Below are 230,686 nucleotides of genomic sequence, written 5' to 3'. Positions count from 1 at the left end.
GCTGAAATCCGAACCCAATATCCAACTGATTATTGCCGGGCGCAACAAGGGATTGGCAGACCGCTGTGCAGAGCAACTTGGCGGTCTTGCCGAGGGATTGCGCCTTGAGCGGGATTCCATCAACCTGGCTGCACAACTGAGGGCATTGCACTTGGATCTGCTGATCCACTGCGCCGGACCATTCCAAAAGGAAGTTGATTATCGGGTTGCCAAAGCCTGCATCGAATCCCACACACCTTATATCGACATCTCCGATGGGCGCCGTTTTGTATGTGACTTTCATCGGCTCTCGCCCGCTGCAGAAGCCGCAGGCATTGCCATGGTTTCCGGTGCCAGCAGCCTACCCGGGCTGAGTTCTGCGGCACTGATGGAAATCGGTCAGGAATTGCCGGTGATCCACTCTCTAGAGATTGCCATTGCACCGGCACATCGAATTGACCGGGGTCTGGCTACGGTATACGCGGGTTTCGAATCCCTGGGGCACAGTTTTCCGCAGCTTCAGGAAGGTCACTGGCGTGAATCCTTTGCCGGGAAGCACCTGCGCCCGATAACCCTGGCGCACCCGGTGGGAAAGCGTTGGCTGTGTGATTTCGATGTGCCCGACTTGGAGCTTTGCCCCAAGCATCTTCCCGGGCTGCGCAGTGCACGTTTTGCAACAGGGCTCCAGCCGCTTACTTTGCAGGTGGGCCTTTCCGCCTGCGCCAGGTTGGCTCGTATTCATCTGCCGGCCACCAGCGCACGCCTGGCTCAATTGGGTCACAAGCTGGCACCCCGTTGGCCCGGCGGCACGCCCCATGGTGGAATGATTGTTCGTGCAAAAGGTGAAAACCAACATGGAGAAACTGCTACGCGACAATGGCAGGTTCTCGGTCTAAATGGTGACGGCCCCTGGATTCCGGCTGCACCGGCAGCAGCATTGGCACGGAAATTCCTCGCAGGCAATGGGCCCTCGCCCGGCGCCCAGGCCTGCTGGCAACTTCTCACCCTTGATGAAATCTTGGTGGAACTGAATGATTATTCCATAGTCACTGCAATGGAAACACATTCCCGGGAACGAATGCCTGCAATTGCCCTTTAAAAATATCCCCCCTGGAATTGAGGAACTGCCACTAGACATCGTACTAGGTACATTGACTCCAGAGGCAGTCCTTATAAATTTCTTGAGTACATTAACTACCCATGCAGCAAAAGATAGCGCCATCGCTCAAATAAACTCTCAATTTTCTCGCGGTTAAAGCAATTAACATTGTAAACGAAGTTGGCGCGCAGCATTTCCCCGTAACAGGCAAGAGAAAGATAAATCCCATAGGGCGTAATTCGTGCAGGCAAATTAATAGTACGAATTTTTATGTTTTCATTTAGGCGGACCCACTTAGAAACATCACCAGTATAGATTTCCTGAAAATCTTCTTGATCCCTTGCTACGTTGAAAAAATTGATTAAGTAACAAAAATGAGCCGAGAGGTTATTGCCCACACTACCATGAGGACCAATAGAGTCGGCAACATAAGCCGTCCGTATTGCATGATGGATTTCTCTGGATAGCCGAGCTAACTTCACCTCCCAGGTTTCCTCCCTCCGAACCAGTAGGTTGCCCAGCCGAAACATTGGCCCGAGCACTCTCCTATGCTCACGCTTTATCCGCAGGGACAGACTTGTATTAAGCCAGAAATGGTTATCTAGCTTTTCAATCAGGACCTGTTGAAAACTAGAGCACAAATATGCGAAAAGACTAACTCCTGCAGCATCTGCCCGAGCACGAATTTGGGTAAGAAGATGAGCCTTTATATCGCTGCTCAGCACGTCGCAACAAAGAGAAACCATTTTTCCGCTGGACGCCTTCTCTATTGCATCGTTTTCATTTGCTAGCTTGTCCCGCCAGCTATGTAGAGCTCTTTCACCGCGCCTGGAGAGAACGTATCTATTTTCAAATCTGATATAGTCAGCAAAATTGACGGAGTCGGGTGATGGCTGGTAGCTTTTCCCCTCCTCGAGCTGCCGATACTCAGTCAGTATTTCTGACCAAAGTAATGACAAACTAATACCATCAGCAATAATATGGTGGCATTTTGCCAAAAAAATATATTCGTTCTCTCCTGTACGCAGCAGACTAAGGTTTAATAATTGGTCGGTATCCAATGTCATTGGGGCATTACTGTATTGCCGCAAGAAGCTCTCTCTTTGAGAAATATTCAATTCGCGGATATCAATAGAATCCACTTCAAAATTTTCAAAAAAACGCGTCACAGGCTCTTTGGTATACCTACAAAGAAAAACTGGGTGCCGATTCACGGTTCGCCGAATAGCGTCCTTAAACAACCCGGTATTGATGGGCCCCTCTATGCACATAGCTCGTGCAATCATATCTGCCAAAGCCCTACGGCGATGAAGATTGTAAATGCTCCTCTCGGTAATCGACAGAGGCACATTTTGATAACTTTCCCAATCCGGCATCTTTTGCTCCATTAAAGGACTCCACCGCACCTCATTTTTGTCTATTTAATCAGAAATATACTGCCAAAATTGGCCACAGCCAGGCTTAGATGTACCCCCTGAAAAAGTACAAGTTGTCCGATCGCTATTCACTAAAAAATTACCGCCAGTGGAAGCTAGCTTTTTATGGATCACACAGGACACCTATTGTGATAAATCCGCCAAATTGTTTTTACTCTTAAGCCCATCATTAACTTTATACTGGCAACCGCTCTCTTAACTGCCTGTTTAACGTTTGATAGCTCGGGATAGCGGCAAAATACCCCAAGATGATCTAGGTTCAGTATCAGAACTCCCTGTAAAGATACCGAGCCGCACCCCCTATGATCATCATTAGTACTTGGCGTGCTTATGCCAGTAGAAACGGAATTAAGCGCGCAATTATTCCGCTGACGGGCCTGGTGCTCACACCTATTTTTCTGGTGCTCACCTTTTCCAGAAGCGCTTGGTGGTTAATCCCGCTGGCAGCGAGCCTGTTCCTGGTATTTCTGGGTCTTTACGACATATTCCAACGCCAGTGGACCCTTACCCGCAATTTTCCAGTGGCCGCCCGTATTCGCTGGATGTTCATGAACCTCCGTCCCTACTTTCGCGCCTACATAGTGGAGGGCGATGAGGAAGGCAGGCCGTTTAGCTATGAGGCCAGGCGATTAGTAAACGCCCGCGCCGAGGGAACATCTGATATGCACCCCTTCGGCACAGAGCAAGATGTCTATTCCGGCGAGCAGATGTGGCTGACGCACTCTATTACACCAGCAAAAAAAGCGGATATGAGTGTCCGACTAAAAGTGGGTACTGAGCAGTGCTCTAAGCCCTATTCCGCATCCCTACTCAACATTTCTGCCATGAGCTTCGGAGCCTTATCCGCCGCAGCGATTGAAGCTCTGAACAAAGGCGCTGCAATCGGTGGCTTCTATCACGACACAGGTGAAGGCGGCATAAGTCCTTACCACAGAAAACATGGCGGTGACCTGGTATGGGAGCTGGGTTCCGGCTATTTTGGCGCGCGCAAGGATGATGGCAGTTTCGACCCCGACCTGTTTCGCGAGGCTTGCAATGACCAGGTCAAGATGACCGAAATCAAATTAAGCCAGGGCGCCAAACCCGGCCATGGCGGAGTCCTACCCGGTGCAAAAGTCACCCAGGAAATCGCTACCACCCGCAAGGTAAAACCAGGGGTCGACTGTGTTTCACCACGCGCACACTCAATGTTTTCCACCCCCATTGAAATGCTGGAATTTGCAGAGCAGATGCGCACCCTCTCTGGTGGCAAGCCAGTGGGCATCAAACTTTGTGTCGGACATATCTATGAAGTCATGGCCATTATGAAAGCCATGCATGAAACAGGAATATTGCTGGACTTTATCGTGGTGGATGGCTCCGAAGGCGGGACCGGAGCAGCCCCACTGGAACTCTCCAACCGAGTGGGCATGCCCCTAATTGAAGGGCTGATCGTAATGCGCAATGCTCTGGTGGGCGCCGGGCTACGCGACAAAATACGTTTGGCTGCCAGCGGCAAAGTCTATTCCGCCTCAGGGTTGGCTGAGTGCCTGGCAGTTGGCGCCGACTGGTGCAATGCAGCACGTCCTTTCATGTTTTCCATCGGTTGTATCCAGTCTCTACGCTGTAACACAGATACCTGCCCGACCGGTGTCACCACCCAGGATCCCAAGCGACAACGCGGACTGGTGGTAGATGTGCAGAGCAAGCGCGCAGCAGCATTCCAAGCAAAAACCCTGGAAGCTCTCGGGGATATTGTTGCTGCCGCCGGGCTGACAGATCCTCGAGACCTGCAACCCTATCACCTATATCACAATATCAATGCGGTCGAGACCCTGCCCATTCATCACATCTGGCACTTTATCGAGGAAAACTCCCTGATTGATGCACCTGAGGAAACCCCTTACGGGCGCTGGTGGCTAGCCGCCCAAGCGAATTCTTTCCAACCTGCATTTAAGTTGGAGCACGGTCTGGACAGAGGCATCCGGCGTATTTCGGAATAAGCAACTCTATTACCACACCCTTTTTTGTGGAGATTAAAATGAAAACCGTTTCGGAGGTTGTCGTCGACACCCTGGTAAAAGCCGGGGCCAAGCGCTGCTATGGAATCGTCGGCGATACCATCAATCATTTCACCTCAGCCGTACGCACCTCAGATCTCGAGTGGATACATGTACGCCACGAGGAGGTCGGTGCCTTCGCCGCCGGAGGTGAGTCTTACCTGAGTGGTGAACTAAGCATTTGTGCAGGCACCGCAGGCCCCGGCAGCCTGCACTTTATTAACGGTATTTTTGAAAGCCACAGAAATGGCGCGCCTGTACTGCTGGTCGCCTCCTGTATCGACCGTGCCGAACAGGGGCTTGGCTTCCCACAAGATGTGGACCAGAGAAAAATCTACGAGCAGTGTTCAGTTTTTTGTGAGGTACTGGCAGACCCAAACCAGGCCCGTCGTATTTTCAGCCAGGCAGCACAGGCCGCCCTCAATCACCGTGGCGTGGCAGTCGTGGTAGTCAGTGGCGATATGTTTAAAACCAAAGTGAAAGATTCGGTCCCCTGGTCTGTCCACCGTCCCCAATGGCTGACGCGCCCCACCGATCAAGAGCTGGATGCCCTGGCAGAGAAAATTAACCAAGCTGGTAATATTGTTATTTATGGTGGCATTGGATGCCGCAACGCCCATGATGCAGTGGTAAATCTCGGTCAACACCTGGCCGCTCCGATAGTACACACCACAAAATCCAAGGAATTCCTGGAACACGATAACCCTTGTAATGTGGGTATGAATGGCATCCTCGGTAATCCCGCAGGCTATCGCGCAATTCAAACCTGTGATTTATTACTTTGCCTCGGGAACGATTTTGCCTACACCCAGTTTTACCCAGAGAAAGCCACCATTATCCAAGTGGATATCGAGCCAGCTCATCTCGGCCGACGCACTCCGGTTGATATGGGGCTGGTTGGCGACGTAAATACAACCATTGAAGCTCTGTTGCCAAAATTAAAAGCGCGTAAGCAAAGTAAATTCCTTGATGACCTACGTGCGCGCTACCAAAAAGACCTCGAGCAAATGCAAGAGCGCGGTCATGAACCTGACCCCAAACTGATCCACCCCCAGTTTGTAGCGCAGACACTCGATAAGCTGGCTGACGAGGACACCGTATTTACCGCAGATGGTGGCTCTCCCATGGTATGGCTGCTGCGCCAGCTGCGCGCCAACGGAAAGCGGTCATTCCTAACCAGCCTATCCCACGGCACCATGGCCAATGCATACCCACAGGGACTGGGCATGGCTAAAGCCTATCCCGGGCGCCAGGTAATCGCCATGTGTGGTGACGGCGGTATGACCATGTTGATGGGAGACCTGCTAACCCTGGTCCAGGAAAAGATACCGCTCAAGCTTCTGGTATTTAATAACCACTCGCTGGGCTTTGTAGAAATGGAGCAGCGAATCGAAGGGATACTGGACAGTTTCACCGGTCTGAAAAATCCCGACTTCGGTCGTATGGCAGAAGTGATCGGCCTTACAGGAGAAAAAGTCGAAGAGGCGGGAGAACTTGAGGGCGCTATGAAGCGCTGGCTGGCAGTAGAGGGCCCTGCGCTGCTCGACGTAACCGTAAACCGGCTGGAATTGGTGATGCCGCCAGAAGTCACTGCCCAGCAGGTATCCTCAACTGCCCTGTTTGGGCTTAAGGCCATTCTCAATGGACGCGCCGATGAAGTGGTCGACTTGTTAAAAGATAACTTCCTGAAGTAGGCCGGCGTTATCACACAACTCTATCTGTGGGAGAAAATTATATTTTTCACCCTCCGCCGTTTTGGGTAGGCGCCTAAGGGACAGGAAGTGATGCACAAACTTGGAGAAAAGGTCCCCAACTCTCTGCTGGCACTTCTCGCCAGTGGAGAAATCGCCAGCAACAGCGCTCCTGGGCGCGCAGCGGCACGTCTTGAGGAGGAGCTGGCTCTTCGTCGCATTGACTTAATCACCACTGTCTCCAGTGACGATGCCAGCGCCATGCTGCGAGCCAATCCCGCAATCCAGTGTCTGCTATTGAACTGGGAACTTCCTGGTGACGGCGACTACCCCGCCCTGCACGTGTTGGAGCAGTTGCGTGCGCGCAATCTGCAATTGCCTGTCTTTTTACTCGCCGACCGCGAGACAGTTGGCAATATGCCGCGCCGCGCACTGGAACTGGCCAACGATTTCATCTGGATGCTGGAGGACACTCCCACCTTTATCAGCGGGCGTATCCAAGGGGCCATAGAGCGCTATCGCCAGGCGGTATTGCCGCCCATGTTTTCTGCCCTCACTCATTTTGCCCGCGTGCATGAATATTCCTGGCATACACCGGGGCATACCGGCGGCACCGCTTTTTTAAAATCCCCCGCCGGCCGCGCTTTTTACGATTTCTTCGGCGAAAATATGCTGCGCTCCGACCTGTCTATCTCGGTAACCGAGTTAGGATCACTGCTTGATCACACAGGGCCTATCGCTGCAGGGGAACACTACGCAGCGCAGGTTTTTGGTGCAGACCGCACCTACTATGTCACCAACGGTTCCTCCACTTCCAACCGGGTGATAGTGATGGCTTCCGTTACCCGCGGGCAATTGGCGCTGTGCGATCGCAATTGCCACAAATCGGTAGAACATGCGATCACCATGTCTGGCGCCGTACCGGCCTACCTGGTGCCACTGCGCAATCATTACGGCCTGATTGGTCCAATACCGCCTGAGCAACTGACCAAGGGAGCGGTAGACCAGGCCATCCAAGAGAACCCACTCTCCAAAATGGCGGATGGCCAGCGGGCAGTGCATGCGGTGATTACCAATTCCACTTATGACGGCCTCTGCTATAACGTGCGTAGGGTGGAAGAACTGCTGGGGGAATCGGTAGACCGCCTGCATTTTGATGAGGCCTGGTACGCATATGCGCGGTTCAATCCTATATACCGGAATCGATTCGCCATGTACGACAGCGACGACCCAGAGCCCAACCTGAAACCCACCAAATTCGCCACCCAGTCCACGCACAAATTACTCGCCGCGCTTTCCCAGGCTTCCATGATACATATTCGCGATGGGCGCAGTCCCATCGAGCACGGACGCTTTAACGAGGCATTTATGCTGCACGCCTCTACATCTCCGCTCTATTCCATCATGGCCTCCAACGACGTCAGTGCCGCCATGATGGATGGTCCTGGCGGCACCGCCTTAACTGGTGAATCCATTGCCGAAGCCGTGGCCTTTCGCCAGGTACTGGCACGTCTAAAAAGGGAGTATGAGGACAAAGGCGAGTGGTTTTTTGATGGCTGGCAACCGGATCGGGTAACCGATCCCAGTAGCGGACACAATTATGCATTTCACGCAGCTCCCGCTGAATTGCTGTGTAAGGAAGCAGCTTGCTGGCTGCTAGATCCCGGTGAGTCCTGGCACGGGTTCGGCAACCTGGAAAAAAACTATTGCATGCTAGACCCCATCAAAGTCTCTATCACCACCCCCGGCATGCAGCGCAATGGAGAGCTGGATAAATGGGGCATACCAGCCAGTATCATTAGTAAATATCTTGATAATCTTGGAATAATCGTCGAGAAAACTACAGACTTCACCATTCTGTTTTTGTTTTCCATTGGCATCACCAAAGGCAAGTGGGGCACTTTAGTTAACGCCCTACTCGCATTTAAGCGGGATTACGACGCCAATCACCCCATCAGCCAATGCTTGCCAAATCTACTTAAAAAGCATCCAACCTATGGCGATATTGGCCTGCGCGACCTGGCCGACAAAATGTTCGCCGGCATGAAAAAGCTGCGTAGCACCGCAACAATGTCAGCAGGTTTTTCCGCCCTACCCGGTGCAGACTGCAGCCCCGTTCAGGCTTACGAGGCTTTGGTACGTGGGGATGTGGAGATGCTGCCACTGAACCAGCTGGCTGGGCGCACTGCGGCAACCGGTGTAACCCCCTACCCTCCCGGCATTCCGCTACTGATGCCGGGTGAGAACTTTGGCACTGCAGATAGCCCCGCTCTGAAATATTTGCAGGTACTGGAGTCCTTCGATCGCGAATTTCCCGGTTTTAGCCATGACAATCACGGCGTGGAAGTTCGCAATGGGCGCTATCATATCTATGCCCTGAGGCCGGAGGTGCAGCCATAGCCCAGCTCCCCAGCGAAGTAAGTAAGATCAGCCTGCTACCAGCCACACTCATGGTGGCAGGCAATATGATGGGCTCCGGGGTTTTTATGCTACCTGCCAATTTGGCCGTAGTGGGCAGCATATCCCTGATAGGCTGGCTGGTAACTGTTGTCGGCGCTGTAGCCCTGGCATTGGTTTTTGCACGCCTCGCCGCGTTAGATCCAGCCGCTGGCGGCCCGTATGCATATGCACGCAAAGCCTTCGGTGACTATATCGGTTACCAGACCAACCTGGTTTACTGGTTGGCCAACGTAATTGGCAATGTCGCCCTGATTACTGCTGGGTTAGGTTACATCACGCACTTCTTTCCCCCACTCAAAGATCCTCTTACGTTCGCCCTGGCCCAAGTAGCACTAATCTGGCTACTTACCTATGCCAATATCCTGGGGCCACGCACTGTAGGACGCATCCAATCCCTGACCACTAGCCTGGTACTAATCCCTATCCTGGGCACGGCCATATTTGGCTGGTTCTGGTTCGATAGCCAGACTTTTAGCTCAAGCTGGAACGTATCCGGCAAAAGTGATATCAGCGCAGTAATGACTACCCTCACCTTTACCCTATGGGCCTTTATCGGTGTTGAAACAGCTTCTGTATCTGCTGCTGTTGTTAAAAATCCTACTCGAAATGTACCTATCGCAACCGTAGGTGGCGTTCTGATTGCATCAGTGGCTTATGTGCTGAGTTCATCGGTCATTATGGGAATGGTCCCCAATAAAGAACTGCTGGCTTCCTCAGCCCCATTTGCCGACGCTGCCCGTCTGGCACTCGGTAACACCGCCGCGAATATAGTTGCGATATGTGCAGCCATCGGCTGTATCGGTTCTCTAGGCGGTTGGATTCTACTTGTGGGGCAGTCAGCTAAAGCCGCATCCGACGATGGGCTGTTTGCCAGTATTTTTGCCAGAACCAACAATAAGGGGGTGCCCTCCGCGGGCCTTACTCTTGTCGCAATACTGATGTCACTACTGGTACTCGCTACTATCTCGCCCAGCGCCAGCCAGCAGTTTGGCAAGATCGCTTCGGTAGCGGTAATAATGACGCTATTGCCCTATATCTATTCTGCAGTGGCGCTCAAGATACTCGCATACGGCAAAATGCCACATCATGAATACAGTATTTTCACCGTTATCTTGCTTATAGCTGCAGTTTATTGCCTGATCGCACTGGTTGGATCAAACGCACAACAAACACGCTGGTCTTTAATTTTTGTCATCACCACCGTCATTTTTTATGCACTGATATTAAATCGTCGCCGAAGCGTGGAAGAAAAGCATTTGCTGCCTGGCGGTCCCGAACCCGCCTGGGTACATTACTTCACTTTGACTGTCACCATCGGTGTACTATGTATTTTCTTCTGGATATCGGTCGGGCAATATAAAAATTTGGATCTGCGCCTGCGGGCACCACAACCCATCGAGCGACTGATTCATTCAGACCATAAAACAAGAGAAAGTACTTAGGTCAGTAAAAAACCCGTTGAATTATGTCTGCTGTCTTATCAGCTAACCCAGGTGAAATAGACTCCCTGTTACCAGCAATGTTAAGAACTTTCGGCCTCACAGAATTTATAAAATCGCGGATTTCAACAATGCAATTTCGCCATGGATTCACCAAAATACAGGGCTTACCCAATTTCTGGCAGTAATATAGAGTAAGGGCAGTTCCATCACTACTAGGCATTGTCGCAAGGATCAGAGTTGCATCAGAGTTTTTAACATTCTCCTCGGTGCGCTCCTCATAGTTTGCCGAATGACTTTCTACCAACCCATAAGATTTCAACATCTCTGGCCTGGCACCTTCCTCAGTCAAATAACCCAGTGGTGCGCAGCCTCCAGTAGGAATCCCTACACGTTTGGCGCCTATCAACCCACCAACATCTGCTCCGGTTTGCCCCCCACTGATAATTTTCTTTGGCCAAAACATAAATTGAACCTCCTCTCATATTCAGGAGCCAACAAACAACCACCGACATTTATAGCCATCTAATCGGTTACAAGTAAGGCGCAGCTTCGTATGAAATCCACACCCCTCAAAAGGAGTAAGAAATCACTCTCGGAGGGCTAATTCATACGCTAAGTATTACTCTACCGTTACTCGCTGCCATCGCTACTCGACATAGCTACTCGACATAACTACTCATTGGAGAGACCGTTATTGAGTTTTCAAATTCAATGGCTTCTAGTAAATTCACATTCTTCGTATTTACAAAAGCTATATATGTAGGAGTAGATGGACCAGACGTGTAACGATATAGAATAGTACCTTTCGGGAGAGATCCGACAGCTTCAGGTGTTTCTTACAGCCTCAGTGACTCTGTGAGCTTCATGGGATCATTTAGAAGCTCATGCCCTTCCATAACACGCCTAAAACAAAACCAATCGCAACAAACACTACTACAAACAGTAAACGAAATATCACTCTGCCTCCCTATAATCATAACCCTGCCACCAGGGTGCGACTTGATTTTCATACAACTTGCAGGAAACTAAATACGCGACGAATGCTAAAAGCATAGGAAAAAATAGTTCAATCACATGATTGTGCCTGGCATCAGGCGGGCGACGGTGACACCCCACCTAGCCCGATCATGTACGTCGCTCAAAATATACCCAGAGATAGAGAAAACCTACCATTTTACCAATGGGAAAATTAAGCAGGCAAAAAACAGATTTCTACCTGGCTATATTTGTATACAAGCAGTTTTTAAGGATAGATCGGGCCCCACTCAGGGTTATTAACAATCACAACCTTTATTGGCGGTTTCCGCATAGGTGAAATATAGCAGTATTAGATCGTCCTACAGGCTATAAAAAAGCCTGTGATATTGCTTATGTAAGAGACTTAATTTCACCGCCTAGAATCCATAATAGAAAAGGTGAACCGCTAAATAACCCCGCCAAGCAGATCTGAAAAACCACAAAGATATTGTGAAACTATTCAGAAGTTACTAATTTCAGATCTACCTCCCCGTTGAAATCTTTATCGGCACCCCCTACGTTAGGCGAGCATTACGCTAGGCAAACTCATGAACTACTATCTGATACTAAAAACTCTGCATATCCTCTGTGCGATTATCATCCTGGGTACTGGTACCGGCATTGCCTGGTATACCTTTCGCGGCTGGCTATCCGGAGACTCACAGGTCCTCCGCTGGGTAAGCCGGGAAACTGTAGCCGCCGACTGGATATTTACCGGTAGTGCTGTACTGGGACTATTGGGCAGCGCTATTGGTATGCTGACAATCCATCCAGTCTGGATGCAGCAAGCTTGGTTGCAAGTTGCTACGGGGCTCACTGCAGTTATGTTCCTGCTGTGGTTACCAGTGGTGTACTTGCAGTATCAGTTACGCGCTCATACAGACAGTGGGTCATGCAAGAGGAAAACCGGTAAAATTATGCGCATCTGGTGTTTGCTTGGGGCTACCGCATTTCCAATAACGGTAGCTATTGTCTACCTAATGGTGGCCAAGCCCGCATTGTAATCTACTGCGCCCAAATCATAATCAAGTGGCACCCAATCACCAGCCAGGTCACCCTGCTGCGGGTGCGAAAATACTGTTCGCGCCCGGGTAGATTTGGATTCAGCCGCGCCTCCATCCAGGCAACAAAAGCAAAGCCGATAGCCAGAACAGGAAGCCCCCAAGAAGTTTGGTATAGCAACATCCCTACCCACCCAAATAGAGCTACCAGGTTGCTGAGTAACACCAGGGCAATTCGGTGAGGATGGCCAGGGCGATTCAGTGCTCCTCCCCACCAAATACCGCAGAGGAAGCTGAGAATAACCACGCTATATGCGGAAAAAAACAGGCGCCCATCAATACCCAGCAGTGAAATTTCCAGCGACTGCAGCAATATGCCTATGACAAAGGGAGCAAGCCCCAAATATGCCAGGGCATCAAACAGGCGGGTATCCACTACAGGTTGTTGATAGCCATGACTATCCATGTTGTCTAAGCTTCCTGTTCAGTCCGGCAAGAAACCTCCAATTAGAACAACTAGTTTAGTGGCACGAGATCAAGCTTATGGAAGAAGAACACAAAGTCGACGTCAAACAGGCACTGCGGGTCTTCGATCGGGCCACCAAAGAAGGGCAAAAGGAGGCCGATGGCTGGCATTTCCAAGGGCTGACGATGAGCACCGACTTTGACGGTTATACGGTTTTTATCAATTCACCCAAGGTAAAACTAACCGTCTTTTTCCATAACAAATATTCGGTAGACTATGAAAACAGCAGAGATCTTGGGGAGTTTCTTAAATTAATCGCCAGCCTCGATAATAACTGAGAGTCAGTGCTCCGGCACTCCGCTGTGAAAGCGGAATTCACCATCGCTACTTTGGACCAAATCCCTCTCCACTTCCAACAGGGCCTGCACCCGGTGCTCGATATCTTCACCCGCGGCCTTCTTGGCAAGGTGCAGATAGTCACGGAAATGGCGGGCCTCAGACTTCAACAGAGACAGATAAAACTTCTGTAGCTCTTCATCCAGGAAAGGGGCAATCTTGGCAAAGCGCTCGCAGGAGCGCGCCTCAATAATCGCACCACAAATCAAAGTATCGACCAAACGATCCGGTTCAGTAGTGCGCACTTCCGCGCGCAGACTCGCCGCATAGCGGGAAGCGCTTACATGGGGATAGGCAATGCCACGCTTTTCCATGATGGCCAGCACCTGCTCGAAATGGCGCAACTCTTCGCGAGCCAAGCGCGACATTTTGTTCAGCAACTCAAAGTCATTCAGGTAGCGGAACATCAAGTTGAGCGCAGTGCCCGCCGCTTTCTTTTCACAGTTCGCATGGTCAACCAACATCATTTCAGGCTCGGCCAGCGCCGCTTCAATCCAGGCATCCGGGGTTGAGCACAGCAGGAATTCATGGATAGGGGAAAGGTCGGGGACTTGGGCACTCATAAGATAGATATTTCAACTGGAGTAAATCACTTGGCGCGGGATTATAGCGGCCTGCTCAAAGAAACGCAGGCTTATCCGCTAAGTCACCTTTGACTCCCCCTACTATTGACCACAACCGACACCGACAGAAGGTACAAATTGGTACCCAGCTCAGGATATTTAGATTGATAACGGTTTATTAAGTGAATTAATATAGATTTTCAAAAACCCTCCAAAACAATGTCAATGAAAGATCACCGCGAATTGGCCCGCACAATCGCCCCTTTACTGGAGCAGCTCCACAGTAGCGCAGGGCAACTGCGCGAATCTCTGGAGCAGCTGCAAAGTGCGGGCAAGCCCTGGCAGCATTACTTATTGCAACCTCAGTTCGCACAGGAGACAGCCCTGGCTCTAGGGCAAAGTTTCGAACGGCCATTTTCACTGGCTGGTGCTCTCTATACCCAGCTGGACTATGCAGAGCCAGTGGATTCTGGCAGCGATGCCCGCGCAACCCTGCAGCTTCCCGGACTTCTCGCAGTACCCCAAAAGACATTGAGGCTGGCACAGCAGCTTAATACCCATAAAGAGAGCTTTAGTGCGGCTATTGCCGATTTCCGGGCGGTACTTGGGGAGCGACCAGTGGCAGAGAGAGATCGCACGGTGCGGGAGGTACTGGCAGATGCCGGTTTCCCCCGCGCCCACCTGCGCCAGTGCTATCGGCTGGTACTGCTTTGCGCCAGGCGGCCCGATGCCATCACCCTTTCCTGGATAAAGGCACGCAAATCGATTCGCAAGGTGAGTGTAAAGTGGTGTGAAAAGAAACTGGACCAGCTGGACCCGCTAGGGTCTGATCCCGGTATTCAATACCAGCGGCAGCTACTCGCTGGCCTGCACAAGAGCCAACAGGATGATTTGCGCCAGGTACAAGTGCAGAGCCGCCCCAACCTTCAGGTGGCAGAGATTTTTTATAGCCATGAACCTGGAGAAGAAGATGAATACCATCAGGTTGGTTATTCATCCATGCCGATCCTGGTGGAGGGAAATGAGGCCGGACAGCTGCCAGAGTTTACCCGGGTAGATCACCAGCCCAGCCTGAGTCGGCGCCGCCAAAGGCGCGATCTGGCGCTCTCTACCGAGGCATTCCTTCCCGCACTGCGGGTATTCTTGCGGGAGCAAAGGTAAAATCCTGGGAGGCCGCTTTTTCATTTTTAGAAACTATAACAACCCAATAGAAAACCCAGCTCTCAGTTTCGCTACAAGTTCTACTTGAACAGGCCGTGTATTTTCGAGAAGTACTGCCACCCCACCACGCAATATCAGCCCTTGATGACGCCGGGAGCAACAAAACGCTGGTAGTAGGCAACTGATAAAGCGTAAAAATCCTCATCAATACGCTGGCGCACCTCTACCAGGGGCACGCCACGTGCCTGGGGCGTTGGGCTCAGGCCGTATTCTCGTAAATCATTAATTTGGCTGGCGCCCGCACGCAACAATTCGAACACCCAGCAATAAGGGCTCTGGCTGTCATCAAATCGGATTTGTTGATGATACAGCTGCGCCACAAAGCGCTTTTCATCAACAATCTCTAACTGGCTGCGCACCGCATTCACCAAATAGCCCTCACGCCGCTCAGCAATAATACGGCGCTGCTCCTCGGTATAGGCATTCCAGTCGATCACTTCGTGGGCAAATCGCTTACAGCCTCGGCAAACATCGTCGCCTATTCCCGTTGAGCAAACCCCAATGCAGGGTGTGCGGACTTTTTTGTACATCGATTAACCAGTTGCAGCCATCCTGGCCCCCATGGCCTGGATCAATATTGCGCGTAGACTATTTTGTTTCGACCGGCAAGAAAAGTGTTAAGACGATTACTACCACACCTACTAAAATTCACTCCATTAATAGTCGTAATTCACTTAAATTATTGATTTTTCGATAAACTTAACAGCAGTAAGGCTTTCCTGTAGTATTCGCCACCCGCCTTCAGCGGCCTCGAAAAAAAAATCCCAGCAGCCTGTGATGCATAGACTGGGAATTACACCCGCTGATGGTGCCACCCCACACACCGAGAGGGACTTATCCGTGCTTGAAGCCTATCGTAAACACGTCGCAGAACGCGCCGAACAGGGCATTCCACCGAAGCCGCTCGACGCCGAGCAAGTAGCTGGCCTGGTTGAGTTGCTGAAAAATCCGCCAAAAGGCGAAGAACAAGAATTAGTTGAGCTGCTCACTCACCGCGTACCGCCAGGTGTTGACGAAGCAGCTTATGTTAAAGCCGGTTTCCTGTCCGCCATCATTAAGGGTGAAGCGGAAACCCCACTGATCGACCGCAAGCAGGCTGTAGAGCTGCTGGGCCAGATGCTGGGCGGCTATAACATCCACACCTTGGTTGAAATGCTGGACGACAAAGAGCTGGCTGAGCTGGCTGCAGAGCAGCTGAAAGGCACCCTGCTGATGTTCGACGCCTTCCACGATGTGGAAGAAAAAGCCAAAGCCGGCAACGAACACGCCAAAGCAGTACTGCAGTCCTGGGCCGATGCCGAGTGGTTCACCAAACGCAACAAAGTACCTGAGAGCATCAAAGTTGCTGTATTCAAGGTAACCGGCGAAACCAACACCGACGATCTGTCCCCGGCACCCGATGCCTGGTCCCGTCCAGACATCCCCCTACACGCGCTGGCCATGTACAAAATGAAGCGCGATGGCCTGGAGCCGGAAGAAGCTGGCGTTACCGGCCCGCTGAAGCAAATTGAAGAAGTTAAAGCCAAGGGCCTGCCCGTTGCTTTCGTTGGCGACGTAGTGGGTACCGGCTCTTCCCGTAAGTCCGCCACCAACTCCGTACTCTGGTACTTCGGTGAAGAAATGCCGGGCGTACCCAACAAGAAGGGTGGCGGTATTTGTATCGGCGGTAAAGTTGCCCCGATCTTCTACAACACCATGGAAGATGCCGGCGCGCTGGTATTCGAAGCTCCCGTTGACGAACTGGGCATGGGCGACGTTATCGAGATCCGCCCTTACGACGGCAAGATCCTGGCGGAAGACGGCAAAGTACTGTCTGAGTTCCAGCTGAAGTCCGACGTGCTGCTGGACGAAGTTCAGGCTGGCGGCCGTATCAACCTGATTATCGGTCGCGGCCTGACCGGCAAAGCCCGTGAAGCCCTGGGCCTGGCGCCTTCCGAGCTGTTCCGCAAGCCAGAACAGCCCGCCGACACCGGCAAGGGTTACACTCTGGCACAGAAGATGGTTGGTAAAGCCTGTGGCGTTGAAGGTATCCGTCCGGGCACCTACTGCGAGCCGAAAATGACCACTGTGGGCTCCCAGGACACCACTGGCCCCATGACCCGTGATGAACTCAAAGACCTGGCCTGCCTCGGCTTCTCCGCCGACCTGGTGATGCAGTCCTTCTGTCACACTGCGGCCTACCCCAAGCCCGTCGATATCGACACCCAGCACACCCTACCGGACTTCATCATGAACCGCGGTGGTGTTTCCCTGCGCCCGGCTGACGGCATCATCCACAGCTGGCTGAACCGCATGCTGCTGCCGGACACCGTAGGTACCGGCGGTGACTCCCACACCCGATTCCCCATGGGTATCTCCTTCCCGGCAGGTTCCGGTCTGGTAGCTTTCGCTGCCGCAACCGGTGTTATGCCACTGGATATGCCCGAGTCCGTACTCGTGCGCTTCAAGGGCGAAATGCAACCTGGCATTACCCTGCGTGACCTGGTACACGCCATTCCTCTGTACGCCATCAAGCAGGGCCTGCTGACCGTAGAGAAGAAAGGCAAGAAGAATATCTTCTCCGGCCGCATCCTCGAGATCGAAGGCCTGGAAAACCTGACGGTAGAGCAGGCTTTCGAACTGTCTGATGCCTCCGCCGAGCGCTCCGCAGCTGGCTGCACCATCAAGCTGTCTGAAGAGACCATGTCTGAGTACCTGCGCTCCAACATCACTCTGTTGCGCTGGATGATCGCTGAAGGTTACGGCTCCAAGCGCACCCTGGAGCGCCGTGCGCGCGCCATGGAAGAGTGGCTGACCAACCCGAAACTGATGGAAGCGGACGCCGACGCGGAGTACCTGGAAGTCATCGAAATCGATCTGGCCGAAATCAAAGAGCCGATCGTTTGCGCCCCGAACGACCCAGACGACGCTCGCCTGCTGTCCGACGTTGCCGGTGACAAGGTAGATGAAGTCTTTATCGGCTCCTGTATGACCAACATCGGCCACTTCCGCGCTGCCGGTAAGCTGCTGCAGGAACACAAAGGTGGCATTTCCACCCGTATGTGGATCGCTCCGCCCACCAAAATGGACGAGCACCAGCTGATGGAAGAGGGTTACTACAACATCTATGGTGCATCCGGTGCCCGCACCGAAATGCCCGGGTGTTCCCTGTGCATGGGTAACCAGGCACGTGTGGCCCCTGGCAGCACAGTGCTGTCCACCTCCACCCGCAACTTCCCCAACCGCCTGGGCGACGGTGCTAACGTGTACCTGACCTCCGCCGAGCTGGCTTCTGTGGGCGCCATTCTGGGTAAACTGCCGACTCCGGCTGAGTATCAGGAATACGCGAAGAATCTGGATTCCATGTCCGGCGAAATCTACCGCTACCTGAACTTCGACCAGATTGAAGACTTCCAGAAGTCTGCCGAAGAAGGCAAGCGCATTGCCGCTACTGAGATCCAGGACGTTGCTGTTTAAGCAGTAGCTCTGCCTTATGGAAAAGCCCTGTCATTTTTGGCGGGGCTTTTTTGTTTGTGCCTACAGTACTAACAATCAGTAGCCAACAATGAGAGGGTGCTATTCAGGCAGCCACTGCTTATTCCCACTACGCCCTGCCACAGGCTATCTCTCTGCTTCCAATAACTGACAGGTCACCTCGGCTACAGAGGTCCACCTCAATATTCAGCAATACTCAAAAACAAGTAACAGCTATATATTGAATGAAACATCTACCTTTCAGTGAGAAAATCAAGAAAAGGGCGGGCCTGTGAGATGGCGAATTCTCCTTTCGCCATTATCTTAAACGACTATTCCCTGAAAATTTTTATAAGTTGATCCTTATAGAAAACCAATGGGATAAGAAAACCGATAAAAGCAACAATTCCATCTACAAAAAAGGCCCTATAAATACCGGTTTCAAGGTCATGAGCAACGGCAAGAATAGTGGCATTGATACCAAGAGCAATTGCACCACCAAGAAACCTAAACATATAAATTACAGCACCCGCAAGACTGGATTCTGCTGGATCGACAACGGTAACAGCAGCAGTTACTACCGCTGGGCTATAGATTCCCAAACTTGTGCCGATCAAAAGTAACGCGGGCACAAACTGAAAGTAACTCATCTCCCCTTTGAGCGTTGACAGCCAGAAAAGGCCGATACTCATGCCTAAAGCTCCAACGCATATCAACAGCCTTGCCCCCAACTTTTCATGCAGGAATCCAGAAATAAAAGCAAAAACTCCCGAAGTTACCATCATTGGCAATAGCGCAACCCCCGCCTGAAGAGCACTGTAATGATGCACACTAATAAAAAGTAACGGAATATAAACAAGCGTTGCAAAGAAAGCTGCCGCCACTAGCATTACGCTAAATCCGGCGGATAAAAAGCTGGCGTTTTCAATTAAACCCAACGGCACAAGAGCATTAGTTTTTGCCCTTTTCTCTGTATAAACAAAAGCCAAAAATAACAATATGAAAGCCGACAGCAAAAGTAAAACCAGAAAGTTTTTAATACTGTATTGCGCCAGTACATCCATTGCCAGCAGAAAGCAAAACAGTGAAATGGAAAGTGCCAGCATACTTAAGTAGTCGATATGATTATTAACCTTGCCAAACGTATCCACTGGGTACTTATTCCACCCAAGAAGAAAGACCAGCAATGCGATAGGTACATTAATAAATAGAATCCAGCGCCAACTTAAGTACTCCGTGAAAAAACCACCCAACACAGGGCCACAAGCAGTAGCCAGGCCAAGTGCAGCCAGGATAACCCCCCCGGCAAAACTCGCCCGCTCCTGCGGCAAAAGATTGTACGCCATCCCGAGAACTGCGGACCATATCAGGGCTCCTGCAAGTCCCATCAGGGCACGACAGAGAAACAACACCCAAAGCTTCTCCGCCAAGCCACCTGCCAGAGAAGAAATAGCAAAAATGAAAACTCCCACCAAAAAAATACGCCGGCGGCCATAAATATCTGCAAAACGACCACTCGCCACTATTATTACGCCATAAATCAAAGAGTAGGCATTAACTACCCAATGGATTGTCGCAATATCACTAGAAAAGCTATGAGCAATAGCCGGGAGTGCTGGAGAGAACGCAGTGAAATCACCCGCCACAAGGACAACGGCCAGAAAAAGTACCGACAGCCCCCAATAGTGCTGCCGTGACAACGGACTATTATAACGCCCCATCACTTTGCTCTAGAAACCATTCAATATATCTTAAACATTTTACACCACCCTTTCCTCCCAGTTAAAAATAATTGCTTTAACTTTTATGTACAGATACCAATAACACGATATCTCGCCAATGGAAATTAAACAAACACATAAACTATGCAAACAACTCCCCGCAGACAAGATATAAAAATCAACTTAGCGCTATAAATGAAAGCCACTACCGTTTTAAAATTTCACATAAAAGAACGACAAGACCCCACAGCCCATTACTGGAGATAAAAGAGGAGTTCACAAGAACAACACACCAACAGATTGAAATCAGGAAAACCTAGCGGCCTAATATAAAACCAAATAAATGCATTAACTATTCATAAATTTCGACGTGACACATCGAAGTTAAAATCGCTATGACTGTAATGCTACTCGCCGTTCACACTTAAAATGTCGGAATAACGGTTGCAGAAAACATGACTCACTCCCCTTGCATGCACGCTCAACAGTATCACTGCGTTCATTGTCCAGGGGGTAATTGAGGTAACCACTGGTTCTGTCGATCACCCTTTATACGTCATCCACAGCAACCTGGCAGTTTTCACATGAGCACCGATCACTTCCACAATTAAGGCCAAAAGCAATTTGGCCGGGACCTGAGAGTCCACTTCAGCTTCTATCCAGTAATAGAAATCACGAGGCTCCCCTGGCACTCGAAGAAACAGCAAGAGCAGATTTCAAAGCATCGAACTTCTTTGCTTTGCTATAAAAATAATATTTGCCTTTCTTTAGTTTTCTTTAAGGCGAATATAGTATAGTCCTTGAGACCAAATCTCACCCCATGACTGTGAGCAGGAAGAGAACTTTTCTTCGTCAAACCATAAAGTCACACTCTTACCAGTTGCATGAGCCGTGGTTAGAAGAGAAAAAGCAACCTTACACGATTCTTGCTTGAATCCACCCTCTATACTTTCTGTGACTCTGCAAAGTGCGACACTTTGAAAATTTGTGCCATTTCCACTATCTTTTATACCAGCATTAATATTTCCGTTTGCAGCAACCTCTATTGAAGTTACTTTACCAGTACATTCAGTGCCAGAGTAAGCACTTCCAGTAGCAAAACAAATACGAGCATGGCAAGCTTTCCAGCATTCACAATATATTTCTTTAAATTACTATTTATATCTACTTCGAGCTATGGGCAAATTCATCGTTAAGGGGGTCGAAAGATATACCGTATCTACTTGATGTTGTCTTCAAATAAAAAAATCAGCTTTAGGGCACGCCCCATGGAAAAAATACCGAGCTTTACACTTTAAGTCTATAAGAGATGGTCGATTGGTTATTAGAGCCAATACACTAAAAAGAGAGCTATTGCAGATTATCGAGAAAAGTAAACAAACCACTTTCTTGAAAGTATTTCGTGTGCGCTATTTAGATGGTGATCTCTAAATCGTAGTGCACAATGGTCCCTACCGGAGATTAATTTTCAAATCAGTAACACTGGCGGTGCTTATAGTGCGCAGTAAAGCTTATCAGACACTACTATGTAGTAGCTTGACAGGATTTTTGAGGATAACAACTAACCGCAAATTATGTAGTGTAGTAAAAATTAAATTAGGGTATAGAGGGAATTGCTTTGCGTACTTGCTAGTTGACCCTCTTATGACTTTTACGATTTAAATATCAATGAGCTCTCACCAATCAACACAATTATAGGCGAACCTATTTTATTTAAAGTAAGAGTTGGGAAATATGTAGTGACATCCAGTCGATAGCAAATTGCTCTCCAAACTCCTCTAACGAAGAAACTAACAGACCCTGCTACTTTTTAGGAGTATCTAATAAGTGGGTGGAGCCATTAAAAATCAAGTGAAATTAAATAAGTGGGCCCGCAAATGCGGGCTTTTCTAGCATCTTACTGGCGAACTAACCTCGTTGAGAATCTGGCACTCTGTCAATACGCCCATTCTTTACAACTTCCCAATAATATTCACAAACATCCCCTGGCTATCGTAATCAAGTTGGGTAAGATCATCGGAGAAGTCGGTAAAATTGTAGCCTACACCCAGTTTCAGGTGATCCCCGATATGGCGATATAGGCCAATCAGAGCACCACTCTTGCTATCTTGGGCGTCTGGAAGGTCAAGCAGGCGGCCCTCGATCAACAGATCCCAGCGCTTTACGAAGTGCCAGTCTGCTCGTAGAACATAGAGGCTGGCACGGCTGTCGAAGAACTCAGGGTCTTCTCTATCGAGGCTTAATTGCCCAAGGCGATAGGCATATTTGGCTCCCAGAGTCCAGCGGCGGGTAAGATCATAGCTGGTATCCACAGAGAAAATATGGCTCTTCTGTATAAATTCAGCTGAGGTATTTTCCACCGTAACCTGGTCTTGAGTCGGTACATTATAAAAATAAGTGTATTTCAATAACGTATTCAGACGGTCGTGATTTACCGGGCGATAAGCATAGCCCATTACGGCTTCGGTAAATTTGCCATCATAAAACTCTCCCTGGGAACTTTTGCTGTCGGAATAGTTTAACTTACCCACCAAACGCCAATCCGGGTTGAGCTGATAACTCAGGGTATTTTTTAGCAGCCAGGTGTCCCGCTCAGATTCCGTTACGGTTTCTTCATCTAATGCCGTTTCCATAATATCGGTACGGTACTCAAGCGCAGTTGCCAGGCGAATAGTGTCCAGGCTATAGCCCATATTAAAGCCCAGGGCATTGCGCTCGGTTTTGGCACCAGTACGCGGATCTTCCAGTGTGCCCGCCTCTACCGTGGTGCCGTAGGTCCAGCGGTCGTTAGGTGCCAAGTCCATACCCAAGGCGTGTGTCAGGCCGGTGGAAACATCGCCGTGGCTGTAACGCTCCTCGCCGTACATACTCAAAGTATCGGAGTAGCGGCTGCGGAAACCGGTACTCATATTCCCCTTGCGCGCACGCACGCCAGTATCACTGCGCTCATTATCCAGGGTGTAATTGAGATAAACACTGGTTCTGTCGCTAACCAGGAGATCTGTGCCCAAACGTGCTGCCATACCGGTATCGCCGCTGGACAGTTCACTATCCATTGTGAGTCGATCGCTCACTCTATAGGCGCCTCCCAGGCCAACACGGTTATTTTCCTCTCGAGTACCGGTGACCTCCATAGTGTTCTGTACAAAACCATAAGCACTCCAGTTTTCACCGGAATCGTAACTGGCCTCCACTGCCATATCGGTGCGGTCACCCTGGGTTTGGGTGGCTGCAACAACTTCAGAGAAATCTTCACGGCTGTCCGTCCTCACTCCGGAGCTGAGCCGCCAGTGATCGTTAAGGCGATAGCCGAGCATCAGGTCTGTAGCACTGGTATGCAGCCCAAACTCCTCTTCCTTGCTATCCGCTTTGAGGCCTACATCAAAGCTCTCCCCAAGGGGTAGATTAATACCGGCTCCATACTGGGTGGTATCACCCTGTACAAATTGACCGGGACCGGAGAAACCTGCTTCCCGCTCCTGATGATAGAAATTCCCGGAACCGCGTAGGCTTTCAAAAAAATCCCCGATCTGCAGGCTACCCTCAACCTTGGTTGCGCCTGCTGTAGCTTCCGGGTCCAGGTTTTGCCCATCATCAAAAGTAAAACCGCCATCCAGAGAGCTAAAGCTATCCAGGTTACCGCCTTCGCTATCTGCGACTTCAACCTTTAACCAACTACCGGTACTTTTCCGCAGGGTGAGATCAAAGCCCTGGAGGGCCGTTTCATTATCATCCTCGTCCTGCTGAGTACCACTGATACCCAGCTTTACGTAATCCCCAAACCAATAGTGGGCGCGGCCACCAAATGCCAGAGTGTCCATCTCCTCAAAGCCGGGGGTATATTCGTAGCGGGCTACCAGGTATTGGGGGTTCCCGTTATAGGAACCCTCCTGAATCAATAAATTATCATTGGCCAAGGCGGAAAGGGGCTTATTGAGTAAGATACGCCCCTGGATATAGTCGATATCGTAATCGATCACCGGAGAGAGATTTTTTACTCCTAAAACCAGGCCGGAATCCTTATCCCGTACTTCTATACGCAGACGCTCAGAGCCACTGAGAATATCCTGGTGACGAAGGGAATATAGTGAGCCGCCGGTACCACGATATTCATCGCGACCGGCAATAGTGCCGGGTTCCGCTCCAAAGGCATCTACCTGGAATCGCTTTTCCCCGAAGCTGGTCATGGCATCACTTTCAAAGTGGCCATTGGCCCCGTAAAGTGCCCGGTCTATTTGCGCCAGTTCGTTGTCAGAATAGGTCGCCTTGAAATTACCCCACAGGCCGTAGTCATCGTATTTGGATAACTTCACATAAAACTTGCCGGAAGTGGGCGCATCTTCAACTACCGTAGAATCATCACCGAAGGTGGGATAGTAAAGATCACTATCGAGCCGACGAAAAAGTGCATCCGGTGACTTTTCCATAAAATTGGAAAACAAATCATCGACAGGCCCCTCTTCCGTATCCGCACTGGCAGCCAAGCGCCAACCCTCTCCAAAACCGCCGCTGGTATAAAACGCCAGACGACCATCGTAGCTTACAGAGTTGTCGTAGTGGGTTTCATCGCCCGTCACCAGGGCTGCGGGGCCATTGGTTTTATCGTAACCGACAGTTAGGTCGGCTATCCCTACGGTAAACCAGTCATTTTTAGCAAATTCCAGATCACGCAGGAACAGTTCACCATTGCCCTCTTCATCCAGGATTGCCACTTCTACAGTGTGCATACCAGGGTCAAAAATCTGTTCAGCAACGAATTGACCTTGATCATTTACCGGTACCGGATTGCCCGCCAGCCATACAGTACGGCCCGGCGGCACCTGAGCGCCGTTGACAAGCACACTATTGCCGTCCAGGGGAATATTTCTCCGTGCGAGGCGGTTCTCACCATAGCCCACCAGTAGCTCCTGGGCTATATCCACCTCTTCATCAGACTCTTCGATACTATCTACCAGCCACAAAGTTTGCTCAGCGGTTTCATCGAAGCGGCCTTTTTTGTCATATACCCGCAGCACATAGTGGAGCTTTTTCAGTGGTGCCTGGAATTCAGTAAATTCTGCCTGCCAGTTCCCTTTTCCATACTGGTCTAACGGAACAATCGCAATGGGAGTATCGCGCGGGGATTGTTCCTCTTCAAACAGCCGCACTTCGGCCCGATCAACAAAAGATGGGTAATTGGTGTAACTGCGAAAAACTACACGATTCTCGCTAAGGTCAGTATCTGGATTATCCGCATAGCGAATGGTATTGGGCCACGCAGTGACATTTAGCCGTGGTTGCATTTTTTTGTTATCGAAACGGAATTGGATATTGGCACTATCCAGAGCCACGTCCGTACAGCGCTGCAGGTCAGCGGAGTTTTTATAAGGGTCGTATTCCGGGCTGCCATCCACGGTAATACGCATCAAATTCAATGAGTAAGGATTATTGGCGATAGCCTCACGGTTAATGCGCTCGATTTCTAAGCGATCACTTTCTGCCAGTATTGCCAGCTCATCGTAGAGCACCTGCACTTCAACACGCGCTCCTTCCTCCTGGATAAAGCCGTTGGTCACCACATCGTCTGACTGCACATAACCACGCCCTTCAAACTCCACCTGTGCATCTTCGAGGCCAAGCAGTTCTTTTACCTGTTCCATTGCGCGTTGGGCACGGGCGCCAGATAAGCCAATATCATCCCCATAGACCATGGCCTCACGGCGATCCATACGCTTGTTTTCGCTATAGCCAATAAAACTTAAGCGCACATTGGCCTTGCTGGAAATTTCTGACATGGCACTGCGCATTTGCATCAGTTGCGACTGGGTAATGATGGGGTCGCCATTGTCAAAACGAATCGGTGCTACCGCACCGCGAAGGGATTCATAGGCAATAGTAATAGTTTCTGCGGCTGCAGCTTCCGGGCAGGCCTGCACACCATCCGCTGTAACTTCCAACGGGTCGTCATACCAAAATTCCACTTCCACCCGCCGGTTAAGGGCACGACCTTTAGGTGTGTCATTTGCGGCAATGGGCTGGCTGGCTCCTTTACCACTACTAGTAATCATCGCATCTGGCAAGGCCAGTGCATCGCGCACGGCGAGGGCAACACGGCGGGCTTCACCGTGGGATTTTTCCAGGTAAGCTACCTGTTGATCTTCGGAACTTTGATTCACATCCAGCGGCAGTGCATCGGTGTGCCCAACAAAGTGCATTACCAGATTATTTTTATCTGCGAGATTTGACCGCACCTCGCCTAAACGCCGAATAAATGCTTCAGGCAAGTCTGTTTGTCCCGGCTCAAGGCGCAGGGGAATAACCAGGTTTTTCAAGCGTGCACGTTGCTCACTACCCGCAGTGTAATTAAGTCTACACACTGTTTCCTGGCGGCACACTTTTACTCGATTCAATGCCAAAGCTTCTGCTCGGGCACGTGCAGCCATGGCTTCCTCGTCTAGTGCGTCATAAGTCACCTGTACCTGAATACGGCGATTTAATTCCCGCCCCGCGGTGGTGATATTATCGGCAATCGGCTCTACATCACCGCGACCTTCCACCACTATCATTTCTTCCGGTAATTCCAGCGCTTGCTGGAAGAAATCTGCAACAAATTGAGCACGAGCCAGGGTAAAATCTTCCTTACTCTCGAAATCTGCCACCAGTTCTTTTTGCATGGGATCAGAATCAGTGTGGCCGATAAAGTACAATTTGAAGTTAGGCGTCTCTCCCAGTTCGTTTAATTTTGCCCGCAATAACTCCACAGTTTCTGCCGGAACTTCGTCATCCACTGTGTAAAACGATATTGGTTCGATAAAGTCTTCTACAATAATCGGGTCAAGCGGTGGAATAAAAGTGGTGGCATCCTGCAGCCATTGATTAGTAGGTGCACGCAGCAACATACCTTCGGTATTACTACCGATAGACGTTTCCTCAAACTCAACTTCGGGCCCTTCCACTTCCGAAGCCAAGCCGGGAATTTTCTGCCATACCTGCCACCAGCTTGCTTCCTGGTACTGAGTGTCCTGCGCTGCAGCTTTCTCTTGACCTTGCACGGGAAGAGTTAAAGCCAGGGCAATCGCTGTGGCAAGACAGTGTTCGCGGCGACGGAAAGTCCTGGTCATTGTTTCCATTGAGCTACCAGAGCTGCGTAACCGACCCATATTGCTGCGCTTGACCGAGGACATTACTCCAATCCTCCCTTACTGGGCGGCGCTCCACGCCGCCAGAACACTTCAGTCTCAATATTCAAGTCGTAGTCGCCATTACTACGCGCCCACTCATCGGCAATCTCTGCCTTGATCGTTTGCAAACGCTCTTCCACCAGATCCGGATCTTCATTTTCCGCAAGGTAGGACAGGCGCAATACTGATGGAGCTTCACTGAGTTTTTCCAACAACAGCTCAATACGAGACTGCCACTGGGGACGCAACTCAGTAGAGCCTGGCTCAAATACCGCCTCGGCCATATCCAGGCGTACTACCCGATGCAAGCTGGCACCGAAGTTAAACTTCACCATCTTGCCTCGAGTTGCACGCATCACCCGCGGGTTTTCAGTAGTGAGACGATATCCGCTAGGCAAGCTGCGGTCGTCGAGCTTGAGCACAAAATTGGAACCGCGATCAGCATTTGGTACTACTGCACAGGTGATATGGAATCGCCCGTGAGCATCAGCTGTGGCATTTAAGCCGGTTGCAGTAACTACCCTTGCTCCAGGAAGGCCACCCTCACCGGCATCCTGGTAGCCGTTCATATTTTTATCATCGAAGACTTTGCCGATGACATCAGTGCAATCGAAAGTGGGGTCCGGCACCACGCGCACTGTGGCTGAGGCTTCACCGGACGCAACCTGGCTGGAGAGCTGGTTAAACATACGCGCGCGGTTGACATACTTACCCTCGCCTACACCGGAGCCGACTACCAGCAATAGTTTCAGCTCACGGGTTTGCTCGGCTTCCACACGCAGATCGGACCAGATCAGCTGTAGCCCATTCATCACCGGCTCCACTGGTTCGCCATCCATGCGCGCCGAACCAGCCACGTATTTAAAGCCTGCGGGGAAGAAGTCCACCAGCTGCAAATCCGAAAGCGGTATAGGCAAGGTATTGCCAAAGGTAATGGTGTAAGGCACCAGCTGGCTTCGGGTTACATTCAACATCGCCGCAGTTTTGGTAATGGAAAGTGCACCTTCCAGGTGCGGGTCCATGGCGATATGGTTATTGAACAGCTGGCTGTCTCCTGGAACCTGATCACCGTCCAGTGTCAGGCGCAGGTAATAGTCGGTAGCTGCATCGCGTGCTTCTATATCCAACGGTGGGAGCGCTGGAGATAGCTGTACTTCACAATGCTGAGCCGTGCCAGGAATCATATCGGCATTGCTGCCGAGGCACGCACCCACATCGAAGCCCGCAGTTTCCTCATTGGTCTGTGCAGGAATTACCAGGGATTCACCACCGACATAATCCTCATCGGCAATCTCCACTTTAATCAGGTAATCCGTATTGGCCGGACACGCAGCATCATCGAAGTTAATATCAAATTTGTAATAACCACCTGCACGGGTTACTTGCCCCTGCTGCTTTTTATCATCGAAGCAACGATCCGGCAGCTCCTGACCAGAGCTGGCGCGCAGCATAGTCAACGTAGCTCCGGTGATAGGAGCACGCAGAATAGAGTTATAAATCACTCCATTAGGCGTGAGCGGCAGGTTCAGATCTTGCGGATTGGCTCCCGACTCCACAAAGATCTCGCTGATACGCTGAGGACCATTGGTAAAATCAGAAACCGGATTACCCAGGGACGCTGTTTTTTCGCTGGCATCTGGAGCGGTGTAACGCATCTCATAACTGAGTCCACCATAGCTATTAGGTACTAGCCCCTGAAATTGGAAGTAACCATTTTCATCGGTCTGAATGGTTTCCAACAATGCGTCATTGAAGTAGAGATCTACGGCCCAGTTCAACAATAACCGTTCATCCATATCGACTTGGTTATTGAAGTTCACATCGTGCCACAAGTAGCCTGCCAGATTGGCGATTCCCGGTGTGCCACCAACATCAAGAGCAACGCTGGCCTGGTTGGTTGAAGGTGGATCATTCCAATGCACTTCCGCGGTGTTCAACACCGTATAACCAATTTCCAGGTTATCGGAGAGCTTGGCCTGGAAACGCAATACAGCACTTTCACCCGGTAACAAATCTCCATAAATAGCGGAGTAATCTGCGGTAATTACGGTACCGGCTATGCTGACTCCATCTACCTGACCATTAAGCATGGCGGAGTCTGTAACATAGGTAAGGACACCATCGCCAGCAACCATAAGATCATCAGTAATACTCACCATGGTCGCCGGTACACCACTGATATTTTCGATGGTCACCAGGTATTCAAGCACCACACCAGCTTCTGCTGCGCCGCCACCGACAACAGCAACTTCTTTTACAATCGACAACAGCTGCGCATCGCCCACAACCACAAGTGTCGGCTGCGCACCATTGGCCGGATTGCCATCCGCATCAGTGAGTACCAGTGGCAGCTCCTCTGCGGTAACGCTGCCCTGATTGCTGATCACAGTACCCCTGGCAGCATCCACATTCACCATTACATCAAAAGTTACGGTGGCAGTTTGTGCAGAAGTAATCACACCCTCATTGGCACCCGGCAAGGGTGGCGTTAGGTCATCCGAAGCTACCGGCAATTCAGTATTTAGAAGCGACATACCACCGGCGTTATCAGCGACAGCCATACCATTTAAGGTGGTGCTGCCGGCAACATAAGTGGTATTTGCGGGCACTTGGTCAGTGAGTGCCACCTGCAGTGCATCAACGCCCCCCATATTGGATATTGCAATGGTGTAACGCAGTACATCACCGGGATCGACAATCCCCATAGAGATATTGTCCACGGCAATTGCCACCGTTTTATGAGCGATTAAAAGGGGAACATCGCCAACAATATCTATAGTCGGGTCGTTGGGAGCATCTGTAGCAGGGTCATCCGATGGCGCTTCATCGAAGGGTCCACTGCCTGCACCTTCGCCATTAACAAAGCCTTGGTTGGAAATTATGGTACCGTCATTGACATCATTAATGGTGACATCAAAGGTGATTACAGAAGCCGCGGCGCCAGTTGCAGTTGCACCAATAAAGCCATCGGCCTGACCAGGTGTATGAATACTCATACCAGCTTCAAGAGGCGAAGCACCACTCACATCTGAAAGCGCTGAACCGTTCAAGGTCGTAGAGCCAGCTACATAGGTGGTATTCGCCGGGATCTGGTCGCGCAACATCGCATTAACGATATTTTCGTTACCGGCATTTTCCACGCGAATGGTATAGCGCAGGGTATCCGCCACCATCAGTAAATCCGGGTCACCGGTGATATCTGCTGAGGTTTTATGAATCACCAGCAGTGGCTCGGACTCAATTAATATCTGGGTAGGATCTTCATCATCCGCAACGTCAGGGTCGTCAGTACCGTTGATATTGGGATCATCACTGTTTTTCAGTAGCTGGCCAGGCAATTGCACCTGGGCCTGGTTCAACACCGGCGTACCGCTGTCGATCACAGCTGCCAAAGTGACCTCGTATACCAGCTGAACAGAATCACCAGTATTTCCTGTGGCCGCCAAATCCAGGTTTTTCACCTGTAAAAAGCCGCTGCCATGTGTGCCAGCAGATGCATCAGAGTTACTGCTATCGCTACCCACCGGCGCTGTCACCAGTTGTAGTGAACCCGACTGGAACAATGGCAGGCTGTTCAGGCGACCCAGATCATCAGTAATTTCAATGCCACTAACATCTGCACCACTCAGGTTGGTAAGCGTGAGTGTATAGCGCAGTACATCTGCTGGAGTGGCCAAAGTTGCCGGATTTTCTGCACGGGTAACATTCTCAACGGTTTTGTAGAAAGTTACCTTGGGCACAGAGGCGCTTACGGTATAGGCATCTTCGTGATCGAGTACGCCTGGCGTGCCATCAGTGGGCGCCGGGCGTGTGTACTGGCGTGCTTCCGGTAAGCCACTATCCCAACTGTGCCAGAGTTCCACACCGGCAATATTGGTCAGTGTATCGCCATCGATGGTATCCACGTCCAGGGTGGCATCGTAACTCAACAATAGGTGGTGGTCCGCAGCCAGCATAGCCGCCGCACCCATGGAGGTGATCGTCAGAGTGCAGCTGGCTTCATCAAAAACCGTATTAAAGTCAGTTCCTGCTACCAGAGTAGCAACCGCAGTGCCTGCACCATCAATAATTTGCGCAGCAAAATTATTCGGAGGAGTTTCACACATACCACCGGGATCTTTATCCGGCAGAATATCGGTCACTGTAATATCCCATGCGGGGCCAGTGCCAACATTGTGAAGGTCGAGGGTGAAGGTACCTGGCAATCCAGACTGCACACTGGCAGGGCCGGTTTTAGTCAGGGTGATGGCCGTTGGCTCCACTACCTGCATATCAAGGGTCGTGTTTCCGGCACCGGCACCCTGCCCGGCGGCCGCATTATCATTGTCGTAGTTATAGCTGTAGCTGGCGCTATTATTAAATGCCAACCCATCCACATTGGGTGGATTGCTGTCGCGCAGGCGCAGAGTCACATCAATAACCACCTGTTCACCCGCCGGTACATCAATGCCGCTAGTGGCATCGGCAATGACCAGCGCAGTGCCCGATCCACTATTTTCTGGAGTGAATACGTTGCTGCCCGATACTTTTGCCGCGCCGACAAATTCCATGTCGGCTGCAGAAGTACTCAGGTCCATCAGCACACTGACATCGTGCAGGGCTGTGGGCTGCACGGTTTCCGGAATAGTGATGCGGTAATTAAACGGTTCGCCAATAGAGGCTGTCGGCTGGGTATTTTCAATAAGCAACGGCGCTGCATTGGGCGTATTGAACTGCACACTGACTGGTGCTGTAGGACCGTAGTCCTCACGCATATCTGTGGTAACCGCGGTCGCACCCAGGGATGGTAAATTATCGTCATCCAATGAGTAATACAGCTCGACATAAGCGGCATTTTGCAGATTGAGACCTGCCCCCAGATTGGCATCTGCCTGAACGCGATACACCATCTCCAAAGCCTGGCCAGGATTAATGGCATAACCTGTGCCCGCAGAGAAATCCCAAACTGCCGCACCAGTGGCGTTGTCAAAAGTCGGGGCAACAATAGTTGCTGCAGCGCCATTCACAGTAATGGACTGCACATTGACACCGCCCTGGCGCAGGCCAATGGGGATCATATCGCGGAAGATCGGATCGTAGGCCGGCGCTGATCCGTTATTGGTAATCGTTATGGTGTAATCGACAATATCACCGGCAGACAAGGTAGTGCCGCCAGCAGGGGTAGCGCTGATTGCCGCAATGAGATCCGGCTGTAACAGGTCCAGGGTATCACTATCATTTCGCAGCTCGGCACCGGCGGCGGCATCGAAAGTGAATTCCACATTATTGGTTAGCGCTGTGTTACTGGCCGGCCAGGGGTGTACGTCCTTATTAAGAACCCTTGCCTGATAGCGAAGTATAAATTCATCGTTAGTGAGATTGTTATCACCACTGTTGATCAGCTTTGCAATATTCCAGCTCAGTGTTGTCGTGCCAGTAGCAGGATCACCGGTCTGCACAGGTTCGGCAATATCGTTATGAGCAAAAGGTGCCGCCGATGCGAAGGGTGCAGTGGTAACGCCATTAATTGATTGGGTACCTACAAACACCATCCCCTGTGGCAGGGTATCGACAATTAAGGTATTGGGAGCGGTGCCCTCTGGCAGGGACAAACGCAGCTCGTATTCCACCAAGTCACCGACACGCAGCTGTGCATCTGCACTACCGTAACTGTCGTCAACGCGGGTTTTACTGATTGTGCTGTCATTGGCAGCGGTTAGCTGAGCGGCAATATTTTCCAACACATAATCATTCAAGCCACCAATACCATCGGCACCGTTTCGCTCGTAGGGGCTACTGTTATCCTCATCCAGGCTGGTCCACTCAATACGGGCAGAGGCAGACAGCGAGGCTTCAGCCAGCACTTCATCCAGCACCAGCACATCAAATACCAGTAGGCTGTTAGTGCCAGCAGCGATATCCAGGTCGCTGTTTGCGCGATTCCACTCCAGTAACTGCGCAGCATTAATACCATCCCCACTCACAGTAGGATCAGCCTGGGCGACACCGGCAAAGATCACACTGCCCGGAACAAATTCCAGGCCAAGGGACAACTGCTCCCTGACCAACAAATCGTAAGCAGCGGCGTTTTCCGGATTACCTGCGGCGGTGAGATCCAATGTGAAACGCAGGATATCGCCAGCATCCGGGTCGTTACCAGGGTTAGTCTGGTTAGCCACAGAATTTGTCGCAGACAAATCCGGCTCCACGATAGTTAAGGTCGGTGCAGTACCCGTGCCACCGGCTTGAATCACACCACCGCTTGTAGCGGCATAGGAATAGCTGGCTTCATTATTGAAATTATGACCCGCCTGTGCCGTTGCATTGTTTGCAACCCGGGCACGCAACTCGAAAATAGCGACAGCACCAGCCGGAATAATATCCAGGGTCAGGGCAATATTGTTGTTAGTGGTGTTATCGGTAAATGCACGGCCATTAATTTCCTGCAGCTGGATCAGCTCCAGGCTCGGGTCCAGTACATCGGTAATTTCCACATCATAGATGGCCGATGTGGTTGCACTACCTGGAACCTGTATACGGTAAACCACTTCCTCGCCCACCGCTGCCGTAGCAGCACTCTGCAGAGTTTTTTGCGGCGCAGTGACTGTGGTGGCGACAGTTCCCATCGGATAGGGTGTACCCAGTGGAACAGGAGCATATTGCTCTCCGCTTTTTGCCGGCAGTGACCAGAATTCATTGACCGTGAAGGTATTTACCCAGTTTTCGCCACCGCCAATATCAGTATAAAAGCCAATTTCGTAATTGATATCCAGGCAGGCTCCCGCTTCGACAGGCACCAGGAAAGTGAACTGCATATCGTCGCCACGATTACCTGGCGCTGTGTAGGTGTACTCGGTGCCCTGTGTGAGGAGTGTGCCATTCAAAGTGACCTGCAGATTGGCGATGGAGGCCTCATCCATCTGAGTAGCCAGGTCATCAGTCAGGGACAGATCGTAGGCTGGCGCCAAACCGGAGTTACAGGCGTGCAGAGTAAACTGCATCACATCGTTGGCCGGGTCCACATTCATATGGGAGCTTGGCCAGGTAGCGTCCGTTTTTGTCAGGCTGTCGATCACCGGCTGCAATATCGTAATGTCGGCACTATCTTGCAAGGTACTGACAGCGCCGGTGTAATTAAGAACGGCTGTATTGGTCAGGGTCGCCGTCGGCGCTGCAATACCCGAACCCGCCACTACTTTGGCGGTGTACTCGATAACAAATTTATTGGTATTGCCGAAGTTGCTGAGGATATCTCCCAGGTTCCAGGTGACCGTACCTGTGTCCCCTGCTGCGGGCACAGCAATGGCTGAATAAACAAAATCATTCAGGTTGTCGTCGTAGGGCGCAGCAGTATCACCATTCACGCTGACAATGGAATTAAATTCCAATCCGCTCGGCAGTGCATCATTAATAGTCACTGCCGGTGTCGTACCCGCTTGCAGGTTCAGGGCCAGTTGATAGGTAACCGTATCGCCAACCCTCAGCGTGCCTACTACAGAAGCGGTATCAGAATCTGCAACAACCGTTTTCACAATACCGGTGTTGTCCACAGTATCGATACTGGCTTCAGCCGGACCCTCACAGTAATCGTCTGGTGCGGATACTGCCGGGCAGCCGTCACCATCACGCTCGTAAGCCAGCTGGTTAATGCTGCTGTCGTCGAGGGACGTCCAGTCAAGCATTACGCTGTTGCTAATCGGCGAACCAAATACTCCTGTTACCTGGGTTCGATAGGTAATAACTAAAGTTTCACCAAGCTGCAGGTCCAGAGTGTTATCGCCATTATCACGCCCCCAAACCAGAGGGCCAGTGGGTGCTGCCGCAGGTGTTGCAACAAAACCAGTAACTACACCACCATTAATTAATGCAGTTGGGGTAAAGCTGCTATCAAACTGCAACTCCGATGGCAGTGAATCCACTAAATTCAAATCAAATGCCGCAGCAGTAGATGCGGGATCATGGGCAACGGTAATCACATACTCCAGTACATCGCCACCCACCGGTAAATTGCCGGGGTTAGTCGCATTGCTGACCGCTTTATTGATAGTAAGCAGGGGTTCTACCACCGTAACTGCGGCGGTATTGTCATTTAAGTTTTCTGTCGCCCCACTCTCACCGTTACTATATGTCAACGCCGCACTGTTCTGACGCGTGTCACCATTATTGGTCGCAAGGTCATTCTCCACGCGAGCGAAATAAGTAATTCTTACTAAGGGGTCCAGAGTACTGCCGGCAGTATCATTTTCACTGGCAGTATCGACTGTACCAATATTCCATACAGCGTTACCGGAAGTATTATCAGTAGGGAAACTGTTGAATACCCCCTCAGACGGGGCCGCACCATTAATGGTTTCAATACCTACAAAATCATAGGTAATATCGAAATCTGCATTGTGGCTCAGTACATAGCCTTCCGGGCTGCCGAGCTGGTCGGTAATCACCACATCCCGGCTGATACCCTCCGGCAGGCGGATTTCCAATTGGAATTTTTTATGCGCACCTATAGTAGGAACTACAGTGGGCTCAAGATCGGTTTTAACCAACTGTAACGCTGGCACCTCTGTCTGGGCACTAGCTGTAGTTTCGTAATCGTTAATCGGATCGCCGGTATTGGGTAATACACCAATACGCATACCATCGTCTGCACCATCGGTGCCGATAGAATTACTGCTGTTTAAAGCAATATCATTGCCCGGCAGGGACTGCCAGCGGGATTGGATGGTGTTATCCAGGATTTCATGGGGCTCTACGCCCTGCTCTACCCGGACATCAAATGTAAAGGTTTTAGTCTCGCCTACAGCAATGGCGTAATCCGCATTGCTGCGATTCCAGCTGAAGATGGGCGCATTGGCTCCGATAGTAGTGACATCGACAACCTGAGGCGGATCAGTACCACCGATATTGCCCAGGTAAACCAGCTTAGTGCTTGTGAGATCGTCGAGCACATGCAGATTGTAAGCTGCCGCAGTACCAGTATTTTCTGCCGTTACAGTAACGGTAAGAATGTCATCTGCATCGCTGTTAGCAACTGAAAATGACTTATTTAATTGTATTTTCGGTTCCTGTACAGTAATTGCGTGAGAATCAAAGGGTACAACTACGGTAGTCCCTGCTTCATCAACATAACTCACCTGTGCAGTGGTATAGCTACCGCCATTCCCAAGCACATCGCCGTCATCAGTATTGCTGCTGTTCTCAATACGTGCAATAAATTCCACCGGGAAATCAAAAAGGCTACCCGTGACAGTGGTAAGCTCCTGATCACCAAAATCCCACTGTACATAGTCGGCTGTGCCAGTGCTCGTACAGGTAGCATTAAATGTACCACCGGGAATAAAGCCGGCGGCATCGTAAGGTGACGTATTCAGGTTAACCGCTTGCCCTTCGATACAGCGCATACCAGCCGGCAACTCATCACGAATTACAAAGTTACGCAATTTAGCCGCGGGAATTTTCGCTGTCAGTTTATAGCGGACTTCCTCTCCGACAACGGCTGTATCGCTGTTGGTGCCACTGGCAATGCCATTAGAGAATTCCAAGGCTTGTTTAGGCTCTGCCTTAACTTCAATAATCTGCATACGCGCTTCGGCGTCTGCAGATTTATAGTGGCGTGCACGCCCTGCTGCAGGAGTTCCATCACCAATACCATCATTATCCGCATCGCTGTCGATTTGTGGCGCACTCTGGTTACCATAGTCTCCTTCCAAACTATCGTAACGAGCATAGAAAGTATTAGTAAACGTCTGCAGCGGTGCTACGGAACGATGTGGTTTCACTCGATAATAAAGAGTGACAGAGTCACCCGGGTTAATACGCTCAAGGGCCGTGGAATGTTCATAAGAGAAGGTAATTACTGCCGGTGTCCCGCCATCACTGCAGTGGAGGGCTTCAGAGTAGTCATTTGCTCCAGTAGTTATACCCACCAAGCCGTCATCGCCTGCGATGGTCTCTGAGGAACCATCTCCATCGTTGTCCAAACCATCACTATCCAAGGGCTGCACGCACATTTGCCCGGAAACATCTAGTGTGTCAGTTACAACCAAATCATAAGCAGGGGCTCGATTTACACCGCCATCGGACGTACGATTAGTTAAAGTCAGGCGGAAAACATAAGTTTGGTCACGATGACCCTCGTTAGTAAAATCAACGAAATTTGCACAGCTGGTGCCTATACCATGCAAATTTTCGTTACAGACTTTTTTATCGATTTCGATGTGGGGCTCAGAAACAGTAACAGATTCGGACCACTCGGAAATATCGGGAAAGCCGGGTACTGTTGTAGGCACACCATCAATATTGGTCAGCACCCCACTAGTATTATAATTATCTACCACGATGGTTTCGGTATCAAATACTGCGGTAAATTGCGCACGAGCATAGTCGGTACTGGGGTTTGCATGCTGATTGGGGTCAGCGCTTTCAGTATCTATAGGATCATTTAATAGACGCGTGGTCATATCCGATAGGAACCAACGATCCCGTTCGGTAATTTTTGAAGTTACCTCCCATAGAAAATCTGTCTCGCTAAGGGGAATATTCAGGCCTCCACCTTCTACAATATCACCAGAGGAAATTACAACACAGTTAGCCTGAGAAACCGGATGCGGCAGAGTTACATCTACACAGTTTAGCGGCGCATCTGCTATATAACCCTGGCCATCCGGTAAGTCATCACGCACATCAATATCGCGCACTTCAATCAGAGTAAATCCGGGTGTGTCAAAGCCAAACCAGCCACCGGCCTGGATTTCAAAGCGGCACTCTTCACCAATAAGAACACTGCTATTGGGGAATGCTGCCTCAGAAGTCAATTCATTACACTGATCAGAGCGTTCCTTGATCAGATTAAAACCCATTACACGAGCGCGCATGCCATCGAGGGTGTAGTTATTAGCCAGTTGTTTACCTGGTGTTGTTTCAGTCAGAGTGGCAGGTTCAGGAAAGTTCAGGGGTGTATCATCAGATAATGTAATCTCCCCCACCACATCGGCACGGAAAGTGAGATCGTCATCGGTTGCCGCGTGGTTTTTTTCCACTTGAAAAACGATACGCTCAGTTGTTCCGGGCTCAATAACACCTCCCAAGTTGGTGGTATTACATCGATAAACAATAGCTGAAGAAGGAAGGTAATCTGGCTGATTCCATACAGGATGCCCAGGTACAGTACCTGGATTTGGACTACCAATCGCAGTACAGGCACGATCGCTGGACAATACTCTCATTGCCTCACCGAAAGTCACATACACACTAAAATTATCCGCATCATGACCACCATTGTTGGTCACATCCACCGTTAACTCGGAGGTGCCATTGTCCCGTACGATATACAAAGGGTGTACTGTACTAATATCAAGATCTTCTGGATCTGGTATCACCGATTGATTTTCAACCTGGGTAGGCGGATTGGTGCCAGGACAGAAATCTTCATAATCAATAGTTAGAACATTATCAGATAAACGGATATTGCTGTTCGGATCTTTGCCATTTGATGCCGACTCCTCTTCAACATCAAGATCGGCAATCTTGTCATAGAAATTTGGTTCGGTGGTGACAATACGAAAGCGAATCTGAATTTCATCGCCATAACGCATCATATTTTGCTGATCTGAATAGTTGGGATGTACAGTGCTACTCAATAGGCGAAATTCTGGTTTGTTGTTTTTTAGAGGGTCTGTATCCCACTGATTCCAGTTGCTCCCCACGCGCCATTCGAGAGTATCTGCTTTACCCGGATAAGTGGCACTATAACTTGCACTATGATTATCTTCACCGCGACGTTCGCGGACAATTTGCGGTGTATATGTGGTATCTACCACATACTCATCAGGCAGATCACTAACGAACTGGATATCCTTAACTGATCCACCTGTCCGGTTATTGACAGTAACAGTCACAAAACCAGCCGAACCCAATGGCTGGTTCAGGTTTGTACCGGTTATCGCCTGGGTAATATTGAGGTCGGTAGTTACCAGGGCCCGCATTTCTTCGGAGTCAGGTCTTGGGGCATTTGCCGTGGCCGGATCAGAGATCCCCCCTACTCCGGTATCATCATCAATTTCACAACCCCACTGCAAGTCAGAGACAGTATTTGTACCATTGCTGCAAGAAGTATTGACTTTACCCACCAGGTAAATGTTTAAGGTTGAATTTGCAGGAATATCCGTACGTCCGGGGCCATTGGAGAAAGCTCCACTCAACTCAAAATTATTAATGCTGTTATTCGCAGATACACATCCAGAACCTACCGGGTTTACTCCATTATTATTTGCAACTGAAAGTGCTGCACTTTCACTGGGGCAGGCATAATTGATATCCATATTGGGGTTGGTCATCAAATCATCGAATCGCACATCCTGCATATCGGCATCTCCACCATTAGAGATAGCGATACGCCAGATCACATCATCATTGATATTGCCGTAAACATCGTTGGTATAGTTGGTCTGCGCCGCATCAATATTCCTCCCACGTTTATCCATGGATGGAAGGGGTTCACGTATGTCCAGCTCAATACTGTCTGTATCTGTTGTAGTGGGATAGCTACAATATTCAAAAGTCGCTGTAGCATTCAGGGTACGATTGTTGTTTACCAGATCCTCTTCTCGGTCGACCTTACTGCGTACACCAAAAGTAATTGTCATCGTGGTGTTTTCATTGCGCGCGGCAAGTGCGGAGAGATCATTCTGATCCCAGCGAATAACCGTCCCGCTTATGGTAGGCTCACTCAATACAGAGCCTGAACTTACTCGAGTAGAACCCGGAATATACTCTAACTCAGAACTACCCAGATTTTCCGTCACAATAATATTTTCAATATGCTGGGTTCCCATAAAACCACTGGAGATTCCAGGCACATCAATTTCTATCGTTACCTGCCCATCTCCACAGAGTTCACACCAGCTATCACTGAAGCGGTGATCCAGAATATTAAAGTTAACTGGGTTATCGGGAAAAGAGGGACAATTATGGTCAGCCAGGGCCTGCGGCGCGAACATGATTGCCCAGATACATAGCAGTACCAAGCCAGCAAGCAAATTATTCCAGGATTTCCGTCCAGTTACTTCTGACATCATCGTCACTTATAGCCGCCACTTTTCTATTTCAAAACCCTTGACAATGCCCAAGAACACTGCCGCCGAACAGACACAGTCCGGTGCGCGAACTTTAAATACAGGGCGAAAAAGTGGCCGTGAAGCAGGTCATAAATAACAGTCAGGTAAGGGAACTTTTTTGGGGATTGCCAAGTGGTTCTCAGGCTGGGGGATAGAAAAGACTGATCAAGTGGAGGGGAAGAAACCCAACTCCTCGACGCCTTCTAAAATAGCAGCCTCCTTCTCACTTAAACGAGAAGGAGGCGGAGGCAATACCACCTAGTTGTTCGGGAAGAAGTCGATTGGGAAAAGAATGGTGATCGTTGGAACACCGGCCTTCTCGCCAAAATTAAATCGCTTCACCCGCGCTACAATCTTGGCGTTGAGTGCAGGCGAATCCATATCGCTGGACTCCACTTCTGCAAGGGATACCGAGCCATCAGGCTCGATGGTAATCCTCAAGACCATCTTACCCTGCAAGGCGGGGTTGTTACGCAGTTCACGGTTGTAAATGCGATACAGCGAAGCCTTATAGCGGTCGAAGACAATCTGGATTTCCTCGTCGGTACGAGACGGACCCACACCATCACTAAGCGGTCGGTCCTCGCCGGCGAAATCACCTTCGGTGCCAATGGAGCTCTCCACTCGCGAGAAGGCTACTCCACCCAGGGATGATCCAGTACCACCCACATTGCGACTAAGCTCTGCAGTATTAATACCACCACTACCCGCAGTTGCCGCTGCAGTAATCAGCGAACGCTGACTACGGTTTTCCTTCTTACCTGCAGTACTGAGCTGTGTTTGTTGGCCCAAACGATTGTCCAGGTCATCCTGAATAAGATCCTGGAAATTATCCTTAAAGGCGAGAACACCCGCACGCTCAGCTTTCTTACGCGCTTGTTTTTTCTCCACTTTGGATGGTTTCGGATCCTGCTTGGCCACTTTCTGCTCAGGCTTGGTTTCAGGTTTTTTCTCCTCTTTCTTGGGCTTGGCTTTTTCTCGCTCAGGTGGCGGCTTGGGCTTGGTCTTCTTCTCGATTACCAATTTTGCCAGGCGCTCGGGTATCTCCACTACCTGTGTTTCGGGTTCAGGCAAGGTATATAGAGGAACCAGATAACCCAACAGTGCCGCAATAAACAGTGATGCGAATACACAAATACGGAAGCGCTTTTCATCCTCACCCTTGGTATGCCAAGGCATTTCCATCGGGCGAAAAGTGGGCTGCTCATATTCACGGGTGATCTCGAATTCAAACTTGGATTCCTCTTCCTCACGGCGCAGCTCATCAGCACGCTCATCAAGGGCAAAGATCTCCTCATTGCAGTATTCGATATTATCCAGGATATCCCTACGCTTCCGGTGAAGCTGATCCAGGCTTTCGTTATAAGTACGAGTTGACGCCCCAATCCGTGCGATAACCTGCTGGGAAGCATCGACCCGATAATTCTCGGCCCAAAACATTTCACCTGCGCCGATGTCCTCGAGTTTTCCAAGGCGCTCAGAAATTTCATCGAGCAACTGGTACTTGGAACCATCGACTTGCAATTCAGCCAGCTTCTCTTCGATCTGCCGCTGCTCATCCTCGAGCAGATGCATACGCTGGCGAACCGTATCAAGCGCCTCGCTGACCGCCTGCTGTTGTTGAAGAAAATTACTCACAAACTTCCATTAACCCTGAGATGCTTTCTGAATTACCGCCAGTGATACCTTGGTGTAGCCCGCTTCGGTGCAGCTGGACATCACCTTTTTCAGCAAACTGAACGGAATGCCCCTGTCCGCAAGAATATTCACTTCGGGTGGTTCCGGTCCCTGCTCACCTTCCACTTCAGCCTCGCCCTCATTTTCTGCGGCAGAGGCCTGGGCTATACCGATTGCCTTACCCAGCTCTGCGGTCATGGCCTGCTTAATAACATCAATCACAACCTCTTCACTTTCGAGCACCTCACTGGTTGCGATAACAGAGTTGGATTCCACCAGGATCTCCTCTGCAGTCACCATCAGGGTTACGGTTTCCCTGGGTTTGGTCTCAACCACCGAATCCGGCAATGTAATCACCTTGGGGGGCTCCAGCGCTTCGTTACTGGAAGTATTGGTCAACAGGAAAAATACCAGGATAGTGAACACATCCATCAGGGATGTCAGATTCATGCCTGAAGTTTTTTTACGCTTATGGCTGCGAGCCATGCGCTTCATTCGTCGGCTTTCATGTCTCACGGCGCATCTCCTATGGAAATATCAGGAAACAAAATCACCTTCTCCACAGCTTCCGGATCACTGGGGTCACTGCCTTCAACCCGAACTTCTGCACCACGCACGGTATCCATGACACCCACAAGATGCTCATAAGCAATATCCGCCTCCATCAATAAAATGGAGTCTGTTTTTTCCGGATAACTGGCTTTCACCTGCAATAAAAACTCAGTGAGTTTTTTCAGGTCGTACACTTCAGCTGTCGGTAATACTGCGAGGTCCGTATTCTGCCCATCGGCTTCCACTACAGTCACATCCGGCTGGACAGTCTCGCTTTCTTCAGTGGCATTCAAATTAGGGAAACGCGCAATTACTTTCTCACCATCGCTGATTTCCACAGCCTGCTTTCGCACCACTACTTCCACGGTCACTGTGGGGTCATCCGGTGCACCACCGCCAGCCCCGCTCGGCATATTCAGTTCCAGGATTGTTACCCGTGAAAACACCGCCGACACTAGTAGGAAAGGTACCAGTACCACCATCAGGTTAAGGAAGGCGGTAATGTCCAGCTCCGGGGCTTCTTTGTCTCTCCCGTGACGCCGCCTTCTCATTATGCAGTTTCCGTTTGCAATTCTTCGGTTTCGACTTCATTCGCAGATTGCTCGCCAGGCTGTTTTTCTGGCTTGGGTGCATCCATTTCGAAGCGACGACGGGTTGAGCTGTCAATCAGGTTGGAAGCTTTTACAGAGACCATTTCCAGGCTATCGATAATTTGACCGGTCAGAGAGTTGAGCAGTGCGTGGACTATCAACAGGGGAATACCGGTCATCAGGCCAAAGGCGGTGGTGTTCATCGCTACGGAAATACTGGCAGAAAGTAAATCAGCTTTTTCCGCCGGGTTGGCATTGGCTACCGCAGTAAAGGCTTCGATCAAACCCATGATGGTACCGAGCAGCCCCAGCAGCGTGGCGATATTGGAAAAGAGCGCAACATAAGGTGTGCGTTTTTCCAGCTGAGGTGTTATCTCCATCATGCTCTCTTCCATCGCGATCTCGATATCTTCGCGACGACGCACCGCACCCTGGCGTGCCAGACCCATGGACAGCAGTTTACTCACACTGGAGTTATCCTGCTTAACCAAGTTGCGCGCGCGATCAAAATCCCCGGAGGCGAGAACGGGCTGTAATTTATCCCACATGGCACGGTTAGTATGACGCTCATAATGCAGGCGAATAAATCGTTCAATCGCTACGGCGCCGCCCAAAGCGGCAACGACAAGAATGGGGTACATAAAAGTACCGCCCGTCTGGAAAAACTCGATGACGCTGTTAAAAAAGTCCATTACAAACCCTCTTGAGAAATACTGCAGTAATTTGTTGCTGCTCCAGTCTTACCCGGAGAAAGGACGGCGTTAATCGCCGGACAGGCTGAGCTGGTAGAACTCCAACTCACGCATGAAAACTTCCTTGTCAAGCGGCTTAAGTTTGTCATCCATCAGACTGGAGACAAGATCGCTTTCGACACCGACTTCGGAACTTTTCCAGGGGACAATATAGAGAGACTTGGGAGCTTCCTTGTTACCGATAATGGAAATACCCGATAGCTCTTTGATCTTGGAGTCCACTTTCTTTTCCTTGGACTCATTTTCTTCTTCACTCCCGGACTGCGCAAAGGCAGCGGGGAGAGTTGTGAAACAGACAACCAACAGCAAAATCCATTTAAACTTCAATATCACTTGCCCGCTCTCCGCTTAAGATCCGCCAGCCAGATGGAAACATCCTGGTCCTCTGGCTCCAGTTGTACATATTGCTGGAATTGTGCCAGAGCACACTGGAGATCTTGCAGATAGAGATCACACAATATGCCGAGATTTTTTATCAAAGGCAGGTATTCGGGGTTTTCTGCCAAAGCATTCACATAAATTTTCCGCGCATCCGCAAAACGCCCCTGCTTGCGATAGAGCACTGCCAATTCATTGGTTGCGACCGGGTGTTTCGTATCCAGTTCGAGAGCCTTCAGAAAAGCTGTCTCCGCGTCTTTCTCACTTCCTACCTGATAGTGAGCAATTCCCAGGTTGATATAAGGGGCCGGAAGGCGCTGCTCCCGCTCCACCACCGACTGCAAAAGCTCAATAGCAGGCTCGTACCTCTTTTCGGCCAAGTATTCCAGTGAGCGCTCAAAGTCCCTATTAACACTGCCCGAAACCTTCACCGAGGAATAGTCAGAGATTTTTCCCGTCTTGGTTTGGGTGCCCGCACAGGCTGTGAAAAGCAGTGTAAGCCCCAGTAGAAAAAATACTCTCAATTTTGTATGCATAACCTTCAGCCCCGCACCTTAATGCTACTAGCTTGAACCTTTTATTTATTACCGCGTCGGCAGTTGCCCTTACTGACCGGAGACCGCTTCACCAGGGCCCAGCTGCTCAAGTGCTGGCGGCAGCGGTACAATACTTTGCAGATACTGCCCTGCTTCCTCGGCCCTTGCATACCGGGCCGGCATCAATCCAGCAAGCTTATCGATACTCCTGTCAATCCAGGGGTTATAGATACCTACCCCCAAAAGCTCGACATTTTTCTGGTGGACCGAGATCGCCTTTTCCTCAAATGGGTAAATCTGATCCTCCAGAGCCAGCTCGTATTCCTCCAGTTCCAACGCATTTAAATTAGTAGGCCGCTCGGAATCTTTGAGAGACTGACTGAAATGCAAATAGATTTCTGCAAGATAATAAGTCGCCGCGGCAGTGACATCTGCAACCTGGTAATCAATCAAATCTGTGAAAGTGCTGATAGCTGCTTTCATCCGCTTGCGCTTCAAATTCAAATTCTTTTCAATGGGCTTCACCAGGGCTATCTGGGTAAAGGCAGCGTAACTCGGCTCGGCAAGTTGCAGTGCTGCATTACCTGCAAGGTAGCGGGTGCGATCAGTACGCTGTGAGCCACCGCGCAATTCAATACGGACCATCTCACGAAGCTCTTTCATATAGAGCTTTTCATTCCCACCTGCTTTATAGATATCGGCGATTCTCTGCCGTGTTTCGAGAGCAGGCTCCATGGGGTTGGGGAAAAGGCCCACATAGCGGCGCAACACTTCCAGAGCTTTTTTGCTGTCTTTTGCTGCACTGTACAAATCCGCTGCCTGGGTCAAGGCTTCGCGGCGGATCTCCTCATCCTCAGACTCGCGCTCAATACGCTCAAATTCCGCCGCAGCCAGCAGTAATTCACCACTCTCCTGGTACACCACTGCTAATTTCTTGGTTACGTCTTTTGCCAGCTCATGCTCAGGGAAGTTAGTGCGAAAATTGTTGAGCACTGTCGCAGCCTGGGTCCAGTCTTTCAGGATAATCAGGGAAGCGGCGGCATCATACTCTGCCGTGGCCAGCAGGGTTGCCCCGGGAGCAGCGGTACGAATACGCAGGAAGTGTCCAGCAGCTGCCGCATGATCTTCCTGCGTACGGGCCATATCGCCCTGCTGGTAAATCGATGCTGCCAAGTTATCGATCAGTCCGGCGCGATCTTTAGCATCCGCAGCGGTAAGAGTCAGGGTTTCCCCATAGGCTACTTCCGCATCCTCAAACGCCTGAACATCAAACGAGGCATGTGCTACAAGCATCCAGCTGGACCGGCGAATCTCCTGTTCCGCCGCCGGGAATTTCTCCAGCAATGATCGGCCGTTTTCGATAGTGGGGGTATAGTCCTTGAGGCCATACAAGTCCTCTACTGCACCTAACATCACCTGCGGTGCCTTCCCATGCGCAGGGAAAGTATCAGCAAAAGTCAGAGATGAACGGATAATCTCGCGTAATAAAGGAGCACGCTGGTCTGCCGAAGCTTCTTTCAGGTTATTTGCCAGGTGCTCGCGGTAAGCGTAGACGGCCGCATATCCCGCCTCACTGGAATCCTTGTGGGCCGGATATTCATAAGCTGTACGCTCATACTCCAAAGCGGAGCTATGGAAATCCCTATTCTCCAGCATCAAGCCGGCCAGCTGGTAATTAATCTCCGGTGCACGCTCAGTTTCACGGAAGGATTCCAGGTAACTGCGATACCAGTGAATTGCTTCACGATAGTGCTCCGACTTTTTATCCTTCAGCTTCTTGTTCTGGTAAGCCGCATGATAGTGGCTGGCGAGGTCAATCAGGTTTGCCTGCAGGAACTCGACCACCTCTCCGTATTCATTGATATCGAATACTGTCCAGTATTCAGCTTTGAGGGCATAGGTGTTGGCAAAGGATTTCTTGGCTTCAAGTACCAGCTTGGGAAAGCCACCCTTCGCGTAGATTTCAATTACGCGAATAGAGAAATCTGCAGAAACCTTGTGCAGGGGATTACGCTCAACAAAAGCAGTGTAGGATTTTGCCGAGTCCTGATAGCGACGCTTATCCAGGTAGTATTCGCCCAGATGGCTGTACACCAGGTACTCGTATTGACGCGCCCCCTTGCGGGAGAAATAGTCGACAATCGAATCGGGACCTTCCAGGTAAGAGAAGCTCAAGCTCACCACACGGAAGGTATCATCGATATGCTTTCGCTCTACCTCGTTGGTCTGCTGGTCGAAGTCATAACCTTGGGAAACTTTGTAATCGAGCATGGCGATATAATCATCCAACGCCATCTCGTACATGTCCTGCTTGAACAGGGACCAACCGCGCTTGTACAGGGCCAGCTCATAAAAGCTGGAAACCACTCCGATATTAATCACCTTACCGTAGGCTTCCTCAGCATCCAGGTATTTCTTACGGGTAAAGTAATACTCTCCCAGACGGAACCAGGATTCATCAATGTGACGGGAGTCTGGATATTTGGCAACCAACTGTCGCAAAACATCCACTGCATTTTCAATCTGTCCCGCCTCTTCATAGGCTCGGGACAGCTGATACATCACCTGGTCGTTGCGGTCGTACAGCGGGTATTTTTTAAGTAGATCGAGATATAGGTTAATTGCTTCCCGGGCATTGGCAGACATCAGCGCATCGGGATCATCCGCAGGCAGTGGCAATGCAGAATTGTCTGAGGCAATCTCAACATTGCCACTGGCACGCGCCTCAAATTCATCATCAGACTCTATCGCACCTGAGTTTTCCCCTGCCACCTGTTGGGCCCGAGTAACCGGTGCGGCGACTTCGGCGGGTGCATCAAGGGTATTCTCCGCGGAAATTTCCGCTGCTTCTATAGCAACTACCGCTCCACTCGTACTAACCGCGCCGGCACCACTGGCGATTCCATCAATAGCAGCATCCTCAGCCCGGTGCGCCTGTTTAATTTTCAGGTCGGCAATTCGACGCATCGCCTCCGGGGTGAGATTCGATTCAGGCGTTTCCTGTAGGTAACGTTGGTAACTGGCGAGGGCTTTCTCCAGGCTTCCGTCGATATACTCCTCTTTAATTTCAATATCGACATTTTGCAGGCTGCCAATAGTCTTGCCGCTATTCACGGCACAGGCATTGAGCATCAGTGCAGCAGTGGAAGCCAGTACACATCGACGCGCAATAGTCATACTCAGCAGACTGGAATTAAAGCAAGGCATCAGGCTTCCCCTCCATCACTCACTTCGACTTCCGCATCCAGTTCGGGAGGATTTTCCTCTGGCAGGGATTCGCGGTGCTGCTCAATTTTGAGCTGGTCCTCACGCTGCTCCTGCAATTCATTGGCACGGTCATAGCTGTCGGCCAAGGCAAATCTCGCTTTGATTTGATAGCTTTCCAGCTGGGTACGACGGCGCTCCAACTCCTGGATTGCCAAAGCCTCCAACATACTGCCCTGACGTGCCATCAACATTTCCAGGCGCTGTTGGCTGCTGCGGATCTGCGCACGCAAGCGGGTAATCTCTTTGTTGTAGCCGGTGTAACTATGTGTGGCCGCCTGGCGGCTACGCACATAGGACTGGTAAACCACCTGTAGCTTTTCAATTTCTATATTGAGTTCCTGCAGGTGTTTATAAGCTTCTGTAAGCCGCTGGTCATACTCAGTGGAAAGGCGAAGATCTAAAACACCCTGCAGGCGCGCTACCCGGCTACGCGTCGCCTCGGTAAAGCCCTGCGGACGCTCTGTGATCTGTTGATGCAACTTCATCAACTCCAGGCGTGCCTCCTGCTCATTTGCGGTGGCAAGATATTCCGGGCGGCGAGAAACCAGCATCTGTTCAATACGGCTGGCAAATATATCCCGCTGCTCAATACGTAGTTTGATACGGGTATCCAGCTTGCGAAATTGCTCGTCGAGCTGCGGCAACAGGGGTTCGTAATAAGCCCTGCGGATACTGATAATATCTTCGTAGGCGCTAAGGCTTTTGAGCCACTCTTCATTGCGCTCAAAGAGATCGTTTAGGTCGCGGTAGTTACGCAGGAATTCCTGATAGTCATTGGATGCCATCAGGTCGAGGAGGTAATGAGTCTCAGGGGCATCAGGCAGGTTGCGCAGTGCCACCACCCAGTTCTGTACCTGGGTTGCCTCTTTGCGGCGCAATGCCTCAAGGAACTTGCCTTCTCGGATACTGTTGATCGAAGCGGTCAACGTATCAATCTCATTGCCGAATGAGTCCAACGCACGACCATAATTAATTGCGGCTGTACTGTGTACATCCAGCTTGCCATAGGCATAGGGTACGGCGAGCATGGCTTCATGTACGGATTCATTGGTGCCTTTGCGGTTTTGCAGCATTTTCCAGGGCACCAATGCTCTCCCATAGCGACCGGCACGTGCCTCGACCCAACCAGCGCCCAGCAGCGCGCGATTGGAAAACGGTCCTTCGAGATTGACGCGGTCAAAATATGGGCGAGCCAGTTCTAATTCACCGGCCTCCATTAAATGCGAACCTAGCAATAAATTGGTTTTATCATACAGCGCCTGCGCGGCGGGCTTGCTGCTGCTCTTCTTACCCAAGGCAGTCAGTTCCAGTACACCACGGGTTTCTTCGCCAGACTTTAACTGGGCGATTCCGAGGTTGAACTCAATAAACCCGGCAAGGGATTCTTCCCCCTTCAGGTCTTTTAGTAATTCCACCGCTTCATCAAAGCGCCCCAACTGCATAAATACCCGCGCACGAAAGAACTGTTCTTCCGCACGCACACGCTCGGGTACACGCCCTTCTATCATTTCCAGAGCATGCAAGGCATTCACTGGTTGCTGCTTGTGATAATGAATTTTGGCGAGGCGATAGGCAGCCTCATTGCGTACCGCCTGAGAAACATTACCTTTAAGCACGGCTTCAATTGCGCGCCCTGCCTCCCGATGCATGCGATAGGAAAGCTCCAGGTCGCCCACGGAAAATTCTGCCTGCCCCAGATGCGCACTGAATGGGTCCAGCTCCGGCTGATCCAATCGATAAAACTGGGCCAGCTCTGTATCAAGAGCCACAATCGCATCAAAAAAGTTTTCCTGGTGAGCATGAAACATGGCAGCACCAAAAAACAGGTCGCGCAGCTCCTCACGCTCTTCGGCATTAACCACACCTACGAGGATAGGCAAAGTACACAGGGAGGCCGCCAAAGCTCGCAGTATTGCTTTAGCCGGGACCGGCAGTAGCGACAGCAGAGATGTACACATGGTTACCAGTCCTTGAAGTTAATCTCAGACTCGGCTCCTAAGATGCTGATCTCAACAAATTTCGGCCCCACAGCCTTATCTACCTGGTAAGAAGCTTCGGCCCGATACTCGCGGCCGGAGGGTGTTTTACCGATGAAGCGGACTTGCAAAGGATGCGCGCCAGTCTGGACGTTACCGGTATATAATTTTTGCACGCCACCTTTTTGTAGGGATTCGATTTCGCGATAGGTATATAAATGGTGCGCAACAATTTCGCCGTTTAGCCTGACCTCTACAGATTCCAGCTCAAAGGGATGCTCATCGGCAACAGAGACAAAAAAGGCCACTTGTGAGTTAGAGGGAAACAGTAGTTTCTCTTCCAGCTGCGAGAGAGTCGCAGTCAGGTCGATCACATCCTTTTTTACATCCTGGATTTGCTCATCCAGACCACGAATATCATCGCGACTGACATTTTGCGCAGAAACCACGCTTGCCAATAGCAGCAGGATTGTTACCTGTAGAATTCTGAACATGTGATCTACCTCTGACCCTACCTTTAACAATGAAACCAGCGATGCGGAAGACCCTTGCGGGCCACATTGAAATGCCTGTACACAGGGACCCTTCAGCCAGCGGCATTGTATTGAATACAGGAATCGGCAGATGTGAGGAAAGTCAAATCTAGCGAAACAGACAGGTGGGAATTTTTCCGATTTTAGAGGGGCACAGGGCAGGAAAGTGTGAAGAAAATCACGTATTTTATCTATGCGATGGCCAAGCTCTGATTACTATAAAACAGCTTGCATTACCTTAAGGTTGTACCACTTATTGATAAACCCACAATAATAAAACTTTTGTACTGTACGAGTTTATCCGACCCCTTAACTTGACCGCCCCTGTTTTTGGGGCGGTATTGATGTCAAATCAAATTATCTATTTTAAGAGCTTTACTACCCACTTAAGCATTAGCTGACTCCCCCATGGATACAATAACCTTGCCTTTCGCACGACCGGTTTCCAGGTATGAAAGCGCCTCAAGGCTCTGTTCAAAGGGGTAAATCTTATCAATAACAGGGCTGATAATATTGTCCCGACAAAGGGAGCCCAATTCCTCAAGCTGCGATCCGTTTGCCTCCATAATCACCATCCGGTAAAGCGCTGTCTTTTCCTTTGCAGCCTTCATTACAGAACGTGCTTTAAGCCTGAGCAGCTTGCGCAGGAGCCAGCCGATACCAAATTCCCTCGCCGTCTGGGGGTCCAATACACCGGAGATTGAGACAACCCTTCCGCCCCGCTTCAGAACTTTAAAAGCATCGAGCGTGTATTGCCCACCCAGGGTGTCATAGACCACATCAATATCAGAGAGGAGATCCAGGTAATTTTCCTTCTTATAATCAATTACCTGATCCGCGCCCAGTTCGCGTACCCACTCAACATTGGCGCTACTTGTTGTGGTAATGACATAGGCCCCATAGGCCTTGGCGAGTTGAACTGCCACAGAACCGATACCACCGGAACCGGCATGAATCAGTACTCTCTCGCCCTTTTTCAGGCCGGCAACCTGGATCAGGGCCTGGTAGGAAGTCAGGCTCACCAAGGGGATGCTGGCAGCCTCCTCATGCGTCAGATTTTTTGGCTTTCTCGCCAGGTGTGAGGCATCCACGCTCAGGAAATGCGACAGTGTCCCCACATGATCCTCCCCAACGCGGGCGAAAACCTCATCGCCGGGCTGGTAGGCTGTAACGCCACCGCCTACAGAAACCACTACGCCGCTGAGATCGCGACCAATCCCTACCGGAAGATCCAGCTTTTTGACGGCCTTCATATCGCCACGCATCACCATCAGGTCAATCGGATTGATACTCGCTGCATGGATTCGTATCAATACTTCACCTGTTCCTGGTATCGGCACACTCGCCTCACCAAAAGCCAGGCTCGTATTGATATCACCATAGCGAGTTATTTTAAGTGCTTTCATAAATATCTCTGGTCATCCGTTCATTTGATGTCAGCGATAGTGCCCCCCGCCCACCTTGGGAAACAGATGGCAATAGGTGGAAGTCTTTTGTCTTTTTGACAACAATAAGGAGAAATACTGGGCGGTATGATCACTTGGGGAGGTAATTATGGACAAAATCAGGGCGTTACGTTATTTCAAGCGGGTGGCAGAACTATGTAGTTTCACTGCCGTGGCCGAGGAGTTTGACGTACCAGCTTCCTCCATCTCGCGCAGAGTCCGCGATCTGGAGCATTCCCTGGGTATTGAATTGCTACAACGCAGCACTCGCCAGGTTGAGGTGACCGAACTGGGGAAACTCTACTACTCCATGATCGGCGAGGCCATTCGCCAACTGGAACAAGCTGATGAACTGGTCAGCCAGACTTTTGAGGCTCCTAGTGGACTTGTTCGAATCAGCTGCCTCCCCTCCTATGGTGAGCAACACCTGACTCCCCTGCTGGAGCAGTTTGCCCAACGCTATCCGGATATTGTCTTTGACCTGCACTATAGCGACGATCTCACCCAGCTGGGTAAGGACCCGGTTGATATCGCTATACGCGGAGGCTACGCTCCTGACGAACGTGTTATCGCCAAGCGCTTGTCAAAAAACGAATTCTCACTAACCGCTTCACCTGAATATCTCAGCTCCCTGAAGCAAGAATTTCCCCTAAACAAGCAAGCCATAGAGTCCGCAAACGCATTGCAGTACCGGGGCCCCAAAGGGCCTATTGACTGGCACTATTTCAACGGCAATTACTGGGAGCCAATCGAGCTTACCACTCACCTGATCAGTAATAATGGCAAAGCCCTACTGGCTGCCGCTTTAAATCATCGCGGTATGTTCTGTGTGCCCTCATGGAGTATTTGTGAACACATAGACTCTGGCGAGCTGGTAGAAGTGCCTACCGAGGGCAAGGTATCGGTTAGTCCCGGAGGGGACATTGGCATTTTTCTACTCTACGAACGCAGCAAATATCAGATCCCCAAAATTAAACTTTGCGTGGACTTTATATATTCAAATTTGGGCAAGCTGTAAAAGTATCGAGAAATTTACTCAACACGACTTTCCGGGGTGCCCCTGGCAATAAAAAATACCCCAACTATCAAACTAGCAAAAACCAAAAATGCATTTAACAAAAAGGCCCGACCAATACCAGAGATCATATCTGGAGCAAATGCCACCACCACGGCATTCAGGCCCAGCCCCAAAGCGCCACCCGCAACCTTAAACATAAACAGGATTGCACTGGCAAGGCTCTCCCGTCCAGGCTCGACTATTGTTACAACCAGGGTTGTTGCGGCAGGGTTAAACAACCCCAGGCCAAGCCCCAACAATACTAAACCTGGAACAACATCTATGTAACGTGATTCACCCGATACAGCAGAAAGCGATGCCATACCTGCCCCCATCAGGAAAATCCCCACACAAATTATAAGTTTCGGCCCCAAACTTAAATAGACTCTCCCCGATAAAAACGAGATAAAGACGAAGGAAATCATTAGTGGCAGTAGCGCCAGGCCCGAATCAAGAGCCGAGAATCCGAGCACTTTAGAGGAATACTGGGGCAAATAAAGAATCACTGAAAAGAAAACAACCGATGTAACAAAACTGATGGCACCCACCACTGTAAATTTTGCGTTAGTGATTACATCACCGGGAATCAATGCATCCCTGCCTTTCTTTACTTCCAAAAACAAAAAGACCACAAGAGAAACAAAAAAAACGAAGAAAAAATACAATGTATATAAGCGATTGAACCCGATCTCCGCGGCAACATACATACCAAACAAAAGACTAAACACTGACACCATTAGCATAATTACACCGGCATAATCGACCCTGACCGATGATTTAGTTGGCGTATCCTGTGGAACAAACTTCCAGCAAAGAAATACAGATAACAGGGTTAGGGGTATATTGATCAGGAAAATCCACCGCCACCCCCATAGATCAGACAGTGTTCCTCCCAGAATTGGTCCTATTGCATTTGCCAAACCACATACCGTCATCACCAACCCACCTACCTGGCCAGCCCTGCTGGGTGGCACCAATGTATAGGCAATTCCCAGAATTGATGGCCACATCAGTGCAGCCCCAGCCCCTATAACAATTCTAGAAATCAGCAAGGTTGGCGTATTAAAGGATAAGCCCCCGATCAACGAAAATAACAGAAAAATAGTACTACCAATAAAAAATAGCCTACGGCGCCCATAGATATCAGCAAGACGTCCACCCGTAACGATCAATACCCCAAACATCAGCCCATAGCCATTGATAATCCATTGGGAGGTAGTGATATCAATATTAAATTCCTGTTCAATCGCGGGAATTGCAGGAGAAAAAGCCGTGAAATCAACAGTGACAAGGAATAAAGCGAGGTTGACTGCCAAAAAGCCCAATTTCTGAGACTTCGAGAGCGTCATCTGGAAATATGACATAAACAGCAGCCTTACAGTCAACTCAGCGATAGATCCTCTTCAACCGAAAAGCCAATACAACCTCCACCAACTCACAAAAAATGCTTATCATTCAGAACTACCTCTCTCACGCTCAGTCACAGTGGGTGCGCTCATAAACAGGAAAGCAATAACAAACCCTACAAATGCAAAGCAGGCATTTACTTCAAAAGCCCTACTAATACCTGTAGTAATATCGGGTGCAAATCCTACAATAGCGGCATTAACACCGAGTCCCACCGCGCCGCCAGTAATTTTCAACATATAGATAATCGCACTGGCCAGGCTCGCGCGACTGGGGTCTACTACAGCGATGACCATTGTGGTTGTAGATGGATTAAATAACCCCAGTCCAGCCCCGAGGATAATCAATCCAAAGATATACTCACGGCCATCACTTAACCTGGAGATATAAAACATCCCCAGACTCATGGCCAGGATCCCAACACAAACCAGAATCTTCCCCCCGGTCTTTTGATAGAGTTTACCGGCTATAAATGAAAAAACCGCAAAGGCAATCATCAAGGGAACAAGCGTTAAACCCGATTGCATAGTGGTAAATCCACGCACATTTGTCAGGTACTGGGGCAGATATAAAATAACTGAAAAGAAAGTAATAGAAGTAAAAAGAGTAACGGCTCCGGCCGCAGAGAACCTCTTATTTTTAATAACATCCTCAGGAATAAGAGCTACCTCTCGTTGGTGAGACTCTATATAAATAAAAACTGCACTAAATACCAGAAATCCCACCAATAGCCCGATTACCAACGGGTGCATAAAACCAACCCCCGATGCATAATTCAGGGCCAGGAGAAAACTCAGCAGAGAAGCAGTCAGAGTGATAACACCCAGATAGTCAATACGTTCATCGGGATCAAAGGGAACATCTCGGGGAACAAATTTCCAGCACATAAGTGCAGCGGCAAACGCAACTGGCAGGTTTATAAAAAAAATCCATCGCCAGCTGAACATATCCGCCAATAACCCGCCCATTACAGGTCCAAGGGTATTCGCCAAGCCACAAACAGCCATAATCAGACCGCCGGTCTCTCCGGCGCGCTCTTCAGGCATCAGGCTATATGCCATTCCTAAAATGGAGGGCCACATCAACGCTGCCCCCACCCCCATGAATGCCCTGGCGGCGAGAAGCATCGGCACATTCAGGGCAAGGCCGCCCATCAAGGAGAACGCCAGGAAAATTCCTGCTCCAGTAATAAATGCCCGTCGCCGCCCAAAGATATCCGCAATTCTCCCTCCGGTAACCACCAGTACACCAAAGACAAGACCATAGCCATTGATAACCCACTGGGAGGTGGTGATATCCATACCCATCTCCCGCTCGATCGCCGGGATCGCAGGAGAGAATGCAGTGATATCAATAGCAATGATAAATAGGGCCACGAATATGGCCAGCAAGCCTAGACGGGGGGAATTGGGGTCCTGCTCCTGGATGTGTGACATGGACGTTAACAACTCCAAGGGTTTCAGCCTGGAATTACAATCCGACCAGATTCCAAGTTAAGTTCCCGGAAAGTCCCAAGTTATACCCCACACCCTTGGATGTACGCTATCGCCTCAGCCGTGACGGCAATTTATAAATTTCCACCCCAACCGAGACAGACAATAGGTAGCAATTAGTTTAGTTGAGAGCACTCGGCTAAAATATAGATATTGGTGATTCTTCCCATCCAAGCCAGGTTTTCTCTACGCTACCAAACAACTCTTTATGCTATTTAAACAACGTAAGCAGAGATGCTGAAGTCACCAACCGGCCCATAGCAGAGATATTCTCATGCGCAAATACATTCTTCTTATTTTGTTAATCTTCGCTCCTTATCAATTTGCGCAAGCAGACACTGTGAACAATCTAAGCAGCTTCCAGTGGCAGAAACGCGTATTACTCCTCAACAACCCTGCCAATGAGACAGAGACTATGCAGTCTCTACTGAAGTTGGGCCCTCAGTTTGCAGAAAGGGACTTACTGTGGTTTGTCTTTTCCAAGGGCAATATCGAGACGAATTATCCAGGGAAAATCACCAGCGATTTCAACGCTAATATCAAGGATCAGTATTTCAAGGGCGATGGCGAGCAGGTAGTCTTGATAGGAAAGGATGGTGGCGTGAAATATCGTGCTGTCAAGTATGCCCCCACGGAAATTTTGCGGCGTATCGACAGCATGCCGATGCGCCAGCAAGAGACAAAAGATGGTTCCGCGCCTTGACCCCATAGGTATCATCGGCGCCCACACGCAAAAACACTGAAGGCGACCCTTTAGCTATAAGCCCACACAATGCTTATACCCTATCCCTTGCCCTCTTGCCGGCCATTTTGAATAACACCGGGCGCACTTTGGCTACCAACCAACCCAGTGCCTTGCCACCAGCTGTAGTCTCTGTTGCCTGGGCGTATTTATCCAGTGCCAGCTCACTTTGGGCTTGTTGACTTAACAGGTCGACCTCTTTATCCAGCTCTATTCCTGTCGCGTTGGCAATACGATTCATGCGCTGGAAACTGCCGATTAGTGCCGCCACATCCACTAAAGCGGAACTACCGTGTTCCTGCTCCAGTCTCTCCCTGGTGGGGGGGATCAGCTGTACATCCTCGCCCATGACCGCATCCACAAAAGCGAGAAGTTGCGCATAATCCTCTGCTCCATGGGGGTGATGTCTTCCACCGCCATTGCCTCCTGCAGAATCTTCAGAAATAAGCAGGTTGGCAATATCTTCCTGTTTTCCCTGCACTTCACTACTCACTTGGAGCAACATCGCGTGTGAGGCCGCACAGTAAAAGCACTCGTTGTTCATCGACACCCTAGTGGCCACCAACTCTATCTCAGTACGAGAAAGAGCGCGATCGTGATTCTCTCCCACTTGCATGACCTGAAAGGGCATAAAGTAATAGCGGTTTTCCATATAGCGCTGGCAACGCACAGCATCCGGCACCAAGCTCAGGGCCCTGAGTACATTAGTAGGTCTGGGGATATCCTCGTACAGATCCTGCTCGGCACCCGTGCACTGGTCCTGTCCAATCATAGGCACCCAGGCAGCACCCTCTTCCAACCCTGCGGGTGTGTATTGGGAAGGCACTGTGTCCTCCCCGGCCAACGCCTTGGGGAGCTCTTCTAAATCCAACCCCAACGCACGATGGAAGGTATCCACATTCATGGTAAAGACAACAACCGCCACAAGCTCCGCATACTGGCCCATGGAGATTTCCGAAGGTACCAGCTTTTTCAACCACTCCTCACTCAGGCGGGAGGGGTCAGTCACTATTCGATGAACAGTATCTACAACCGCTTTGAGAAGATCCGAGCGGCTGTCGTGCAGCCCCTCCACCTGATAAGGGGAGAGCGCCTTTCTTCGCTCCCGACAAAATTCGCAGTTGTAGGCCGCACGCACTTCCCTGGCAATAGCAATATGATCTTCTACAGACCACCAGTTGCCCGTTTCTCCAATAAACTGCCAAGCCTTTAGATTTGCCTTGCGTAAATCATCGCGAATGGGATAAGGCACGTTCGAATAATTAAATGGCATCGCTTATACAAATCCCTATGATTAATAACCAAAATATTAGGCCGCCAATCGAAGGAGTATTACTCAAGGCATTACGTTCTCCAGTATTCAATTCACGACTACTCTTCAGACTAATTCCCCCCAGCATGAAGTACAGTTCAATTTGCCATTAATACCGGTGATTTAAGGATTCTCTACAACGCCAGGCCCACAAAAAGCTTGAAGGCAACACCCCTGGCAGGCCATCATCCACACGCATTCCAAACAAAGAAGTCGGAAGCTATGGCTAAAAAAGCAATTGTTATAGGTGCAACTGGGCTGATTGGTAGCCACTTGGTTGAGCAGCTGGCACAGGAAAAATCGATAGGCGAAATAGTCGCTCTGACCCGCCGCCCCTTGTCCTTTTCCCATCCAAAAGTTCGCAATGAGCAGGTTGATTTTGAACACTTAGAAGAATACGCAGACCTGTTTCATGGTGACTTGCTGTTCTCCTGCCTGGGCACCACCAAGAAGCAAGCGGGCGGCCTGGAGCAACAATGCAAAGTGGACGTGGAGTATCAATTTCGTGCTGCACAGCTGGCAGCAGATAATGGGGTTGCCCACTACCTGCTGGTATCCTCCAGCGGCGCCAATACGAAAAGCAACAGTGCCTATTTGCGCATGAAAGGGGAACTGGAACAAAAGATCCTGTCACTGCCCTTTGCCCGCATCAGTATTTTCCGCCCTTCTCTGCTCATCGGTAAACGGGCCGACCTCCGCCCTGCAGAGAAAATAGGCGCCATTGTCTTACCCTGGGTCTGCCGACTACCCGGACTACATCGTTATCGTCCTATTACGGGCTCCCAGGTAGCCGAGAAAATGGTAGCCGTATGCGAAAAAGCGGGAACTGGCGTAGAAACCTTCACCTTGGATGAGCTGTTCTACACCTGACTTTTATTTCTGCATCCGGGGCATCAAGACTGGCGATCAGCGCCACAGGGGCACAGACTATCAATAGGTAACCGCTTTCCGGTAAGCACTATGTTGTTGTCTGTGCGCCTTCTCACCCCTTTGCTTTTTATCTGTTGGGCCCTATTCCCCAGCTCCTCCATGGCAGACTGTCGCCTAGATCGACAGCAACAGAAACGCTGCGGCCCCGGCCAGTGTGCGCGAGATAGCGATGGAAATGTCTATTGCGCTATTCACTCCGGAGGTGGAGCCCTCTCTGATATCAATGGCAATATTGTCTGTGGTGTAGGGTTTTGCACCAAAGACTACCTCGGCAAAGTCTGGTGTTCAAAACAAAGGGGTGGCCTGGTTGGGCGCGATAGCAAACAGAAAGTTGAGTGCCAGGGAAGCTGCGCACGGGGCACGGCGAAACTCTGTGTGCCGGGGCGCTGAGGGCTAGCCCATCATGTCACAAGAGATTACCGGTCTTAGCCAGTTGCTGGATCAGATAAAATCCAGTTGCCAGCACACCGAGCGCATTTCCCTACAGCTGGTACTGGAATCCATCGGGCGCAGGTCATTCGCGCCCTTCCTGCTATTAGTTGGGTTAATCCTCTTCTCTCCCCTAAGCGGAGTACCCGGCTTATCTACCGTAATGGCCACTCTCTTATTGCTCGTCGCTATACAACTGCTGCTGGGCCGTAGGCACGTTTGGTTGCCACAGTGGTTACTGAGTCGGTCCATCTCACGGAAAAAAATGAATGACGCCTTACAATGGCTGAGGCGGCCAGCAGCATTTGCCGACCGCTGGATGCGGCCGCGCCTGGATTTTATGGTGCGGCGCAGTGGCACCTATGCGATAGGCACTATCTGCTCACTGATTGCATTAACCATACCACTGCTGGAACTGGTGCCCTTCTCCGCAACCACAGCAGGTTTTGCCCTCACCATTTTCGGCCTGGCGCTCGTTACCCACGATGGCCTGCTCGCACTGATTGCCTGCATAATTACCGTGCTACTCACCTGGCTTCTCGCCCATACCCTACTTTGATAAATATTGAGCCATCTGCACCGTCGTCTTATGCACCGGTATTATAATTGTAGGCTTGTCGCTTTTAACGGATTTATTAAACTCAACTCTAAAAACTTAACCCAGCATAAGCTTTTTCAAAAACGCATGAATGAGTTTTCAATTTTAAACATCAAGTTTAGTGGTGATTAACGTAAAATAGCTTACACACCATCAAACCAGACCAGTAACACACTATTACCAACACGACCTTACCCAAACATGTCAGAAAGTACATTTCATCAATTCTAAAAAAAAGTCCCCGATCAATGGCACATACAAAAACAAACCCGATATGAATTAGCCTTTAAAAAACAAGCTTATAAATAGATTGACCTGATACAAACAAAATTTAATTTACTATTGACCCCTACTGTTAGCAATTCTAAACTTGAGCGTCTAACATGCAGTTTCATTGGACAACCCACATGACAGATTTTATCGAAGTATATGATGATGCCCTTCCCTTAGATTTCTGTCAGCAGGTGATCAAACTTTTTGAGAGCAGCCCAAGCAGGCAAGTACAGGGAGTAACCGGAGGAGGCGTCGACCCGTCTAAAAAACTAAGCAAAGATATCTATTTAAATCAACACCCTGAATTTAAAGATATCTTAGCGCAAACCATTGACTATACCTCAGAATATATAACCGAGTACTTTAAAAAGTATTACTTTCTGCTTATAGGTACCTTTGGACTTACTGTCATCCACCCCAAAACGGGGGAGCCGGTTAAACTCACCCAGGATAATTATGAAGAAGTCGGCGCTCCGCAAGCACACATTTTGATGCAGCAGTTGTTCCGCTTAGGGCATATTAACGCCCAGAAATACAATAAGGGGGAAGGTGGCTACCCCTATTGGCACAGTGAAGTTTTTCCACAAATGCCGCACAATGAGGCCTTGCATCGCGTCCTCTTGTTTATGTTTTATCTAAATGATGTTGATGAAGGTGGGCATACTGAATTTCACTACCAAAATAAAACAGTAAAGCCCAAAGCTGGCCGAATGGTGATTGCTCCAGCAGGCTTTACCCATACTCATAGGGGTAACGTACCCAAATCAGGAGATAAGTATATATTAACTTCTTGGGTCCTATTCAATCGGGCAGAGCAAATATATGGTGCGGCAAAGTAATTCAGATAATGGCCAGTTTTTACTGGCCACTTTTCTTTTTTTTAAGTGAACGTCTTAGGGCTTGCCGGCCACCCCAACCTGTGCGGCACCTCCTCCAATATCAACAGAATACGCCTCCTCACTCAGTAAACACCTCGCTAGATGTACAAAGACAGTTCATGTTCCGCTGAAGAAGCGAGACAGATCCTTCCTGAACCTGCTTCCACACTACTAAAGTGTATTGACCGACAATAAATGATCAGTAGCTGATCTCGCTCAAGCTGTTTCTGCCAGCAATCATTAACCTACCAGCAAATCATAGATTAGCCTTTTAAGTGAATAAGCCCTTTGGGGCATCGAAAATACCTGAAGAACCACAAATCGTGTAAGAAATGTGGAGCAAAAAAGGAGTAAATAAGGAACTTTTGCTTAATTCGCCAACTTAGGTAGTTACCAAAAAATTGGCATGCTAAGTTCAAGATTGGAATTTACATTACACTATCAATTATCAAATTAATTTTATTATCTGATGAAATGAAGAAATCGTCGACTATCGACCTGCATTTGAATAATCTATAAACACTATCATCTTAGCGAACAACCGGATATCGCGCATAGTTAAAATCTAACGAAAAGGAAATAGAGATATGCCAAGTTATGACGATTTCTTAAGCGAATTGGACAACGATATTGAGACGGCCTTCAAAAAGTATAAACTGGATTTCAATACTCAGGAATTTGATATTAAGAATGGAGTGTATCAAACCGGAATCGACTTTGTGTTCAGGGACCCAAATATAATCCTGATGAAAAAGGATGACAAATCCGAAAAAAAAGCGACTTATATGACCTGGGCTCGTAAATCAGCCGTATCAGTAACTTTAGACAGTAAAAGTCCGCCCTACTTTATGACATCGCACCTTAGCGGCTGCCGAATGACCCTTAAATTTCACGATGACGCAAGACATAGCGTTACAGTCATGCATGTTGCCGGTGATACTAGTTCAGGAACAACCTGGAACGGTTCTAAGCAAAGGGATAAACTGGAAGAACAGGTAGATATTCCTGCTCCAGTAAAGCTCGAAAGAAGGCTTTCGGTTACGGGCTTTAAAATGAATGGAAAAACAGGACCCCAAAAGATGGAAAAAGTACTCGCGAAAGGAGGTACTACCTTCTACGATAGCCTTGCCCGCTGTTTTGGTGTGCGCGGCGAAGATAACAAATGGAGATTCTACGTCCAAAATTTAAATAATGATGAACAGATCATAGGCTTTTTTGAGATTGTATAACAATATATTTATGCGGTGGTCCAAATTAACATTTTCCCTATTGTTAACTGGCTGCCGCATAATCAAAATCGAATCATCAGGCCTAAAATCGATCAACAAGCCACCTGTATTTAAATAAATTTCTTGTTTTCTCCAGGGCAGACGGAAGGTGCTACCCCCAAACAAACAGTTTCCCAAATCTCTATTTGACCAGTGGAACTTCCAGGCCCAACATACGAGGATATTTTGAAAGTACCATGAGTGCGAGCAAGTCATAAACTGCGTGCCAAATAATCACCCCCAATAAGCTGCCTGTCTGCTGATAAGCAACCCCCAAAACCAATCCAACAACAAATGTCAGCAGGAAATATGTAAATGATGCCCAATGCAGAAAGGCAAAAATTAGTGAAGCACCCAGCAACCCGATTAAAGGGGAACTGAGCTGTGATAGCCATACCTGTAGAAATCCCCGAAAAAAAATCTCCTCACAAATACCTGCAACGATAGACAACAGAATAATCTGCGTAGTAGATATTCCTGAGAATAATTGAGTCAGCTGCGCACAGTGGCCGCGCAGCGTACAACCGAAAGATGTAGGAGAGCGGGTAAGAATTACAACAGCGGTAAAACTAAATAGTGCCCCACAGACTCCCCAAACTACTGACAAAAATGGAGAGTCGCCAGGTATAGGAAGTTCAATACCGGAGAAGCCAATCGCAACAAGGGCAAATAGCAAACCCCCTGCCTCAATCCACATCATGACAGAAAAAATTTGTCTGCTGCTCAATTTATCCGCTGTCTCCTTAAACACTGAATTTTTGTCTTCCGACACAGGACATGCTCCATCAACCCCCTTGCTCGCCAGCCCGCTCTTCACCAACAACAGTTTTAAGGCTTACCTGGCCACTGGGCGCCACCATTAACTCTGCCACCCCCCCTTCTCGTAGATCCTTCTCAAGCTGCAGCGCCTTTTTCTTGGGAGCAAAGTAAGCCTCTATGCCGTACTTAACACGATAGCTATCGTCATTACCCCAAGGCCTTGTGTTGGATATACGCCCCCTCAGGAATATACCCTCACCGGGCTTATCAAAACTCGCCGAAGAGAATTCATAAAGTCCTGATGGAGACTTCTTCAGGGAGACATAAACCACCTCTCCCTGGCGCACCTGCCTGCCAGCAGACAGTGCCGATTTCTTAATCTCGGAAAAGCCATAGTTCAAGCGGGCGTAATTACCTCGGAACATGGAGCGGGGGTCCACCGGGATAGTCTTAACCCGAATTGGCTCGCCAGACCAAAGCGGTACCTGAGCCTTCACGTATAGGCCAGCAAGAATCAAAAACTGTACAGCAATCGCTGCAACTAAGGCGAAGAAAACCCCCCTCTTCATCGTGCTTCCTCCCTGCCCTGATGGGACTTCCAATACTTGGCCGCCCCCAACAAAAGGCCGGCGAACAGGATGAAAATCAGAGCTGCCCCCAGGTAATCTCCAATAAGGTCGATATAACGTAACAAGGCGGTGAGCAGTATCGCCACCACTCCAAGGAAGAAATAATGTGAAATACCATCGTGAACCCCGCGATATATCAGCCAAATACCACTGCCAATCAAGGCAAAGTTGGCAGCCACCTGCAGGTAAATTGCCAGATCTATATTATCAATGGTAGTTACCAAAGCCAGGACTCCAGCAAACAAAACAAGGAGGGCACTACTGGATAACAACCTTCGCGTAGGCATCGCCAATACCACGGTTACTGCAGCCATGGCTGCAACCACCAGCCACATGGACCACAAATGATCCCAATTCGCTTCAATCAAGGACTCCCAGGGAGATTCAAAGCTGAAAACCAATAAGGTGATCAACGCAAAACGCAAGCACCAAATGGAGATTACCGCCGAATAATCCCGAGCTACGGAGGATTGCTTCAAGGCCAGCCAATGACTGAATACATACAGCATTACAAACAAGGCAATTGCCACCGGTAAGCTCTCAGCCTGCAGAGCCAGCTTAAAGCCCTGCTCTTGTATGCGCCAGATCTCCGCCAGTGAGTATTCAATCCAAAGGCCAATGCTTCCCAGTATCACCAGCAGCAATAAAACACTCGCCCGTCCACGTAGCAGAACAAAAAGGGAAACAAGAATGAATAACGGAAATAGTGCTGGGTAATATCCCATCACTACCTGCAGGTAGAACCAAATTAGCGCAAGGATATTGGCTTGTAGCGCTATCCAGGGGCTCCTTGTAATCAGGGCAAATGGGGTACAGCCAAGCGCCCACCACAAGAGCCCATCGGGCATATGCTCACCTAAGTGATAAATCTGGGCGATAAGAATTATCGAGGCACCAAAAAAGAAGTTCCCCAATAGGAAGAGCCCCTCGCCTGCACGGGGGTTGCGCTTGAAATATACATGCAATGCAGCACACTGGGTCGCGACAGTGAGGGCGATCAAACCTCCCATTCTCAATGCGCGGGGAATCTCATCCCAGTTGGCGCCTATCAAAGTGATTAATGCCAGGGCAATAAACAAGTAGCCAAGGCCCACCAATACGTTATACCCAAGGGAACGCTGGCGCGCCTTGTGGTAGTCCACCTCGTAGCGAGCACAGATCAACTCGGCCTGCGCCTCACTGATCAGTCCATCATCTACCCACTCCCCAGTCTCTTGTGCCAGGTCGTGCTTTAACAATCGAATCAGTCGCATACCACTATCCTGCGGAAAAGTATCCATCCCGGTGCGATCTACTACTCACACCCTGAGTCAGCGCTGAGTATCCCTAAAGTCGCCCTTACCCTCAATGAACAGCCGCAGATAGTCAAAGGCTATCTGCGGCATTTAAATTGTTAATTTCTATTAAAGCCGACCAACCCATAGCATTTAAACCATCAAAGAACACAGACAAACAACGGAATTTCAAAAGGAGCTATCCATGTCCCGTTACATTGAATCCCAACTCAAGCCGTTCAACGCCAAGGCCTATCAAAACGGTGAGTTTCACGACGTCAGCGATTCCGATGTCAAAGGCAAGTGGGCTGTATTCTTTTTCTATCCTGCCGACTTCACCTTTGTCTGCCCCACTGAGCTAGGCGACCTGGCCGACAACTATGAAGAGTTCAAGAAACTGGGTGTTGAGATTTACTCCGTATCCACCGATACCCACTTCACCCATAAAGCGTGGCACGACTCTTCCGATACCATCGGAAAAATCCAATACCCGATGATCGGCGATCCCACCGGCACCATTACCCGTAACTTCGGCGTGATGATCGAAGAGGAAGGTATCGCTGACCGAGGCACCTTTGTGATCGACCCAGAAGGGCGTGTCCAGATCGTTGAGATCACCGCAGGCGGTATTGGGCGTGACGCCAGCGAGCTGCTGCGCAAAATTAAAGCTGCTCAGTACATCGCAGCACACCCAGGCGAAGTATGTCCAGCTAAATGGAAGGAAGGTGAAGAAACCCTAGCACCATCTCTCGACCTAGTAGGAAAGATCTAAGATTTCCCAAACCCTCACAGGATTGGAACTGGCTTTGCCCACCATTTGGTGGGCATTGTCATTTTTTAACTATTGCGGTGGGCAGGGAACGTGCGCGAGAGTCACTGATACAAAGTAAATTAATCACTCTGGTTTCAAATGTCTTTAGACCGCACCACTGTCTCAATAGAAAAACCAGAAGATGAATTATTAATAAATATCTGTGAGGCCTGACAGACTGCGAAGGACTGAGAAACATGCAATAAGTTGGCCCTGAACCACCAATAGCCTACACAGCCAGACAGCGCAACATTCTTAGAGTTTTTACATTTATAGGTCCATTTGGCAGTATGGAAAAGATAAAAAGTAAGTTAATGTGCGTCTCTCCCCACCTTCCATAGCCTGGACATAATGAGGAAACCTTGAGCTCAAAGCGACAACCATTGAGTTTTCTTTTGTCTTTAACTCAACCTCAGCATCCCTTAGATAATTCGTATAGGTGTAGCTCCCTCCCGTATATCCACTGGAGAAATGCAGCACTATCGAGGCATAATAATGTGGATTAGTATCTGTATCCAGATGCTCAGAAATAAAACCTCCTTTTTCCAAAATAGTAAATTGACACCTTGGCATAATAAAGTGATCACTTCCTATAATTTCCTTATAGAAGGCTCTCATCTTTTCTGACAGTAAGACAGAAAGTATTTCTGGTGCAATTTTTGTATTCATTATTTTGGGTTTATAGTCCTTAAACTGATCATAAACCACCCTGCTAACAAATATTTCATGAGTATCACCAGCATTACTGAGTGTCACTTTTTCATAGTTAACGTCGCTGGAAATACGCCTTAATATTTGCCACTCTGACTCTGTAAAAGGAATTTCTTTTTTGGGGAAAACCATGGGCTGATGCAAGAGTTCATGCTTAAAACTCAACAGCTGATCATTATATAAACAGCTTTCTCAACGAAACCCAAAGTTGTCCGACAAAAAATAAACTAAGGTCTCCCGATAGCCTTTTGATATCCGAGTCACCTCATGAAGAAGATTACCATCAGTAATTAACATAGCTCCGGGCTCTATATTTATTCTTTTAACTTCATCAGCAAAATGAAGAATGGTTTCTCCCCCCTGCTGTTGATAGGAATCTATATGCACCACTATTGCAAACTGGTAGTCCAAATGGCTATCTGGCTTGTCTGGATCACCTTGCATATCAGAGTGCAACCCAACAAAATTCCCCACCTTGAGCCTGTTTACCTGGCATCTTCGAATACACACATTGCCAAACCCGGTTATTCCCTTATAAAACTGTTGCATCTGCTCATTATTTATAATGAGATCAACTTGCTGCATATAGTTTGAGCAGTCCTCAGGGAGGTCAATATCATTCCTTAGCCTACCAACTAGAAGATTATGTTTATCTCCAGCATCTCCATCTAAAACCTCCTCATAATCCAGGTTGCTAGCAATGGAATCTATTTCTTTTAACTTATCCTGGGTGAGAGGATGTGAATCTAACCTTAGATACAAATACTTATCCTTCTTGAGCTTCTCCCTCAAATCTCCAAAATCAACCGATAGATTCATCTCATCCTCACTAACCCGCCTCAAAACCTCTTCATGCAAATAAATGCAGAGCGTATTAGTTCAGCCTAGGTTGCCCTTGCTTACATGCCCAATCCGATAAGGCGCCCGCTTAACATTACTCTTACTCTCTCGGCCAACTACTTGACTAACTTTGCACCGTACTACTTGACCTCACCAATCCCTGCCGCCTACAGGCTTTAATTGCCTGAAAGCCACCAGCTCCCTCCCACCTCGACCTATCAGCCCCCAGCTATCAGAAGATGCAGATAAATTAAAAATTTTTATCACATGCATTTATATTAATAATTTTTATCAATGAATACGATTCAATAGTATAGATCCCGTTCCCCAAACAACGACTGACAAGACAGTGATGAGTAAGGAGTTATCCATGTCACGTTACATCGAATCCCAACTAAAGCCCTTTGACGCCAAGGCTTACCTGAACGGCGACTTCTTGGATATCAGCGACGCCGATGTTAAGGGCAAATGGGCGGTGTTCTTCTTCTATCCCGCAGACTTCACCTTTGTGTGCCCCACCGAACTGGGCGATCTGGCGGATAACTACGAAGAGTTCAAGAAACTGGGAGTGGAGATCTACTCCGTATCCACCGATACCCATTTCACTCACAAGGCCTGGCACGACGCTTCCGACACTATCGGCAAGATTCAATACCCCATGATTGGCGACCCCACAGGCACCATCACTCGTAACTTTGGAGTGATGATCGAAGAGGAAGGTATCGCTGACCGCGGCACCTTTGTGATCGACCCCGAAGGCCGTATCCAGATTGTCGAGATCACTGCCGGAGGAATTGGCCGCGACGCCAGCGAGCTATTGCGCAAGATCAAAGCAGCACAGTACATCGCCGCTCATCCCGGGGAGGTCTGCCCAGCTAAGTGGAAGGAAGGTGAAGAGACCTTAGCGCCCTCCCTCGATCTGGTAGGAAAAATTTAAACCAAATACCTCTGACCCGGCCCACCAACCGGTGGGCCACAACCAATCTGAACTAGTTAGAGAAAGGACACACCGATGTTGGACGCAAACCTGAAAAAACAACTGGACACTTACCTGCAGAATATCGTCAAGCCGATCGAGATTCGTGTGTCCACTGATAACAGCGAAAAATCAAAAGAACTGGAAACCCTGGTAGATGAAATCTCAGGGCTCTCTAGCAAGATTACCGCACAACAGGGCCAGGCCAGGCGCACACCAAGCATGGCTATCGCCCCTGCTGGAGAGGAACCCCGTGTAAGCTTTGCCGGCATTCCCCTGGGCCACGAATTTACATCATTGGTTTTGGCGCTACTACAAGCTGGTGGCCACCCCTCCAAGTTAGATCCCGAGCTGTTGGAGCAAGTGCGTAACTTGGAAGGTGAATTTCACTTTGAAACTTACATTTCCCTCTCATGCCAGAACTGCCCGGATGTTGTTCAGGCACTGAACCTGATGGCCACCCTTAATCCGAACATCACCCACGAGATGATCGATGGTGGGCTGTTCCAGAAGGAAGTCGAGCAACGCAATATCATGGCCGTACCTGCGGTCTACCTAAACGGCGAACATTTCGGCCAGGGTAGAATGTCCCTTGAAGAAATTGTCGGCAAACTGGATACCGGCTCCGCAGAACGTAAAGCTGGAGAATTGAATGAAAAAGCCCCCTACGACCTTCTAGTAGTTGGCGGCGGGCCGGCGGGCGCAGCGGCAGCCATCTACGCCGCACGTAAAGGCATTCGTACCGGACTGGTAGCCGAACGCTTTGGCGGCCAGGTGATGGACACTGTTGGTATTGAGAACTTTATCTCTGTACCTTACACCGAGGGCCCCAAGCTCGCAGCCAGCCTGGAGCAGCATGTTAAAGAATATGGTGTAGATATTGTTACCGACCAGCGCGCAGCAAATTTACAGCGCAACGAGCTGGTAGACATTGAACTACAAAGTGGCGCCACCCTATCCAGCCGCTCAGTAATACTGGCCACGGGTGCACGCTGGAGAGAGCTGGGCGTTCCTGGAGAAGCAGAATACCGCACCAAGGGCGTAGCCTACTGCCCCCACTGCGATGGCCCATTCTTTAAAGGCAAGCGCGTAGCGGTTATTGGCGGCGGCAACTCCGGTATCGAAGCAGCCATCGATCTTGCCGGAATCGTTGAACACGTCACCGTACTAGAATTTGCCGATAAACTGCGTGCAGATGAAGTATTGGTACGCAAAGCACAGCTGATGGACAACATCGATATTATTGTCAATGCACAAACCACGGAAGTATTGGGCGATGGCAACAGGGTCAACGGCCTTGCCTACACTGACCGAGAGTCAGGCGAGAGCAAAAAGCTCGATCTGGCCGGCGTCTTTGTGCAGATTGGCCTGGTACCGAACACGGAATTCCTTAAGGAAACCGATATAGAGATGAACCCTATGGGTGAGATTGTGATCGACGAGCGCGGAGCAACCTCTATCCCCGGCGTTTACGCCGCTGGTGATGCCACTACCGTACCCTACAAGCAGATTGTAATTTCAATGGGTGCAGGGGCTACAGCCGCACTGGGCGCTTTTGATTACTTAATTCGATCTTCAGTTGAGTAATGATAATAATTAATAGGGGCCAGCAAAAAGCTGGTCCCTAATCAGTAAAAAAAGCATTATGCATTGGCCACTAATTGACTGAATAACTTACAAGCCCTTCAAGCAATCAGGGCTTGAGGTATCAGCTGTATTATTTTCCCAGGTATTCAGCTGATTGGTACAGAAAGCATTTTCTGTGACATCAATTAAGTCGAACATGCCACTGCCCTGCGCCGTATTATCCTTGATCGTATTTCCTACTGCATTTGTCTCAATAGCAATCCCCAACTCAACACTATCTATAACATAATTATTATTGATTAAATTCCCGGTTACGACATTATCCACATCAATACCATCCTCTCCATTCTCCCTGATAACATTTCCTGACATTGTGTTGAAGCCAGTCTCTATATCAATACCGTCATCTAAATTAAAACTGATAAAGTTATTGGTTACCGTGGTATTTTCTGCATTTATCAATAATCCATTGACACCACTATTAACTATTTCATTTAGCGTCACCAGTGTATTTTGACCACGAACAGCTATACCATCTATGCCATTGTCATCTATAAAATTACTGCTAATAGTTGTATACTCTCCCCCTTCAGTGATTGCTACTCCTGTACTTGAAGATCCTGGCCCTGAACCGATTATTTCACTTCCAGAGATGAAATTAAAATCGCTTATTACCTCAACACCATCCGATGTTGAGTTACTAATCTTTGTGTTCAAAATAGAGTGCGAACCAACCCCTTCTAAAATGATTCCTGTAGGGCAAGAGTCAACTTCACCGCCAGCTACAAATGAAGAAAGACCTTCTACCAATACCCCAGCGATTCCAGCACCTAGAGAATTATCGCAAGTTATCTTGCCTTCACCGAGCATCCTTAAATACCCAGAAGGCCCAACGATAGTAAGCGCATATGGGCTATCAACTGTTAGAGGACAATGCAACTCCTCTGTCAGAAATGTCGGTGTAAGTATTCTATCACCGCATTCAACCGCAAACGCTTGGTGTGGCACAAGAAACCCACACGCCATAAGAGAAGAAAATATAGGACCCGCTGCCAGATTTAAACTCTTCAGATTCATTGTTAATTCCCTGTATTTATAAGGCATTCAGCGCCAAAGAAAATCCGTCTGTAACCCCATAGGGGGGTTCTAGCAGCGTAGATTGAAAACAACTGGAAGATTATTGCCTACATATATTTTTTATTCTGAATTCGAGAGTTTTTATTCTGCTTCTACATGTATGACCTGTATGTTTGACATGCCCTGAAACCCGCCCAATAAAAAAGCGTCAAATCGGAATAAATACAAGAAGATCACCCTAAATTTATAACGTCACAAAAAACATCATCACGCAGCAAAATACGAATTGAAGACTTCACTTTATAAGGAGCATCTTATGACAGCCAAAACTTCACCGCTTATAAAATAGGTATGATCTCAATGGTGAAGGAATAACATATAAAATCGAATCTGGACCATGCGGAATGATAGTAAAACATAAAGCACATCGTTTAAACAATTAACTCCGTTCAATTAGACTTCTTAATCTAGACCAACAACCCTTAGAGAATTTCACCATACTGGTCAATCAAAACATCAGATCACAGTTAAAGCGAGAACGGGCCCCTATAAAACCTATCTCTATTTACTTCAGCCAGAAACGCCAGCAAACTCATTTCAAGCGAATAAATCTATATTTTTGTTTTCCATTACCCCAGTAAGTGAGGCTCATACCCGGATATAGATATTTCGGCACATATATCTAAATTAACCATAGACGGCAGAACTTTTCCCTTCCTCCTTACCCTCTCCAATTGATTGATGACGGATAACGGTGTCGCGATATGCCTAAAAGTGAAGTTGATCCTCACTATCATCTCTAGAAAACGGACAGAAAAACTGAAAATTAATCTATCAAAGGGAACCCTCACCCTAGCTGAGGGTCAGTTCAATTAGTGTAAGTGAACGAGTTCATAAATTTATCCAAGAATTTTTTTCTACAAATCTATGAAACAGTAAAAAAGATTCCAAGGCAAAGAAAAGCCAACTTGCTTCACAGTTTATGCTAAGAAATTATTTTTAAAATGCCAAACAGGCCGAATTAACCCCTTTTAACGGAGCCGCTCAAACAGCAAGATTTTCTTGCTAACAGTTCAACCATAACCGTGAATAATTTTATTCATCTAAGAAAAACGGGCCTAAGAAAGATATAGAAACCTGGAGTAATTTCATGCTACTAAGAACTAAATGTGCCATTGCAACAATGCTACTAATGCCTTTCAGTATGCAGGTTCAAGCTCATGGCTGGTCTGAATACCCAAAGGCCAGGCAAAAAATTTGCTATGACCAGGGAAACATCTGGTCTGGAACACCACCTAACCCCGCTTGCGCACTGGCAAAAACTATTTCTGGATCTTATCCTTTCCAGCAGCACAATGAATTTTCTATCAACATCCCTGACTACAATAATTTTACAGCCGTAAAAAATGCCATTCCTGATGGGACTCTATGTTATGCCAATGACCCCCAGAAAAAGGGCATGGGTGCAGCAACTGAAGCCTGGACCCGGGTTGAAGTCAGTGCGGGAACCTTCGAGTACGTATTTCACGCAACAGCACCACACAACCCATCTTTCTGGCAATTTTTCCTAACAAAACCAAACGCTGATCTTTCGCAACCCCTTGCTTGGGATGACCTGGAGCTTATCCAGGAGGTGGGAAATGTGCCTGTTGTGAATAGTCAATATCGCATGAATGTTACTATTCCAGAAGATAGAGTGGGTAATGCAATTTTATTTGTACGCTGGCAGCGAGAAGATGCAGCGGGTGAAGGCTTCTACAACTGTAGTGATATCACCATTGTAAATGGTGATGTTGAGCCGCCTACCGAACCTGATCCCGGTACTACGGAGCCATACCTCATCCAGGGTAACACCTTTATTCCAGAAGACATTAATATCGATTCGGTAGATGTAGGTGACACCGTCAATTACAAGGTATTCAATAAAAATGGTGAGGAACATTCATCATTTTCACTGGCAATTACCGAAGACAATAAAAATGATTGGGATAGACTGCTCGCCTCTCAGGTTACCGGCTGGTATCAATCAAATCACAATGGAAATGTCTTTATCGGCCGCTGGCATGAGGAGATGAACCACTACATGTATTTCCAGGGTGATTTACATGGAAACTATTTCAACTCCAAAGATTCTCGCGCTTCCGGCGAGTTCACTATCACGAGTAATGGAAGCGAGTTAATAGCCGCTATCACGCCCAAGGTTTTAAAACCTCTCGACATGGCAAAGGTGGAGCACGGAGATTTACTGGTACTCTCACCGGGAGAAAGCACAGGAGATATCACTGATACCGCGTGGTCACAAGTAAGTGGAAGCCCTGTTGAAACAGCGACCGGACCTAGTGGTGCACTGGTAATTGATACGTCAAGCTTAACCAATGAACATCATGAGTTGAGCTTCAAATTAACGGTAAGCAGTAACTCTACTACGGATGACGAGGTCTACTCCTTTGTAGTTGAACCATCATCTCCTACTGATCCCACTGATCCCACTGATCCCACTGATCCCACTGATCCTACTGATCCTACTGATCCCAATATTCAAGCCTGGGATAGCAACCAAATCTACACCGCAGGTGATCAGGTAAGCCACAATGGCCAAACATGGACTGCTGGATGGTGGACCAGGGGTGAAGAACCTGGCACAACCGGGCAATGGGGAGTGTGGCGCTAAGCCACCCAACAAGAAACTTTTACTTTATTAACCCCTAGGGGGCTTGTGACAATTGACACAAGCCCCCTTAACTCTTTCTAACTTGCTACTTAGTGAAGGTATTGGAAATTTCTAGGCGCTCCTACTCCTAAAAATCTTTAGAAAAGGAGCCAAAATAGAGCCGATAAGTTCTTTCTAGACGCCCTGCCCTAGCTGATTGAAGATCAACCACCTGAGATTAACTCATTAACAATATCCATATACTCATCGATATACTTAGAGATACTTTCCTTACTTATCAAAGGTTCACAATAGCCAAAAATAAAAACCGAGTTTCGGTAGGTCGTATAATTGACTACCATTAGCGGATTTATGCCATTAGTTAATGTAATCATTGGCTTCTGTATTTCAAAATATCGTATTTCATCTGCTAAAAAGCGCATATTCCCCACGTTTGAAACAATAATGCCTGCCGGGAAAGAGCTTTGTTGCGCTGTAACTTCAGCAGCCATACGGGTTATATCTTCCATGTTGTAATCAGAACTTAGGTTTTTCGTCATCGGTCTCTGCTTGAGTAGCACAGCGTCAATCTGCTCATTCAAACTTCCGGCAACATCGATAATATCAGCTGAGACAACATTAGAAGGAAGAGCCAAACTGGTAGTTTCTGAAAATGAGCCGATATGATCAAAAGGTATATTAGGACTGCACAATCCTCGTGCATCCATAGCCAGAATAACTTCTGTTAATTTTTTGTAACCAGGTATAGCTCTTGCAGCAATTGATGCTATGGCGCAGTAAACCGCAGTAAGTTTTACCTTGTTTTTTTTAGCCAGCTGGGCCAGCAAATCAATCTTTTCCGGCGGCATGAGATATGAGATGGCACAGGCCTTGCGTTCACGGGGAGCGGCTTCTTTCTCTACTGCCCAGCTGAAATCTCCTTTGCTTTTATGTTCAAGCTCTTCCTCTCCAAAATATCCAGAAGCTTCCAATTGGCTCGCTATGCTTTCCTGTAGGGGCAGAGATTCGACTTGTTCAAGGTTTGTGTTAGAGCGAAGAAATCTATCTAAATCTGAGAACAGTGTCATTATTGACCTGCCATCGAGTACTGCATGAATATTGATCATAGAAACCCACTCGACCAGCCCCTCTTTATTAAGGTACAACCTCAAACTGTATACATATTTTTCACTATCCAGACAGTTCAGCGCATGGGTCTTAAACGCTTCTTCAAGGTTTAAGTCGCTCTTTAGGTGGCATATCTCCAGAGGGATATCCCTAAAGTCGACATCACAAATCCAGCGCAGACGCTCCCCCCTTTTCACACGAGCACGTAGAAGTGGATGGCGTTTATGAAGGTAAGCCAACCCCTCGCGTAGAGGGCCTACCTTTAAGGGTTCGCAAACCCTTATAAAAGACACAAACTGCAAGCCGCCGTGAGACAGCCTGGTCATCTCGACAAATAGTGCTTCTTGGGGACCAAGCTCCCTCGAGAATGGCTCTAAACTCATAAAAAACACACCAAGCATTAAGAATACTGATATACCGTTGCTCTAGGCAGTCACCCGCTTAATCATCTACTCACTGTTATTCAGAATAATTCCATATAAATGCCGAAACCATTACTAGATCGTCAAGATCTCCTCAGACAGAGTGCAATTTAGATGGCGCAATTTACGCTAGCACTCATACTTAGTATCGAATTACTTATTCAATTGACAGGAGGATTTTATGCCTAAACACATATTTCCAGTAGCCTTGGCAATACTTCTTTGTCTCACTGGCCCCACCAGTGTTATTGCACAATCTGACAACCTACAAGAGAACAAGAAAATTGCTTTACATGCTATTGATTTTTGGAAAAGTGACTCAAAAATCGATCCATCCACAATATTTGCACCTAATTATATAAACAACCTTGACTCTGCGGTTGGCACAGGAATTGAATCGCAAAAGCGGAATATGAAAGAGTTTCTAGCCGAAGTTGACAAATTTCGTGCCGCATTTAAAGACTTGAAATTGCTCAACACCATGCAGGTAGCCGAAGGTAATATGGTTGCCACTCATGCGACCCTCAGTGCCAAGCATGTCGGCTCATTTATGGGTGAGACTCCAACAAATAAAACTATCACTTGGGACGGTGTAGAGTTTGTCAAGATAGAAAATGGAAAAATTGTAGAAACCTGGGTCACATGGGATAAATATGCCTTCTTGAAGCAAATCGGAATTTTGAAATAGTGGCCATACAGTCTACTGGAAAGTAGTTAACTTATTCGAAGCCCTGGCAAGCTTATGCCAGGGCATTCCATTTATAACAACTACTTTAAAAATTATTCGATAGAAACATTACTGTTACAAAAATAGCGCACCACTAACTTGTACACACTATCAAGGATTCCTCCGGTAACTCTCACACAATACCTAGATCAACCCCTCTCACTGACCTATCACGTTAATTGATTATCATTGAATTCATTCGTGACCCCGCCCACAAATATAATCAAACTTAAACCACCACCAATAATTACATCTGTAATTAATTGACATTAAAAATCTTAATTTTACAGTGTGAGGCAAATAATCTAGAAGGAGCTTTTATAAACAGAACAATTAATCGAGATGTCACATACAGGATTTATAAAGATCAGGCCTCTTAACTTTTCACGGAATGGAGAGTATCAATGTTTAAAAAACTTCTAGCACTCGCACTTTGTTCAGTTTTTTCTGGTCCAATTCTGGCAAAAACATTGCTCATTGATGGGCAGCAAATTGAAATTGGAGAAATCGCTGTTAACGGTACCGGCTGTCCCGTAGGATCTGTAACAGCCACTGCGACAGATAACAACGAAAATATCGCTATTCTATTTAGTAAGTACAGCGCGGTTACAAACTCTGTAACCCCAATTGCCAGCTCTGACTGTAACTTGGCGGTGCCTTTGAGCGTGGAACCTGGATTTTCAGTAGGAATACTGGATATTGATTGGCGAGGCACGGTATTTTCTGCCGATGGGTCACATATCAACTTCCACCGAGAGTACTTTTTCTCTGGCAGCCAAGGTCCAAGCCATGACAATAACTGGAATAGCTCTGGGTTTGAGAACTTTGTCCTCAATGATCGCCCACCATTTGCCTACTATTCCGGGTGCGATGGGGAGGCCCTTATTGCGAGAGCAGATACCGTTGCAACAGTAATCGGCGCTGACAGTTTATTTTCTTTACGCTCTGCCGATGTTGGAGCACAGTTGCTTTTGAATATACAAATTATTCCTTGCGATGAGTAATTAAGGGCAACTGTTGTCACTCCCCACTTTTTGTAAGGTGGGGAGTACAAAAAATTTTAATAATAAAAACGGCCTCTTTAACCAGCTTGGCAATATTGATATCAGCAATTAATTAAAGATTAATCATTCAGACATACGGAGTGACTCAGCTCAGCAAAGCCAGAAAGATAGGTAATCGCTATATACTTTTTCCCTTCAATAGAGGCTCAGCCATCCCGGCTAGGCAGACCTGAATTTATGTAAGCGGCCTCACTCTAAATTTCGGTCACTTTTAATCATTGAATAACAGGCTACCTGCCCGGCTCTAATCATACTCCGCCCGCTCCAATCCCCAAGATACCAAAACTACCACCATTGCCCACTTGATTTGCAAATGCGAATCATTACCATATGAGAAAAGTTCACTTCTGGGAAATCAACCCATGTTTCGCAAAAGCTTGATCGCCATCACCCTCTGCTCCGCAATCCCTGCCTCCTTTGCCGATGACGCGCCTTCCGGACAAAACGCTGTAATGGAGGAGACCTTAGTGATAGGTGTCCGCCAGCGACTGTATGAACGCGGCGCCCTTTTGGACGCCATACAGAAAACTGAAGTCGTAGACGAGAGCCTGATCAAGTCCCAACAAGCGGTAAACCTGACGGATGCCATTGAGAAATCCCCCGGTGTACGGGTTTCCAATGAGTGTTCTATGTGCGGCGTCAAGCGGGTAATGCTGAATGGTATGCGCGGGGAGCACTCCACCATCCTCACCGACGGCGTTCCCTTACACACGATGATGGCTGGCTACTACGCGGTAGATGCACTGGCCACCACCGGCATCTCACGTATCGAAGTGGCCCGCGGTGCTGGCGCATCACTGCTGGCACCCGAAGCAATCGGCGGAACCATCAATGTGATTTCCAAGGAGATAGAAGAAACTGGCGTCAATATAAATGCCTCCATGGAGGACAACGACAGTTATTTTCTTGGCTTGATGGCAGGCTATCTGAGCGATGATGAACGCACCCGCACATCGCTGGTCATCCAGGATGACAAACATCACCAGATGGACAACGATGATAACGGCGTCAGCGAGGCGCCGTTACAGGAAAATACCAGTTACGTGGTGCGTCTCTCGCAAGACCTGGGCGAAAGGGACAACCTGATCCTTCGCGCGGCCTACACCGACTCCAATATTTTTGGTGGACCCCAGGGAGACAGCATTGGCTCAGTCTTGCACGGATACGATGGTGTGGAGTCTGACCACTTATTTGTCGACGACGATGTGCGACAGCAATATATCGGTAAACCCTGGGAAACCACCGAATGGATAGCCACCACCCGCAGTGAAATTTCCGGCAGCTGGCTACACGAATTTAACGAGTCCTATAACACTTTGCTGACAGTTGCCTGGTCTGAGCATAAACAGGACTCCTTTTACGAGGGGTTCGACTACAGCGCTACCGACACGCTCAATTACTTCGACCTGCGCAACAACCTGATCCTGAACGACCAGCATATGCTGACGTTTGGTGTCGACCTTCGCGATGAATCCATGCGCTCCGACTCTGCTGCGGGGGCGGAAAGCGACAACTACATCGAAGATAGTTTCGACTACCAAACTACCGGCCTTTACCTGCAGGATACCTGGACAGTCTCACCAGATCTTGAGTTGGCACTAGCCATACGCCTGGATAATGCCAAAGCCGATTTCGTCGCCGAGCAAAAACCCGGTACTGAGATCGATGAAACTGTGGTGGCCCCGCGTATAGACCTGCGTTACCTGCACGACGATCAATGGACCTCCCGCGTAGCGCTGGGGCGAGGCTACCGAGCCCCCCTATCCTTTTTCGAAACGGATCACGGCATCCTGGATGCCGGAGATGGCTTTGCCATCGACATTGAAAGTCTGGAGAAGTCTCTATCTGCAACTTATGCGCTGAGCTTCGAAGGAGAGCGCCTTAACAGTACCCTGTCATTGGCATTTACCGAAGTAGACAACCTCGCGGCATTAAGTGAAACCGAGGACGGGGTACCGCTGCTTACCCAAATGCAGGAAAGCGCCTCTGTAGGTGCTGCCGACATTACTCTCAATTATGCGCTGAACGACAATCTATCTATTGGCGGCACTCTGGAGACCTACGATTACGACGATGTTTTCCGGGAATCCTTTGCCATTGCCCCAGTGGAGCAACGTGCGCTATTCAATCTGGATTACAAAGCCGATTACTGGATGCTATACGCTAGCGCCACCTGGATCGGATCTCGTGACCTGGCTGAATTTGGCTACGAAGGCTTTAACCAGCTGGGCGATTCCACACTTAAGAGCACAAACGCAGACGCCTATTGGACACTGGATATGAAATTGACCTTTGATGTGAGTGAAAACCTCAGTCTGTATCTGGGCGGCAACAATCTCACGGATTACACCCAGGTCGAGGAAGGGGAAACCCCTCTGTTCTGGGATGCCAGTGGTGCCTATGACGTAGCCTATATCTATGGTCCCCTGCGCGGCCGTGAATTCTACCTGGGCTTCGACTGGAACCTGTAATGCGAGCCTGGCTCTTACTCCTCACACTTCTGTTCGCGCCAACTGGCGCGACTGAAGTTCCCACTTCCCTATTCGATTTTGAATTGCGCAGCCTTGCCGGGTCTGAGCGTATCAACTTGCAGCACTTCAAAGACAAGCCAAGCCTGATGGTACTGGTAGAACCCGACTGCCCCTGGTGCTTTCGTCAGGTTCGAGCACTCAACCGGCTTACACACTTGTGTTCACAACAGTTCCAGCCACTTGCCCTGGGTATTAACGGATCGCGCAAAGCACTATTGGCTGAGTATCGAAAATTGCGCCCGGAATTTGCCATGTTCCAGGCGAATCGAAAACTCCAGCAAGTGCTGGGTGAAACTCCCGGCACCCCCTTCAGTTTTCTAATAGCACCCAATGGCAAGCCACTGCGCTGGCTCAGGGGTTATATTCCTGATGAGCAACTGCAGCCAATCCTGGAACAAAGCTTTGGTTTTACCTGTGGTAATACTTCTCAAAAAACGTCATAAATTGAATGATTTAATTTTGTCCCTGGTAAAGCACAGGGGTAGATAGAAAAACAATCGAGCTTTTTCCATTAACTGCCCAACTAGATGCGCGGCGCTGATTTTCGAGAGAAGAAATATTTCCAGTGAAAATGATGCTTACGCTAATACTCCACCGTGAATACTCTAATATCCAGGTTAACTAGTAGCCGCCAGTAAGCCAAACCATGACAACATCTCTACGCCAGCTTTCTGAGATGGTCCGTAAAAGAAAGATCACAGCGACATCCTTAATTGAAGAAGCCTGCGATAATGCGGTTGCCCACTCAGAGCTGGATGCTTTTATCTGCCTGGATAGGCAAGGCGCATTACAGAAAGCACAGCGCATTGATAACGGGCTGAAAGAAGGCAGCAATAACAGGCCTCTTGCTGGTATTCCCATCGTCGTCAAAGACAATATGAATGTGAGAGGTATGCAAACGACTGCCGGCACGCCTGGTATGAACTTCCAGGCCAAGGCTTCTGCCCCAATAATTGAGAATCTAGAGAAGGCCGGAGCTATCGTCATTGGAAAAACCAATTTGCACGAACTCGCCTTCGGCGTAACCTCTAATAACGCCGCCTATGGCGCCGTCAGGAATCCCTGGGACAAATGCTGCTTTCCAGGTGGTTCATCCGGGGGAACAGCAGCAGCCATTGCCGCCGGGATCGTATCTGCAGGCCTGGGCACGGATACCGCCGGTTCAATCAGGCTGCCAGCAGCCCTCACAGGAATTGTGGGCTTTCGGCCATCCACTGGCTGCCTGAGCACCGAGGGAATAGTGCCCTCTGTGCCAGCGTTTGATACCCCAGGCCCCATGGCTGCCAACGTAGAGGATACCGCCTATCTGTTTGAAATATTAACCGGGTCTGCCCCACCCCAGGCAAAGCCACTCAATCAGCTGCGCCTGGGGCTTGCCCACCCGCTATTTGATAATCTCTCACCAGGTGTATACCAAGCTTTTAAAGCTGCGTTACATTCCCTTAGCTCCGCGGGAGCCACCTTAGTAGAAATCGACTTATCCTCATTAGTGAGCGCAGTCCTTGATGTTGGGTTTCCTATCGGATTTCATCAAATGAAAACCGCTATGACCCAATTCCTGGCGAGCTACCAGCCTAATACCCAACTGGCTGAGTTGGTTGCAATGATCAAAAGTAAAGATGTAAAGGCTGCCTATCAGGAGTCAGTAATGGGCCCCAAGGCACCATCAAATGCCGACTATCAGACCGCTTTAAAGAGAATGCCTGGAGTACGCGACAGCTACCTGAAAATCATCCGGCAGCACCAACTAGACGTGATTGTATTCCCAACAGCACCGATCGAGGCTCAACCCATTAGCACGTCATCTAACCAACTGGAACTGAACGGAAAAATGCTTCCGACTCTGGATACACTCATACACAACAATGCCACAGCAGCAGTCACCGGTGCTCCCGGAATAAGCATTCCTATTGGACGGGGTAATAATGGCTTACCGGTAGGTCTGGAACTGGATGGAGTGCCCGGCGCAGACTTAACACTTCTCGCCATAGCGAAGGAAATTGAGCTTCAGATACCACCACTGGTGTCGAATGGCCTGAAGTGAGATTTCAGGCCCCACCTAGCCTATTAATACTTACTCCTTATAAATCTCTTTATAAATCTCTACAGGCAATTGGTACATACCTGCTGTCGAATAGGGGCCACATTAGAGATGTCTCAATTATTGATAGCTCACTTTAATTACTGACAGCTCGCTTTAACTCCTCTCTTTTCTTTAAAACCATCACCTTAGCAAAAGACCGCACACTGACAGTCTCAGCCAAGTAGAAAGGAGTCTGAACAAACAACTTATTCCACTCACTGACCGTTCGTTCACGCCCTTGTGTTCCCATCAGCATCTGCATATCCATTGCCGCTAAATTGAGATCTGCCCCTTTCTCCGGCAGTACAGCATCAACAATAGCTAAAGTCGCATTGTGTTCACCCATCGCCCGGTGAATATTCTTCAAAAGCTCTTTAGCCCTGGTATCATTTAGCAAGTGAAAAATAGCCACACACAAATAGATGTCCTTATCACTTACTGCATTTGGAAGTGGGTCATTTAGGATATCAGCAGGATAAAAGTCTAATCGTTTCCTAACAATATCATTCAGGTGAGTATGCCAATACTCTCGCGCAGTCGATTCTACATTGCTCCTATCAACAATAACTGCAGTCAAGTGTTTGTACGAAGAAAGGATACTCGCACTTTTACTGCCCTTTGCGCCGCCCAAATCAATAATTCGACCAAAATTTGCCCAGTTAAAGTCTTGCAAATATTGTAAACCGGTAAGGTGATCTACAGTATCCATTGCATCGGAAAATAGATCACTAACCTTCGGGTGATCATTCATATAACCAAACATCTCCCGCTCATACACACCTTCAAAAGGTACACTGCCCTCCTTGATATGCCCCTCAAAATTGGTAAACCATGGCCTACTGAATTCAGGTGAATTATGCATCAGGATCATGCTCCTTACGCTGTTGTCAGCGTTGGTACGAAGCGCCCTTGAATTTCTATTATGGGAGAAATATTTCGATTCCCCTTCTTTAAAAACCCCCATTGCACAGAGCATTCTCATCAATCGATAGAGGTATTGTTTGTCAGCATTGCAAGCATCCGCCAACTTCTCTATTGAAATGGCTTTATCTTCAATATGATCAGCAACATTGAGGCAGGCAGCAGCGTATAAACAACGAGATTGCCAAAATAAAGATCCTATTTGCATCAAACGAAAGGGAGGCGGCATCAGGCGGTTTGGAATATTACATAAACTGTAAACCGCATTGGAAACCCTCTTAAAGATCCAGTTAGAAACCCTATTCTTTTGCATAGACCTGGGCATAAGAACTCCTCAGAAACAAATATCCGATAAAAATAGCCATTAAAAGAAACATCTCTGTGATTACAAACAGAGACTTAAAAGGTTACATATTTTGTAAACCAGCCTTTAGGATTCGGCCATTAAAATCGGCAAGCTGCTTTAAAAACTCAGGCCCCATTTCCTGGCCCATTTGCTCCTCGAGAACTGGCTTGGCCAGCATGGGTAACATGGCAAGACTGACAAACGCTATCCTGAGCAAATCATATTCAATGCCAGTGTCCGAAGGTTCAGCGCCCTGAATTTCCGCCAATCTCCTGGCACCCCGCTGGCGCCCCCGCTCTAAGAGTTGGCGAACAACATTCTTTCCTGGCCCTTCATTAAGTGCCATAACCTTCAAGATTAGGGCTGGAAACCTGGGATTCTTCTGCATTGTGGCATAGTAGAGATCGAAGAGGTCACCGAAATCCCAGTCGCCATCGAGGCTCAGCTGCTCAACCGCATTAATCAGGGGGAGCAAGGTTTGACGAATCATATCTTCGTATAAGCCATCCTTACTGCCAAAGTAATACCGGATCATTGATACCGCCACGCCCGCCTTAGACGCAATCTGGCGAGTGGTTACCCGGTGGTACTCATCGTTTAAAAAGCACTCCCGTGCCGCCTCTATCAACCGATTGGCAACATCCGACTCCTGCATATTCCTTACCGTCCCCGATTCACAATCCAATGGAGGCTAACAGGGTATAGCGCCACCTTCCAGAATGACTATTGTTCAATATAAGGGGTTTGTACGAACACCGAGAGCTTTACTACATAAGAGGACTTTACAGAAAATCAGGAACAATCTGATTCCCCATATATGCTTTCCAATTGAATAACCAGTCTGTCTTTAGCGTGCCCATTCATACAGACAAATCCTAAGTCATCCAGATGCTCGTGATTGATAAATCATCGGGAGCTGGTTAACACAGGAATCTATAAAGAACGCGAATTTAATCCGAAATTCTTAAGAGGAAAATCAGATTTATCCAACTGAAAAGAACAAAATATAGGCACGAAAATAATCTTATTGGATTTTATTAAGTTTGTTTTAGTGTCAAAGCTGCGTAGAATTAGTAGATATTTATCGATATTTAGGGCCGCAACTCAACAGGCTTCTATTGCTAAATAGCTCAGAAGTAAAAGGCCCAAGATCTTTTCAAATAACCCATTTCCCTATAGGAGAACGGTAGCGTGACATAAGAGAAAGTAAAAGGCGCTGACCCAAGGTGCGGGAACACCAGGGGCCAGCTAACCAAATTGATACACAGACTATCAAAGTGGCTACATGCATAGTACGCTAGAAACCCGCTCGTCTTCAATAAAGTGGAGTACATTCAGCAGCTTGGAGCGATTCCCCAAGCTCTGGGAGCGTATTGCCTGCCTTTTCTTTTTCTACGCCTACCGTTCCCGTGCCCCACCTCAAATTTCCTGCAAACACCGCCCTTCTAGCCGCCTTCCCATTAGGAATGCCTAGTCATAACATGCGTATCAGTAGGAAAAGAATATGTTGATCTTAAAACGCCGGACTGGCGAAAACCTAAGAATTGGAACAAATGTCTCTATCACAGTATTAGAGGTTAAGGGGAGTCAAGTAAAGATAGGAATACATGCCCCCAAATGCCTACCTGTGCACCGTGAAGAAATTTATAGACGCATTAAACAAGGAAAGGGGATAAGTAATAGCGGTCAGTGAAACCCTACGTCCCCAGCAAGGAAGCCCCAACCTGCTGGGTATCCCCAAATTAATCTAAATAGTTAGATTACTACTAGTACTAGCAGAGAATGAAATAACTTAAAAATCAATAGAATTTAGGCAGTAAGGGGAGTTACTGCCATACCGTAGAGTAGTTTATATCGACAAAGGGACAGCCGTGAATTGGTCAGGTACAGAAATCACTCTTCATCGAAAGAAACTATTCTAGTCTGCTAAAAAGATATTACAGAATAATTAGGACACACCCTAGAAACCCATCAAAATGATAATTCACTTCATATTTTTTTCTATGAATTCGATAATTGAGCTAAAAACAGCTACGTGATGCTCACTATCAGCAGGGCCATGAGCCATATCTGGATAAACTTTCCACTCATAGTCTTTATTAAATTTACTCAACATCATATGCATACGATGCATATGCTCTATATCGACAACCTCATCCTTCTCGCCATGAATAATAAACACTGGGCGACTAAGTTCTTGAGCCAAGTATACTGGAGAGATATCTTTCAAGAGATCGTAATTTTTGACAGTGTCACCAACATTCTCTTGTAACCACTTAGTTTGAGCCTCTGATGTGTAAGGGGAGTTAAGATATAAGTTAACATCTGTAACACCAGCTATACTAACTGCACAGCGAAATAATTGTTGATGTTTAATAGCCATCATCAATGCTGCATAACCACCATAACTCACTCCTGCTGCACAAATTTGTGAAGACGCAATATCCTTACGAGCGCCAACCACCTTTGTAGCCTGATAAATATCCTCAAGCATCAAGTTACCCCACTGCTGAATACCGGCCTCTTCCAGTTCAGCTGAATAGCCACTCGATCCTCGATAATTCACTCTAAGAACAGCATATTTATTCGCCACAAAGAACTGCGTGTAATAATCAAAATACTGATGATCAAAAATACCCAATGGGCCACCATGTGGCATCACTATAAGAGGGTATGGCCCGTTTCCCTTCGGCATATTCAAAACATAAGGAATATCTATTCCCTCTACTTGAATCCAGTCATGAAATTGACGACTCTCAAGCCGACCATCTAAATGAGGAAACTTAGAAGCAACAAGCTGATCAGATTTCTGCCCTTGTTTTCGGATGAAATAGCGTCCAGGCTGATCGTGGGTCTCACTAAAGTAAAGCTTTACAGTATTATCGATACTTGCTCCCACCGTTGTTTCCAGCAAACTGGTCATGCCATCGTTTACTTGTATGCTTTCATCTATATATTGATACTCAAGCTTTCCATCTCTAACAACTTTTACACCAATTAACGCACCCGTTGATTCATCTATAATCAGATCAACAATATCATAGCTATCTGATCGGTAAACTACACTTTCTTCCCCAGTGGAAAAATTACACTGGTAAACAGTACGATCTTTCTCAGCAGTTGTATCCAGACAAAAGTAAGCACCATCCTCAGGGCTAATAGACACCGGAATAAGAACACCATACTTTTCACCTGTAGATGGCTTCTCCTCTAACTCTTCTTTCGTCCAACTCTTTATTGGAGTTGAAGAAATACCATCGGCAATCCTACTTAGGTGAAGCTTCCCTTCATCGAAATACAGAGCAGATTCTGGCTGACCTGACAGGTCAAAGAACCATCGTGCGGCAAAGCCCTTAACCGAGGCTACTTCATTCTGAGCTGTAAATTGACCGCCATCTTTTCGTACAAGCTTACTCGCTTTCTGGTTAAGTAAGTTCAGTTTTGATACGTCTATTTTGTATACCTTGGAGTAAATCCCACTCTTGGCGTATAGAAAATACCCAGGCTCATCCGGTAAGGCATGAACTAACCAACCTGATGTTTTCACCTCAAATACTTTTGGCGGTAAACTTTTAGAACCTAAAACATCGAGCACCAATAAACGATAAGCAGGCTTGGTATCGAGTAAATTTTTAACACCTTTTTTTAACTCCATAAATTGCGCAACAATATATCTAGGACCAATCCAGCGAATGAATCGGATTGACGCATCCCTAGGTGTTAAGGCTTTCAGATCAATCAATGTTCTCTTAGATCCATCCACACTATTCCAAATAACCAACTTCTGGCTTTCATCACCCTGAGCTACAGAGGCTACAAACTTCCCATCAGGACTAATCTGAGCCGTCATAGTTTCAACGGGCTTAAAGTAAGTTTCAGCAGGCATCGCAACTGCCGACCCAACATTTACTATGAAACTCAACAAAGCTAATTGAATTAGCTGACAAACAATCTTCACTGCTCTACCTCCAGCGGACCCTGCCAACTATTAAAGAACACATCTTGTACTCCCGTGCCAGACACTAGAGGATATAACTCAGTTAACGATCCAAGTGATGCTTGGATTTCATTAAAATCTGTTGCTATACGATTTTTTAAATAAACTTCAATCGAATCTGATTTTCTCTGCTTACCTATGAACAAGCTGCCAATGTAATTGGTCTTTTCTGCTTCCACATGAAAACGCCAAGTACGTCGACTAGACGTATCTAGCTTGTATGGAAGATTAAAATAAGGTGCATTAATTTGAGTAATTTGGTAAAGGCCTGAGGGGATAGCCATTAAGTAATAGCCTGAGGGCTTACCCTTTAGCCTGATATGGTAACGGTTATTTTTTCGCAGCCTGGTTTTTTTCCCACTTTCTAAGTAGGTGCTTCCGTTCGAATACAATTTAAAAAATTCGATCGAAGGCGCCGTTCCACCCACATCAAGCTTCACCAGTACATATCCCTGCCTACTTCCCAAATCAGGTGGATTTTCATAAGATACCAGTGATAGAGTTCGTGCAATTACTGACTCCGATAAAAAAAGCGCAGTAAAAATGGCACTCTTTAAAAAGAGGGCCATTCGGCCTGAGTTACACTCTATCAGCCTTTTATTCTCCAGATTTTGCGTCAAGATACCGCTTCCATAAGTTCAGGTTTGCAAATGAATGATACGGCTGAGAATATTATCTTAGAGCTAGTTGCAATACAATTAGCAGGCATCGACCAAAATTATGGAGAGTAATATGCCCGGGATAAAACCCTTCAGATGTATAAAGTTTTACCCACTTATACTTTTGACCTGTATAATAATTATACAGGGTTGTGCGGGGCAGGTTAATATACTGCCTGCTCTGGAGGAGAGCACTCCTATTAATGATCAAGAGGGTATCGTAGTCGCTCGGATCATCAATGCCTCAGGTAACCCTCTACCCTTTAATCAGCTTACAATCAACCCTGAAAACCTGAATGAGTCAAAGTCAATAAAGCCGGAGCGCCTCCTAGCCGCAAAGCCAAAATTAAATGGCACGACCGTATTTGCCTCCTATGTCAAACCTGGAAACTACTCTCTGAGTAGCATTCGAGCGTTTTACGCCAATGGTAATGGATGGTATAGCCGCTTTGTCAGTGCAAATGAAAAACTGGGAACCTTCTCCGTAAACCAGGGAGAGGTAACAGACCTCGGCACACTAATCTATTATCCGAAACCTCAAGGTGATAGGTATCTTGACCTCTTGATTCGAGCCCCAGAATCAGAGAAAGGTGAAGTGCTTACGAAATACTTCCCATTCCTTAAGTACAACCCTGAGGTACTTAATGGATGGCATGTTGATGAAAATGATGAGGAACGTGAATCAACGTATATATCTATTGCACAGAATCCTGTGACATACAATGAGCAGTATGTTTCGCCGGCCAATTCTATCTATTTTCTAGGAAAGATTGGTGTATTTATCAAGCGGACCTCTGAAGGAGAGTGGGAGCTTGATGCTGTTGACACTAATCATGAATTAACCGCCATTGCTCAAAATAAAAATGGTGACCTGGTGGTAGGGGGTAGTGAAGGAGCTCTTTTCTGGCGTCCAGCTTTTGGGGACTGGCTAGATATATCACTAGAGCACAACTCTCATGTAGAGCATTTAAGAATGCTTGATACAGGAGAAATCGAGATTTTGGTTGCTCGTGACTTTGAGCTAGATATTCTAAGAGGCGCCGTATCTGGTTCAGATGTACAATGGAGACTAATTAACCGCTATTCCACTAATTCGAGTAAAAGATGGGATCATAGATTAGAAGCTGAAATAAAAAACAAACAGGCTCACTCAAAAAAAATAGATCGCCACATATACAACACAACACTATTTGAACTCAATGGGCAGAACTATATAAATATCCGTAACCACTCAATCTACGAAAATACCGTATTTGCGACAATCAATAGCGAAATTTTCATTTATAACCCCGACAATTGGATGATCGAAAGATCTGTTAATGACTTTGAATTTTCAGCAATTATTGATGCTGGTGCTGTTCAGCTAGGTATTGAAAAAGCTGGCTTTTGGTCATTGAGTGGAAAGCCAACCTATCATAAAATCGACCAAAATGGCGCTCAGAATAAAATAACAACCTATATCCGAAGCTGCCCGGATAATAAATCTCCAAAAAACTCATGTCGTAAAAAGAGCTTTACATTCCGATCCGTTCCCTGGTTCTCCAATAAAAATGATGCTATTGCTATTGTAAGCTTTGCGTTAAATAGCTTTTCTGGTGGAACTCGTGATACTGAAGTCAAAATCCTAACCACCACCGATGGTGGGGAGAGCTGGGTGGCAACCGAAAATGAACCGCCGACAGACTATTGTACCTCTATAGTCCCTCAGATTGCCGACCGCCTGTTGGTATCCTGTGATGGTGCTAATGGGGACTTCTATGAGTCAACTGACTTTGGAGCCAATTGGCATCAGGTAAGACAACAGGATAATTTCTAGCAAAATATGGGTGAGCATTGGTATTTTATATGCTCACCCATATTAAGTTAAAAATAGCCTATATCGTGCACCACCCCCAAATACTATTGAATTAGTAATTTTTCATTTACACACTTCAATGGCTAGCCTAATTTGCACAAGGTTTCACTTTACCAGATCCCAAACTCCGCCCAGACTTTCACAGTAAATGATATGCTTAGCTCTAGAAAAGGAATACCGGCTGCAGGCCAATGCACTTCTATCCATAGTAATTCTGAATACCCATTGAAATCAGATTGCTTACTATTCCGCCCCTCTATCTCAGGAAATCTAATAGCGTACAGCGCCTCTTTAATAGTATTTTCCGTTCAGTACTAATGGCTGTATGAATAATTGGGCTTTTACTATCTGCGATAAAAATCCAAGGCACATTTAAGAGCATGTGAAATCTAAATATATAAAATATAAGGTACCTTTATATCTGTACAAGCACATAAGATTGCTACTACACCTTGAACAGATTAGTACTTTTTAAGCTGGAATAAATTACCCATTTCGTATGCTGAATAAATTTCCTGCATTGCTTCTTCGGTCACTTGATTGATCTTTTCGATCGTAGGGTTCAATCCAGTACCGTCCACAGTTGTTCGAAATGGTCGACTTGAAGGCTCCGTCTTCAGTAAGTTCAGAACCGCATCTGCAACCAATTGCGGACTGGGGGCGCCCTCAGATTCATGGCCCTTCTCAGTACCGGCCCACATTTGCTCAGGGGCATCTGCATATTCACCATAACTCGCAGCCACTTCTTTATCACTTGCTCTTAACAGGTTTGAGCCAAAATCGGTTCCAAATCCGCCTGGTTGAACAATCAAAGATTGAATACCAAATTGCGCCAGCTCTACGCGATAATTCTTTGCCATTCCTTCTATCGCATGTTTGGTGGCATTATAAGAACCAAGAAAAGGTAATACGAACTTGCCTAAAATGCTTGATATTTGAATGAGAGTTCCACTGCGGCGTTGTTTCATCTGCGGCAACACTGCACGTATTAAACGCTGAACGCCAAAAACATTGATATCAAAAACCTTTTTAAAGTCCTCGATGGTAAAGCTCTCCTGCCACCCGAGCGTACCGACTCCCGCGTTATTAATTAATATATCAATTGGACCGACTTCTTTAGTTGCTTGAGCAATACCATTGGCGACGCTCTCATCATCGGTTACATCAATATCGACGACAACGATATCTTTAGCAATAAGCTCATTGGCTACAGAAGCATTGCGGCCACTTGGATCTCGCATGGTGCCGATTACTTTATAGCCATTATTTGCAAGTGTATTGGCAATGAGATAACCGAAACCACTATTTGAACCAGTAATAAGCGCTGTTTGAGTCATGATTGTCTCCTTAAATTTTTCATCACATCAGCTGCTGCAAAGATTAAAACTTGTACGCGCATCAATAGAATTAATTTTATGTATATAGTACTGAACAAAAACAATAGCTAAAAAACCAGTACACAAAAGGCTTTATAAGCCACCCCTATTGATCAGATATTCAATCAGGGAGTTTTTAAAAAATTAAGAAAAAAGGACTTCAGCACAAAGAGCCGGATTGGTTATCTATCAGCTCTTTTGTCTAATTTTTAGTAAGCAAATAGCCAGACATATCGTGCCGAATAAGAAAAACATACGATATTTTTGAAAAACCAGTCTAAGGAATGAAAACCTTAAAAGCAGTTATCTAGTACCATACAGGTATAGGACTTAAACAATTACAAAATTGAATTAAATCCTACCTGCATTCCATTTAGATAATTCTGATTATATTTCCTACTAGGAAAATAGCATTCTCACTGTTTACCCATCTCCGCCTCAAATGCCTCGCGGTAATCGGGGTGCCAACGAGAGAGTGGTGGGCGATTGTTAATGATATCCCCCATAGCCCATCTCATACGTTTAACATCAGTTTCACGATCTACGTCATTATCTGGGCAAAGAATGTAAAAATCACCACGCTCGACGCTCTCCAACATAAAACTAACCACTTGATCTGCAGTCCATGCGCCATCAGGTTTACTAGGGCTACCAGTCATACCCGTGTAGGTGAAGCCGGGAATTAATAAGTGGGATGAGACCTGACTTCCAGGAGTATTTCGAATAGAGTGCTGTAACGCCTCCGCGGTGGCTTTTACCGCAGCTTTACTGACGTTGTAAGCCGGATTTCCTGGTGGAGTGGTAATTCCCTGCTTAGATCCAGTTGTAACGATAACCGATGGGCTGCTTTGACTTATCATTTCGGGAGCAAATGCATGAATACAATGAATGACCCCCCAAAGGTTGGTATTGATGATCTTATTCCAACCATCTAAGTTCTCCCAGCTTCCATTTTTAACAGCAGTGCCTGCATTGTTAAAAAGAAAATCAATACGGCCGTATTCTTTTTTAACTTTATCTTTGAGTGCCAGTACCGAGCTAAAATCACTTACATCGGTTTCTACTATTAAAGTGTCACTTGGTAAAGCGCGCTTGGCTTCTTCCAATTTTTCTTTGTTAACATCAGCTAAACAAATCTTCATCCCTCTTTTTGATAGGGCCTTTGCGGCTGCAAAACCTATTCCACTGGCACCACCAGTAATAACTGCGACATTATTCGGTTGAAAGATAGTAGATGTGCTCATAGGGATTCCTGGATTATCGTCAACGGTACTCAAAGGTATAAAATAGAGTTTGTAAAATACGGCATTTATACCGCCCCTTCAGGCATAGGCTATTTACCGAAATCATTCTTTATAGCCTTGAGATTCTTTTTGAAGCTTTGCCTGAAGAAGCCTGTTACTAAAATAGACTACTATTTCATCAATTTTAGAAGTTCTTGAGCAACAGCAATGGAGGATTTGTTGTTCTGGCCTGTTACCAGTTCACGATCAACAACTACATGCGGCTGCCAGTCCTCTTTGCTACGGGAGTAATTACCGCCCGCATTGGTGAGTGCATTTTGAGGCCAGTAGAACAGCTCATCGCCACCCAGGTAGTATTGAGTAGCCACAGATTCTTCTGAATTACTAAAAGAGGTCATTTTGTAGCCATCATACACCCACCCTTTGGCAGCTTTAGCTTTCTTACCGGCTTTCATTTGGGCTTCAAATTCAGAGCTGTTAGGCAATGCGGACAGCAGCGCGACTGGGCCGTGACACACTAAACCGGTAGGCTTGGACTCGGTGTTAAAATGTCGCAAGAAGCTACCCAGTTGATCATTGGATACCAAGTCACCTAAAGGTGCATGACCTCCCGGCACAAACAGCGCATCAAAATTCTCTATCCCGATTTGCTCAATACGCGCAAAGCTGACTACGGGACTGTGATCTTTGTCAGTCAGCATAAGTTGGTTGAATAAAGCTTTATGGGCATTGTAGTTTTCTTGACTGGTATCCAAGAAATGGTCAGGCGCATCCGAAACCGGATCCAGTGTCGGCGCCAGCCCCATCGGGGTGGCAAATGTTATTGTGTGACCAGCTTCCATCATCAATTTGACCGGTTCCATAAGCTCATTCAAATAGAAGCCCGTTTTGTAGTCACTGCCACCTTTCAGCTTCATTTCCGATACGTCTGACATCACAACCAGAACGTTGTCCGCCATCGCCATTGGGCTCACCAGCAATGCTGCCATCGCAAGCAGTTTCTTCAAGCTCATAATCACTTCCTCGAAATTGGGGTTGAAACAATTGAAGAGGCGGCAGAATAGGACCTTAGGCTTCATTACTGAAATTAATTAATTTAATATAGCTATGAGCATAACTAATAGCCGAGACTGGTTAGAATGAGCAATATTTCGGACATTGAGCTAAGCCAACTTAGGCTCCTGCAGATTATTTTTGAGACCCGAAATCTAACCCGAGCAGGCGAGCGTGCAGGGCTAACGCAATCTGCGGTAAGCCATACGTTGAAGAAACTCCGCCATAGCTTTAATGACTCACTGGTCATAAGGCAGGGTAATCAACTGGTGCTGACTCCAAGAGCTGAGTCCCTACAAACACCGCTAAATCGCTGGTTAAATGACTTTGAGCGGAATATTTTAAATCAAGAAGAATTCAACCCTGCAAGTACCCAGCACACTTTTTATATCGCAACGAGCGACCTGGTGGAGCAGAGTATCGCTCCCTCTCTAATAGCATCACTTCAAAAAGACGCCCCGAGAATCCAGATTATTTTTATAAAGTTAGATAAGCACAGGATCGCCAACCAAATTGAGAGCGGTGAAGCGGATCTCTCTATCAGTGTTATGGAATCAAATCATCCAAGCCTGGTGGTAAAAACTTTGTATAAAGATGATTTCGTCTCCGCGGTACGAAATGAGCATCCATTTTTGAAAGACAAAAAAAATATTCATAATTTTTGTCGATATCCGCATATTATGGCAGGCACAGGGAGAGATAATCGCGGAACGGTTGACAAGGCACTAGAAGAAATTGGCTTGTCCAGAAATGTTCAATTTAAAGTAGCAAATTTTTCCAGTGCGCCCTACATTGTAGAGTGTAGTGATGGAATCCTCACCGCGCCAAGAAAATTTATCCAGTCTATTGCCGGAAAATTCAATATTGTGCATTTTACTCCACCGGTCAGCCTTCCCCAATACTCTATGAAAGCCTATTGGAGCTTAAAAAATAAGGATGATCCGGCAAATAAATGGCTAAGGGAAAAGATTGCGAAAGTTGCTCGTATTGAGTACTAGTTTTAAATGAGTTTGGTTTGAACTACTTTATTAAATACATCAGGTATCGAAATTTATCACGTATGGCTACAATCAGTGAAACCTCTAAAATATTTATTTATAAATTAATATCGTTATCAAGAGCCCGCCGAGAACCTTTTGGCGGCCCCCACCTTACGCACACATCATCTTTCTCCAGGGTACCTTTCAGAACATCACACCTGATTTTAGGGGTCCTTATTTGCTGTCTACACTTCTCTAATGACATATCCGGATAGGAACCTCGACAGTATTCAGCAAGTAACTCACTTGCTTTTTCCGGTCTAGTAAAATAGGTGGTACTGATTATCAGTAACACTACTACCACCACAATTTTCATTAATTTGACCTTGTGCATAGATTCGGAGCACCCACAAAACTCGTAGCTATAAGCGCCATAAATATTGACACAGCATAGACTGCAAAATCAAATGCTGCACAAATATACACATTTATATAATTAATGCCTTTGCCTCGTAGCGCTCAGATCTCTTTGAGCACGATACCCTATTATCATTGCACCTCTCGCTATGCAAAATGGGAATTCCTGTGTGATACAGATATGGAATTTAGCATTGACGATGAGTATCGTCGCGAGTAAATTGAGTCCAGGATACATAATCCGACTTCAATTACCCAAAACCACAAGGTTCGAACCCCAAGTATACCTTTCAGTTTTTCACTGCCGATTAGCCCTAAATTGATAATAAATATCTACCGATACTGTACTGGTACCAATAATCTTATTAGTACCTATCTCCAATTTTTAGGTGTCCTGAATTCACCGCCAACAAATTGAGCTAAAAATATACACCACTTATCCCTCTATTAATTCAACTCACCTTAAAACTAACGACCAGATTCAAATTATACAAATAGAAACTCAACACCATTAATCATCTAAAAACTACTATCACCAATAAGACGGCAAATTACATCAAATTACAATAACCACAAAACGTACACTCCGCAAAAAATAGCATTAAACCTATTGACGCATTGATATTTACAAATATAACATCAGTGGCGCTACCAATACTGAAATAAAAATTAATTTCCTTACGTTGAGTTGTGCATATAACTTCACACCCAACTCAATAAGCTCACACAGGCTTTCCTGTTGTAGAGACAAAAGGATATCAAGGTATTTGGTACAATTTATCTTGAAGGACACTCACACAAAACCTTGGCTAGGAGCCACTTAAAAATGAAAAAATTCCTATTATTGGGTCTTGCAGCTTTAGCTGCGAATGTTCAAGCTGATGCTGTAGTTGGTCCAGTAGCTAGAATCTATGTTCATGACAACATCGTCAACTTCCGATTAAAAGATGATGCCTGTAAATTAGAGAGTACCGTAGGAAATACCTATTGGCGTTTCAGCTTGGACTCTCAACCGGAAACGGCGAAAGCTTGGTATGCCATGCTATTAAATGCGGCCACTACTGGAAAGAGCGTTAAGCTTGGGGTTCCATCATGTGACCCGGAAAACCATCAGTATATTAGATATGTGTACCAGGACTATTAGGGAGCACCTTAATTTTGGTACCACCAACTGCCAGAACAGCTTTAGTAAGTAACCAAGATGCTTCTGGAACTTTAGGGTTTGGTGAGGAATGCTTCACCAAACTCTTGCTGAATATTGAAATCAGCAGAACCATTGTGAAGCATCAATCACTAAATTAGATTGGTGCAAACCACAAAATTCTATCCAAAAGTTGCCTTTCATATTGGCGCATTTACAGAAAAGGGGAAGGTATCCTTGATTATAGGATATGCATTGCCAATAGTTACCTGGAATCTTCCGGCACAATGCCCGGGTTAAATTGTAAATATATCTACTCAGTGGAACCAATGTTGGGCGGCGACTAGCTTCGCATTTGCGAATACATAAACGATAGGGAAGCAATAATGAATATAAATGCAATACTAGGGATAGTCTCTTTCGGTGCGCTGGTCACCGCGGGATCATTCTCATTTGCCGAAGACAGCCATTCATCAATGATGAATGAAATCCCCCCTCCTCCAGATGCAGTTATCACTGAATCTATTTGTGGACCCACTACTGACTGGCAAGATGTTGAGAGCTATAACGGAACGCTTGGGCCAACCATAGACTTCGTTAACACGCATCAAGGTGCTGTCGGACATATTCGATGGAACAATAACCTTAATGCGCTATATAACAACCCAGGAAATGTCAATGACGTTAGGTGGTGTACGGGTACATTACTAACCAACAATTTGTTTTTAACCGCCGGGCACTGTTTCGATCAGCAAACCAATGACGGGCGCGGATGGGATGCTCCTATTGACAATACCACAGGGCGGACAATTACATCCGCACAACATGCTACAAATATGCATGTTGAATTTAATTATCAATATGATGCAAATGGCACATTGAGATCCATAGTATCGTTTGACATTGTTGACTTGGTAGAATATAGGCACGGTGGCTTAGACTATGCAGTAGTCCAGCTAGCAGGCAACCCTAACTCTCAATTTCCATCTGCCTCGTTATCTGCCGACATTCCAAATCTGAATGACCAATTAACAATTATCCAACATCCCGCAGGAATTCCAAAGGTAGTTGACGCCGGCCAATATGACGGCGTAGAGTCGAGTGGCGGCTTGGTCGGCTATATGCGCTACGCAAACTTGGACACAACAGGAGGGAGCTCCGGCTCCGGCGTGTTAGATGATTCCGGTCACCTGATTGGTGTACATACCAATGCAGGTTGTACGTCAACGGGCGGTGCCAATCACGGCGTTTTAAATTCCGATATTGAATTGGTCTCTACAGAGGTAGCTATTCGTATTGATAACGATAATGATGGCTTGTCCAATTGGCATGAGCGTCAAATCGGTACGAATGTAAACCTGACTGATACAGACGGTGATGGAATTGATGATAAATGGGAATATGACAATGGCCTTAATCCATTATCTGTAAATGACGCATGGTATGATCCAGATAATGATGGATATACCAACCTTCAGGAGTATGAAGAGGGTACTGATCCAAATGATCCATCATCCAATCCGCAAACCAAATTTGCAGCTATTTTAATACCAATAGTCAGTCTTCTATTAAATTAAAAAAAGAGCCTGCCAATGCCAGTAATTAGCCCACTGGCATTGGTGAGCAAAAGCTGTCTAGCAAAAAATCCAAAACTTGCTGTCAGTTATGAAGTGTAATACCCAAACCTTGTAAGACACTTGAATCATAAATCATTGAAGCATTTGACAAATAAATTTGTGGGCATCAAGCACACATCGTCTATTCATAAGCAGGTAGATTTTACCTGACATACATATATTCCTTTTGCCAAACGCAATCGAAGTTACTCTAACATGAACTAAGATACCGACCTTTTCCACTGTGAGACCTCGTCAAAAAGTTAGTCGCACTTATTGATAAAAATCAGACACTGGCATTGAGCAATAGGTACTCTTACTCTCCTATTCAGTCTTCGACAAAACTTCTAGTGATTCCATTTAAAACTTCTCCAACTGGTCAAGAAGAGGGCCTATACCAGATTTCCTTTCAATATAGTGACCCAATAGAAGATATATTAAGTACTGCACAGAAAAGTAAATAAAGGGAACTAGAATGGTCCCCCAATTTTGCCTTTTCAACATTGTGAAGTGGTCCACAAGTTCCCACATTGCATTCGATTTAAATAATGTATCTTTGAGCAGACTATGGATAAGCTATTTAGCAAGAAAATTTTGGCACTGACACTTACTGTCGTATTGGCTTCATGCGGTGGCGGTGGGGACTCCTCTTCGGATTCCGATCCATCCCCATCCACGGGGGGAGATGGTAGTGGCCAGGGCTCCGGAGGTAGCACAGGTGGCAGTGGTACGGGCGGCAGCGGATCAGGTAGCACTACACCACTTCCAGACAATGAACCCGGTACAGTGACTGTTGGCGATATTGAAGCTGCAGACTTGGGATTTGCCCGAATTACTTCTCGGGATATCACCCTACCGAATGGCCAATCCAATGCTCAAGAGGTTCACGGGCTCCCACACTATATTGCCAGGACAGACAGCACCCAGGACGACCCCCTAAAGTCGGTCCCCATGCGAACTTACACGGCTGCCTGCGCAACTGACACTGATAAGCCTCGGATATTTGTTTCCAAGACCCTAAGCGAGGGTAGTGGAGATGATGAAGTCACTTATGGCACTGTTTATGAGCTGCAATATAACCCAGAGACTTCAAGCTTTGATCAAACCGGTAACACAACGTTGCTAAAACAATGCTACGAGTCGCATGGAATTGCGGCCAGCTCAGACTGCTCCCGGGTTGCGGTCTTGTGCAACACTGAATACCAGGCAAACAAGCGTTATGAGGTGCAGGGTGACTTGGTAGAACAATACGGTAGCGATTGGATGAAAATGGAGGACAATATCAGCCCTATTGATGCCCGTATTGAAAGGGACATCGGCCTGATGATATCAACCAATCATAGTCAGTACATCGGCTACTTTACTGATCATCCAACCCTAACATTTGAGGACTTCCTCCCCGGGCTTAAAGCCAATTTCCCTGAGACCGATTTTGGTGATTCTCCATCCTTTAAGACAATTAAAGGAAATGAGATGCAAGAGGAGATGGCTTATATCGTCGATCAGCTCTCTGAAGCCGACTATAACGCGATGGTCGAGTACATTCGTGAGAGAGGCTATAAATATAACGACCAGATCTGGCTAATGGAGTGGGACAATCAACCGCTCAGTGAAAAGCCCGCAGCCTATGTTGTAAACAAGATGCACGGTGGTGGCCATGCCGGAGCCCAGGAGCTTATCTATGTGGATAATGATAGCCAAGGCCGTACCAGCTATGCGTTCTCCGTGACAGCGCGAGTTTTTGACGGCAGCTATGGTGGCTCCCACTATTCTGCAGGAATGACCGTCATTGATCGGGATAACTGGTCCCTAAACATGAGTGGCAGCAATAATAGGGGTTGGTATTGGCTTTGTGGCTATGGCCATGTATTAAATATCCGGGCTTTCTATAACCCAGACAATGAAAAATATGGAGCAATTTGTACCAGCGATGGCGGCAAATATAATCAGTCTCGCGGGTTAAACACTATTGCTATCAAAATGGAGGATACTTCCTCAACCAGTAGATTTGAAGGAAATTACAATTACCTGGTCCCGTCCGACAATGCATTCTTCTCCAATGGAGGTGGGCACACGGTAGTTCCGGTTGATGAAGATACAAATCTATCGCTTATCGTCTCCCCCAAGTATATCGATGACGAGGAAATGAATAGCTTCCTTCAAAGCAAATACGGCATTGATACAAGTAGTGGAGGCCCCTTTGATGAGCAATGTTCAGATAGTACAAATTGCTTCTTCTCATATATGTCAAGCAGCGCCAACCCAACCATCTCCAGACAGGGCCTACGCGGAGGCGATGCCTTGGACGCCTCTTCTTTAACCCGTATTGGCATCGCCAAAGTCGATGGTAACGGCAGTATCGAGGGGCAAGGCTTCAAATGGCTGGTAGAGGAGCCCGACTGTCAAATCAGTGACCCTCAACTTATCGATTTGAAAAATGGTCGCTACCTGTTTGGCTACGCACAATTTCAGTGTATCTCCGACAACCTGTCATATAACCGAAGTTCAGCTAAGAATGGCGCAATGCGTATGCTGGTTCCCAAGGCCTATTATGTTATGGAGATTGACGCAGACCTGAATGTGTTAGAAGGGCCAGTAAAGCTGACTAAATATGGTTGGGGTGGCCTAGATGAACCCATTTTCCTTGGTAACGGTAAAGTAGCCTGGTCATACATCAAGAACCCTACCTATGACAACTACGGTGGCGGCAAGCAAAATGTTTGGCAAGCGATGATTTACCACTCAAACAGCATTAATTAATTCAGCCATAGAGAAATCACTAACAACTTAAAAATGGAGAGCCTCGCTCTCCATTTTTAATAAAAACATCTAAGTGGATTACGAATAGTTAAGGTTAATATTCTACAACAGAAGAAAATGCTTGGTACTGACTCAAGAATACATCTCCAGATAACTTCTGCAGAAAACTACTCCTCTCCAGGCAATCCATCACTGGCCCCTTAACTTCCGACAGATGCAGTTGAATGTCTCTATCCAATAGATTGCCATTGATAGACTCCAATACCTCCAAGGCACTCCAATCTATTTCATTCACCGCACTACACATCAATATCACATGCTTCACCTGAGGATTACTGGCGAGGCCTGCATAGATACGCTCTTCTAAAACGCCAATATTAGAGAAGATCAACCGCCCATCTACACGAAAGCTAAGAATCTCAGGAACAGTTTTTACCTGGTGCCTATGAATATTGCGGAAGTGCTCCGTCCCCTCCACCAGTCCAACTTCCGCAATATGCGGCTTGGAGGCTCGATAAATAAATAACAGCAGCGAAGCACCTACCCCGCAGGCAACGCCGGGCTCTACTCCAAACAGCAGTGTAACGGCGATAGTCAGGGTTACTGCTAGAAAGTCCGCCTTAGCAAAATGCCAGGTTTTCCGCAGGATAGAAAAATCCACCAGCGAGAGAACTGCAACAATAATCGTAGCAGCCAGAGTGGTTTTGGGGAGATAGTAAAGAAACGGGGTTAAGAAGAGTGCGGCCAGGGCAATGCCCACCGCGGTAAAGATGCTGGCGAATTGCGTTTGCGCACCAGCTGCGTCATTCACCACAGAGCGGGAGAAGCCTCCACTCACAGGAAATCCGCCAGAGAGACCAGCCCCCACATTGGCCATACCCAGGGCAACCAATTCCTGATTGGTATCAATTCTCTGCCTGCGCTTAGCCGCTAGGGTTTTGGCAACAGATACAGACTCCACATAGCCAATAATGGCGATCATTAATGCCGGCACCAGTAAAGTCTCAAGTAACGGCAACGATATTTTGGGCACGGTCAGCGATGGTAAACCTGCAGGAATAAGGCCCACCAAGGCTACTTGCCGCACTTCAAAGTCCATCCAAAATGACAAACCAATCGTTGCCAACACCCCCAATACTGGAGCAGCTTTAGATAGGAGTTCGGCAGTGCCCGATGATAAACCAAAGGTTTTCAGCAGTGTTGCCCCATAAGCTCGCGCCCAATATAGAAACAGCACGACTCCCAAGCCGGTTATTAAAGCCAGGTTATTAACTGCACTTAAATTTTCCCATAGGGAGACAAGCAATTCGGGCGCAGTATCACCACTGGCAGATATACCCAGCAGATGCCGCAACTGGCTAAGTGCTATCAATAAGGCAGAGGCAGTGATAAAACCAGATATCACTGGGTGGGAGAGAAAGTTAGCGAGCATGCCAAGACGCAAAGCACCCAGTACTGCGAGGATAGCCCCAGATAAAAGCGCAAGAGCGGCAGCGGCACTCAGGTAGTCCACAGCACCTGACGCTGTAACTTCTCCTAATGCGGCAGCACTCATCAGGGAAACCACAGCAACCGGCCCCACCGACAGAGTATTGCTAGTGCCAAAAACACCGTAGACGATAAGGGGCACCATACTGGCATAGAGCCCTACTTCAGCTGGCAAACCGGCGAGTAGAGCGTAAGCAAGAGACTGTGGAATCAACAGTACTGTAACAATTGCTGCAGCCAAAAGATCCCGAATGAGGGTGTCCCGATCATAAAAAGTAAGGGTGTTGAGAATAGGAAACCATCTGGAAAACTGCTGCTTGGCCATCATTTACTGCTCACATTTTTCTCTATCCACGGCCCCCTTATACGCAGGACTCAAGAAAGATAAGAGACGGCACCAGGTTGTACCGCCATAGAGAATAGTTAATCACCAGCAGCCAGAATTGACTGCTGAAAAATATATGAGATTAAGGTTCGATTGTGACCAGTACTGCACTAATATCAAAACCCGCCCCTTGAGCCTGGGAGTGCAGTTGCTTTTTATCTGCACCCATCAGGATTTTGGCCCCCGCCCAAACCTGGCTGGAGCGGTTTCCGGTTCGGCAAAATGCATGCACTTTACTTCCCTCTTGCAGCACATTGCGAAAGGCCTCGCAGTGCTCTCGCATCATACGCCCACGGGTAAAGGGAATTGCCACAAACTTAATTCCAGCTTCTTCCGCTGCAAGCTTCATATCGGCATAGCTGGGATGCGCTTCACTCTCCCCTTCCGGGCAGTTACAAACCACAACCTGTATACCATTCTGCGCCAAGGGTGCCAAAGCGTCACAGGTAATATGTTCGGAAACGCTGACCTGGTCATCCAGTTTTTTAATGTTCATGTTCGCCTCAAAATTGATTTAATCCAATCCTCTGGGGACACTTTAACAAATAGCTAAAGCTGATTTAGCGGAACCTTTAAATAGACAGTACCATTGGATTCTGCCGGAGGCATTTGTCCCGCGCGGATATTTACCTGCACAGAGGGGATAATCAGCTTCGGCATATTCAGGCTGGCATCGCGCTTTTTGCGAATTTCTACAAACTCTTCTTCACTGACACCATCGCGCAAGTGGATATTTTCTTTGCGCTGAATCCCTACGCTGGTTTCAAACTGGTAATCCCGCTTGCCTTTGGGTGGATAGTCATGGCACATAAACATGCGGGTTTCTTCTGGCAGGGACAATATCTTGCGTGCAGACTGATATAACTGTGTGGCATCACCGCCGGGAAAATCGCAGCGGGCGCTGCCCACATCCGGCATAAACAGGGTATCTCCCACAAACAGGGCGTCCCCGATTAACCAAACCATATCTGCCGGGGTGTGCCCAGGGCTGTACATCACTCGCGCTTCCAGCGCTCCCACCTTAAAGGTGTCATCATCTTTAAAGAGATGATCAAACTGGCTGCCGTCTGCGAGGAACTCCCGTTCCAGGTTAAAGACATCGCGAAAGATTTTCTGCACCTGGCAAATCTGGTCACCGATAGCGATACGCCCACCCAGCTGCTCCCGCAGAAAGGGGGCCGCTGAAAGGTGATCCGCATGGGCGTGGGTTTCCAATATCCATTCCAGGGTCAGCCGCTTATCGCGAATAAACGACACTATCTCTTCTGCCCCCTGGCTACCGGTTCGCCCGGAGGCAACATCAAAGTTGAGCACAGCATCCACCACTGCGGCGGAGCCCCCCTCCTTGTCGTATACCACATAGCTCCAGGTTTCTGTGTCCCGATCAAGGAACGGCTTTACCTGAGCGACTTGCTTCTCTTGGTGCATTTCATGCCCTCCAGCACTCACTATGCTATCAATATACATTCTGATAATATATAAAACAATATATTGTTATTTTGTAAATTGTTCACAGGCTCAGCGCTATGCCAGACCCCAATAATCTCGACTTCGACAAGATGCGCGAATCCGCCGGCCAGGCTGCGGCCATGCTGCGTTCGCTGGCCAATCAGGACCGCCTGATCCTGCTCTGCCAGCTGAGCCAGGAAGAACTAAATGTAGGCGAACTTGAAGAAAGGCTGGGAATTCGCCAACCCAGCCTGTCCCAACAGCTGGGTATTTTGCGCCGCGAAGGGCTGGTGGCCACACGCCGCGAGGGCAAACACGTGTATTACCGGGTAGCCGACCAGCGAGTTCTCACCCTGTTGCAAACCCTATACCAACTTTATTGCGCGGAGTAGACCCATGACTATCGATTGGACGGCCTTTACCCCCACTACCGCTTTCGCTGGCGGTGCACTCATTGGGCTCGCAAGCGCCCTTTTACTGCTTTTCAATGGTCGCATTGCCGGTATTTCTGGAATTATTGGCGGCCTATTGGAAAGGGGGACAGGTATTGGTTGGCGTTTGGCATTTATTGCCGGGATGCTTATCGCCCCCCTCTCCTGGCAACTTTTTTCTGCCCTACCCCCAATAAAAATTGATGCGGGTTACCCAACCCTGATTGTCGCCGGACTGTTAGTGGGGTTTGGCACCCGCTATGGCTCCGGCTGCACCAGCGGCCACGGTGTTTGCGGGCTGTCCCGCCTGTCTCTTCGCTCACTGGTTGCCACGCTGGTGTTTATGGGTGCGGGCTTTGCCACCGTATATGTTTTGCGCCACTTACTGGCAGCCTGATGGAGGGAATGACAGTGAAATCCAGAATAATCGCACTAATGGCCGGATTGATTTTTGGACTGGGCCTGCTGCTCTCAGGCATGGCAAACTCGGAGAAAGTACTGGGATTCTTAGACCTGGCCGGTGCCTGGGACCCATCCCTGGCACTGGTGATGATCGGTGCAATTACCGTTGGGCTGCCAGCCTTTCAGCTAGTAAAGGGACGCAGCCGTTCTCTCCTTAAAGAGCCCCTGCAGCTACCTACCAGTGCCGATATTGATCGCCCCCTGGTAATCGGCGGCCTGCTGTTTGGCGTGGGCTGGGGGTTGGCAGGCTTTTGCCCTGGCCCAGCGATTGTGGCCACAGGTGCCGGCCAGGAAAAGGCCCTGGTTTTTACGCTGGCAATGCTCACCGGCATGGGTATTTTCCAGTTCGGCGCCCGTAAAACTGTCGCAGCCCAGAGCTAACCCCGCGCTTTAACCACTAGCGCAGCACAAGCCAACTATCTTGTTGAAGCGGGACATTACGACTAGCAGGCCAATCTTCAGCAGGCAAGGGAATGCGAGCTCATCACCTTATCCCACCCTGGTTAAAGCGCTACCAGCCCAAGTGGCTGGTAGGCGATGCCGTGGGCGCGCTCCTGGCCAGCATGATGCTGATACCCCAGGCGCTGGCCTATGCAGCACTTGCCGGCCTGCCGCCTTACCTGGGCCTTTATGCTGGGCTGCTCCCACTGGTTGGCTACGCAATATTTGGCTCAAGCTCTGTACTGTCCGTCGGTCCGGTAGCCGTTCTGGCTCTGATGACTGCCTCAGCCCTCACCCCCATCGCCACCCCAGGTAGCGAGGAATATATAAACGGCGCCATCCTCCTGGCCCTGCTGAGCGGGATCATTTTGCTAATAATGGGATTACTGGGCCTTGGCAGCCTGTCCAATTTATTGAGCCTGCCGGTGGTGGATGGCTTTGTCTCCGGCGCAGCAATATTGATTATGGTGGGGCAGATTGCACCGCTGCTGGGTATTCAGGGTGAGGGGCACACCGCTCTGGAGATTCTGGTAAGCACTCTCAGTAATTCCCCTATGACAGATCCGGAAGCCGCCTTGCTGGGAATTGTGGCCCTGGCCAGCCTGATTGCAGCGCGCCTGGGATTGCCATTTCTGTTGCGCAAAATGGGGGCCAGCCCACCGCGGGCAAAACTGCTCTCGCGACTGGCACCTATGCTGATCGTCCTGATATCGGTCCTGCTCACCACCATCTTTCATTGGGAAAAAGAGCTGCCGGTGGTTGGCGTGATTCCCGCGGGCTTACCGGCCCTAAAGGTGCCCTCTTTTAATCTGGGCATGGTTTACGAGCTACTGTTGCCGGCATTGATTATTGCCCTGCTCGGTTTTGTCGAGAGCCTCTCAGTAGCCCACAGTATTGCTCTGCGCCGGGGGGAAAAACTCAACCCCAACGCCGAGTTGCGCGGCCTGGGCACTTCGAATCTTTTCAGCGCTTTTTCCGGGGGCTTTGCAGTAACCGGCAGTTTTGCACGTACTGCCGTTAATGATGAAGCCGGCGCGAAAACCCCGCTCAGCGGGATTATTGCAGCGATAGTGATCGCACTGGTATTGCTGTATGCCACCAAGGTTTTTACCGAACTGCCGATCTGCGTACTGGCCGCCACAATAATAGTGGCGGCGGCAAACCTGATAGATGTCCGCGCAATGGCCCACCACTGGCGCTACGACCGCACCGACGGCCTTGCCATGGGCGGTACTTTCTTGGGGGTACTCTTGTTTGGGGTGGAGGCCGGGATTGGCCTGGGTGTAGGACTCTCTTTCGCTACCCTGATCTGGCGCACAAGCCGGCCTCATATTGCCGTGGTGGGACGGGTACCCGGCACTGAGCAGTTTCGCAATGTGCTACGCCACACAGTGAAAACCCTGCCGGATATCCTCTTCCTGCGCATCGATGAGAACCTGTTCTTCAGCAATATCAGTGCAGTCGAAGAGCGTCTGTTGGTGGAGGTCAAGCGCCACCCCAACCTGCACGACCTGGTGCTGATTCTCTCTTCGGTCAACCGTATTGACAGCACTGCCATCGAGCGTCTGCAACAAATCAATCGCGACCTGCAGGAGCGTAATATCTGCCTGCACCTGGCAGAAGTGAAAGGACCAGTACTGGACCGACTGGGGCGCTCCAAGCTATTGCAGGAGTTGAGCGGCAGGGTGTTCCTGTCCTCTTATATTGCTGAATTGGCCCTGCGCCACCATAAGATCGATGACGACAATCAAGCTGCCAGGCCCAACCCTCCCGCTGATCCTGCCTGAACCGAAATCCCCCATAAACTTGTAAGCGCCGGCCCTACACTGGCAAAATATCCAGTATTTGGGCGAAGCACACGATGGGCGGCAATACTCTCACCACTGAGCAACAGGCAATTGCAGATCACGCCGGTGGTCATGCCAAAATTATTGCCGTTGCCGGCTCTGGCAAAACCACTGCCCTGCTGCACTATGTGAAAAACCGTCTGGATGCCGGTATTTCTCCTGAGCGACTGCTGGTATTGATGTATAACCGTAGTGCGCGGGAAGATTTCGATCGCCGTATGCGGCACCTTGCGGATGGACCTATTCCCTCGGTACACACTTTCCATAGTATGGGCTACCGCTTATACCAACGCATGATCGCCAATGATCATATTGCTGCGGCCAATCTCACCCCTCTCCCCCAATCCACTGTTCAACTGCAGATCTGGAAGGCGATTGAGGAATGTGCCCCCACCCACGAGCTGGAGGAAATCCGTGCGCGTAAGCAATCGGAGATCGAAGCTGCAGAATTTTTTATTGACTACACCAAGACCATTCTATCCGGGGACCTCAGCGCATTTCAGGAGCTGAAACTCGGCGATGAGTACATGTATTTCCTGCAGGTGTTTCGTACCTTCGAGACCTGGCGCCGTAGCCAAAATGCTGTTACTTACGCCGACCTGATTTACGATCCCGCCATGCTGCTCAGCCTCGATGAGCAGATGGCCGAACAATACGGTAGCTATTACGAAGATATCCTGGTGGATGAGTACCAGGATATCAACGAAATACAGCACTTTTTATTGCGCGTACTCTACGGAAAGTCCGGCAACGTAATTGCCATTGGCGACCCGGACCAGACTATTTATGAATGGCGCGGCTCCAAGCCAGATTTCCTGCTCACATTTTTTGATGGCGATTTTCCGCCCTCAAATATTTATCACCTGAGCCGCACCTTCCGTTACGGCCACCAGCTATCCCTGGCGGCCAATCACTTTATCGAAAATAATCGCGACCGCGCCGATATATTCTGTGTTTCCGCCGATGAAGACCGGCATACAGAAATCGAACTGGTAAGAACCGATAAAGAAGGCCGCTGGCTGGTAGAGCATTTGCGCCGCTGCCAAAAGCATGGGCAGCCACTCAATGATATCGCCGTGCTAGTTCGCCTCTGGTCTATTGCGGCTCCCATTGAACTGGCATTGTTGGCCAACAATATTCCGTACAAATCTGCCAGCCGCAATACGGTGCTATCACGCCGCGAATTAAGGCCACTTTTTTGGAGTTTGAATATTGCCTCAGGCCGATTTGCCGAGCTGCCCGTCAAACGGCGTCAACAGGGGCTTTACGAGTGGCTAACTGCGCCCCATGTGCGTATTCCTCGCAAAGTACTGGAGCCCATTTGCTCCTCCCTCGCCGCTCTGGATAAGGGCTGGGGCAAGCAGCTGGTTCACCTGCTGCCGGAAGACCTGAGCAAGCCACAAACCAAACGCCTGCGCCAGCGCGCAGATCTGCTAACCCAAATTGAAAACTGGCGCGGCCATGCCGGTGAGCTGCTGCGAAGGCATATCGGCGAACTGGAACTCCTCAGCGGAATTGCTGACGACGCCTTCACCCGCCAGCAGGGAGAAGAGCGGCAGCAAACCATCCTCGCCTTCTGCCAATATTTGGACACACTCAAACAGCCGCCCATAGAAGCCCTTGCCCACCTTCAGGAGCTGCAGCGACAACACCGCGAAGGAGAGCAAACTGAGGCAGATGCCATCCAGATAACAACCATGCATCAGGCCAAGGGACTGGAGTGGGATCAGGTAATTATTCCCACTCTCACCCAGCACAATATGCCCTACCAGCCCCAACGGGATTTCAGCACCCCCGCCTCCCTGGAGAGTGAGCGCCGCCTGATGTATGTCGCCATAACCCGGGCAAAGTCAAAACTATTTCTGCTGGCACCGACAGAGGCTGCCAATAAAAAAGACCCCGAAGCCTCCCAGCCTTCACTGTTTATCAGTGAAATGCAACTTCCCCTGAGCAAGTTGATGGCGGATTCACTGCGTCAACGCCCTGAACAGATAGATACTGATATCCCTGTCTCCCGCCAGGCCCTCCACTACCTGGAAGCCTGTGATTACAACCCCAATATCAGCGCTCCACGTGCGCCCATACGCAAACCGGAACCCGGCGAGGGCCTACGCCACCGCAAACTCGGCCATGGACGGGTGCTGAAATGGGAAGACCAGCGAATTGAAATACTGTTTAGTGACGGCAAACCGCGGCGCTTTGACTGGGAGACTTTGGCTCAGTATTTAATGTAGTAAAAGCGATGAAGAAAAATCTTTATATCTGGAGCTGGGATATAGTTTTGCATCGATACTAAATGGTTTAGCGGTGAAATGCCTATCACTGGTGAAAACCCATCAGTATCTTATTCAGATAACGAAAATGGATTTTTTTGGCATCGGTGCCAGTTACGCATTTACTGAGCGTGAACTACTTCCCGACCAATTAACAGACAGATTTCTATGCAACCACCCATTAAAAGCCTTCTTTGTCATCACCTCTCCCAGTTACTTTTAATTACTAATAAAATTCCACAATCATTGTTCGGCAAGCAGCTTTCCCCGGATATGTTTTCCATGGGAGACAATGCAAAAATTGCAGCCAATTTTGCTTTGCGCGGATACTGCCCATTGGTTGGCCGGAAAGTTGTTTCATTCGATAAGAAAGGGGTTATAAAAGAGGATATTCAAGATACTATCCAGAGAACACTGGAGTACCTGGATACCTTACCCAAAGTAACGCAACTTGATGCCAGCAGGATAATCACTGACAAAGCCGGTTTTATTGAAGTGCAGCTGCCCCAAATTGAGTTTATCTACCAATACATACTGCCAAACCTCCTATTCCATATCAGCCTGGTCTATGGGACCGCACGCGCCCATGGTGTTGCACTCAGTAAAGGGGACTTTGATGGTTACCATAGCTATCCAGCTGGCTTCAGCTTTGTCTGAACTGAGGACACGCCTCCCGGCCTAGCACAACACCCCACCACTGAATCCACCCTCTATGCAGAAATACCGGTATTGACATGATCCGACCGACCCTTCTGAGCCAGACTCATTTCCTTGAAGTTGTGGCCGCTATCTCCCGCCCAGCCTCCAACATCCCTCGGATACCGGGCTTATAGAAGGTAAGGCAATGATTTATAACGACTTTTCTGTAAAAAAGTAGTTGACTTCGGCGAACACCCTCTATACTATCCGCACCCGTAACGCGCTCGTAGCTCAGCTGGATAGAGTACCTGGCTACGAACCAGGCGGTCGGAGGTTCGAATCCTCCCGAGCGCGCCATACAAATCAAAGGCTTACGTCTCACGGCGTAAGCCTTTTTTTGTTGTGGCGCAAATTGTGGTGCAAATTAAATAGGATAATCACTCAAAAACTGTACATTTAGACAGCCCCTTCCGACTTACAACCGAAGCCTTAACGGCCCCCACAAGTCAAGCTATGCCCCCCAAAAATAAGGGACAACAACCTCAGTTAAATCAAGTCACCACTCTCGGCAAATCCCCCCACCGAGTGGTATAGGCAGGCGATGTAAAAGCCTGTCGCATCTTCCACTTCTTCTGGATGCCCTCGGCCCCTAAAAATAAAGTCCCACGACCATACTTTTTATTGATCCGATCCATCGCCTGCATGGTCACCCCTGCTTTGATCGATTGCCCTGGAGTGAATAAATCACCCTGCCCTAGCGCACGCGGGATAATCTCGGCAAGCCCCACTCCTGCTTTCATAAAGCGGCAGCCGGGGCGGTATAAATCGGCAATGGCTTCTCTCACCAGCCGCACGATTATTCGCGTATCATCGGTGGGGTATGGAGTCTGCACAACGGTGCTGCGACTGTAGTGGTTGGGCTCATGGGGCGAGATATGCAGAAATACATGAATCGACTTTACGAGCGATTTTTGCGCTCGCAGTTTCTCCGCTGCCCTGCTCGCATATAAGCTGGCAGCCTGCAGTATCGGCTGTAAGTCTGTGAGTTTTTCACCAAAGGAGCGGGTGCAATAGATCTGTTTCTTAGCTGGGGGCTCTTCCTCCAAGCCAAGGCAGGGAACCCCATTCAACTCCTCTATCGTTCGCTCAATGTTCACATTGATATGACGGCGCAATATTTTCGGGTTGGCCTGCGCCAGGTCATGGGCTGTCTGTATGCCAAAATCGGCCAGGCGCCTGGTGAGGCGTCGGCCTATGCCCCAGACATCATTGACGGCGGTACGGCGCTGCATCCACTGCCACTTCCCTGGCGTATCAAGTGCGCAGACGCCTTCACATTTAGGGATCTTCTTTGCTGCACGGTTAGCTAGCTTGGCCAGGGTTTTACTGGGCGCAATACCCACACCCACAGGCATACGGATATCCCGCCAGAGTGTGCAGCGGATCTTGCGGCCATAATCCAGCCACTCCTCATGCAGCCCGTGAAGGTCCATAAACATTTCATCAATGCTGTATACCTCCACATTGGGGCTAAACTCTCGTAGGGTTGTCATTACCCGGTGGGAGATATCGCCATACAACGGATAATTACTAGAGAAGATCGCCACCCTATGCACGCGCAACAAGTGCTCAATCTTAAAGAATGGCTCAAGGTCGCCGATGCCTAATAGCTTCGCTTCTTTTTGGCGTCTTCGTTCATAGCTTTGTTAGCATCCCCGAATTCACTTAGCTGGCGACCTATTTCCTCGAGGTACACTTTCCCATACTTCCCACTTTCCAGCTCCTCGATCAAGAAACTCGGCAATCCAGTACAATACTCTTTACTACGGCTCGCAATACCCAAGCCAACGGCAGCAACCGTATCAACATCCCCGCTGAAAGCAACGCTATTTACAAGAACGTCTTTAAGAGATTCGGAGGTTCTCAAAACCGTTAGTAGCGCATGGACCGTTTCCTCAGCACAGCACGCCACTGGAGCAGACCAATTTTCTCGCCAATTATATTTGGTATGTTGTGACACAAACTCCGTCAAATTTTCCTTTGCTCCCAAGTTATAAACGGCGTAGTGTGATGCCAAAGCGACCGCCTGCGAAGATTTACGGCCAATTTCTGTATCGTGAGTGAGTGACGCTTGCAGCTCAGCCATTTCTAACAGTTTAGTAATATTGTCGACATACCCCAACGGTGCTGATCTCATAGCCGCACCATTTCTAGTGCTTTGTGGTTTCATTTTTCTAAGAAATTCTTCACCACTACTAATTGAGTGCAAAAATGAGTAAAAACCTTTTGAATATCCTAAGCGCTCATCACGCTTGAAGCATTCAACGAACTTATTAGCCAAATTCTCTTTTGTCCAAGCTTCGTCGCTAATAATCAATTCTGCTATCGCGAGCGACATTTGAGTATCATCTGTATAGCAACCAGGAGCAATCCCTAGTTCATGCTCACAGTACTGAGATAAGTTATTGTATGCTTCAACTTTTTCTCTAGGGGAAAATTCAAACCCTGCTCCATAAGCATCGCCTATTCCGATTTCTAACAACATTTAAATCTCTCCCCATTAACCCAGTATCGACTATTGATTGCTAACGCCGCTATATACGGCAAATTTTTTGGTGATTGATTTGTGCTAGCGTAAGCGTCCAGCACAAATTCGATCGCAGGAAAGTTTGTCCAGCCCAACAACGTTGGGCGTGTAGATAGCTTTGTTACAAGGCACTACAGTGATCTACGCAAGTTTGAAATAAATTGAGATATGGCTGCAGCTAGAAATGCCCAGAAGCATAAGAATAGCTTGCCGCTCCCTCCGTCTAAATAAGTTGAGAATACCACGTACGGGGAATGATTAGTTTTTACAGCGATGAAGAGCATGATTGATCCGAAAACCAATGTACTAACAAGGTAAATCCAAAAAGCCATTACCGGCTCACTACTATCTTTATAGTTCTGAATTAGCCACATAATGGTTCCTGCAAATAGAGCCACCCAAATCAATTGTATATTCCTTGCTAGGGCTTGTAACGCTCAAAGCAGCCGCGCATTTATGCGTCGGCTGCCTTTGCTTGTTAACCCCAATTGTCTGCTAGTATCCACGCCGCTTTGAACTCGCAGGTACTTGCATTAAAAGTGAATTCACAGCCTTCGTCAGTAAGGTCGTTAAGAACCCCTTTTACAATCGGGCCAGACTGCCCGGTAAAGCTAATACCATCAGCCGATACTCGCTCACCGGACCAATGTAGATTAGACCCTTTGAACAAGGTGAGACAAAGGCCGTCTGTAGCTACCAAGAATCCAGTTTCTTCGTTGTAGATAATATTATCAATACCATCCCATTCTGTGGCTGAAACAATCTCTCTAGAATTGGGATCGACAAAGTAGCCTTGCCCACCTGCAACAACAAGAAACAATTTCTCTCCTGGAACCCGAAGAACGGTATTAAAGGAACTCCAGCCTGATTGACTGAAAACCCCAACCCATTCTAGATACTCTTCATCGAAGAATTTAACCCACACAGTATTTCCAGACTTTGAGAAATTATGCTCTTCAAAATCTCCTGATAATGGTGGTCGATCTAGTATCTCTGCTTCCATGAAAATAGCTCAATGCGTGGATAGGGTTAACGCCCATATTTGCGGCTGGTTGGAGCGCAGCAGAAAACCAGTCCGACAACATGCAATTGTTAAGGCTTTTTCTGCCATAACGGAGATAACTTAGCTCCCCAGTGGTCTACGGCAACAAGCTGTTCATTTTCATCAAAATAGAACACTATCTGATTTTGAAGCCGGATCTGTGTCTCGTAATTTTTATCCATAGACTTTGAATCTTCAAAATTGATGTCAGGTAGATCACTTTCTAATATAGCGGCTACTGATTCCTTGGTGCTGTTTTGGCTAATAAACTTCCCTAGGATGCGGACATCGGCACTCAATTTAGGTACCGCCTCTATCGTATAACTTTTATCAACAAACCAATTAATCAAGTACAAATTCAAAACAACGGATAGCACCAAGGCTGCAGCAAGAGTTCTCATTTCGTATTTCTTCCCGTCTGCATATGCCTTAACGCCCGCATCATTTGCCGCAGCGCAGCGGAGGTCAAATGCATGCGTTTGTTATGCACTTTGCGCAATATGTGTTTCAAATTCAGACCACGATGAGGCAAGTTTAACAGCGGCTCCCGGCTCCATACCAATTAGCGGCAATATAAATATTTGGCCAGACTCATCGAAAACAAAAACCTCACCACCACCATCACATGCAAAGGCAATGAATCCTGGAGCTGCTTGAACTATGCCTATGTCCTTATTCATTTTCTCAATTGTATCTAGTGGCTCCAACTCAAAATACTCACCAAGTTCATAATCCGTCTCACCCCACAGCTGATCAGATGACTTTAAAAACTCTATGTATTCTTGAGGTAACGTAACATTCATTTTATTTGGATGCCTGATCTAACCTTTTGCATAACGCTTTGCGAAGGGGTGAAATGCGCAGCATTTTGTCCCACTTACGCAACTTGTTATGTGTTTACTCATACTTTTGCCAGTGCGCTTCGATTTTCTTATACTGCTCAGGAAGATTTTCTTTTGCCTCAGCAATAGAACCGTAATCTGAATCTTGTTCTTTTTCCCAGCTGGAATCGCAGCTGAATCGGTAAATAACATCAGATTCATCGTACTGGCAAATTGCTAGCCCAAATATTTCGGACGCAATTTCCCCAGACTCGTAACGAAGCTCGCCAAATGGCTTGTCACCTGACCAAGCCCATTCCAGAACCTGAGCACCATCGATTTCTTTTGGCGGTTTACTCATACTTCACGCGACACATAACGCCCCGTACAGGGGCAGACAAATAAGCGTAGCGTTTTGGCTGTCCCAGCGACCAACGGGAGCGATTGCTGCGGCTTGTTACATACTGACACTGACTGCAATTTTGGGATCACAGATTCCTTCCCCATAATAAGCAACAATTTCAACCCTTTCCCAGTTTCCAGAGATATCAAACTCTCCTTCAGCCTTCCCTCCTTGAACAGTGAATTTCATCGGGATCGAAGCACCAGGATTTTTATTGCCTGCATCAAGGAAAATAACCACTTCCTTTATTTTAAAGCCCTTGTATTGGCTTACGGCATAGAACTTATGGCCAAGGCCTCCATATAACTCCCATGAATGTAGAGTTTCTTTACTTCCATGAATGGGATCTGGACACCTTACAGAACCAAGCGCTATCTGCGTAAAAGCTAGAAAAATAATAAATAGCAATAACTTCATAGACATGTAACGCTCAAAGCAGCGGCGCGCGTCAGCGCGTCCAGCCCGCAGGGCGATGCTGCCTTTGCTTGTTATGAGCTTGGTGCAATTGGGAAACCCTCTGGCTGTGCTTCAAATTCAGATTGTGGCCTTTTATCTTTTTCTCTAGTAGCAAAGACTTGGCCACTTTTATTGATTTGCAAATATACAGTGCCGTTGAAGTATTCACCATCTTCGCCCCCATACGTAATCAAATTTCGGCCGTATTTCCATTCTCCGATTTCGGAACTGACAACCAAACTGCTTGAGGTAAATACAATAACTTTTACTTCGCCAGGGGAAATATGAGTGATACTTCCCCCGCTATTTAAAGATATTGATACACCAGTATTGTTATAGATATCTATCTCTGCGATTCGAGGGCAACCACTCAACACTATTGCGAGTAGTGTCATTAGCGCTGAAAGTTTTATTCGTCTTGCCATGCTAGTGCTCATAACGCCGCCAACACGGGCCGAAATGTAGCAGCGAAGCTGCGGAATGTAGGTCCAACCAGCTCTGCTGGCAGATCGTGCTTGGCTTTGTTATGTTTTTTCATACTAATGTAGCAAAAATACACCTGATAATGAGAACAGCATAAACATAGCAAGCCAAAATAGAAAAGGCTCACCGTCTTTGGTTACTACATCAGAGCTCCAGTTAATGGTGAGGAAATTCTCTCGGCCGAGCTTGATGCATTTAATACAGTAGAACGGAAGATATATGCCCGCCAAGCGAAATATAAACTCTGCCCCATCATCTGTGCCACTCTCTCCACCAATATAGAAACCTACAGGAATCATAAGTAAGCAGAAGCAAGCGACTATATTATGTAATTTCTCGATATTCATTCTTGTGAAACATAACAGTTTATTAATGAGCCAGTGGCTCACTATCTATTTGGCCACTATTTCTAGGAGGGAGCCTCCAAGCTCCGCAAAAAAGCTTTTATTTACAGCAGGTTACAAACTATTGTCTAAATAGTAACCAGAGATAGTGAGCCATTAGCTCAAGTCGTCTGGTTCGACCTCCCACTCTTGAACACATTTTACCCACAATTAAATCAATAAGTTAGGGGGGAATTTCTGTAGATGTAAGCCATGGCTCTATAATTCGGGCTTTCGCACCGGCAATACGCCCACTTCAATACTGAACACCACAGCCAGTATCACCCACTCGGTATCGCCATAGCCGCAAAAGAACTATGCACAGCCAGGCGGTCGGAGGTTCGAATCCTCCCGAGCGCGCCATACACGAAAGCCCGCACCGAAAGGTTCGGGCTTTTTTGTTATCTGCCCTTAAGAGCCCTCGCCGACGCCCTCTCCCAAGCTGCATATAACGTAAACTTTTGTCCTAGTGATTTGGCACTTACCTCCCATGGCAACCTTGCCCCATATCAACAACACTTTCCCTGCACCGATTGACCTCATCAGGATGTCGCGATAAGGATGGCTGCAACGGGGTTACCCATGGGTTTCCCGTGAGATAATTGACAGAGTGAAAACCGGGCCCGGCGATATTTGCAGTCCATCAGTAGTGCCGACTCCCTGCCTGTTTGGAGGTCTCCTCCGTAGTATTCAGCCATAACTCTTTTTGCTGTACTCACGTCTAACCCTTTACTTCCCCCAAAACTCCCACCCGAAGTGTATACGTCTCTCTGGTATCAATCACACGTTGCATAATCCACTGTAAGTAAGGGAGTAGCCAATGAGACCGCAGCTTTTAGCCACTGCTATCGTATTCGCCATCGCCAGTACATCAATACTGGCAAACAACAACACCCGGGTAGTGAACCAGAACGGCACAGGAAATATTGCCATAGGTGATCAATCCGACCCTACCAGTGAAGGCAATACAATGGTGCAAACGCAAAACGGAGACAACAACTTCTCCGATGCGGCACAATTTAACACTACTCTCAACAGCACTATTGTTCATACCCAAATTGGCGATAATAATTTCTCTACCACCCTAGAACAGGAAAGCGCTATTAACTCGGCAATGCAGCTGCTACAAAGTGGGAATACCAACGAGGTTTTTGCCGTGCAATTTCAAACCTTAAACTCAAGCATGGGCTTGATTCAACAAGGGACAGGTAATAGATCTAACCAAGTTCAACAGGTAACCGATCAGGCTTCCTCAAACGTTGTGCAGGATGGTAGTTCACATATATCCACTACTATTCAACCGCTAAGCTCATTTGACAATGTTGGCGTAACCCAGCTCGGAAACACTCATATAGCTTCATCAATTCAAACTAGTGGGTCTCTTAATACTGTAAATATCTGGCAAAATGGATCGCAAAATACAGCCAGTGCAGGCCAAGGGGGTACCACATCAAACCTTGTCACCATAAACCAATCCGGAAATGACAACTCGGGTGGAGGGGCACAGAATTTTATCGATAATAGCACCATCAGCGTTGTACAAAGTGGATCACAAAATGACGCTCAAGCAGGACAAGCCTTTGGTGAATTTAGCAATACAGAGATGACCCAGAATGGTACGCTGAATGTCGCATTCTCCAATGGTGCAGGATCCTTTATTCAGTCACTGACAACACAGTTCGGTCAACAAAACGATTCATTCCATCAACCTTTTGGAGATGGGCATATCGCAACCACGTTTCAAAGTGGCACGCTTAATACAGCAACCACCTTCCAAAACGGAGCCTCCCAGACTGCCAACATTACACAGCTTGGCAGTAGTAACACCGGCACTGTAAACCAGTAGCAGTATCAATACTTGCTAGTTACTTCTTGTCTCTAAGAGCGGGGGTGCTCTTGCAAAGAACGCCCCCGCCAAGTTAACTGTCTGTTATTCCTATGATATACGTGATAAAAAACCCTATACTTTATTCCTACTATTTTCCTACTTAACTCCCATAGTAAACCGGCTCAAAATCTACAACACTTTCAATGCACCGATTGACCTCATCAGGAAGTTGCGATAAGGATGGCTGCGCCGGGATAAGCATAGGCCTCCCGTGAGATAATTGTCAGAGTAATCGTGGATTACGGCTATTTGCAGTCTATTCGTGCCGGCGCCCAACCTGCTTGGTGAGAAGTCCCGAAACACCCAGCCTCAGTTCTGAAATTATCCTCACACAGAGTCCTTCACCTGCCCAAATTACTAGCCAAACACGCGCCCTGCTGATACCTGTCAAATTACTGTTGCCACTTACACCCAAAGGATCGCCTTATGAATCCACAGCTTTTAGTCACAGCATTTGCACTTGTTATTGCCAGTGCCCATGTGTTAGCAGACAACAATACGTCTATTGTTGAACAGATCGGTACAGGCAACATGGCCATGGCTGATCAAGCTGACCTCAGTACTCACAGCAGCACCATTTCACAAATACAAAATGGTAGTAATAATTTCTCAGACGCAACTCAATTTGGAACCACTTTAAATAGCACTATCAGTCACACACAAATAGGCAGCGGAAATAGCTCTCTCAATTTGGAACAGGAGAATGCCGTATCCTCCAATATGACTATTTTGCAGAGTGGCGATGGAAACATACTGTCAAATTTTCAGATTAATACCACCGGAACTACGGTGTCACAAACACTCTTCGGGGCCAATAATGGCACAAGCGCCACCCAAATTAATTCATCTAATGATACAGCCATTTCTTTGCAGCAGGGTGACTCCAACAATACAGCGCTCACCCAAATAGACAGTACTAATAACTTTATGAGTATGACCCAGGACGGCAGCAACAATAACGGGGTATCGATACAGATTCAAAGCTCCTTTGGTACCGTACTGATTTTACAAATCGGGGATCAAAATGAGAGTGGAATATCTCACAGTCTAAGCACTTCTGACTTTGCCAGCTCCACGCAATTTGGCACAGGGAATATGATAAGCCTTGGCCAAGGTGGAGGCAGCAACAATTTTGCTACTGTTGACCAGATTGGCGAGCAGAATTCAGTACAGGCTAATCAATTCGGTAGCTCCTTTAGTCAATTAAATATTAACCAGCAAGGTATGCTAAATACGCAAAATATTTTTCAGGCAGGTTCGCTAATTCGCTCATGGACCACCCAGAGTGGTATGGAAAATTCTGTTGTATCTAATCAGGGTGGTATGAGCCATACTTTAACCTCCCTGCAAAGCGGTAGCCTGAACAGCCTTACAGCCAATCAAAATGGTGTCTCACAACTTGCTAACGTGACCCAGCTGGGAGCAAACAATAGCGGTACGATCAATCAGTAATCACCAAACAACCTGGCAAGTCTCGCATGAGCTTCAGGAAGCCCTACAGGGGGGCTTCCTGCCTACCCTTCTTAGATAAGCTCCTTACAGTTTCCAAAGAAGACCGCATAAACAGGCCTCCAGGTCACTAAATGTCAAAATATGCATCTAGAATGAAGAAAATGCTTGACTCTATCTTTGCCTATCTATATTGTGCGCCTCCTCGACGCGCTCGTAGCTCAGCTGGATAGAGTACCTGGCTACGAACCAGGCGGTCGGAGGTTCGAATCCTCCCGAGCGCGCCATATTGAAAAGGCTTACGCTACTTGCGTAGGCCTTTTTTATTTCTTGCTTGTTAAATGTCCAGCGCTTCCGCTCCCGAGCGACGAAGTAATATCCACCATTAATATTCTTGGCTTAACACCAATCTAAACTACTGCTTTTAAAAGCCCCATCTACATTTCTGATATAACCTCACCATTAACTCTTCCAAAAAAGTCTAACCTACCAAAGCACGTATCAGGCGATCCTCTTTTATAGTGACATCCGGAAAATCATAACCATCTGAAAGGGAACTCAACATGAAGATCAACATACTTAACCTGCCGAGAGAAATTCTAACTTTTTCATTAATTCTCTTAGCATCATTTAGCTCATCACAAGTATTTGCAGTAGAGTGCGGCGCCACCATTATAAAACCAAGAGTTCTCACACAGGACCTCAACTGCGAGCTAACTGCAGAGAACCCTGTAGCCTTAACTGTAATTGGGCCCTTCGGCAGCCTTACATTAGAAGATGCTGAAATTTCCTGTTCGATTCAGATTCCATTTGAGATGCAGTCTTTTGGCATAGTTCTGAAGGGGGCAAGTGCTAGTGTATCAGGAGGAAAGATCTCCGGCTGCGAGAATGGGATTTCTGCTGAAGACCACGGAACTCACTCTATTTCCAACATTGAAATTATTGATTTTGACCGGGATGGTATTCGCTTAGCCAGCGGAACCAATACTGTGACAAATGTAATGCTTACAGGGCTTGCAGGCTCCACCAATGCAGATGGCATTATGATAGCGGGAAGTAACAATAATATTAATAACTGCATGATTAGCGGTAGTGGAGATGAGGGTATAGAAGTAGGTGGAAACTACAATAGTGTTACCTTCTGCCATATCTCTGGATTTAATGAAGAGGGTATTGAAATAATTGGGGACTATTCCAATATCGCCCAAAATGTTATCGAACACAACCTTGAAAATGGCATCAGGGTAAATGGCGATTTCGCCACAGTCGGGCAAAATGTTGTTAGGTCTAATGCCGAAATCGGAATTGAGATTGATAACACTGTGGGTAGCAGGATTACCCAGAATACCGTAATCGAAAATGGCTCTAATCTCTCAGAGGGGTTTGGTGGAATTGTGGTTACTGATGAGGCAGCAGCCGGAAATCAAATCATTGGGAATATTGTTTTTGACAATGAGCCATATGACTTGTCTGACCTCTTTGATCCAGACTGCACCGGAACCAACATTTGGGAAGGAAATCGGTTTGGAAGCGCCAATCCAGGCTGCTTGAATTAACGGCGTCACCGCTTGATTCTTACCGGGAAAAGGGATTCAATTCCTTTTCCCGGTACAACCCTCATATTAAGTTAACGATTCATACTTCTGGGTATAAGAATTTGCCTGTTCCTGCAGAATATCAGCGCTCCCGAGATAAATTTTATGAATATCTTATCGATGCACGAAATCAAGCCAACTTATGGAGCACTCATGTTACTTTCACAATGACCCAGGGTGTCTTTCAGGTGTTCCGTCGCCGCCTTTCCCTGGAGGATGCCATCAGGTTCTCCCAAGCACTCCCCCCATGCCTGCGAGCCCTTTTTGTTGAACAATGGGATGTCACAGAAAAGCAAAAGCCATTTGAAGATTTACAAACTATGACACAGGAAGTCAGGAACCTTCGCCCGGATCATAACTTTTCTACCGACAACGCAATCAAGGACGTTGCCTGGGCATTGAGAAAACATGTTGATGAAACAGTCTTCGATCGAGTACTGGATACTTTGCCCCCAGAGGCAAAAGCATTTTGGTCGATCGACAATAGATAAAATACCTTCCGCTAATATAACTATTCCAAATAACCCAAACTTCATACACATTGTCAAAGGTCAATATACGGTTACTCACGCAAATAGATCACTAATGGCTATGCTTTAAATATTTAAATCACTTGCCCTTTTGGAAAGGAGTTCCAGATGAAAGGTTATGGCTTCAACTTAGGAAACGCCATAAAAAGTGTCGCGGTACTCATTGCTGGATCGCTATTTTCCCTCCACGTATTCGCGGTTAGCTGTGGCGACACTATAACTTCGCCAACTACATTAACAGGTAATCTAAATTGCGAGCTCAGCCAGGCAACTCCAGTTGCACTTACCGTGCAGGGCCCTGCCGGCATTCTTAATATGAATGGGTTCGCAATTAACTGCTCCACACTAGATCCCGCCGCCACAGAGTTTACAGCTGTCGAATTACAAGGTACCGCTGCAAGAGTCAGCAATGGCACACTTAATAATTGCCTCAATGGCGTCGTAGCCATGGGCGATGGCTTCCATCAGATCAGCAATATGACGATGACAGATGTTATTAGGAATGGAGTCCTATTATTTAGCGACGGTAATATTTTGCTTGACACTTCCATTACCGGAGTCGCCGGTTCCACTGTTTCAGATGGTGTAGAGGTGTTGGGAAATGACAATATAGTCTCCGGGTGCACCATCTTAGGCGATGGTGACGAAGGCGTTGAAATACTTGGCCTGCGCAATACGCTGACATTTAGTTATGTGGCGGGGTTTAGTGAAGACGGTTTAGAGCTGGACGGAGATCATATCATTGTTGCGCAAAATACCTTTGAAAATAATGGTCAAACCGGAGTAATCATCAATGGTAACTTTGCCACAGTTACCCAAAATACTGTGACCGGTAATGGCCAGATTGGTATTAATATCAGCGGCGGGAATGGTGGTAAAATTAGCACGAACTTCGTAACAAACAACGGCTCTAATGCCTCCCCCAACTATGGTGGTATCGTCCTGACTGACCCAAATAGCTCCAACTACCAGATTCTTGGCAACATTTTATCTGGCAATCAGCAATTTGACCTGATTGATCTGTTTGATCCAAACTGCACCGGAAGTAATCGTTGGCTGGGAAATCAGTTTGAATCCGCCAACCCCATGTGTCTACGCTAAAGACTGAATCCTCTTCGTTTGTTATAGTGGGGAAAGTCCGCTTTCCCCTTTTCTTTGCTCTCTCTAACCTCTTACAAACTACCGCTCCCCGGCTATTTAGCGCCATTCTTACCAATACCCACATTATCACTATCCACTTTTTTAGCGTAAAGAATAACCTCCTCACTCCACATAAAATACTTAACTGCTACCGCACAGCTGGCTTATATTTATCATCTATCATTGTTTAGCGTCACTACTCGAGAATACTATTTAAGCACTGGCAGGAACCCGATGAAATGACTCTGAATTGCAACCTCCACGGCTGGAGCTTTTATCCTTAGCTGCAATGAAAAAATCATGGCCAAAAAAGTACTCATCAGTCTGTTAATTTTAGTCGCCCTCTATATCACGATTGCATATATCTACAATACCCGATTCACTCAGACGGCTATATTTGAAAGAACCTCCGTGACTGAAGAGTTCATAAAAAGCACGGCAGATATCGAAAAAAAAGACACTATCAATATTCTCATTATTGAAGGTGGCGGAGTTCGCGGCCTCATTCCACTTTATATAATCCAGTACTTGGAGTCCCGCCTTGGTAAACCTGTTAGTGAGCTATTCGATGTTTTTAGCGGGGTTTCTACCGGAGCGGCAATTGCCACCGGGGTTAATGTTCCATTTAAATCTCTCCTTGAATACCGTGGCGGAGACCTGTCAGCCACTGAATACATGATAAAGGTCTATCGGGAGGATACCGATTATGTATTTTCCTCTCCGTGGTATCATAAGATACTCACTGCAGGAGGACTTTTTTCCCCTTCTTTTCTCGGGGACCGTTTACACGAGACCTTGGCGAAGCACTACTCAAAACACCTTCCATTTACTGATTTAAAAAACTACGTCATTATTCCCGCCCTGGATGTACACAGTGGAAAAATCCACCTTTTTAAAAACCGAGGAACTTCTGTCACCGACCTACCAACCAATACCACTTACCAATTGGTTACAGCTTCTGTCAGTGCAGAGACGGCCTTCCCACCAGTAATTTTCAGGGCTCCGGATGGGGAGACAAAACACCGTTTTTTCGCCGATGCGGGTATGGCTATCAACAACCCAACCAGCCTGATTTTGTTGGATATCATTAACGAATTCCCCGGGAAAAATTACTATTTACTGATCCTGGGTGCTGGCAATCCACCTCTTGCGGGGGCGAAAATCAGTTATGACCAAATAAAAAACTGGGGGCGTTTACGCTGGCTGAGAGATGCCTTCTCTAATATTCAATTGTCCATGGATCACCAGCAGGTTTTTACACTGGAAATTGCCAAGTCTCTCTCATCCAAGGGGCGCATCGAATATGATTTTCTGGATATAGATATTGCAGAACCTTTTGTAGGCATCTTTGACGCCGGCTCCAAAGGGCACCTGAGAGCCTATGCCGACCAGCTAATTGAAGAAAATCGCCCGGCTTTAGAGAGAATTATTAAGCATTTGGAACAGCAAAATTAGTGCACCGGTCTCGTAATACCTTTCTGCTATCGTTCTTCCAGACGCTAAAGGCAGGGTTAAACTAAAGATTGAAATAGCGGCACGAGCTTAGCGTTAATTCTACCTGCTGCTGTCTTCTACTCGCTGTCAACCTTAATCATGAAAGCGTTATTATTTTGTACTAATGGAATTGGAAGCTTTCCCTCGGGCTTTTCCAACAATAGGGTTAGTGCAAACTTTATCACCGCATTAACTTGCCCAACATGATTTCTGCCAAACAATTGGCAAACCATAAGGTCCTCAGACCCGCCTTCTGTTTTCACTGTAACGCCCCACTAAATACTACCCCCACAGCAATCAAGAACTGCAATATGAATGGAACACCCGATATACATACCGCAAATACAGACCTTAATGCTGCTGCCTGCCCTTTAAATATTAACTACCGGCAGAGCTTCGAAACGCGTTGTGTAGGCCGGTGAGCGATAGGCCTGCCGCATCTTCCACTGCTTTTGCACCCCCTCAGCACCTAAAAACAAAGTGCCACTGCCAAAGCGCTGATTAACCCGGTCCAGTGTCTGCATCATCATACCAGCACGGGCCGGCTGCCCGATGGCGAATAGATCACCCTGCCCCAAAGTCTTGGGTACCAACTCAACCAGCCCCACCCCAGCTTTCATAAAACGGTGTCCCGGACGATAGAGTTCCCTTATGGCCCCCTTCGCCAAACTGGCAATTAAGCGGGTGTCATCCGTAGGGTAAGGACATCGCACTACGGTGCTGCGGCTGTAATAGTTGGGCTCATGCGGGGATGTATGCAGAAACAGGTGAATCGCTGTTACCAGGTATTCCTGCGCACGCAATTTCTCTGCCGCCCGACTCGCATAGAGTGTAATAGCCTGTAACAGGGGCGGCAGCTCGGTGAGCTTTTCCCCAAATGAGCGGGTGCAATAAATCTGCTTCTTGGGCGCGGGCTGCTCTTCCAGGCTGAAACAGGGAGAGCCATTCAACTCCTCGATAGTTCGCTCAATATTAATATTGGTACGCCTGCGTAAAATTTTGGGGTTGGCCTGCCCCAGGTCATAGGCAGTTACAATGCCAAATTCCCCTAACCGTTGGGCCAAGCGCCGACCAACTCCCCACACCTTGTCAACTGGTATGTGTCTCTGCAGCCATTGCCAACGTTGCGGGCCATCCAAGACACAGACCCCATCGCATTTGGGAATCTTCTTCGCCGCTCTGTTCGCCAACTTGGCCAGGGTTTTACTGGGGGCAATTCCAACTCCCACCGGCATGCGTACATCCCGCCACAGGGTTCGACGTATTCCCTGCCCGTACTCGACCCAGTCCTCCCGCAGGCCCTGCAGATTGAGGAACATCTCATCAATACTGTACACCTCCACCTCTGGGCTAAAGTCCCGCAGGGTTGTCATGACTCTGTGAGAGATATCACCATAGAGAGGGTAGTTACTGGAAAAAATGGCAACATCATGATGCCGCAGCAAATGTTCAATCTTGAAGAAAGGTTCCAAATCACCGATACCCAGCAATTTGGCCTCTTTGGAACGCGCTACCACAAAGCCATCGTTATTTGATAACACCACCACTGGCCTACCCCGCAGGTCCGGCCGAAAAATCTGTTCACAGCTGGCGTAGCAACTGTTGCAATCCACCAATGCCAGCATTCAGCAAGATCGATGGTAGCGAATAGATGCCTTTACCACCCCTTCCACAACGAGTTCCTGCCCCTCCCTGATAGGTATCGGAGGGTAGCGATCATTGGCGGAGAGCAGGCGCCCCCGGTAGCGGTCCAGGACCTTGCAGGCGAGCTGTCCATCCAGGGCAACTACCACAACATCCCCCTGAGCCGGCTCCAGTGAGCGGTCTACTATCAGGAGATCCCGGTCAAAGATTCCCAGGCCCTGCATGGAGTCCCCATTGGCACGCGCCATAAAAGTGGCAGCGGGCCGGGTAATAAGGTGTTGGTCGAGGCTTAGTGAATCCTCCCTGTGGTCATCCGCGGGAGAGGGGAAGCCTGCTGCAACACCATGGCTGTATAAAGGGGTCAGTTTCATTAGGGAACACCAATACTGTATATAAATACAGTTTAGAGGCTGAAAAGTGACACCGGCAAGAGAATTAAGTGACCACAGGGCCGGGAAGTGCTCACTAACATCCAATGGTGGTCAAGAAGAGGTGGAGTCTGACACCAAAGGCCAGCCCACCAGTTACCCTCAAGCCGCTTGGCAGCGTGACACTCTGGCACTATGATCCGGCCCCATAGGCAAAACCCAGATACTAGGGCCTCTTATTACTCGATCAATTGCCCACTGGAACCCCTCGATAAGCCTGCCCCAGCACAAAGAGAGAGACACAAATATGAATTTATTGGTCGCTGCACTGATTGTGGCTTCTTATTTTATCTGCATGAGATTGAGCTCTTCCGCCATCAAAAAGTTAGGCGGCGCCAAGGCAGTGAAACCCTACCGCCTGAAATACATCTCCAAAACTGTGGGCATTGCGCTACTGGGATTTCACTTGGCACTGCTGATCAGTGCTTTGGGATTTGAATATACCCAGGTTTCCATCTTCCTCTCTTCGGTATTTGCTGTAATTGGCGTGGCGCTCTTTGCCCAGTGGTCAATTCTGAGCAATATCACCGCCAGCCTGATTATTTTCTTCGGTTTTCCTTATCGTGTGGGTGACAAAATCCAGGTAATGGATAAGGACGACGACATTTCCGGGATTATTGAGGAAATCACGCTCTTCCATGTATTAATCAGGAGAGGGGAAGAGTTGATCACCTATCCGAACACATTAATGCTCCAGAAAGGCGTAATAAAAAATCCCGAAAAGAGTAAGGCTGAGGATAACAAAGAGCCAGCGAAGTCACGCCCGGCAGAAGTACAGTAATACCCAGGTCCCCGCTTTTTACCATACCCAGCTCAATAACAGAGGGCCGAGACGTAGCTCCCCCGGCTCTCCCATATCCCAGTAATTTGCACACGAGTCCCCATTATCGGCAACAGGGGTTCGTATCAAGTTGATTCAATAGTCTCAATAGTTAAAAATGCGCATGAATCTGTAAAATTGGCTTTAAGGGACTACATGACCGACACCCTCAAAGATATACTCCACTTTATCCAAGAAATGGGGCTGAAAAATGGTCTGTTTGTCGTATTTTTCATCTTTGCACATTATTTACTTTTCTGGATGTACAGCGGGCGACTGAAAGATCGTCAAGTTGAAATTGATCGACTAGCGGCAGATAATAGGGAGTATCGAGACAGGTTCCTGAAGCTGATGGATAATGCCTTCTCCTATTCCCCGCCCACCAGAAAAGTGGCACCGAGAAAGCCAATTAATGAAAAGGAGTTTGAGTAGTGCTCTACATATTGTTAGCCCTTGCTCTTTTCTTCATTTCAATCCAGATATATCGGCTTTGGGAAATGAGAAAACACGACCAGCACTTGTTCGAGTTTTGTCAGTTGCGGAGAGATACCATTACGTATCTCTCTAACTCCTATGAGAGTCTCTCCAGAACAGATTATATCGCCCTCAGAAAAATCAACGATGCCCTGAGTACTATCATTGCGGAGTACAAGGAGCATAGAACCGTTGTATTCAACTTCCGTTTATTTGTGGAGTACCTGGATGAGCTGAAGGCTTTCGAAAAAAAGGCTGAAAAGATCTCTACCAGCAACAAAGAAATACAGAACCTGCTAAACAGAATACATTGTTCTATCTTCAAGGCATTCCTGGCATTCACGCCCTATCTCAAATCAGAGCTCGCCCTCTCACTGGTTATGAAGTTGAGCTCACTCGGGGTTAAAGCCGGAGTAAATTCCCTCAAGGGTTATCTCAGTAGCCTCAAAGAGGCAAAAATGATGGTCAACACCTTTAAGCGATCATCCACCCCCTGCTAACTGGCATCCGCTAGTACTCAAATGGGGGCTAAGCCCCCACCACTTTCCCATTTACCCCCATTCAAGTTAGACAAACCAACCCTCAACTCTACTCAGCAAGATTGATCAAGCCTTAGTAACCCTGTCGTTATAGTATTCCATTACCAAAGGGGAGGAAGGCAAGTATGTCCAGTTATCGGGAACAATTTCTGCAAGTACTAGCTTATATCGAAGCCAACCTTGATACCGAGCTGGATATCGACCAGCTATGCGGGCTCACCCAGTTATCCAGGTATCACTTTCATCGCCAATGCTCAGCATATTTTGGCATGCCCTTAATGGCCGTTGTCAGGCTGCTAAGGCTTAAGCGTAGCGCTTACCAGCTGGCTTATCGCACAGACAGAAGGATTCTGGATATAGCTTTGGAAAATGGCTATGACAGCCATGAAGCTTTCTCTCGGGCATTCAAAAAGCACTTTGGTCAGAGCCCATCAAAGTTCCGGCTGTCGCCAAACTGGGACCATTGGCTTTCCCACTACCAGCCTATTCTGACATTGAGAACACAGATAATGAGAAGCCAGGACAAAATCCAAGTGACCATCATAGACTTTCCCGAAACTTTGGTAGCGGCCTTGGAGCACAAGGGGCCACCAAATCTACTTAGCACAACCATTAGAAAATTTATTGAGTGGAGGAAATCACAGGGGCTAACACCGGCTACAAGCAGGACATTCAATCTTCTCTATAATGATCCGGCAACAACCGAACCGGGTGAGTACCAGTATGATGTCTGTTGTTCAGTACCATATTCAGTGAAGAATGATAACCATGGCATCAAGAGCAAGACTATTCCCGCTGGTAAGTGTGCGGTTATCAGGCATACCGGCAGTGATGACACAATAGGTATCACCGTAAGCTATCTATATTCAGACTGGCTGGAAGTGTCTGGTTTCACACTGCGAAACTTCCCGATTTTTCTGGAGAGGGTGAAATTCTTTCCAGAGGTGAAAGAGAGTGAAATGATTACGGATATCTTCTTGCCAATAGAATAAGCGCACTCTCAATCACTAGGCGCAAACTGACTTCAGCCTACACCTTTTTCCCATAGTAAGGGAAACTCAGCCAGCGAAATGCAAAACTCTTTGAGGCTCGCTCACCCCAGAGAGTGACCAAGGTAAAATTACCAATCTTTCCTCAAACAGCCTCTATCAACTGGCAACAGCTGCAGCTAGTGCTGAAACTGTATTTCCTTCAATAGTGTTTTAAACAGCAGGCAGGGATACTCTTCAACGATACTAAGCCGACATAGGGATAAGTGAATAGCCAGTCTCCTAACAGAACAATCACGTTATGTAATATGTTTACCAGGATACTCATAGAAACAGGCATACAAAATACGTGCTAATCACAAAATAATCTTAGAGTTTTTTGTCCCCTGGTCAGATAAACATTATCTTTAGCGTGTTAGTCCACCCAGAGTGGACATAGCAGGGGCTAACACAGTTATGAAGAGAGTGCTTCCGATTCTACTTACAGGGTTCGCTATTACACTGGCACCTCAAGTCACCCGGGGCGAAACTCTTTACGAACGTGAGATCGTCAGTCGCTGTCAGCATACCTGTAGAGATATCTACCGCAAGTGCATTCGTGATAATGAAAGACCACAAAATATCTGTGTTGAAAATCAAAGCCACTGCGATGTTATCTGCCGTGAAGGCAACAGGGTAGATTTCTATTATGATAAGTTTGATTCAAAATATCGATCTGGATACGACAATTACGATTACTAACCTCCACAAGGTAAAATTCCCCCTAGATAGTTAGCACTCAATTATCGTTTTACAAACCTCTATTTATTAAACCTCAATAAAACCCTGCGCAAACAACAGACTTCTAAGTTCGCGCTGATTCATCCTGCAATATCAGACTACATAAAACAAGATAGGCTCGATGTAATAAGACGTATTAGAAACGACTTGCAAGCATGATACCCTAAGTGAGTTGTTACTAGGAAATTTTTCCAGGAACCCTATTAAATATGCGCCGTACCAATTAGAAACAAACAAATGGATAAAATTCTATGAATAAAAATGCTTCCTCAGCATCAATATCAAATAGTGATACTCTTGATGGTACTAAAACCAACAAGGCCGGGGCTACTCTAGTTCTATTTCTATTACTTTCTATAGCACTCGCCTTTACCGCAGCCTTTCTCGGCCAATTCTTGCGCACAGGAAACATTGCCGCTGGCATAGGGGGAGGCTTAGCGCCAATTATCATGGGGCTTATAGTTGTTGTTTTTTTTCAAATTGGGAAGCCCTTCAGAAACTCACGATCTCGCTGCAAGATACTCCTGTGGAGCCAGATTGTGCTTATATTAGGCAGTATTTCAAACTTGCTATCCTATTTTTCCCGTGGGTATTGATCACTCAATGACTAAACTTAAAACTGTCAAAAATAGATAATTAAGTATTTAGTGTCAGGGTGCTCATATAGGCCCACCTTAAGTAGGCACTTCAGTTCACCGGCGCTAACTGCAGTAAAATCACATTTTTTATGTAACAATATTTTATACAACCTTACAATCAAAGGCTGCTAAAGAATAGCATAATCCGGTGTGTGCCCTCTTCTGTAAACCAGCACAGTTCTTAAGAACGTCATAAATATATCACCATTCTGCTTGATACCTCTAGTCTCAACGGTAACTATACCTTGAGCGGGCCGCGACTTCGATTCACGCTTAGAGATAATTTCACTTTCAGCATAAATAGTATCCCCTTCAAAGACTGGTTTTAACAACTTTACTTTATCCCATTCCAAATTGGCCACAACCTTTTTACTAATCGTATTAACAGTCATGCCAGTTATGATTGCCAAGGTTAAAGTACTATCTACCAGTGGCAATTTCCACTCTGTACGCTCAGCATAGTGCGCATCAAAGTGCAACTGAGCAGTATTCATAGTAAGTAGTGTCATCCAGACATTGTCAGTTCGTGTCAAGGTTCTACCAGGACGATGCTCTATCACCAGTCCAACTTCGAAGTCTTCAAAATAGAAACCAAAATCCTCTCGAAATCGGTTTTCTTCAATTTCTTTATATGGTTTAAAATTCACGATATTCTCCTGTAATTCTTCCCCTTAAAAAATCTCCAAGGTTCCTACTTCACGCACACCTCATAAAAAATGGCGTAAAATCACACACACCAAAAATAATCTAACAACTTAGATTAATCATCTGGCACACAACCAATCTATTCGAACACCACGCACTGCACGATTTCACCCTAAACAGATACTTTAATCCCGCTCAGGAGAATAGCTAAGGCTATAAACTCTTGTTGCTTTAAATTAATCAAGGAAAGCACCTTTTCAATCTATTGGCAGAAAAATCATTACAAAGTGCCCCCGGCTATTTCTTGAAACCGTCCTACACCCACACTCATAAGCCACTGAAAAATACAAACGTAAAATAACGACAATACGTAACTTACCAGACAAACTGAGCCAGAAACTAACTAATTGTGCACCAAAGTTCCACCATGTAAGAAGATGTGATAACCAGAAGTAGAACAGCAACAACGTGGACATATAGAATTGACTCGCTTACTAAAAAGTAACCAGTATCTTTTGTTGAATCTGCCTGGTCAGCATCATCGATCAGTACTTTTAAATATATAAATGGGTAATCAATATGGAAGTTGAACTTAGCACTAAAGACGGGACTTTAGACCCCCAAAATCCAAACCCTGCTCCAGTAGAAGCCAAGTACACACCTGACAACCCTCCCACTGGATGGAGCTACATTAATTACAAGAATCAACCGGGCGGAGGATTCCAATGCCCTAACTGCAATAGGGTTGAAGACGGTGCAGATGTAGATGGGCATAGCTGCAACTGAGTGGAAGTTATTTAGGGCAAAATACTATTTTTGCCCTAAATATACATTAATATTTCACATGCCAGCTATAGAACTAAAGCGATTATATTTGAGACCACTTATTAATATAAGACCTCAGACAGTGAGGCTAAAACGAATAATTCAATAGCCCTTTAGCTCCAATACATTCAGATAAAATATAAGCCAAAAATCACCTCGAGAGATAGAAACACGAGAAGCAACAAGAAAAAGGATAAAATATAAATCTTCCCCACCATAAAAAAAACAAATAATTTCCCAGCGAAACAGCCACAAGCCCTCCCCAATTAAATATCTTTACGACTGCCTGGTAATCGATATATAAAATGTAAAAAATATTTATATATTCACAGTCACCAAAAGGTATTTTTAATGCAAAACTAATACGCCACTTAGTACTCTTCTTAATAAAGAGGATACAGGTTGAATTTGGCATGAGAACCAGATACTTACTACTTACTATTACTTTGTTAGCTTTTGCTTTCATTGGGACTGTTTATTTCTACAACAATCAACTTGCTGAAAGCATCAAGTTTAATGCGACTCCTGTTTCTGATGAACCAATAGTCAGCAACAAGGGGCTTGAAGACAAAGATACTATCAAAATCCTTATCATCGATGGTGGTGGTATTCGCGGTCTTATCCCTCTTTATGTCCTTCAATATATTGAGGACAAATTAGGTAAGCCTACCAGTGAAATTTTTGATGTGTTTAGTGGGGTATCAACCGGTGCCATCATCGCAACCGGGTTAAATATGCCTCATCAGAAAGACTACATGTTCAAGGATGAGAAAGCAGAGCTTCATTCGAAAAGTGAAAAAATTATTGATATCTATAAAAGCGAAAGCGAATATTTGTTCTCTTCGCCATGGTATCACAAAATCTTAACAGTAAATGGCTTTTTATCTCCTAGATTTCTGGGAGATCGACTACATGAAGTCATGCAAAAGCACTATAGTAGCGAACTGAATTTTAGAGAACTAAATAATTACGTCATTATTCCATCACTCGATATCCATACCGGTAAGCTACATCTATTTAAGAACCGTGGCGAAGATAGTAGCGAATTGCCGACAGACACTCTTTACCAACTGGTAACAGCTGCCGCCGCCGCAGAGACCCTTTTTCCGCCCGTAGACTTTATGAGCCACAATGATGATGTTAAACATCGTTATTATTCAGATGCAGGAATATCAGCAAACAACCCTGCAAGCATTATTCTGCGTGAAATCATCAAAGAGTTCCCTGGAAAAAAATACTATGTACTTGTTTTAGGCGCAGGTACTTCTCCACTAGAAACTATGGAGAAAAATTACCGAGAACTCAAAAATTGGGGAAGATTGAATTGGATGCAGGATGCCATATCCAATGTACAGAGATCAATGGATGACCAACAAATATACACACTTGACATAGCAAAATCACTTGCTCCTGAAGGCCAAATAGAATTCAACTATTTGAATGTTGAAATTATTGACCCCTTTGTAGATCCATTCGATTACAAATCAATTGACAAGTTGAAAATATTATCAGAAAGACTTATTAACGATAATAAAGAAGAAATTTGCCACGTTCTCAAGCATCTTGGTGGGGAGACATAACAATACCTAGCTCCCTACTTCAAGATCTATTTCCCGGCGCAAGGGCTTGCCAGCAGACTTTGATTACCGTTCAGTTATCCCGTTAAGCAAACTTTAACCTATAAAACTCTGCGACCAACACCAAAGGCTCCCGCACTAGGGGTTGGACATTAACTATCCAGCAAATAGTCATTCTTCAAAGGTGTAATCTGCTGATATTGATCAAGGCTCTCACGTAATTTATCGTTATATTGGTACAGACTGAATGGTCATATATTGAATAAATTTCCAATAAGGAGTCTATGCTATGGCAGTTCGATTGGGAGATGGCTATGCGGCTTATCGTTTCAGGCCGGAGTGTACTTGGGTAACCGGCACCAATGCAGGAGAATTAAGATCTGACGGTTATGGCTCCTGTGTAGGACTGGTACTTTATAGTGGCGCTCCCAGAAAGATTGGGGTAGTCGCTCACTTCTCTGGTTCAATGCAAGCTCCACAGGTAAGGGATGATACCTTTGAGATAATGGCAGCGGTGTGCCCTATTGCACCGGGAAGAAAGTGGAGAGGATGGGTGTTTGGCGGCGTATCTCTAAATGGCAACTCTTCGCACCAGACAATGAGTGGGAACGGATCCAGCCTAAGACATACTCAAGCCCTGATTGATGTGGTACGTGGAGTACTGGATTTTAATCGAATGTTTGATGTTAATTTTAATATCTCTAACCTGGAAAAATTTAATTTTAATAGTCAGGGAGTCTTTACCGAAATGTCCCTACGCCAAGGTGATACCTATGTTGGACACCAAGGTGTGAAGCTGGATCTCGCGACCGGAAGAGTTACCTGGGACGATCGTAATCACGGGTCAGGTAAGTCAAAAAGTAAAGAGATGGTGAATTCTATGTTTTGATCATTAGGGTTAGACCTGACTGGTGGCGCCACTTACCTGCCAGGTCTAACTCACTCGGCTTAGAGGATCATATTTAGCCTTAAGGGTGTTGTATTTCAGATCCGGCCTAACTCTACTCTTATCCCCCCTCTCCCCTACCGTAACCCTTACAGAGTTCGACATAAGAGCGAGATGATATTACTAAATAAAAAACTCCTGATACCATCAGTACCAGCCAAATACTTGATACAAAATATAGAGTCCATAAATAGGCTAAGAATGGTAACGTGAAAAGCGCTAACTTCCGTACACCCGTACCCGTAATATGTAATGATGCATAAATAGATATCAAAATAGTTAGAGAAGCGCAAACCAGAAGCAGCGATGAAGACTTCATGGTCAACATTATCAGGCTGAGTAGAACAAAAACTATAAGTCCAAACCACCGCATTTCAGGTTCTAGTGCTCCCATGCTGATAGGCGCAGCCATATAGCCAACGACATGATACCCAGTTACAACCACCATAAGTGCTGCCCAGCTATCCGCATTAGCTAGAACAACAGCTGCTAATACCCAATTGACTAGCATGGACCGTCTGGAAATATTATGTATTGGATCTAACACCGCGAGCCAACGAGGCATTTGCCCAACTGTAGCCATCGCGAATAAAATTCTTGATGATGCACCAAGATAAGTGTACCCAGAGGCAGAGGGGCTAGTTACGCTGTCAGCGAGTAACACTAACGCTAGAAAATGCAGACCAAGAAGGGTAGCAAGATCTAGAAGTGGAGAGGTAAAGTTCAATCCCCGCCAACCACCAGTCTCAACCAGCAGGTCACGCGGAATCGCCTCCATAAAAGCAAATTGTAACGCAAGATAAACCAGGGTGATAATCACTACTGACAATGTTATAGCCAGTGGAATATTACGTCTTGGCTTCCTAATTTCACTGGCAAAAGCAACACTAATTTGAAACCCATTGTATGAATAAATAAGTCCAGCACCAATGATGGCAGAAAATGCACTACGAAAATCAAACTGCTGATTGTAAGAAAGGGAGAAATTTGAACTGGTTTGATTACTGGTAAAAACCACAATGAGAAGCACAGTAAGCGCAAATAATGGAGTAAAAATCTTCAGTACAGTGACTACATTATTAATTTTAGTAAGCCAACGAATACCGTAAAAGTTAATTAACAGATAAACAGCTAAAATACTGAGTGCAAGTACCTTCCCCCATATAGTAAGAGTATGATTTTGTATTAGTATCGCAGAACCGATAGCAGATGATAGATACTGTGTTGTAGCCTGTGCTTCTGTAGCCACAACCATCAAGATACCAAACCAGTTCGCAAAAGCAAAAGGCATACCAAAGATGCTATTGTGCGAAAGGGCACTAGCTTGGGCCAAGGCTCCACGCACTGGGTAAGTCGCCACAATACGAGCAAGGCAAAGCCCTACCATCAAGACCAACAGAGCAGCAAGTATCCATGCCGCAAAAGCCCAATTACCTGCATATTTCGCCGTTAATTGAGCACTAAACAACCACCCTGATCCTATCATACAGGTGGCACTGAGTAATGTTGCGCTAAAAAGCGAAACTTTTTTCTTGCCACGCTTGGTATGATGCATATCGCTGATTTGTGTAAAATAATGGAATAAGAACAGTTTACAGTTTCACTATGCAATGACAAATGCACAGACTAACCTTTTCAGTACCAGCAAAAATAACCAGGTCTTTATCCGTCATCAAAAGCATTTTAAGGGCGTATATATCATCTAAATTCACTCAAGGTTAAACCTTATCCCTACCTTTCAGCTAACACGTTCCATACACAATTAGTTAAACGGTAGAGCTTCAGAGGGAATAGCTTCTCGCGCCTATTGCCATCACAGCTTAATCAAAATTAATCCTCAAAGTAAGCAACATCTATAGCGCGTCCCCATATATAAAAACTTTTTAAGATCTATGAGTCTGAAATATTATATTTTTTCTTCACACACTCCCGAAAGGTTCCAAAGTTAAAGGGACCAGGAACAAAGACTGGCTTGCATATAACAGAATTTCCCTTAACCCAGTAAGGTGTTCCTGCAACAATTTTGGTATCAATAGTGGCTTGAAAAATTGGTGCACCAACTACACCAACCGCCTCAGGGGAGGGGTTTTTCGGAAGTGAATTAAAGAACACATCAGCCTCTCCATCCCTGATTGCTTCATAACATTCCTTTATATCAAGCTGTCGTTTAGTGACAACCACATTCTCTGGAAAATACTGATTTGCTGTTTGAGTTGAAAGGTTTCCAGTACAAATTCTTATACTTGGATTAGACTGCAAATCGTCAATGGAACTAACTACATAGGGAGAGCCAACAGGTATATGAATAAACTGGCCAGAACTAATAATGGTGCATGTTGACCGACGCCCCTTCAGCCTGCGCAGATTTTCAGACTCACCACCTTTTGCATTAAACTGACCTATAATATCAACGATGATACCTGGGTTATTAACGAATTCGAACATCTCGTAGACTTCACTAAACGGGCTAAGGTTTGTACCAAAGATCCCATCCTGTAAGGCAGAAGTTGTATTGAAAGGAAATGGAATTTCAATAGAATTTACCTCTATCTGCTCCACACTGTAATGCTTGGCAATTTCTCTGAGTATTTCTACAAAAATATCGTCAAGTATGCTTGAGCCATACATACCATTATCAAACCAATCAGAAGTACTAGCTCCAGAACTAATAAACCAGGGCATTCCAGCTATATACCCACGGCGTATTTGACCTGAAGACAATATCTTGGCAAATCGTCCCCTGGGCTTGGCGGGAAAGGGAGTGATCTCTGGGTTTGGAAGGCAGTCAGCTTGATTTACAATGTAATCTGTTGCATCAATTACTCCTGGAATCGGCTCAGCAAAGTCTTGGATTATTTTTCGATATTTACCGCTATTAATAATTCTTACCCAAGCAGCGTCAAATGCGTCAACTAACTGATCGTCGCCATCTACTTTTCTACTAGAGCCGGCTTGAACCTGGCTAACAAATAAAAGAGATGCTAATAAAAATATTTTCAGGAAAATATGGTTGTTCATAGTGCGGCCTATTGGTGATAGATAATCGATTTCTGCAATTGCTGCACATTATTTAGCTCACCATCCCAAAAAGTGCTAACCAAGGGTGCAAAATACTCAGGTAAGTACACCTTTTACACTCTCTGTGACTACACGTTCACGGTATTCAGAGTGCCCCACAATTACCAGCTCACTTTTTTGGTTTATTTAATAAGAAGCCACCCATCTGAAGTATCAGTCACCACGCTAGAAGAGTAAAAAGAAATACCTCTGAAATTTCATATACAAAACACCGCATCTAGTGGTGCTCAAAGAGCTCTTTAATATTTATAACTAATGAAGGATAAGCTTGTAGATGAAACATACATCTAAAAGTCACAAAGCAATATTACTTCTCTAATCGAACACCACTACAATGAGTTTGAACCAATCAGGTGGCACAATGAAAACTTGGCGATCAACAATTATATTTTTCCTACTAATCTTTGTTTTCGGCATCACCGCCTATATTTACAATCATCATTTTACTGAAAAGATAAAATTCAACAGAACCCCCCGCTACAGAAGAAATAATTATCAGTGAGGGTCGCCTAAAGAAAAAGGAAACTATCAATATCCTAATCCTGGATGAAGGAGGAGTTGGTGGTGAAGAAATCACCAACCTGCCTTCGAACAGTCCCTACCAATTAGTAATCGCAGCTTCTAGTGCTGAAATGTTTTTCCCCAGTTGACTTTATGATCATAAATAGAGATTTTAGCCACTGATACTTTGCCGATGCAGGAGTATCGGCCAATGATCCCACCGCATAATATTACTGGATATCATCGAAGAATTTCCGGATAAAAATTATTATGTGCTGATTTTGGCGCAGGCTCTGCTCCTCTCAGCAGAGTAAACACTAGTTATGAAGAGGTAAAAAATTGGGGGCAGCTACGCTGGTTTCATGACATTATCACGGATGTGCAAAGATCGATGGATAACCAGCAACTATACACACTAAAGATTGCCAAACTATTATCTGCCCTGGAAAGGTTGAGTACGATTATTTGAACGTTAAGGTTATTAACCCAACAGTTGGTATCTTTGATTATGAGTCTATAGATTCTCTAAAAATCCATGCCGAGAGATTACTTGAAGCAAACAAAAACTCAAATAGACCAAGCTGTCAAACAGCTTAAGCAAAGATCTGAGTAGCTAAACCTTTTCACTCCATCTCTTATCCTCTAAAAGGAGCAACAAGATTCACTGCCTTTTTGAATCGGAGGGCATGGAACTGACCCATAGGAGCAAAATACACAGCAGTCACCTTGCTTGGGGCTTAATAATTTCCCACACTGCCCGCACTCATAGAACCATTGACAAGCATTAACTGGCATACTTTCTACCTGTTTATACCCACACTCAGGGCAGGTAATCGTAGAAGTTAGAATTTGTTCTCTCATTACCAGTTCTTAGCCTCTCACATGTCTACAGTCGAAATAACAGTTGTCTCGAACTCTTGATAATCACAAAGCTATTTCAGATAACTGCTACCAAGAACCAGTAACTCTATAAAACTATCTGTCAGGAATCACTATCTACCCTTATGAAATTGCGGCAACCTTTAAGGCCTCTGCATTTCGTCGAATAAAATCATTCCATGTAGCAGGCAACCTACCAACAGCTGCCTTGAATGCGGCCTCATCAAAAGTCCGATCTGCATTAGGTATTGCGCCAGCTGCATTTAAACGGAACTGATCCCTAATACAGGCCATATAGACAGGATCAGCGCCAGCAGCTACAGCCTCCTCATAAAAGATCTGGGGGTCAAGTGGGCTTAACGCTATTGACTGCCCTACCAAGTCACTCATCATCTCGGCAACCTCAGCCATACTCGCAGCATCATAACCGAGACGCCAGACTTGACCGCTAAATCTATCAGGGCTTTTAAGGGCTGCAGCCGCGATTGCTGCTACGTCACGAGCATCAACCCAACTCCAGCGAGCATCACCGATTAGGTTGGTTAAACTGCCATTTTGCAGCCACCCAAAACTAATCAGGTTTTGCATAAAGCCCTCGGGACGTAGATGGGTATACCTAAACCCTTGCTGCTCAATATAAGCTTCTATCATCTGGTGCCACCCCCAATGGGAAACCTCAGCGGTATCAGCACCAGAAGCGCCGATATGGACAATATGATCAACTTTTGAGCGCCTTGCAGCATCAATAACACGTTTCGAGTGCTTCAACATATCTACGGTGTAACCGGTCATCAAGAGAATTCCGTCGACACCAACTACTGACTTCTCGACTGTAGTCATATCATCAAGATCAAGCTGAATTGGCTCCGCGCCAATATCAAGCATCGACTGCGCCTGATCATCCCGCCGGATAGCAGCAACTGTTTGGATATCCGGGTACTTGACTAAAGAATAAACGACTTCCGCACCTACTTTCCCAGTAGCACCAATAACGAGGAGGCGCCTCTTCTTTTGATTACTCATTAAAGTACTTTCCCCTACTTTTGTTACTTTTCGTTAGACTACCCACTTTTGTCATCTGATATCGCTAGGCTAAATCATGAAATAAGAAAACCTGAGTAGACTAATTAAAGCGTATTGTAATATGGGGAGATATCTATCTGCGCCAGAGAAGTGGGGTAACATCCTGTCCTGCAAATCACTTGACCTATGGACTTATCTTTCAGCTAATATGATCTAGTAGCTATTACCAACCTACATAAAATTGATAATCTGGCGCCTTAACACTCGCTCCAATAAGCTTCTATCCTTCCTAAATACGCTTCCTATCTTAAACGGCCTTCTCAAAGTTTAGCGAATGAATCTAAGATTTCCCCAGATTGGTAGAACTTAATTGTTAGCCGTCAATCTAATATAATAATTTTGTACATGCGCTAATTCTCTTACTCAATCTACAAAAATGCTTCTTAAATTAAGATAGAGGGGGCCGATGAAAATACTGATTTTATTATCAGCACTCTGTATCTACTTCATAAGTAACACAGCCTCTAGCGAAATACTGAACAATAAAATAAAAGATTCTAACTTTAACTCACTGAAATCTGTTACTGAGCGCGCAATCGCCAACTCTGCTTTTTTCAGCGAAGATATACTTCAATTAATAAATAGATCCAATTTTGATTTTAAGGAGTCAAGTGAATCTGCACAAGTCCACCTATACATTGATAACACTTCGGCATCTATTATCACTAAGAAATCTCAAAGTAATTCAGATTTTTTGGATATTACGATCAGAGCAGCTGACGCTGATTATCACATTAAGCTTAACAACCAAAAACCCGAGTACATTATTTCCGGGCATGGATCAAAAATTGATATTGAAGGGAAATTATTGCTTTGTATTATTGTCGGAAAAATGGATGGAAGAAATCTGAAAATTTATACAAATCTGCATCATATAAGATTGCGAACTGGTTCTCTGAAATGCCTACTGGCATGGTAATTTATACTATTGATTCGATAAAAAAAGACAATAAAAAGTAAGAAATGCTGGTATGTCAATAGCAAGGTTGCCTGGCCCTTACCTCAAGACTATTTATATTCACTGAGTTTAGTAGGATTTCTTCCCGAAAATTCTACAATCTTGGCCAAAATATTTGCGAGCACTGGTCTTTTGGGGCCCACTCAAAAGAACTTAGAGCATATGTGCCGCTACCTTACTATCAATTCATTAAAGCAATGAGCCACTTAACAGTCGATTAACTTTGCGATACCAACCAAGTTTGGGGCTCTTTATTTTTGAGCGTTTTTTGACGACAATCAATAAACCCTTTAACGACTCAGAGAATAATAATGAAGGATTTTTTGATTGTTGGCGGTGGCCATAACGGCCTTGTCTGCGCCTGCTATTTAGCCAAAGCGGGAAAAAAAGTAACAATTCTTGAGCGCCGGACTATTGTTGGCGGGGCTGCAGTTACTGAAGAGTTCCACCCAGGATTCAGAAACTCGGTAGCGAGCTACACCGTGAGCCTGCTCAACCCGAAAATCATCGAAGACCTTCACTTGCGTGAGCATGGCCTGGACATCAAGTTACGGCCACAGTCAAACTTTTTCCCACTTACAGATAGTGAGAGTCTCTCCTTCCATAATAATCTGGCAGATACACAGACAGAGGTCGCCCGCTTCTCAGAAAGGGATGCAGCCACTCTACCCGACTTTTATGCCATGCTGGAAACCGTAGCGGATATTTTACGTGAAGAATTGCTACGCTCTCCCCCCAACGTGGGTGGCGGGTTTGTAGATTTGATTCGCGCTGGTAGCTTTGGCATGAGAGCGAAAAAGCTCAGTATGGCAGCTCGCCGGGATGCACTCGACCTGTTTACCAAGAGCGCTACCAGCGTGCTGGATGCCTGGTTTGAAAATGACCATGTCAAAGCAGCATTTGCCTTCGATTCTATTGTCGGTAACTATGCCGCTCCCAGTACTCCCGGCTCCGCTTACGTGTTACTGCACCATGTGTTTGGCGAGGTTAATGGTGAGAAAGGCGCTTGGGGTCATGCCATGGGCGGCATGGGTGCTATCACACAAGCCATGCGTAAAGAGGCTGAGCGCCTGGGGGTCACTATTCGCACAGACGCCGAAGTTAAAGAAGTCCTGGTTGATGGTGGTCGCGCTAGCGGGGTGCAGCTAAGCAATGGAGAGACCGTAACCGCCGCCAAAGTAATTGCCAATGTTGGCCCTAAACTACTCTACTCCCAGATGATTGACGAACAACACCTAGAGCCGGAGTTTCGTCGCCGTGTGCGCGGCTTCAAGGTAGGGTCCGGAACCTTCCGTATGAATGTGGCGCTGTCTGAACTACCAGATTTCACTTGCAGGCCCGGAACTCACTTACAGCCACACCATCAATCTGGAATAGTCATTGGCCCTACAATGAACTACTTGGAACAGGCCTATGTGGATGCGACACAACATGGCTGGTCGAAGCAGCCCATTGTAGAGATATTGATCCCCTCTACCATCGACCCCTCCTTAGCCCCTGAGGGCCAACATGTCGCCAGCCTATTCTGCCAGCAATTTGCTCCAGAACTGTCGGACGGCAATAGCTGGGACGACTACCGCGAGCAAGCGGCACAAACCATTGTCGATACCGTCACTAACTATGCTCCCAATTTCCGTGACTCCATCATCGCCCGGCAAATTCACTCACCTCTGGATTTAGAGCGCAAGTTTGGCTTGATGGGAGGCGATATCTTCCATGGTGCCTTGGGGCTGGACCAGCTTTGGAGCAACCGCCCCTTTATGGGCTTTGCAGATTACCGTACGCCGATTCAAGGTTTATATCTCTGTGGCTCCGGTACGCACCCGGGAGGTGGGGTTACTGGAGTACCTGGGCATAATGCTGCACTGGAGATTCTGAAAGATAGATAAGACTCGCTCGAACTGACCCTATGACCCCAGTACGGCCGTTATTCATAGAGTGTTCAGGCCAAGGTTTACCACTCAAGAAATCAGCTGGTATATACGTTATTTGAATAAGTCCCTGCACTTGCTGACAAGTGCAGGGACCATAATGGGAGAGCGCTGACAGCCTGTATGATCTATGTAGATCTTAATCCTATCTGGACCACTACACAGCAGCCTTATAAGACTTAGGTTGCGTCAAGCTAACAAATACTGTTGGTATGGTGAGTTACCCCACCATACCAACAGTCGTCCCAGTAAACAAAACCCAGTCAAATTAAAAGTTCAGTTACTGTAGCGAAATAGCAGTCAACTCAGAGCCAGCGATATACAGGGTTCCGTCGTCACCAAGACTTAAGTGCCCGGAAGATTCAAAACTCCAATCCAGCTCCTGAGTACCTATATTAATGGCATAAGTATGCGATGAATCTCCAACAAAAATATGCGTTCGGGTTACCACAATATTTGAAGTTAACAACGTTGGCGCCTCCCAGGCCCACACTTCGCTCCCATCTTCTTCATCAATAGCTTTCAAAATGCCAGACTGCAAGGCGTAAATAATTCCACCACTAGAAGCTGGCTGCCCTGAAAATCCAGCAGAAGTTTTCTCCCACAAAATGTTGCGTTTATTGAGATCAAATACAACTAAAGAGCCCGATTGAATTGCCACAACATTATTATACCTAGTCAAAACTGTGGCCAAATTTACATCGTATCCTATCCAGTCAAAATTAGGATATTCAATGTTATAGGCCAATTCACCAGAATCACGGTGAAAAACTTGTAGATCAGTAATAAATGCATATACATACTCTTCATCTACAGCTGGCGTAAATTCTTCATACTGCGCTGTAGATGCGAACCAAGACTCCGACCCATCACTCAGATCAAATGAGTAAAGTCCTCCGTAATACCCCCCCGCAGTATAAATCCCTCCATCATATACAGTTGGAGACATATAAGTTGACCACTGATTTTCATATTTAGTAGCAAACAATAGTGAGCCATCATCTATGTCAAGCCCTCGTATAAAGGAATCCTCATGACCACCAGTTTGAAAAATGACTTTTCCACTGTCATAAGCTGGGGGATTTATAGAAGATATACCGTCATAAGCACGCTCCCACACCAAATTGCCGTTGCTTGCATCCAGAGCAACAATTCTCTGCTCTGCATAATAGGATTCATTAGATGCGAAGACATTACCATCAGCCACCACTACCGGGTGTAACTTTGTCATATTAGGTAATGTCACGGACCAATGGTGAGAGAAATTATCTACATCTAGCTGTAGCGGTGTATAACCAGTATGCGTTGCTCCGCCTTGATATGTCGCCCATACCACAGGTAAGGGGTAACTATTGCTATCAATAGGTGAGGTGTCTGAGAAGAACTCTTCAACATTTGTAAAAGAATCAAAATCTTCATCATTTGCTGCATCGTCAGCATCGATGGGGTCTAGCGCATAAAGCACTTCCCATCCATCCCTCATGTGGTCGCCATCAGTATCAGCAATAATTGGAGATGTACCATAGGTATTCGACTCTTCAAAATCCGAAAGGAAATCACCATCTGTGTCTACATCTATTGGGGAAGACCCCAAGGCATATTCTTGCAGATTGGTCAGGCCATCAGCATCAATATCACCATCGCTATCATCTGCCAACAAATCCAAACCATACTCGAACTCGTACATATCTCCCATACCATCACTATCCGAGTCTTCAAGTAATGGGTTTGAGCCGAGTTCCTTCACCTCTGTAAAATCAGTAAGCCCATCGTTGTCACTATCTTGCGCCAATAAACTTGTACCTAATTCCACCTCCGCTCCATCAGACAAACCATCAGCATCTGTATCCGTAACAAAAGGATTAGAACCATAAATCAACAGTTCATCGCCATCGTTAACGCCGTCATTATCAGTATCAGGGTTGTCCGCATGAGTACCAAAGGAGTACTCCAGCAACGCAGATAAGCCATCCCCATCCAAATCGGAGCCCGCATCAGCAACATTCTTCGGATCTAATCCAAAGCCATACTCCCACCAATCAGGAAGTCCATCACTGTCAGAGTCGAAATCTGGCGTCAGATCTACAAATTTACCCCGCGCATCTAGCTTGGAAAAACTACTTAAGTCTGCCGTGACACGATATAGTCCGTCCCATGCTGTAGCAGCGACTAACTCCCCATTACTACGGAGATTTAGATCATTAAAGCTCTGGCCAACGAATAATGTTTTTTGCAAAACCCCACCAGCCGTAAACTGATGTATCTCACCATTCCAGGTAGCTGAAAAAATATTACCAGCCTCATCTACCGCAATTGCCCGGGAAGTTTCAATAGATATGTTGGAGAGCAGAATTCCTGACTCCGGACTAAATTGAGAAACCTGACTGCCACTTAATGCGTAGAGATAGCCATCTGCGCCAACTGTCAGATCTATAAATGAGTCTGCATCTACATAGTTCACAGAACCATTTGCTAAGTCAAACTTCACATATCCTTGACTAGGACTGCCACTAGTTGACTGGTTGGTAACGAAAACTTGTTCACCAACAGCATCTATGCCGCCATAACTCAAATTATTAATAATACTCCAACCAGGCGCTGGATAATGCTCCCAAAGATTTGACTCTAGTGAATACACACTTAAATAAGGCTCAAATGTCCCATTGAAAATCGCTACTCTTCCATCATCCAAAATCACCGCATCTCGTGCATATGTGAAATCACTTCCACTCGGATTAGGGATGTCGAAACTTTTTATTTCACGACCATCGACATCAAGTAAGTAAAGCTTATTTTCAAAAATAGAAATTCCAGAGGCTCCCACTTCAAAAATTGTAGGAAGAGAAACCCCCTTCAGTTCATCAATCAAAATGCCACAATCGTTAGCTGAGGATTCAATCCTCACATCTAATGTATGATAACCCTCAGCAATGGGAACAGATATCTTTTCCCATGATGTTTGGGAGACAGACACACCTAATAATTTCTCACCATTTAGCTCAATAACCAATTCAGCATCATAGATGGAATAGCAGGTAGATCGTGCTTGTAGAGAAAACTCTACAGGGGAAAAGTAATTGGTTGTAGAAATACCCCAACTACCTTCGGTAAATAAGCTAACAACCCCATCACTAGCTGATTGAGTGACAAATTGTGGGCTACCTTGTGAGACCCAGCCCCCCGGCAATTCTTGATTTTCAAAAGAAAAATAGAATTCATCGATTGGAGAGGGTAAAGATAACTCCTCAGTTGGGTCAGAGCCCAAAAGGTACTCGATTAGATTAGAAAACGTATCATTATCCAAATCACTATCGGCATCGGAAGCATCCAACGGATTCAGTCCAAATAGTACTTCCCAGCCATCCGGCATACCATCTTCATCTGTATCACTGTTAGATGGATTGGTAAAGTAAGTGATAACCTCGTCAAAGTCTGACAACCCATCCTGATCCGTATCTGCCATCAAAGGCGAACTGCCGGCTAAGAACTCCTCAAGATTATTTAGGCCATCAGCATCCGAATCCTTCAAGGCATCTAGTTTGTCAGTGTCATCCAAACCATGGGCCAACTCCCACCACATTGGCAAGCCATCGTTATCGGCATCAGATTCATACCGATAATTTACTATATTCAGCTCATTGCCAATTGATTGATGAATTAGTATTACACCAGTTTCATCAGCAATAAGGTCTATATAGGTATCGATATCGAGATATTGTTTAAATAGAATTTCTCTAAGATCATGACTGAAAATTGCTAAAAGATATTCCCTATCTACCTTAACCAGGCCAACAGCAACACTCTCGCTCCAGGTGAAATCCAGTAGCTGTATCTCCGCACCCACATCCTCAGATAAAGAGCTCAAATCAAGTGCGCTAACGAGGGGGTTAGCGGGGTACCCCTGGATAACATTCCCCTCTCCAGTCACAAACAATTTACCATCCGGTGATTGCGACAGCCATGCACCTAAAGACTCTCCGAAGTAATAATATTGATACCCGGAAAACTCCTTTCTATCACTATCAATATTAAAGCTATTTAAATCTCCATAAGAAGAATAATGATAAAACCGGCCGGTTTCCTCCACGTAAAACAGCTCCTGTGAGCTGCTTACCCAATTGTAACTATCCCTAATCACAAAGCTTTTATTAAGCAAGTGATAATTCAAATAAGCGCTACCTGAACCACCTCCAGCAACTGCCACATAGAAATCACCAGCACTTATTAATGCTTCCAGATTACCCTCAAACGAGGCCACTTCCTGGTTTTTTATAGGTAAAGTTTCACTAAACTCAAGAAGTTTACCATTCTCAAAACCAACCAATATCGAAGATGAATTGTCGACATTAATAGACAGCGCCTTACCGTTGCTCTCAAAGTGCCCCAAATGTAAAGGATTTAAATATTTACCAGCTACCGTATCCCACTTCCAGATTGAGCTGGAATTGTCATCCAGTAAATAAAGCACGTCTCCTCTTCGAGCAACATCATCTACATTTTTGACCTGCACTTGCCCTTGAATATCACAAATACCATTTATGCCATGCTCTGCAAGGTAGCAGGCTGAATCCAGAGGAAATAAATCGAGGCTTAAACTAGATTCTCCCACAGACGGATCATACCCATCATTCCATGAGTCGGGCGCACCATCGAGGTCAGAATCTACTGATGCAGCCCTATCGTTTGGAAATGCATCCTCTCTATTCGGAACTCCATCGCCATCTATATCATCCAACAGCTCAACGAGCTGATACTTTCGGCCATGACTTTCAGTATAAGTAATGACTAAGGCCACTTCATCTAACTGCACTAAGCCCTCAGGAAGCCCTGTATAGGTAGCAGAAAAAAACGCCTCAAAATCATTATTGTAAGCAACTAAAGAGCTTCTATTATTAGTAACAGACGCTGATAGGGTTACAATCACACTACTATCGGAAAATCCATAATCAAAACTAGTTACTGGAGAACCAATAAAACTCAAGTCACTGGCTTCGTAATAATCACCACTACCAAGCAGTACTCCATTACCACCGTTCACAATCAGAATGGGGCCTCTGATAGTGTAATCACTATGGTAGGGAGATTCCCCTTGGACACCTATAGCGCCGCTCGACTGAGAGATTTCCTCAAAATGTATATCATTAGGGGATGTGCCATCTCTAAAATGATAAATTCGGCTATTTACGTCGTTCCAAGCGTAATAATGAGAATACCTATTCCAATCCTTGCTATCTAATAAATCTCCATCCTTAGACAAGACATGGTGTGAGTACCAAGCTCCCTGATTATCTTGAAGCAATAAATAATTACCCGCCTCAGCCAGTCCAGTTGCACCAACAGGCATTTGAATGAGGTCAACTATCTTTTCAGGTGTATCAATTGAAAAATATCGGATCCAGCCGTCACTATAAGCAAGATATACTCTCTTGTGCTCATCATGGTAACGTACGACCTGGGGACTTTGATCATCAACTACTAGATCAAGTTTTCCAGTGAAGTTTTGGGTCTCTGAACTCCACTGGTAAAAATTGTAAACCCCATTTTCAGAGAAGCTGAGATATATAACACCATTCGCATCAGAAAATACTTCATCCAAAGCTAGTGTATCGGTCAGAGTAGCGAAACAGCTCTCCCCATCACCTTCATTTATCCGGGAGCACAACGCATCAAGATCGTAATGGTCAGCATTATCGCCAACTCCGTCACCATCCAGATCTGATGACTCTGTTTCATCCCAAGGGAATGCGTCGTTCTCGTTTTCTACGCCATCATTGTCGATATCATTGTCAACGTCATTGGGGGTACCATCCCCATCTAAGTCGGCTCCGATAGCTTTGATAATGGAGTATTTTGGTTTATCTCCCCAGGCTGAGATCTCTCTTGAACTGTCATATTGGCGTGTTTCATGAATAAGGAGCTTAACTAAGCCACCAATTTTGAGAGGAGTCTCAGCGTCTGAAGACTCGGGGTCAAAGGTGTTGGGCACAGATAGCTCACCAACGTTCAGCCTGGACAAAAAGTCGTAATTATCTTGTATTGCCTGCGTGGTATTTGTATCAAGACCTTCGGCAAGGCCATCTAACGCCCCATCTGTTAGATCTGAAACTAACAACTCCAGTACTGTTGAAGTGCTTATATCTGTCTCGTTTTTAAGAGCCCACACAAGAGACGCGGTAGCTTCAGAAGCGGTACGGTAGCTCAAAATATCATCAAGATCGGCCTCATTCCCAAAAGCCACTGGTGGCGTATGAAAAAGGTCTACCTTATCTAGCAGGTCAAAGCCTAACTGACTTTTAACAATCAGAGATTGAGATATCAAAGCATCGGTCAATCCCTGCTTATCTTCGATATTTCCACGCCGGATCAGATCAACTACGATGGTTGTTAGCGGTGTTGCGAAGATATCTTTAGATTTCTCGAGAGCTTCAGATTCAACAATTGTCGACAGGCTAGGAAGGATTGGGGCCATTCCAGTCGTTAGGTCTACCGTGGCATCACCAGCCAAAAATTCAATTAGATAGTAACCATTACCCGGAAGATCTAAGCCTCCCTCAGTGAATTTACCTAACTCTGTGGTTTCACCTCTCGCTACAATATCCCCCTTTAAGTCCGCCGCCTCAAAAGAAACTTCATGAATCCTATAATTGGCAAAACTTAGGGGTCCCTTTACGGCTGCCCCTGAAAGTGAATACGTCACGGGTGGGGGGGCTGGTGGCTCGGGTTCAGGTGAAGAGTCACTGCCTCCTCCCCCTCCTCCGCAACCTAATAAGACCGCAGTGAGACCTGCCAGTACAAGCTTTAAATTAAATGCCGTTGTTCGCGATCCCATATCACAATCCTTTTCAATCACTCAGCCTGCATACTTGGTGCGATAGTACTTGAGCTGTATAAATCGAGGCCTTTTAGCCACTGTGCGATTCTTTACTATAAGCGGGCGCGAATCATATACGGCTATTAAATGAACTGCAAAACCAAACCTGGAATACAATACCTTATATCACTATATCTCCCGCTGTGTGCGAAGGGCATTCCTCTGCGGTAGGAAGGCCAAATCCGGGAAGAACTGTGAGCACCAGCGTCAGCGAGTAGAAGATAGAATGCAAAGAATGGCCGAGATCTTTACTCTCGATATTGCAGTCCCAATTACCACTCGATCCAGAAACGTATTCACGCTGCAATCTCAACCGAGCAACCCACCTCTGGTAGGCGAGGAGCGCCGGGATGCCCAAAGGCTTACCTTTTCAGCTGAGCCGCTATTTAAAGCCTGTAGACTGGAGGAGCTGGCAACTGTAACCGAATAAACCAAGGATGCATGGGTTAAGGATTGCCAGCGCTTTCTTTTTCCCACCGCTAAACTCAGCCAATTCATCAAGGACTACTATCTTGCTTGTGTGGCTCTTTGCCTAAATTCCTATCAACTGTCCGATGAGCGGCTATCGTGAGTTGCATACCGCCTGTTTCTACGCAGAACCTCTGACAACCAATTAATTGGTGTAAGCATTTGACTCCCACCTCAGTACTCTCCAATTGGTGGGTATCCAACATCGTTGCAGCTCTGATTATGAGTTATTGCACCATGTATTTGGTAAGGTCAATGGTGAGAAAGGCGCTTGGGGTCATACCATGGGTGATATGGGTGATATAGGTGCTATCGCCCAGGCCATGTGTAAAGAGGCTGAGTATCTCGCAGTCACCATTCGCATAAAAGCTGAAGTTAAGAAGGTGTTGATTGATGGTGGTCGCGCTACCGGAGTGCGGCTAAGTAGTCGGGAAACCTTTACAGCCATTATAGTAGTTACCAATGTTGACTCTAAACTGCTCTATTCCCAGATGATTCGCGAACAACATCAGGAGACTGAGTTTCGCCGCCGTGTGCGCGGTTTCAGGGTAGGCTCCGGGACCTTCCATATGAATGTGACGCTGTATGAACTACCAGGCTTCACTTGCAAGCACGGAACTCACCTACAGCCACACCATCAACCTAGAATAGTCATTGATCCTACAATGAACTACTTGGAACAGGCCTGTGTAGACGCGATAAAACACGGCTGGTCGAAGCAGCCCAAGCCACCCGGGAAGTGGGGTTACTGGAGTACCTGGTCATAACACTGCAATGGAAATATTAAAAGATAAATAAGAATGGCCTGCGAATGCAGGCCATTCATAGCATGAGATTTAGTTTCAGTAAATGAGTTAAGCTCAACTTCGAATTCAAACGTTTCAAAGAGCCTTGTTTAGCTCCACTACAACTAATGCATAATAACTCTGAAACAGTAAAGGGTATCCACTGAAACGCCCCCGCTATTAACTCTCCAAGCCCTTTTTATTGACTATCCATTGATCAATTAATTGCTCCAATACCATCAGGGGTACAGCGCCGTTGGTTAATACAACATCGTGGAATTCACGGATATCAAACTTATTTCCTAGTTCTTGACGTGCACGTTCACGTAATTCCAGTATTTTCAACATGCCAGTTTTATAAGCCACAGCTTGCCCTGGCATTACGAAGTAACGCTCAACCTCAGTGGTGACCTCAGTTCTCGCCATACCGGTCTTTTCCACCATGTACTCAATTGCCTCTTTCCGACCCCAACGCTTGTGATGTATGCCGGTATCCACCACTAAACGTACAGCCCGAAGCATCTCATCTTGCAATCGTCCAAGTTCATCATAAGGATCATCTTGAAAACCCATCTCTTTTGCAAGTTGCTCAGTATAGAGAGCCCAGCCATCTGAATAAGCAGTATTTGATACTGCCTTAAGAAAAGTTGGCAGCTCCTCTAGATCCTGCGCAATCCCTTCCTGGAAATGATGCCCTGGAACTGCCTCATGGTAAGCTAAAGTTCGCATGCTGAATTTCTTGGTTTCATTAACATCGCGCAGATTCACATAAAATACTCCTCCGCGTGAGCCATCAATTGCTGGGGGCATATAGTATGCTTTAGGTGCACCCTGCTCTTTGAACTCTGCTATTCGTCGAACCTCTACTCCCGCTGTCGGTTTTAAATTGAAATAGTCATCAATACCTTCATTAATTTCATTAATTATCAATTGATAGTCTCTGATAATCTGCTCGCGTCCTTTATCAGAATCTTCATAAATAAACCGAGGGTCACTATTGATTGCTGAAAAACGAAATTTGATACTACCGCTATCAAGGCCAATAGAAGCAAAGATCGTATTCATTTCCTCCTCTATGCGTGTCACTTCCTTCAAGCCAGTATCATGCAGCTCATCAGGAGTCAGATTTGTAGTGGTATGAACACGTGCTTGATAGGCATAAAACTCATCACCTTCCGGAAGAGCCCAAACTCCATGGCTCCCTGTAACTTTAAGCTGCAATTCTCGATAATAGGCGATCAAGCTTACGTACGCGGGGTAGACCTCAGTTTCTATTAGTATCTTACCCCTATCAAGGATACGTGTACGCTCATGGTCTGGTAGAGTTTCAAGCGCACTCAGACGCTCTTCCAGAGAGGTATAGAGTATGTTTTCTTGAGCTGGAACATCAATAAATCCTTGCATTTCCTTCAACACACGATCAATTACAAAGCGCGGAGGCAGGATCTTTTTCTGTTCCCGAATTCTTAATCCATCTAATACCTGAGAGAATTTTCTATCCACTTCACTTAAGCGAGAAAGATAATAATCAGCCTCTTTGATACTATTAATCTGATGCAACTCAACAAGAAATTCCGGCAGCTTATTGAACACCAAACATCTGATTGAGAGGATAGTTATGATGTTTCCAACGATCTCCCTCTACCATGCTTTCCAGGTAGTACTCAAAAATATCATAGGAAATTGCCTGTCGATCATTGAGACTAGATCGATCATACTTCCTTAAAGTAGATAGCTCATCCTTAACTATCTGAAGCTTATGTTGTACCATCTTTTCAGAAATATCATCAAGATGGGCATTGTGGCCATCAAATCCAAATTGTTCAAGAATCCGTAAAATTGACAGCGTTTCCGGGCTGGTACTTTGAATTTTGATGAATGCCCTTTCAAAATACACATTTATAGTCCAAGGCTTAAAATAGATCGCATTGGCCGCAAAGGCTGAAACTGCAACCACCCCAATTAATAGAGCTCCACCAAACCATTTGGCTGTTATTTTTATCATTATTGACCCCTCCTACTTTAGGCCGCCATTGTCGCCATGCTAATAAGTGAAGTACAACCATTTGAACCAAGCAAAGCGTCGAACAAACTGAATAAGGCGATAAAATGCATATTGCAGGCACATCAAATCAGGGTCCGCACTCTTTAAGGAAAATCAACATTCCTAATTTGTGTGCAAGTTACCATTGCGCTAAGTTGCTATCTATTTACGGAGGACAAGAAAGGAAAACATAAGTTCGTATGAGAGATATGAACATATACTCACCATTAAAATAAAAGTATGACTAGTAAGGATTCAATGGAAGGTACCCAACGATCCCTTAAATTCTAAATAAATGACCATTAACAAATGGTAGAAATTATTTGATTGCAGACCCGGCCATAAGTTACTTGGAGCAAGCCTATATGGACACGATGCAACATGGTTTCTCAAAGTAGCCCATTGTAGAATCGTTAACCCCCTCTATCATTGCCCCCTCTCGTGGCAGAAAGCCAATATGTCGCCAGCCTATTCAGCAAGTAATTCCTTCCAGAACTGCCTGGCGGCAAGAGCTGGAACAACTTCAATGAAGATATCACACTCCTAAATCGTGACTTTGAAAGTCGCTCCAAACAGATAACAGAATCGACAGATCTAAATATAGTAGAGTAAGCGCAAGGTATATGGACTACGAGATTGTCAATATATTCTTAGCCCTACCCAACCACCCACCGAAACAAACAACTAAACAAACAAAATCTACCCACTAAACTTCTCAAATTTGCAGCACACCTATCCTGGATTTTCCACTTGCCCCTTTATGACACTAAAAGAGGTTTAGGTGTCATGTTGCTATTTTCGCTGAAGAAAATATGCCATCCAGCACACTGCTGCATAAAACTCTCACCTAAATTCCAGACTCCCAATCTTTGGGCGTCCAGAATCATTGCACTCCAGTACCTACCGTATCTTTCTAAACTAACAAAACTATATATGAAAATATATTGATTAAGGTGTAATTTCTGTTCATAGGATAAGCTAAACAGGTGACATCAGATTTCACACAAGCCGATTAATTTAGCATTTCTAAATTATCAAGTGTGACTTTCATAGATTTTATATGGAATTATTGCTGATAATTTTTTTCATACTTGTAAAAGTACAAAAAATAATGGTTTCTTAAAAGCCTGACTGAAAGAATATCTTTAATCATTTGTTTAGCATTTCAAAAAATATCAACAACTGCGGGCTTTTTTAATTCTTCATATAAAGAATGTTAATTATTTCTTGAAATACTTAGAGCATTCTTTGGTATGAAAACTGGCGCTGGTTAGCTTCTAATTTACAATCATCGAGTTGTAAATATGCACGAAAGTACTATATTATGCGCCCGCACAAGAATTAAGTGTGAAAATAAAAATGGTCGTACCGCTACTAAACATCTATTAATTTAGAGGGATTAGATATGAATAGAACTCATATTTTTCTTTCACTAGCAGTACTCTCAGGGGCATCATATGCAGATCCCCTTTACAATTTTGTTGAGATAGACCAAGCCGCAAGTTTCATCAGCGGGCATAATGTTGCCAAGCAGCCGGTAGTAGACGAGACTGCTGTAAAGAAAGAATATACGTTAATAGAGCGCACCTCTTCTTTAAGCGCCATTGCGGTTACTCCAGACGGTAAGCAATATGTAGCAGACGTAGATGAGAAATCGCTTTCATTGCTGGAGCAAGCTATAGCGATTTTTGAGTCTCAAGGCTTGGATGCAAGTGTTTTTTCCTCTAAAGGGCAATTGCCCACTATGATCGAAGGTCAGGAACGACTGCTACCCACAGTTGTAATAGGCACTGACGACAGAGTTCAAATCACTAATACTGTGCAAAATCCCCACTGGTATAATGGCCGCATTGATGTGGGATGTACCGGTACATTGATTACAGCAAAACATGTCTTAACGGCAGGCCACTGTGTTTCTGATGGTTCCGGCAACTGGTTCAGTTCTCTTGATTTCACGGTGGCCCAATCTGGTAGTTATAAACCCTGGGGCAGTGAAACCTGGACCAATGCTGTGACTACCACCGCATGGCATAATAATGGAGACACTAACTATGACTATGCGATTATTGTATTAGCAGAACCACCTCACAATGGATATTCAGGATGGGGGGTCTATTCGAGTGGAACCCATAGCGTTACTGGATACCCAGGAGATAAGCCATTTGCTACTATGTGGACTGACTCAGGTAGTACATCCTCAAGTACCTATAGAGTATGTTATACATTAGATACAGCTGGTGGCCAAAGTGGCAGTGGGATTAAAGATACTAATAACACCGTTCGCGGAATCCACACCACTGGATCGCCCTCACAGAACTGCGGAACTCGCTTAACCAGCACAGTGTATACTACCTTGCAGGATTGGATTGCCACTTATCCATAAAGTGAAAATACCACACTCAAGTTCGGAAAAAGGCGCCCTTGGGCGCCTTTGTTAATAATATGAGAATACTTATTCCTTTGATCTTTTTTCTAGGTGCATGCGGGATAATGGCCGATGATGAGCCCGAATGGCATCGTGTGATGGTGAGAGGCAGTCTAAAGACACCTGATCCCGTTTTACGCGAAGTACAGCGCCTGGAACAACTAGGACAAGTAAAAGATGTCGTTATTCTTGAGTCCTACCCACTACAGATATGGTTTAGTTCCGACTTGGAGACAGCTGAAAAGCTGAAATCTCTGTCAGAAAAATACAGCTCGGTACGCTGAGCGTATGCGATTGCTAGATCTATTTCTCTGCCAGTACATCAAGTAATAATAAACCTCTATCAACCGAACCAGTCATACCGATGCTCCACTTATATGCTCAATCTATGATCAATCAGAGGGAGGCATCTCAGGCCTGATCTAATACCTACTTCTTAGCTATTAATAATTCCAGTAAAGAAAAAATACGTGAGCTTAAAGTAATTTATTTAACCTATAGGTGTCCGGGATCAGCTTTTAAACATTGGGTTTACTGAATTTCTTGCAATTAACTTATAAAGCCCACAGTAGGTGGAGCAAAACACCCGCACAGGCCCGCGGGACCGAAGCAACTTGCCTGTGATAGTTATGTTCATTTGCTTGAACCTTCAAGTCTGAGTAAATCTTTTTCTACAGATCTTACCGATCGCTAATTCTTTTTCTGGAACCGCTTATTATGTGTTTATTCATCATACTCAATAAAATCCCATGGGATTTCTTTTTTGAATATTTCAATACATTCTTGCATTAGCTCAAGAGTTACTGACTCTTTGAATACTGTGACAGTGCGGGTTTTCTCCGTATCATCTCGAAATATCTCTATGACAAGTTCGTCGTCTCTATAAATCTCGACACCAATGCCATCTCTTGGATTTACATCGCTAGCTACTACAATTCTATCTTTTGGTTGAGACATCAATACTCCATTGTCAATAGTGCCCGGCTCACCAAGCAAATTTTTGATGGCGACTTTTGTGCGGGTTTTGCACAAAAGGTAACAGTGGCCGGAAGTCAAATTACAGGCACCTGTTATGTTTTAATTTTACAATTTCCATGAATCCTTTTAGCTCAACCTCTGCGGGGCCTTGCTCTTTAATACCCTGCATAATTAAGCAGGTTTCATCATCAAGCCAGCTACAGCATTTAGCTTGATCACTGCTTAAATTTACCGAATGAAAACTCATTAAAATAAGCTTGCTTGGAACCTCATGAAAATCGAGTTTGCTACACTCATATAATTCCGCAATTCTGGACGCAACACTATCAAAAGCTTCACTTTCGCATTTAAAATCAAGCTGGGATAAAACCCTATATTGCTTATCCTCATCGTTGGCTAACAAAAGATCCATTATCATTTCATCGGGCTCGTCACATCGAAGATTTTTTTCATCAGCCCACTGCGAAATCTCTCCTGAAAAACATAACGCCCGACTAAGCAGCGAGCTTCGCAGCAGTAAGCCCGGCAGGCGCTGCCTGCATATTTGAGCCGCTTGTTATGTGAATCACTAGCCTGGGAACTGGAAATCATTGGACACTTTCTTAATTACATATTTGTTCCCAGAACTATAGCTCTCATACTCTAACATCTCGTTATCCAGTTTAATGATTCGATAAGCATCATAATTAAACGGATCAGCGGGGTTAGACGGAGAAAGATGATTGTCTTCAACCCAACCACGAAATATTGTAAAATAAACTGGGCCTGACACACCCCACTGGCCGGCTTCGGTTTGTTCCTTGATTTTTCCGTCTTTGTCATAAGTACGAAAAGTAATCTTGTAGGTTCCTTGCGGAAATCTCTCAACTATCTCTTGTCTCTTACCACCATCCTTAGTCGGTTGACTCCCGTACCATTTTCCAACCATGAGGTTCCAAGTTTCTTCTTGCGAAAATGTAAGTGACGGCTTTGCTGATGTTATCGCCACAGAAGATGTATTTGTAGTGGCACATCCTGTAACGATGAGCCCAGCAAAGACTATGAAGATGCTGACTATTTTCATGATTTTCCTTTCACATAACGCTCTAATTTGCGGCGGTTGCCGCATCGCGGTAACCGTCCGGCAACATTAGCTTGTTAGGTGCTGCTACCTTTAGCGGGTGCACCTGATTATTGATTAAGAAACCTTCTAGTTCACTTAACTCAGCAGGTAACTTGGCGCCCTCATGGGAACCACAGCTGATGAATCGGAACCCAGCAGCGAATAGAATTTGTACCTTACGCCACAGCCTCTTATCAACTGCCTTTGGTGCCTTAAAGCTACGTCCCATCTCATACATACATTCGCCACAACCTGGGCAAGGGTGACATCGAGTCGCCTTTTTACCAGAGTACTCAACAGGTCTTTTATAACTTTTTCGGCAATTAAAGCATACATGAGCAACCAAGTATTCGGGACCACGATGGAATGGAACCGGCTCAGGCGAATTAATAACACGAGTTCCCGTAGCCTTACGTAATTTCATTCTTCGGTGCTTTTCTAGATTTACGCTCATAATTCCTCTGGGTACCTAACGCAGAGCTAATTTTCGTCGATAGGCGTCACATTGAGCCCCTTGTTAGCTTATTACCTAAAACACAATGAAAAAGCTCATTTAGCTGGGCCATTTCAATGCTTCTATCAGCTTTTGGGAGTTTTATATCTTCCAAACGAGTGAGTTGCTCCTCAATGTACTGATTCAATACGGGAATAGCCGGAGACAGCATTTTTTCCTCGCTCACCCTTTTGCGTTCTAAAAGAGCATGAATTGTATCAAGCAACTCATTGTTTGTTACTAACGATAATACTTTTTCAAACTCTATTGGAGCGGCTGTACCATATTCTTCAAGCCACTGTATAGAGAATAATGGACGCAAGACATAGAAATACTTTTTAAGCGGCACCATTTCCTCACGTAAATACCCTCTATAATTGGTTTTTGCCATACTTCTGTAGTGATATATACCCTTTTCAGTAGAATATATTTCAGGCAGCAGCTCTAATGACTTATCACGAAAACAACCATCATCAATGTAAGATATTGAAGATTGGATCCACTCGACAAATGCAGGATTTGATTTCCAGAATAGTTTCAAAGCCTTCCTTACATCCCACCCGTTTAAATCGATATCATCAACTATTGGGTATTCAATCACATCCCGCTTATCTTCCAAATCTACCGATAGATACCATTCAGGTTTATTTACATAGATAAAACGGACATCATAATCGCTATTAGGTGAAGCAAACCCCCATGCTCTACTTCCTGATTCGATTGCCATAAGAATCGTTACACCAAATTTTTCTTCAGTCTTCTCTAGGCGACTTAATATATCTTCTCTAATACTGATGTCTATCATAATTTCATCTTGAAGCTAACAGTTAATTCAAAAGAAGCTTCTTTGTATCACCCTGTTTTATATTTATATACCCTAGCTCCTTCGAGAAGGAAAAAAACTAAGAAATTCAATCAATTATCTATACCTGGTACAAATGCACCAAAATAGATATAAAGTAGCGTCTTTATATCTCATTATTTTCGCTGCTTTGTATCTATTTGAGAATCCTAAAAGTATCAATAAGTTACTGAGTTTCACCTAAAAATAGGAGCAGCTGCTGCTAATCTTTGTTATAGAATGCACAACTGTATATTTTTCACTCAATATCAGTCTATCTAAATAGCCAAAAACCGAAGATTTGAGGTTTATGGCTAACCATCCACTTGAGCCCTCTAAACTGCTCCATCACCCACCTGGCGCTTGCACACGGTGTGCTCAATATCACCTGCTTAGCCTCCACATAAGCTTTATGCCTAAACCTCACTATCTTGTAAACACAAGTCGATACACTGCACCTTTACTCGCCTCTCTTCCTCGAACTCATTAATCTCCTGATTTTTTACCATCCGGCGCCAACAGGTCCTTCACTACTACCATCTTTATAAGTGGCAGTAACGAATCCAGAGATTCTCGCTACACAGGTTCGAAAGACGAGGTGCGGACTTGCACTTTGTAGGGTAGCCAAGCCGTTTGAGACACTATCCAAGGCCGAATAAGCTACGGGGGTAGAAAAAGCAATGCGCAGATCCGATCAAAGATAGGACTTCCATTGGTGGTGGCTGTAGTAGTCGCTAGCTCGGCAAACAAAACCTAGGAAGTAATGATGGGAATATTCCTTACTTCATCTGTCTCGCAGACACAACACTCAGAGCTTTTTTAGCTTTCTCAATATTATCTACACTTGGTTTCAGCAAAAATGGTGCAGTACACGGAGCTTGCAAGACTCCTTCAAGTTTTGATAACTTGAATGGATATTGGGTTTCAATGATACCCTGACCACCCACCTTTGCAGATGCCACTAAATAGCGATCCTCATCCAATTGACCGGGCAATCCAAAGGTAGAATTAGTCCAGAAAAGATCCACGATAGAGCTATCGCGCTTTCCAAATAACTCCTCTTCTACTGAAAAAGTTATTAGAGCATGCCTTGGCATTCCGGTGTATCTATTCTTGTCCACAACGATATAATTTTCTACCTTACCAATAAAAACATGGTTAGCAGAAATTATATTCTCAAAAATAAAATCTTCAATTTTAATACAAGCGCTGGCTGCAGAGCTTTTCAAAAATAGCAACAATAAAATTAATCTAACTCGAAACACAATATTGACCATAAAATCATAAAGCTCAATACCTAGGCTAGGTACCTCATAGATCTAATATATCACCACTTACCTACTCATGGTAAGTAGCTTGTAGAGTTGGAATGAATTTCATTTTCTTATTGGTCAAAAACTTTCGAACCAGCTAGATTTTCACCGATTGTGTGAAGGTCCCCCCTACCATAAGTACCATTTTCTAAGTTGACGTAAAGAAACAAGGAGAGAGACTTCTCGTATTCATCACTCAAGTTAGCAATACCTAGGCCTACAGCAGCTTGGCACGACGCCTACTTCAATTCATATATAGCGGTTATTCGTTGGCCTACTTTGATAAATTCAGGAACTGCCATTACTAAATCCATACCGTAGGAATCAGCTTCCATGGCTAAAGCATACGCTTGAGGGCTGTACTCCAATGAAAAAGTTGCATATGCCTGCCCAAAATTCTCTTCGGTAGTAATTCCATAGACACTCTTGACCGTTCTAGACTGGGCCTTAGCAAGGGCATCGGCTTTTTTCCGAGTTTTGAAGCTCAGATCAACAATCATTTTTTCTTTGTACTCATCTTCACGGGTAGTTTCAAAGAATGCATCTATATTTTGAACACCGTCTAACCGGATTAGCTGATTCATTATGCTAGGGTACTTCGTAAGATCAGTAATACGCAAATTGAATCCTTGCTGAACCTCATAACCCAAGATATCTAAGTTGTATGCTCCATCTTTTCTTGCTCGCTTAGTGGTCTTGTCGATTTGTGTTGATTCGATATTTGAAATAGGAATTTCGTTACTCTTTAAGATTTCTAACATTTGAGCAGAAAACTTGGTTAGTTGATCCATCGCCTTATCTGACGATTTATCATATGCTGAAAGACTGAAGCGCACTTTTACCAAGTCAGGTTTAACTTCTTGCTCCAATTTTTCAGTGACAATCACAAACGGAAACTCGGGTACTGGATTGGCAAAAACTGAAAAAGAAACAATTAAAGATAGTGCCAACAAAACATATTTCATGCGCGATTCCTTTGGAGTTTTAATGCTCGCATTTGTGTCTAGTTTGTAGCGCAGCGGAAAACTAATCCGACAACATGGGCTTGTTAAGAGGCGCTGCCACGCTCAGCTTCGTCTAATTTCTTTAAAGCAAACTCACCCCTTTCTGATACAGAGTGTGAGTTATCTGAAGCAAAACGCTCAGCGAATACTCGTGCTTTCATACCTAAATTGCCTAACTCCCGTATCAATATCTCTGCTGAAAGGCGCCTAACGATGGACGAGCGATCTTCAGATGATCGTTTTAATAAGTCTAGTAGCGGAATTTCAATTTCTAGCATTCGCTCACCTACGATAGGTTTTAGCTTGCCTTCACAGTACCTTATATCAGTCCACACCCATTTTCGGCCTTCGATCCATGCTACTCGCCCTTCAAATAAGCTGCGGTATGCCTTAGCTCGAACCGTAGGCTGAATTGCAGACTGAGCTATTTCTTCAATTTTCTCATCAAGTATCGGTGTGCGGCCAAGTTGAGAAAAGAGTGAAAGCATAGGTCCAGAAGCCGATGAAATTAACTTAGACCGAAAAGACTTTGCTATTTCCTCTTCGCAGATAATTTTCAGAAGAACCTCTTTATCTATTTCTTCTATCCTGCCCCACGAGTTCCAATTAGAAAGCGTGACACATAGTGCATCAACTACAAATTTTGGATCAGTCGATCTAGCTACCCCAAGAAGCGTTTCCCTTGCGGCTTTACGGACTTGAGGCACCCAATCATTGAGTCTACGAACCGCCAGAGAGAAAAAGAAAGTATTCGGCGCAGCCCCAGAAAGGGCTCGCAGTGCTTTTTCACGTTTGTAACCATCCCAGCTAATAAGATCGAGCCAAGTTACTAACTCCTTGGGTTTTGACCATACCCCACACTTCGGGGGAACAGACTCCCTTATAGCCGAGGAAAATTCTGAACGAATAGAACGTTCCCAGTGATCAAAACTCGAAAGAGGCAGCTGAGACGTCACTTCAATTAGTTCAGACATATCAGCCATGAATTTACTATCCGAGTTTATCGAGCTAGCAAACGTTCTCACTGCTGAATTAATTTTATCTTCCATAATCTGTGATTATTGCACCTACTATTCTTGCCTCTTAACACCGCAATCAGTAGCAACTTGCTTTGTATGCTTTTTGCACAAAAATAGGAGCACAGCGACCGTACAAGAAGTGCACCAAGTAAGACGTCGGCTGTATTGCTTCGGTAACTGGGGCTCAGCCAATACTTTTGAGACTGGCGCCGCACCAAAAGCAATTTGGGCGCGACTTACGTATTTTATGGCCACAATCAAGGCAGTTCTTCCCAGATATGGGGTCAAATTTTCCATCTAGTTTCCCATCACGTAAGTCAATTTCAGCCATTTTTTCTTTAAGCTGACTCTCAGAGAACCCTGTAGAACGCTCAAGCTCCTCAAATAGTGCATGGCATAGCAAAGATAAACGATCTACTTTTTCTTCCAGCTCGCGGACTGATGAAAGCGCCGCTTTAGCATCATGCTTTGCATCACTACTCAGTTTTTGATTATCCGAGATCTGACTCTGCTGAAAAGCATCCCAAAACCATGACATGGTTAATTATTTCCTCTGACTGTTAACGCTTTAAGCAACGGACCAAAAACACAGTTTTGTGTCCGCTGCCTTAATTTGTTAAGTGATTGTTAGCTACTTTGTTTGGATATAAGCTTATAAGATGGCTTATCTGTTTCTATGGCATATCCAAAAAGAATATTTGAAGAAATAACAGGGGTTACCTTAATAATGCCAATTTTATTGGCTACTAATTCACGCTTTATCAATTCATAGCTGGTATTAATTTCCTGCATATTTGGACTCATCGAACTTGTTCCAAACATAACTATAACCGTACCATCACTTGTTCCAGCCACCTTCATTTTCATGCCAGATATAGAGATCTTTTTAGTAGGTCCTGATAAGCCAGAACAATCTTGCGACAGTTTATGAGGGCTACTACAAGTCATACCAACTGCCGAAATGGAATCATTATTCAGTGAGTCTGGGACCAAAACAGGCGGGCTTGAAACACAGGCAGTTAGTAATACCGCAGAAAATAGTAGCAGTGTATTTTTAATCATCTTCCTTCCTTATTGTTTAAAGTAAATAGTGCAGAAATAGCTTCATCAACTACTTGTGAAGGTTTTTTCCTGACTAAGGACGTTCTATGTGAATATGCTGAGGCTAGCAGCAGGCTGGACTCTTTCTCATAAAAACGGATATCCACATTTAGTAAATACCACGTCACATCCCACTGCCATTGCCCCCCATAAACAATTTTCACATCATAGTCTTTAGAAGTATCTGACGATTCAGCAAAAACCTTCAACCCTTTCTTCTTTAGTTGAAGTGAAATAATTTCATCTAGCCCCCTCTCATCAGTCGTATTCTTCTCAACCTTGTAAACTAAATTACGATCAATAGATTCTCCTGGGACAATATAGCCACCCATAGTACTTGAACAACCCGCTATGGATAAGAATAAAGCGGCAACAATAAATATTTTGTACTTCACTAAAACGCCTGAATCTGATGGATATGTATTTTCACTTAACGCCGCCATATAAAAGGCGAGCAACTTGTTGCGAGTCCAGCACGCGAAGTGTGCGATTTTTAATGGCCTTGTTAGAGCTCATTTCCCTTGTTCCTTTTGTTTGAGAAAACTGACTTTAGTGCAGCCAGACCAAACAATATCAATGCTGGAGCAATTCCAAAAGTTAAAACACCTCCAGAGTATTCAGGTAGCTTCTCGACGAAAGTATTGTATAGAACCCATACAGCTATCGAAATTCCTATTAAGAAAGATGTTAAACCAAATATTGCTTGAGGGAAAAATAGCAATACTGAAATGTATTCCTGAATTTTCGTTTTCCGTTCTAAAGCTCTAAGTTCAGCTGCGTAATCGAAGCAAAACAGAGTTGAGCAAATCAAAGAGACAAGAAATAGCAATCCGAACCAACCTGTAATCCTCATTAGAAATAAAGAACTTGGGATAAGAAGGAAAGATATTAGAAGCTTTGATCCACTAGATGTCATACGCGCAGCCCTAACAGTTAATTCAAAAGAAGTTTCTTTATATTACCCTACTCCATATTTCCAAGCCCTTCTCTCTTCGAGCATAAGAAAAATCTCGAGGAATCAGTAAGTTACCTGTACTTGGCGCAAATGAACCAAAATAGATATAAAGCAGTGTCTTTATATCTCATCATTTTCGCTGCTTTATATCTATTTGGGAACCCTTTAAATATCAATGAGTTACTAATTTTTACCCATAGATATGAGAGGCTGCTGCTGATCTTTGCTGCAAAATGCATAGCTGTTCATTTTTCACTCAATATCGACAGTTCTTGCATGCTCAATACCGATCATCTGCGGGTTGGGCTAGTCATCTACTTGAGCCCTCCAAACAGCCCCTCACCTGGCAGCCTCTTGGGCACGATATACCCCACATCGCTAGGCATAGCTCCCACCCAAAGCTGTATGCACCCATTTCACTGCCTTGTACACACAAGTCGATACACAGCACTTTCACTCGCCTCTCTTCCCCGAAGTTATTAACCTCCTGATTTTTTTTGTTATATGGTGCCAACAGGTTTTTACCCATAAATAGCCGCAACAAATCAGAGGGGATTCTGGTTACACAGGTTCAAAAAAGCGTGAAGGGTTGAAGGCTAGAGGTGCAGACTGGCACTTTGCAGGGTAGCCAAGCTGCTTTAGGCTCCGCCCAGGAAAGAATGGGCTGCGAGGAGCAGAAAAACCAAAATTCAGATTCCGTCAAAAGTGGAACTTCCGTTGCTGGCAGCTGGATTGGTCGCTTACTCGGCTCACATGAGCTAGAGGGCATTGATGGATTCCTCCATCATCAGAAGGCTAGGTATCTTGGCAAAGCATAGGCTCTGTCTTCAGTGCGATTCTGAAAGCCGCTTTAAGTAGCTGGTGAACTCGGTAGTATTAAAACGGCAGATCTGTATATAGCAAAACAGGCAGTGAGTTCACGTCATGTGGGACTGAGAAAGCTCGCTTACCCTCTCCTTCAGTCGGCTAAGAGGGTTTGCTTGTTAAAAACCTCCAAGACACCAGCATGGCCACTTCGAATTCGCTACCTAATTACCTTTGGCACCCAAGAGGCATACGAATCAGAGCGGGTATATCGCCCCACGAACAGAGGTGCGATGATTCTGCTTGGAATCCCGTTTTTAATTATTGGGTGCCTGGAGTTATTCCACCCTTTTAGTATATTCAAGCCTTTGCTTTCCGTTCCCTTTTGATCCGCACATAGATTTCTTCACTGTGGATGGAGAATGAGTCTATCGCCCGTCAAGCTAATACTGGAGACAACTGTACAGACCGCTTTTGGGTATGCCGCTTTAAATCCCACGCTTTACTGGATGAAAGAGTCCTCGCCATCTATATAGCCCGTGTAGACCTCAATCCGATCTGTGTCAATATCGCGAAGTCACCTGAACAACCTGATTACACTTAGATTCAACGGCGCACTCGTACAGTAGTCTATGATGAGCAGCCCAGAGATCTATTTTCGTTTGTTAGTGGTGAGCGTTTGAATATGTCAGAAGGGATACCCTTTCAGCTGGAAGACTTTTTTGGAGATTGTGGAATAGAGTGACCGGTATTTAGATCCCAGAAATCGAGGTTGTATTGCCAAAAGCACACCACCTATCCTAGAGCGGCTTGGTATCTCACCCAGGCACTAGCTATATCTCAACCGGGGATTTTGAAAGCTGCTTTAAAGCCCCGGTGGGATCAGTGGGGCAGTACAACAAGCTTGTCGTCAGCTCAATAAATATTGGGTAGACAGCGTGGGCGACTGCCGGCACTTCCTCTCTGCTACCCCCCCTGCCAATCTAGCCCTGCCCCAAACACTTAACGTCACGATTGCCAATTTTATATCCAAAAACAAAGCTTTCCAAAGCATGAACACTAATCCCCAGTAATTCACGTCACTTACTTCTAAATCAAAATAAAGAGTCTCCAGAACTGATGCTTGTTGTGTAACTGATACCTCTCTCCAATCATTCGGTGTCCTTAATCTTCTTATTAATCACAATCGGTATAAAACCTATTCTTACCACAGCCTCGGCACATGAATTTATATACTGCAAAACCCCCACCTTTTACATAAGACTGTAAAACACTTGGCCACATATCTGTACTTATATACTCGGAGCTTAGAAATTCATTTAAATCTTCACCGGAGAGTTCTTCTAAATCAGATTTCTCGGCATTTCCATGAAACTCACAAGCATCGTTGCAATGAGATAACCAGCGTTCTTGCTGCCAAGAGATAAAGCTAGGCGTTCTTTCACACACTTCTTTTACAATATCCATCGCAATCGCATCTGATAGCAACGAATGTGAACTTGAGAACTCCCCATCAAATTTAGCTGCCGCAGAACCATCAAAAATACACCACGGGCAGATTGTCTCCACTTCGTCTATAGCGTAAATTGTGGATGTTGCTCTATATCCTCTGTACTTCTCGCAACATTCACACTCTTCATTAGTTTTCTCAATAGCACCCGTACCAATTGGATCAGGGTAGTATTTAAATACTGGTAATCTCATGAGTTCTCCGATGGAAAGCTAATGCCTTTAGCATGTATGGCTGCACAGCAGACGTCGCCTGCCAAAATCGTTAGAACAACGGTTAGCTCACAACTGGAATATAGATAGTTCTAGTACAGCTAATATTGGCTACTTTTAAAATGGCGGGTTCACTGTATTCCAGGTGCTTAGAGAAAGAGGGATATTCCTGCTCTAAGTATTTTTTAGCATCATCGAAATCATTCGTTACCTTGAAACTTTTTGATCCGTTACTTCCAACAAATTCTAGACTTCCAACATAAACGACTTTCCCAGCCGGAGCCTCAAATGTCATAGTCTCTTTCCCTCCACAGGGCATATAAAGCTGTCCCCCAATACCTTCAGGTAACACACCACCAACTCCATAATTTATACCGTCACTTCTTGGGCTTAGTTTAGCTACGATATACCCACCCTCAGGAAACGTGTTCAATGTAACTGCTACGTTATTCATTTCCCATCCATAATCTAATTCTTCCCCTTTATAAATATGAACCCTGAAATCAGGTTTTATACCCAATATAATCACTGAATCTTCACCAAGATCGGAGTAAGAAGAATCTTTACTCATGTTTGAGAAAGAAATACAGCCACTTAACGCAGTAATAAATAAAGTAACAACTATTAACCTAAGCAAATACTTCAATTTCTTGTCCTTTTAGCCTTGTGATTTCTAACAGTTTATTAAAGAGCCAGAAACTTACTATTTATTTGGCCACTTTCTATAAAAACATCCCTTCAAGCTCCAAAAAATCCCTTATTTAAAGTAGGATTTAAATTTTTATCTAAATAGTAACCCCAAAAAGTGAGCTACCGGATCAAGTTGCCAGGTAAAGCTTCGCACTCTTTGACGTATTTTACACGAAATCAAATCAATAAGTTAGAGAGGATCTTTTTGTGAGTGTCAGCCATGGCTCTACAATTCAGGCCCCCGCACCTGCGATACGCCGACCCCACCAATGTAACAATCGCCAGTATTATCCAATTGGTATATCCATAGCTGCAATCGAACTATGCACTGCCAGATGATTTTCTACCTCGAAAATCTAGCTCACTACTAAATTAACGGCACTTACCCCCTAGCCTACATCTGTCTAAAGTGTCTTCGTTGTTACAAAACCACTGCACACTTAGTCCTATCAATACAAGTGACAAAGCTCCCAAACTAGTTCTGTGCCATCCTAAAATTCGGCAGAAATTGACTATTTGTGAGTTTTAGCTAACCCATAATGCAGCCGGGAAATTGACTTACAAGAGCTTACAATTGCGATAGAGCCATCTCTACTAACCACTATGAGACGCCTTTTACTTAATGAGTACATTACTGAAGTTGGTATTTGCAAGTGGATAGAAAACCTACCAATCAGCAGAGTGAAAAGCGCACTGTTTATTTACGGTTTACCTAATCATAACATTCAGGGTTACGATAAATAATAAATCAAGCTACGGAGCTATCACTTAAAACTAACCGTTGTCCGCTTGCAGTTTCGTATCAACCCAAAAAGAGACAGTCGAGAGCAAAGCAAGATGACCAATGGTGCCGACTAGCTTTCAAATCAGCTTAAGGAGGTGAGCGATGACGTAGGTGTTCATCAGGACTTGCCCAGTAATGCCAAGCTAACCTTTCATGACCTAGCCTCTCACCCACTCAAGAAAACCAGCCATAACTCAGAGGAAATAGCGAAATATGCGCCCAAACAGATGCAGAGATTACTGAGAAGCTCTTTCTCGGAGGCATTAGCATCGATCCGAAATCACTAATGTGGAAGTGATTGAGAGTTTTTATACGCTTGGGAATTGGTTTTTTTACGCTCATTTGGGAAAACTGGCTGAAAGCCGCATGAGATATAGAGAAAGATGGTCGGAGCGGCCAGATTAGAACCGACGATCACCACACCCCGAAAAGAACTGGTAAAAAACTTAACCCATTGATTTTAAACGATTTTATAGTTGAAATGGCCGCCTACGCAAACAGCGTCGAAAATAGTGAGGGGACTGTATAGAAATACAGCATCAAACTAAGTAGTACCATGATACCTAATTGACGCCTTTACAACACCCACAACTATCAGTTCCTGGCCCTCCCAGATGGGAATTGGTGGGTATTTCTCATTTGCAGACAGCAAGCGTCCCCTCCCTCTATCCAAAATTTTGCAAGCTAGATGCCCATCAAGCACCACTACCTCAACATCACCATTCACAGGTGTCAGTGAGCGGTCAAAGATACCCACACCCAGCCTAGAGTCACCGTTAGCCCTCGACATGAAAGTGGCAGCCGGCTTGGTTATTAAATGTTCATCAAAGCTAAGGGCTGTCTCTTTGTGGTCATTAGCAGGAGAGGGGAAGCCACAGCTGACGCCGCTGCTATATAAAGGGATAATTTCATAGTAGTTTAACTTCAATAGTTCTCTGAGCTGAGCCTGCCTCTCATTAAGACTGTTCAGCTCATCTACTAGTGCATTGGTTGCCGCATTCAGGTTGTTCACCTGAACCTTAAGCATGTCCCTTAACTTCGGGTCGGCAGTGTCTGCGGTCATATCAATAGTGTCCAAGCAAGCGCGTATCTCGGCTTCAACCTCTATGAATGTCATGGTCCAACTCCTTCTTTCTGTCGACACAGAGGCAATCTACCAAAATACTGTATACATACACAGAATCGATATCAAAAAGAAGTTGGCGCCCACATAGGTGTGCTTAGGGAGTCAGAATATACAGAAGACGGCGGGAGCCGGTGTAGAACACTGGCAGAGATTGAGCGACTACTGCCAGAGAAGATACTGGGAGGCGTAGCTCACACGTCCTACAATCTAGAATCAACTTTTTAAAATTGATAAAATCAGCCTTCTCGTGTTTAACGGCTTTGATTCAAATGAAACCACTCCTTCCAATTTCTAGCATCATTCTATTGTTCATATCCTCTGCTTCCATAGCTGACCAATGGTCAAGCGAAGAGGGACTGAAAGTTACTAGCGTGAGCTCAACATCTGTAAAGCTGAGTTCAACTATTTCAATTGAAGGAACCTGTGTAAATCATAATATTGCTTACCTTGATCGAAGCCAGGATTATCATGGCGCAGTGATGTCCGTACTACTTGCAGCTATGATGGCTGATAGGAGTGTTAACCTGCTTTGTGCTGATAACTGCGCGAGCACCAACCGTTGCAGAGTAGTTGATGCTGAAGTCATCAAATAACAATCACCTAGCTATTTACTATGCGGGCAGTAAGGTATAACGATGGCTTATTGCTGTGACAAGGCCAAAATTTGGGCTGACTCTTCCTGTGAGAACTTCAGCCCATACTTCTCCACTATTGCCCTCAACTTCCCACCCTACTAACAGCCCCAACTTCCCCCGGGGAAAAATGGTTACTATCTATCATTTTCTAACATCAACCTTTCGACCCTTATCTTCCACCCAAGACTTTTAGATCAGTAAGCTGCTAAAAACCACCATACACATGGCACCACTAGAAATAACAGTTCCCTATGGTTGTTAAGCAACCAGCAAGAAGACTCTCGCTAGCTCTAACCGTTAAATAATATCCACACAGTATGCGGGGCTCTCAAAGAGCGTATCAATATGCACTCCTAACAACCGTGCATATGAAAATGGTCATTTTTGACAGTTGTGCACCAAAAGTCACCCTGGTAATCTTCGATTGTCAATATTTATTGGCCAATAACGATAACTTTAAATAGGTAATTGATTGATGTATTTGTCAAGATTTATTTCTGGCTTACTATTGATTGGGGGGTTAGCTGGTAGTAAAGCTTTCGCCTCTGACAGTATGGACTGTGTGGTTATTGAAAAAAATGACCTAGTCCAGGTTGAACTAAATAAATCCAATTCTTATCAGAACTGCTTTTCTCTAGATAAAATCCCTTCTTCAACACCAGTTGACATAGTCTCCTTTGCTTTTGATGATACTAAGAATAAATTATCTGTATATGAGGTAGGGTCTTCCAATACCAAGCAACTAGTCGTAAATTCAATCTCAGGTACTGATACTGTTAACGCAATTTCGTTAAATACACATAATAAATCTCTCATTGTCGAAATTGCTCCAACCATAAAATTAACTTCTAACAAAGATGTTGACATTACATACCTTATGGTAAATGGAAGAGCCCAGGTTATTGTAAAGATTTACGACGTTAAATCACAAACCAGCTCAGGAGGCAGCTCAGGAGGTGGAACCACAATTCCTCCTATTGATCCAGGTGGCTGTGACAGCGTCATGTGTAGAGAACCCGTATTTTTCATGGCAACCTCAAGCTCTGCTCAAGCATGCACTGCAAGTCAGAAGGCCCCAAATCCGCCATCAAATTTTGATATCAATAAGCACTTGAAGCAATTCAAGAGAGCAGGCATCGCAGCAAGCAAACTCCCTGGAGGGAAAGTCACGTTAAGTGCGGCGGTTATGGCTAGCATGTTTGCACCTAATCGAACCTATGACCTTAAAAACAACCCGAATTACAATGCAGACCAAGAGTTTGGGAATTGGTTTTATGGAGCTGCCGCTCATCAAATGGGCTTTACTGAACAGGAAGCACTTACCGCTGGAGCAGTAGTACAACAGTGGCAAAACTATAATAACTCAAACCACCCCGACGCTAATGATATTGGAAAATTAGTGGGAAATATTGCTCATGCGCTCGCAACCGGAGAAGGGGACAACCATGATGATGCGGCACCAATTAAGGGCGGGCATAGTTATAGTAAAGATATATATGAGAATGATGCTAACGCCGATAGCAACTCTGACTCTTGCAGTCCGAACAAAACTGTAAACTCACCTACTACAGCTGCTCCAGGCTATGGTATTGGTGGTCTAGGGTATGGTGGAGGTTGGAGCGGAGGCGGTATGTATTTCGGATCTGGTGGCTGCTGGGGTAGCTGTAGTAGAACTGTAATCATTATAGAATCGCTTTAAACTACTTTGAGGCCTGTCAATCCAAGGTAGGCCTCACTTATAAGTGAATATCACTATGATAAAAATTGTCTTGACCGCAATTATTTACTTCACATTCCTTATGATTTTCCCCTTTACTGGGTATGATTTTTTCTGGAAATACTCTCCATCCCTGCTTAATATATTTCTATTCTTTGTAATAATTTTTTCAATCTACTTTACGATACTGAAACAGTGGAAAGTCTCATTTAGAGAAAAGGTTAAATATAGCGTATTATTTTTGGCAATATCTACGATTTATTATTTTTCAGTAGAAAAAAAATCATCATACGAAATAAACCCAAGCACTTATTATACTTTTGATAGATTTGATGGAGGGGCCTTTACTTCTTCCACTCTATCTAATCTTATCAGACTAGACAGAGTAGCATTAATTCTCGCAAAAAAAACTGTGATAAAAACATACGAGAATGTTAAAAAAGAAAAGATTAAGTCTGTAGAGGGGGGGCACTTAATAATAGAATTAGAGGACTACTCTGGAAAGATTGAATCTGATCAAATTGAAGTTAACAATCTAAAAGGTAATGTTCAATGAACGGCGTCAACCTCCTCAAATGAAGGAGGAGGTCTCATAAATCTTACGGCCTAGCAAGTACTCAAGACTGAAGACAATTATTACAATGTGTGCAAGGCCATACAAAAGCAGTTGACCCTACTCTTCCAGGAGAGTCAATATCTGAGTTGACTCTTCCGGCGAGAGCTTCAGCCCATATTTCTCCACTATCGCCATAAACCGCTACACGTAGATTGCCTGGACCGGTTCATACGGTGGCATCCACTCATCAGGGCTTTTGTCCCCCTTGCTCTGGTTCCGGCCGTCATCGACCAACCATAGATCCCAAAATCTTCTGCAAACATCTTTTTAGCTCTGTCTAGCAAGCTAAACCACTGGACTGGTCAGCTCAGGAAAATGCGAGGGTGTGTTCAACGGATCAGACTGAAGAACTAGCCAATGTAGGTGTCTAGGCGCACCCCTTTGTTGGCCATGAAGCTCTTAATGCTGATGAAGGCAAATAGGGCTAAGTTAAACCGCCTGCATCCAAAGAGCTGAAGCAAAGATTAGGAAAATAAATTTAACTTATGCTAAAAATTAGCTAAAAATTCTGTGCAACAGATACATCTTTTTATCTTAAGAATACATAAAGCAACAAAAACACACCCTAAATACTTTAAGTCAAAACTGGCAAAGGTATTTATTATCCCTTTTTTGACTATCCATTAAGAGCAATAGAGTTTTATGGCTCAACTGCACCAAAAATAGAGCGCCTCTTAATTGATAGACATTTGAAACACTGGTAGCATCAGCTGCCAAAGAATCTTAAGAAGAAGTGTACCGAAATAATTTATAAGGTAAATACAACATCAACGAATACGCATAATGTTATAACTACAAAGTGTAGCCCACATGCAAATCAAAATAGCTGACATAATTCTGCGCACATCGACACTTATAGGCTTAACTACCTAGGAGTAATACATCTGGAGCCCACACACTGTGAACCTCAGGTAAAATATTGTCGAAATGCTTAGAAGTGGTTGAATTTTTGATGTGAAGGCTCATTTTTATGTAATCCAGGCTGCCTCTGGAACAGAACCATTCAACCAGTAGTTTATTAAGGATATTTAACGTGATCGCTAGACTTTTGACTTTCTTAGCTCTTATTTTTTCTGGCAGCACTAGTGCACAAATAATAATAATGCCCCCAGAACTTTATGAACCAAACGTATATTGGTGCAACAACTGTGAAAGCTATCAAAATAAAGCTAACGAGGTAGCACTCGACAACTGGCGTAAGAAATACTACATAATTGACACTAACAATGACGTTATTAAAGCATACATAGGTGTGAACTCAAGCGGATCGAGCATGGAGCCAGACGCTGCAATAGGGCAACCATCTAGTGTAGATAGCGAATTTGAAAATCTTTTTGACAACTTAATGGTTGCCTATATAGATTTATCTACAACAGACCCAATACAAATTCCAGCTGAAATTGGAAATAGCGCCTGGGACATGTCAGGAAAAAGTAAGACTAGAAATGATATCGCAGATTATTTATCTGAAAACATTGGCCTAAGAAATAAAATAGGTAACTATGCTACAGCTGCAACGGAAATTGCAGGAATAATCGAAGCAGAGATCACAGTAACAATCGTTTTTGTGGACGGATCATCTGCAAAATTCAAAATTTCTGAAATTAATAACAACCAAATAGAGTTTGAGTATATAGAAGGCAGCGCCAAAGACGCCAACAACAACTCTGTACCAACGACAGTTAAAGGATTCGCTGGAACTTTTGTACTTGAAACTCCTGAGCAAATAAATGAATTCCTGCAAGGATACAATAATTGGGGAGGAAATATGCCAGGCCTGGAAGGGTGCAAGAAAGCTGACGTCACTTGCGAAGTAATAGGTGACGAGGTCAGGTGTGTTGCAAAAAGCGTAAGCTGTTAATACCACCACCCATTGGTAATGGTGCTCTCGAGTAACATTCCTAACCAAACCGCCATATTAAACGATCCTGTTTTGACATAGCTCTAAGAACCAAGGCTGACTACGATCTCTTAGAGCTATGGCTACCCTACTCTTCCAGAAGTGCCAATATCTGAGTTGACTCTTCCGGCGAGAACTTCAGTCCATATTTCTCCACTATCGCCATAAACCGCTGCACAAAGATTACCTGGACCGGTTCATAAGGTAGCATCCACTCATAGGGACCCTTATCGCCCTTGGTTTGGTTCCGGTCGTCATCGACTAGCCATAGATTCTCAGGGTCTTCTGCAAATTGACGCTTCAGCTTAACGGTCCAATTGGCACCATCATGCTCATGTGCCCAAGACAACGGCACGATGTGCTCAACATCTAAGTCGGACGCCAGACTAAAGAATTGACCTGTATAAGGGTCCAACCACAGGCCTGTATCTACAGCGCTTAGCATTGGTGAAGGTTACAGGTGCCAAGGAGAACTGAACTAGGAGCTCATGGTGTGTGCTCTGACAATTACCGTCAGAGTCAGACCAGCGTGGCAGCCAGATAAAACGGTAGAATCAGGTGCATGACGACCCCTCATTGTTGCTTTAAGGGATCGCACAGGAGGTAGATTAGGAGAACAAACACAGGTTATTGCACATTAGACAAGCGCACGGCATTTATTTTTGGGCGACCACTTAAGCAGCCACTAATACTCAAGCCTACTTGTTTACCGGCCATAAAAGCTGCAAGTAAAGTTGACAGTTTAGCCTCGCTTCCTGAATCGTTTAAGAGATCAATACGGTATGAACTGCTACTACCACAGTTCTCAGGGTCTATAGCCGGCGTGCTCATCCGTACATCAACAAAGGGAGTCCAGGGAGCAATGTACGTGATCTCAGACACTGGCACTTCGGCACTAAGCGCATTGTTTGAAATAGAAAAAAAAGCACAAAGAAAATATATTTTTTTCATATTCTAATCTAAATAATAAATAATAAATAATAAGGCATCTAAAAAAGTGCCATGTTATCTACCTTGCATGCTAAATCCATTAAATCAAATAGTTTATATCTCTGATTAAAGCCAAGCACATGGCAGAATCATAATCACTCTTTTGCTGGTCGATATTTTGACCGCTGTCGACCAATTTGAGAACCCCTATAATAGAATTTTAGTGGCAGATTAGAGGGATTGCTTAAGATGCCTGTCACTATTTGTCAAAATTTATACTTATCTTAGATTCCGCTGATGAAGCCTAAGCAGCAACCACTCTATATTGCACACCCCTGTCAGAGTGAACTATTAATCCAGGCTTTATTTGTCGTCGCTCTAGAGCCATTTTCAATGCTCGACGTGTCAATTCATCGGTCATCTGGGAGTCGAATACCCAACCTACAATACGTCGAGAGTACAGATCCATAACTACCGCGAGGTACAACCACCGCTCCAGAACCCAGATATACGTAATGTCACTTGTCCAGCGGCAATTTGGTCGATCCACATCAAAGCAACGCTTAAGTAAGTTGGCGGAGACATTAATGCTCCCCTCTACGGGCTGACTATATCGAAAGCCTTTGCCGTTTCTCGCTTTAATATGCTCCTGATGCATAAGCTTAGCGACGTAGTTCCGTGAACATGGCTCACCTAACTCTCGAAGCTCGCAAGCGATTCTAGGCGCTCCATAACGACCTTTAAACGCAGTAAACGTCTCTCGGATTTTCTCGATTGTTCGTATCTTTCTAATCGTGCGAGGAGGTGGCAACCGCCCTCGCCATCGATAATAACCCGATCTTGAGACTTCTAAACACCGACACATCAAGCTAACCGGGAATGACCCTACATGCTCTTGTATCAGTGCGTACTTTACTCTTGGTGGTTCGCAAAGTACGCAGCTGCCTTTTTTAGAAATTCAACCTCCTGACGTGCTTCATGCAGTTCCTTCTTGAGCTTGCGAACTTCAGCGCTTTCCTGTTTGGAATAGTTGAAGCCGTCTAAACTATTGAACTGCTTATCAGACAGTCGATTAAATTGACGACGCCAGTTATAGATCTGCTGTGCGCTGACGCCCAGCTCTCGTGCCAAGGAGGCCGTTGTTGCTCCAGGCTTTTCCGCTCTCTTAAATGCTTCTCTACGGAACTCCTCCGTATACGCCTGAGTTCTTTTCTTACCCATGATACACCTCCGTGTTAGGACTAAACCTAACTATACAGGGTGTCTACTAAACGTGGGTAAGTCTTAAATATAACGCCGCCATGTGCGGCACTATAGCCTTGTTATACATTTGTAACTTTCCACCATAAATATACTGCTGCCAACCCTAGCCCAACTACAAATGGCAATATCTTAGCTGTTAGGCTTTGTGGTTTGGGGCGCAAATGCTCAAATTCAGGAATCCCCTTTACCACCAAGTCATCAAACATATACCTTAGGCGTTCCATTTCTTTTTCTTCCCGATAAGAAAGACGTTTTTTTTCGGCTAATTTCCTCATCTCAATTAGGGAATTCTTTAGTGACTCAACCTCTTCATCAGTAAGCAAGCCACTTTCGACAGCTCTTTTTTCTGCTTCATCGAAAGTCATATCCGGCTGCATAATCTTTTCCTAGGTTTGCATAACACCGCAATAAAGGGCCGAAATGTAGCAGCGAAGCTGCGGAATGTAGGTCCAACCACGAAATGGCGCCTTTGATTGCCTTGTTAAGGTACATTGCTTGAATCCAGCTCCAGCTTTGAAAGCATGCCATCCAGGCTGTTGGATATAGGAATCTCTGATGACAATTGATGATCCCACAGGATGAATGCCCCGGAGCTTTTATAAAGAATGAAATTGCCATCAAGATCCACCCCAACAATAGATGCGCTTTTACCACGCCACCAAGGAGCTGCTAATTGTTTCCAATCTTCCTCTTTTAGGAGTATGGCCAAGCGGATTTCCCTATCACTCAGTTTAATGAGGCGAATCATGCCCAGACTTTTAATCGCCTTATGGAGTCTATTCATGGATTACCTTAACGCCGCCGGCAGGGGCAGCTTACCTTACTAGCTTAGTGCCGACTCCGCTCACTACTGCAACAATACCAAATTGGCCGAGCGACTGGAGTGCAAGTTTTGTCCAAAAATCGATTTCTTCCGTAAAAATGGGATGCCATATATAAATTAGCGATACATTTCCCGGAAGCAAGAGAGCTTTGTAACCCGACATACCTCCACCATACACGTTCCGATTTATAAAAAATTCTACTTAGCCGACAAGCAATCCAATCAGTCCTGAAATAGAGGCGACAGCCATAGTGCTGAATTTATTCATATTGCCCAGTAACGCCCCGCATAGGGGCTGACAAGTAAGTGCAGTGTTTTGGCTGTCCCAGCGACCGAAGGGAGCGATTGCCGCGGCTTGTTATAAATCATTTGTAGAAACTGTAGTACCACAATGTATGCAACCTACCCTACCTGAAAACCAGTGGAATACAACGGACGACCAGCTTTTATGTATAGAAGCAGGATGAATCCCATGCATACCTTTAATGGTTAAACACTTGTTGCAATTCGGGCAACGCACCCAAAACGCCAATACAAAATGAATGATTGTAAACAAGAAGAAACCGCCAAAGATCATTTGGTAGACGGGCATCTCATAACGAACATCGAAGTAGCCAAGAACAAAGGATGCAATCATACCTCCTAGAAACAACCAAGCTATATATGTAGCTATTGCATTCAGCTTTCCGAGCACAAAACTCTCCAAGATTTATAACGTTGCCAACAGGGGCGGCCGAAGCAAAGCGTAGGCCGTCCAGCCCAGCAGTCAGCTGGGCAGTCCTGCTTGGCCTGGTTAAGGGGCATTTTTATTGCGATGCCACAACAAAAATAACAATATAAAAATGAGCGTATAGGATACCCCCATAAAAACTACGCTTCCCTCCAACTTACTTTGTGAACGACCTAAACAATCGTACAAAGTGAATGGCACTACTATGGGGCTCAAAAATAAGGCCATACTTTTAAAATGGTTTTCTGAGTGCTGAACAAGGCTAATAGCAACACCAGCAAAATACCAGCCAAATGCTCCGATTAAGTACCAGGTTACACTATATTTAATCAGTCTCAACTTTGCCTCTTAACGACGCAGTGGACGTCGGGTTGATGGCTTTGTTAGGGCGCCCACTTGGCAGGCTCCTGAAAGCTTGGTTGAATAGCCTTAAAACTATCGCTAGAGTCGTTATCCCATGGCCATATGCCATCTACAGCTGGATAGATTAGTTGAAGTGCGCTGTAGGAACTACCTTTATAGAGCCAATTGCAAGACAACATAAATTCTTCTCTATACTTTGTAGCGACAGCCTCAAAGGTGACTTCGAAGCCATCAAGGAATCCTTCGTAAAATTTACCCTCTTCGAACTTTTCACCAGCAGTAACCCTTCGGTTGTATTCATTTACTATCCAAGAGCTGAGTTCGCTCCTGAGCCCTAAGATAATAACCTCTGGAGCGTCAGTACATTGGCTAATGCCAATACTATAGGTAAAGCTTGGGTCTTCTTCTTTCGGGTCAAAGACAGAGGTAACGTGACATCCGTATTCTTCGATGTTTTTTACAATTTTTTCTTCTGCTTTATTCATGCGCTGTAAAGTGCCCTCACTCTGCGAGCTGGGGCGACTATTTATGGCCGTCCCAAGCCTTACCTTTTTATAGCATTTCAAGGTTGTGCCACCAATGATCGCAACCAGCCTGACAATCCGTAGATCTTCTACGACTGTCTGCGATAGTAAATATTGCGAGCCAAAGCCTAAAGGCCTTAAGCCATTCATGGCTAGGTAAAGCTAAAACCTTTGCCCGTGCGCTATTGAAAGTATTCTTACGCATTATTACACAGGGCGTGTAGGTCTCCTTTAAACCAGACAACTTGATACCTTCTTCAATCTCAGGCTCTCGAGGATGAGATTGGTGGATGCATAAGTTCATACCCCGAAGAGCTTTGTGCTGCTCCTCTTCTGGGAGAGCTTTAAACCACTCTATTCCTTCCTCTATAGGAATTTCACCTTGAGCGATCCTATTTATTGTGACTTCGTATCGTTCCATGCTCGACTAGCTATAACGCCCGCGTCATTTGCCGCAGCGCAGCGGAGGTCAAATGCATGCGTTTGTTAGGAGTATCACCACGGGCAGCCATTGCAGCCCATGGCATAATTGGTATTAAAAATCTCTATCTCTTTTAGTCGCTGGATTGTCCGTTCTGAGAGGCATTTATTCAATCGAATAGGTTGCTTGTCACTGTAAAACTCGCAATCCAAATCTCTAAACTTAATCCATGTTCTTTGCGCATTTACGAGCCTATTTTTATGTACCTTATCGTCTATTCCATTTAAGTACTGAATTACCTCTGAATACTCTTTGTTAAGAGACTTATCGCTCTTACCATAGAGTTCTGTATAGCAGTGCTCTATTGCAGAATAACTTGTAAATTGTCCACACTTAGAACTTTCTAATAGCAGTTTCTCCGATTCATCACCCCCGTAAACTTCTGGTATATGCAATGGAATCACTAACAAAAGCGCTCTTAGATACTTCTTCACTTTTTAACCTCCCTGATTTCCTAACAGTTAATTCAAAAGAAGCTTCTTTATATCACCCTACTCTATATTTCTAAGCCCTTCTCTCTCCGCGCATAAAAAAAATCTCTAGGAATCAGTAAGTTACCTGTACTTAGCGCAAATGAACCAAAATAGATATAAAGCAGTGTCTTTATATCTCAGCATTTTCGCTGCTTTCTATCTATTTGGGAACCCTTTAAATATCAATGAGTTACTGATTTTTACCAATAAATATGAGAAGCTGCTGCTGATCTTTGTTATGAAATGCATAGCTGTTCATTTTTCACTCAATATCAACCGTTCTTGGATGCTCATTACCGATGATCTGTGGATTGGGCTAGTCATCCACTTGAGCCCTCCAAACAGCCCCTCACCTAGCAGCCGCTTGCGCACGGTATTCTCCACATCGCCAGATGAAGCCCCGCCGAAAGCTGTATGGCTCAACTTCACTACCTTATAAACACAGGTCGATACACTGCACCTTCACTCGCCTTTCTTCCTCGAACTTACTGACTTCCTAATTTTTGTCATACGGTGCCAATAGGTTCTCTACTGCTGCCATCTTTATAAGTGGCGGTATCGAGTCTGGGGAGGTTGTGGTTACACAGGTTCAAAAAAGCGTGAAGGGTTGAAGGCTAGAGGTGCGGACTGGCACTTTGCACGGTAGCCGAGCCGCTTGAGGCTCCATCCAGGAAAGAATGGGCTGCGAGAAGCAGAAAAACCAAAATTCAGATTCCGTCAAAAGTGGAACTTCCGTTGTTGGCAGCTGGATTGGTCGCTGACTCGGCTCACTAGAGCTAGAGGGCATTGATGGGAATATTCCTCCATCATCGAAAGGCTAGGTATCTTGGCAGGGCGTAGGCTCTGTCTTCAGCGCAACTCTGAAAGCCGCTTTCAACAGCTGGCGGGCTCGGCAATATTCATGTGGAGGATCTGTGTATAGCAAGCCAAGCATTGAGTACACGTCTTATGGCGCTGACAAGGCTTGCTTACCCTCTCCTCCAGTCGGCTAAGAGGGGCTGCTTGTTAAACACCTCCAAGACACCAGCATGGCCGCTCCGAACTCACCACCAAATCACCTTTGGCACCCAAGAGGCATTCGAATCAGAGCGCGTATATCGCCTACCGAATAGAGGCGCAATGATTCTGCTTGGAATTCCGTTTTTCAATTATTCGGTGCCTCAAGTTGCCCTACCCTTTTTAGGATATTCAGGCCTTTGCTTTTTGCTGCTTTTTGATCCGCACATAGATTTCTTCACGGTGGATGGGGAGTGATTTGGGGGCACTTATGCCTATCTTCACTTGATTGCCTTTCACCTCCAGCACTGTGACTGAGACATTTGCTCCAATCCTTAGAAGTTCACCTGTCCGTCGCTTTAAGATCAACATACTTATTTCCTTCAATGGTCAAAGTTTGGGCGCTTCCGGGGTGGGGAAGCTTGGGCTTAACGTTTGGAGGAAATATGGGGTGGTGCGCGGGGGCGGTAGGCAGAGAAGAGGAAAAGGCGGGCGCTAGGCTTCCAGAGCTTGGGAATTGGCCCCAAGCTGCTGAATGTACTCCACTTTATTGAAGACGAGCGGGTTTCTAGCGTATTATCCATATAGCCATTTTGATACTCATATTATCAATTTGGTTAGCTGGCCCCGGGTGTTCCTAGCACCTTGGGTCAGCGCCTTTTACTTACTCTTACGTCACGCTACCGTTCTCCTTTGAGGGATGGGTCTTTTAGAAAATTCTCGGCTCTCTCGAAGCTTTCAAAACTATTCAAACTTCTGAAGCGTTTTTAATCGGCTCGCTCAATTACGGCCAAAATACCAAAAATATCTATCGATTTTACGCAGCTTTGAGATTTAAACAAACTGAATAAATTCCAATAAGATTATTTTCGCGCCTATATTTTTACATTTTCGAATAGGGAAATTTCAGTCAACACTGCCAGTTTCAATTTATATTGGAATTTCCTGCGTACTTCTCCGTAAGGGTTAAAGATCTAATTCCGTTTGTCGGCGATGAGCGTTTGAATTTGCCGAAAGGGCTACCCTTTTAGCTGGATCACTATTTAGAGCTAGCGGACTGGAGTGGTCGGCATTTACTAAAAAGGGGAAGGGAAGGAAAGAATACACTGCGCTCGGGACTGTATGAGGCATAGATGCCGATTACGAGTTTACAGGGATGTATTCACAGCGCGTCTCGAGTGCAGTGTATTCTTCCCTTCTGTCCCAGTAGTAAATCCCAGCCAACGAAGTTGTATTGCCAAAAGCATGTTTTCTATCTTAGAGTGGCTCGGCATCTCATTCCAGCACTGTTTTCCAAGGCCTGAACACAGATTCCCAGTATTTCTTGCCCCTATCTGCTAAATCAGAGATGAAGTTCCTCCTAAACCAATACTTATCGCGTAATTGGCACCTCTCTTCAACCTTTGGTCTCCATAATGGTGGTGGTACACTCTCAGGGTCGACTGGTTGGCATGGGCTCAAAGGCTCCTGGCTTACTTATGCGGAAGCTAGCAGGCCTACAAACAGCTGATTTCCTTTGCTACTGCCAAGCATATCGATTTTTGTGGGAATTAAGGCTCTAAGTATCCCACCCTCTTATGAGGAAGCTCAAAGATTGACATTCTAATTGAGGGTTTTAATCATGGATGAGAGAAATTTTCAAATTCCAATTATTATAGATACCTATATCCAAGACAAATTTCTTGCCTCTAGCTTTAATAAACTTTTTGAGTTGCATGAAATTCAGGAGTTTAGAGAGCAACGTAGCGTCCGTAGATTTGTCTGTTATGCATGCCGCCAGCAAGTAATTCTCCATGCCACCCCCGATGAAAACTCTCCTCACAGTCACAGATATCACTTCCAGCACCCAAAAGGTATTGACTGCAAATGGAAGTACGATCAAAAGAATAAAGCCCAGATATACAATGGCATTAAAGAGGGGAGCATTCACAAAAAAATGAAACAACTAATCGTCGACACACTTACTTACCTAAAAGATTGGGAGGTCATTGATATCGACCACCATTTTATTTTCAATGAAGATCGCACAGAAAGAGCTAAACCTGATATTCACGCTCGGTATATGAATGAAGATATAGCATTTGAGATACAGTTAAGAAGTGAGAAACCAGAAACTATTTATAGGAGACAGAAATTTTATCAGGAAAAAGGCTGGAAGCTCATTTGGGTAAGCGCCGAAAACAGTGAAATAGTCTCCAAAAACTTCTCTGAAGACTGTATAAAAGTGAAACAGGTTCAAAAAGATATAGCGTTTTCCAATCGAGGGAATTGGTTTATTTTCAACAAAAAACTAAGCTCCAAATCAATAGAGGACAACCAGTTAACCCTAAGAGTTAAAATCTGGAAGCCGGAAATAAACAACAATATTATTGATTATAGCTGGCACGAAGAGATCATTACTTTCAGCCAAGTTATATTTAGTGAAGGCCAATCCTTTATTAGTGACTTCCACGAAGAAGATCGCAAGCTTAAGTCGATTCTTCGTGAAGAGGGGCTTAAATCCGCATTGCTTATTTTGGATAAAGAAAAACCAAGAGACTGGGGTCAATATATCCAACGCGCCAAAGATGTATGGCCATCCCTAGAAGTTTCTGGGGAAGATACAAAAAATTTAAAACACGAATTTGACAAAAAGTGGGATGAAAGAATCCTTAAACTCAAATATCAGATAGTTAGATTTTTTCAAAGTGAAGAGTGGAGAGAAAATCAACAACATGAGAGATGGTACGAAATTTCATCGAGAGTTTCACAATACAACTTTGGAATTACACATGATGCAAATCTAGGCATTATAGAAAAAATATTGCTTATCCTAGGCTATAGCCTGAGTCGAACTCTATCTCCTCAGCACAAACGCCACATTCAATCTTGCCACTATTTCTTAGATTCCGATAAATACTACACATTTGATGGATACCTTTCACTTTGCGAGAAAGCTATACAAAAAAGCCCATGGAAAGATGAAATTAATAGTGATCGCTCTATACTAAAGCGGAGTCATAAGCGCTCAGCCAAGCCAACACCTACCGACTTAGATAAATTTTTAGATTGGTTTACTTCGCCCCCGCAACTTCATCCTAGCAATGTCTTGCCAAGCACTAAAATTTCGGCACCCTCATCAAAGAAAAAAACTCAAGTCTTCACGCCATTGACATAATTTTCTGCCCGGTAGATCTTAGGGTGTAATGAGTTGTTTCCTGTCAAAGACTTGGTGGGTTAGGTGGGGACGTACAACAAGTTTTTAGCAAGCTCAATTAACGTTGGGTACACAGCATTGGCGACTGCTGATGCTTTTTCGGCTACTTTTTAATGTAGCCCTACTCCAAATGCTCAACGCTCAGGATCACCTGACATTCCATTCAAAACAAAGTTCTCTAAAGCTTGAACCAAAATCCCCAGCATTTCATATCCCCTCTATCCAAATCAGAAATAAAGAGCGTCGAAAAATAATTCTAGAAACGTAAATGGCCACTTTCCCCAATTTGAGAACTTCCAGAATCACCCAAAATCTTGTATACATGTTTTAATTTTGCAGCCCATGGGTATCTAAGATTACCAGATACACATAACATCAACTCGATAAAGGCTTGCTATTCATCGATCACTATTACTGGGTGTGCTCTAGGTCGTGGGCTGCCAGGAAAACTTGAATAACATACGCGTCGATTGTTATCAAGATTTGGCCTCCGCGTTCCATACACACTTTCCATACTAAAGAAAGTAGTTTCGCCTCCAGAAATAAAGCCACTATAGTTATTTTGGATTAAGTTACTGACTGATCCAGTATGCCTCTCCACAGCTAGATAGCAAAGCTCTTCACACATTCCTACAATATCATTGGCATCTGGGCGATTCTCTGGAGCATACTCTAAACATTTATCTATAACCGACTGTAGTTCCCGGGCTAAAGGTGCTAATTGAGTATTGCCAGTCATAAATTCAGGCCAAGGCTCACGCTTTTTTGCCTGAACATTTACAGCCGCAGTAAGATAAACGCCAAAGGGGTATTCTCCAGTTAGCAACTTGAACATCATTGCACCAATAGACCAAATATCGACGCTTTTGCCTGGACTCTCTCCTGGTTGTCTAAACATCATTTCCGGAGCCATAAAGGGTAATGCGCCTTTAATGGTTCCTGAGTTAGAGAGTGTGATGTCCCCTTGTTCCGCAGCATCGTCAAATACTTCTTTAGTCAGCGTTGCAATACCAAAATCAGTGATTTTTAGCCTATGGACATTCACACCCTTAGCGGTCATGACGTTACTCGGTTTTAGATCCCTATGCACAACATTCACTCTATGCGAAGCAGCGACGCCTTTGGCAAGGTGGTGCAGTACCCTAGCTCCAAGGTGGGGGTCTAAAATGCCCAATTTTTGCTGTTTTTGATCTAGTGTTTCACCATCAATAAACTCTTCAATCAGATACTCTGCATTACCTTCCACAAAGTAATCTAAGGTTTTCGCAATATTGTAGTGATTAACTTTTGCAGCAACTTGTGCACTAGCTTTGAACCTCTTTGCAGACTGGACTGTTTGAGGTGTTTTCAAGGCAACATTTATACCCAGTAATTTATCATAAGCCCGGTAAACTTCCTGCATCCCCCCTCTGCCAACATGCGCAACTACCTCATATCGCCCGCCAATAGTTTCGCCAATCGATATCATGCTGTCACCTCAGGGTTAGATACATCAAACGTAACGAACTTTCTATTTCCAGAATTCGAGCCAAAAGTGATAACACAACAAGATGGTAACCTATCACCTATAATAACGGCCTCATTATTCACAGTGACTTGTCCAGATACACTTTTCACAAGAAAATGGATTCCGTCATAATGAATACCAAGAGAACCCAATGAGCCGGAGGAAACCACTCCTCCTGGAGAGGATGCATTAATCTCATGAGTCTGGTCGCCAAGTACAAGTAGGGCTCTGTGTCGATTACGAAGTAAATGACGCCTAATTACCTCCTCAACCCCCCTAATGCTAGGTCTATTTTCTGGTGTAGAGTTGAGGCACTGCTCAATTACACTGACAACATCCTCAGGAACCCCAGCTAAATAATCATTGAGCTTCCCATCTTCAATTTGAATTGGGGGCTGCTGATATAATTCAGGCGGAACTTGATTACTCAAAAGTGCAAGTGCTGTAATAGCGAATGCGTATACATCAATCGCCTTATCAAAACTAATATTTGAACCTTGCCATAGCTCTGGAGCCATAAATACAGGGGTGCCAATAACATGAGCTGTTTGAGCTTCAACTCCTTCCGGCCGAGCAAGGCCAAAGTCAAGTATCTTCACCACGTTATCAGCATCTACACGAATATTATTCGGTTTAATATCACGATGTATTACTCCAACCTCGTGAATTTCTGAAAGCCCACATGCTATTTGCCAAAGAGTTTTAAGGTAATCTAGTCCTGGCGAAAACGATCCTACCCTCAGATCAGATCCACTTATATGCTCGAGCACAAGAGCCTCTTTATCCCCTGAAGCTCCTCTCACATTCACCACATCGTAAAGCTGCACAACATGTTTCGACCGCACCTTAATTAGCGCTTTTTGCTCATCTAATAACCTTCGATCCTCTTCACCATCTTTAAGTAACTTAAGAACTACCGGGCGAGCTAAATGAGTATCTACACACTCAATTATATCACCCATACCCCCAGACGAAGATCCACCCGCAAGCTGATATCTACTAGGAATTATCATCTTTCGAACCATCTCCTTTTTCATTATCCCTATTCGGTTCAAAAACAATTTCTACTTTCGGATCATCATCAAAGCTAAGCTGTGTTGCCTTCTCCTTGATCTCGCTTACCTTATTTCTTCTACGCTTTTTTAGCTGCTCCCTAAGCATCCCATCTGGAGTGTTTTTGATTTTAGGATCTTTTCCTTCAACTTGAGGCACCTGCAATCTCTCTTGATCTTCCGCAACAAGTTCTTTCGCATCAGGGAAGTCCTGTTTGGCCCACATGATATGAAGAGAACCAAAAGGATCTAAAATTTCAACGCTCGTTTCAGGTTTTTTTATTGGAAGACCTGGGAATTCCTTGATAAAAATGGAAGCTACCGAGGCATTATCAGGTGCACCTCGCCATTTCGACACTGTGAGTAACTGTTCGGCAAGCTCTTTGCTGGTCTTTGCATGGAGTAATACATCAGAAAGCAAAACACTACTAATAAAGTGAACCCCATCAGAAGTAAGAGCAACCCTATCAACATCCCTATTAACAATGGAGGTATGTGGAATTAGACCCTGCCCCATACCTATAAATTGGAGAAGCTCCTTACCATGCCCCCCCACGGCTTCTTCAAGTGAATCATCAACAGTTAAACGTATACTGCTTGGTTCGTGCCCTTCTTGCGAAACAGCATATATGCGACTATCACCGACATTCACGGTGAAAGCTCTACTTTCTCCGTCTAGTAACAATGCCGATAGAGTAGAACCACCTTTACCTTGTTGGTATTTGTACACTTCCTCATTCGCCTCGACAGCAGCTAATGCTAATCTCTCTTTCGGTGTTTTCTGCCTATAGCGGACAAGCGCATTAAAAAAAGAAGCTAATGTAAGCGAGGCACACTCTGCACCATCTCGCATACCACCCATACCATCGGCCAGAGCAATAACAATAAAAGGGTGGGTCCTGGCTGAATCTGTATTGACTCGCAACATCGCAAGTCGATCTTGGTTCTCTGTTCGGACAAGCCCTATGTCGCTTGCGAGGGTAACAAGAGTTTCGGGTATTGAACTAATTCCAGAATCAGGGACCGATCTCATTAGCCAGTGTGCAACTTTGTTAGTTAACATATTTGTTTTTCTGGGATGAAGTTTAAGAGTAGATTAACAATTTTTTCTTCTATCTACACGTAATCAGGCTACATACTGGCGAGACATGATAAATTAACCACAATGGGCAAAATTATCAGAATGCGACTCATAAAAGTCGGATCATCGTTCAGCCCCCACAGGCTTTCTCAATTGAAGGCAGCTCAAGGCTGAGAGTCCTATATTGCACTTTGAGCGAGCTTCATAACAAAAGGCTTTACTTCAGCTTGATATGAGCACAAAAAAACCCGCTAAAAAGCGGGTTTCTTGGCCGTTGCGATGCAACGATATGTATGGTCGGAGCGGCCGGATTTGAACCGACGACCACCACACCCCCAGTGTGGTGCGCTACCAGGCTGCGCTACGCTCCGATTTTGAAAAATCGCTCACTTCGCTAAGTGATTGATTTTTAAAGACATCGTGTTCCGATGTGGCGTGAATCATACCGGACTAGCAGTGGATTGCAAGCCCGGATTAGTGATTTTAGAAATTATTTTCCCCTTCCAGCAGGGCCACCACATCTTTGAGTTCTGCAATCACTTCTGGCAGTACCTGCTGTAGTTGTACCACCTCTGCCCGCTCGCTGCCGGTCTCTATCTGCAGGCGGGCCCCTCCAATGGTATAGCCCTCTTCGTACAGGAGCGCACGAATCTGGCGGATCATGATGACATCCTGATGTTGGTAATAACGGCGATTACCACGGCGCTTTACAGGCTTCAGCTGCGGGAATTCCTGTTCCCAGTAACGCAGGACATGGGGTTTAACGGCGCATAATTCACTCACCTCTCCAATGGTGAAATAGCGCTTTCCAGGAATTGCAGGTAGCTGAGCGTTATTGCTCGGTTCCAGCATATTCTTCTACTCGTGCCTTGAGTTTTTGCCCTGGTTTGAAGGTAACTACCCTGCGGGCTGAGATGGGAATTTCTTCGCCGGTTTTCGGGTTACGGCCTGGCCGCTGGCTTTTGTCGCGCAGGTCGAAATTGCCAAAGCCCGAGAGCTTGACCTGCTCGTTATTTTCCAGCGCATTGCGGATTTCCTCGAAGAAGTACTCGACGATCTCTTTCGCTTCGCGCTTGTTAAAGCCCAGCTCTTCGTACAGTTTCTCGGCGAGCCCGGCCTTGGTCAGTGCCTCTGTCATTGGATCCTACCAATTGATTCAGAGGCGTCGACTCCAGATCGGAAGCGGCCCAAACCGCGGCGGCTTCAACCCGGTAGCAGACGCTCTCGGGGTGCAATTCAGCCTGCACCCGAGAGCATCATGCCCTGCTAGCGCAGACTAGCGTTATATTTTTCTTCTAGTTTACCGACCACCGCATCTATAGCGGCATTGATTTCGTCGTCATTAAGGGTGCGCGACGAATGCTGAAAGGTCAACCCCAAAGCGACACTTTTTCTATTTAAATCAATGCCTTTGCCCTGGTAGACATCAAATATTTTGAGGTCGGTCAAGGTTTCGCCGGCTACTTCGACGGCGGTTTCCACCAAGCTGGCGGCAGGAACATCGGCATCGATCAATAAAGCCAGGTCGCGGCGCACTTCCGGGAACTTGGATAGCGGGCGGAATGCAGGCACTTTGCCCTCTCCGATCGCTTCCAGGCTCAACTCAAATACGAAGGCGGGCTTGGACAGATCCAGCTTCTTCTGCAGCTGAGGGTGCAGAGCGCCAATAACCCCTACTTCGCGGTCGCCACGCATGATCTTGGCGGTTTGGCCTGGGTGCAGTGCGGGGTGCTGGCTGGCAACAAAGCGGAACTCATTGGCGGCGCCAGTACGTGCCAGCAGGGCTTCCACATCAGCTTTCACATCGTAGAAGTCCACACTGTCTTTACTGCCCGTCCAGTTCTCTGCGTAACGGTTGCCATAAGCCAGGCCCGCGATCATCTGCTCCTGGTGCAGCTCGGCACCAGGTACAAAACGCAGGCCGGTTTCAAACAGGCGCACACGATTCTGCTGGCGGTTGAGGTTATATTGCAGTGCTTTACAGAGGCCTGGCAGCAAGGTGGTACGCATAACCGCCAGTTCGGCACTGATCGGGTTTTGCAGGGCCACCGGGTCGGCTTCCGGATCAAACAGGGCGGCGTTGTCGCTATCGATAAAGCTGAAGGTGATCGCTTCGTAGTAGCCGCGGCTCAGCAGGGTTTGCTCGAGGTTGTCCTGGGCAACCATGCTCTCTGGGCGCGGGGCAATTTCCAGTTCAGCGGTAAAGCTTTCGCTGGGGATACGGTTGTAGCCGTACACACGCGCCAGCTCTTCCAGCAGGTCTGCTTCTATGGCGATATCGAAACGGAAGCTGGGTGCGAGGAAGGTCCAGCCTTCATCATTCTGATCGATCTTTTCCAGTCCCAGACGGGTGAGGATATCGACGATTTCGTCATCGGCCAGCTGAATACCCAGGCCCTGCTCTACCCGCGCGCGGCGCAGGGTGATATGACGCTCGGCGGGCATGGTTTCAGTCAGCTCGCGCAGATGTACTGGGCCGGGCTCGCCGCCAACAATATCCAGCAGCAGCTGGGTAGCGCGCTCAACCGCTTTCTCTTGCAGGTGGTAGTCCACGCCGCGCTCATAGCGGTGGGAGGAATCGGTGTGCAGGCCGTAGGAGCGGGCCTTGCCGGCAATCGCCAGCGGATTGAAGAAGGCGCTCTCCAGAAAGATATGCTGGGTACCTTCGGTAACAGAGGAATCCAGGCCGCCCATAATACCGGCCATGGCCAGTGGCTTTTCCTCGTCGGCAATAACCAGGGTGCCTTCCTGCAGTTTTACTTCCTGGCCATCCAGCAGAGTCAGTTCTTCACCGTGCTCAGCCATACGCACTTTGATACCACCGGAGAGTTTCTCCAGGTCAAAGGCGTGCATGGGTTGGCCGAGTTCCAGCAGGACGTAGTTGGTGACATCCACTACCGGGTCGATGCTGCGCAGGCCGCTGCGGCGCAGGCGCTCCTGCATCCACAGGGGCGTCTGGGCTTTGATATCGATATTGCGAATTACCCGGCCCACATAGCGTGGGCAGGCAGATTCCGCCAGCAGGGATACTGGCAGGCTTTCTTCAATCTGCTGGGGTACCGGGGCAATTTCAGGGCCCTGAACGGCGCAGCGGTTCAGCACGCCCACTTCGCGGGCAATACCGGCAACACCGAGACAGTCGGAACGGTTCGGGGTGAGATCCACTTCGATGGTCTCGTCGTCCAGCTGCAGGTATTCACGCAGGTCGGTGCCGGTGGGGGCGTCTTCCGGCAGTTCCCAGATACCGTCGTTGTCTTCGCCCAGTTCCAGTTCAGTCTGTGCGCAGAGCATGCCAAAGCTCTCTACACCGCGCAGCTTGGCTTTCTTGATTTTAAAATCGCCCGGCAGCTTGGCGCCTACCAGGGCAAAAGGAATTTTGATACCCACACGCGCGTTGGGAGCACCGCACACCACTTGCATTTCACCTTCAGGGTGACCGGCTACTTTACACACGCGCAGTTTGTCTGCATCGGGGTGTTGTTCACAGGCGATAATCTCACCCACCACCACTCCGGAAAAATCACCCGCTACTTTTTCTATGCCATCCACTTCCAGGCCGGCCATGGTGATTTGATCGGCCAGTTCCTGCGTGGTGAGTTCCGGGTTTACCCATTCCCGCAACCAGGAGTTGCTGATTTTCATAGTTGATCTCTTTCTGTATTCCGTCAGCGCAGCTCTGTGCGCATTTTGCCTGGGGCCTTTTCGCCGCTCAGGCCTCCACAATTCGATTGCTGATGCGAACAGCCTGAGCCATTCGCGCTCTCACTTGGCTTAGAACTGTTTCAAGAAGCGCAGATCGTTATCGAAGAACAAGCGCAGGTCGTTAACGCCGTAGCGCAGCATGGCGAGGCGCTCGATACCAATACCGAAGGCAAAGCCGGAGTATTTTTCACTGTCGATATCACAGGCGGCAAAGACGTTCGGGTGCACCATGCCGCAGCCGAGAATTTCCAGCCAGCCAGTGCCGGAACACACGCGGCAACCTTCACCACCACAGGCGGTACATTGGATATCCGCTTCTGCAGAAGGCTCGGTGAACGGGAAGTAAGACGGACGGAAACGCACCGGTACTTCCGCTTCGAAGAAGGCGCGCAGGAACTGGTCGATGGTGCCTTTCAGGTGGGCGAAGCTGATGTTCTCGCCGATTACCAGGCCTTCCACCTGGTGGAACATGGGCGAGTGGGTGACATCGGAATCACAGCGGTATACGCGGCCCGGGCAGATAATACGCAGCGGCGGAGACTTTTTCTCCATGGTGCGGATCTGCACTGAGGAGGTGTGGGTTCTCAGTACGGTGGTTGGGTCCACATAAAAAGTGTCGTGCATCGCGCGCGCTGGGTGGTGCGCGGGAATATTCAGTGCTTCGAAGTTGTAGTAGTCCTGTTCGACCTCCGGGCCGTTCTCAACAGAAAATCCGATACCGGCAAAGAATTCTTCTACGCGCTTTAAGGTGCGGGTAATCGGGTGAGCATTGCCCTGCTCTTCACCGCGCCCCGGCAGGGTGACATCTATGGTCTCTTCCGCCAGCTTGGCATTGATGGCCTCTTGTTCCAGCCTATTGCGCCGCGCGTTAATTTTTTCCTGAACCTGCTGCTTGGCTTCGTTGATCTTGGCACCCGCCGCCGGGCGCTCCTCAGCAGACAGCTTACCCAGGCCTTTCAGCAGTGCCGTCAGCTGGCCCTTTTTGCCCAGGTAATCAACACGCACCTGATCCAGTGCGGCGAGGCCGTCGGCCTTCTCCACCAGCTCCATTGCCTGCTCGGTGAGGGACTGCAAATCTTGCATCGAACTGTTCCCGTTTGAATCCAACTTCGATTAATTTTTTCTGCTTTGTTCGGCCGGTGCTCTCTGCACCGGAGGGGTCTACCCCAGGTACCGCCACCGGTAAAAAATAGCGGAAACCCCATAAAAAAATAGGGAAGGGCCGCTACAGCCCTTCCCTATTTTAAGTATTCAGTTTTACAACTGAAGTGACAGCTTACGCTGCCAGGGCTGCCTTAGCTTTTTCAACTACGGCAGCAAAAGCGGCTTTATCGTAAACAGCCAGATCAGCCAGTACACGGCGATCCAGTGCGATGTCCGCTTTCTTCAGACCTGCGATCAGGCGGCTGTAGCTCAGGCCTTCTGCACGGGACTGGGCGTTAATACGGGTAATCCACAGAGCGCGGAAGTTACGCTTCTTAACGCGACGGTCACGGTATGCATACTGACCAGCTTTAATAACTGCCTGCTTGGCAACGCGGAATACGCGAGAACGCGCACCGTAGTAACCTTTAGCCTGCTTCAGAATCTTCTTGTGACGACGACGCGCCTCTACACCACGTTTAACACGGGCCATACTTCTATCCTCTTAAACCTTTGCGATTTGGACCAATTACTTGGCGCGCAACATACGATCGACCAGACCGGCATCAGACTTGTTCATAGTCTGGGTGCCACGCAGCTGACGCTTACGCTTGGTGGTCATCTTGGTGAGGATGTGGCTCTTGTTAGCGTGCTTGTGCTTGTAGCCCGCAGCCGTCTTCTTGAAGCGCTTGGCAGCGCCACTATGAGTCTTTGCTTTCGGCATTTTGTACTCCAAAGTGAATAATCGCCTGTAAAACAGGCACCTTTAGTAACTGCCGATAACCGGGGTTATCGGCACTGCGAGAGTGGGGAGGCAGCCGTCGCCCAACCACTTCTCAAAAGGAGACCTCGGGAATGACTTCCCCAAACCTCACTTTTTCTTTTTGCTAGGAGCAAGAACCATCAGCATCTGGCGACCTTCCATTTTGGGTCGCTGCTCTACAATGGCCAGCTCTTCCAGGTCCTTCTCGATGCGCTGCATCATTTCCATACCCAGCTCCTGGTGGGCCATTTCACGGCCACGGAAGCGCAGGGATACTTTGGCTTTGTCACCCGCTTCCAGGAAGCGGACGAGATTGCGCAGCTTGATCTGGTAGTCACCGATATCGGTGCCCGGGCGGAATTTCATTTCCTTGATCTGTTGCTGCTTCTGTTTCTTCTTGGCGGCATTCTTGGCTTTCTTGGCCTCGAATACGTGCTTGCCATAGTCCATGATCTTACAGACTATCGGCGTGGAGTCCGGGGCAATTTCAACGAGATCCAGGCTGGCCTGTTGCGCAGCCTCGAGCGCCTCCTCCAGGGAGACAATGCCCACCTGCTCGCCATCAGCACCTATCAGGCGGAGTTCTGACGCTTCAATCTGATCATTTATGCGGGCCTTTTTGGACCGTCCCTTAGTGTCTCGTTTAATAGCTATGGTCTCCCAGTTGCCAAGTTGTTATGCATTATCTTCTGTCAAACGACCGCGACGACTAACGTCCTGCTCAAGGATCTCAAGGAATGACTCATACGTCATAGCTCCCAGATCTTCACCGCTACGGGTGCGAACAGCCACAGTCTGACTTTCCACTTCCTTATCGCCGATCACCAGCAGATAAGGAACACGCTGAAGCGTGTGCTCGCGGATTTTAAAGCCGATCTTCTCGTTTCTCAAGTCAGCTGTGGCGCGGTATTGCTGCTCACTCAGGCGGGCTTGCAAATCGCGACAATAATCAGCCTGGCGATCGGTGATATTCATGATCGCCACCTGCTGCGGTGCCAGCCAGGTGGGGAATGCACCTTCGTAGTGTTCAATCAGAATTCCGATAAAGCGCTCGAAGGAACCCAGGGCTGCGCGGTGCAACATTACCGGCGACTGGCGCGAACCATCTTCAGCAACATATTGTGCATCCAGACGGCCCGGCATAGAGAAGTCCACCTGAATGGTGCCGCACTGCCATACACGGCCGAGACAGTCTTTCAGGGAGAATTCAATCTTGGGTCCGTAGAAGGCGCCTTCACCCGGCAGCTCTTCCCAGGGCAGGCCCGCGGCATCCAGCGCATCGGCCAGGGCTTTCTCCGCCTTATCCCAGCTTTCATCGGAACCTACACGCTTCTCCGGGCGAGTGGAGAGACGGTAAATAACATCATTAAAGCCGAAGTCTTTGTACACGGAGTGCAGCAGATCCATAAAGTCAGAAACCTCTGACTGGATCTGATCTTCACTACAGAAGATATGGCCATCATCCTGTACAAAACCGCGCACGCGCATCAGGCCATGCAGGGAACCGGAGGGCTCGCTGCGGTGACAGGAACCAAACTCCGCCAGGCGCAGCGGCAGGTCGCGATAGCTGCGCAGGCCCTGATTGAACACCTGTACATGACAGGGGCAGTTCATCGGTTTGATGGCGAACTGACGCTCCTCACTGGTGAGGGTGAACATGTCATCGGCAAATTTGTCCGCATGACCGGACTTGCGCCACAGGCTGAAATCCACCAGCTGCGGGGTTTTGATTTCTTTGTAGCCGAATTCGCGCTGGCGACGACGCATGTATTGCTCGATAGTGCTGTAAATAGTCCAGCCGTTCGGATGCCAGAACACCATGCCGGGTGCCTCTTCCTGGATATGGAAGAGGTCATATTTCTTGGCCAGCTTGCGGTGGTCGCGCTTCTCTGCCTCTTCAATACGACGCAGGTAAGCCTTCAATTCTTTTTTGTTGGCCCAGGCGGTGCCGTAAACACGGGTCAACATTTCATTGTTGGAGTCACCGCGCCAGTAGGCACCGGCCACTTTGGTTAATTTGAAGGCTTTCAGCCTTCCAGTGGAGGGCACGTGTGGTCCGCGGCACAGATCTTCGAAATCACCCTGGCGATATAAAGAGATATCTTCATCGCTGGGAATGCTGTCGATAATCTCAGCCTTGTACTCTTCGCCCATATCGCGGAAATATTTCACCGCTTCTTTACGGGGCATCAAGCGGCGGGTAACCGGAATATTTTCCTTGACCAGCACTTCCATTCGCTCTTCGATCTTCTCGAGATCCTCTGGCGTAAACTGACGCTCGTAGGCGAAGTCGTAGTAGAACCCATCTTCAATAACCGGGCCAATAGTGACCTGGGCAGTGGGGTACAACTGCTTTACTGCCTGTGCCAGCAGGTGTGCGGCGGAGTGACGGATCACTTCCAGGCCTTCCGGCTGACGATCTGTGATGATAGCCAGATTTACATCGCGATCGATGATGTAGCTGGTATCAACTTCTTTGCCGTCAACTACACCGGCAAGTGCAGCTTTGGCCAAACCTGGACCGATATCTGCAGCAACATCGTGTACGGAAACCGGGGCGGAAAATTCTCGACGGGAACCGTCGGGGAGAGTAACAACGAGCATTGTATGTCCTTTCTCTCAGTGGCGATCCCTACCAAAGACCGCATGAAACTATCCATGAAATCGTTCATGGAACTATTGATCCGGATGGGCCAGCCATCCTTTATAGATGGTAGACCCGAGCGGATTTGAACCGCTGACCTCTGCCATGTCAAGGCAGCGCTCTAACCAACTGAGCTACGGGTCTAAAACTCTGCAGCGGGGGAACCCAGTGCTGCGAAGAGCGCGAACTTTAGCACCGCTTTTCAGTGTTTTCAACAACTTACTGAACTTTTGTGTGATTAAAATTAAGGCCGTGAACCCTGCAAATCGGGCTGAGCCGATTGCAGAATACAGCCCGGCATTCACCTATTCCGCCTCCTTCAGACGGGAGATCTCATCGCGCAATTTGGCTGCGGATTCAAACTCCAGGTTCTTGGCGTGCTCGTACATCTGCTCTTCAAGCTCACTGATTCGCGCCCAGCGCTGCTTGTCAGACAACGGCTTGGCATCAACTTTATAAGCACCCTTCCCTTCGGCCACCTTACGCTTGCTTTTCGGTACGCCGGGCGCCACAGCTCCTTCAAGAATGTCCGCCACACTTTTGCGAATCCCTTTGGGGGTAATGCCATGCTCTTGGTTAAAGGCGAGCTGCTTCTCACGGCGGCGGCGGGTCTCCTCAAGAGCCCGCTCCATAGAGCCTGTCACCTTATCCGCATATAGAATAGCCCGCCCCTCAAGGTTACGCGCCGCGCGGCCAATAGTCTGGATCAACGAGCGATCTGAACGCAGAAAGCCTTCCTTATCTGCATCAAAGATGGCTACCAGCGCTACTTCAGGCATATCCAGACCTTCTCGCAGAAGGTTAATACCCACCAATACATCAAATTCACCGATACGAAGATCCCGAATAATCTCTACCCGCTCTACGGTATCAATATCAGAATGCAGGTAGCGTACACGCACCCCATTCTCAGCCAGATACTCAGTCAAATCCTCGGCCATTCGCTTGGTCAGCACGGTAATAAGGACTCGCTGGTCTGCATCTGCGCAGCGGTGAATCTCTGACAGGGCATCATCCACCTGGGTTTGGGCCGGGCGAATCTCCACCTCTGGGTCAACAAGCCCGGTTGGCCGCACTACCTGCTCGACCACCTGCCCTGCGTGATCACCCTCGTAGGGCCCCGGTGTCGCCGAGACAAATACCGTCTGCGGAGCCAGGTGCTCCCACTCTTCAAACTTCAGGGGGCGGTTATCCAGGGCGGAGGGGAGGCGGAAACCGTATTCCACCAGGGTCTCTTTACGCGAGCGATCCCCCCGGTACATGCCGCCAATCTGCGGGACGGTTACATGGCTTTCATCAATAAACAGCAGGGAATCATGGGGCAAATAATCAAACAATGTGGGTGGCGGCTGGCCGGCATCACGCCCGGACAGGTAGCGGGAATAGTTCTCTACGCCATTGCAGTAACCCAGCTCCTGCATCATCTCCAGGTCATACCGGGTGCGCTGATCCAGCCGCTGGGCTTCCAGTAATTTATTGTTACCGCGCAACTGATCAAGGCGCACCCGCAGCTCTTCCTTGATGTGATCAATAGCACTGACGATGGTTTCCCGAGGGGTTACATAGTGAGACTTCGGGAAGATAGTGACCCGGGGAACCTTCTTGAGCTGTTCACCAGTAAGGGGGTCAAACAGGGTAATATCTTCAATCTCCTCATCAAACAAGGAGAGGCGCACCGCTTCCATATCGGAATCTGCCGGGTAGATATCGATGATATCGCCGCGTACACGGTAGGTCGCACGGCGGAAGTCGGCATCGTTACGAGTGTATTGCAGCTCCGCCAGTCGGCGCAGAATTGTACGTTGATCGACCAGGTCACCACGATCCAGGTGCAGTACCATCTTGAGGTACTTATCCGGGTCTCCCAAACCATAAATAGCTGACACTGTAGCAACCACTACCACGTCTCGCCGCTCAATCAGGGCTTTGGTGGCGGAAAGGCGCATCTGCTCAATATGCTCGTTTACCGACGCATCCTTCTCTATAAACGTATCCGAGGATGGCACGTAAGCTTCGGGCTGATAGTAGTCATAGTAGGAGACGAAGTACTCTACAGCATTCTTGGGGAAGAACTCTTTGAACTCACCGTAAAGCTGGGCAGCCAGCGTCTTGTTGTGAGCCATCACTATCGCCGGACGCTGCAGGCGCTCAATAATGTTGGCCATAGTGAAAGTCTTGCCCGACCCGGTGACCCCCAGCAATGTCTGATGGCTAAGGCCATCATTAATCCCTTCTGCCAACTGCTCAATTGCCACCGGCTGATCGCCGGCCGGGCTGTAGCTACTCTCTACCTTGAACGGACGCGACTCCATACACTCACCCAACCATCAATCCAAAAAACAGAATGCGATTGTAGGCCCTCCTCAAAGACCCCACAAACCCGAAAGACCTGTCACACCTCACCTCTCCCGCTATTACCCGATATCTTTTTGCGTACAAATCGAACAAATAATTTCCTGACAAATCAATTAGTTAAATCGAAAAAAAGAGTTGACCTGCCGAAAAGTGCTCTATAATATACGCGCCATCTCGACGGCACAGCCGTTAAGAAATTCCGCCTTAGCTCAGTTGGTAGAGCAAATGACTGTTAATCATTGGGTCGCTGGTTCGAGCCCAGCAGGCGGAGCCAAATTTCTAAGCGCAGCTTAATTTGCGCTATACAAATTAGATTAAATTCCGCCTTAGCTCAGTTGGTAGAGCAAATGACTGTTAATCATTGGGTCGCTGGTTCGAGCCCAGCAGGCGGAGCCAAACAAAAACCCCACACGGTACAAAAACTGTGTGGGGTTTTTTCTTTACTGTAAACTGAAAATCTTATCCCTCAATTAAAGCTCCAGCTACCGCCAGGGCGATTCGCAGACCTGACCATCAGCAAGCCCTAGCCACCTCATGAAGTCGCTTAACCGGCGCCTTGCTCTCAGGCGGAGAATCCTGACGCCGCTGCGCCCAGGCCATATCCACCAAACTCTGCCTTGGCGAATAATCCCCGACTGCCTCACGCAAGATTCGGTGGATCTCTTCGCAATAGTGCCGCAAACAGGCCTGACGCAACTCGCCAAGTAAAACCTGAAGGGCTTTTGGTACAAGGCAATCTTCGGCTCGGCAACGCACATGATCACCGGGTGATAAAAACCCAGAAAAAGATATCAAAGACTCACACCGAGAAGGATACTTTACTCTGGCGAGGGTTATGAACACGATGAATTGCCCCACAACCCCTACGGACGACCCGCTATATTAGAGGCATTGATACAACCACAAGCAATAGCGGATAACAATTACACACACAACAGGAAGCAGCCAACCCATCAATAGGCGCTGCTAACGCCTACCACCAATACAATTTACAATATTCTATCGATACGCCGTAGAAAGGACTAAGCAAACTACATGGTAGCGAAGCCCAAGGAAAGCATCAGGACACAACCCTTAAACCCGAAGTAAAAGGCCTGACCTGCTAGCGCACCCAAATTAAAACCGGGCCCAACTGGGCACCAGTTGAATGCCCGGCAATAGCTAATAATGGACAGCTTTCCAAATACTAAAGGCGAATCCTCTCCTTGTTTTTCTTAAGTGTCGTCGCGCCGATACCCTTTACATTCAACAACTGATCAATAGAAGTAAAGGGGCCATGTTTCTCACGATACTCTATGATTAACTGCGCCCGAGCTTCCCCTATGCCATCCAGCTTTTCAGCCAGCTCAACGACTGATGCACTGTTTATATTAACCTCTAATATCAATTGTTTTGCAGCTTCAACCTCTCCATCATCTGCAAAAACCATCACCGGCTGACAAAGTGCAAAAGTTAGTACAAATACAGCAGAAAGTAATACACGAAAGTTTGTCATGATTGACTCCAAGTGAAAGTGTTTTTTGTTTCACATTGGGACTGCCAATACTTCCCCAAGCCGCACCATGATAACTACGCGCCGAGCTCAAACTTACTTAGTACTAATTACACCACATCACATACGACCAAAGTAATCAAAGCTTACTTACCTGAAACTTCGGTCAAAATACCCTGTAGTGCCTCTAGCGGATTTGCAGATGCGGTTATCGGGCGCCCAATAACGAGATAGTCAGAACCTTCCGCAATAGCTTCAGAAGGTGTCAATGTGCGGCGCTGATCCCCAGCATCACTCCCAGCCGGGCGAATACCGGGAGTCACCAAGGCAAACTCCGGCCCACAGGCCAGCTTAAGAGCGCTCGCTTCACGTGCAGAACACACAACCCCATCAAGACCGCAGGCTTTGGCCTTCTCTGCCAAACCCACGACATGATCTTTTAGTGATTTTTCAACTCCCGCGGCTTTCAGCTCCTCTGGAGTGGTGCTTGTTAATACAGTTACCCCGATTAGTAGTGGCTTACTATCGCCAAACTCTTCAAGAGCTTCAGAGGCCGCTCTCATCATGCGCTCACCGCCACTGGCATGTACATTGACCATCCAGACACCCAGGTGCGCTGCGGCCTTCACAGCAGAGGCCACAGTATTTGGAATATCGTGAAACTTTAAATCGAGAAAAACCTCAAAACCTCGCTCTACAAGAGCCCGAACCACATCGGGACCAGCAATGGTAAAAAGCTCTTTACCTACTTTTACCCGGCAAAGGGCCGGATCAAGCTGGTCTGCCATAGCCAGGGCCGCTTCTGTATTGTCATAGTCGAGCGCGACAACGATTGGAGAGGAAACTTGAGAGCGCAAAGAAATACCTCGTATAAATTTGATTGGTACATGATTGAGCAAAAGACAAGAAGCCGGAACTACTCACCTTCAATACCCTTGACCGAGCGGACAGAATCCCAGTGCTTGCAACTGGGACACAGCCAGTGCAATTGATTGCCGGAAAAACCACAATTACTACATCGATAATGGGGGCGGTTTGCGATCAATTGATCAACCAGCGTTTTTAACAGGGAGAGATTTTCTCTCGCTCTACCTTGTGCTGTGCCGATATACAAATCAAGAAAACGCCCCAGCCCTCGCAAAGAAGGGCGCAAAGCCAATTGCTTACCCATAAACGCTGCCGCAGCGGCTTCGCTATCCTGCTCCTGGATTCGCTCAGCCAGTGCTATTAATACGCTATTCGAGGGGTGCTCCTTTAGGAGGGACTCCAGATACCGATCCAGGCCTCGGCCATCACCAAGCTCTCCATAACACGTCAGGAGAAGCTCCAGAATCTCCGGAATATAGTCAGGGCTCTGCTTGGGGATCCTCTGCAAGACCTTGATGGCATCACGCTGCTTGCCGAGTAGATACTCCAGGCGCGCCCAAAGCAAACAGGCCCGCACTGAACTGCGATCATACCCCAGGGCTGCATCTAAATGTTTACGCGCACTGAGGTAGTCCTTAGCAGCAATCGCCTCCTCTGCCAACTCACAGCAAAAATGTGCCTGCACTGGCGCCCAATCAGCAGATAAGCGCTTAAATCGGCGGCCATGCAACAAGTTGACGGCATGAATTGCTTTGGCCCACTCGCGCTCATCCCGATAGACTTCTACTAAGTGCTCAAGACTGGTTGTACGCAGCTCCTGGGAAGTTTCTACCAGTTCCTGCAGCAGGCGTTCAGCACGGTCGAGCCACCCCGCAGCAATATAATCACAAGCCAGTTCAAATTGAGCCTTATGCTGACTCTGCCTGGATAGACTGGGACGCGCCAACAAATTTTGGTGCACTCTTATTGCCTGATCGTACTCACCCCGCCTTCTCAAAAGATTCCCCAATGCCAAATGGGTATCAAAAGTGGCCGGGCTGACCTCAAGCGAGTCAATAAATTTATCAATACTATCGTCGTGGTGTTCGCTGAGCAGGTAATTCAGCCCCTGCGCATAGGAACGAGCCAGGGATTCTTCCTGCTCGCTGAAGTCCGGCTTCTTTTTGGAGCTGCCTCGCCCCAGCATCCAGCCTATGGCGATGGCTGCCAGCAGGAAAAAGAAATAGGCGAAATCGAGCAAATCAGTCTCCGGATACCTTGCGGTGAGCAGCCTGAAGCTCTCGCTCCATTTTCTTTAACTGTCTACTCAACCCCCTTACCCGGCGACGCTGCGTAAAGAGAGGCAGTAGGCTAGCCAAAACTCCCAGCAAAATCCCCAACAGCAGCATTGCGATAAGCCAAACTCCCACACTGCCAGAAAATGGGGAGTACCCTGCGATAACCGGTGAAATAATTTGGGGATTTTCCACTGATATATAGATGCCGAGGGCGACACACAGAAGGGCCACAAAGCCAAGAAAAACGTGCATCAACCAACGCAAGAATGACAAGGGAACCTCCACGTTCCACTAGATAGCTTTATTAAAAGCCACAGAGACTATTCAGGAAAATCACATGATGCAGAGCGAATCACAATCAGCCGCTGCCGAGGTGTAATCATACCCCGATCCCTGCCTCATCGTGCATACTCCGATTGACTCTGTCGCGCAGTTCCTTACCAGGCTTGAAGTGAGGAACATATTTGCCCGCCAAGTCCACGGCATCCCCGGTTTTAGGGTTCCGCCCTGTACGTGGTGCCCGGTAATGTAATGAAAAACTACCAAAACCTCGTATTTCTATCCGCTCCCCCTGGGAGAGCGCGTCAGACATGGAGTCCAACATAACTTTGACTGCCAGCTCTACATCCTTTACCGGCAGCTGATCCAACCTCAACGCAATCCTTTCGATCAGTTCGGATTTGGTCATGTGCCCCGCAACCTTTCTAAGTCATTGATTATTTTGGAGTAGAGCAGCAATCATCTAATAGAAAGCCGGACTGGGCAACCCCAGTCCGGCTTTCGGGTCACTCCAAATGCTTCATCTGGAGCTCTAAACAATCAAAGATAATCAGTCTTTGTTGTTCATCTGCGCCTTGATCAGGTCACCGATAGTAGCGGGCTGAACCTGCTCAGACTGCTTCTTACTGTGATCCTTGATAGCTTGCTTCTCGTCATCCTGGTCTTTGGCTTTGATAGACAGGCTGATCACACGGTTCTTGCGATCCACACTGGTGATCTTAGCTTCTACCTCTTCACCTTCTTTCAGGACATTGCGAGCATCTTCAACCTTATCGCGGCTGATTTCAGAAGCGCGCAGAACGCCTTCTACTTCGTTCGCCAGGGTGATTACTGCCTGCTTAGCGTCAACTTCCTTAACAGTACCTACAACGATGCTGCCGCGGTCGCTGGTAGAAACGTAGTCGGAGAACGGATCGGACTCCAGCTGCTTGATACCCAGGGAGATGCGCTCGCGCTCGGAGTCGATACCCAGGATAACAGTCTCGATTTCGTCGCCTTTCTTGAACTTGCGTACGGCTTCTTCGCCAGCTTCGTTCCAGGAGATGTCGGACAGGTGCACCAGACCGTCGATGCTGCCGTCGAGACCGATAAAGATACCGAAATCAGTGATGGACTTGATCTTACCGGAGATCTTGTCACCCTTAGCGAATTTACGCGCAAAGGCATCCCACGGGTTTTCCTGGCACTGCTTGATACCCAGGGAGATACGACGACGCTCTTCGTCGATATCCAGGATCATCACCTCTACCTCGTCGCCCACCTGGACAACTTTGGACGGGTGGATGTTCTTGTTGGTCCAATCCATTTCGGAAACGTGTACCAGACCTTCCACACCTTCTTCCAGCTCGGCGAAGCAGCCGTAGTCGGTCAGGTTGGTTACAACCGCCTTCACGCGGCTGTTTTCTGGGTAACGCTGCTTGATGGATACCCAAGGATCTTCGCCCAACTGCTTCAGGCCCAGGGATACACGGCTGCGCTCACGATCGAACTTCAATACTTTTACTTCGATCTCGTCGCCAACGTTCACGATCTCGCTCGGATGCTTGATGCGCTTCCAAGCCATATCGGTGATGTGCAGCAGGCCATCGATACCGCCCAGGTCCACGAAAGCACCATAATCGGTCAGGTTCTTCACGATACCCTTGATGCTCATGCCTTCCTGCAGGCTTTCCAGCAGTGCTTCACGCTCTTCGGAAGTCGCAGCTTCCATTACCGCGCGACGGGAAACAACAACGTTGTTACGCTTGGAGTCCAGCTTGATAACTTTGAACTCGAGCTCTTTACCTTCCAGGTGCGCGGTGTCGCGAACCGGACGAACATCAACCAGAGAGCCGGGCAGGAATGCGCGGATATTGGCAACGTCAACAGTAAAGCCACCCTTAACCTTGCCACTGATAACACCTTTAACCACTTCGTCAGCTGCGTGGGCTGCGTCGAGGATTTTCCAGGCTTCAGCGCGCTTGGCTTTTTCACGGGACAGACGGGTTTCACCGAAACCGTCTTCCACAGCTTCCAGGGCAACCTGTACTTCGTCGCCCACCTGCAGCTCAACTTCGCCCTTGTCATTGGCGAACTGTGCGGCAGGGATAACACCTTCAGACTTCAGGCCCGCGTGAACGGTTACCCAGTCTTTGTCTACGTCAATTACAACACCGGTTACAATAGCGCCCGGTGCCATTTCAACGCTTTTCAGGCTCTCTTCAAATAGTTCAGCAAAGCTCTCGCTCATTACATTACCTATAGTGCTGGGCCCAGCCGTTGGTAACTGTTGAGTTTAGTCAACCGCCAGCCGTGACCCCAACCGCGTTGCCAGCACGCGGGTCGGATTACAACAACGGCCGGGCAATTCTGGCTGATCCCGGCCGTTATCGTTAGTAAACTATGTGCTGCTCAAACTTCAGGACGAAATTCGATCCTGTATCAAATCGAGCACCTTTTGGAGAACTTCATCGATACCCACCCCTGTGCTATCGAGCTCTACCGCATCCTCAGCGGGAGCCAGGGGAGAGGCTTTTCTATTCATATCCTGTGCATCGCGGGCACGGATGTCCTCCAGCAGGTCGCGGAGGCTAACAGAAACACCCCTCTCCCGCAACTGCGCCTCGCGACGCCTGGCGCGCTCCTCGGCGCTGGCTGTCAGGAATACTTTGACTGGCGCGTCAGGAAACACCGTAGTCCCCATATCCCTGCCATCTGCAACCAGGCCGGGAGACAGACGAAAATCTCGCTGCCGCTGCAATAAAGCGGCCCTCACTCCAGGAATTGCAGCCACAGATGATGCGGCCATACTAACCCGCTCCATCCGAATATCATCAGTGACCTCGCGCCCATCAAGAACCACCCGCAGCTTACCTTCACTCACAGCAAAGTGAACATCCAAGGCCTTTGCCACCTGAGTGAGCGCCTCCTCATCAGCCAGGTCTACCCCCTTATCAAGAGCAGCCAGGGCCGCAGCCCTATACAGGGCGCCAGAATCAAGCAAGGTAAAGCCCAGGCGGTCCGCCAGCAGCTTGGCTATAGTGCCCTTCCCCGAGCCACTAGGGCCATCAATTGTGACTACCGGCGGCAGCCTGTTCGAATCACTCATATCTTCTAATAAAACTCTACTTCTGAAATAACTGCGCGAACTGCGAGGTTTCCAAATTCCCCCTAAGCCAACTGAAGCTTTAAGCCAGCCTCCGTCGCCAGTTCGGCAAAATTTGGAAATGAGGTAGCCACGTTGGCGCAATGAAGGATGCGGATTGTATCTTTTGCGCGCAATGATGCCACTGCAAAGGCCATGGCAATACGGTGGTCCCCCAGGCTATCAACTGTCCCACCAGAGAATACGTTTTTCTCGCCAGTACCCTGAATCACAATACCATCTGGGGTTGCCCTGGCCGACACCCCCAGCGCCGCCAACCCATTCGCCATTGCCTGAATGCGGTCGCTCTCTTTAACACGCAATTCCTCTGCCCCGGTCAGCACAGTCTCTCCCTCTGCACACGCAGCGGCAATAAACAGGGCCGGAAACTCATCAATAGCCAGTGGCACCAGGCCTTCTGGAATGCGAATGCCTTGCAGTGGGGCATAGCGAATCCGTATGTCCGCTACTGGCTCTCCACCCACCTCTCGTGCATTTTCGAGCTCAATATCAGCCCCCATAGCCCGCAAAATACTTATTACGCCGTCTCGCGTCGGGTTGATCCCCACATGCTCCAGCACAATATCTGAACCAGGAGAGATAGCCGCTGCCACCATAAAGAAAGCAGCGGAAGAGATATCTGCTGGCACATCAATACGGCAGGCCGCCAAAGCCCCTCCGCCACAAACACTTGCCTTAGCGCCGTTTCGCTCTACTACATACCCAAAACCTTGCAACATACGCTCGGTATGATCTCGGGTAGGCGCCGGTTCCACAGTAGAGGTTTCGCCATCAGCGTAGAGCCCAGCGAGGAGCACAGCGGATTTCACCTGGGCACTAGCCATCGGCAACGGGTAGTTGACCCCTGCCAGCTGGCTACCGCCTTTGATCAAAAGCGGTGGGCGCCCTTCCGGCCCGGTTTCAATATTTGCACCCATCTCCCGCAACGGATTGGCCACCCTATTCATGGGGCGCTTGGAGAGAGACTCATCGCCTGTAAGGGTCACATCAAAGTCCTGCCCGGCAAGCAGTCCCGCCAGCAGCCGCATGGAGGTACCTGAATTACCCAAGTACAAGGGCCCCGGAGGTGCCTTCAATCCGCGCATACCCACGCCGTGGATAATTACCCGACCATCGTGCGGCCCCTCTATCACCACTCCCATATCACGAAAAGCCTGTAAAGTCGCCAGCGCGTCCTCCCCTTCAAGGAAACCCTCCACCTGCGTCACCCCTTCTGCCAGGGAGCCCAGCATAATGGAACGGTGTGACATCGACTTATCTCCAGGTACCCGGAACTTGCCTGTGACCTTGGCAGCAGGCTGTGCAATAAAAGTAATTTCCTGTGCTTGCATAGAATCTGAATACGCTTGTTTCGCCAACATTTTTGTAAAGTGATCCCGGGCCGCTTTGGCTCGGGTGAAGACACCCATCAGCGCCGCACTATCGCCGGAGGCAATGGCACTACGTAAAGATGAGAGATTGAGACTGTAGAGATCGATTGCTTTTAAAATGGCATCCCGGTTAGCCAGCATAATATCTCGCCACATGACCGGGTCACTGGAGGCAATTCGAGTGAAGTCGCGAAAACCACCGGCTGCATAGCGAAAAATATTTTCATTTTCTGCATCGTGCGCAAGAGTGTCCACGAGACTAAAAGCGATGACATGAGGAAGGTGGCTGGTCGCCGCCAATACCTCATCATGCTCCTCCACTGGCATTTTAAGCACTTCAGCACCAGCCGCCTGCCAAGCCAGCTCCACCAGCTGCAAATGACTCGTATCGGTTTCCGGCAGCGGAGTAAGAATAACCCGATGATCGCGATAAAGATCATCCCTGGCCGCTGTCACGCCACTTTTCTCTGACCCGGCAATAGGGTGGCCCGGAACCAGGAAATCGGGCATTCGCCCCCATACCTTTTTTGCCGCAACTACCACACTACCCTTAACGCTGGCAGCATCTGTAGCGGTTACCCCATTTGGCAAGGCCCCTTTAAGTTGAGCAAACACCGACTCCACCGCAAGCGTGGGTACCGCGACAAAAACCAGGTCGCCAGGCTCAAGCTCGGGTAGCACTTCCTCGAGACGGGTGCTGGCTCGGTCGACAATGCCCAGCCTTCTAGCCTGCTCACAGGTTTCAGCGTTAGGAGCAACACCAATAACCTCCCGGCAGGCACCTGCTGCCTTTAGCGCCAGAGCAAAACTTCCACCAATAAGGCCAATCCCAATAACCAGCAGCCGGCCAATTTGCTCTTGCTCCATCAGAGTACACCGCGCGGATAGGAGCCCAGCACCTTCAAGTCGGAGGCACAAGCCCCAACCTCTCTCAAGGCTGCAGAGATTCCATCTGCATCCCGGTGGCCTTTAAAATCAATAAAGAACACATAAGTCCAGTTACCTGATTGAGACGGGCGGGTTTCCACACGGGTCAAGTCGATACTGTAGCGACGGAACGGTTCCAGAAGATCATGCAATGCACCCGGCTCGTTGCGCATGGATACCATCAGGGAGGTCTTATCATCCCCGCTGACTGGAACCTGCTGCGTACCAATAATCAGAAAGCGGGTGGAGTTGTCCGGGCGGTCCTCAATCTTTTCCGAAAGAACCTTCAGGCCGTACAAATCAGCCGCCATGTCACCGGCAATCGCCGCAGTATTCCACTCCCCCTTAACTCGTTTGGCCGCATCAGCATTGCTGGACACAGCCACCCGCTCCACATTGGGGTAATGGGCATCAAGCCATTTGCGGCACTGCGCCAGACTTTGCGCATGGGAATAAATACGGGTGATTGACTCAGGCCGTGTTACATCCGAGATCATCAAGTGATGGTGAATCCGCAACTCCACCTCTCCGCAAATACTCAGATTGGAATTCATGAAGTTGTCCAGAGTGTGGTTGATCACACCCTCGGTAGAATTCTCAACGGGCACCACGCCATAGCTCACCGCCCCCGCTTCCACCTCTCGAAACACTTCATCGATAGCGGCGAGCGGGCGGCTTTTGGCCGAGTTGCCAAAATGCTTCAATGCGGCCTGCTGGGTAAAAGTACCCTCTGGCCCCAGATAAGCCACCTTGACCGGCTCTTCTAACGCGAGGCAGGCTGACATAATTTCACGGAACAATCGCGCCATTTCCTCATTGGTCAAGGGCCCTGGATTGCGCTCCATAGCCTTGCGCAACACCTGCGCCTCCCTCTCGGGCCGATAATACAGCGCGTCCTCACCAGTTGCCTTTTTCACCTCTGCAACCTCCAGCGCACAGCGCGCCCGCTCACTAATAAGCTGGGCGATCTCGGCATCAATGCCATCTATACGGTTGCGCAGCACTAATAAGCGCTGGTCGCCACTAGTAGTTTCCTCTGTCATTCGCCTATCTACTTTTCCGTGAATTCATCAGTATTATTTACCCTTTCCGACACTTAACCCCGGCGAACCTCAAAGTCCGCCATAAATGCCACCAAAGCCTCCACCGCTTCCAGAGGAACAGCGTTATATAGAGAAGCGCGCATGCCACCGACCGAGCGATGCCCCTTCAAACTTAACAGTCCAGCAGCTTGGGATTCCTCCAGGAATAATTTATCAAGACTGGCGTCTGCCAATACGAAAGGCACATTCATACGCGAACGACTACCCACCTCTACCGGACTGGAGAAAAAGTCGCTGCTATCCAAGAAGTTGTAGAGCATTTTGGATTTTGCATCGGCCTGCTTTGCCATCTCCTCAACACCACCCTGAGCCTTCAGCCATTGGAAAACCAGGCCTGACAGATACCAGGCAAAAGTAGGCGGCGTGTTATCCATAGAGCCCGCATCAGCAGCCACCTTCCAGCTCAAACTGCGGGGGATATTTTCCATTGAACGATCGAGCAAATCATCACGAATCACGGCTACGGCAATACCTGAAGGACCAATATTTTTCTGTGCGCCGGCATAAATTACGCCGAAGTTCTCCACCTCAATAGGTTGCGACAAAATAGTCGAGGACATATCAGCCACCAGCGGGCAATCCACCTCCGGCACATAATCAAACTCCACACCGCCAATCGTTTCATTCGGCGTGTAGTGTAGATATGCGGCCCCTTCCGTTTGCTGCCAACTGTCTGCAGCTGGCACATAGCTGAAATTTCGATCCTCACTGGAAGCCACTACATTGACCTCACCGTAGCGACGAGCCTCTTTAATCGCCTTGGCCGCCCAGTGACCTGAATGAATAAAATCGGCCTTGGTAGACCCAGCGCCGAGAAGATTCCAGGGCACGGCACTGAACTGCCCAGTTGCACCACCCTGAAGAAACAATACTTTGTAGTTGCTCGGCACACTGAGCAGATCGCGGAGGTCCTGTTCGGCCCGCTCAGCCACCTCAACAAACTCTGGAGAGCGGTGGCTGACCTCCATTACAGAGCAACCGAGCCCTTGCCAATCGAGCAACTCCCTTTGCGCCTGCTCCAGTACGGGCTGCGGCAAAGCGGCAGGGCCTGCACAGAAATTAAACTTCCTCATGAGCTGATTTCCACAATACAAAAAAGGTTTCAAATACAACTAGATGTGTCTACGCACAAATTGCCATTCAGGGGGATAGATATCGCGCCTTTAGCGTTTTTCGTGGGAGCCAAAGGCAAGAAAGGCCGCGATAAACGCAGCCTTTCTTAGTGGTCTGGAGCGGTGGGTCACTCTTCCCCACCGTTTTCTTCACCGTCATCTTCGGTCTCTTCAATGCGACCGAGACCAACCAGCTTCTCGCCAGTCTTCAGGCGAATCACTCGCACCCCCTGCGTGTTGCGCCCAAGTACAGACACTTCATCAACACGGGTACGCACCAGAGTGCCCTGGTCGGAGATCAACATCATCTCTTCACCCGGATGCACCTGACAGGCACCAACCAAGGCACCGTTGCGTTCACTTTCCGCGATCGCAATAACACCCTGGGTACCGCGCCCCTTGGTGGGGAATTCGCTAATAGCTGTGCGCTTACCGTAACCATTCTCAGTAGCCATCATCACAGAGCCACCCTCTTCAGGGATAACCATAGCGATAACCTGCTGACCTTCCTGCATACGAATACCGCGAACACCACGGGAAACACGACCCATAGAGCGCACATTGGACTCGGAGAAGCGCGCTGCTTTACCAGCGCTGGTGAACAGCGCTACATCGCGCTCACCATCGGTAATCGCAGTGGCTACCAGGCGATCGCCCTCTTCCAATTCAATTGCACGCAAACCAACACTGCGGGGGCGGGCAAACGCGGTGAGGGGGGTTTTCTTTACGGTGCCATTGGCGGTAGTGAAGAAAATAAAGTGATTTTCGTCGTACTCGGAGACCGGCATCATGCTGCTGATACGTTCACCCTCTTCCAAGGGCAGCATATTAACCATTGGGCGACCACGGGAGGCTCGGCCAGCGGTGGGCACTTCGTAGACTTTCAGCCAGTACACCTTGCCCTTATTGGAGAAGCACAGAAGGGTGTCATGGGAGTTGGCGATCAATAGATGCTCGACGAAGTCCTCGTCTTTTACCTGGGTCGCAGATTTACCCATACCACCACGGCGCTGGGCCTGGTAATCGGTCAGCGGCTGGCTCTTGGCGTAACCACCGTGGGAGATAGTTACTACCTTGTCTTCCGGGGTAATCAGATCTTCAACGGTCAGATCCTGGCGAGACGCAACGATATCGGTTCGACGCTCATCGTTAAAGTCCTTTGACAGCTGCTCTAACTCTTCGCGGATCACTTCCATCAGGCGCTCGAAGCTGCCGAGGATATGCAGATATTCTGCAATCTGCTCCAGTCGATCCTGGTATTCGGCCAGCAGCTTGTCGTGCTCCATGCCCGTCAGGCGGTGCAGGCGCAATTCGAGAATTGCCTGAGCCTGGGCCGGGGACAAGTAGTAAGCGTCGTCGCGCAGACCAAATTCTTGCGGCAGATCATCTGGACGGCAGGCATCAGCACCAGCCCGCTCCAGGAACTGCTGAACATTGCCCACAGGCCAGCCTTTAGCCAGCAACGCCTCGCGGGCATCTGCCGGCGTGGCGGAAGATTTGATCAGCTCGATTACCGGATCGATATTGGCGATGGCAATCGCCAGACCTTCCAGAATATGGCCGCGCTCGCGGGCTTTGCGCAACAGGTAGACCGTACGGCGGGTAACGACTTCCTGGCGGTGGCGAATAAAGTGCTCGAGCAGCTCTTTGAGGTTCAATACCTTGGGCTGGCCATCGACCAGGGCCACCATATTGATACCGAAGACGCTTTCCAGCTGGGTCTGGGAATAGAGGTTATTCAGAACCACATCACCCAGCTCTCCCCGCTTAAGCTCAATCACTACGCGCAAGCCGTCTTTGTCGGACTCGTCGCGCAGCTCAGAGATACCCTCGATCTTTTTCTCTTTCACCAGCTCAGCAATACGCTCGATCAAGCGCGCCTTATTCAGCTGGAAGGGGATCTCAGTAATGATGATGGTTTCGCGATTGGTCTTGTCATCGCGGATCACATCTGCTTTGGCACGCACATAAATGCGCCCACGGCCAGTGCGGTAGGCAAGGAGAATACCGGCGCGGCCATTGATGATGGCGCCCGTGGGGAAGTCCGGCCCGGGGATGTACTCCATCAGGTCGTCGACGGTCAACTCGGAATTGTCGATCAGAGCCAGGCATGCCTTGATCACCTCACCCAGGTTGTGGGGAGGAATATTGGTAGCCATTCCCACCGCAATACCGGAGGAGCCATTGACCAAAAGGTTCGGCACACGGGAAGGCAACACCTCCGGCATTTGCTCGGAACCATCGTAATTATCGACAAAGTTAACCGTTTCTTTATCGAGGTCGGACAGCAGCTCATGGGCCAACTTGTCCATACGGATCTCGGTGTATCGCATGGCAGCTGGGCTGTCACCATCGATAGAACCGAAGTTACCCTGGCCATCTACCAGGGTGTAACGCATAGAAAACGGCTGCGCCATACGCACAATAGTGTCGTAGACCGCAGTGTCTCCGTGCGGGTGATATTTACCGATTACATCACCAACGACACGCGCTGATTTTTTGTATGGTTTATTCCAGTCGTTTTTAAGCTCGCTCATCGCGTAGAGCACGCGGCGGTGTACCGGCTTGAGGCCATCGCGTACATCCGGCAGTGCGCGCCCGACAATCACGCTCATGGCATAGTCGAGATAAGACTGCTTGAGTTCTTCTTCGATATTAATCGGAGAGATTTCTTTGGCTAATTCGCCCATGGCTTACGGCGTTCCTTTTATAGCGCGGGCATGTGTACCGAGCCCGGATAAGCGGGCGATTCTAGCATAGTTTGACGCCGTTGGAGGGGGGCATCTGAATAGCCACTCACGCCATTTAGATCCCTGGTTGCCGTAACAGTCCCCCGCCGCTAAAGTTGAATCCACTTTAACCGCCGCCTCTTAGCACTTATGTCACAGCCCGTCGATACATTGATCCACGCACGCTGGATTATTCCAGTGATTCCCGAACAAAAAGTGTACGAAGATTGCTCTCTCGCTATTGAGCAGGGCCGAATTACGGCACTCTTGCCCTCCTCAGAAGCCAAGATCCGTTTTAAGGCAAGCCAGGAAGTAGATCTCAACCAGCACGCCTTGATTCCCGGCTTAATTAATACTCACAATCACGCCCCTATGACATTGCTGCGAGGCTATGCCGATGACCGCCCGTTAAAAGAGTGGTTGGAGCAACATATCTGGCCGACAGAACAACGCTGGGTGGGCCCAGAATTTGTCGCAGATGGCAGTCGTCATGCCATTGCCGAAATGCTGAGATCTGGCACCACTACATTTTCTGACCAGTATTTCTTTCCTGAGGCCGTAGCTTGTGCAGCACGGGAAAGTGGCATCCGGGCCCATATCGCCTTTCCTGTACTGGACGCACCCACTCCTTGGAGCCGGCATAGTGAGGAAGCACTACATAAGGGTCTAGCTCTTCGAGATGATTATCGCGCCCATGAGCGTATCGAAGTGGTCTTTGCACCGCACGCCCCCTATACAGTGGGGGATCAGACCCTGGAAAAAATCGCTGTATGCTCTGCGGAGGCCCAGGTTCCCATACAAATACACCTGCATGAGACTTTTCACGAGGTAGAAACCGCTTTAGAGAAAAGTGGAGAACGCCCAACTGAGCGCCTCTTGCGCCTGGGCCTGATGGGGCCGCAAACTCTATGTGTGCACATGGTCGCAACCAACGAAAGGGATATCGAGCTACTAAGTAAAAGCGGCGCCCATGTAGCGCATTGCCCCTCTTCAAATCTCAAACTAGCTTCCGGCTTCTGCCCTGCGACAGAGATTCTAGACGCCGGTATCAATGTATCGCTTGGCACTGATGGCGCAGCCAGCAATAACAGCCAGGACCTTTTTGCCGAAGCTAATACCGCCGCCCTTCTGGCAAAAGCAGTCAGCGGCCGAGCTACCGCTCTACCCGCACACCAAGCCTTGGCAATGGCCACTATCAACGGCGCACGCGCACTGGGAATTGATGAAATTACCGGAAGCCTTGAAGTTGGTAAAAGTGCAGACATTACTGCTATCAATTTGGGGGGAATTGAGCAACAGCCAGTGCACGACCCGATCTCCCAGCTGATTTATACCGGGGGCGGCCATAATGTAAGTGATGTCTGGGTAGCCGGCAGACAACTTTTAAAGCAACGCCAATTGCAAACCTTGAACGAAATAGAGGTAGTTCAGCGAGCACAACTGTGGCGTGATAGAATTGCCGGCCATTCGCGCTGAGCGCGAATTAACCCCCAGTGATCCTATTACCGGCGAGGGTCGGCCACTAGCGACGGAGTTTGCATAGAAGTTCATGAGTAATGTAGATCCTGCAGAAATTGCCAAATTCGAACAGCTCGCCAGCCGCTGGTGGGATAAAGAGGGCGAATTTAAGCCACTCCATGAAATCAATCCGCTGCGCGCCAACTATATCGATGGACTTGCATCAGTCGCGGATAAGAAGCTATTGGATGTCGGATGTGGCGGGGGCATTTTGACGGAAGCCATGGCCCAGAGAGGCGCTGACGTTACCGGCATCGACATGGGAGAGGCACCACTGAATGTGGCCAAACTGCATGCACTGGAAAGCGGCGTAAATGTAAATTACCGGCGGGTAGCTGTCGAAGACTTGGCTGAAGAAATACCGGCTAGTTTTGATGTCGTTACCTGCCTGGAAATGCTGGAACATGTGCCCGATCCGTCATCGGTGATCCGCGCCTGCGCGAAGCTTGTCAAACCCGGTGGCCACCTATTTTTTTCGACAATCAATCGCACTCCTAAGGGCTGGCTTTTCGCAGTAGTAGGGGCAGAATATATCCTACGCTTACTACCCAAAGGCACCCATGAATACGGCAAGTTTATCCGTCCCTCAGAAATGGGCGCCTGGCTGAGGGAAAGCGATTTGGAGTTAAAGGATATTACCGGTATGACATACAACCCGGTAACTCGCACTTATAAACTCAACTCTCGCGATGTCGACGTAAACTACCTTGTGCATGCCATTAAACCCGAGTAAGCGGACGATAAAATGAAAGCAGCTTTATTTGACCTGGATGGCACCCTTCTCGATACCGCGCCAGATTTTATTGTTGTACTTAATCAACTACGGCATCAGGAACAACTGCCTCCACTGCCAGATGAAATAATCCGCGGCACGGTTTCCAATGGTTCTCGCGCATTGGTAACACTGGGGTTTGGCAAGGAAGAGGGAGACCCAGAGTTCAGCAGTCTGCTACAGCGCCTTCTGGATCTATACCTTGCTCACTTGGCTGAGCAAACAGCGCCTTTCCCGGGTATTGAAAACTTGTTGGACACCCTCGTGGATAACAGTATCCCCTGGGGCATTGTGACCAATAAGCCCGAGGCATTTACGTTACCATTAATGCAGGCATTTGAGCACCTGCCACCAGCAGCAGCTGTGATTTGCCCAGACCACGTCAGCAAGACAAAACCAGACCCAGAGCCCATTTTCCTGGCATGCAATCAAATTGGCTGTGCCCCCTCGGAAGCCGTTTATATTGGTGATCACGAGCGGGATATTGTTGCGGGGCAGCGTGCTGGAATGCCAACAATCGCCTGTAGTTATGGTTACATTGATGCATCAGATAACCCAGCCAACTGGGGCGCAGATCACTTGGTCAGCTCTGTAGAGGAAATCTGGCCCCTGCTTAAACAACATTATATTTAACTTTCTAACCCGCGCAGTAACGCCCAGCTCTTGTGCTTGGCGATAGCATCAGGATTTTTCATGTCAGAATTTGCCGGCGACTATGTTGCGCCCACCAACCTGCTCAAAGATAAAATAATACTCATTACTGGTGCTGGTGACGGCATCGGAAAAACTGCCGCAAAAACTTTCGCCTCACACGGAGCCACTGTAGTTTTGCTGGGGCGAACCACAGCAAAACTGGAAATGGTATATGACGAGATTGAAGCAGCTGGCGGTCCTCAACCAGCAATATTTCCGCTCGACTTGAATGAGGCCCGGATCGAGAATTTCGAAAACCTTGCCGAAGCAATTGATCAAGAGTTTGGCCGACTGGACGGGCTGCTACACAATGCGAGTCTCCTCGGCCAACGAACACCACTAGCCAACTACAACTTCGCCACCTGGCAGCAGGTCATGCAAGTAAATATCAATGCAACATTTGGACTCACTAAAGCCCTGCTACCACTACTGGAAAAATCTAAAGCTGGGTCGATTGTATTCACCAGCTCAAGTGTTGGTTTAAAAGGGAGAGCCTACTGGGGCGCCTACTCAGTATCAAAATTTGCTACCGAAGGGCTAATGCAGGTTCTCGCCGATGAATTGGATGGCGTATCAAATATACGGGTAAATAGCCTAAATCCCGGCGCCACACGGACATCTATGCGCGCCACTGCATATCCAGCCGAAAACCCCCAGTCTGTGGTAGCTCCCGAAGAAATAATGCCCACTTATCTCTACTTGATGGGGGATGACAGCCTAGGCCAGAGTGGTAAGCACTTCAGTGCACAAAAACGATAATATTGCTAACTGGAAAAACCGGGCATAGCTCGGTTTTTTTATGTCATAAATCAAGAAATTAATTAGCCCTTCCGCTGCCCTGGAGACTTCTTGTCCAGATCGCTATCCCGCTCTGTACCACCATGCTCAGGGGCATCTGCAAAAATATCCCCTTCAAACTCCATCATTTCATTACCCTCGAAAATCTCTGCTTTTTTATCTACCTTACCACTGCTGTCGAAGAGATTTTGCTGAGCTCCACCCTCGAGTGACTGACCTGCTACCAACTCCGTCGCTACCGCTAATGCCGCCCCCGAAACTGAAAGTCGCATGCCCTCATAACAAAAATAGGTGGCCACAAGGGCAAACAAGACTGCTGGAGTTACTAGACTTTTCATTTTCCAATCCTGGATAGCTTTAATTTATAAAATTTTTCCAATTGATAAATTAATACCCAGGATTTAGTTGATATGCCCCCCTGGATACCAAGTCAGATTTAGCCAATAGATCAATCAGACTTAAGAGTGAGGCTATTTTTCCACGCAGATTCAGGCAAAAGCGTGAAATATCGCACAAATTTCATTGTCCAGCCCTGCTGGGTCGGGCAGAATAACGCTAACACTAGGCAATAATATGAAATAAAGATTATGAAAGCGGTTCTTTGTTCTCTCGCTTTAATTTTATTGACCCCAATAGCGTATGCTAACTCCTTGACAAAACAGCTGGAAACCTGTTCTGCAATAGCAGTAGATGAAGATCGATTGGCTTGCTTCGATAGCCTCAGTGGATCCTTGGAACAGCAAGCAAAACAAAGCTTTGGCCAAGAACATAAAGCGACCCTTCAAGTTCCAGAGTACATCGAAGCCAAAATCGCCAAAATTCAAGATGACTCTTATGGTAAAAAAATTATTACGCTAGACAATGGCCAGATCTGGAAACAAAGCGGAAGTGCACGCATATTTTGGGGGGCTGGCGATCTAGTCACTGTAGAGCGTGCCATGCTCGGCTCTTTCTTTATGAAACAAGCAGACGGCGGTCGCAAAATGCGAGTAAAGCGGGTTAAATAACAACCTTTCTTGTCTAAAGGGCAGTAGCAGACCCTATCAGCTGCCCTTCCAACCTCAAAGAAGCCTGACAATTAGAACCTTCTAGTCATCGAAAGGAAGGCGCAATAATCAACTTTCATCTATGGTTAAGGTGAAATGGGCGCCACAGGCTGCCTGGAGAGACCAACCAGTACATATCGTTCACGCAGTCAACAGAAGGTTTGAGCACTTGTCCCGAGAAAATTTCTACTCAAGGGATGAAGACTGGCTGAAGGATACAGACAACGCCCTCTCCGATTCCTGCTCCAATGCAGATGATCGCGACCAGGCCACTGATGCCGGGCCCGATATCGAAGAGATTCATTCTGTTGGGGAGCCACTCTCTGAGAGTGGCACAACCCCCATGCAAAGCTACTTAAAGCACCTTTATCGACTCGAGCTGCTAACTCCTGAGGAGGAACACAGTACCACATGCATGCTCAGAGATCTGGAAGACAAACTCATTGTCATCCTACAGCAATACGGCACCGAGCTAGTGCAATTGCGCAGTGAAGGTGTAGAGCAACGGGGAAGTACAGGGGCCTATGATCATGGGCTGATCATAGAGCGCACAGAAGCCCTATTAGTCCTCGATCACCTACCACGCAGAGAGCGCAGTAGACTCAACGGCGTGCTAAAGCGCTTCCAAAAACAGCGCAAAAAGCTGATCCAGTGCAATCTGCGCCTGGTAATCGCCATTGCCAAGCGTTTTCGCAACCCATCGGTTCCTTTTATCGACCTTATCCAGGAAGGCAATGTCGGACTGATGAAAGCCATAGAGCGCTTTAAGCCACAAATGGGTTATCGCTTTTCCACCTATGCCTATTGGTGGATTCAACAGGAAATCCAGCTGGCCCTGCGCCGAAATGAGGACCTGGTTCGCCAACCTGCAAATGTCCAGGATGATCTGAGAGCGATCTACAGAGCGATAGGTGAAGTCCGTGCCCAAGGGCTTCCCGCATCCGATGAAAATCTCGCTACGCAAACCGGCTTGGACCTGGAGCGTATCCAAAGCCTACTAAAGCTGCCTGGGCCCACCGGCTCGTTAGATGACCCTGTTGCCGATGACCAAAGCAGCACGCGACTCGACTACGCGCCAGCCGACGAACTCTACAATACCGACGAGCTGGTAACCAACCAGGAGTTGGCCGAGCGATTGCGTGAAGCTGTCGCGCGACTACCTGCCAGACAGAGAACTGTTTTAAATCTTCGCTATGGGCTGGTATCCGATAGAGACTGCTCATTTCGAGTCATCGGCGAACAACTGGGATTAAGTCAGGAAAGGGCCAGACAACTGCATTCCGACGCACTTCGACAACTGAAGCGGCAATGGCGCTGAAAAAAAGGAAGAAGCCGGTGGCAAGCCTCATCATTGAAACTTGCCATCGCCATCTTTCCCTCTAGTCTTAATAAAGCTCAATTAGTTAACATCGGAAGTTATGCGTAAGCCAGTGGTTTCATGTATGTGCGGTAATACCCTTAAAAATTACGCACCTTTTTTTATTTATGGACTCTTAATTTCCCCTTTCACTTTTGCTGAGTCAGAATTTATTGCTAGCGCAGGAAAGGGGCTGGGCAGTGAGCTGATGCAAGTGCACTCCATCTCAGCCGCAGAAATGGCAGGCTTCAGCTATTCCTACCTGCTCGCATCATCCAATCTCGACAACAATTTTTGGGAATGGTGGGGGCAAGGTAGTTATTCCCACATGCGAATAAAATATCGCGACGAAAGCCAGCAACAAAATATATTTGAATTAAAGCCTCTACTGCGCTGGTACCCACGCAATGAACCTCGCGGCGGATTTGGAGAAGCTGGTGTAGGCGCATCCTATTTAAGTAACGATCATTTTGGCAGTATCAGAATGAGCACAAAATTAAACTTCGCACTGCATTTTGCTTTGGGCTATCGCTTCTCAGGTGGCCATACACTATCTTTACGCTATAGCCACTTCTCCAATGCCAGGACCAATACACCCAACCCCGGCTTCGACTTCGCATCTCTAAATGGGCACTTCAATTTTTAGTCAGGCCAAAAAAAATAGATTATCAAGGCCTATCCAGTAATTCATGGTAAAGGTTTACAGTTTGTTTAACTAAATCCTCATTATAAAAACTGTGAAATTCAATTTTTACTAAACGATCGGTTAAGGCTAAAGCAGCTTCAGATAAAGCTTCTACATTTTTGCGCTCTACGATTCCCTCCGGAAAACAATGGGCCAACACTTCCCCCGCACACGTATCCTTATAAGCAATCACTGGACATCCCATTGCAAGCGCTGCCATAGCATTCCTGCCGCATGGCTCATACGGGCGAGCAAGACTAACTAACACCTGGGAAGAGGCATACAGCTCGCGCATGTCCTGGCGAGCCCCAAGGAACAGCACGCGCCCTTCTAAACCCAGTTCTTGGGCATATAACTCCAGCTTGCGGATATAACGCAAATCATCCTTTTGTTGCTTGCCAATAACCAAGCCCATTATATCCTCACGACCTCGCACTGAATAAGCGAGTCCCTGTAGAAAAAAGCCTAACTCTCCTTCCAGGGATAAATCCCCCGAATACAGCCACCAGTTTTTTCCCTCCAGCTGAGGATAATTATTAAGAAGACGCAAATGCCATTGCCCTGAAATGGGTTTGCTACGATCAAATTCCTTAGCGCTAACTCCCCAAGGAATAACACTGGCCGGCGAGACCATCTTCTTTCCGTAGTGCGCCTGTAATTGATTAGCCACTCCAAGGGATGTGGCGATAACCCGCTCCCCGGCAATCACACCAGCATCTTGGCGACTGGGTGCACGATTGCTATCGACATGGGTTACCAAACCTGGACGATTTACATCATCCATACGCCGCCAAGCCCGCGAAGTCAATAAAGCGGCTAACCGTCCATGCACATGTATGATATCTGCTTGTAGCCCGGCCAAAATATGAGTAAGACGCCGTACAAGGGGTTGTGACCAGAGGGGCTTTTTATTCAAAGGCAGTTGAATATGCTGGATACCATGTAGCTTGAGACGAGCAACCAGCGCCCCACCTGCCGAGATCACAACAGGCTCATGCCCCTGTTGGCTCAACGCTTGTATAAAGTCCAATGCGGCCTTCCCTGCATCTCCAGGCTCTAACTCAGGCCAAACTTGTACAATTCTCAAAATGTTTACCGCGAAAATGGAACAAAGTCACTATTTTGACTCTCACTGATTTAGTTTCCCAGTAAATTCCGCACATGCCAACGGGAAAACCTACACATATGGCCAGTTTATCTTTGCCGTCACCTCCAGTATCAGCGCCTACTCCAGGGTGTTACTATTCTTTCGCTTAAACAAGATCAGGGACCAGCAATGATTCATCGTTACTTATCACAGCCGATAGCTCTCGCTCTCATATTATTTGTCGGTTTAGTAAATGCCGCAGAAACTGACCAAGGTATCTTCTGGAAGGCCACCAAAGAGAACCAGACTATCTATCTGCTGGGCTCAATCCACTTAGCTACAGAAGACTTCTACCCCATGCGCCCCCAAATTGAGCGCGCCTATGCCGAGAGCGATGCCATTGCAGTAGAAGCCGATATTCTCGCTGCGGAAGGCGATATGCTGCTACAGCAGAAAATCATGATGGAATCAGTCTACCAGGGTGAACGTAATCTACGTGACGACCTCCCCCCGGAAACGTACAAACAGCTACAGAAGTGGATACAAAAGCACAATATGCCGGAGGCTATGTTTATTCGCCAGCGCCCTGCAATTGCCATGATTTCCATGAGTATGGTCGAAATGCAGGCCCATGGCCTCAATCCTGAACTGGGTATAGATCGCCATTTTCTGCAAAAAGCCAAGAAAGATGACAAACCGGTCGTTGAACTCGAAGGGGTTTTACAGCAGTTCCAACTGTTAAATGGCCTGGACAACCCAGCTCTTCTGTTACAACAAACCCTTGAGCAGCTGGAAGATATATCCAGCTTCCTCCCCAAGCTCACCAAGGCTTGGAAGGACGGCGATGAGAAAACTCTCCACCACCTAATTATTCTTGACGGACTCAATGAAAACCCGGAATACAAACCGCTTTACGATACGCTGTTTTTCAAGCGCAATGAAAATATGGCGAAGCGAATCAGCTTAAAAGCGCCAAACCATTCATCCCTGTTTGTTATTGTTGGAGCAGGACACCTAGTTGGGGGGGGCAGCATCGTGGAGCTGCTCAAAGAGGACGGATACAAGCTGGACCGGATATAGCCCCCACCGGATAATAGTCGAGCTATTTGGTAGTACGAGACGATACTCCCTCCCAATAACCTTGCCGCCAGTTTCTTTTGGGCGGCAATCTTCTTCCCCCATTTCCCGCCAGGACAACAACTATTAACAGCAATCAGCTTTGCTTCATCTCGCGCGGGGGACATACAGAGAAAACCTAAGACTCCCTTACAACTGGTCCATGCACACTTGCTAAACTGCAACAACACGCCGCGGTCGCTAAGTACCGCTTTGATACGGAGCGTCATATGAAATGCTATGGCCTATGTTGCGCCTTAGCCTTTGCTTTTCTATCGCCCCCTGCTTTGGCAGACAAAGCCGAATCGAAAGGGGGGCTCAAAATTGTCTCCGACGACGGGAACTTTTCTGCGGAACTTGGAGGTCGCATCCATTTTGACACCTACCTCTTTGATAAAGATGATAGCTACTATGAAGACCTCATTCTCATTGACGACTTTGAAGAACCGGTAAATACCACAGATTTCCGTCGGGTACGCCTGGCAATGAAAGGAAAGCTATGGGAATGGGAATATAAGCTCGAACGGGACTTTGCCACTAGCGGTACCGCTGGGCTTAGAGATGTTTATTTGGCGACCGAAGTCTTCGATGGAAGGCTCCGAATAGGAAACTACAAACCGAACCGTTCCATTAATGAGCTTACGTCCTCCAACGAAATCACCATGATGGAACGCGCCTTTGCTACCGCTGCCGGCATCTATGACAACCGAGGCAGGCAGCAGGGCATCGGCTGGAATACCTACTGGTGCTGCCATACTTTTGGCTTTGATTTGATAAATTTGCGCAATCCTGGCGACCCCCGCAATTCAGGTGTTGGCGCCACAACCAGGTTTACCTGGGCTCCGATTGATGACTATAAAAGTACATTACATCTGGGTGCCTCGCTTAGTTATGAAGATGCCAATCAAAACACTCCTCCTCGGAGGGCCCTAGTCGAATATGCCGGCCGCCGCGGCCCAGAGCAATTAGTCGCATTGAGCCCAGGCGGAAACGCTTTCTTCTTTGGGGAATTTGGCGATGAGGAGTTTTATCTTGGGAAGCCAGAAGGTGATGTACTGATACTAGGTCTGGAACTGGCTGGTACTTACGGCCCTTTTTTTGCTCAATCGGAGTATGCTATTGGCAGATTCTCCGGTGACTTTTTCCTCTCCGAGTTCACTTTCGAAGAGTTTTTTGGTGCCCCACCCAACTTTTTTTGCGACCCACTTACTGGTTGTTTTATCGGTGACCAAAGTGTCCATACTTGGTATATCACTGGAAGCTGGGCAGTAACCGGGCAACACAAACCCTATAACTATAAGAAGGGTCTTTTTAAGTCAATTAAGCCCCGGCCTCCAGCTGGGGCTTTCGAAGTGACGGCCCGCTACGACACGATTGAAAATCGCGACATTCCCAATATGACGGTTCAAAATTTTGTCTTTGGATTTAATTATTATTTCAATCCCAAAGTGCGATTCATGTTAAATGTGACTCTAGGTAATGACCGCTTTACTGGAGATCAAACCCGACAATTTGCTGTTCGCATGCAGGGATATTGGTAATTATCAACGAGGGAGGCTCAACGGCAAGCCGTCAAACCGCCCAATGAGAATGAATAATTAACCAACCTGCTGGGCATTAGCAGGATCAAATACCTCCACTTCAGAGGCCCGTTTGATATCGCGCACCGGATTTTCGAAGCGAGTGAGAGCCACATCACGCTGTTGCCTGGCTTTCTCCAGATTGGCCTCTTTCACGTGGCCATAGCCTCGAATTTCCTCTGGATAGTTGAGTAAATCAATAGCTGCGGCGTGGTTCTGTGCATTCAGCTCACCCATTACCTTATCGACCAACTCCTCATATTCGCTAATTAAGGCACGCTCCATTCTGCGCTCGGCAGTGTAACCAAACACATCCAATACGGTACCACGCAGGAATTTTAATCTGGCCAGGACACCGAAGGCTTTAAACATCCATCCGCCAAACTTCATTTTGCGTGGGCGCCCCAATACCTTGTCAAAACGCGCCAGCAGGGGCGGGGCCAAGTTGAACTCCAACTCAATTTCGCCGCTGAAATTCTCCTGCAGGGATTGAGTAAAACGGCCATCGGTATATAAGCGCGCCACCTCGTATTCATCTTTATAGGCCAAGAGTTTGGCGTAATTACGCGCGACAATCTCTGCAAGCTTGAGATTGCCCGGCACTTTAAGAACTTCCGCTGCCTTCACCTTATCCACCAGGTTTTGGTAGCGCTGCGCCAGTTCAGTATTCTGGTAACCAGTGAGATGCTTTACCCGGTGAGCAACCACTTCTTCCAACCCCTGCGGTAAAGCAACAGGGACTTGGTCGTGAGCCAGTAGCTTGTTTAAGGTTTTGGAATCAGCAGCGGCAAGGCGACCAGCGGCAAAGCCCTGCAGGTTGCCCTCAACTGCAACACCATTCAGCTCAATAGCCTGTAACAACGACTCCTGAGAAAGCGGCAATAACCCTTTTTGCCAGGCAAAACCCAACATAAAGATATTTGCGGCCAGGGTATCCCCCAGTGCCAACTTGGTGAGCCTATGCGCCTCTACAGACTCCAACTCACAAACAGCATTACTCAAGGTGTCTAATACAGCCTGAGGCGAGTGTGCATCTTCACGACCCAAAACAGTAGCAGCGGTTGGACTCAGATGGGTATTTACCACTGCCCGACTATGGGTTTCATCCAGCTTAGCCAGACAGGCTGCGAGGTTGCCTGCGGCAATCAGGTCACAAGCCATCAGCGCGTCTGCTCGACCATCAGAAATACGAACAGCCTGCAACGCGTCAGGCTTTGCAGCAAAGCGGATATGGGAATAAACCGCCCCGCCCTTTTGCGCAAGGCCAGTCTGATCCAGGGTACTGCAGGCCTTACCTTCAATGTGGGCTGCCATTGCCAGCAAAGCACCGATAGTAACCACTCCGGTTCCACCTACACCGGTTACCAGGAAGTTAAACGGCTCACCCAGGGCGGGTAGTTGCGGTGCAGATAATTTATCCGCCTCAGTGCGTAACACATCGCCAACCCCGGCACCTTTGGCCAGGCGCCCACCTTTCACAGTAACAAACGATGGGCAAAAACCATTGATGCAGGAGAGGTCCTGATTGCAACCAGTCTGGTTTACCCGGCGTTTATCCCCCAGGGCAGTAGCAACTTTTTCTACCGCGATACAGCTGGATTGCTGCACGCAGTCACCACAGCCTTCACACACCAGCTCATTGATAAACGGGCGCCCCTCTGCCTGGGGTAACAGGCCGCGTTTGCGCTTGCGGCGCAGCTCAGTAGCGCAGGTTTGGTCGTAGATAATTACTGTACAACCTTCAACTTCGCGAAGCTCTTCCATAACCGCCGGCATATAATCGCGATGGCGGATCTCCACCTCGGCAGGGAAAGATAGAGCACCCTTATATTTATCCGGGTTATCCATCACCAGTACAACTTTCTGCACCCCCTCAGCCAATACCTGGCGACAGATCATATCCGGTGCCAGCTCTCCGTCATGGGGCTGGCCACCTGTCATAGCGACAGCGTCGTTAAACAGAATTTTGTAGGTGATATTTACCTTGGCTGCGACAGACGCCCGAATGGCCAAGATTCCTGAGTGAAAATAAGTGCCATCACCCAAGTTCACGAATACGTGCTTTTCACTGGTAAAAGGCGCCTGGCCTACCCAGTTGACGCCCTCGGCGCCCATCTGAGTAAAGGTAAAAGTCTCCCTATCGAGCCACTGGGCCATATAGTGACAGCCAATTCCCGCGAGAGCACGGCTACCTTCAGGCACTTTTGTTGAGCGGTTATGGGGGCAACCGGCGCAGAACATGGGCAAGCGTGAAACACTGGAGCCCGCCTGCTGGGAAATCCGCTGGGAAAGGGCATTGAGGCGCATCAGGCGATGGCGACCACGCTCACCCAACTTGTCGTCACCCAACACAAAGCCCAAAACCTGGGCAACAATCGCCGGTGAAAGCTCACCGTAAGCGGGCATCAGTGGCTGGTCATGTTCATCCACCTTACCGAGAATACGCGGGAAATTGGGATCTTTAACGTGGACGTTATACAGCTCCTCTTTAAGCTGCACTTCCATCAAGCTGCGCTTCTCCTCCAGCACTAGCAGGGTATCCAGGCCTCGAGCAAATTCCTGAATGCCAGGTACATCCAGCGGGTAAGTCATACCCACCTTGAGAATCCGAATTCCAAGCTGCTTAGCCTGGCCTTCATCAATCCCCATATCCTCAAAAGCCTGCATCAGGTCAAGATGGGCCTTGCCGGTAGTGACGATGCCGAGACTGGCCTCGGGATTTTCCAGCACAACTTTGTTCAGATTATTGGCACGGGCAAAAGCCAACGCTGCCGGACGCTTATAACGCCACAGGCGCTCCTCCTGCTCCAGGGGGTTATCCTGTTTGCGAATATTTAAGCCCCCCTCGGGGCGCTCGATTTCCGGATAGGTGAACTGCACACGCTGCGAGCCCACTTCTACCGTGGCAGAACTGTCCATATTTTCCGCCAGAGTGATCATCGCTACCCAGCAGCCACTGAAGCGGGACAACTCCAAGCCATAATGACCATAATCCAGTACCTCCTGCACAGTGGCGGGATTGAGCACTGGAATATGCATATCTACGAAAGCAAATTCAGATTGGCCCGGGTATGAAGATGACTTACAGCCGTGGTCGTCGCCGGCCACAATCAGGGCTCCACCCTTTGGAGAGGACCCTGCAGCATTCGCATGGCGGAAAGCATCACAGGAGCGGTCCACACCCGGTGTCTTTCCATACCAAATGCCACAGACGCCATCTACCTCAGCGCCTTCAAACAGACCCACTTGCTGGGAACCCCATACCGCAGTCGCAGCCAGCTCTTCATTGACGCCCGGCTGGAAACGAATATTGTGCTGCCCCAGTAGTTTTTTGGCGCGAGAAAGCTGCAAATCATAGCCACCCAGCGGTGATCCGCGGTAACCAGAGATAAAAGTCGCGGTATTGAGACCGCGGGATTGATCCATACGCATCTGGTCGATCGGCAGGCGCACCAACGCCTGGATGCCAGAGAGAAGCACACGGCCTTTAAGGGTGGTATAGCGATCGTCCAGGGATACTTGCTTCTTTACCTGGTTGTCCGCCGCGCGCTGGGGACTGGTTACGTTATCAGTCATACACCTAACTTCCGGTCGTTTATTCTTCTCGAAACTCGGTTCGAGTTTTAAGTCATTATTCTTCCGAATCGCCTCGTATCAGCAGTCGGATGCCTGGTTTGTGATGGGCCCACAGAATCCTTTGGCGGGCAATCACAAAAAGCATCCGCCCTGAGACGGATTGGTCAGGTCATACTAGTTCGTTAAGCGCAACAGAGCATTGCTTTATTTACGTAAATGTGCGTAAATTTGTGATGAAAATCTCGATCGATCAAATTTTTATAGGATAGGAGTCTTTATGAAGCGTTCGACAGACCTGGATGATTTTGACCGTAAGATTCTGCGAGCGCTGCAGGAGAACGCCGATTATTCCATGGCGGAGCTAGGAGACAAAGTCGGCCTCTCCCACACTCCCTGCTGGCGCCGGATCAAAAGGCTGGAGGCGGAAGGGATTATCCGTGGCCGGGTAACCCTGCTGGACCCCCGCAAGTTAGACCTGGGAGTGACAGTATACTGCTATGTCACTATCCACAACCATGACGAAGAATCCCTGAACAATTTTGAGTCTGCGGTCCAGGATGTCCAGGAAGTTGTAGAATGTTATTCAACCAGTGGTGACAAAGACTATGTTCTACGTGTTGTCGTGGACAGCGTGGAGCATTATGAGCAACTTCTAAAGCGCTCTCTGGTGCACCTGCCCAACGTGGCCTCGGTGAACTCTACTTTTGCCTTAAAGCAAGTGAAGTACACTACCCAGCTTCCCCTCTGAGGAAAGATATAAGTCAGAGCCCCAACAATCAAGGGGCTCTACTGCCGCTCTAGGGTTATCGTGGCAGTTGACTTAACAACCGATCCAAAGCCTGCTGCATGGTCAGACCGTCGCAGTCTACCGTAATGTCCGCATATTCCCGGTACAGAGCTTGGCGTTCAGTAAACAGAGCTTCAAAAGTCTGCCCCGGAGCCTTGGCAATCCCGCGACTTTCATAATTGTGAATACGGCGGCGCAACTCTTCAGCAGAGCACTCCAAGAACACGATTGTGCCAAGTTCTTTTAAATTGGCCATACCTTCGTCGCTATAGACAGCGCTGCCACCCGTAGCAATGACATGGCTGGGCAGATGGGCAGCCGCGATCACTTCTCCCTCAATAGCCCTCAAATTCAAATAGTCGCTTTCTGCCATGATCTCCTGCAGGGTTTTCCCCTCCCTGGCTTGGATCAGTACATCGGTATCGACAAAATCCAGAGCCAACTCCTTTGCCAGCAACACACCCAGGGTGCTCTTGCCTGCACCAGGCATACCAATCAGAACAATACTTTTTCTTTTTTTCATCAGTTCAAATGTTCGAGAATAAATCGTGCATACCTTTTTAATCCCCACGGCGAGGGAAAACTACCGAACGCAACCAACCTAAGACGCTGTTGCCCTTGAGCATCATCTTGTCAAGCTCATCCAGATTATGGGCCTGGCGAAAAGCATCGGCAAATAATGCCTCACGAGTAATCATTCGGCGTTTGGGATTAATACTTTTTACAGGCTTTGCAGGATTACCAGCAACTACAGTATTTGCCGGAACATCCTTGGTAACCACACTGCCTGCTCCAACCACCGAATTATCCCCAATACTCACCCCCTTACAAATCGTCGCACTATCACCAATCCAGACATTATTTCCCAAGCGGACTGGTGCAGTGCAGCGAAAAGGCCTGGTGCGATTATAGAGTCCATGCCAATCCGAATCCGAAATATATACATTCGCGGCAATCATACAGGCGTTGCCAATTTCTATGGACTGTGCAGCGGAAATACGCACACCCGGGGAAATCAGCACATAATCACCGATGGTGATAAATGCCTCGCCACCCTTATGGCCAAATGTCGTAAAGCGAATACATTTTTCTGCATTGGAAATTAAATGGGGATAATTACCAATACGGACATTACTGCCAAAAACATAGACCGAAGAGGGATCCATCACTTCAGGCTCGACCCCCATGGCATCAAATTGTGGCAGCAGAAAGTACTCAGTGCGCCAGTTGCGCCAACGCAACTGTAAACGCTTCATCCAATAGGGCCTATGGTCCTTGCGCATACATTAAATTCTGTTTGATTTAGCACTACATATAAAACAAATCGCAATTGCTTTTGTATAAGCAGCGGTTTAGTGTTTGGTCCACAAAAAATAGCAAGCGGTTACCCATGTCCATTAAATTATCTATCGATATTCGAGCTATCAAAGGATTTCTTGCTGCCCATGAAGGTGAAGCACTTTACCATCTGGCCGCGGAGGCCAGCGGCCTGGGGCCCTGCCTGGAGGTCGGCAGCTACTGCGGAAAATCGACAGTGTACCTAGCTACCGCCTGCAAACTCACAGACAATGTGGTCTTCGCTGTGGACCACCACCGCGGCTCGGAGGAGCATCAACCCGGCGAGGAGTACCACGACCCGGACCTTTTTGACGAAAGAGCCCAATTAATGGACAGCTTTCGCAATTTTCGCGCAAATATCCGTGCAGCTGAGCTCGAGGACTGGGTAGTTCCTGTCGTGGCACCCTCTGCTATCGCTGCACGCCACTGGAATACACCTCTCGGCTTGGTGTTTATTGACGGAGGCCACTCTTTGGAAGCTGCGATGACCGACTACCGCAGCTGGTCCCGCCATATTGTTCCCGGTGGCTACCTCGCCATCCACGATATATTCCCGGACCCGGCCGACGGCGGCCAGGCCCCTTACGATATTTACAAGCTAGCCCTGGCTTCCGCTCAGTTCGAGCTCGTCGAAACTGTAGACACCCTGGGTATCCTGAGACGTATTTGAAGACAGTTGTACCGATGTAAACAAACTACTCGCCGGCGTCAGGTCGGCGAGTGCATCCGCCGCCAACAACATAGCACCCACAGTCCAAGTAGTTTTCTCTTCCGGCCAAACTGCCTCATCCCGATAGACATAACCAGTCCAGTAACCGCCATCACTGTCCTGCCAGCGGTGAAGCCCCCGAAATATAATCTCAGCACGGGAACGCTGCCCTGCAGCCAATAGTGCCATTGTCAGCTCGCAAGATTCCGCCACAGTTACCCAGGGCTCATCATTAACACAGCGACAACCCAGTCCCGCCACGACAAACTCATCCCAACGCTGATGCAGGCGAGTGCGAGCAGCTTCTCCAGAAAAGGCCCCTGTTAACACAGGATAAAACCAATCCATGGAAAAGCGTGCCTTACTTTCCCAGGTTCGATCGAAACGTTCCGGCTTGTGCCGCAAAGCGTACCCCAAAGCCTGGCGCCCCTGCTCCCAACTGGGGCGGTCAACACGCAGCTCTCTGGCAATGTTGATGGCACATTCGAGGCTCTTAAAAACCGAAGAACAGCCAGTTATCAGGGCATCTTTCTTTGGCTCTCCCTCTGCATCCACCGCCCAGTGAACTTCCCCGTGCTCCGTCTGCAGTGCCAAAACAAAATCAATTGCACGCTCAACCATCTGCCAGTAGCGGCGCAAAAAGCCTTTGTCTCCGCTAATCAGATAAAAGTGCCAAATGCCGGTGGCCACATAGGCAACAAAATTTGTCTCACGGCGCTCACGATTATCAACAGCACCGTTTTTGTATGCCGCCCACCAGCTGCCATCGGCCAACTGAATATCTGCCAACCAGCGATAAGCTTTTTCTGCGGCGGCAAATTCACCTGCGATTGCCAAGCCCATGGCCGCCTCAACGTGATCCCAGGGATCGGCATAATGTCCCTTAAACCAGGGAATAGAGCCATCGGGCAGTTGCTGGGAGAGAATATAGGCAGCACTGTCACGGACAAACCCATCGGGAAAGAGGTTTGTGTTTTTTACCGGAGGAATAACCATCTCACTCACGAACTCGCCTCCCCCACCAAGCGCAAAGTCTCCGGCGCTTCCTGCTCAGCTTTGACAAAATAAAGCGCGATACTTTTACCTAACAGCGGATTCAGTATCTTTTCCGCGGCACGAGTAAGCATTGGCTGCTTCATCAAGTCCCAAACCAACAAGCGATGATAGGCTGCAACTAAGCGGGAGTCCGGCTGATTCCAGAACAGACACTTCAGCCACCAATACGGGGAGTGCAAAGCATGAGCCTTATGGCGCGCAAAATAGCGATGCCCCAAGGACTCAATACTTCCCCTCAGCTCTTTCTCACGGAATATACGAATATGGCCCCCCTCCACCTCATGGTATTCATCGCTCAGTTTCCAGCAGACCCACTCGGGGAAGTAAGATGGTACCGTGGCAGCAAAAATACCGGAGGGTTTCAAAACCCGATCGATTTCTGCTAGGACCGCTTTGTAATCCTCAATATGCTCCAATACCTCTGAACAAATCACCACATCGAAAGTGGCATCGGCAAAAGGTAGC

184 protein-coding genes and 6 tRNA genes (2 of these 190 only partly in view) are annotated in these 230,686 nt (G+C 47.3%); 77 read left to right on the top strand and 113 right to left on the bottom strand.

All coding sequences use genetic code 11. The features are described from left to right. Positions 1-1,078, top strand: partial view of a saccharopine dehydrogenase family protein gene (locus tag ABWV76_RS17225; protein WP_353376739.1) — the 3' portion only. Its footprint begins 74 nt before the window's first position; 1,078 of the gene's 1,152 nt are visible here — the last part of the coding sequence; the start codon falls outside the window, past its left edge; the stop codon is at positions 1,076-1,078. A gap of 95 nt (positions 1,079-1,173) precedes the next feature. On the opposite strand, the gene ABWV76_RS17220 is transcribed toward ABWV76_RS17225, so the two are convergent. Continuing rightward, positions 1,174-2,466 carry a condensation domain-containing protein gene (locus tag ABWV76_RS17220; protein ID WP_353376738.1) on the bottom strand — a complete coding sequence of 431 codons (1,293 nt, stop codon included), beginning with the start codon at positions 2,464-2,466 and terminating at the stop codon, positions 1,174-1,176. Positions 2,467-2,816: 350 nt separating this feature from the next. Between ABWV76_RS17220 and ABWV76_RS17215 the strand changes: the two genes are divergently transcribed. The 4 genes from ABWV76_RS17215 (at position 2,817) to adiC (ending at position 10,146) form a co-directional block, all read left to right on the top strand. Next, complete coding sequence (locus ABWV76_RS17215; protein ID WP_353376737.1) at positions 2,817-4,496, top strand: FMN-binding glutamate synthase family protein; 1,680 nt, start codon at positions 2,817-2,819, stop codon at positions 4,494-4,496. A 38-nt stretch (positions 4,497-4,534) separates the two neighbouring features. Further along, complete coding sequence (locus ABWV76_RS17210; RefSeq protein WP_353376736.1) at positions 4,535-6,247, top strand: thiamine pyrophosphate-dependent enzyme; 1,713 nt, start codon at positions 4,535-4,537, stop codon at positions 6,245-6,247. A gap of 90 nt (positions 6,248-6,337) precedes the next feature. Beyond that, positions 6,338-8,644, top strand: coding sequence for an Orn/Lys/Arg family decarboxylase (locus ABWV76_RS17205; RefSeq protein ID WP_020413182.1), 2,307 nt, complete (start codon positions 6,338-6,340; stop codon positions 8,642-8,644). Beyond that, positions 8,641-10,146, top strand: a complete 1,506-nt coding sequence (gene adiC / locus ABWV76_RS17200; protein WP_353376762.1) for an arginine/agmatine antiporter — start codon at positions 8,641-8,643, stop codon at positions 10,144-10,146. The genes ABWV76_RS17205 and adiC overlap by 4 nt, the downstream gene beginning before the upstream one ends. A 1-nt stretch (position 10,147) precedes the next feature. Here the strand turns inward: adiC and ABWV76_RS17195 are convergent, their stop codons facing one another. Further along, positions 10,148-10,609 (bottom strand): YpsA SLOG family protein, encoded by a 462-nt coding sequence (locus ABWV76_RS17195; protein ID WP_353376735.1) that lies wholly within the window; start codon positions 10,607-10,609, stop codon positions 10,148-10,150. Positions 10,610-11,711: 1,102 nt separating this feature from the next. Here ABWV76_RS17195 and ABWV76_RS17190 point away from each other — a divergent pair. Then, a complete protein-coding gene (locus ABWV76_RS17190) occupies positions 11,712-12,167 on the top strand; it encodes a DUF2269 family protein (RefSeq protein WP_353376734.1) in 456 nt (151 codons plus the stop codon). 1 nt (position 12,168) lies between these two features. On the opposite strand, the gene ABWV76_RS17185 is transcribed toward ABWV76_RS17190, so the two are convergent. After that, positions 12,169-12,630, bottom strand: a complete 462-nt coding sequence (locus tag ABWV76_RS17185; protein WP_020413186.1) for a DUF3429 domain-containing protein — start codon at positions 12,628-12,630, stop codon at positions 12,169-12,171. 77 nt (positions 12,631-12,707) lie between these two features. On the opposite strand from ABWV76_RS17185, the gene ABWV76_RS17180 reads away from it, so the two are divergent. Beyond that, positions 12,708-12,968, top strand: coding sequence for a DUF3081 family protein (locus tag ABWV76_RS17180; protein WP_020413187.1), 261 nt, complete (start codon positions 12,708-12,710; stop codon positions 12,966-12,968). A 3-nt stretch (positions 12,969-12,971) separates the two neighbouring features. Here ABWV76_RS17180 and ABWV76_RS17175 read toward each other — a convergent pair whose 3' ends face one another. Next, the gene (locus tag ABWV76_RS17175; RefSeq protein ID WP_353376732.1) at positions 12,972-13,589 is read right to left on the bottom strand and encodes a MiaE family protein; all 618 of its coding nucleotides are present in this window, start codon (positions 13,587-13,589) and stop codon (positions 12,972-12,974) included. Positions 13,590-13,814: 225 nt separating this feature from the next. Here ABWV76_RS17175 and ABWV76_RS17170 point away from each other — a divergent pair, with 225 nt between their 5' ends. Beyond that, the gene (locus ABWV76_RS17170; protein WP_282953126.1) at positions 13,815-14,750 is read left to right on the top strand and encodes a hypothetical protein; all 936 of its coding nucleotides are present in this window, start codon (positions 13,815-13,817) and stop codon (positions 14,748-14,750) included. Between the two features lie 134 nt (positions 14,751-14,884). Here the strand turns inward: ABWV76_RS17170 and ABWV76_RS17165 are convergent, their stop codons facing one another. Further along, positions 14,885-15,340 (bottom strand): DUF1289 domain-containing protein, encoded by a 456-nt coding sequence (locus ABWV76_RS17165; RefSeq protein WP_282953125.1) that lies wholly within the window; start codon positions 15,338-15,340, stop codon positions 14,885-14,887. A gap of 310 nt (positions 15,341-15,650) precedes the next feature. Here ABWV76_RS17165 and acnB point away from each other — a divergent pair, with 310 nt between their 5' ends. Continuing rightward, positions 15,651-18,266 carry a bifunctional aconitate hydratase 2/2-methylisocitrate dehydratase gene (gene acnB, locus ABWV76_RS17160; protein WP_353376761.1) on the top strand — a complete coding sequence of 872 codons (2,616 nt, stop codon included), beginning with the start codon at positions 15,651-15,653 and terminating at the stop codon, positions 18,264-18,266. A 329-nt stretch (positions 18,267-18,595) separates the two neighbouring features. Here acnB and ABWV76_RS17155 read toward each other — a convergent pair whose 3' ends face one another. The 13 genes from ABWV76_RS17155 to ABWV76_RS17095 form a co-directional block, all read right to left on the bottom strand. Beyond that, positions 18,596-19,984 carry an MFS transporter gene (locus ABWV76_RS17155; RefSeq protein ID WP_353376731.1) on the bottom strand — a complete coding sequence of 463 codons (1,389 nt, stop codon included), beginning with the start codon at positions 19,982-19,984 and terminating at the stop codon, positions 18,596-18,598. 1,952 nt (positions 19,985-21,936) lie between these two features. Beyond that, positions 21,937-27,147 carry an OmpA family protein gene (locus ABWV76_RS17150; RefSeq protein WP_353376730.1) on the bottom strand — a complete coding sequence of 1,737 codons (5,211 nt, stop codon included), beginning with the start codon at positions 27,145-27,147 and terminating at the stop codon, positions 21,937-21,939. After that, positions 27,147-40,196, bottom strand: a complete 13,050-nt coding sequence (locus ABWV76_RS17145) for an isopeptide-forming domain-containing fimbrial protein (protein WP_353376759.1) — start codon at positions 40,194-40,196, stop codon at positions 27,147-27,149. The genes ABWV76_RS17150 and ABWV76_RS17145 overlap by 1 nt, the downstream gene beginning before the upstream one ends. A gap of 297 nt (positions 40,197-40,493) precedes the next feature. Continuing rightward, positions 40,494-41,873 (bottom strand): AgmX/PglI C-terminal domain-containing protein, encoded by a 1,380-nt coding sequence (locus ABWV76_RS17140; protein ID WP_353376729.1) that lies wholly within the window; start codon positions 41,871-41,873, stop codon positions 40,494-40,496. Positions 41,874-41,882: 9 nt separating this feature from the next. After that, on the bottom strand, positions 41,883-42,428 hold the full coding sequence (locus tag ABWV76_RS17135) for an ExbD/TolR family protein (protein WP_353376728.1): 546 nt from the start codon (positions 42,426-42,428) through the stop codon (positions 41,883-41,885). Continuing rightward, positions 42,425-43,015: an ExbD/TolR family protein gene (locus ABWV76_RS17130; RefSeq protein ID WP_353376727.1), complete on the bottom strand. Its 591-nt coding sequence runs from the start codon at positions 43,013-43,015 to the stop codon at positions 42,425-42,427. Before ABWV76_RS17130 ends, ABWV76_RS17135 begins: the two co-directional genes overlap by 4 nt. Continuing rightward, positions 43,015-43,746: a MotA/TolQ/ExbB proton channel family protein gene (locus tag ABWV76_RS17125; protein WP_020413199.1), complete on the bottom strand. Its 732-nt coding sequence runs from the start codon at positions 43,744-43,746 to the stop codon at positions 43,015-43,017. Before ABWV76_RS17125 ends, ABWV76_RS17130 begins: the two co-directional genes overlap by 1 nt. 69 nt (positions 43,747-43,815) lie before the next feature. After that, the gene (locus ABWV76_RS17120; protein WP_020413200.1) at positions 43,816-44,139 is read right to left on the bottom strand and encodes a hypothetical protein; all 324 of its coding nucleotides are present in this window, start codon (positions 44,137-44,139) and stop codon (positions 43,816-43,818) included. Further along, positions 44,136-44,720, bottom strand: coding sequence for a tetratricopeptide repeat protein (locus tag ABWV76_RS17115; protein ID WP_282953113.1), 585 nt, complete (start codon positions 44,718-44,720; stop codon positions 44,136-44,138). The genes ABWV76_RS17120 and ABWV76_RS17115 overlap by 4 nt, the downstream gene beginning before the upstream one ends. A gap of 69 nt (positions 44,721-44,789) precedes the next feature. After that, positions 44,790-47,927 (bottom strand): tetratricopeptide repeat protein, encoded by a 3,138-nt coding sequence (locus ABWV76_RS17110; protein ID WP_353376725.1) that lies wholly within the window; start codon positions 47,925-47,927, stop codon positions 44,790-44,792. Further along, positions 47,927-49,945, bottom strand: coding sequence for a tetratricopeptide repeat protein (locus ABWV76_RS17105; RefSeq protein WP_353376724.1), 2,019 nt, complete (start codon positions 49,943-49,945; stop codon positions 47,927-47,929). Before ABWV76_RS17105 ends, ABWV76_RS17110 begins: the two co-directional genes overlap by 1 nt. Before the next feature lie 2 nt (positions 49,946-49,947). Further along, on the bottom strand, positions 49,948-50,457 hold the full coding sequence (locus ABWV76_RS17100; protein WP_020413204.1) for a hypothetical protein: 510 nt from the start codon (positions 50,455-50,457) through the stop codon (positions 49,948-49,950). Between the two features lie 425 nt (positions 50,458-50,882). Further along, the gene (locus tag ABWV76_RS17095) at positions 50,883-51,902 is read right to left on the bottom strand and encodes an NADP-dependent oxidoreductase (protein WP_353376723.1); all 1,020 of its coding nucleotides are present in this window, start codon (positions 51,900-51,902) and stop codon (positions 50,883-50,885) included. A gap of 148 nt (positions 51,903-52,050) precedes the next feature. On the opposite strand from ABWV76_RS17095, the gene ABWV76_RS17090 reads away from it, so the two are divergent. Then, positions 52,051-52,959 carry a LysR family transcriptional regulator gene (locus ABWV76_RS17090; RefSeq protein WP_353376722.1) on the top strand — a complete coding sequence of 303 codons (909 nt, stop codon included), beginning with the start codon at positions 52,051-52,053 and terminating at the stop codon, positions 52,957-52,959. A 14-nt stretch (positions 52,960-52,973) separates the two neighbouring features. On the opposite strand, the gene ABWV76_RS17085 is transcribed toward ABWV76_RS17090, so the two are convergent. Further along, entirely contained in the window at positions 52,974-54,362 is a 1,389-nt protein-coding gene (locus tag ABWV76_RS17085; RefSeq protein ID WP_353376721.1) for an MFS transporter, read from the bottom strand. A gap of 87 nt (positions 54,363-54,449) precedes the next feature. Further along, on the bottom strand, positions 54,450-55,892 hold the full coding sequence (locus ABWV76_RS17080) for an MFS transporter (protein ID WP_353376758.1): 1,443 nt from the start codon (positions 55,890-55,892) through the stop codon (positions 54,450-54,452). A gap of 280 nt (positions 55,893-56,172) precedes the next feature. On the opposite strand from ABWV76_RS17080, the gene ABWV76_RS17075 reads away from it, so the two are divergent. Beyond that, positions 56,173-56,601 carry a DUF4174 domain-containing protein gene (locus ABWV76_RS17075; protein ID WP_353376720.1) on the top strand — a complete coding sequence of 143 codons (429 nt, stop codon included), beginning with the start codon at positions 56,173-56,175 and terminating at the stop codon, positions 56,599-56,601. Between the two features lie 73 nt (positions 56,602-56,674). On the opposite strand, the gene ABWV76_RS17070 is transcribed toward ABWV76_RS17075, so the two are convergent. Further along, on the bottom strand, positions 56,675-57,913 hold the full coding sequence (locus tag ABWV76_RS17070; RefSeq protein ID WP_353376719.1) for an alkylhydroperoxidase-related (seleno)protein: 1,239 nt from the start codon (positions 57,911-57,913) through the stop codon (positions 56,675-56,677). Between the two features lie 261 nt (positions 57,914-58,174). Between ABWV76_RS17070 and ABWV76_RS17065 the strand changes: the two genes are divergently transcribed. The 5 genes from ABWV76_RS17065 to ABWV76_RS17045 all read left to right on the top strand — a co-directional run bounded on the left by ABWV76_RS17065 (position 58,175) and on the right by ABWV76_RS17045 (position 62,289). Next, positions 58,175-58,822, top strand: a complete 648-nt coding sequence (locus ABWV76_RS17065; protein WP_353376718.1) for an NAD(P)H-binding protein — start codon at positions 58,175-58,177, stop codon at positions 58,820-58,822. Between the two features lie 90 nt (positions 58,823-58,912). Then, positions 58,913-59,272 carry a hypothetical protein gene (locus tag ABWV76_RS17060; protein WP_282953102.1) on the top strand — a complete coding sequence of 120 codons (360 nt, stop codon included), beginning with the start codon at positions 58,913-58,915 and terminating at the stop codon, positions 59,270-59,272. A 13-nt stretch (positions 59,273-59,285) separates the two neighbouring features. Further along, complete coding sequence (locus tag ABWV76_RS17055; RefSeq protein WP_020413213.1) at positions 59,286-59,870, top strand: exopolysaccharide biosynthesis protein; 585 nt, start codon at positions 59,286-59,288, stop codon at positions 59,868-59,870. A gap of 446 nt (positions 59,871-60,316) precedes the next feature. Next, the gene (locus tag ABWV76_RS17050; protein WP_353376717.1) at positions 60,317-61,021 is read left to right on the top strand and encodes a 2OG-Fe(II) oxygenase; all 705 of its coding nucleotides are present in this window, start codon (positions 60,317-60,319) and stop codon (positions 61,019-61,021) included. A gap of 626 nt (positions 61,022-61,647) precedes the next feature. Next, positions 61,648-62,289: a hypothetical protein gene (locus ABWV76_RS17045; protein ID WP_353376716.1), complete on the top strand. Its 642-nt coding sequence runs from the start codon at positions 61,648-61,650 to the stop codon at positions 62,287-62,289. A 181-nt stretch (positions 62,290-62,470) separates the two neighbouring features. Here the strand turns inward: ABWV76_RS17045 and ABWV76_RS17040 are convergent, their stop codons facing one another. Genes ABWV76_RS17040 through ABWV76_RS17030 form a run of 3 tightly spaced genes read right to left on the bottom strand, consistent with a single transcriptional unit; the run spans position 62,471 to position 64,969 of the window. Continuing rightward, a complete protein-coding gene (locus ABWV76_RS17040; RefSeq protein WP_353376715.1) occupies positions 62,471-63,100 on the bottom strand; it encodes a CPBP family intramembrane glutamic endopeptidase in 630 nt (209 codons plus the stop codon). A 13-nt stretch (positions 63,101-63,113) separates the two neighbouring features. Continuing rightward, a complete protein-coding gene (locus ABWV76_RS17035; protein ID WP_353376714.1) occupies positions 63,114-63,656 on the bottom strand; it encodes a GDYXXLXY domain-containing protein in 543 nt (180 codons plus the stop codon). Then, positions 63,653-64,969, bottom strand: coding sequence for a DUF2157 domain-containing protein (locus ABWV76_RS17030; protein ID WP_353376713.1), 1,317 nt, complete (start codon positions 64,967-64,969; stop codon positions 63,653-63,655). Before ABWV76_RS17030 ends, ABWV76_RS17035 begins: the two co-directional genes overlap by 4 nt. A 226-nt stretch (positions 64,970-65,195) precedes the next feature. Between ABWV76_RS17030 and ahpC (ABWV76_RS17025) the strand changes: the two genes are divergently transcribed. After that, complete coding sequence (ahpC, locus tag ABWV76_RS17025) at positions 65,196-65,762, top strand: alkyl hydroperoxide reductase subunit C (RefSeq protein WP_020413219.1); 567 nt, start codon at positions 65,196-65,198, stop codon at positions 65,760-65,762. Between the two features lie 309 nt (positions 65,763-66,071). Here the strand turns inward: ahpC (ABWV76_RS17025) and ABWV76_RS17020 are convergent, their stop codons facing one another. Beyond that, complete coding sequence (locus ABWV76_RS17020) at positions 66,072-66,677, bottom strand: 2OG-Fe(II) oxygenase (protein ID WP_353376711.1); 606 nt, start codon at positions 66,675-66,677, stop codon at positions 66,072-66,074. A 27-nt stretch (positions 66,678-66,704) separates the two neighbouring features. Then, complete coding sequence (locus ABWV76_RS17015) at positions 66,705-67,331, bottom strand: 2OG-Fe(II) oxygenase (protein WP_353376710.1); 627 nt, start codon at positions 67,329-67,331, stop codon at positions 66,705-66,707. Positions 67,332-67,722: 391 nt separating this feature from the next. Here ABWV76_RS17015 and ahpC (ABWV76_RS17010) point away from each other — a divergent pair, with 391 nt between their 5' ends. Further along, positions 67,723-68,289 (top strand): alkyl hydroperoxide reductase subunit C, encoded by a 567-nt coding sequence (gene ahpC, locus ABWV76_RS17010; protein WP_282953091.1) that lies wholly within the window; start codon positions 67,723-67,725, stop codon positions 68,287-68,289. A 75-nt stretch (positions 68,290-68,364) separates the two neighbouring features. After that, complete coding sequence (ahpF, locus tag ABWV76_RS17005) at positions 68,365-69,915, top strand: alkyl hydroperoxide reductase subunit F (RefSeq protein ID WP_353376709.1); 1,551 nt, start codon at positions 68,365-68,367, stop codon at positions 69,913-69,915. Between the two features lie 87 nt (positions 69,916-70,002). Here the strand turns inward: ahpF and ABWV76_RS17000 are convergent, their stop codons facing one another. Further along, entirely contained in the window at positions 70,003-70,992 is a 990-nt protein-coding gene (locus tag ABWV76_RS17000; RefSeq protein WP_353376708.1) for a right-handed parallel beta-helix repeat-containing protein, read from the bottom strand. A gap of 1,150 nt (positions 70,993-72,142) precedes the next feature. On the opposite strand from ABWV76_RS17000, the gene ABWV76_RS16995 reads away from it, so the two are divergent. Beyond that, positions 72,143-73,663, top strand: coding sequence for a lytic polysaccharide monooxygenase (locus ABWV76_RS16995; protein WP_353376707.1), 1,521 nt, complete (start codon positions 72,143-72,145; stop codon positions 73,661-73,663). A gap of 203 nt (positions 73,664-73,866) precedes the next feature. On the opposite strand, the gene ABWV76_RS16990 is transcribed toward ABWV76_RS16995, so the two are convergent. Continuing rightward, on the bottom strand, positions 73,867-75,153 hold the full coding sequence (locus ABWV76_RS16990) for a hypothetical protein (protein WP_353376706.1): 1,287 nt from the start codon (positions 75,151-75,153) through the stop codon (positions 73,867-73,869). A 220-nt stretch (positions 75,154-75,373) separates the two neighbouring features. Here ABWV76_RS16990 and ABWV76_RS16985 point away from each other — a divergent pair, with 220 nt between their 5' ends. From ABWV76_RS16985 to ABWV76_RS16965, 5 genes are all read left to right on the top strand, one after another. Then, on the top strand, positions 75,374-75,880 hold the full coding sequence (locus ABWV76_RS16985) for an ester cyclase (RefSeq protein ID WP_020413226.1): 507 nt from the start codon (positions 75,374-75,376) through the stop codon (positions 75,878-75,880). Between the two features lie 443 nt (positions 75,881-76,323). After that, positions 76,324-76,923, top strand: coding sequence for a DUF4360 domain-containing protein (locus ABWV76_RS16980; RefSeq protein ID WP_353376705.1), 600 nt, complete (start codon positions 76,324-76,326; stop codon positions 76,921-76,923). A 422-nt stretch (positions 76,924-77,345) separates the two neighbouring features. Continuing rightward, positions 77,346-79,454, top strand: a complete 2,109-nt coding sequence (locus ABWV76_RS16975) for a TonB-dependent receptor plug domain-containing protein (protein WP_353376704.1) — start codon at positions 77,346-77,348, stop codon at positions 79,452-79,454. Beyond that, a complete protein-coding gene (locus ABWV76_RS16970) occupies positions 79,454-79,957 on the top strand; it encodes a TlpA family protein disulfide reductase (protein ID WP_353376703.1) in 504 nt (167 codons plus the stop codon). Before ABWV76_RS16975 ends, ABWV76_RS16970 begins: the two co-directional genes overlap by 1 nt. Positions 79,958-80,160: 203 nt before the next feature. Continuing rightward, a complete protein-coding gene (locus ABWV76_RS16965; RefSeq protein ID WP_353376702.1) occupies positions 80,161-81,558 on the top strand; it encodes an amidase family protein in 1,398 nt (465 codons plus the stop codon). Between the two features lie 133 nt (positions 81,559-81,691). Here the strand turns inward: ABWV76_RS16965 and ABWV76_RS16960 are convergent, their stop codons facing one another. Both ABWV76_RS16960 and ABWV76_RS16955 read right to left on the bottom strand, forming a co-directional pair. After that, positions 81,692-82,843 (bottom strand): methyltransferase, encoded by a 1,152-nt coding sequence (locus ABWV76_RS16960; RefSeq protein ID WP_353376701.1) that lies wholly within the window; start codon positions 82,841-82,843, stop codon positions 81,692-81,694. Between the two features lie 82 nt (positions 82,844-82,925). Beyond that, on the bottom strand, positions 82,926-83,519 hold the full coding sequence (locus ABWV76_RS16955; protein ID WP_353376700.1) for a TetR/AcrR family transcriptional regulator: 594 nt from the start codon (positions 83,517-83,519) through the stop codon (positions 82,926-82,928). Between the two features lie 849 nt (positions 83,520-84,368). Here ABWV76_RS16955 and csrA (ABWV76_RS16950) point away from each other — a divergent pair. Further along, positions 84,369-84,557, top strand: coding sequence for a carbon storage regulator CsrA (csrA, locus tag ABWV76_RS16950; RefSeq protein ID WP_353376699.1), 189 nt, complete (start codon positions 84,369-84,371; stop codon positions 84,555-84,557). Between the two features lie 291 nt (positions 84,558-84,848). Here csrA (ABWV76_RS16950) and ABWV76_RS16945 read toward each other — a convergent pair whose 3' ends face one another. Next, positions 84,849-86,822 (bottom strand): alpha/beta hydrolase family protein, encoded by a 1,974-nt coding sequence (locus tag ABWV76_RS16945; protein WP_353376698.1) that lies wholly within the window; start codon positions 86,820-86,822, stop codon positions 84,849-84,851. Then, a complete protein-coding gene (locus ABWV76_RS16940; protein ID WP_353376697.1) occupies positions 86,819-87,481 on the bottom strand; it encodes a hypothetical protein in 663 nt (220 codons plus the stop codon). The genes ABWV76_RS16945 and ABWV76_RS16940 overlap by 4 nt, the downstream gene beginning before the upstream one ends. Before the next feature lie 112 nt (positions 87,482-87,593). Here ABWV76_RS16940 and ABWV76_RS16935 point away from each other — a divergent pair, with 112 nt between their 5' ends. Continuing rightward, positions 87,594-89,336 carry a WD40/YVTN/BNR-like repeat-containing protein gene (locus ABWV76_RS16935; protein ID WP_353376696.1) on the top strand — a complete coding sequence of 581 codons (1,743 nt, stop codon included), beginning with the start codon at positions 87,594-87,596 and terminating at the stop codon, positions 89,334-89,336. A 500-nt stretch (positions 89,337-89,836) separates the two neighbouring features. Here the strand turns inward: ABWV76_RS16935 and ABWV76_RS16930 are convergent, their stop codons facing one another. The 3 genes from ABWV76_RS16930 to ABWV76_RS16920 form a co-directional block, all read right to left on the bottom strand. Further along, a complete protein-coding gene (locus tag ABWV76_RS16930; RefSeq protein WP_353376695.1) occupies positions 89,837-90,712 on the bottom strand; it encodes an SDR family oxidoreductase in 876 nt (291 codons plus the stop codon). A 455-nt stretch (positions 90,713-91,167) separates the two neighbouring features. Further along, positions 91,168-91,995 carry an SDR family oxidoreductase gene (locus ABWV76_RS16925; protein WP_353376694.1) on the bottom strand — a complete coding sequence of 276 codons (828 nt, stop codon included), beginning with the start codon at positions 91,993-91,995 and terminating at the stop codon, positions 91,168-91,170. Positions 91,996-92,165: 170 nt separating this feature from the next. Further along, a complete protein-coding gene (locus ABWV76_RS16920; RefSeq protein WP_353376693.1) occupies positions 92,166-93,008 on the bottom strand; it encodes a type 1 glutamine amidotransferase domain-containing protein in 843 nt (280 codons plus the stop codon). A 126-nt stretch (positions 93,009-93,134) separates the two neighbouring features. On the opposite strand from ABWV76_RS16920, the gene ABWV76_RS16915 reads away from it, so the two are divergent. The 4 genes from ABWV76_RS16915 (at position 93,135) to ABWV76_RS16900 (ending at position 99,962) form a co-directional block, all read left to right on the top strand. Next, positions 93,135-94,046, top strand: coding sequence for a LysR family transcriptional regulator (locus tag ABWV76_RS16915; RefSeq protein WP_353376692.1), 912 nt, complete (start codon positions 93,135-93,137; stop codon positions 94,044-94,046). A 1,225-nt stretch (positions 94,047-95,271) separates the two neighbouring features. Further along, entirely contained in the window at positions 95,272-95,589 is a 318-nt protein-coding gene (locus ABWV76_RS16910) for a hypothetical protein (protein WP_020413241.1), read from the top strand. Between the two features lie 383 nt (positions 95,590-95,972). Beyond that, the gene (locus ABWV76_RS16905) at positions 95,973-97,163 is read left to right on the top strand and encodes a trypsin-like peptidase domain-containing protein (protein WP_020413242.1); all 1,191 of its coding nucleotides are present in this window, start codon (positions 95,973-95,975) and stop codon (positions 97,161-97,163) included. Between the two features lie 606 nt (positions 97,164-97,769). Then, positions 97,770-99,962, top strand: a complete 2,193-nt coding sequence (locus ABWV76_RS16900; RefSeq protein ID WP_353376691.1) for a hypothetical protein — start codon at positions 97,770-97,772, stop codon at positions 99,960-99,962. A 94-nt stretch (positions 99,963-100,056) separates the two neighbouring features. On the opposite strand, the gene ABWV76_RS16895 is transcribed toward ABWV76_RS16900, so the two are convergent. The 3 genes from ABWV76_RS16895 to ABWV76_RS16885 form a co-directional block, all read right to left on the bottom strand. Beyond that, positions 100,057-101,778 (bottom strand): SulP family inorganic anion transporter, encoded by a 1,722-nt coding sequence (locus tag ABWV76_RS16895; RefSeq protein WP_020413244.1) that lies wholly within the window; start codon positions 101,776-101,778, stop codon positions 100,057-100,059. Between the two features lie 139 nt (positions 101,779-101,917). Then, the gene (locus tag ABWV76_RS16890; RefSeq protein ID WP_020413245.1) at positions 101,918-102,331 is read right to left on the bottom strand and encodes a protein tyrosine phosphatase family protein; all 414 of its coding nucleotides are present in this window, start codon (positions 102,329-102,331) and stop codon (positions 101,918-101,920) included. Between the two features lie 53 nt (positions 102,332-102,384). Then, positions 102,385-103,263: an MBL fold metallo-hydrolase gene (locus ABWV76_RS16885; RefSeq protein ID WP_353376690.1), complete on the bottom strand. Its 879-nt coding sequence runs from the start codon at positions 103,261-103,263 to the stop codon at positions 102,385-102,387. 98 nt (positions 103,264-103,361) lie between these two features. On the opposite strand from ABWV76_RS16885, the gene ABWV76_RS16880 reads away from it, so the two are divergent. The 7 genes from ABWV76_RS16880 to ABWV76_RS16850 all read left to right on the top strand — a co-directional run bounded on the left by ABWV76_RS16880 (position 103,362) and on the right by ABWV76_RS16850 (position 109,734). Then, on the top strand, positions 103,362-103,676 hold the full coding sequence (locus ABWV76_RS16880; RefSeq protein WP_282953067.1) for an ArsR/SmtB family transcription factor: 315 nt from the start codon (positions 103,362-103,364) through the stop codon (positions 103,674-103,676). Between the two features lie 4 nt (positions 103,677-103,680). Next, positions 103,681-104,112 (top strand): YeeE/YedE family protein, encoded by a 432-nt coding sequence (locus tag ABWV76_RS16875; RefSeq protein WP_353376689.1) that lies wholly within the window; start codon positions 103,681-103,683, stop codon positions 104,110-104,112. A gap of 8 nt (positions 104,113-104,120) precedes the next feature. Further along, positions 104,121-104,558, top strand: a complete 438-nt coding sequence (locus ABWV76_RS16870) for a DUF6691 family protein (RefSeq protein WP_353376687.1) — start codon at positions 104,121-104,123, stop codon at positions 104,556-104,558. A 92-nt stretch (positions 104,559-104,650) separates the two neighbouring features. Next, positions 104,651-106,405 (top strand): SulP family inorganic anion transporter, encoded by a 1,755-nt coding sequence (locus tag ABWV76_RS16865; RefSeq protein WP_353376686.1) that lies wholly within the window; start codon positions 104,651-104,653, stop codon positions 106,403-106,405. Positions 106,406-106,479: 74 nt separating this feature from the next. Beyond that, complete coding sequence (locus ABWV76_RS16860) at positions 106,480-108,699, top strand: ATP-dependent helicase (protein WP_353376685.1); 2,220 nt, start codon at positions 106,480-106,482, stop codon at positions 108,697-108,699. A 207-nt stretch (positions 108,700-108,906) separates the two neighbouring features. Beyond that, entirely contained in the window at positions 108,907-109,395 is a 489-nt protein-coding gene (locus ABWV76_RS16855) for a DUF1993 family protein (protein ID WP_353376684.1), read from the top strand. A gap of 262 nt (positions 109,396-109,657) precedes the next feature. Further along, positions 109,658-109,734, top strand: a tRNA-Arg gene (locus ABWV76_RS16850). Between the two features lie 194 nt (positions 109,735-109,928). Here the strand turns inward: ABWV76_RS16850 and ABWV76_RS16845 are convergent. From ABWV76_RS16845 to ABWV76_RS16810, 8 genes are all read right to left on the bottom strand, one after another. Then, on the bottom strand, positions 109,929-111,002 hold the full coding sequence (locus ABWV76_RS16845; RefSeq protein WP_353376683.1) for a DUF4113 domain-containing protein: 1,074 nt from the start codon (positions 111,000-111,002) through the stop codon (positions 109,929-109,931). Positions 111,003-111,040: 38 nt separating this feature from the next. After that, the gene (locus tag ABWV76_RS16840) at positions 111,041-111,922 is read right to left on the bottom strand and encodes an ADP-ribosylglycohydrolase family protein (protein WP_353376682.1); all 882 of its coding nucleotides are present in this window, start codon (positions 111,920-111,922) and stop codon (positions 111,041-111,043) included. A gap of 520 nt (positions 111,923-112,442) precedes the next feature. Then, positions 112,443-112,967: a hypothetical protein gene (locus ABWV76_RS16835; protein ID WP_353376681.1), complete on the bottom strand. Its 525-nt coding sequence runs from the start codon at positions 112,965-112,967 to the stop codon at positions 112,443-112,445. 89 nt (positions 112,968-113,056) lie between these two features. Further along, on the bottom strand, positions 113,057-113,407 hold the full coding sequence (locus ABWV76_RS16830; RefSeq protein WP_353376680.1) for a hypothetical protein: 351 nt from the start codon (positions 113,405-113,407) through the stop codon (positions 113,057-113,059). An 81-nt stretch (positions 113,408-113,488) separates the two neighbouring features. Further along, a complete protein-coding gene (locus tag ABWV76_RS16825; RefSeq protein WP_353376679.1) occupies positions 113,489-113,809 on the bottom strand; it encodes an SMI1/KNR4 family protein in 321 nt (106 codons plus the stop codon). A 94-nt stretch (positions 113,810-113,903) separates the two neighbouring features. Next, the gene (locus tag ABWV76_RS16820; protein WP_353376678.1) at positions 113,904-114,188 is read right to left on the bottom strand and encodes a hypothetical protein; all 285 of its coding nucleotides are present in this window, start codon (positions 114,186-114,188) and stop codon (positions 113,904-113,906) included. Positions 114,189-114,284: 96 nt separating this feature from the next. Beyond that, positions 114,285-114,653 carry a hypothetical protein gene (locus ABWV76_RS16815; RefSeq protein WP_353376677.1) on the bottom strand — a complete coding sequence of 123 codons (369 nt, stop codon included), beginning with the start codon at positions 114,651-114,653 and terminating at the stop codon, positions 114,285-114,287. Positions 114,654-114,718: 65 nt separating this feature from the next. Continuing rightward, the gene (locus tag ABWV76_RS16810; RefSeq protein ID WP_353376676.1) at positions 114,719-115,111 is read right to left on the bottom strand and encodes a hypothetical protein; all 393 of its coding nucleotides are present in this window, start codon (positions 115,109-115,111) and stop codon (positions 114,719-114,721) included. Positions 115,112-116,372: 1,261 nt separating this feature from the next. Between ABWV76_RS16810 and ABWV76_RS16805 the strand changes: the two genes are divergently transcribed. The 7 genes from ABWV76_RS16805 to ABWV76_RS16775 all read left to right on the top strand — a co-directional run bounded on the left by ABWV76_RS16805 (position 116,373) and on the right by ABWV76_RS16775 (position 123,609). Then, a complete protein-coding gene (locus ABWV76_RS16805) occupies positions 116,373-117,398 on the top strand; it encodes a hypothetical protein (RefSeq protein WP_353376675.1) in 1,026 nt (341 codons plus the stop codon). Positions 117,399-117,866: 468 nt separating this feature from the next. Further along, a complete protein-coding gene (locus ABWV76_RS16800) occupies positions 117,867-118,892 on the top strand; it encodes a serine-rich family protein (RefSeq protein ID WP_020413267.1) in 1,026 nt (341 codons plus the stop codon). 207 nt (positions 118,893-119,099) lie between these two features. Continuing rightward, positions 119,100-119,176 (top strand) — tRNA-Arg (locus ABWV76_RS16795). Positions 119,177-119,452: 276 nt separating this feature from the next. Continuing rightward, on the top strand, positions 119,453-120,445 hold the full coding sequence (locus ABWV76_RS16790; protein ID WP_353376673.1) for a right-handed parallel beta-helix repeat-containing protein: 993 nt from the start codon (positions 119,453-119,455) through the stop codon (positions 120,443-120,445). A gap of 101 nt (positions 120,446-120,546) precedes the next feature. Continuing rightward, positions 120,547-120,975: a DUF2267 domain-containing protein gene (locus ABWV76_RS16785; RefSeq protein WP_353376672.1), complete on the top strand. Its 429-nt coding sequence runs from the start codon at positions 120,547-120,549 to the stop codon at positions 120,973-120,975. 147 nt (positions 120,976-121,122) lie between these two features. After that, entirely contained in the window at positions 121,123-122,115 is a 993-nt protein-coding gene (locus ABWV76_RS16780; protein ID WP_353376671.1) for a right-handed parallel beta-helix repeat-containing protein, read from the top strand. A 339-nt stretch (positions 122,116-122,454) separates the two neighbouring features. Beyond that, positions 122,455-123,609 carry a patatin-like phospholipase family protein gene (locus ABWV76_RS16775; RefSeq protein ID WP_020413271.1) on the top strand — a complete coding sequence of 385 codons (1,155 nt, stop codon included), beginning with the start codon at positions 122,455-122,457 and terminating at the stop codon, positions 123,607-123,609. A 410-nt stretch (positions 123,610-124,019) separates the two neighbouring features. Here ABWV76_RS16775 and ABWV76_RS16770 read toward each other — a convergent pair whose 3' ends face one another. Then, positions 124,020-125,273 carry a Y-family DNA polymerase gene (locus ABWV76_RS16770; protein WP_353376670.1) on the bottom strand — a complete coding sequence of 418 codons (1,254 nt, stop codon included), beginning with the start codon at positions 125,271-125,273 and terminating at the stop codon, positions 124,020-124,022. Beyond that, positions 125,274-125,663 carry a LexA family protein gene (locus tag ABWV76_RS16765; protein ID WP_353376669.1) on the bottom strand — a complete coding sequence of 130 codons (390 nt, stop codon included), beginning with the start codon at positions 125,661-125,663 and terminating at the stop codon, positions 125,274-125,276. A 304-nt stretch (positions 125,664-125,967) separates the two neighbouring features. Here ABWV76_RS16765 and ABWV76_RS16760 point away from each other — a divergent pair, with 304 nt between their 5' ends. From ABWV76_RS16760 to ABWV76_RS16735, 6 genes are all read left to right on the top strand, one after another. Continuing rightward, positions 125,968-126,501, top strand: a complete 534-nt coding sequence (locus tag ABWV76_RS16760; RefSeq protein WP_020413274.1) for a mechanosensitive ion channel domain-containing protein — start codon at positions 125,968-125,970, stop codon at positions 126,499-126,501. Positions 126,502-126,696: 195 nt separating this feature from the next. After that, a complete protein-coding gene (locus ABWV76_RS16755; protein WP_020413275.1) occupies positions 126,697-126,972 on the top strand; it encodes a hypothetical protein in 276 nt (91 codons plus the stop codon). Beyond that, entirely contained in the window at positions 126,972-127,514 is a 543-nt protein-coding gene (locus ABWV76_RS16750; RefSeq protein ID WP_020413276.1) for a hypothetical protein, read from the top strand. Before ABWV76_RS16755 ends, ABWV76_RS16750 begins: the two co-directional genes overlap by 1 nt. 164 nt (positions 127,515-127,678) lie before the next feature. Next, positions 127,679-128,545 (top strand): AraC family transcriptional regulator, encoded by an 867-nt coding sequence (locus ABWV76_RS16745; RefSeq protein WP_282953050.1) that lies wholly within the window; start codon positions 127,679-127,681, stop codon positions 128,543-128,545. Between the two features lie 453 nt (positions 128,546-128,998). Next, complete coding sequence (locus ABWV76_RS16740) at positions 128,999-129,283, top strand: hypothetical protein (RefSeq protein WP_157533484.1); 285 nt, start codon at positions 128,999-129,001, stop codon at positions 129,281-129,283. A gap of 290 nt (positions 129,284-129,573) precedes the next feature. Continuing rightward, positions 129,574-129,918 (top strand): hypothetical protein, encoded by a 345-nt coding sequence (locus ABWV76_RS16735; RefSeq protein ID WP_020413278.1) that lies wholly within the window; start codon positions 129,574-129,576, stop codon positions 129,916-129,918. Between the two features lie 170 nt (positions 129,919-130,088). On the opposite strand, the gene ABWV76_RS16730 is transcribed toward ABWV76_RS16735, so the two are convergent. Further along, complete coding sequence (locus ABWV76_RS16730; RefSeq protein ID WP_020413279.1) at positions 130,089-130,607, bottom strand: MaoC/PaaZ C-terminal domain-containing protein; 519 nt, start codon at positions 130,605-130,607, stop codon at positions 130,089-130,091. A gap of 577 nt (positions 130,608-131,184) precedes the next feature. Here ABWV76_RS16730 and ABWV76_RS16725 point away from each other — a divergent pair. From ABWV76_RS16725 to ABWV76_RS16715, 3 genes are all read left to right on the top strand, one after another. Next, positions 131,185-131,391, top strand: coding sequence for a hypothetical protein (locus ABWV76_RS16725; RefSeq protein WP_282953049.1), 207 nt, complete (start codon positions 131,185-131,187; stop codon positions 131,389-131,391). 452 nt (positions 131,392-131,843) lie between these two features. Beyond that, positions 131,844-133,010 carry a patatin-like phospholipase family protein gene (locus tag ABWV76_RS16720; protein ID WP_353376668.1) on the top strand — a complete coding sequence of 389 codons (1,167 nt, stop codon included), beginning with the start codon at positions 131,844-131,846 and terminating at the stop codon, positions 133,008-133,010. A 286-nt stretch (positions 133,011-133,296) separates the two neighbouring features. Next, a complete protein-coding gene (locus ABWV76_RS16715) occupies positions 133,297-133,896 on the top strand; it encodes a hypothetical protein (protein WP_353376667.1) in 600 nt (199 codons plus the stop codon). Positions 133,897-134,014: 118 nt separating this feature from the next. Here ABWV76_RS16715 and ABWV76_RS16710 read toward each other — a convergent pair whose 3' ends face one another. The 4 genes from ABWV76_RS16710 to ABWV76_RS16695 form a co-directional block, all read right to left on the bottom strand. After that, a complete protein-coding gene (locus tag ABWV76_RS16710) occupies positions 134,015-135,508 on the bottom strand; it encodes an APC family permease (RefSeq protein WP_353376665.1) in 1,494 nt (497 codons plus the stop codon). Positions 135,509-135,843: 335 nt separating this feature from the next. Continuing rightward, positions 135,844-136,971 carry a hypothetical protein gene (locus ABWV76_RS16705; RefSeq protein WP_020413284.1) on the bottom strand — a complete coding sequence of 376 codons (1,128 nt, stop codon included), beginning with the start codon at positions 136,969-136,971 and terminating at the stop codon, positions 135,844-135,846. A 1,203-nt stretch (positions 136,972-138,174) separates the two neighbouring features. Further along, entirely contained in the window at positions 138,175-138,393 is a 219-nt protein-coding gene (locus ABWV76_RS16700) for a GDCCVxC domain-containing (seleno)protein (protein ID WP_083922721.1), read from the bottom strand. A 141-nt stretch (positions 138,394-138,534) separates the two neighbouring features. Next, positions 138,535-139,434 carry an NmrA family NAD(P)-binding protein gene (locus tag ABWV76_RS16695; protein ID WP_020413285.1) on the bottom strand — a complete coding sequence of 300 codons (900 nt, stop codon included), beginning with the start codon at positions 139,432-139,434 and terminating at the stop codon, positions 138,535-138,537. 466 nt (positions 139,435-139,900) lie between these two features. Between ABWV76_RS16695 and ABWV76_RS16690 the strand changes: the two genes are divergently transcribed. Together ABWV76_RS16690 and ABWV76_RS16685 are read left to right on the top strand one after the other, a co-directional pair. Further along, positions 139,901-140,413: a hypothetical protein gene (locus ABWV76_RS16690; protein WP_353376662.1), complete on the top strand. Its 513-nt coding sequence runs from the start codon at positions 139,901-139,903 to the stop codon at positions 140,411-140,413. A 350-nt stretch (positions 140,414-140,763) separates the two neighbouring features. Beyond that, positions 140,764-142,341, top strand: coding sequence for a phytoene desaturase family protein (locus ABWV76_RS16685; RefSeq protein WP_353376661.1), 1,578 nt, complete (start codon positions 140,764-140,766; stop codon positions 142,339-142,341). Between the two features lie 322 nt (positions 142,342-142,663). On the opposite strand, the gene ABWV76_RS16680 is transcribed toward ABWV76_RS16685, so the two are convergent. Then, positions 142,664-149,233, bottom strand: a complete 6,570-nt coding sequence (locus ABWV76_RS16680; RefSeq protein ID WP_353376660.1) for an outer membrane protein assembly factor BamB family protein — start codon at positions 149,231-149,233, stop codon at positions 142,664-142,666. A gap of 247 nt (positions 149,234-149,480) precedes the next feature. Between ABWV76_RS16680 and ABWV76_RS16675 the strand changes: the two genes are divergently transcribed. Both ABWV76_RS16675 and ABWV76_RS16670 read left to right on the top strand, forming a co-directional pair. Then, entirely contained in the window at positions 149,481-149,684 is a 204-nt protein-coding gene (locus ABWV76_RS16675; RefSeq protein ID WP_353376659.1) for a hypothetical protein, read from the top strand. A gap of 229 nt (positions 149,685-149,913) precedes the next feature. Beyond that, positions 149,914-150,489: a phytoene desaturase family protein gene (locus ABWV76_RS16670; protein WP_353376658.1), complete on the top strand. Its 576-nt coding sequence runs from the start codon at positions 149,914-149,916 to the stop codon at positions 150,487-150,489. A gap of 198 nt (positions 150,490-150,687) precedes the next feature. Here the strand turns inward: ABWV76_RS16670 and ABWV76_RS16665 are convergent, their stop codons facing one another. Together ABWV76_RS16665 and ABWV76_RS16660 are read right to left on the bottom strand one after the other, a co-directional pair. Further along, positions 150,688-152,100, bottom strand: a complete 1,413-nt coding sequence (locus ABWV76_RS16665) for a DUF885 domain-containing protein (protein WP_353376657.1) — start codon at positions 152,098-152,100, stop codon at positions 150,688-150,690. Continuing rightward, on the bottom strand, positions 152,090-152,512 hold the full coding sequence (locus ABWV76_RS16660) for a hypothetical protein (protein WP_353376655.1): 423 nt from the start codon (positions 152,510-152,512) through the stop codon (positions 152,090-152,092). The genes ABWV76_RS16665 and ABWV76_RS16660 overlap by 11 nt, the downstream gene beginning before the upstream one ends. A gap of 1,444 nt (positions 152,513-153,956) precedes the next feature. Here ABWV76_RS16660 and ABWV76_RS16655 point away from each other — a divergent pair. Both ABWV76_RS16655 and ABWV76_RS16650 read left to right on the top strand, forming a co-directional pair. After that, complete coding sequence (locus tag ABWV76_RS16655; protein ID WP_020413292.1) at positions 153,957-154,934, top strand: trypsin-like serine peptidase; 978 nt, start codon at positions 153,957-153,959, stop codon at positions 154,932-154,934. A 107-nt stretch (positions 154,935-155,041) separates the two neighbouring features. After that, complete coding sequence (locus ABWV76_RS16650) at positions 155,042-155,260, top strand: hypothetical protein (protein ID WP_282953038.1); 219 nt, start codon at positions 155,042-155,044, stop codon at positions 155,258-155,260. A 439-nt stretch (positions 155,261-155,699) separates the two neighbouring features. Here the strand turns inward: ABWV76_RS16650 and ABWV76_RS16645 are convergent, their stop codons facing one another. The 14 genes from ABWV76_RS16645 to ABWV76_RS16580 form a co-directional block, all read right to left on the bottom strand. Next, positions 155,700-155,933, bottom strand: a complete 234-nt coding sequence (locus ABWV76_RS16645; RefSeq protein WP_282953037.1) for a hypothetical protein — start codon at positions 155,931-155,933, stop codon at positions 155,700-155,702. A 100-nt stretch (positions 155,934-156,033) separates the two neighbouring features. Beyond that, positions 156,034-156,366, bottom strand: a complete 333-nt coding sequence (locus tag ABWV76_RS16640; RefSeq protein ID WP_353376654.1) for a hypothetical protein — start codon at positions 156,364-156,366, stop codon at positions 156,034-156,036. Positions 156,367-156,522: 156 nt separating this feature from the next. After that, on the bottom strand, positions 156,523-157,017 hold the full coding sequence (locus ABWV76_RS16635) for a hypothetical protein (RefSeq protein ID WP_353376653.1): 495 nt from the start codon (positions 157,015-157,017) through the stop codon (positions 156,523-156,525). Positions 157,018-157,039: 22 nt separating this feature from the next. After that, entirely contained in the window at positions 157,040-157,510 is a 471-nt protein-coding gene (locus tag ABWV76_RS16630) for a hypothetical protein (RefSeq protein ID WP_353376652.1), read from the bottom strand. Between the two features lie 46 nt (positions 157,511-157,556). After that, the gene (locus ABWV76_RS16625; RefSeq protein ID WP_353376651.1) at positions 157,557-158,354 is read right to left on the bottom strand and encodes a nucleotidyltransferase domain-containing protein; all 798 of its coding nucleotides are present in this window, start codon (positions 158,352-158,354) and stop codon (positions 157,557-157,559) included. A gap of 815 nt (positions 158,355-159,169) precedes the next feature. Further along, the gene (locus ABWV76_RS16620) at positions 159,170-159,667 is read right to left on the bottom strand and encodes a hypothetical protein (protein ID WP_353376649.1); all 498 of its coding nucleotides are present in this window, start codon (positions 159,665-159,667) and stop codon (positions 159,170-159,172) included. A gap of 275 nt (positions 159,668-159,942) precedes the next feature. Beyond that, positions 159,943-160,668 carry an SIMPL domain-containing protein gene (locus tag ABWV76_RS16615; protein ID WP_353376648.1) on the bottom strand — a complete coding sequence of 242 codons (726 nt, stop codon included), beginning with the start codon at positions 160,666-160,668 and terminating at the stop codon, positions 159,943-159,945. Between the two features lie 83 nt (positions 160,669-160,751). After that, positions 160,752-161,756 (bottom strand): hypothetical protein, encoded by a 1,005-nt coding sequence (locus tag ABWV76_RS16610; protein WP_353376647.1) that lies wholly within the window; start codon positions 161,754-161,756, stop codon positions 160,752-160,754. A 154-nt stretch (positions 161,757-161,910) separates the two neighbouring features. Continuing rightward, entirely contained in the window at positions 161,911-162,264 is a 354-nt protein-coding gene (locus tag ABWV76_RS16605; protein WP_353376646.1) for a hypothetical protein, read from the bottom strand. 89 nt (positions 162,265-162,353) lie between these two features. After that, the gene (locus ABWV76_RS16600) at positions 162,354-162,788 is read right to left on the bottom strand and encodes a hypothetical protein (protein WP_282953028.1); all 435 of its coding nucleotides are present in this window, start codon (positions 162,786-162,788) and stop codon (positions 162,354-162,356) included. Then, on the bottom strand, positions 162,785-163,222 hold the full coding sequence (locus ABWV76_RS16595) for a hypothetical protein (protein WP_282953027.1): 438 nt from the start codon (positions 163,220-163,222) through the stop codon (positions 162,785-162,787). The genes ABWV76_RS16600 and ABWV76_RS16595 overlap by 4 nt, the downstream gene beginning before the upstream one ends. A gap of 2,540 nt (positions 163,223-165,762) precedes the next feature. Continuing rightward, positions 165,763-166,290, bottom strand: a complete 528-nt coding sequence (locus ABWV76_RS16590) for a CbrC family protein (protein ID WP_353376645.1) — start codon at positions 166,288-166,290, stop codon at positions 165,763-165,765. Positions 166,291-166,372: 82 nt separating this feature from the next. After that, the gene (locus tag ABWV76_RS16585) at positions 166,373-166,954 is read right to left on the bottom strand and encodes a hypothetical protein (protein WP_353376643.1); all 582 of its coding nucleotides are present in this window, start codon (positions 166,952-166,954) and stop codon (positions 166,373-166,375) included. Positions 166,955-168,326: 1,372 nt separating this feature from the next. Further along, entirely contained in the window at positions 168,327-168,899 is a 573-nt protein-coding gene (locus tag ABWV76_RS16580; protein ID WP_353376641.1) for a LexA family protein, read from the bottom strand. A 1,119-nt stretch (positions 168,900-170,018) separates the two neighbouring features. Between ABWV76_RS16580 and ABWV76_RS16575 the strand changes: the two genes are divergently transcribed. From ABWV76_RS16575 to ABWV76_RS16565, 3 genes are all read left to right on the top strand, one after another. Further along, complete coding sequence (locus ABWV76_RS16575; RefSeq protein WP_353376640.1) at positions 170,019-171,242, top strand: polymorphic toxin type 44 domain-containing protein; 1,224 nt, start codon at positions 170,019-170,021, stop codon at positions 171,240-171,242. A 55-nt stretch (positions 171,243-171,297) separates the two neighbouring features. Continuing rightward, positions 171,298-171,816, top strand: a complete 519-nt coding sequence (locus ABWV76_RS16570) for a hypothetical protein (RefSeq protein WP_353376639.1) — start codon at positions 171,298-171,300, stop codon at positions 171,814-171,816. Between the two features lie 1,093 nt (positions 171,817-172,909). Next, positions 172,910-173,737 carry a hypothetical protein gene (locus ABWV76_RS16565; protein ID WP_353376638.1) on the top strand — a complete coding sequence of 276 codons (828 nt, stop codon included), beginning with the start codon at positions 172,910-172,912 and terminating at the stop codon, positions 173,735-173,737. A 127-nt stretch (positions 173,738-173,864) separates the two neighbouring features. Here the strand turns inward: ABWV76_RS16565 and ABWV76_RS16560 are convergent, their stop codons facing one another. The 11 genes from ABWV76_RS16560 to csrA (ABWV76_RS16510) all read right to left on the bottom strand — a co-directional run bounded on the left by ABWV76_RS16560 (position 173,865) and on the right by csrA (ABWV76_RS16510) (position 180,731). Beyond that, on the bottom strand, positions 173,865-174,221 hold the full coding sequence (locus tag ABWV76_RS16560) for a GmrSD restriction endonuclease domain-containing protein (RefSeq protein WP_353376636.1): 357 nt from the start codon (positions 174,219-174,221) through the stop codon (positions 173,865-173,867). Positions 174,222-174,403: 182 nt separating this feature from the next. Next, positions 174,404-174,727 carry a hypothetical protein gene (locus ABWV76_RS16555; protein ID WP_020413309.1) on the bottom strand — a complete coding sequence of 108 codons (324 nt, stop codon included), beginning with the start codon at positions 174,725-174,727 and terminating at the stop codon, positions 174,404-174,406. Positions 174,728-175,010: 283 nt separating this feature from the next. Beyond that, the gene (locus ABWV76_RS16550; protein WP_353376757.1) at positions 175,011-175,607 is read right to left on the bottom strand and encodes an IS3 family transposase; all 597 of its coding nucleotides are present in this window, start codon (positions 175,605-175,607) and stop codon (positions 175,011-175,013) included. Positions 175,608-175,618: 11 nt separating this feature from the next. After that, positions 175,619-175,927 carry a transposase gene (locus tag ABWV76_RS16545; protein ID WP_353376635.1) on the bottom strand — a complete coding sequence of 103 codons (309 nt, stop codon included), beginning with the start codon at positions 175,925-175,927 and terminating at the stop codon, positions 175,619-175,621. 101 nt (positions 175,928-176,028) lie between these two features. Further along, complete coding sequence (locus ABWV76_RS16540) at positions 176,029-176,346, bottom strand: hypothetical protein (RefSeq protein ID WP_353376634.1); 318 nt, start codon at positions 176,344-176,346, stop codon at positions 176,029-176,031. Between the two features lie 104 nt (positions 176,347-176,450). Next, positions 176,451-176,753, bottom strand: coding sequence for a hypothetical protein (locus tag ABWV76_RS16535; RefSeq protein ID WP_353376633.1), 303 nt, complete (start codon positions 176,751-176,753; stop codon positions 176,451-176,453). A 397-nt stretch (positions 176,754-177,150) separates the two neighbouring features. Next, on the bottom strand, positions 177,151-177,486 hold the full coding sequence (locus ABWV76_RS16530) for a hypothetical protein (RefSeq protein WP_353376632.1): 336 nt from the start codon (positions 177,484-177,486) through the stop codon (positions 177,151-177,153). 419 nt (positions 177,487-177,905) lie between these two features. Continuing rightward, the gene (locus ABWV76_RS16525) at positions 177,906-178,370 is read right to left on the bottom strand and encodes a DUF4262 domain-containing protein (RefSeq protein ID WP_353376631.1); all 465 of its coding nucleotides are present in this window, start codon (positions 178,368-178,370) and stop codon (positions 177,906-177,908) included. Positions 178,371-178,437: 67 nt separating this feature from the next. Beyond that, positions 178,438-178,830, bottom strand: a complete 393-nt coding sequence (locus ABWV76_RS16520; RefSeq protein WP_353376630.1) for a DUF5958 family protein — start codon at positions 178,828-178,830, stop codon at positions 178,438-178,440. A 74-nt stretch (positions 178,831-178,904) separates the two neighbouring features. After that, positions 178,905-179,324, bottom strand: a complete 420-nt coding sequence (locus tag ABWV76_RS16515; RefSeq protein ID WP_353376629.1) for a lysozyme inhibitor LprI family protein — start codon at positions 179,322-179,324, stop codon at positions 178,905-178,907. A 1,227-nt stretch (positions 179,325-180,551) separates the two neighbouring features. Next, positions 180,552-180,731, bottom strand: a complete 180-nt coding sequence (gene csrA, locus ABWV76_RS16510) for a carbon storage regulator CsrA (protein ID WP_353376628.1) — start codon at positions 180,729-180,731, stop codon at positions 180,552-180,554. 1,249 nt (positions 180,732-181,980) lie between these two features. On the opposite strand from csrA (ABWV76_RS16510), the gene ABWV76_RS16505 reads away from it, so the two are divergent. After that, entirely contained in the window at positions 181,981-183,516 is a 1,536-nt protein-coding gene (locus tag ABWV76_RS16505) for a DUF6035 family protein (protein WP_353376627.1), read from the top strand. 433 nt (positions 183,517-183,949) lie between these two features. On the opposite strand, the gene ABWV76_RS16500 is transcribed toward ABWV76_RS16505, so the two are convergent. From ABWV76_RS16500 to uvrB, 14 genes are all read right to left on the bottom strand, one after another. Continuing rightward, positions 183,950-185,023, bottom strand: coding sequence for a serine/threonine-protein kinase (locus ABWV76_RS16500; RefSeq protein ID WP_353376626.1), 1,074 nt, complete (start codon positions 185,021-185,023; stop codon positions 183,950-183,952). Continuing rightward, positions 185,020-186,024, bottom strand: a complete 1,005-nt coding sequence (locus ABWV76_RS16495; RefSeq protein ID WP_353376625.1) for a serine/threonine-protein kinase — start codon at positions 186,022-186,024, stop codon at positions 185,020-185,022. The genes ABWV76_RS16500 and ABWV76_RS16495 overlap by 4 nt, the downstream gene beginning before the upstream one ends. 37 nt (positions 186,025-186,061) lie before the next feature. Then, positions 186,062-187,147, bottom strand: a complete 1,086-nt coding sequence (locus ABWV76_RS16490) for a PP2C family protein-serine/threonine phosphatase (protein ID WP_353376756.1) — start codon at positions 187,145-187,147, stop codon at positions 186,062-186,064. Positions 187,148-187,489: 342 nt separating this feature from the next. Continuing rightward, positions 187,490-187,566, bottom strand: a tRNA-Pro gene (locus ABWV76_RS16485). Positions 187,567-187,678: 112 nt separating this feature from the next. Then, the gene (locus tag ABWV76_RS16480) at positions 187,679-188,047 is read right to left on the bottom strand and encodes a MerR family transcriptional regulator (protein WP_020413346.1); all 369 of its coding nucleotides are present in this window, start codon (positions 188,045-188,047) and stop codon (positions 187,679-187,681) included. Beyond that, complete coding sequence (gene ihfA, locus ABWV76_RS16475) at positions 188,028-188,333, bottom strand: integration host factor subunit alpha (RefSeq protein ID WP_020413347.1); 306 nt, start codon at positions 188,331-188,333, stop codon at positions 188,028-188,030. Before ihfA ends, ABWV76_RS16480 begins: the two co-directional genes overlap by 20 nt. 128 nt (positions 188,334-188,461) lie before the next feature. Continuing rightward, positions 188,462-190,837, bottom strand: coding sequence for a phenylalanine--tRNA ligase subunit beta (gene pheT / locus ABWV76_RS16470; RefSeq protein ID WP_353376623.1), 2,376 nt, complete (start codon positions 190,835-190,837; stop codon positions 188,462-188,464). Positions 190,838-190,966: 129 nt separating this feature from the next. Continuing rightward, positions 190,967-191,980, bottom strand: coding sequence for a phenylalanine--tRNA ligase subunit alpha (gene pheS, locus ABWV76_RS16465; RefSeq protein WP_020413349.1), 1,014 nt, complete (start codon positions 191,978-191,980; stop codon positions 190,967-190,969). Positions 191,981-192,173: 193 nt separating this feature from the next. Then, entirely contained in the window at positions 192,174-192,533 is a 360-nt protein-coding gene (gene rplT, locus ABWV76_RS16460) for a 50S ribosomal protein L20 (RefSeq protein ID WP_020413350.1), read from the bottom strand. A 36-nt stretch (positions 192,534-192,569) separates the two neighbouring features. Then, entirely contained in the window at positions 192,570-192,764 is a 195-nt protein-coding gene (rpmI, locus tag ABWV76_RS16455) for a 50S ribosomal protein L35 (protein ID WP_020413351.1), read from the bottom strand. Positions 192,765-192,911: 147 nt separating this feature from the next. Further along, entirely contained in the window at positions 192,912-193,451 is a 540-nt protein-coding gene (gene infC / locus ABWV76_RS16450) for a translation initiation factor IF-3 (protein ID WP_157533488.1), read from the bottom strand. A 27-nt stretch (positions 193,452-193,478) separates the two neighbouring features. After that, on the bottom strand, positions 193,479-195,407 hold the full coding sequence (gene thrS / locus ABWV76_RS16445) for a threonine--tRNA ligase (RefSeq protein WP_282952945.1): 1,929 nt from the start codon (positions 195,405-195,407) through the stop codon (positions 193,479-193,481). Positions 195,408-195,514: 107 nt separating this feature from the next. Then, positions 195,515-195,591 (bottom strand) — tRNA-Val (locus tag ABWV76_RS16440). A 161-nt stretch (positions 195,592-195,752) separates the two neighbouring features. After that, a complete protein-coding gene (uvrB, locus tag ABWV76_RS16435) occupies positions 195,753-197,759 on the bottom strand; it encodes an excinuclease ABC subunit UvrB (protein ID WP_353376622.1) in 2,007 nt (668 codons plus the stop codon). 241 nt (positions 197,760-198,000) lie between these two features. Between uvrB and ABWV76_RS16430 the strand changes: the two genes are divergently transcribed. Both ABWV76_RS16430 and ABWV76_RS16425 read left to right on the top strand, forming a co-directional pair. Further along, positions 198,001-198,076: transfer RNA gene (locus tag ABWV76_RS16430), tRNA-Asn, on the top strand. A gap of 46 nt (positions 198,077-198,122) precedes the next feature. Beyond that, a tRNA-Asn gene (locus tag ABWV76_RS16425) sits at positions 198,123-198,198 on the top strand. 790 nt (positions 198,199-198,988) lie between these two features. On the opposite strand, the gene ABWV76_RS16420 is transcribed toward ABWV76_RS16425, so the two are convergent. The 11 genes from ABWV76_RS16420 to gyrA form a co-directional block, all read right to left on the bottom strand. Continuing rightward, a complete protein-coding gene (locus ABWV76_RS16420) occupies positions 198,989-199,297 on the bottom strand; it encodes a ComEA family DNA-binding protein (RefSeq protein ID WP_353376621.1) in 309 nt (102 codons plus the stop codon). Between the two features lie 143 nt (positions 199,298-199,440). Continuing rightward, positions 199,441-200,151 (bottom strand): orotidine-5'-phosphate decarboxylase, encoded by a 711-nt coding sequence (pyrF, locus tag ABWV76_RS16415; protein ID WP_353376620.1) that lies wholly within the window; start codon positions 200,149-200,151, stop codon positions 199,441-199,443. 59 nt (positions 200,152-200,210) lie between these two features. Next, the gene (gene lapB / locus ABWV76_RS16410; RefSeq protein ID WP_020413357.1) at positions 200,211-201,401 is read right to left on the bottom strand and encodes a lipopolysaccharide assembly protein LapB; all 1,191 of its coding nucleotides are present in this window, start codon (positions 201,399-201,401) and stop codon (positions 200,211-200,213) included. 1 nt (position 201,402) lies between these two features. Continuing rightward, positions 201,403-201,711 carry a lipopolysaccharide assembly protein LapA domain-containing protein gene (locus tag ABWV76_RS16405; protein ID WP_245556689.1) on the bottom strand — a complete coding sequence of 103 codons (309 nt, stop codon included), beginning with the start codon at positions 201,709-201,711 and terminating at the stop codon, positions 201,403-201,405. Between the two features lie 106 nt (positions 201,712-201,817). Further along, positions 201,818-202,126 (bottom strand): integration host factor subunit beta, encoded by a 309-nt coding sequence (ihfB, locus tag ABWV76_RS16400; RefSeq protein WP_020413359.1) that lies wholly within the window; start codon positions 202,124-202,126, stop codon positions 201,818-201,820. Positions 202,127-202,267: 141 nt separating this feature from the next. Then, entirely contained in the window at positions 202,268-203,947 is a 1,680-nt protein-coding gene (gene rpsA, locus ABWV76_RS16395; RefSeq protein ID WP_020413360.1) for a 30S ribosomal protein S1, read from the bottom strand. Between the two features lie 168 nt (positions 203,948-204,115). Beyond that, positions 204,116-204,805, bottom strand: a complete 690-nt coding sequence (gene cmk, locus ABWV76_RS16390) for a (d)CMP kinase (RefSeq protein ID WP_282952942.1) — start codon at positions 204,803-204,805, stop codon at positions 204,116-204,118. A gap of 62 nt (positions 204,806-204,867) precedes the next feature. Then, entirely contained in the window at positions 204,868-207,099 is a 2,232-nt protein-coding gene (locus tag ABWV76_RS16385; protein WP_353376619.1) for a bifunctional prephenate dehydrogenase/3-phosphoshikimate 1-carboxyvinyltransferase, read from the bottom strand. Beyond that, positions 207,099-208,202 (bottom strand): prephenate dehydratase, encoded by a 1,104-nt coding sequence (pheA, locus tag ABWV76_RS16380; protein WP_353376618.1) that lies wholly within the window; start codon positions 208,200-208,202, stop codon positions 207,099-207,101. The genes ABWV76_RS16385 and pheA overlap by 1 nt, the downstream gene beginning before the upstream one ends. 53 nt (positions 208,203-208,255) lie before the next feature. Then, complete coding sequence (gene serC / locus ABWV76_RS16375) at positions 208,256-209,335, bottom strand: 3-phosphoserine/phosphohydroxythreonine transaminase (RefSeq protein WP_353376617.1); 1,080 nt, start codon at positions 209,333-209,335, stop codon at positions 208,256-208,258. Positions 209,336-209,502: 167 nt separating this feature from the next. Then, positions 209,503-212,064: a DNA gyrase subunit A gene (gyrA, locus tag ABWV76_RS16370; RefSeq protein ID WP_020413365.1), complete on the bottom strand. Its 2,562-nt coding sequence runs from the start codon at positions 212,062-212,064 to the stop codon at positions 209,503-209,505. A gap of 189 nt (positions 212,065-212,253) precedes the next feature. Between gyrA and ABWV76_RS16365 the strand changes: the two genes are divergently transcribed. The 4 genes from ABWV76_RS16365 to ABWV76_RS16350 all read left to right on the top strand — a co-directional run bounded on the left by ABWV76_RS16365 (position 212,254) and on the right by ABWV76_RS16350 (position 215,845). After that, positions 212,254-213,579, top strand: a complete 1,326-nt coding sequence (locus ABWV76_RS16365; RefSeq protein WP_282952939.1) for a TRZ/ATZ family hydrolase — start codon at positions 212,254-212,256, stop codon at positions 213,577-213,579. Between the two features lie 73 nt (positions 213,580-213,652). Further along, the gene (gene ubiG / locus ABWV76_RS16360; RefSeq protein WP_020413367.1) at positions 213,653-214,354 is read left to right on the top strand and encodes a bifunctional 2-polyprenyl-6-hydroxyphenol methylase/3-demethylubiquinol 3-O-methyltransferase UbiG; all 702 of its coding nucleotides are present in this window, start codon (positions 213,653-213,655) and stop codon (positions 214,352-214,354) included. 12 nt (positions 214,355-214,366) lie between these two features. Continuing rightward, on the top strand, positions 214,367-215,026 hold the full coding sequence (locus tag ABWV76_RS16355; protein WP_020413368.1) for an HAD family hydrolase: 660 nt from the start codon (positions 214,367-214,369) through the stop codon (positions 215,024-215,026). Between the two features lie 60 nt (positions 215,027-215,086). Further along, entirely contained in the window at positions 215,087-215,845 is a 759-nt protein-coding gene (locus tag ABWV76_RS16350; RefSeq protein WP_282952938.1) for a YciK family oxidoreductase, read from the top strand. 62 nt (positions 215,846-215,907) lie between these two features. Here the strand turns inward: ABWV76_RS16350 and ABWV76_RS16345 are convergent, their stop codons facing one another. Next, positions 215,908-216,222, bottom strand: a complete 315-nt coding sequence (locus tag ABWV76_RS16345) for a hypothetical protein (RefSeq protein ID WP_020413370.1) — start codon at positions 216,220-216,222, stop codon at positions 215,908-215,910. A 249-nt stretch (positions 216,223-216,471) separates the two neighbouring features. Between ABWV76_RS16345 and ABWV76_RS16340 the strand changes: the two genes are divergently transcribed. The 3 genes from ABWV76_RS16340 (at position 216,472) to ABWV76_RS16330 (ending at position 218,933) form a co-directional block, all read left to right on the top strand. Next, the gene (locus tag ABWV76_RS16340; protein WP_282952937.1) at positions 216,472-216,891 is read left to right on the top strand and encodes a hypothetical protein; all 420 of its coding nucleotides are present in this window, start codon (positions 216,472-216,474) and stop codon (positions 216,889-216,891) included. Between the two features lie 208 nt (positions 216,892-217,099). Then, complete coding sequence (locus ABWV76_RS16335) at positions 217,100-218,248, top strand: sigma-70 family RNA polymerase sigma factor (RefSeq protein WP_040628847.1); 1,149 nt, start codon at positions 217,100-217,102, stop codon at positions 218,246-218,248. Positions 218,249-218,348: 100 nt separating this feature from the next. Then, positions 218,349-218,933 (top strand): acyloxyacyl hydrolase, encoded by a 585-nt coding sequence (locus ABWV76_RS16330; RefSeq protein WP_157533489.1) that lies wholly within the window; start codon positions 218,349-218,351, stop codon positions 218,931-218,933. Positions 218,934-218,955: 22 nt separating this feature from the next. Here the strand turns inward: ABWV76_RS16330 and ABWV76_RS16325 are convergent, their stop codons facing one another. Beyond that, entirely contained in the window at positions 218,956-220,059 is a 1,104-nt protein-coding gene (locus ABWV76_RS16325) for a glycosyltransferase (RefSeq protein ID WP_353376616.1), read from the bottom strand. Positions 220,060-220,248: 189 nt separating this feature from the next. Between ABWV76_RS16325 and ABWV76_RS16320 the strand changes: the two genes are divergently transcribed. Next, on the top strand, positions 220,249-221,139 hold the full coding sequence (locus ABWV76_RS16320) for a TraB/GumN family protein (protein WP_353376615.1): 891 nt from the start codon (positions 220,249-220,251) through the stop codon (positions 221,137-221,139). A 266-nt stretch (positions 221,140-221,405) separates the two neighbouring features. Then, on the top strand, positions 221,406-222,716 hold the full coding sequence (locus tag ABWV76_RS16315; protein WP_353376614.1) for an OprO/OprP family phosphate-selective porin: 1,311 nt from the start codon (positions 221,406-221,408) through the stop codon (positions 222,714-222,716). 57 nt (positions 222,717-222,773) lie between these two features. On the opposite strand, the gene ABWV76_RS16310 is transcribed toward ABWV76_RS16315, so the two are convergent. After that, positions 222,774-226,331, bottom strand: coding sequence for an indolepyruvate ferredoxin oxidoreductase family protein (locus ABWV76_RS16310; RefSeq protein WP_353376612.1), 3,558 nt, complete (start codon positions 226,329-226,331; stop codon positions 222,774-222,776). Between the two features lie 277 nt (positions 226,332-226,608). Between ABWV76_RS16310 and ABWV76_RS16305 the strand changes: the two genes are divergently transcribed. Next, on the top strand, positions 226,609-227,079 hold the full coding sequence (locus tag ABWV76_RS16305) for an Lrp/AsnC family transcriptional regulator (protein WP_020413378.1): 471 nt from the start codon (positions 226,609-226,611) through the stop codon (positions 227,077-227,079). 55 nt (positions 227,080-227,134) lie between these two features. Here ABWV76_RS16305 and ABWV76_RS16300 read toward each other — a convergent pair whose 3' ends face one another. Together ABWV76_RS16300 and ABWV76_RS16295 are read right to left on the bottom strand one after the other, a co-directional pair. Further along, positions 227,135-227,641: a shikimate kinase gene (locus ABWV76_RS16300; protein ID WP_353376611.1), complete on the bottom strand. Its 507-nt coding sequence runs from the start codon at positions 227,639-227,641 to the stop codon at positions 227,135-227,137. A 37-nt stretch (positions 227,642-227,678) separates the two neighbouring features. Next, positions 227,679-228,401 carry an acyltransferase gene (locus ABWV76_RS16295; RefSeq protein WP_353376610.1) on the bottom strand — a complete coding sequence of 241 codons (723 nt, stop codon included), beginning with the start codon at positions 228,399-228,401 and terminating at the stop codon, positions 227,679-227,681. A 107-nt stretch (positions 228,402-228,508) separates the two neighbouring features. Between ABWV76_RS16295 and ABWV76_RS16290 the strand changes: the two genes are divergently transcribed. Then, a complete protein-coding gene (locus ABWV76_RS16290) occupies positions 228,509-229,126 on the top strand; it encodes a class I SAM-dependent methyltransferase (protein WP_020413381.1) in 618 nt (205 codons plus the stop codon). Here ABWV76_RS16290 and ABWV76_RS16285 read toward each other — a convergent pair. Further along, the gene (locus ABWV76_RS16285; protein WP_353376755.1) at positions 229,055-230,161 is read right to left on the bottom strand and encodes a prenyltransferase/squalene oxidase repeat-containing protein; all 1,107 of its coding nucleotides are present in this window, start codon (positions 230,159-230,161) and stop codon (positions 229,055-229,057) included. The two genes, ABWV76_RS16290 and ABWV76_RS16285, sit on opposite strands and share 72 nt — an antisense overlap. A gap of 5 nt (positions 230,162-230,166) precedes the next feature. Continuing rightward, on the bottom strand, positions 230,167-230,686 hold the 3' portion of the coding sequence (locus ABWV76_RS16280; protein ID WP_020413383.1) for a class I SAM-dependent methyltransferase. The gene runs 233 nt beyond the window's last position; only the last 520 of its 753 coding nucleotides appear in the window; the start codon falls outside the window, past its right edge; its stop codon occupies positions 230,167-230,169.

Origin of the sequence: Microbulbifer sp. NBRC 101763, assembly GCF_040371615.1 — a bacterium.
GTDB classification, from domain to species: Bacteria; Pseudomonadota; Gammaproteobacteria; order Pseudomonadales; family Cellvibrionaceae; genus Microbulbifer; species Microbulbifer variabilis.
This window is presented reverse-complemented; position numbering and strand designations above follow the sequence as displayed.

Excerpts from the sequence above, each read along its gene's own strand:
- ABWV76_RS17220 (WP_353376738.1), bottom strand. The coding sequence starts at position 2,466 with ATGGAGCAAAAGATGCCGGATTGGGAAAGTTATCAAAATGTGCCTCTG.
- ABWV76_RS17215 (WP_353376737.1), top strand. The coding sequence starts at position 2,817 with ATGATCATCATTAGTACTTGGCGTGCTTATGCCAGTAGAAACGGAATT.
- ABWV76_RS17210 (WP_353376736.1), top strand. The coding sequence starts at position 4,535 with ATGAAAACCGTTTCGGAGGTTGTCGTCGACACCCTGGTAAAAGCCGGG.
- ABWV76_RS17205 (WP_020413182.1), top strand. The coding sequence starts at position 6,338 with ATGCACAAACTTGGAGAAAAGGTCCCCAACTCTCTGCTGGCACTTCTC.
- ABWV76_RS17195 (WP_353376735.1), bottom strand. The coding sequence starts at position 10,609 with ATGTTTTGGCCAAAGAAAATTATCAGTGGGGGGCAAACCGGAGCAGAT.
- ABWV76_RS17190 (WP_353376734.1), top strand. The coding sequence starts at position 11,712 with ATGAACTACTATCTGATACTAAAAACTCTGCATATCCTCTGTGCGATT.
- ABWV76_RS17185 (WP_020413186.1), bottom strand. The coding sequence starts at position 12,630 with ATGGATAGTCATGGCTATCAACAACCTGTAGTGGATACCCGCCTGTTT.
- ABWV76_RS17180 (WP_020413187.1), top strand. The coding sequence starts at position 12,708 with ATGGAAGAAGAACACAAAGTCGACGTCAAACAGGCACTGCGGGTCTTC.
- ABWV76_RS17175 (WP_353376732.1), bottom strand. The coding sequence starts at position 13,589 with ATGAGTGCCCAAGTCCCCGACCTTTCCCCTATCCATGAATTCCTGCTG.
- ABWV76_RS17170 (WP_282953126.1), top strand. The coding sequence starts at position 13,815 with ATGAAAGATCACCGCGAATTGGCCCGCACAATCGCCCCTTTACTGGAG.
- ABWV76_RS17165 (WP_282953125.1), bottom strand. The coding sequence starts at position 15,340 with ATGTACAAAAAAGTCCGCACACCCTGCATTGGGGTTTGCTCAACGGGA.
- ABWV76_RS17155 (WP_353376731.1), bottom strand. The coding sequence starts at position 19,984 with ATGGGGCGTTATAATAGTCCGTTGTCACGGCAGCACTATTGGGGGCTG.
- ABWV76_RS17150 (WP_353376730.1), bottom strand. The coding sequence starts at position 27,147 with ATGTCCTCGGTCAAGCGCAGCAATATGGGTCGGTTACGCAGCTCTGGT.
- ABWV76_RS17145 (WP_353376759.1), bottom strand. The coding sequence starts at position 40,196 with ATGATGTCAGAAGTAACTGGACGGAAATCCTGGAATAATTTGCTTGCT.
- ABWV76_RS17130 (WP_353376727.1), bottom strand. The coding sequence starts at position 43,015 with ATGAGAAGGCGGCGTCACGGGAGAGACAAAGAAGCCCCGGAGCTGGAC.
- ABWV76_RS17125 (WP_020413199.1), bottom strand. The coding sequence starts at position 43,746 with ATGGACTTTTTTAACAGCGTCATCGAGTTTTTCCAGACGGGCGGTACT.
- ABWV76_RS17115 (WP_282953113.1), bottom strand. The coding sequence starts at position 44,720 with ATGCATACAAAATTGAGAGTATTTTTTCTACTGGGGCTTACACTGCTT.
- ABWV76_RS17110 (WP_353376725.1), bottom strand. The coding sequence starts at position 47,927 with ATGCCTTGCTTTAATTCCAGTCTGCTGAGTATGACTATTGCGCGTCGA.
- ABWV76_RS17105 (WP_353376724.1), bottom strand. The coding sequence starts at position 49,945 with ATGTGTACATCTCTGCTGTCGCTACTGCCGGTCCCGGCTAAAGCAATA.
- ABWV76_RS17100 (WP_020413204.1), bottom strand. The coding sequence starts at position 50,457 with ATGTTCAGAATTCTACAGGTAACAATCCTGCTGCTATTGGCAAGCGTG.
- ABWV76_RS17095 (WP_353376723.1), bottom strand. The coding sequence starts at position 51,902 with ATGAAAGCACTTAAAATAACTCGCTATGGTGATATCAATACGAGCCTG.
- ABWV76_RS17090 (WP_353376722.1), top strand. The coding sequence starts at position 52,051 with ATGGACAAAATCAGGGCGTTACGTTATTTCAAGCGGGTGGCAGAACTA.
- ABWV76_RS17085 (WP_353376721.1), bottom strand. The coding sequence starts at position 54,362 with ATGTCATATTTCCAGATGACGCTCTCGAAGTCTCAGAAATTGGGCTTT.
- ABWV76_RS17075 (WP_353376720.1), top strand. The coding sequence starts at position 56,173 with ATGCGCAAATACATTCTTCTTATTTTGTTAATCTTCGCTCCTTATCAA.
- ABWV76_RS17070 (WP_353376719.1), bottom strand. The coding sequence starts at position 57,913 with ATGCCATTTAATTATTCGAACGTGCCTTATCCCATTCGCGATGATTTA.
- ABWV76_RS17065 (WP_353376718.1), top strand. The coding sequence starts at position 58,175 with ATGGCTAAAAAAGCAATTGTTATAGGTGCAACTGGGCTGATTGGTAGC.
- ABWV76_RS17060 (WP_282953102.1), top strand. The coding sequence starts at position 58,913 with ATGTTGTTGTCTGTGCGCCTTCTCACCCCTTTGCTTTTTATCTGTTGG.
- ABWV76_RS17055 (WP_020413213.1), top strand. The coding sequence starts at position 59,286 with ATGTCACAAGAGATTACCGGTCTTAGCCAGTTGCTGGATCAGATAAAA.
- ABWV76_RS17050 (WP_353376717.1), top strand. The coding sequence starts at position 60,317 with ATGACAGATTTTATCGAAGTATATGATGATGCCCTTCCCTTAGATTTC.
- ABWV76_RS17045 (WP_353376716.1), top strand. The coding sequence starts at position 61,648 with ATGCCAAGTTATGACGATTTCTTAAGCGAATTGGACAACGATATTGAG.
- ABWV76_RS17035 (WP_353376714.1), bottom strand. The coding sequence starts at position 63,656 with ATGAAGAGGGGGGTTTTCTTCGCCTTAGTTGCAGCGATTGCTGTACAG.
- ABWV76_RS17030 (WP_353376713.1), bottom strand. The coding sequence starts at position 64,969 with ATGCGACTGATTCGATTGTTAAAGCACGACCTGGCACAAGAGACTGGG.
- ahpC (WP_020413219.1), top strand. The coding sequence starts at position 65,196 with ATGTCCCGTTACATTGAATCCCAACTCAAGCCGTTCAACGCCAAGGCC.
- ABWV76_RS17015 (WP_353376710.1), bottom strand. The coding sequence starts at position 67,331 with ATGAATCTATCGGTTGATTTTGGAGATTTGAGGGAGAAGCTCAAGAAG.
- ahpC (WP_282953091.1), top strand. The coding sequence starts at position 67,723 with ATGTCACGTTACATCGAATCCCAACTAAAGCCCTTTGACGCCAAGGCT.
- ahpF (WP_353376709.1), top strand. The coding sequence starts at position 68,365 with ATGTTGGACGCAAACCTGAAAAAACAACTGGACACTTACCTGCAGAAT.
- ABWV76_RS17000 (WP_353376708.1), bottom strand. The coding sequence starts at position 70,992 with ATGAATCTGAAGAGTTTAAATCTGGCAGCGGGTCCTATATTTTCTTCT.
- ABWV76_RS16995 (WP_353376707.1), top strand. The coding sequence starts at position 72,143 with ATGCTACTAAGAACTAAATGTGCCATTGCAACAATGCTACTAATGCCT.
- ABWV76_RS16990 (WP_353376706.1), bottom strand. The coding sequence starts at position 75,153 with ATGAGTTTAGAGCCATTCTCGAGGGAGCTTGGTCCCCAAGAAGCACTA.
- ABWV76_RS16985 (WP_020413226.1), top strand. The coding sequence starts at position 75,374 with ATGCCTAAACACATATTTCCAGTAGCCTTGGCAATACTTCTTTGTCTC.
- ABWV76_RS16980 (WP_353376705.1), top strand. The coding sequence starts at position 76,324 with ATGTTTAAAAAACTTCTAGCACTCGCACTTTGTTCAGTTTTTTCTGGT.
- ABWV76_RS16975 (WP_353376704.1), top strand. The coding sequence starts at position 77,346 with ATGTTTCGCAAAAGCTTGATCGCCATCACCCTCTGCTCCGCAATCCCT.
- ABWV76_RS16970 (WP_353376703.1), top strand. The coding sequence starts at position 79,454 with ATGCGAGCCTGGCTCTTACTCCTCACACTTCTGTTCGCGCCAACTGGC.
- ABWV76_RS16965 (WP_353376702.1), top strand. The coding sequence starts at position 80,161 with ATGACAACATCTCTACGCCAGCTTTCTGAGATGGTCCGTAAAAGAAAG.
- ABWV76_RS16960 (WP_353376701.1), bottom strand. The coding sequence starts at position 82,843 with ATGCCCAGGTCTATGCAAAAGAATAGGGTTTCTAACTGGATCTTTAAG.
- ABWV76_RS16955 (WP_353376700.1), bottom strand. The coding sequence starts at position 83,519 with ATGCAGGAGTCGGATGTTGCCAATCGGTTGATAGAGGCGGCACGGGAG.
- csrA (WP_353376699.1), top strand. The coding sequence starts at position 84,369 with ATGTTGATCTTAAAACGCCGGACTGGCGAAAACCTAAGAATTGGAACA.
- ABWV76_RS16935 (WP_353376696.1), top strand. The coding sequence starts at position 87,594 with ATGCCCGGGATAAAACCCTTCAGATGTATAAAGTTTTACCCACTTATA.
- ABWV76_RS16930 (WP_353376695.1), bottom strand. The coding sequence starts at position 90,712 with ATGACTCAAACAGCGCTTATTACTGGTTCAAATAGTGGTTTCGGTTAT.
- ABWV76_RS16925 (WP_353376694.1), bottom strand. The coding sequence starts at position 91,995 with ATGAGCACATCTACTATCTTTCAACCGAATAATGTCGCAGTTATTACT.
- ABWV76_RS16920 (WP_353376693.1), bottom strand. The coding sequence starts at position 93,008 with ATGAGCTTGAAGAAACTGCTTGCGATGGCAGCATTGCTGGTGAGCCCA.
- ABWV76_RS16915 (WP_353376692.1), top strand. The coding sequence starts at position 93,135 with ATGAGCAATATTTCGGACATTGAGCTAAGCCAACTTAGGCTCCTGCAG.
- ABWV76_RS16910 (WP_020413241.1), top strand. The coding sequence starts at position 95,272 with ATGAAAAAATTCCTATTATTGGGTCTTGCAGCTTTAGCTGCGAATGTT.
- ABWV76_RS16905 (WP_020413242.1), top strand. The coding sequence starts at position 95,973 with ATGAATATAAATGCAATACTAGGGATAGTCTCTTTCGGTGCGCTGGTC.
- ABWV76_RS16900 (WP_353376691.1), top strand. The coding sequence starts at position 97,770 with ATGGATAAGCTATTTAGCAAGAAAATTTTGGCACTGACACTTACTGTC.
- ABWV76_RS16895 (WP_020413244.1), bottom strand. The coding sequence starts at position 101,778 with ATGATGGCCAAGCAGCAGTTTTCCAGATGGTTTCCTATTCTCAACACC.
- ABWV76_RS16890 (WP_020413245.1), bottom strand. The coding sequence starts at position 102,331 with ATGAACATTAAAAAACTGGATGACCAGGTCAGCGTTTCCGAACATATT.
- ABWV76_RS16885 (WP_353376690.1), bottom strand. The coding sequence starts at position 103,263 with ATGCACCAAGAGAAGCAAGTCGCTCAGGTAAAGCCGTTCCTTGATCGG.
- ABWV76_RS16880 (WP_282953067.1), top strand. The coding sequence starts at position 103,362 with ATGCCAGACCCCAATAATCTCGACTTCGACAAGATGCGCGAATCCGCC.
- ABWV76_RS16875 (WP_353376689.1), top strand. The coding sequence starts at position 103,681 with ATGACTATCGATTGGACGGCCTTTACCCCCACTACCGCTTTCGCTGGC.
- ABWV76_RS16870 (WP_353376687.1), top strand. The coding sequence starts at position 104,121 with ATGACAGTGAAATCCAGAATAATCGCACTAATGGCCGGATTGATTTTT.
- ABWV76_RS16865 (WP_353376686.1), top strand. The coding sequence starts at position 104,651 with ATGCGAGCTCATCACCTTATCCCACCCTGGTTAAAGCGCTACCAGCCC.
- ABWV76_RS16860 (WP_353376685.1), top strand. The coding sequence starts at position 106,480 with ATGGGCGGCAATACTCTCACCACTGAGCAACAGGCAATTGCAGATCAC.
- ABWV76_RS16855 (WP_353376684.1), top strand. The coding sequence starts at position 108,907 with ATGCAACCACCCATTAAAAGCCTTCTTTGTCATCACCTCTCCCAGTTA.
- ABWV76_RS16840 (WP_353376682.1), bottom strand. The coding sequence starts at position 111,922 with ATGTTGTTAGAAATCGGAATAGGCGATGCTTATGGAGCAGGGTTTGAA.
- ABWV76_RS16835 (WP_353376681.1), bottom strand. The coding sequence starts at position 112,967 with ATGGAAGCAGAGATACTAGATCGACCACCATTATCAGGAGATTTTGAA.
- ABWV76_RS16830 (WP_353376680.1), bottom strand. The coding sequence starts at position 113,407 with ATGAGAACTCTTGCTGCAGCCTTGGTGCTATCCGTTGTTTTGAATTTG.
- ABWV76_RS16825 (WP_353376679.1), bottom strand. The coding sequence starts at position 113,809 with ATGAATGTTACGTTACCTCAAGAATACATAGAGTTTTTAAAGTCATCT.
- ABWV76_RS16820 (WP_353376678.1), bottom strand. The coding sequence starts at position 114,188 with ATGAGTAAACCGCCAAAAGAAATCGATGGTGCTCAGGTTCTGGAATGG.
- ABWV76_RS16815 (WP_353376677.1), bottom strand. The coding sequence starts at position 114,653 with ATGTCTATGAAGTTATTGCTATTTATTATTTTTCTAGCTTTTACGCAG.
- ABWV76_RS16810 (WP_353376676.1), bottom strand. The coding sequence starts at position 115,111 with ATGGCAAGACGAATAAAACTTTCAGCGCTAATGACACTACTCGCAATA.
- ABWV76_RS16805 (WP_353376675.1), top strand. The coding sequence starts at position 116,373 with ATGAGACCGCAGCTTTTAGCCACTGCTATCGTATTCGCCATCGCCAGT.
- ABWV76_RS16800 (WP_020413267.1), top strand. The coding sequence starts at position 117,867 with ATGAATCCACAGCTTTTAGTCACAGCATTTGCACTTGTTATTGCCAGT.
- ABWV76_RS16790 (WP_353376673.1), top strand. The coding sequence starts at position 119,453 with ATGAAGATCAACATACTTAACCTGCCGAGAGAAATTCTAACTTTTTCA.
- ABWV76_RS16780 (WP_353376671.1), top strand. The coding sequence starts at position 121,123 with ATGAAAGGTTATGGCTTCAACTTAGGAAACGCCATAAAAAGTGTCGCG.
- ABWV76_RS16775 (WP_020413271.1), top strand. The coding sequence starts at position 122,455 with ATGGCCAAAAAAGTACTCATCAGTCTGTTAATTTTAGTCGCCCTCTAT.
- ABWV76_RS16770 (WP_353376670.1), bottom strand. The coding sequence starts at position 125,273 with ATGCTGGCATTGGTGGATTGCAACAGTTGCTACGCCAGCTGTGAACAG.
- ABWV76_RS16765 (WP_353376669.1), bottom strand. The coding sequence starts at position 125,663 with ATGAAACTGACCCCTTTATACAGCCATGGTGTTGCAGCAGGCTTCCCC.
- ABWV76_RS16760 (WP_020413274.1), top strand. The coding sequence starts at position 125,968 with ATGAATTTATTGGTCGCTGCACTGATTGTGGCTTCTTATTTTATCTGC.
- ABWV76_RS16755 (WP_020413275.1), top strand. The coding sequence starts at position 126,697 with ATGACCGACACCCTCAAAGATATACTCCACTTTATCCAAGAAATGGGG.
- ABWV76_RS16745 (WP_282953050.1), top strand. The coding sequence starts at position 127,679 with ATGTCCAGTTATCGGGAACAATTTCTGCAAGTACTAGCTTATATCGAA.
- ABWV76_RS16740 (WP_157533484.1), top strand. The coding sequence starts at position 128,999 with ATGAAGAGAGTGCTTCCGATTCTACTTACAGGGTTCGCTATTACACTG.
- ABWV76_RS16735 (WP_020413278.1), top strand. The coding sequence starts at position 129,574 with ATGAATAAAAATGCTTCCTCAGCATCAATATCAAATAGTGATACTCTT.
- ABWV76_RS16725 (WP_282953049.1), top strand. The coding sequence starts at position 131,185 with ATGGAAGTTGAACTTAGCACTAAAGACGGGACTTTAGACCCCCAAAAT.
- ABWV76_RS16720 (WP_353376668.1), top strand. The coding sequence starts at position 131,844 with ATGAGAACCAGATACTTACTACTTACTATTACTTTGTTAGCTTTTGCT.
- ABWV76_RS16715 (WP_353376667.1), top strand. The coding sequence starts at position 133,297 with ATGGCAGTTCGATTGGGAGATGGCTATGCGGCTTATCGTTTCAGGCCG.
- ABWV76_RS16710 (WP_353376665.1), bottom strand. The coding sequence starts at position 135,508 with ATGCATCATACCAAGCGTGGCAAGAAAAAAGTTTCGCTTTTTAGCGCA.
- ABWV76_RS16705 (WP_020413284.1), bottom strand. The coding sequence starts at position 136,971 with ATGAACAACCATATTTTCCTGAAAATATTTTTATTAGCATCTCTTTTA.
- ABWV76_RS16700 (WP_083922721.1), bottom strand. The coding sequence starts at position 138,393 with ATGAGAGAACAAATTCTAACTTCTACGATTACCTGCCCTGAGTGTGGG.
- ABWV76_RS16695 (WP_020413285.1), bottom strand. The coding sequence starts at position 139,434 with ATGAGTAATCAAAAGAAGAGGCGCCTCCTCGTTATTGGTGCTACTGGG.
- ABWV76_RS16690 (WP_353376662.1), top strand. The coding sequence starts at position 139,901 with ATGAAAATACTGATTTTATTATCAGCACTCTGTATCTACTTCATAAGT.
- ABWV76_RS16685 (WP_353376661.1), top strand. The coding sequence starts at position 140,764 with ATGAAGGATTTTTTGATTGTTGGCGGTGGCCATAACGGCCTTGTCTGC.
- ABWV76_RS16675 (WP_353376659.1), top strand. The coding sequence starts at position 149,481 with ATGCAAAGAATGGCCGAGATCTTTACTCTCGATATTGCAGTCCCAATT.
- ABWV76_RS16660 (WP_353376655.1), bottom strand. The coding sequence starts at position 152,512 with ATGATAAAAATAACAGCCAAATGGTTTGGTGGAGCTCTATTAATTGGG.
- ABWV76_RS16655 (WP_020413292.1), top strand. The coding sequence starts at position 153,957 with ATGAATAGAACTCATATTTTTCTTTCACTAGCAGTACTCTCAGGGGCA.
- ABWV76_RS16650 (WP_282953038.1), top strand. The coding sequence starts at position 155,042 with ATGGCCGATGATGAGCCCGAATGGCATCGTGTGATGGTGAGAGGCAGT.
- ABWV76_RS16645 (WP_282953037.1), bottom strand. The coding sequence starts at position 155,933 with ATGTCTCAACCAAAAGATAGAATTGTAGTAGCTAGCGATGTAAATCCA.
- ABWV76_RS16640 (WP_353376654.1), bottom strand. The coding sequence starts at position 156,366 with ATGGATCTTTTGTTAGCCAACGATGAGGATAAGCAATATAGGGTTTTA.
- ABWV76_RS16635 (WP_353376653.1), bottom strand. The coding sequence starts at position 157,017 with ATGAAAATAGTCAGCATCTTCATAGTCTTTGCTGGGCTCATCGTTACA.
- ABWV76_RS16630 (WP_353376652.1), bottom strand. The coding sequence starts at position 157,510 with ATGAGCGTAAATCTAGAAAAGCACCGAAGAATGAAATTACGTAAGGCT.
- ABWV76_RS16625 (WP_353376651.1), bottom strand. The coding sequence starts at position 158,354 with ATGATAGACATCAGTATTAGAGAAGATATATTAAGTCGCCTAGAGAAG.
- ABWV76_RS16620 (WP_353376649.1), bottom strand. The coding sequence starts at position 159,667 with ATGGTCAATATTGTGTTTCGAGTTAGATTAATTTTATTGTTGCTATTT.
- ABWV76_RS16615 (WP_353376648.1), bottom strand. The coding sequence starts at position 160,668 with ATGAAATATGTTTTGTTGGCACTATCTTTAATTGTTTCTTTTTCAGTT.
- ABWV76_RS16610 (WP_353376647.1), bottom strand. The coding sequence starts at position 161,756 with ATGGAAGATAAAATTAATTCAGCAGTGAGAACGTTTGCTAGCTCGATA.
- ABWV76_RS16605 (WP_353376646.1), bottom strand. The coding sequence starts at position 162,264 with ATGTCATGGTTTTGGGATGCTTTTCAGCAGAGTCAGATCTCGGATAAT.
- ABWV76_RS16600 (WP_282953028.1), bottom strand. The coding sequence starts at position 162,788 with ATGATTAAAAATACACTGCTACTATTTTCTGCGGTATTACTAACTGCC.
- ABWV76_RS16590 (WP_353376645.1), bottom strand. The coding sequence starts at position 166,290 with ATGAGATTACCAGTATTTAAATACTACCCTGATCCAATTGGTACGGGT.
- ABWV76_RS16580 (WP_353376641.1), bottom strand. The coding sequence starts at position 168,899 with ATGACATTCATAGAGGTTGAAGCCGAGATACGCGCTTGCTTGGACACT.
- ABWV76_RS16575 (WP_353376640.1), top strand. The coding sequence starts at position 170,019 with ATGTATTTGTCAAGATTTATTTCTGGCTTACTATTGATTGGGGGGTTA.
- ABWV76_RS16570 (WP_353376639.1), top strand. The coding sequence starts at position 171,298 with ATGATAAAAATTGTCTTGACCGCAATTATTTACTTCACATTCCTTATG.
- ABWV76_RS16560 (WP_353376636.1), bottom strand. The coding sequence starts at position 174,221 with ATGCTAAGCGCTGTAGATACAGGCCTGTGGTTGGACCCTTATACAGGT.
- ABWV76_RS16555 (WP_020413309.1), bottom strand. The coding sequence starts at position 174,727 with ATGAAAAAAATATATTTTCTTTGTGCTTTTTTTTCTATTTCAAACAAT.
- ABWV76_RS16545 (WP_353376635.1), bottom strand. The coding sequence starts at position 175,927 with ATGGGTAAGAAAAGAACTCAGGCGTATACGGAGGAGTTCCGTAGAGAA.
- ABWV76_RS16540 (WP_353376634.1), bottom strand. The coding sequence starts at position 176,346 with ATGCAGCCGGATATGACTTTCGATGAAGCAGAAAAAAGAGCTGTCGAA.
- ABWV76_RS16535 (WP_353376633.1), bottom strand. The coding sequence starts at position 176,753 with ATGAATAGACTCCATAAGGCGATTAAAAGTCTGGGCATGATTCGCCTC.
- ABWV76_RS16525 (WP_353376631.1), bottom strand. The coding sequence starts at position 178,370 with ATGAATAAAGCAGAAGAAAAAATTGTAAAAAACATCGAAGAATACGGA.
- ABWV76_RS16520 (WP_353376630.1), bottom strand. The coding sequence starts at position 178,830 with ATGGAACGATACGAAGTCACAATAAATAGGATCGCTCAAGGTGAAATT.
- csrA (WP_353376628.1), bottom strand. The coding sequence starts at position 180,731 with ATGTTGATCTTAAAGCGACGGACAGGTGAACTTCTAAGGATTGGAGCA.
- ABWV76_RS16505 (WP_353376627.1), top strand. The coding sequence starts at position 181,981 with ATGGATGAGAGAAATTTTCAAATTCCAATTATTATAGATACCTATATC.
- ABWV76_RS16500 (WP_353376626.1), bottom strand. The coding sequence starts at position 185,023 with ATGATATCGATTGGCGAAACTATTGGCGGGCGATATGAGGTAGTTGCG.
- ABWV76_RS16495 (WP_353376625.1), bottom strand. The coding sequence starts at position 186,024 with ATGGGTGATATAATTGAGTGTGTAGATACTCATTTAGCTCGCCCGGTA.
- ABWV76_RS16490 (WP_353376756.1), bottom strand. The coding sequence starts at position 187,147 with ATGAGATCGGTCCCTGATTCTGGAATTAGTTCAATACCCGAAACTCTT.
- ABWV76_RS16480 (WP_020413346.1), bottom strand. The coding sequence starts at position 188,047 with ATGCTGGAACCGAGCAATAACGCTCAGCTACCTGCAATTCCTGGAAAG.
- ihfA (WP_020413347.1), bottom strand. The coding sequence starts at position 188,333 with ATGACAGAGGCACTGACCAAGGCCGGGCTCGCCGAGAAACTGTACGAA.
- pheT (WP_353376623.1), bottom strand. The coding sequence starts at position 190,837 with ATGAAAATCAGCAACTCCTGGTTGCGGGAATGGGTAAACCCGGAACTC.
- pheS (WP_020413349.1), bottom strand. The coding sequence starts at position 191,980 with ATGCAAGATTTGCAGTCCCTCACCGAGCAGGCAATGGAGCTGGTGGAG.
- rplT (WP_020413350.1), bottom strand. The coding sequence starts at position 192,533 with ATGGCCCGTGTTAAACGTGGTGTAGAGGCGCGTCGTCGTCACAAGAAG.
- rpmI (WP_020413351.1), bottom strand. The coding sequence starts at position 192,764 with ATGCCGAAAGCAAAGACTCATAGTGGCGCTGCCAAGCGCTTCAAGAAG.
- thrS (WP_282952945.1), bottom strand. The coding sequence starts at position 195,407 with ATGCTCGTTGTTACTCTCCCCGACGGTTCCCGTCGAGAATTTTCCGCC.
- uvrB (WP_353376622.1), bottom strand. The coding sequence starts at position 197,759 with ATGGAGTCGCGTCCGTTCAAGGTAGAGAGTAGCTACAGCCCGGCCGGC.
- ABWV76_RS16420 (WP_353376621.1), bottom strand. The coding sequence starts at position 199,297 with ATGACAAACTTTCGTGTATTACTTTCTGCTGTATTTGTACTAACTTTT.
- ihfB (WP_020413359.1), bottom strand. The coding sequence starts at position 202,126 with ATGACCAAATCCGAACTGATCGAAAGGATTGCGTTGAGGTTGGATCAG.
- rpsA (WP_020413360.1), bottom strand. The coding sequence starts at position 203,947 with ATGAGCGAGAGCTTTGCTGAACTATTTGAAGAGAGCCTGAAAAGCGTT.
- cmk (WP_282952942.1), bottom strand. The coding sequence starts at position 204,805 with ATGAGTGATTCGAACAGGCTGCCGCCGGTAGTCACAATTGATGGCCCT.
- ABWV76_RS16385 (WP_353376619.1), bottom strand. The coding sequence starts at position 207,099 with ATGGAGCAAGAGCAAATTGGCCGGCTGCTGGTTATTGGGATTGGCCTT.
- pheA (WP_353376618.1), bottom strand. The coding sequence starts at position 208,202 with ATGACAGAGGAAACTACTAGTGGCGACCAGCGCTTATTAGTGCTGCGC.
- serC (WP_353376617.1), bottom strand. The coding sequence starts at position 209,335 with ATGAGGAAGTTTAATTTCTGTGCAGGCCCTGCCGCTTTGCCGCAGCCC.
- gyrA (WP_020413365.1), bottom strand. The coding sequence starts at position 212,064 with ATGGGCGAATTAGCCAAAGAAATCTCTCCGATTAATATCGAAGAAGAA.
- ABWV76_RS16365 (WP_282952939.1), top strand. The coding sequence starts at position 212,254 with ATGTCACAGCCCGTCGATACATTGATCCACGCACGCTGGATTATTCCA.
- ubiG (WP_020413367.1), top strand. The coding sequence starts at position 213,653 with ATGAGTAATGTAGATCCTGCAGAAATTGCCAAATTCGAACAGCTCGCC.
- ABWV76_RS16355 (WP_020413368.1), top strand. The coding sequence starts at position 214,367 with ATGAAAGCAGCTTTATTTGACCTGGATGGCACCCTTCTCGATACCGCG.
- ABWV76_RS16350 (WP_282952938.1), top strand. The coding sequence starts at position 215,087 with ATGTCAGAATTTGCCGGCGACTATGTTGCGCCCACCAACCTGCTCAAA.
- ABWV76_RS16345 (WP_020413370.1), bottom strand. The coding sequence starts at position 216,222 with ATGAAAAGTCTAGTAACTCCAGCAGTCTTGTTTGCCCTTGTGGCCACC.
- ABWV76_RS16340 (WP_282952937.1), top strand. The coding sequence starts at position 216,472 with ATGAAAGCGGTTCTTTGTTCTCTCGCTTTAATTTTATTGACCCCAATA.
- ABWV76_RS16330 (WP_157533489.1), top strand. The coding sequence starts at position 218,349 with ATGCGTAAGCCAGTGGTTTCATGTATGTGCGGTAATACCCTTAAAAAT.
- ABWV76_RS16320 (WP_353376615.1), top strand. The coding sequence starts at position 220,249 with ATGATTCATCGTTACTTATCACAGCCGATAGCTCTCGCTCTCATATTA.
- ABWV76_RS16315 (WP_353376614.1), top strand. The coding sequence starts at position 221,406 with ATGAAATGCTATGGCCTATGTTGCGCCTTAGCCTTTGCTTTTCTATCG.
- ABWV76_RS16310 (WP_353376612.1), bottom strand. The coding sequence starts at position 226,331 with ATGACTGATAACGTAACCAGTCCCCAGCGCGCGGCGGACAACCAGGTA.
- ABWV76_RS16305 (WP_020413378.1), top strand. The coding sequence starts at position 226,609 with ATGAAGCGTTCGACAGACCTGGATGATTTTGACCGTAAGATTCTGCGA.
- ABWV76_RS16300 (WP_353376611.1), bottom strand. The coding sequence starts at position 227,641 with ATGAAAAAAAGAAAAAGTATTGTTCTGATTGGTATGCCTGGTGCAGGC.
- ABWV76_RS16295 (WP_353376610.1), bottom strand. The coding sequence starts at position 228,401 with ATGCGCAAGGACCATAGGCCCTATTGGATGAAGCGTTTACAGTTGCGT.
- ABWV76_RS16290 (WP_020413381.1), top strand. The coding sequence starts at position 228,509 with ATGTCCATTAAATTATCTATCGATATTCGAGCTATCAAAGGATTTCTT.
- ABWV76_RS16285 (WP_353376755.1), bottom strand. The coding sequence starts at position 230,161 with ATGGTTATTCCTCCGGTAAAAAACACAAACCTCTTTCCCGATGGGTTT.